The following is a 230,686-nucleotide window of genomic DNA, read 5'->3' on the forward strand; positions in this document are numbered from 1 at the left end:
GAGGACGTCAGCGGTTGGCGACAATGGGCGTCCGATAGGTTTACGGCTCGATCGAGACTACGTCGCTCATATGTGGTACTGGTTGTGTGCCCGAGCGGATTCGGAAAATTTGAACTGTCCGTACGGATAGGTGTCACGGTAGGTAGACCTTCGAGGTGGTAGTTGCATGCTGGTGCCTGTGGCTTTCCTGGCGTATCGGACGTTCACTCGGCGATCGCCGGACGGCCACAGCAGTTAGCGAAACCGGGGAGTCAACCCGGTGGGCGTCATGGTGAGCCTTTTCGCTCATGAGGTGGCGGAGTTTCGGTCCACGGTGTCCGGCGGCGTCGCACCGCGGTCTGGCCGGGGTCCACGGCTTCGGAATCCATTGATGGCGCGACCGAGAATTCCGCTCGGTTGTGGTGCCGGAGAACCGGCGGGTTCGCCTTTTTCTCGGAGGTGTTCTTTCCGCCGAGCCAAATTTCGATTGTTCCATCGGTTTTGCGGACAAAGTCGATCTGCGCGATGTCCAGCATCCGCCTTGCCGCGGTGACAATGGGTGCTCGACTCACTTGGCCGGGGACCCCGGGTATTGGGGCGGCCCGCGCCGCAATCCGGCCCAGCCCGATCCCGGCACCTATACCGATTGCAGCCGCGGATAGGATGCCTCCGGACGAACCGGCGAAGTTGACGGCCTGACTCGCCACGATACTTCCCATTGCTACGCCAACCCACATCAGGCTGAAATGAAAGCCAAGGGCCTCACCGAGTGCATCCTTGGACAAAACGGCATGCATCCGATCGTTACTGGCCGGGAAAACAGCACCGCCCAGCAGGCCGACGATGAAAACGGCTATGGCCAGCGAAACTGGTCCGGATGCGAAGGCGCAAGGCAACATGCTGATTCCGAGTCCGACCAGCAGGACATACGGCGAGATGGTTCTGGAGATTGCGCCATAACCGTACCCACCGGCCACTGCACCGGCTGCGCCAACGGCTAGTACCAGTCCAGTGGCGTGCTTGGCGTGGAAATTGTGCATAGCCGTGATGACAATCAGTTCCTCCGCACAAAGGACGGCAGCGGCTGCGGCGTATCCGACGCATGCCGCCACGAATCCGGTCTGTAACCAGGATCGCCGTGGGAGACGCCGTGATACTTTGCTCGTATCGGTTCGGAGCGGTGGGTTCTGCCTCAATAACGCGACCCCGCAACCTACGGCCACCAATCGGGCCACCAACAGCACCACGTCGGTGTCCAAAATAGTCATTGCTGCGACACCCAGTGGCGGCCCGACCAAAATCGACACATCTGCGGTCACCTCGAACGCGGCGAGCGCCGGTCGCCGCTCGCGTTCGGTCGTGGCGACCGTAATGGCCTGTTTTGTGACGTTGATGACGGGTATTTCGAACCATCCCGCCAGCGCCGCGAGCAACAGCAACAGCGGAAACGGGGCGAGTGGTGCGATCAGCCAACAGATCCCGTTTACCAGGATCGCTGGAGCCATGGCGGCCCGCAAGCCCAATCGGTCGAGCCGCGGGCCGCGCCGTAGTTCGGTGCCGGCCATACACAGGTAGACCACAGCACTCAATAGGCCCGCAGCAGCGTAGGAGAGGTGCAACGTATGCCGCACATGCATGACCAACAGCAGGGATTGGGAGTTGAGAACAGTCCGGAACAGTAGACTGAACAACACCATATTTCGTACTGTCCGATTTGCCAAAAGCACTCGGTAGGCGTTCACTCCCACTCACCTCGGGCGGAAATTTTACCCCTGGAAGTGATTGGCGCTGTACGCAATGCTAGGCGATGGATGTCATCTCGAGCAGGTCGCACAACTCTGGTATGGCGACAGAGATAGCGTGCGCGAATTGGTGCATGTGCTGTTCAATTCCCTTGGATGCGCTGAGGTAGATGTTGAAGCCGCCGGGCTGCACGATGTAGCCGATCCCGATGCATTGGGCGGTCGGCGGCCCGAAACCGAAGAATCGAACATTGACCGATGACACGGAACTGGTGCTGAGATAGTCATCACGCAGAATCCTCCAGCCAGGAGATTCGTAAATCGCGAGCGGCTCATCGCCGCGGTGCCGCTGGATTCGCTGTAGCTCCGCGAGGTGCCGTTCGGGAGCACGCCCCGCCTGGCAGTCTCTGGTGTGAGCGACGTGTGCCCCCGCCGCGGCACGTAGCGCCTCGGCCCGAGCGGTGGCTGTGGCGGTCGAGTCGTTCATCAACGCTACGAAGCGAACGACTTCAGGGGTGACCGCCCGGAGGGCCTCGGTGCGGCCGTGGCGGTAATGCCGCACGGCAACGGATTCGTAGGTGCTGCCGAGGAATCCCCTGGACCGCTGATGAGCCAGTTGGTAAGCCACTTGCACCAACGCATCCGGTGATATTCCGAGACGTTTGGCTGTGTCCGAGCCGAAGTCGTCGAACGTGACAACCTCCGTGGCGGTCTCGCCCGCTACTTTGTCGAAGTCGGCTGCGGCCTGCCGAATTTCCTGCCGCAGGTGCTCGTCGAGACGGAATTCGATCGGTGATATCGCGGGCGCTCGACCGGGCTTGTCCGCTGAGATGGCTGTCGCACTCGCCAGAATTGCGTCACAGAAGCTGGCCACGGTGGTTCCGTCCAGGCCGGACTCCTCGATGTTGACGCCTGCGCGACCATCGGCGAACACGATGAATGTCAACGCTTTGTCGTACCAGCGGTTCCCGCCGTCACCATGCAGGAGCTGGTTACAGGCCGCGAGTTCGTCTCGGGGCGCGAAGTCCTCGAGCGCGACGCAAAACAGTGCCGTTTCGATCGTGTCGAGTGCGGCGACGTTGTCCGGATCTTCGATGAGGGCCTGGCGGGTCGTCGCCCATGCCGCGCGCGGTTTCGTTGTCAGCGCTCCCGGCGATGGCTCCGCGGCCACATCGGCTCCCCTGATCGCGTCCAGCCCGGCGATCACGTCTTCGATGGGATGCGGGGTGCCGTCAGCTGCGAGAATGTCCATTCGGAACGCATGACGACGGAAAAAGACGACGATGTGCCTGGCCGTTGACGGGCCGGGTTCCGCGGCACTGTAGGCGGAGCGCACGGCGTCGCATTCGATGCCGGGGATCCTGGTGGTGGAGAATAGCGACCTGTTCTGATGCATGGACATCGGCCGGCCGCGCAGCATCACGGGCGATACCATCTCGGCGTCGAGTTCGAGTTTGTACGCGGCGGTGCGCACGATCAGTTCGGCGGCACGTTCGAGTTGCCCATGCTCGGAGTCCGTGAACAAGAAGAAGGAATTCGCATTGAACGCGACACTGTCCCGATAGCCGAGATGGCGAGACGTCCAGAATGCGTCGAGCCAACTGTGGACGCCGGGTGTCCGATCGAATCGCTCGATCTCGCCCTGCCATGTCCGTGCCGGACTGTCCAACGCGAGGAACTTCTCCACGGTCGCTGCCGTGGCAGTCAGTTCCTCGTCGGTCAGCAACGGCGAACACCGCTCGAGAAACCGCTCGCACGTTTCCTCTAACGTCGGGATGGGGAGCCGCGGCAATTGATCGTCGTAATCGAATGTGCCGGTGGACATCTCGGCGGCGAGCTTCTCGTTCACCGTCCGAGTGTCTCATCGCCACCGCAGCGCCTGACTCCAGCAGTGGGAATGCCGGGCGAGGCAATCACGGCTGAGTGGCGAACGATCGGCCATGCGCAGTATGTGGCATGAGCGGACATTCACGTTGTCCACCGAAAACGCACCGGCTCGGGATGCTGTCCGGCACCCCGAGCCAGGTGGTGGCGGTGTCATCAGTCGAGGAAGCGCCGTAGTTCCGCGGCGACGAACTGGGGATTCTCCTCGACGAGCCAGTGTCCCGCGCGCGGCACGTCCACAGCTTGCACGATGTTGGTCATGCGTGGGGACACGGTGGCTCGGACCGCATCGAGTTGCCCCTGGGCGGTCATGAGAAGGGTCGGCACATGTGTCGATGCTGCCGCCATGGTGTCGCGGACGTCTTTATCGAGGGCGCGGTAGAGTTCGAAGCCGCCCGCCAGGGCCTCGGGCCTGCTGTAAGTGCGTGCGAATTCGTCGATCTCGGCGTCGGTGAAGGGGGCTCGGTCCGACGTGCCGCCGAATGCCGTTCCCCCGAAGGAGACTTGTGGGTAGAACAGGGCCAGGTACTCGCGGACGTCGTCGCCGACCACCGTTTCGGGGACCCGCCGCTGGGTGTGGAAGGCGATGTGCCAGCTCAGTGAGCGGTATGTGGGCGCATCGATCGCGGGCCCGGGCAGCAGCAGGTCGAGGTAGCCGAGGCGTGCGGTGTCGGCGGGGAACTGAGCGGCGCACTGGAATGCGACGGCAGCGCCGACGGCGGCGCGGTGGAGCTTCTCATTCTATTCGGTCAGCAGGGGGTGCGATCGCACGTACGCGCCGACCCTCGCCGGTAACCCAGCGGGGAACGGACCACTGCCCGGGCTCGATGCTGCCAATGCGCGCCAGCTCGTGGCGGCAGCTCTCGACCGCACCGGCCCGGTGACACGGCCCGTTGAATGAACCTCGTCGAAGCCCTCCGCGCACGCGGGGTCGAGGTCGAATACCGGTGTCATGCCGGTCAGCAGACCCTGTCGTCATGGCCGGACAGCATGATCATGATCGTCTACTTCATCGGCGGCAGCCTGGGTGCCGCCTTCGGCGCCGTCGCCGTCGGCTGGTTCGGTTGGCCCGCCACCGCCGCCCTCGCCGCCGCGGCCATCGCTACCGCCATGGCGGTCACTCTGACCAACCGGATCGTTTCGTGTAGCGCTATCCGATGAACCTCTCAGCCAGTAGGAGGGCAGCGAGAACTCCCACGATGACGACGAGGCCGTAGTGGCCAGCGGATCCGGCGTAATCGTACGTCGACGCCGCGACGATCACCGCCATGATCAGAAATAGAAAGCGCTTCACCGATCTCACTCTTACCCGTAGCTGCATCCCAGGTTACGAGATACGTATTCGTCTGCGCCACAACGGAAATAGGCGAAGCAGGCCCTGCTCCATCGCGAAGGAGCGGTTCCAGCCACGACAAGCCCAGAGGGTGATCACGCCACCGAGGAACCCGTCCCCGCCCAAGACCTCGGGGCGACTCGAAGGGCCGGCACGGTGCCATCGCCGAGATGGCGGAGCGGCTCAGCAAGCGGTTCGGATCGACAAGACTAGCGAGCGATTACCGCCAGCATTTCCTTGGACAGGATAAACGGAGCATCGCCGCTGAGCGCGGCCTGCATCTCCGCCGCTGTCCTGCCCTCCTTCTCGGCACCCTCTTCGTAGAGCATTGTCGCGGTGTAATAGCGTAGGAATTCCTCGGCGCTCGGAAATTCGAGTTGTGCGTTGATCACTTCCTCGTACACCTCGGCAAAGACATCGCGCGCCAGCGGCACGATTTCCCGGCGCAAGCGGTCGGTACGTATGAGAGTCACCTCATCGATGGCCTTCCCGGTCAGGCGCTCGTTGAAAGCGTAGAGTTCCTTCGCGTTGTTGATGGTCGGACCGATCATGACAACCTCGCCGCCGGATCGCAAGACGCGCCGCAGTTCGCGCAGTGTGAATGCGGGATCGGTCGCGTTATAGATTGCGAAATTCGAGAAGCACGTGTCGAAGCTGGAATCCGGGAACGGCAAACTCGTATCCATCGAGCCGACCCGCAGGTCTAGATTGGTGGCATCCGGGTAGCGGCGTCTCGCCTCATCGATCAGGCCTGCTTCGCGGTCGAGCCCAGCGACTGTGCCGCGGGACTCGACACAGTCGAGATACAGATGCAAATGATTGCCGCTGCCACAGCCGATATCGAAAATGTCCTGGCGCGCGCGGCCTGCGAGGAATGTGCCGATCCATTCTTCGATGTCGTAGTTCGCAAATTTCTTGTGCGCGCGAATGCGCGTCGCCAAGCGGTCGCTCTTCTCTGTGTAACTCAGGTCTTGCATCAATGGCTCCGGTCCAAATAGAGATCTCGGGTCAGAACAAAGGCCTCGGCGTACGCAACTCCCACCGCGCCGCCGCGCACGCCGGCAAGCGATCTCACGTTTTGTTCGCTGCGCGCGTGGGGATGCGGCTTCAGCGCACCTTCGAACGCGCGAAGCGCCGCCAGCTTGGTTTCGATACTCCGTGTAACATCGAAGTATGCGTTCGGCTGAAATGCCTGGAAGGGTGCGGGCGCCCAATCCGTCGACGATGGCACTTCGAACAGGAAAACCTTCTTGATAAGTGTCAGCGGCAGTTCGGTCGACAGGCGCTGCGGCAGCATGATGGCAGCCATGGTCGCTTCCCAACATACTCTGTGATCGATGTTCAGATCGCCGGGATGATGAGTAAAGACCCACTCCGGCTCGAATTCGATGATCGCCGCCTCGATCGCTTTCACCAGGTCGAGGTGTGGCACGGTGTTGAGTTGAATATTCCCGAATGCGTGGTACCGAGCATCCGCAACACCGATCATGGCGGCACAATCAGTGGCCAGCTGACGCAAGCGCGCGCTGTCGGGGCGGGCGTGGCGCGCTTCCGCCTCGCCACTGAGCACGCATGTAACGACACGATGACCCTGGTCTGCGAGTAACCGAAGCGTGGCGCCGCAGCCCAGAATCTCGTCATCCGGATGGGCGATTACCGCGAGTACATTCATGGCAGCACCACTTCCTTCCATCTTGTTGTCGAAGCCGTGGTGGCGATCTTCAGCGAAGTTGCACAGTTGCTGTCGCCTGGCCGAAAATTTTGCGACCGTCGTATCCGGCGCTCATGGAAACCGTAGCGATCCGATTGATCGGATCAATCGCCTGCACGGCACCGCTGTACTCCAGGGCGACGCCCGCCGCGGTAACGACAACCGGACTGGTGAGGCGGACCGTGTATTCCCGGATCGCGACCGGATCGCCCGTCCAGGACGAAAGAAATCCGGCGCCGATGCCGATGGTGAGCATGCCGTGCGCGATGGGGTACTCGAGATTCATCATTCCGGTGAGGTCCGAGCTCCAATGGATCGGATTCGAATCACCGGAGACACCGGCATAGTTCACCAGATCGCCCAGCGTCAGGCGAACGGTCCGAGGCGGCAGCGGGTCGCCAACCGATAGGGAGTCGAGCGACCGGGTCGGCTCGCTTGTTCGCACTTTCTTTTCGGACGGGCGGACATAGCGTTTCGGAGTATTGAAATCGATCTCTGAAATAGGTAGTAATGCGAGCTTGCCATGGGGGCCGAAAGCGTGCATCATCAGGCGGTCTCTGAGATCACCGAGATCCCGGTCCGTCTCGGATCTCGCCACGACGCCGGACCGGGCGATGATCGCCAGATCGTCGTGCTCGTCGGTGATCGTATACCTGAAAACGAGGATATCGCCGCCAATTGCTCGGCGGAAAGACTCCAGCTCTACCTCGACCGCCAGATCATCGCCCGGGTGGACAGGCTTGTAGTACCGCACAGTCTGGCTGGTGTGCATCATGTGATCGAGCGGATAGCCCGGGATGATCGAATCGAACATCTGCGCCTGGACATGGAAACAGAGGATCGTATAGAAGGTGGGCGATGCAACCAGATCGTCGTATCCATAATCCGAAACGACATCTTCCGCCCAATGCATCGGATGGTAGTCCTGAACCGCCTGTGCGAATTCGCGGATCTTCTCCCGGCCGACCGTGTAATGTCCGGTTGTACGGTACCTGCGCCCGACCGCCGACTGCGCGCCCTCGGCGGGGTCCATGGCCGTGGTGAATATATAGTTGTCACCGATGTAGTCGGATACCATGAGTCCGCAACCTTCATTCCAACTGATGAGCAGAGCGTGGTCGCCCCGATGAAATTCTGTGCGACAGTCGACGATCGGCTGTCGCCACCGTCGTCGACCGCGACACTCCGCGTTGAATCAGACCGTGTCCTGTCCGCCGGACCGGCCGGCGTAGATGCGATGTGCATCCTCGATAGCCATGCGCCCGAACGTGATGATGTCGCGTCTACGTGCAAATCGATTCCGATAGTGCGATCGCCGGGTATCGCCGGTCCTGATTCGCAGCGCCTCATCGATTATCGGGTGCCACTGGTCGGAGAAAACCTCCCGGGCATGACGCCCGGCACCCGTCTTGGACGTGAGATCACCGGTGGCAATCGTGTAATGAATTCTGGCGATACCCGAAACCGTCCATACGGTACCGTAATCGGAGAGCAAGAGGGCGCCTTGTGTACTCAGCAGCCGGCTCGCGCGATCGAGTCCGGAGGACCAGTACCGGTCCAGATTGTTGTTCTGCCACTCGGCAAGAGCGTCGTCGTCGGCCCAGATTTCCAGCTCACTGACTTGCGGACCCCGAAACGGGAGCCCGTAGCGCGCGAGAGTGTGCCACAGGACCGGACTGTACTGATCGGGATGCGAACCCTCGTGCAAAACTCCCTCGTGACTGACAGGGCCGCCTTCGGCCCGATCGGGGCCGAGGGCGAGATCTTTTTTGGTGAGGTAGAAACCGTCGAAATACGGCTTCCGGCGCTGCTTGCGCAGCTTTTCGTGCACCCTACCCAGGGCGGCCGCCGCGGCGGTGTCGGGCTTCTCTTCGGTGACCGCGATGAAATCGATGTCGCTGGCATTCTCGCGAAAGTCTCCGAAGGCTACGGAACCTTCCAGGTAGAGCCCTTCTATGAAATCGGGCATTTCGGCGTCGATCGAGGACAGATACAGCCCGACGATGTCGTCGACAACGGATGGTATGGTCATATGCGATAGTCTGCCAGAATAGGTGGTGTAGCGTCCACCTCCGATTGCGGTCAATCAGCGCTGTCGAGGAGTTCGACGGCGGCCGATATTATCTGGAAAACATACCTGATCATCGTCACCGCCAGATTGATCAATTCCATTATCGCCGATTCCTCGTCTGGAGTAATTGGATTGCCGGTTCGCTCCGAAGCTGCCGAGCACGGAGGTGGCGAAGTACTCGATTTGATCCGTATCGGTCACGTCCAACACTTGGAGATATATTCGGTCGACGCCGGCTGCAACATATCCGGCGAGCGTATCGATGCACTGCTGCGCGGATCCGCGGACACCGATCTCCGCGAGCTCCTCCTCGGTACGGCGGGTCACGGCGGTTCGGCGTCGAACGTCGGACGCGGTGGATCCGCAGCACAGCGGCAGGCTGACCGAGCACCGCAGCGGTTTGTCCCGCATGATCGCGGCGCACCGTGATCGGACCTTGTCGAATTCCGTCTTCACATGCGCGACGGAGCAGTACGGCAGATTGAATTCATCGGCGTACCGCGCGGCGAGATCGACTTTGCCGCTCGCGCCGATTCCACCGCCGCCGACGATAATCGGCACCGCGGCTCCGGTGCCGGACAGCTCGACGGATTCTCGGTCGCCGGTGAAACGGTAGGCAGTGCCGACCGGAGTGGCCCCGACTCCGCGCAGCACCGCAAGTTGCTCCTCGTAACGTGCCAGCCGAGTGGGCACGTCCGGCAGGGCAATGCCGTAGGCGCGGTGTTCGCGCTCCGACCAGCCCATACTCAATCCGAGTTCGAGGCGGCCGTTGCCGGCGAGCTCGTCGACCTGCCCGACCATGATCGCGAGCTGGCCCGCGGTTCGGAACGTGATCGTGCTGCCCATGATGCCGAGCCGGATGCGACGGGTGTCGCGAGCCAGCGCGGCGAGCGAGATCCAGGCGTCACCCGAGTGATACGACGCCCCGACCGGATAATGGTCGGTACGGAAGACGGCGTCGTACCCGGCGTCTTCCGCGCACCGCGTGAATCGCAGCAGTTCGTCGTATCCACTGGTTCGCGCATCGCGGGCGGCCAGGTGCGGCTCGGTGAGGAGTCTGAACTCCATTTGATCCGTGCCGTTCAGTCGTCGACGTCGCCGTCCCACGGCCCCGGTTCGAGGATCGTGGACGGATCGGCGACGGGAACGAGGGTCCACTGCTGGGCGGATGCCGAGCTGGCCGGGGCGAGGGTGAGCCGGGCCTCGCGCCCGAACGGTGGGACGACCTCGAGGGCGTCGCCGGGATGCTGTCGGTTGATCAACCGCCCGTCGACGAAGTCCCACTGCTGGCTTGCTCGTGCGCCGGCGGCCTCGGTCAGTCGCAGCTCACCGTCGGCGTAGTCGAGCACGAGTGTGCTGCCCGGCCCGCCGCACCGCAGCAGGCCGTCGGTGTCGAGGTGCCACACCTGATTGCGATTCGGCGGGTTGTTCCGGTCGAATATCTGCACGCGAGCCCACAGCCGGATCGCATGCCGGGTATCCAGCGCGCGTCCGTCCACAGCGCTGATCACTTGAATTTCACCGGTCATGATGCACCCTCATTTCGGTTGTGATGGATCGAGGGCCCGGCCGACCTCGATCGGGCGCTGCTCGACGGATATCGTCGGATCGGGAGTGAGTTCCGCCAACGGAGTGCGGCGGATGAGTTCGGCCGCGCATTCGCGCACACTGCGAGAGGTGGTGTCGACCACGAGATCAGCACTGGCACAGAGCCATTCGCGGGCAGCTTCGTAGGGGCCGACGTGATCCAATCGCCACTTCCTGCGGGCGAGCCGGTGCGGTGTGGCGAGTTCGGGATCGGCGGCGTAGATACGGCGTCGCAGCTCGTCGGATGACACATCGAGCACCGCATGGCACAGCGGAACTCTTCGCCGGCGGAGTCCCGTGAAGATCGCGGTGGCGTAGTCCTCGCGGAGCAGTGTCATCGGGACCAGCACTCCCGATGCGCCGTGCCGGACGACCTCGGCGAGGAAGTGCGTCACCAGCGATCGCCACAGCGTCAGGTCCTGATAGTCCTCGACTCCCGGGAAGAGTTGAGACAGCTGATCGCCGATCACCTCCGGATCGAATTCGCTTGTGGCGGGCAGTAGTCGACGGACCGCGGCGACGGTGCTCGACTTGCCTGCGCCGAATGGACCACTGATCCAGACGATCACGGCCGTACCGCCTTTGGCGTGTCGTGCTGTTCGACGAATGCGAGCGGTCCGTGGAGCAGCGTCGGTGCGGGCTGTGCCACGGCGAATTGCGGTGGTATCGGTAGACCGTGAAACGACCGCGCGTTGGTGATGGTGTAGGAGCCGAGCGAGGTGCCGATCAGCCGGTCGCCGGGTTGTACCGCGCCGAAGGAGAATTCGTGCCGGGCGCCATCGGACGCGTGGGTGAACAGATCATGTTCGTACAACGAGGGTCCCGTGACGATCGTCGGGATCGCGGATGTGTCAGCGGGATCGGCGCAAATCCGATGGAATGCGATCTTGGACCACGGCGCGATATTCCACGCCGACGCATCCACCGTCACCACTCGCCCGCGCAGCGGATGGTTTTCCACATCGAGCACGTCGGTGACCAGGTAGGCGTGGTCGGCGACCAGTGCGCCACCCGGTTCGACGGTGACGCGGTAGCGGTTCCCGCTCGTGGCATCGCCCCGGAGAATCGGAGCCAGCTGATCCAGCGCACGACGCAGGTCCTCCCGGTGGCGAGCCAGCCGGAGGAATCCGCCGCCGAGATCGACTGTGTGGACGGTGCCGAGCCGGTCGGCGCAGAGCATGGCGTACGCAGCGCGGAAAGCGAGGTTCAGCGAGGTGGATTCCCCCGTATGGACCCGCACCCGTCGAATCGGCACGCGTCCGGTCGACAGCTCGTCGGCGAGTTCGTCGGTCAGCTCGACGCCGAACCTGCTGTCCCTGCCGCGTGAGGTGGGAGAAAGCAGATGGTCGGGAAACGGTACCCGCAGCCGCAATCCGAGCCCGGTTGCGTCCGCCGCTCGGAACAGCCGGACTTGGCGCAGGGATACCGCGTCGAGCATGGCATCGGCGGCTTCCATCTCGGGCAGGTCGGCGGGGGTGAATCCCGGCCCGCAGGTGCTGATTTCGCCGAATCCGGCGCGCACCGCCCAGCGCATTTCGTACAGGCTCGCGGCATCCGCCCCTAATCCGAGGTCGGCGAGGTTCCGGACCACCTCGACCGAGGAGCACGATTTCATCGCCAGATTGACACCGATTCCGTATTCGCCGAACAGGCGTTGTAATTCGGTCGCGTCCCTGCGTAAGCCGTCGATATCCCACAGCAGGGCAGGTGTCCGGCGAATCGCCGCCGCCGCCGCTTCCACTGCGGTCGGCACCGGCCGATCGAGGGGAAGCCACGTTGGTTCCCCTTCGATCAGCTCGTCACGTCCATCGATGGCCGTTTGTTTCAGGTTATGGACCAGTTGCGCGAAATCGGAGGTGGTCTTCATCGGGTGTCTGCTCCCAACATGGCTCGTGCGACGCTGCTTTCGATTTCGGCCCGTATGGAACAGTCCAGTCGAAGGGTGACAGCGGCGGCATTCTTGCGCACTTGTTCGGCACTGGTTGCGCCCGGGATGATCGATGTCACCGTCGGATTCGACAGTACCCACGCAAGAGCGACCTGCATGGGTGACAGACCGAACGACCGGCACGAATGCACGAACGACGCGACGATTCGCCGGTTGCGGTCGGTCAGTAGTGCACTGACCTTTTCCGCGCTCATCCGGCCGAGTCGGCTGTCGGGTGGAATCGCCCAATCCAGCGAATCATCGACATATTTTCCGGTGAGTAGCCCCTGCGCCAGCGGCGCGTAGGCGATGAACCCGAGGCCACGGCCGGAAAGGTACGGGAACAATTCCTGTTCCGGTTGACGGACCAGCACACTGTATTCGTCCTGTACCCAGGTGAAACCGATGTCGGTTGCCGCGGTGCCGGCCGCCGCGAGCTGGTCGACGCTCAGATTGCAGCAGCCGATCGCCCGCACCTTTCCGGCCCTGACCAGATCGGCCATCGCGCCGAGAGTGTCTGCCAGCGGCGTTGTTTCATCGGGCACATGCAGCAAGTACAGATCGACGTAGTCCGTGCCGAGCCGGCGCAGGCTGCCTTCGAGGGCGGACCGTACCCGGTCCGGCCGGGCCGATGCCGGCATTCCGGCGAACTCCGTTCCGAACTTCGTGGCGATCACGACGTCGGAGCGGGCTCGTCCCAGGGCGCGACCCACAATGCGCTCCGCTGTGCCATCACGGCCGGCGCCGTAGCTGTCCGCCGTATCGAAGAACGAGATTCCGCAGTCGAGTGCCGCATGGACTGTCGAGGCCGCCGCGCTCGCATCGCAATGCTTGCCGAACGACGCGGTACCGACGCCGAGAGCGGAAACCCGCACACCGGATACTTCCGTTGTCTTCACACGCCCTGCTCCCCTGTTTCGACCGGGTTCGGGCCGATCGGTACCGATACATATGGCCCGATGCCATAGATCCGTACCGGAATCAATCGCATGAGAATATGCTGCCGACCGCGCTTGTCCGTCACGGGCGCGTCATCGGCAGCGCTGACCCGTGCATAAATGGTCAGTATGGTGCCGTCGTCATGATGCTTCTGCAGGACGACTCTGGGATTGGCGGACAAGTCGGCGTCACGGGCACCTCCGCGATACACGAGCATGCTCAACTCGCCATTCACGTCGAATTCGCATTTGATGCCCGCCAGATGCGGCCACTCGGTCGAACCCTGGGTCGCGGCGGCACACATATAGATCCGATTCCAGGTGGACAGGAATGTCGCCGCATCGAGGCGACGTTCCGGTTTTCCGAAAAAGGATCGCTGCACCGCACCCGAGGTCTCGATCGACGATTCGAGCAGCTGTTGCACTCGCTGCAATGTCTCGGGTGTCCAGGACATCGTAGTGCCGGTCACGATTCGACCTCCTGTGTGCGCACGATTTGTGTTGGCTCTGTGCCGGAAAGCAACTCCCTGGCCCGCTCTACGATCCTGTCGGCGGTGAATCCGAAATGTTCGACCAGGACGGCACCGTCGGCCGAGGCGCCATAGCCGGTCATGCCCAGCACATCGCCCGGTTTGCCCACCCATCGGTGCCAGCCCAGCGGGCTGGCGGCTTCGATTGCCAGGCGTACCCGCGGATCCGCACCGAGGATCGCCTCCTGATACGCGACATCCTGCTGTTCGAACAGTTCCCAGCACGGCAGCGAGACGACGCGCGTCGCAATGCCCGAAGCCGCCAGCCGTTTTCCGGCCGCGAGTGCCGGATGTACCTCACTGCCGGTGGCGAGCAGTATGAGGCCGGGGTCGGACTCCGATTGCCACACCACGTATCCGCCGCGTGCCACCTCGCTCGATCGGTCGCGGGTTTCGTCGAGATTGGGCAGCACCTGACGGGCGAGCACCAGTGCCACCGGTCCGTTCGCCCGGGCGAGGGCGCATTCCCACAGCGCCGCGGTCTCATTGGCGTCGCACGGGCGGGCAACCCAGAGGCCGGGTATCGCGCGCAGGGACGCCAGGTGCTCGACGGGTTGATGGGTCGGACCGTCCGGGCCGATAGCGATCGAGTCGTGCGTCCACACCCAGAGCACTGGAAGTCGCATGAGTGCCGACAGCCGGACGGCGGGCCGCATGTAGTCGCTGAATGCGAGAAAGGTCGAGGCATAGGGCTTGACCATGCCGCCGTGCAGGGCCAGACCGTTGGTCACCGCCGCCATCACGTGCTCGCGAACGCCGAAGGCGATATTGCGGCCGGGAGCTGCGGCGGAGTACGTGGCCTCGCCGGTGAACGCTGTCTTGGTGGAATCGACGAGGTCGGCGGCACCGCCGACCATGGTCGGCGCATGATCGACGAGCAGGTCCATGATCATCCGCGACGCGTTGCGCGGTGACGCGGCGGTGGCGACCGCGGCTGTCTCGAGCCGTAGCCGAATACCGGATCGGGCCTCCTCATGGCAGCGGTCCCATTCTTTACGCAGGTCCGGGAATCGGATCGACCAGGCGTCGAAGCGTTCACGCCACGTACGTGCACGGTCGCGACCCGCACGCACCGCGTCATCCGCCGTACGCACGTCCTCCGGAATCGCGAAGTCCGCGTCCGGATCCAGACCGATCGCCTGCTTGGTCCGCCCGATCTGTTCCGTACCGAGCGTGCCACCATGTGCGGCCGGAGTGCCGCGCACCGAGGCCACCGGATGGCCGATCGTGGTGTGCAGGATGAGCAGACTCGGCCTACCGGTACGGTCGCGGGCCCGCTGCAGAGCGTCGACCAGCGTGACCGGATCCTCTGTGGCGCCGAGGGTTTCGACGGCCCAGCCACTCGCCTCGAAGCGCCGCCGCTGATCTTCGCGATCGAATGTCGATTCTGTGGTGCCGTCGATGGTGACACCGTTCGCGTCGTAGCAGACGATCAGTTTGTCGAGGCGAAGCTGTCCGGCGAGCGACACCGCCTCCTGCGAAATACCCTCCATCAGGTCGCCGTCGGAAACGAGCGCGTAGGTGTGGTGGTCGACCACGATGTGGCCCGGCCGGTTGAAACGGTCGGCGAGGAAGCGCTCGGCCATCGCCAGGCCGACCGCTGTCGCCAGCCCCTGGCCCAGTGGGCCGGTGGTCGTCTCGACGCCCGGCGTCACCCCGTACTCGGGATGACCGGGGGTTTTCGACCCGAGTTTGCGGAATTCGCGCAGGTCCGCGCGAGAGACGGGATAGCCGTGCAGGTGCAGCAGCGAATACAGCAGCGCCGACGCGTGGCCCGCGGAGAAGACCACCCGATCGCGGTCGGGCCAGTCCGGATCGGCTGGATTCGCGCTGAGCACGTGCCCGTACAGCGCGTGACCCCAGGGTGCCAGCGCCAGCGCCGCGCCCGGGTGACCCGAACCGGCGTGCTCGATCGTGTCCATGATCAGGCCGCGCAGAACTGCGATCGCCCGGGTGGCGGACGCTGCCTCGACCCGCGCGCTCACCGTACACCCGTAGACGGTTCGACCACCTGTATCGCGTCGAGGTTCCACTCGACGGGCACGCTCGGACGTTCGTCCGTGCATGACTGCAACCGAGCCGGTGCCCGCCGCCGGGAACCGACGCGGACTTCGTACCGGACCCCGTCGAGGTCGAAAGCGCAACTGTAGCAATCGTTCTCGAGTGCGCGCGCCCGCTCGGCGAGGGCTATCCCGCCGAGTCGGGTATGGCCGCACTCCATCCGCAGGAAGTATTCGGCCGCTTGCTCCGGGAGGGCGAACGCCGAGCGCCCCCGATAGCGATCGAGGTAGACGTTGCCACCGTCGTGGGTACGGACGATATCGAGCGCGGTTCGCGCGTCGAGCCTGCCGTAGAACACCGCGTGCGGAAAGGCCACCATATTGGCGGCGTACTTGTGCCCGCCGACATGCGCGGTGCGCCGGCACCGGCCGCCGATCGCCTCGGCGACCCCGGCCCAGACCGCCGGGCCGGTACTGCCGCAGCACGGGTCGCTGCGGTCGTTCGCACAGACCGCGTACAGCGGCTCGGACATCAGGGTGGCGCTGTCCGGGATCCGGCCCGCGGCCAGCGCGGCGAAGTCGATATCGAGGACCGACCACAGATCCGGCAGCGGTTGCCAGGCCAGCCACGGCGTCGTCCGCAACGGATCACCGGCGAGGTAGCAGCGTTGTGCGGGCTCCCCTTCCGGTGGCGAGATCAGCTGGATGCGCACGCCGGTGACCGCCGATTTCTCGGCCGCGGCCTGGACGAAAAGTTCGGGCAGCCCGCTTTCCTTCAACGCGTCTTTGCCCCACGGACCCGGATGTTCGACCAGCAGCCAGGCGGTCGCTTCGGTGGCGGTGGCGACCAGTGAGTCACCGAGTAATCCGGCGAGATAGGAGCAGCTGTGTACGCGGGCAGTGTCACTGGATGTCGTATCGCTCATACGGCAAGGTCCTGGTTCTGGACGATGTTGTGCAGGTGGACGAGATCGGCGGCCAACTGTCGCGGCGGAACCGAAACGTTGACCCGAACGCCGAATATGTTGGGGTAGAGCCGGTTCCAGACATCGGCATCTGCGCCGAACAGGTAATTGGGGTTGAGTTTCATCCCCCGATGCCCCGCCCGGCGGATCCACTCGGTGAGTTCGTCGGCCGACCGGAATTCCGTATCGAGTCGGCGGAACCCCGAATACCCCGCAGCCTGTTCACCGATCTGCGGCACCGCGTGGAACAAGCCGGACCGATCCAGCCGAAGGATGTTGTCGCGGAAGTCCTGACCCATTCCGGCGAGGTGAGTGTGGAACGCGTCGACGTCATCGTCGCTCAGGAAAAGTAATCCCGCATCCGCAAACCGCTGCCGTAGTTCGCGAACCAGTCGGGCTCGCCCGCGCGGGGGCTCGAACGACAGCAGGAGCAGGGCGAGATGGGCGCAGGACACGCGGACCGTCGCGCCGTGCACCGTGTACCCGCGTTCGAAGCGATCGGCGGCGACATGGGCGAGCAGATCCGCATCCTTGGTGACCAGCGTGCCGCAGCGCACCCCGGGAATGGAGAGATCTTTCGACGGCGTCAGCAAGACGACCGATCGCTCGAGCCGGTCGACTCGCGTGCGCAGGTTACGCAAGAACGCGCTCGGTGGTTCGTAGGTGGGCAACGCGAAGACATGATCGATGACGGTCAGCGCGGCGTCGCGGGTGTGCGGCGTCGCCGCCCACGACCCGGTGACGCCGTTCGGTGCGACATCGACCAGGAGCAAGCGGCCGGGGTGGAACGGTTCTGGCGCCGCGATCTCGCCGCCGAGGTTGTAATAGCCCGCGATACGCACGTTGTGTCTGCTCGAGGACTGCTCGAAACTGAAGTACAGCGGCAACGGCAGCAATGCCTCCAGCCCGTGCCGGCCGGCGTAGGCCATCACGATGCTGATGGCCTCACTGCTGCCGTTGCACAGCACGACGTTGTCGTGCGAGAGATCCTCGACGCCGAGATAGCGTCCGGCGAGCCAGGCGAGGAGTGCGCGTTCGATTTGCCCTGCGGCGGTGTCGTAGTCGGTGACACGCTCGCCCAGGAAATCCCGGTACAACCGGCCGAGCCACCGCTGCACCACCACCGCGGGCATGGTTCGGTTGACGCCGTAGCCGATCTGGCGTGCGTCGGCCGATACCCCGTCTCGGATCACCCGGTAGTAGCGGACACAGGGAACGTCGGCGAATCCGGCAGGGTTGCCCATGCTCTCTTCGAAGGGATCCATGGACATACGTCAGCGGACCGCGCCCACGACGAGGTGCAATCGAGTGTTGCGAGCGCCGTTCATCGCGGTGTGTACCTCGCGGGTGTCGACGAAGTACGCGTCGCCGTCGGGCGGTATCCGCACGACCTCGTTCTTCTCGACGAAGATGAACAGTGCATGCTCGGACGTGTCGATGGCGATGTGATATCGCGCCGTCTCGTCCCGGTGGACCGAATAGCAGAATCGTGACTCCAGGCCCATGAGCCGTGCGCGGCACACGTCGAAAGGAAACGCCTCGAGCACATACTCGAAATATGTTCCGGCGAGCTCCGGGTTCAGGACACGATACTCGCGCTCCGGCGCGATGTCTTTCTCCTGATAGCAGGATTCATACCAGGGATCCGTCGTTCCGGGCCGGATCTGGAGCGCCAGTTGGGTGGTTCCTTCGAAGATCATCGGTATTCGTCCGATGAGTTCGGTGGCTTCGGCGTGCAGCCGATCCCGATCGAGCCCGAGCGCGATGCGCTGAACGAGCTCAGGGGTGGCGCGACCGACCGCGGTAGTTACCGGTGCCATTACTGTCCCCCTCGTTCTGGTCGAAAAATTCTGTCCGCTGAAGCTCGGCGTGCGTGTAGTGATACGGATGCCCGAAAGCGTCCCGGAGATTTCTGCGCAATTCGACGGCGCGGTGCGAACGGCCGGCCGCCGATAGTTCGAAGATTTCGGCGAGAGCACTCATGGCCTGCTCGTCGGCGCCGTCGAAGGTGATTTCACCTACGCCGAGGCGGAACATCGGGCCGTTGTGCCCGGGCAGATCCGTCTGCACATTCACCCGCACTCCCGCGCTATACAGCGCCTCGGCGAGTCGATCCGTCGTCTCGGCGTCTCCGATGCGTACCCATACCTGATGGGTCCGGGTGTACCGATCGGGATCGCCTGCTACCTCGAAGCCGCGGTCCGCGAGTGCCCTGGCGAATGCCGACGCGTTGGCCAAGACCTGTCGCGCATAGGCGGCGCCGAACGTTTCGTACTCGAAAGCCGCCAGGCCCAGGGATATGGTTTCGGCGAAATGATGACTGCTGAGCAGGTCGAACTGGGCCCGGCGAAATCGCTCCGCGATGTCGGGACGGCGGGTGAACAGGATGCCCTTGTGTGGCCCGGGGAAGGTTTTGTGGGTCGAGCCGCCCGCCGAATCCGCACCCAGGTCGAGCGGATTCGGGATGGCACCGCCGAGGACCAGGCCCAGGGCGTGGCTCACATCCACATGGATCAAGGTGGCTGGGCTGCACTCGCGGACCGCGGCCACCGCCGACGCCAAGTCGAGAGGGTCGAGGCTGTTCTGGAGATCCAGATAGACGAGAGACGGCCGGGACTGAGCCAGGATGTCCCGGAATTGATTCAGGTCCAGCTGTCCGGCGACCACCCGTACCGGTTCCGACCGCATTCCCAAACGCTGTACGAGGGCCGTCGTCGCATAGTGACCCCCAGCGCCGTGGTCGATCGACACCACGGTCGATCCGGTATCGCCCGCCAGCGCGGACACCGCGATGAGCATGGCGTTCATCCCGGAAATGGGCCGCACATTCACGTGATCGGCGGTCGTCAACCTACGTAGCGCGGATATCGTGACTCCGACTTCGAATACACCGGCTGTCCGGCCGCCGCGGAACTGCCAGAAGGTCGGATCGAGCGTGTCGTTGAAGAAATATCTGTTGCACAGATCGGTATGCAACGGCAAGGCGGCGAGCGGGGAAATTCTGTTCTCGCTCGGCACCAGATTGATCGCGTCGGAAACACCATGCCACATCGAGCGCCAGGTTTCCGATAGCGCTGTCAATTCCCGAAGTCCGGGTACTTCGGTTTCTTCCCCCGGAACTCGAGCGTCGTTCGCCTCGACAAAGCTGTGAATATCCGATATCACACTGCCCCCACTGAGTCTGGCGTACGTGTACAGATTCGCAATAGACCGAAGGGCCAGACTGGTGTGAATGCTACGAGCCGGTTCCGGGGCCTGTCAACCCCTTTGCGGCAGGCCCCGGACCAGCTATTTTACTGCGAACTGTGATATACGTCATACCCTTCCGACTGGAAGCATTTCTGTGTAAGAATCGGCTACGTTCGACGCGTTCGAACCTTGGAAGTCGCACGATTGTTGCTCGTCATGCGGCATGGGGGGAAGTCTCGCTGTCAACGACATGGGCAGTGGTCGCACACCCCGAAGGCAAGGGCGTTGTGGCAATACTGTCGCGGTCGTCGACAGGGTAATGCGGGGGTGCATATGAAGCTAGAATTTCGTGTCCACCGATATGTTTTCGGAAGGCTGTTCGGGACTGATACGAACGGCCGCCGATTATGAATCGGAGCAGGTATACACCGCGGCTGACCGCGATAATTCCGTGCGGCGGCGCCGGCACACGTTTCGGTGCGCCGTACCCCAAAGAACTGCACTGCCTGGAGCCGGGCGTCACGGTTCTCGATCGCAGCATCGAGCCACTGCTCGATCTCGCGGCAGCGGGCGTCGGTGTTCGCCTGGTCATGGTGGTCGACCCAGGGCGCCACGCGACCATCGCCCATCTCGGCGGGTTCGCCGATCGCCTCGAGGTGGTCGTGGTGCTCGAAGCGGCGGATTCACCCCGGGGCGCAGGGTCGGCCGTCCAACGGGCGTTGCCGATGTGCACGGGGCCGGTGCTGGTCATGATGCCCGACCAGTTCTTCGACCGAAACGGTGCGGACAACCCGGTGGCGCGGGCACTTGCTCTGCTGGACAACGGGTCTGGGGTAAACGGCAACGTGGTCTTGGCCGCATCGATCGACGATCCGGCGGAACTGCGCTGCGAGGGGGCGCTGGCGGTGATCGAGGACCGCAACGGGCCCACCGTCGCGGCCGCCGCCGAGAAGCCCGATAACCCGTCGGGCTTCAACGCTGTCTGGGCGGCGGTGCTCTGCGCGCCGCAGGAAACCGATTCGCTGTGGCGGCTTTTCGATCGATCCGTACCCAGCCCGCTGGTGGGCGCTTCGGTCGTGATGGTCGGCGGCTATCAGCACGTCACTCGACCCGGAAGGTACTGAACCGAATATGAGCCTTTGCCTGTTGCTCGATGCCGGCGAGTATTCCCTCGTAGAGGGGCGGATCGGTGGAATCGGTTTGCGTATAGCCGAATTCGCGCAGACGCTGTCGGAACGTTTCGCTGTGCGAGTGGCGGTCGGCGATACTGCGGACGTCGTCTCGACGGGCGCCGGCGAGGTCGTGTCACGGTCGGACTGGGATGCGCTGATCCGAACGGCCGATGCGGTCTTCTTCTTCGACCTGCCCGATCGTGCGCATCTCGAGTCGGCGGTTGCCCATCGCAAAGTGATCATCTGCGAAAATGCCGCGCCGATCGAGCAGTTGGAATATCCATCCATCCGCGGCAGCAGGGATCCGATCGCGCGGCACTCCGCCATGGTCGCCGACTACCGGCGCCAGCTCGAAGTCTCACATCACTTCCTGGTTCGGTCCCGCGTGGAGCGCGCCACGCTGGCGACCAACCTGTGTCTCGCCGGGCGGCTGCACCCGGAGACGATCAGCCGATCCCGGACCGCGGATCACCTGATCACCCTGGTGCCCATCGGTTTCGGCGCGCAGGCGCTGTCCCGCGAGGCGGCCGCGGCCGCCGAACCGACCGCCGATGCGCTGTGGACCGGAGGGTTGTGGACGTATTTCGCGCCAGAGCTCCTGGTGGAGGCGGTCGCCCTGTGTCACCGCGAAGGTCTGCCGGTCACCGCGGAGTTCCTGCACGCCCGGCCGGGACCGGACACCGAGGAGATCGTTCGACGGCTGCGGCAACAAGTCCGAGAACTGAAGTTGACCAACGCCATCCGATTCGAGACGGCCGACCTGAGTCTGCTCGAGCGGGCCCGGCGGATCCGCGGGACGCGGATACTCGTCTCGGTCGCGCGTCCGGGCCTCGAGAACGAAACCTGTGTCCGGCTTCGCGCACGAGACAGCCGATTGCACGGCAAACCGGCCATCGTCGACCCGTTCGGCGCGACCGCGACGGAATTGAGTGCGGACGGCCTCGCGGTGGTGCCGCCGGACGCGAGCGCCGAGCAACTCGCCGCGGCACTGGCCGCAGCGGCTCAGCAACCGAGCGGCCCGGAGCCGGAGACCCTGCATCAGCGATACCGCTACGACAACACACTCGCACCGTTCATGGCCTGGCTGGAGGGGGCGGCATGAGCTACCTGGGATCATCTGTGGCACAAGGCCGGCACGTATGGCGTCCGTGGAAACCGTGGTCTTCGGGTGCCGGCGAAATCACTTTGGTGCGTGGCTCCGGGTATCGGGTATGGGACGACACCGGCCGTGAGTACCTCGACGCCACCTCGTCGTCGCTCAACGCCACCTGCGGATACGGTCGCGAGGAGATAACGGCGGCGGTCGCCGGGCAGCTCGCCGATCTGCATCACTTCGACCTCTCGGTCGGTGCTCATCGGCCGGCGGGCGCGCTGGCCGATCGGCTCAGCGAGCTCCTGGCGGAACCCCTCGCGCACACGTTGTTCGTGAACAGCGGCTCGGAAGCCGTCGAAGCGGCCGTGTTCATCGCGGCCTCGTATCACCACCTGGTCGGGGCTCCGCGCAACCGGATCGTCACGTTCGCCCGCGGCTACCATGGATCGACGGTGCTCGCGCGAAGCCTGTCCGGGCTCCCGTCGACCGATCCCCCGCTGCGCGAGCCACTCCCCATCACGAGAATCGAATTCCCCTGTGCCGCCGGCCGGATGCGGCACGCGGAAGCGCTGGAACCTCTGCTGACCGTGCTGGAGAAGGCTCTCGCACCCGATCATCCCGACGGTCCGGCCATGGCGCTGCTGATCGAGCCGTTGCTGAACGTGGGTGGCGGCGTCGTCCTGCCCGACGGATTTCTGGGGGCAGCGCGGACGCTCTGCGATCGTTACGGTGCCCTGCTGATCCTCGACGAGGTGTTCACCGGCTTCGGCCGGACCGGACGGATGATGGCATGCGACCACGAGCGGACGGTCCCCGACATCCTGCTGACCAGTAAGGGATTGACGAGCGGCTATGTCCCGCTCGGCGCGGTCACGGTCGACCGGCGCATCTACGACACCTTCGCGTCCGACCCGATGCTCGGCGGTCTGCGGCACGGACACACGACCTCCGGTCACGCGGCGGCATGCGCAGCCGCCCTGGCCACGCTCGACATCCTGGAAAAGGAGTCGTTGCCCGACCAGGCCGCGCGCCGCGGCCGCGACCTGTTGCGCGGGCTCGGTCAGCTGTCCGGGCACGGCCGGATCGTCGACGTGCGCGGGAAGGGTCTCGTGACCACCCTCGAGCTCGACACCACACAATCGGCCGCGACGTTGGTTGCCCGTGCCCGGTCGGCCGGCGTGCTGCTGCGGCAGCAGGGACCGGTGGTCATGGTCGTCCCGCCGCTGATAATCGACGACGCGGGTGTCGCGGAGATCGTCGCCCGAGTGCTGGAACAGAGCGCCGATGGGCTCGAGGGAGCGCAGGAGTGACCGCGCTGCCGGAGGCGCTCGATGCCGGCGAGCGGAAAGCCTCGACCAGAATCCTGTCCGCGATCGAGGACAAACGCAGCGGTCGGACACTGACCGCGGCCACGATCGAGGCGATCGTCACCGATATCGTGGCGCGGAAGGTGCCGGACTACCAGACGGCCGCCTGGCTGGCTACCGTCGCATGCCGCGGCCTCGACGTCGACGAAACGGTGGCCCTTACCCGCGCGTACATCTCGGGCGGTACCGAACTCGATCTGCGCTCCGATGATCGGCCGGTGGTCGACAAGCACAGCACCGGTGGCGTCGGCGACAAGGTGACGCTGATCGTCGCCGCGACCGTCGCGGCATGCGGTGTGCGCGTCGCCAAGATGAGCGGACACGGCCTTGGCCACGCCGGCGGAACCTTGGACAAGCTGGGATCGATCCCCGGCCTCCGGCTCGACCTGCGCGCCGACGAGATTCCGCCACTGCTGACCGCCGCCGGCATGGTGATCACCGGACAGAGCAACGATCTCGCGCCCGGCGACAAAGCGACGTACACACTGCGCGATGCCACCGCAACCGTCGACAGCGCACCGTTGATCGCCGCGAGCATCATGAGCAAGAAGCTGGCCCTGCGGACCGACGCACTGGTGCTGGACGTCAAGGCCGGGGCGGGCGGGCTCGTACCGGACATCGAAAGCGCGAACCGACTCGCCGAACTGATGCTGCGGATCGCCCACTCCATGGACCGCCCGTGCCGGGCGGTGATCAGCGATATGAGCATGCCGCTCGGCGATGCGGTGGGCAACGCGCTCGAGGTGCGCGAAGCGATCGCGGTACTGCGCGGGCGATACATGCCGCGGCTGTCGGAATTGTGCCACACACTCTCGGCGATGTTGCTGTGTGCTGCCGACCCTGCGGTGACCGCCGACGATGCGGACCGCCGGGTTCGTACGGTGGTGGCCGACGGCGGCGCCTACGAGCAGTTCGTGCGCTGGGTCGCGTTGCAAGGAGGCGATCCGGACGTGATCGAGCATCCGGAGCGTTTGCCCAGCGCTGTTGCCCGAGAGGAGATTCGGGCTCGCGAAGATGGTTGTGTCACCGGCATCGATCCGCGCGGCATAGGTTCGGCGGCACTGTGGCTGGGCGCCGGTCGCGTCACTCAGCACAGCACCGTCGATGCCGGCGCGGGTGTGCTGCTGCGTCGCCGGATCGGCGACGAGGTCAGGGCGGGCGATGTGCTCGCCGAACTCCATCACAACGACCGCGGTGATATCAGCGCCGCGATCAGGATCGCCGACAGATCGTTCACGGTCGGCGCACACCCGGCGAATCCCGCGCCTGTCGTGCACCAGGTCTGGTGATCGCCGAAATCGGTCCCACCACTCCAGCTATCGCATGTAAGCATGAGGTCCCAACCATGTCGAACGGTACTTGCGTTACCACACTCGATGAGCTGTACTCGGCGTCTTTCAACGGAATTCCGACATTCGACAGTTACCCGCGGACCCCGGTGGACCTCGCCGATCCCGGCTCCCTGTCCGACGCAGAACAATCGGAAATAGTGCGGCGCTATGTGATTCACGGGTTCGCGATCATCCAGCTGCGCGAGGGCCGGGTCGATCCCGAGAGCACCGAACAGCTAGCCGCGGGGCTCGGGATGGGTGCCCCCTTCGTCCCGCCGCTCTACACACTGAACGGCCGGGTAGCGTCGCGGGTGTCGCGGATATCCGCCGCCGCCAACAGCTCCACCACCGATGCCACACATCCGTCGTTCGGGCGAACGGTCGGCCAAGCGCTGCACACCGACGGCACCCTGCAGGAAATCGGCGAGATCAAGTCCACCATCCTGGCCTGCAAATCGCCTGCCGCGCAGGGCGGAACGACCATGTTGTTCAACGCGTCGGCTGCATATCGCGAACTGCTGAAGATGGATCCGGAGGCGGCCCTCGCATTGGCCACCACGGGCTGCCTGATCCGCACAGCGAACATCAACGGCTCGACCGAGTCGAACGACGGGCCCGCCTTCGCCGTGAACACCGATGGCGAGCTGATCACTCGATACTCCGTGACCGAAACCGATGCCTGGAATGTTCCGGAAGGGGTCGAGGCGGCGAGTTTGTGGCGCGGCGTCGAGTTTCTCGATCGACGGGCCCGACTCGGCAACCCCGAATACGTCGAACTCGATATGCAGGCCGATCAGATGATCCTGTTCGGAAACTGCCGAATCTCCCATGGGCGGCATGCCTATCGCGACTCCCCGGAACGGCAGCGCTGCCTCTACCGCAGCCTGCATGTCGAGCATCCGGTGCGGCGGCGATCGGACCGCGGACGGGCTGTATGACTGAGTTCGAGTCGTCGAAGCGCCTGCGCACGTATGTTTTCCGGGCGCGCCGTACAGCGGTGAGCGCATTCGCCGCCGTCGCGGTTGCCACCGGCGCGGCACTGCTCGGCCCGCTGGTGGCACGCCGAATCGTGGACGAAGCGGCGCGCGGGGCCGACCTGACCTGGCTGGTGCTCTTGTTCATCGGCACCGGACTGGCCGGGGCGGCCGCAGGCTATTTTCGCCGATACCACTCGAATTCGCTCGGCATCAGGGTGCAGCACGACATCCGCAACGACGTGTTCGCGGCGATCCAGCGGCTGGATGCCCGGCGTCGGCAGGAACTGGAGGCCGGGCAGGTTCTGAGCCGCTGTACCACCGATCTGGGAAGCATCCAGGGTCTGCTCTATTTCACACCGATGCTGGCAGGCATGCTGGTGCTGCTGATCGGTTCGCTGGTGATCATGGTGGTGCTGTCGCCGCTGCTCGCCACGCTGCTGATGATCACCATCCCGGTCACGGTGACGATCATGCTGCGCGCGCGCCGCGCGATCGTTCCGGCGACTCAGGCAGCGCAGCAGCAGGCGGCGGTCGTGCTGGCGATCGCCGAGGAAAACGTCCACGGCGTGGCAGCGGTTCGTGCTTTCGGCCAGGAAAGCCGCGAATTGTCGCGCATGGAGGGTGCGGCGCGGCGGTTGTTCGGATTGCGGATGCAGACGGCCGGCCTCACCGGCCGGGCGACGGCCGCGATCCTGCTCATGCCCGCAGTCGGTCAGATCGCGGTCCTCGGCGTCGGTGGGTCGCTCGCGATGCACGGCCGCTTGACACTCGGCACTTTCCTCGCGTTTTCGCTGTACACGGTCCAGTTGATGGCCCCGCTGGCCACCCTCGGCAGTGGGCTGACAATGATGTTGCAGGCGCGTGCGGCGCTGAACCGGCTGTTCGAGATCGCCGATGTCGAACCAGCGGTCACCGACCGCCGCGAGGCCGTCGATATCGGTCCGGTGCCGGGGGCGCTCGAACTGTCGCAGGTGAGCTTCGGCTACGACCCCGCCCGGCCGGTCTTGCACGGCATATCCTTTCGCATCCACCCGGGTGAGACGGTCGCCCTGGTCGGGCCGCCCGGATCGGGCAAATCAACCGTCGCGTTGCTGCTCGCCCGCTGGTTCGATCCCGACCACGGACGGGTGTCCGTCGGCGGCCGCGATCTGCGGACCGTGCGGCTGGCGTCACTGCGCGCGGCCATGGGCGTAGAAGTGGAGCAGCCCTTCCTTTTTCACGGAACCGTGGCGGAGAATATCGCCTTCGGCCGTCCAGCGGCCACGGTAGCGGACATCGCCGAAGCGGCCGAAGCGGCCGAGGCGGACGAATTCATTCGCGCACTGCCGCGCGGATACGACACCGTCATCGGCGAACGCGGTGTCACCTTGTCGGGGGGCCAGCGCCAGCGCATCGCTCTGGCGAGGTTATTGCTGTCGAACCCGCGGCTCCTGGTGCTCGACGATGCGACGAATGCCACCGACGCGATCACCGAGCGGCGCATTCTTCGGCGGGTCACCGGAACCGCCTCGCACCGGACCACGGTGCTCATCGGTTGTCGCCCAGCTGTTTTGGAGGCCGCCGATCGGATCATCGTGCTGGAAGCGGGCCGGGTGGTCGACAGCGGGCGCGCCGAGGAATTGGCCGAGCGCTGTCCGCTGTATCGATCGCTGGCCGGTATGCAACTCGATGAGAGCATCGCGCCCACTACGGTAACCGCCGGGCCGGCATCCGCACCCACTCGCCTCGAAGACGAAACAGGCTCAGCAACGGATCTGGAGACTCCGGCGCTCGATATGGCGCAGGTGGTCGGTTCGAATTCCCAATTGCGATTCGGGCCGTTACTGCGTCCGTTGCGCCGAGGCCTCGCGATCGCGGCGGCCCTGTTGCTGTGCTCGACCGTGGCCGGGCTGGCGTTCCCCGCGCTGGTCCGGGTCGGCATCGATCGAGGGGTCTCGCGCGGCGACGGCACGGTGCTCGCGATCTCGGCGGTCGCCGCGCTCGTCGTCGCGGGGATCAGTGCCGTACTGGCCTATGTCCAGACCAAGGCCGTCACGCGGGTCAGCCAGCGCCTCGCCTATGCGCTGCGGCTGCGGGTGACCGCACACCTGCAGCGGCTGGGCACCGACTACTTCGATCGTGAGCACAGCGGCCAGATCCTCACCCGCTTCACCGTCGATGTCGATCGGATCACCTCCTTCGCGCAAACCGGCGGACCCAACCTCGGCACGAGCATGCTGTTGTTCGTCGGCGTCACGATCGCGTTGTTGGTCCTCAATCCGCTGCTCGCGGTGGTCGCGATGGGCTCGCTGCCGATCCTGCTGCTCGCCGGTGCGGTCACCCGCCGCCGCTCGGTGCCGGCCTACAGCGCGATGCGTGAGTTCGACGGTTCGCTCAACGCCGACATCCAGGAGCACGTCAACGGAGCTGCCGTCGTGCAAGTATTCGGTCAGCAAGCCCGAGTGATCGAGGTATTTCGCCGGCGCAACCGGGACCATGCGCGCGTGCGGCTGCACGCCTTCTGGATCACCGCACTGTATTTCGGGGCGGTCGAGGCGCTGATCACGCTCGGGACCGCGGCGGCATTGGGCCTCGGTGCGCTCGAGGTCCGCTCCGGAGCGTTGTCCACCGGCTCGCTCATCGCGTTCTATCTGTATCTGCAGCTGTTCTTTTCGCCGATACAGCAACTGTCCCAGGCGATCGAGGACGGGCAGCAGGCGCAGGTGTCCTGGCAGCGAATAGCCGAACTGCTGCGGACGCCGCCGGCCGAATACAGCCCGGGGGCCGGTGCCGCCGCGTCGGATATCCGCGGTTCGGTCGAGATCAGGCAGCTGAGCTTCCGATATCCCGGTAGTCCCGACCTGGCGCTGAAAGGTCTGAATCTCGCGCTCGAGGTCGGCGAGACGGCCGCCCTCGTCGGTACGACCGGTGCGGGCAAATCGACGTTGCTCAAACTGCTCGCCCGCTTATACGAACCCGAGCGGGGGCACATCCTCGTCGACGGCGTCGATGTGCTCGATTACGAACCGCGCCAGTATCGGCGCCGGCTCGGCATCGTGCCGCAGGAGCCGTTTCTGTTCGGTGGGTCGATCCGCCACAACATCGCCTACGCCCGGCCCGAGGCCGATCGGCGTGCGATCGACCGTGCCGTCGAACTGGTGGGGGCATGGCGGTTGATCGACCATCCCGAGGGGCTGGACCGGTCCGTCGGGCCTCGCGGCACCGCACTGTCGGCGGGCGAGCGGCAGTTGATCGCACTCGCACGCGCCCAGCTCGTGGATCCGGCCCTCCTGCTGCTCGACGAGGCGACCTCGTCGCTCGACGCCAGGTCCGAGGCCGACTACCTGCGCGCGATACGACAGCTGACCGGTGTGCGCACCGCGCTGATGATCGCGCATCGACTGTCGGTGGCGCAGCACGCGGATCGAGTCCTGGTCCTCGAGCATGGCCGGATCGTCGAAACAGGTACGCACTCAGAGCTGGTGACCCGAGACGGTGCGTACGCCCGCATGTGGGCCGCCGCGCACGGGGAACTGGCCGAAGAGAAGGGGGACGGCCGTGCGGTTTCGAACCTATGAGATTCCTACCACCGTTCAGCAGGAGAGCTGGCTGCGGTCGCTGCGCGCGGGCGGAGCGGGAAAGAACGTTCCCGTCCTGTTCACCGTGGCGGGACCGGTCGATACGGATCGGCTGAGCGCGGCGGTTGACGATGTGGTGGCTCGTCATGTGATGCTGCGCACCAGTTTCGACCCCGACCGGCCGGACCGGGCCATCGTCCACCGGCGCCGGCCGCTCGACCTCCGGGTACTGGATGCTCCGACCGAAACATTCGAGACCGCAAGAGATTTCGCCGTTCGTCCGTTCGAACTCGGCGACGAGCAGCGGATGCGCTGTGGGGTATGCCCGTTGCCCGATGGATCGACACTCGTCCTGCTGGTCGTGGATCGTCTGTCGTGCGACGGACTGTCCGGGTCGATCCTCGCGTCGGATGCATTTGGTTACCTCGAGAATTCGACAGCGACCGAGAACACGAAGCCGGATATCTCGTACGCCCGTTTTGCCCGAGAACAACGAACCTGGCTCACGAGCGACGCCGCCGCGTCCGCCCGTCGATTCTGGGCCGCCGAGTTCGATCGATGGGGCTCCGACCGGCCACGCTGCGTGCTCGGCCGGGATTCGACCGCATCGTCCGGTGGCGACACGAAGCGGCTGACCCATCGGTTGCCCGAGCCGGCCGTCGTGGCAGTGGATGTGCTGGTCGGGCGCCATCATACGAGTCGTTTGGTCGTGCTCGCCGCTGCAATACTGCGGCAACTAATTTCGGACTTCGGCGAACCGTCGGCGGGCTTGACCATCGACTTCCACGGGCGCACCAAACCCTGGGTCCATGGCACCGTCGGCATGTTCACCCACAGCATGGATCTTCATCTGGCCCGGGACGAAGCAGCCGATATCGACCATGCGATCGTCGCCGTGCGTGACCGCATGGCGCGGCGCGTCGAGCAGGCGCTACCGCGCTCCGTCGTCGCGCGCGACCATCCGGAGGCCCAGGTCACCGGATCGGCGCGACCGACACTCTACCTGTCCACCTCACCGTTCGATCTGCGCATGCCGGGTTCCGGCGCTGCGCTGCTGACACTCCCGTTCGACCCCAGGCAATACACCGACGCCGTACCGCATCGGCTCGATATCGAGATCGGCACGGCCGGCGGCGGACTCGAGCTGAAAGCGAATATGCGCGTCGACCATTTCCACGTCGAGGAGGTCTCGCGTTTGCTCGAGCACATCACCGACCGACTCGTCCGGGAACACACCTTTCCTGGCCTCACCACGTTTTCCCGATAACTCTTGGAAGGTTCGGTTCTCGGCCATGACCGACGACATCAGACAGCTACGCGAGGAACTCGACCGCACGATTGCCGAACTACAGGACGCCCGTGCGGAAGTGGCGCGGCGCGACCGCCGAGTGCAGGAGCCGATCGCCATCGTCGGCATGGACTGCCGCTACCCCGGCGGTGCGTACTCCCCGGAGAAACTCTGGCGGTTGGTCGCCGACGAGGTCGACGCTATCGGGGACTTTCCCGATGATCGAGGCTGGGATCTGGACGCTTTGTACGATCCCGACCCCGACCGGGTCGGCACCACGTATGTGCGATCCGGGGGATTCATCTACGAGGCGGCCGAATTCGATCCACGGCCGTTCGGAATCAGCCAGAAGGAGGCGAGCGCCATCGATCCGCAGCAACGAATCGTGCTGGAACTGGCCTGGAATACCTTCGAGCGCGCCGGTATCGCGACCGACTCGTTACGCGGCAGCCGAACCGGAACCTATCTCGGCGTGATGTACGACGACTACGGCGCCGCCCGACTGAACCCGGCCCCCGCCGGTTTCGAGGGTTCTATCGGGATCGGCAGCGCCGCCAGTGTGGTGTCGGGCCGGGTGGCGTACACCTTCGGCCTGCAGGGCCCGGCCATCTCCGTCGATACCGCGTGCTCCTCGTCCCTGGTGAGCGTGCATCTGGCCGTCGGTGCGCTGCGCAGTGGCGAATGCGATCTGGCCTTGGCCGGCGGAGTCGCGTTGATGTCGTTGCCGTCGCTGTTCGTCGAGTTCAGCCGACAGCGTGGCCTCGCACCCGACGGACGCTGCAAAGCGTTCAGCTCGGCCGCGGACGGGACCGTCTGGAGCGAGGGCGCGGGACTTCTGCTGCTGGAACGTCTTTCGGACGCACAGCGGCACGGCCGCAAGATCCATGCCGTTATTCGCGGCACGGCGGTGAACCAGGACGGAGCGAGTACGCACCTGACAGCGCCCGCCGCGGAGGCGCAGGAACGGGTGATCCGTGCCGCGTTGGTCAATGCCGATCTGCAGGCTCACGCTATCGACGCGGTCGAGGCGCACGGCACCGGAACACCGCTCGGTGACCCGATCGAGGCGCGGGCGCTGCTGTCGGTCTACGGCCGTGACCCGGGTCGGCGGACTCCGCTGTCCATCGGTACGTTCAAGTCCAACATCGGACACGCGCAGGCGGCCGCGGGTGTCGGCGGAATCATCAAGATGGTTCAGGCGCTGCGGCACGAACTCCTGCCAAGGACATTGCACGCCGAGCCGCCGTCCCGCCGAATCGATTGGGGCGGTGGGAGGCTTGCCCTGCTCACCGAACCTAGGCCCTGGGCACGAACACCCGGCCGCCCACGGCGTGCTGGTGTGTCGTCCTTCGGTATCTCCGGCACCAATGCGCATGTGATCGTGGAGGAGGCTCCCGAGCCCGACGATGTGCTCCCAGCAGCCCCCACGGACGGTGCCGCGGCATCGATGGACTGGTTTCTTTCGGCCAGTTCCGAGGACGCGTTGCTCGCCGGCGCCGGGGCACTGGCTGAACTGGCCGCCGACCTCTCCGATGCCGATCTGGTGGCGACCGCCCACGTGTTGCGTGGCAATCGAGCCGAGCTCGCGCAGCGCTGTGTGGTGCTCGCCGACAACCGGGACGAGCTGATCGAGGGTTTGGGCGCGGTCCAGCGCAACGAATCATCGCCGTTGGTGGTCCGCGGCACGGCCCGGGGCACCAGCGGCCGCTCGGTGTTCGTCTTTCCTGGACAAGGGTCGCAATGGCAAGGCATGGCGAGCGAATTGCTGCGCACCGACGCCACCTTCCGTACCGCTGTCGAAGACTGCGCGGAAGCTCTCGCACCGCACACCGATTGGTCGCTGCTTTCGGTGCTGACCGCCGGCTCCGCGGACCGGTCGTTGGATCGCGTCGACGTCGTCCAGCCCGCACTGTTCGCGGTGATGGTCTCCCTCGCCGCGATGTGGCAGGCGCACGGGGTGCATCCGGATGCGGTGGTCGGCCACTCACAGGGGGAGATCGCGGCCGCTTACGTCGCGGGTGCGTTGTCGCTCCAGGATGCCGCACGGATCGTCGCGCTGCGCAGCCGGACGCTGACCGCACTGGCAGGCCGCGGCGCCATGCTCTACGTCGCGTTGCCGGGCAACGACCTTCACCCGCGCCTGGCACGATGGTCCGGGCAGATCGGTATCGCCGCCGTCAACAGCCCCCGGGATACGGTGGTCTCCGGGGTCCGGGAGCCGGTGCTGGAGTTGGCGGCCGCGTTGACCGCCGAGGGGATCTACAACCGGATTCTCCCGGTCGACTATGCTTCGCACTCGGCGCAGGTCGAGGAATTGCGCAACGAACTGTCGGCTCTGCTGCGCGATGTCGCACCCTCGCCGAGCAGGATCCCGATCTACTCCACCGTGATCACCGAGCCGATCGATAGCGGCGCCATGGATGCCGGCTACTGGTTCGAGAACCTCCGCGAGCCGGTCCGGTTCGGGCCGACCGTCGAACGGCTGCTCGAGGATGGGTACGAGAACTTCCTCGAGATCAGCCCGCACCCCGGCCTTGTCGTGTCGATCGAGACGACGGCCCGTTCGATCGATGCGTCGATGCCGTTCATCGCCGGCCACACGCTCACCCGCGACAATGGAGATTACCGGCAGTTCAAGCGCGCGATGGCGCATCTGTACACGCACGGTTACCCGATTACCTGGCCGGCCGCCGAGCGCGACCTCGAGCCCGCCGTCCGGCACCGCGTCCTGGAGTTGCTGCCCACATACGCGTTTCAGCGCAAGCGCTACTGGCTGGACCCGACGTCGTCGACGGACGGTGGTGGATCGTCCACGTTGTACCGCATTGCATGGGCGACGGTTTCCCGCACGGGCCCGATCGGTGCGGCTCCCGAGGGAGACATCGTCACGATCGGCGCGGAGCCGAATGCACATGCGCTGGGGGACCGCACTTTTGCGGATCTGGCAGCGCTGTGTGACAGCCTGGATCCGCTGACCGCACCACCGGACGTGGTCGTTCTGGGACCGGGGCCGGCGGACGCCGGCGAGTCCGATGTGGTTGCCGGCGACCGCATCCGATACACACTCGAGGCCGTCCAGGAGTGGTTGAGCGATGAGCGACTCGGTGATGCGCGGTTGGTGGTTGCGACTCACACCGCGACGGCGATACACGACCGCGACCGAGCCGATCCCGCACACGCCGCGGTATGGGGTCTGATCCGTAGCGCCCAACGCGAGCACCCCGGCCGATTCATCCTGATCGACACCGACCGGCCGCTCACCACCGAGACCCTCCGGTCAGCGCTCGCATGCGGTGCCGAACAACTGACCTTGCGCGACACCGTGCACTTCGAGCCCCGCTTGGAACCGGTGCGGATCAGACGCGCCCGCGACCACGTACCGTTCGATCCCGACGGAACCGTCTTGATCACCGGAGGCACGGGCACCATCGGCACCGCGGTCGCCCGTCACCTCGTGGCCGTGCATGGTGCCAAGAACCTGCTGTTGACCAGCCGCAGCGGCCCGGACGCGGCAGGCGCGATCGAATTGCGTGACGAGCTGATCGCGCTGGGTGCGGCGGTCACGGTGGCGGCCTGCGACGCCACCGATCGCGCGGCCCTCGGTGCTCTGCTCGACTCGATTCCGGCCGCGCATCCGCTCGTTGCCGTCTTCCACGCCGCCGGAGTCCTCGCCGATGTCACGATCACCGGGGTCACCGAGCAGCATCTGGCTCGGGTGCTCCCGGCGAAGATCGCGGCCGCATGGAATCTGCATACGCTGACCAGCGGCCACGACCTGGACCAGTTCGTCCTGTTCTCCTCCTTGGCCGGAACATTCGGATCCCCCGGGCAGTCGGCCTACTCCGCGGCCAACGCCTATCTCGATGCGCTCGCCTGCGATCGGCACGCACAGGGATTGCGCGCGGTGTCGGTCGCATGGGGACTGTGGGAGACGGCCAGCGGTATGACCGGGACGATGTCGGCCGCCGACCATGCCCGGCTGGCGGCGGAGGGCGTCCGGCCGCTGTCGACCCGAGCCGGGCTGCGCAGCCTCGACCTCGCCATGACAGGCGAATATCCGTATCTGGTGGCGGCGGCGTTCGAATTCAGCGCTGCCGCCGCGCATCCGATGCTGGCGCACCTGAGTCCCGAGACGGGCCCCGATTCCACGCCCGAGTCGCTCCGTGCCGTGCTCGCCGAGCTCTCTTCGGCCGAACGTCAGGCGCGTCTGCGGGAGGTGATCAGATCCGTCGTCGCGCACCAGCTCAACGAGGATCCGGCCTCCATCGACGACCGAAAAGCGTTGCCGGACATCGGTGTCGACTCACTGGCCGGGCTCGCCGTCCGCAACCAACTCGAGCGCATCACGGCCCTGCAACTCGACGGCGCGTTGATATTCGACCACCCCACCGTGCGCGAGCTGGCCGCCCGCCTCGACCAACTGGTCGAGGCGGCGGCCCGGTCGTAGCCCACGGTGCGACCAGCAGGATTCCGAAGCAAGGAGTGTGATGACCATGTCGTTACCTGTGCGCGCAGTGTCGCACAAGGCCACCCCCATACTGGAATGGCTGGACGATCCGCGTCCCGGCAGAGGAATTCGGACCCTGGCATCCGACGGCAGCTGGCAGTTCCATCCCTATAGCGCCCTCGCGGCACGGATTCGCCGAGTGGCGGCTCGGCTGCGCGGGCTCGGTCTTGCCGAAAGACGAGTCGTCGCACTGGTTGTCACCGACCCGCTGAGCTTCCTCACCGCGTTCACTGCACTCATGTCCGCGGGGATGGTGCCCGCTCCCCTGGCCCCGCCGTTGACGTTCCGGGGATCGGATCGGTACATCGACCACCTCGCCGCGACCTTCCGCGTTGCCATGCCCGCCTACGTGATCGCGGATACGACGCTGGCCGAGTATGTCGTGCGTGGTGTCGAGGCAGCGGATTCGGCCGCCCCCGTTCTGATCCTCAGCGGCGAGGAGGATCTCGACGTTCCGGGAAACCTCGACGATGCCGAACCCGGACCGATTCCCGAGACCGGCGGCGATCTTGCCCTCCTGCAGTTCACCTCCGGCTCCACCGGCACCCCGAAGGGCGTGTGCGTATCGCATGCGGCGCTGACCACGAATGTGGGGGCGATCGCGTCGTGGTTGCGGCTGACCGCAAACGACTCCTTCGCCGGCTGGCTGCCGCACTACCACGACATGGGGCTGATCGGGACGATGATCACGCCGCTGAGCTCGGGTTTGGATATCTGGCTGATGAAGCCGGAGCAGTTCGTTCGCACACCGCTGCGCTGGCTGGAATGCCTGGGCCGGCACGGCGCGACGGTGACGATGTCGCCCAACTTCGGCTACTCCTACATCGCCGAACGCGTCTCCCCCGAACAGATTTCCGGCCTCGACTTCGGGAACTGGCGGGTCGCGCTGACCGGCGCGGAACGGATCGACGCGCCCGCCCTGCACCGATTCCACCGCCTGGTCGGTCCGCGTGGATTCAGCAGCAGCGCGCTGGTTGGTGCGTACGGCCTTGCCGAGTCGACGCTGGCAGTCACCGGCTGCGAACCGGGGGCGGGTACTCGGGTCGTGCGCAACGACGACGGCGGACACGGGGACGGACAGGTGGTGCGCGTACACGCCCGGGCCGCCCTGGGCGTGGATGCCGCGGGCAGTACGGGATGGCTGACCAGCTGCGGCGCACCGATACCGGAGGCAGGTGTCACCGTCGTCGATGCGGACGGCGCCGCACTGCCGCCGGGGCGGGTGGGCGAGATCGTCGTCCACGGGCCGTCGCTGGCGAACGGATATCTGACGGCAGCCGGTTTCGAACCTTTTTCGGCGGAAGGTTTTTCGACCGGCGACGCCGGAGTCGTCCTCGACGACGAGCTCTACGTGATCGGCAGAATCGGCGACGCCATCAAGATTCGCGGTGCCAGCGCATACGCCGAAGATATCGAGGTCGGAATCCGCAACCTGCCCGGCCACGGCTATGTGCGGTGCACGGTCGTCCTCGGCGTAACCCTGGACGGCGAACACCTCGCCGTGCTGCTGATCGAGGACGAGCCCGACGCCGAGTGGCTCACCGCCGCCATCGCGTGCACGTCGACCCTCACCGCCGGTCTCGCCGATGTGCTGGTGTTACGCGGTCCCAGCGGCTCGGTCATGCGCACGTCCAGCGGTAAGCCGCGGCGGCGACTGATGTGGAAGCAGCTGGTATCGGATGCGCCGTCGGCGTGGGATGTGGTGTGCGGCAATGTTCCCGCGTCCATGAAAACCGCGCTCACCGTCCCCGGGCCGACGGCGGAACGGTCATGAGCTCGATCGATGAGATACCCGCGATCGTGCACGGCCTCGTCGCGGCGCTGGCACCGCGGTCGGGACGGGTGGATCGGCGCAGGGAACTGGTCGGCGACCTCGGCTACGAATCGGTGAGCCTGATCAATCTGATGTCGGCCATCGAGGATCGCCTCGGGTTGGTGCCGATCAGTGGAGATCGAATCATCGAGGTCGTCACCGTCGGAGATTTGGAGCGGCTCGTGAGAGAACTCATGGTCGAGAAGGGATGCGATGCAGATGAATGTGGATGAAGTTTTGCGAATGCTCGACGGTCATGGGAAAAACGCAGCCCACAGCGGTGTCACACCTGCCGATTTCGCTTCATTGGCGGGAAAGCGCGTCCTGGTGACCGGCGCGGGCGGATCGATCGGTTCGGCGTTCTGCCGAGCCGTCGCCACGATGCCCGCCGCCGAGCTCGTCATGCTCGACCGCGACGACTCGGCGCTGCACGCGCTCCAATTGAGCCTCGCCGATGGGCAGAGTGTTCCCGCTCTGACCTACTATCTGCGCGACATTTGCGACGAGGACGCCCTCACCGAGGTCTTCCGACGGGAGCGACCGCAGGTGGTCGTCCACGCCGCGGCCCTCAAGCACGTGCCTCTGCTCGAGGAACACCCTGCCGAGGCGTACCGCGTCAACGTCATCGGCACTCGGACAGCGCTTTCCACAGCTGCGAGGTGTGATACCGAGATTTTCGTGAATGTATCCACCGACAAAGCGTCCAACCCGACGTCGGTGCTCGGCCTCACGAAACGTCTCGGTGAACGCTTGACCTCCTATTTCGGCGCTACCTATGAGAGGCGCTTTGTCAACGTCAGGTTCGGCAACGTGCTGGGCAGTCGTGGTTCGTTCCTGCCGGCATTCGTGGAAAAGATCCAGGACAACAAGCCTCTGCATGTCACTCATCAGGATGCGACCCGCTTTCTCATGAGCGTCGGCGACGCAGTCGGATTGATCGTGCGCGCGGCGACACACGGCCGAAGTGGTGAAACGCTCCTCGCTGATATGGGAAAACCGGTCCGTATCCTCGAGATCGCACACTCCATGATCGATGACGCCGGCGCGAACTTGCCCATCGAGATCATCGGTCTGCGGCCGGGGGACAAGCTGCACGAGGACTATCTGGATGACTCGGAATCCCCTGTACAGGACCTACCTGCGAACGGATTGGTCAGGGTGCGAGTGGAACCGATCGACCCTGCGTCAGTGCAGTTCGAGGACGTGCTGGCAAATCTGCACAAATAAATTCGTGGGTCTGCGAAGCGGGCAACCGTCAAGGAGACGCACTGACCGATATGGCCGACAGGTGAAAGGCGAAGTTGTGCGGGTAATGCTTGCGTTTGCACCCGGGGCGGGGCACCTGCAACCGATGTTGCCACTCTTTCACACGCTCGTGCGAGATGGGCACGACGTTCTCCTCTGCGGGAGTAGAGAGATCGCGGCAAAGAGCAACGCGGAGGTTCCGGTGATGAGTACCGGCTTTGCGTCGTACCAAGCTGCCATGCGAGTAACCGCACCCGTGGACGACTACTGGATCAGCGATCCGAACCAACATCAAGTACTCGGCGCTGGGAGCTACCGCGATCTGCTTCCGCTGATTCGATCCTGGCAACCGGACCTCGTCGTTCGAGACACCTCCGAACGCGGTAGCCCGCTTGCCGCACAACGCGCTGGTGTTCCATGCGTGGATCTTCTCTCGTGTGCCAACGCGGCTCTGTCGGCAATCCGGCGGCGGGAAACACGCTACCTTGCCGAGATTGCCGATGCGCTCGGCGATGCCTGGGATGGTTCGTCGGTGCGATTGCCGGATACCGTCATGGCGTTCGGCCCACCGGAGTTCTTCGGCCTCGACACACTCAAAGTGCCGGCTCGGTATTTCCGCTATGACCCGTCGAAACATCGCATGTCACCGAAGGTGCCGGTGCCGGGACCACGCGATCACGATTCGTCCCGGGCGGTCGTGAGCTTCGGCACGACAATCGAGGGTTCCAGCGCGACGTTCGCCGCGATAGTCGGTGGACTACTCGACGCCGGGTTCGGCCAGGTAACGGTGCGCAGCCAGGACACCGACATCCTTCGGCGTGTCGGCTCTCGCGCGGGAGATGTCGAGCTGCACGCGCACTTGGATCTGCCGGCCGAGTTGGCCGATGCCGATCTTTTCGTATGCCATGGGAGCGCCACTTCTACTATGGAGGCGCTCTACTATGGCTGTCCGCCGCTGATCGTGCCGCAGCACAACGACAACTTCTTCGTCGCTGAAACGTGCGCTCGGAATGGCATAGCCGGCACACTGCCGAAGGACGCTGTCACCGCGCGTGCCGTGCGTGAGACGGCCAGTGGCATGATGGCCGACGCCGGCCTTCATCGTCGGATCGCCTCCTTCCGCGCGGCCAACGAGGCCCTCCCCGGCGAGACAGAGTTACTGGAGTTCCTCGAAACCGTGGGTATTCAGTCGACGGCTGGATGACCTCAGGGAAAGGACATGCGGCGTGCGAGTTCTGGTCACAGGAGCGAGCGGCTACCTCGGCAGAGCAATAATCACGGCCCTCGACGCGGCAGGCCACGAACCAATCGCCATGGTGCGCAACCCAACTGCCGGGCTACCCGACGCCCACGCCACCCGGGTCGCCGACCTACGCGACCTGGACTCCCTCCGTCGTGCGGTCGACGATACCGACGCAGTCTGCCATGTGGCAGGGCTGATCAATGTCCGCGAATCCCTGACCACTCCCCTTCGCTATTTCCACGTCAACACCACCGGCACGATTGCAGTTCTGGAAGCCATGGCCACCACCGGCACCCCCAACCTTGTCTTCGCCTCCACCTGCGCGATCTACGGAACCCCCGCCGACCAACCCATGACCGAAGACCTCCCGCCGCCCTGCCCCACCCCTACGCCAGCAGCAAGCTAGCCGCCGAGCTGGCCATCGAAGCCAAGCTCGCACCGGTCTCCCCCCGCCACCATTCTCCGCCTGTCCAACCTCGCCGGTGGTCCCGGCGCAGACCCCGCCGGCCTCATCCCCCGTGCACTGAACGCCGCCGCAACCCGAACCCCTCTGGAAATCAACGGTGACGGCTCGACGGTTCGCGATTACCTCCACGTCGCAGACGCCGCCAGCGCCTTCGTGGCGTGTATCGACCACGCCCCATCAAAGGGCGCCGCGATCCGTTACAACGTCGGATCTGGAACCGGCACAAGCATTCTCGAGGTCATAGCGGCTGTCGGACGGGTAACGACTCGTCGTGTCCCCGTCGTGCATCGAGCACCAGCGTCAGAACCTGCCGCGCTGGTCACCGACCCCACGAGGCTGATAACGGAAACCAATTGGCTTCCAGAGCACTCCAGTATCGACAGTATTGTCTGCGAAGGTTGGTGCAACGTAGGTCCGACAGCGCCGGCTTGATGGAGCCGCTCCGCCCCCAGCAGAGCGCGGTCGCTGTGCGATGGCGGCGGCTTGTCCGATATGACCAGGCCGAACACCGTGTCAGCGGACATGTCAGCTCGGTATCAGGCCGGTATCAGCCGGGCTGGCGACAGTGTTCCTGTGAATAATTCAGCAATTGCAGCTTCTGGGCTGCGGAAGGCGTACGGCGACAAGGTCGTCCTCGATGGCATTGATTTGAATATCGGTGCCGGTAAGATTTTTTCTCTGCTCGGTCCGAATGGGGCGGGTAAGACCACCACGGTGAACGTGCTGACCACCCTGTTGAAGGCCGATGGCGGCACGGCGCGCGTTGCCGGGCACGATATTGCGACCGAGACCAAGGCGGTGCGCGCGGCGATCGGTGTCACCGGTCAGTTCGCGGCGGTGGATGATCTGCTGACGGGAGAAGAGAACCTGCAGTTGATGGCGGATATACACCGTCTGCGGGGCGATAAGGGCAAGCGGGTGGTCACCGAGCTGCTGGAGCGGTTCGATCTGGTGGAGTCGGCGCGAAAGAGGGCGGCGACCTATTCCGGGGGTATGCGCCGGAAGCTGGATTTGGCGATGACGCTGGTCACCAAGCCGGACATCGTTTTCCTGGACGAACCGACAACGGGGCTGGATCCGCGTAGCCGTCGCACGATGTGGGAAATCGTGCGGGATCTGACGACCGATGGTGTGACGATCTTCCTCACCACCCAGTATCTCGAGGAAGCCGATCAGCTGGCCGACCGGATCGCGGTACTCGACCAGGGCCGCATCGTCGCCGAGGGCACGCCCGACGACCTCAAGCGCCGAGTGCCAGGCAGCCACATCCGGCTCCGGTTCTCCCACGTCATGGAACTGGATGCGGCGGCGCGGATCCTGCCCGGCTCCATCCGGGACGACGAGGCGCTGACCTTGCGGGTGCCGGGCGACGGCGGGACGAAATCCTTGCGCCACCTGCTGGATCGGCTCGCCGAATCCTCGCTCGAGGCCGAGCAGGTCACCGTCCATACCCCCGACCTCGATGATGTCTTCCTTTCCCTGACCGGTCGCGCGACCACGGAGGTCACCGCACAATGAGCACCATTTCCGCACCGCTGGCCGATTCGTCGATCATGCTGCGCCGCAACTTCAAGCACATCGCCCGGACTCCGGTCACGGTGTTCAACGCGGCCCTGATGCCGGTCGTGATGATGTTGATCTTCGTGTACGTATTCGGCAGCGCCTTCGATGTCGGCGGTGACTACATCGACTATGCGACACCGGGGATGATCCTGCTGGCCATCAGCTACGGGTTGTCGGGTACCGCGGTGGCAGTGAGCTCCGATATGTCGAAGGGCATCATCAACCGGTTCAAGGTCATGGATGTCTCCCGTGGCGCCGTACTGACCGGTCACGTCGTGGCCACCATACTGACCAATGCGGTAGCCATTGCGGCTGTTCTCGGTGTGGCCTTCGCACTGGGGTTCCGGCCGCCTGCAAGCGCACTCGACTGGCTCGGCGCGATCGGCATCGTGGCGGCGACATCCTTCGCGGCTTCCTGGCTCACGGTCGCGCTGGGAATGGCCGCGAAGACTCCGGAATCCGCGGGCATGGGCGTGGTACCGCTGATCATGCTGCCCTTCGTGAGCACCGCGATCGTGCCGGCCGACAAGATGGGACAGGGCGTCCGGCAGTTCGCGCAGTATCAGCCCTTCACGCCGATCATCGAAGCATTGCGCGGATTCCTCGCCGGCCACCCGTCCGGCGGCTACACGGCCGCCGCGCTCGCCTGGTGTGCCGGGTTCGCCCTCGTCGGGTACCTGTGGTCGCGTGCCACGTTCAACAAGCGAGCGTAGTCGCGACCAGTTCACGCCAACTCGCTCGAGCGCCCTCCCTCATCGCCTCGGTGAAGCGTGCTTCACCGAGGCGATGTCGTGCTGCCTGCTCGATCCTGGCCACATCCGGTCGGGAACGATCGGGCAGTCCGCGTACTCCCGCACTCGCCGCGAGCAGCCGCACGGCTTGCTCGTGTTGGTCTTCACGTAGCGCCAAATCCGCGATCCCTACGAGGACCTGGGCGATAAGGGGCGCGTATCCCGCGGCGCATGCCGCCCGGAAGGCCGCGGCGTGTTGTTCTCGGGCTTCGTCGAGACCGTCCGCGAGGTAGCCGAGCAGGTCGTGTGTCACCGCGCTGATGTACACGGGCTCCGCATCACTGCTCAGCATGGTTGTCGCGACGTCGATCTGCCGGTATGCCTGCTCGGTGTCGCCGCTCCAACGGGCCAGCTCCGCCTTGGCGACGGCGAGTTCGGCCAGTGCGTTCGGCCAGGCGGACCGATCCGCGTACCGCTGCGCCTCGGCCATGGCGGCCGCGCTCGCCTCCGCGTCACCCAGCAGCCAGTACAGCTGAGCCTGCCGCGCCCGCATCAGGAAAACGTCCTCGATCGCACCGACCTCGGTGACCACCGCGATCGCCTGGTCGAGGTGCTCGCACGCACCCGCGAAGTCGCCGCGCGTGGCGATTCGAATCGCCAGCTCGGTCAACGCGAACGAAATCCCCCAGCGCTCGCCGATGGCCCGGAACTCGGCGAGCGCCGTCTCGAGATACGCCTCCGCGTCCCGCCCCTCCAGCCCGAGCACGATCCGCATCTTGCCCAGCTGTAGCCGGGCCAGCGCACGCACCCAGGGATCGTCATCGGTGAGCAGCGGTTCGAACGCGGACAGCCTCGCGTCCGGCCCCTGCACCATGCGTTCCAGCGCGGCCACGAACCCCAGCAGCGGGTATCGGCCCTGACTGCGCCGGCTGAACTGGTATGCCTTGTGGATCCAATCCTCTACCTGGGCCTCGTCACTCGGCCCGGAGTTCATGAAATGCACGACCAGCCCGTACACCCTGGCCCGGGTCTCGTCGTCCACCTCGCCGGACATGTCGGCGGCCGCGGTGATCAGCTCCATGCCCTCGGCCTTGTGCCCGCTGAGCCACCAGTACCAGCCCGCGGCCGCCGCGAGACGCATCGCCCCGGCCGCGTCGCCGGCCGCGAGCGCGCCACGCATCGCGACAGCGATGTTGTCGTGCTCGACTTCGAGCGTGGCGAGCCACTCCAACTGCTCGGCGCGGCGCAGATGCGGCTCCGCGGTGTCGGCGAGTCCGGTGAAGTACGCGAGATGCGCCCGCCGCGCCGGATCCGATTCCCCCGCCTCCACGAGCCGGTCCAGGGCGTACTGCTTGATCGTGTCGAGCATCCGATAGCGCGGTCCGCTATCCCCCGCGGTGAGCAGCAGCGATTTCTCGGTCAGCGCGGTCAGCAGCTCGAGCACCTCCCACCGCTCGACCGCCACGTGCTTCCCGTCCCCGTGCACTGTGCTTTTCCCGCCCCCCTGCCCTTCGGGCCGCCCCCGTGGGCCCGTCCCTCGTGCCCGCGCAGACCTGCTCGGCCGCCTCCAGGCTCGCGCCGCCGGAGAACACCGCGAGCCTGCGCAGGACCATCCGTTCGGTGTCGGTGAGCAGCTCCCAGCTCCAGTCGACCACCGCTCGCAACGTCCGGTGCTGCGGGAGCGCGGTACGGCTGCCGCCGGTCAGCAGGCGGAACCGATCGTCGAGGCGGTTGGCGAGCTGATCGAGGGACATGGTGCGCAGTCTGGCCGCGGCCAGTTCGATCGCCAGAGGTATACCGTCGAGCGCCCGGCAGACGCGCGCCATGGTCGGCAGTGTGCGGGCATCGGCTGCGAGATCCTTGCGCACCGCACCGGCCCGGTCCCGCAACAGCTGAACGGCCGGGGAGGACTCGATCTCGCCGGGGTCCGCGTCCTCTGTGGGCAACGCCAGCGGCTCGACCTGCCATAACGCCTCACCCGTGATGCCGAGCGGTTCCCTGCTCGTCGCAAGGATCCGCAGCCGCTGGCACTCCCCGAGCACCCGGTGGGCGAACGCCGCCGCGGACTCGATCACGTGCTCACAGTTGTCCAGGATCAACAGCGTTTCGCGCTCGCGGATCGCCGCGATGAGCCGGTCCATCGGTTCGGCGTTCGGTGCACCGCCGAGCAGCGCATCCCGGAGCCCGAGGGCGGCGAGCGCCGATTGTGACACGTCACCACTCGCGCCGACGGACGCCAGTTCCACCAGCCAGGGCCCGTCCGGTAGGTCATCGAGCAGCGTCCGCGCGGTTTCCAGGGCCAGCCTGGTCTTCCCTGAGCCACCGGGCCCGGTCAAGGTGGTCAGCCGATGGTCAGAGATGAGTTCGCGCACGGCGGCGACGTCGGCGTGTTTGCCGACGAATCTGGTCAACTCGGCTCGCAGGTTCGTCTTGCGGTCGTTTCCCTCCGCTCCCACTTCGCCGCGCAGCAGCGCAACATGCAGTGCGGATAGCTCTGGTGATGGATCCACGCCCAGCGTGTCGGCCAGTGCCTCCCGGGCACGTTGGTACGCGATCAGTGCCTCGGCACCACGACCCGCGGCGCCGAGCGCACGCATCAGCGCGGCGACGAGCCGTTCCCGCACCGGATGCCGGGCCACCAGCTCGGTCAGCTCGGTGACCAGCCCCGTGCCCCGGCCGAGGCGGATCTCCGCTTCGTACCGATCCTCCATGGCGGCGAGGCGCAGCCCATCGAGCCGGGTGACTGCCGCGTCGAAAGCTGCGCTGTCCTGCATACCGACGTCCTGCATCGGCGCACCGCGCCACAAATCGAGGGCTTCGCGCAGCAGCTGGGCCTGTTGCGCGTCGTCACGGCCGCGGGCCTGGTCGAGAAGCTGTTCGAATCGCACGGCGTCGACTGCGCGGGGTTCCACCGTCAGCCGGTATCCGCCAGCCTGCCCGTCCAGCGACCCGTCCGGCAGCACCCTCCGCAGCCGGGAGACCAGTGCCTGCAAGGCGTTCGCCGCGTCGGAGGGTGGCTGCTCACCCCAAATCCAGTCGACCAGCGTCGTTTTCGGGACTACGCGACCGGGTTCGAGCGCAAGGGCGATCAACAGCGCCCGTAACCGGGTACCCGGTACCTCGATCAATCCGCCGTCATCTAGTCGGATCTCGAGCGGTCCAAGCATCCCGATCTGCACCCGGACTATTCTGCCGTGCACAATCGGCGGTCAGCGGGCCGCCCACCGCTCGGATGACAACCGCTCCGATCGCGGCGACCACCAGCGACCATCACAGCCCCGGAAGAGTAGACGCCGCGGGGCGGCCAACGATTACAGACCGGTGTCTGTTCGTCACCCTTGTCCGCTGTGACCAGGCCGAACATCGTGTCAGTTGGTGTGTCAGCTCGGCGTCAGGTCGGTATCAGCCGGGCTGGCGACAGTATTCCTGTGAACAGCACAGCAATTGCAGCTTCTGGGCACACCAACCAATTCACGCTGAAGGAGACAGCCATGCCCACATTCAAGACACCGGAACCGATTGCCGTCACCGTCGACGTGCTCTCCGGTAGCGTCACGGTGATCGCCTCCGACCGGACCGACACGGTCGTCGAGGTCCGGCCGGCCGATCAGTCCAAAAAGGGTGACGTGCGCGCCGCCGAGCAAACCCAGGTCGATTTCGTCGCCGGGACCTTGACGGTGAAAGCGCTGAAGGACTGGCGGACGTACGCCCCGTTCGGCGGCAACCCGTCGATCGACGTGATCATCGAGGTGCCCACCGGCTCCCGGCTGAAGGGCACCGCCGGTGTGGGCCGATTGCTGGGCGCCGGCGAACTCGGCGAGTGCGACCTGGAGATATCGGCTGGCGACATCGCCGTCGAGCGCCCGCGCGGTTCGGTGACCGCGAAAACCGCCAAAGGCAACATCCGCATCGACGAAGCATCGCGGGGCGTGCTGCGGCTGGAAACGTCCATGGGCGAGCTGGAGGTAGGTATCCGCCCGGGCAGCGCGGCGCGGCTGGAAGTCAACGCTCAGTACGGCACCGTGCAGAACGAGATCCAACCGGTCGACCGGCCGCAGGACAACGGCGACACCGTGCAGGTGTACGCGCGCAACTCCTACGGCAACATCATCATCCGGCACGCCACCGCCGCCTGACGCGCCCAGATCCGCCAACGCAACAGCACCAGCGGCGGCACCCCGGGCCTATCCACGCACACCCGGCCGCACGACGCCACGTCAGCGTCGTGCACCGGGGGTGTGGTCGGCACCCGGCCCAGTGACTGATCGGCCGCGGTGAGACAGCCACCGAGCGGCGGTCGCACCCGCAGCTGCGGACCGATGTCTGTTCGTCCTCCCTTGTCTGACCAGGCCGAACGCCGTGTCGGTGGACGTGTCAGCTCGGTATCAGGTCGGTGTCAGCCGGGCTGGCGACAGTGTTCCTGTGAATAGTTCAGCAATTGCAGCTTCTGGGCTGTGGAAGGTCTACGGGGACAAGACGATCCCCGATGGCATCGAGCTGCGCACCGACGGGCTCATCTACGGCGTGCGCCCCCTCCTGTTCACCTGGGCGGAGGGGTAACTGATGGAACTCAGGGTGGACCGGGAGCGCTGCGTCAGCGCCGGCATGTGCGTACTGACCGCCCCCGGAGTGTTCGACCAGGACACCGAGGACGGCCGGGTCGTGGCGCTGGACCCCACACCCGCGCCCGAGCGGGAGCCAGCCGTCCGCGAGGCCGCCCAGGTGTGCCCGTCCGGCGCGATCGCCATCGTCCAACAACCACTACGAAAGGAAATCCGATGAGTGAAACGGTTCCCATCCCGCACGGCCTCCCCATGGAGCGCGATGCGGGCCCCTTCGACCCGCCCCGCCAGATCACCCGGCTGCGCGAGGCCCGCCCGGTCAGTCCCATGATCTTCCCCGATGGTCACGAGGGCTGGCTCGTCACCGGCTACGACGCGGTCCGCCAGCTCATGGCCGACACACGGTTCAGCTCCCGCCAGGACATCGGCGTTGTCCACGTGCCGTACGAGACCCCCGGCATGCCCGTCGCCACCGAGCCGTCCCCGCAGATTCCGGGCTTGTTCATCGCCATGGACCCGCCGGACCACACCCGGCTGCGGCGCAAGCTCACCGGCGCCTTCACCGTCAGGCGCATGAAGCAACTCGAACAACACATCATCGACATCACCGAGCGGCAACTGGACGAGATGGCGCGGCTGACCCCGCCGGTCGACCTGGTCAAGGCGTTCGCGCTGCCGGTGCCCTCGCTGGTGATCTGCGAACTGCTCGGTGTCCCCTACGCCGACCGGGAGAACTTCCAGGTCAACTCCGCCAAGTTCCTGGTCAAGGACCAGCCGCTCGACGAGAAGATGGCCGCGTACGGCGCAATGACCACATATCTCGCCGAACTGGTCACGCGCAAACGCGCCGAACCCGGCGACGACATACTGTCCGACCTGGCCCGCCACGACGACCTCAGCATCGAGGAGCTGACCGGCATCGCCTTCCTTCTGCTGCTCGCAGGCCACGAGACCACCGCCAACATGCTGGCACTGGGCACCTTCGCGCTCCTGGAGCACCCCGAGCAGCTGGCGGAACTGCGCGCCGACCCGGATCTGGTCCCCGATGCCGTCGAGGAACTCATGCGCTACCTGTCCGTTGCCGACATCTTCTATCGCTACGCCACCGACGACATCGAACTCGGCGGCGAAACAATCCGCAAGGGATCGACCGTCGTTGTCTCGTTGCTCGCCGCCAACCACGACCCTCAGCGCTTCGACAACCCCGACACCCTGGACATCCACCGCAAAGCCCGCGGTCACCTGTCCTTCGGCCACGGCGTCCACCAATGCCTCGGCCAGCAACTGGCCCGCATCGAGATGCGCGCCGGTTTCGCCGGACTGGTGCGGCGCTTCCCGGCCCTCGAGCTCGCCATCCCCGCCGGCGAGGTGAAACTCAGGACCGACATGAATATCTACGGCGTCCACGAACTGCCGGTCACTTGGACGGAAACGGCCCGGTAAACCATCGGCCGAGCGCGTGTGGAAACGCGCCTCCAGGGCCCTTGCGGACAATTCCGGTGCGTGGCGAAGCCCAACGCAGTTCCGCAGGACATGCCCAGCGGATACCGGAAAAGCCTCAGGGCGGGGGTCTGGCGAATCCCCGCCCTGAGGGCCTGTGCAGGCAGGCTTCACCGCACAGTTCGGCTGCGCGAGTTACCGCGCGTCGGTCGCAGTCAGCACGCGATCGCCGGCGGCGGGGTCCAGCCGCGCGCCGACCTGCGGGTAGGTCGGATATTCGATGCCCGAGATGTACTGCACCGTCCGCACCACCTGGCACGAGTAGCCGAATTCGTTGTCGTACCAGACATACAGAATCGCGGTGTCATCCTCGACGATCGTGGCATTGGCATCGATGATCGACGCTGCGCGCGATCCGATGAAATCGCTGGAAACCACGTCCGTGGCGGCGGTGTAATCGAGGTTCCGGCTCAACGGCCCGGCGAGTGAAACCTGACGCAGGTACGTGAGCACTTCGCTCTTCGTCGTCTTCCGCTCGAGCTGCAGGTTCAGAATCGCGACCGATACGTCAGGGGTGGGAACACGAATCGAGTTGCCGGTGATCTTGGCCTTGAAATCCGGCATCGCCTTCGCGACCGCGGACGCGGCACCGGTCTCGGTGAGCACGAGATTGAACGGCGCGGACCGACCGCGACGGTCCGCTTTGTGATAGTTGTCCAGTAGGTTCTGGTCGTTGGTGAACGAGTGAACCGTCTCCACGTGCCCGCGGACGATGCCGTATTCGTCATCCATGGCCTTGAGCGGCGGGACAATCGCGTTGGTCGTGCATGAGGCGCACGAGAAGATCTGCTGCGACAGGTCAAGGGTGCGGTGGTTGACGCCGTGCACGATATTCGGAATGTCGCCCTTACCGGGCGCGGTGAGAACGACCTTCGCGATGCCGGGGCGCAGATGCTGCGACAGCCCGTCACGATCACGCCACCTACCGGTGTTGTCGATCAGGATCGCGTCCTTTATCCCGTACGCGGTGTAGTCGATCGTCGTCGGATCATCGCTGTAGATGAACTTGATCACGTTTCCGTTCGCGGTGATCGTGTCATTGCCGGTATCGACCTTGATCGTGCCGTTGAAGTGGCCGTGCACCGAATCCCTGCGAAGCAACGACGCGCGCTTCGCCAGATCGTCGTCGCCTCCTTTGCGCACCACCACGGCACGCAGGTTCAACCCGTTGCCGGATCCGGCCTTCTCGATGAGCAGGCGAGTGACCAGACGACCGATGCGGCCGAAGCCATAGAGGACGACATCCCTGGGGCCGGGTGACTGAGCCTTGTTGCCGTTGGTCACCTCGGCCAGCACCGCTGCGGTGAACTCGCGGATCGAGAGTCCGCGATCGTCGGCGCGATAGGTCATGACCAGCTGACCGAGATCGATCTTGCAGGGCCCCAGATCCAGCTCGCTGAGTACTTGCAGGAAGGGAAGGGTCTCGTCCACCGACAACTCTTCGCCCTCGATCTGCCTCGCGAAGCGATGCGTCCGCAGGATGCTGATCACCGACTTGTTCACCAGCGACCGGCTGTGCAGCAGGATGGTCACGCCTTTCCCCCGATACAACGTGCCGATGATGGGGATCATCGCCTCAGCGGCGGCTTCCTGGGCGTTCCAGCGGTCAAGTTGTTCGGTAGTCAACGCAGGTCCTCGGATTTCCTCGATTTTTTCGCCGTATCGATGCTAGTGAGGGCCGCGATATCACCGAGGCCGGATACCCACTCGTGAGATCGCCAGGTGGCGACGCCGATCGAGCACCATCAGCAACCAAGCGGTTACGCGAAGAGCCAGCGATATCAAGGGATCTCGTTCGAGGTCCACTCGTCAGCGAGTCACTTGTTGCCGATAAGGTCCGGTTGTGACAAACAAGCGAATCAATGGACCCATCCTGCTGGCCGCGTCCGCCGCGCTTATGGCGTTCGGCACAGTCACGGCGCCGGCGAGCGCGCAAACACCGCTGCGGGCTCCCGAGGTCACCTTCGCAGGCACCGCGCCGGGAACCGTGACCGCGACCGTGCACAACCCTAACGGCACCGGCCGGTGCTGGGCGGAAGCCGGTGTCGGCCCCGAGAACAATCACCGCTTCTTCGGCAACGGCGCCCCGGAGTCGCTGGCCGGCCCCGGCCAGACCGTGACCACAACGCTGGAAGGGCTCGAACCGGACACAACCATCAGCGCCCGGGGCGGCTGTTTCGACGACACCCCCACCGGCGGGATGCCGTTCACCGAGCCGGTGACGGTTACCGTCCCCTGATATGCACCCGCGGCGGCCGACACCGTCGCGGCCTGGTTCGGCCGAGCCCCGCGTGGATCGGCCGAACCCCAGCGAGGGTAAGGGTGATCACACGGCCGAGTCACTCTGGCTCTTCCCAGGATCTATTCGGTTCGTCCGAGGAAGCCAGTGCGAAACTGTTCTTGGAAGAACCCACAAATGAACTGTGCCCATTCCTGCGGGGATGCGAGGGGGAAGGGCAGCCGTGGGGTGGATCGGCGGAAGTAGTCGCTGTCTTCGGTGAGATCCCGCATCCTGGGCAGTTGGATCGTGTGCTGTAGCGACTCGCCGGTGTCGAGCCGCTCAAATCCGACGACCGCCGCCGATCCATCCAGTTGCATCGACAGCAGGCGAAATCGGTTGTCCACAGCGGCTTTCACACGGAGTTGGTCCAACAACGCCTGCGCGGCTGGACGAACCTCGTCAGGTCCTTCACCGCTCAATTCGACTGGCCAGTGCGGAGGTTCATCCCCGGCGCGCACCGCGACATACTCCGTGGCGATCTCGCCGTTGGCGGACAGCGCCAGTGGCCGCACGGCGATGTCGCCGGACCCGTTGGTTGCGCCGCTGAAGAAGAAATCGGGCGGCACCGGGATCGGCTGCTGTTCACGATCGACCAGGACGAGGAAACCTTGCCGCCATTGGTGGTCGCCGGCACTCGCGCGGAGGGCATACGTGTACTCCGACCACTCCGCCCCGAGAACAGCTCGCGCCCACCCCTCTGATTCCGTGTCGGGCAACTCGACTGCCGAGCCGTCAGTCTCCAGGCCCCAGACATACACCATCACACCCAGAATTGGGGTCTCGGTGCTGAAGGTGCCCAAACCGTGCACCTCGACGTAGACGATCGATGTCGTGACCTCGACACCCGGCAGGGTCACCGCAGGACCTGACAACGGGCGCTCGGGTGCTAGCGCCGCCTCCTGCGGTCCCCAGCCACCGGCTCGCGTGACGGCATGGTCGAGTGCCCGTTGAGCGGCCAGCACTTGCGGGTAGCGCCGCTCGATCTCGACAAGCACGTCTTCGACCATCACGTCATCCTCCTCACCAAGCACACCACTCGGACCAATGGTCACCGACCTGTCAGCGCGTGGCTGGGCGCAAGGCTTTGTTCACCCAGTCCTCACACCGCAGTCTCGTCGTGTCGCCGTAGTCGCAGTAGACGGTGAGCAACCCGACTGGGTTGCCGGCGGGCATATCGAAATACGTCTCTGCGTCCTTGCTCGAGGATGCGCCCACGACCTTCTGCTGCTTGCGCGGTGTGCAGTCGCGGCCATCGTTCTGGCAGACAGGCGCGGGACTGTCCGACGTCGACGCGCTCGGCGAAGTGGTCGGCCCGGACGGAGCCTGGGGCGGCTGCGCCTGCGCGAGAACACCGACTCCCACAACAACACTGACAACCGCTACCGCCGCCACACACGTCAGCCCGCCGCCTCGACGGAGTCCGTTCACCAGTAGCTGCTTCGAGTGAACCAACAAAAGCCCTCCCCTATCGCCATGAACATCGACATGCAAGCCCCCCTCGGTCACCGCAGATGACGAGATTTCGGACTCCGACCAAGCGTTAGCCCCGAAAACAGCTCTCTAACAGCAACATGTGCAAATCGTGGTCCAGATCACATATCCTGCACGGCCGTAGACAGGTCGGCCTCCAGGCCTAACCGGGTCTGTCATCGCACTGTTTCAGGGTCCTACGGTGCCCCAACCCGGTGGCAAGCCACGGCGGAACCCGCCTGAGCAGAGACCTTCACCCCTGGACTGGCTGTCAGGCGTGAGCGGCGCGAGCTGCCTAACGCTGACGCAATCAAGGAGGCGTCAGGGACAGCTTTCACTCTGTGCTGCAACGTCTTGCGCTGTCAGCGGCTGGACACGATTCTCTATGGACGGCTACTTCCGCATCCTCGAGCGCGGTCAGTTGGCACACCGTGCGCAATGCCAGTAGTCAAGGATAGGCTGAGTCCGGGTGCGTTCGAACAAGACTGCTGGCGCGTGTTGTTGCAGGCGGTCGCCGCACACCACCCGATGATCAGTGCGGCCGGTAGAAACCGGGCGATGCGACGGACAGGCGCAACATGTCATCGCGTTGGCTCAGGGTGAGCTCGTACCAGTCGGAGGTGCGGGCCTGCGCGACGATGCCCTCATCGTCGGTGGAGAGCGTCACTGTCCAGCCATGCTTCTCCCAGATCTGGACGATCACGGGCGGATAGATGTCCGCGCGGTCCGGGGCCGGGGGGTCGAGGAAGTAGCGGGCCTCGAGCCGGTCGACCTGGTATATGTTGCCCGCGTCGTCGTCGAACGGCAGTATGGTCTCGCCGCCCAAGCCCTCCTGCGTGCGGATGCGCATCTGACCGCCCAACGCGTCGAGTAACTCGGCGACGAGGTCGCGGATACGGTCGCGCGCGATTTCCTCGGTGAGTTCGCGGTTCCATACGACCGCCCGTGCTGCCCGCGGCACAGACATGCTCGCCTGCCGCAGTTCTTGCGGGGTCGGCGATGTCGCGGGTACGGCGGCCTCGGGCGGGAGATCACGCTCGAGTTGGAAGCCATAGCTCATCAGTTCGTCGAAGGTCTGGGCGAAATCCAGTGGCCGATCCAGATGGCCGTCCGCCTCCCAGCCAATGGCACCGCCGGGCAGATCAGGAGAGACGAAGTAGCGCGTATCGCCCAGGCCCTTGGCGATGAGCATTGCCCGGTCTCCCGGAATTTCCTCGGCCGCTTCCCAATTACGCACCGACTCCGTCAAGTTCAGCGCGTGATATGTCTGCATGTCCCTGGGCCGGGTGGGGCCGAAAGAGATCCCATCGAGATCGGTGAATCCCGCGTGCACCGTGCCGAGAAACACCCGCAGCGCCGCGGGCAGCGCATCCCAGTACGGCGGCTGGTCGGCGCCGAACGTTTCGGGTTCCCATCCGATACGGAACTCGTGCGGCTGGAACGGCTTTCGCAGCGCATACAGCAGCACCCAGTCGCCACGCAGCAGACAGATCCGCACATCGTCGAGGCATTCCTCCAGCACAGCGCCGAATCGCGGCAGCAGGTCGACGAACAAGTCGATGTTCCACAGAGCCACGGCGGCGGCGCACCGGGCACGGGAATCGCGGCAGTCGGCGATCCCCGCCCACCGCGGGGGTACATGGGCTGCGGCCGACGAGCCCGGTTCGACGAGCAGCGCGGAGCCGGGACCGAATTCCGCCACCACGCGCGCGAAGTCGACAGTATCCACGGCGTCTATCGAACAGCATCCCCACTGCTGATCAACCGAGTCGAGTAGATAGGCCGACACGGCACCGCGGTCCAACCCGTACGCCATCGGCGTCGAAACCACTACTCCGGGGACATCCCGTCAGGAGGCATCCTCTTGAGCCGCAGAGGAAGTCGGGGCGTGTTCAGCGCACAGACACACGACACCGTTTTCGATCCATTCCCGGCCCGTCCACTCCGGGTACCGCTGGATCATCACCGCGGTGACTTCCTCCGCGATGGTGTGCTCGCTCATCGCCGAGTCGCGGCGGATCCAGGTTTCGTCGCGTAACAGCCGCAGGTAGTCACGGACGTCGGTGAGCAGTTGCGGGCCACCGACATCGCCGTGTCCTGGCACCACGGTGCGCGGCGGCGCGGCGGAAAGCTGCTCCATGACCGCTAGCCACCGCAGGCCTGACACATCCGTGTCGTGGGGCGGGAACCACGGGAAGATCGCGAAGTGTTCGGCTTCGACCAGGTCTCCGGTGAACAGCACATCCGCGTCGGCTACCTCGATGACCTGATCGCCGTTGCTGTGCGCGCGGCCGGTGGCTCGCATCCGGACGATCCGACCGCCCAAATCCAGGTCGTGAACGCGGTCGTACACGAGATCGGGCCGAGGTAGACGTAGGTCCGCCAACCTGCGAGCGACCGATCTGCCGAGTCCGCGGAACATCTCGAGGTATCCCTGACCTTTGTGGCGCAGGTCGTCGGCTTGGGCCCGGTTGACGAGGTAAGTCGCCGCGCCGGCGAAAGTGTCGGCGCCGAAAGCGTGCTCGGGATGAAAGTGTGTCGTCGTCAGAAACAGTTCGCGGCCCGCAGCGTAGTCGGTGACGAACTTCAGAACGGTCTCCGCGTTGGCGGGTCCCATCCCGGTATCGACGACCAAGACCGCATCGCGACCACCGATTACGCCGACATTCGGGACCAGGGGCACTCGCCGGTCCCCGATCACCACGAGATCATCGGCGACTTCGCGGATATCGGACAACTCCACGACGGGATCGGGCAACGCAATTGGTTCAGTCATAAGTCCAGTTCATCGCGCCGGGCAGCGCATCGTCCAAGCCCGATCCGGTGCACCCGATACCGCGCGGGTATCGTTGCCGCTGATGGACTTGCGGACACTGCGCTATTTCGTGGCTGTGGCCGAGGAACTGCATTTCGGCCGGGCTGCTGCCCGTCTGCACATGACGCAACCGCCGCTGAGCCGCGCGATCAGGCAACTCGAAACCGACTTGGGTTGTGAGCTGTTGCGGCGCTCGTCAACCGGGGTCTCCCTCACGCCCGCCGGGCGATCACTACACCGAGACGCCCGTGCCCTGCTGAACCAGGCCGATCAGGCGCGCGCACGGGCACTGGCCGTGGCAGGCGCTTCTACTCTCACCGTCGGCACACTCGCCGACAGCGCCGAACGGGTCGGAACCCGCCTGGCCACCGACTTCCACCAGCGCCATCCCCGGGTGGACATCCGCATCCACGAAGCCGACTTCACCGACCCGACCGCCGGCCTCCGCAGCGGCCTGGTCGACATTGCGCTTACCCGGGCGCCGTTCGATCGCAGTGGCATCACGGTCCACGTGCTGCGCTCCGACCCGATGGGAGTCGTCCTGCGTGCGGATGATCTTCTGGCACAACGCTCGAGCCTCACCGTCGACGACCTCGCCGACCGCCGATGGTTCCGGTTACCCGACGACACCGATCCCGCCTGGCGGGCATTCTGGTCACCACCCAACGGACAACACAATGGCGGCCCGGTCGTACGGACGGTTCACGAATGTCTGCAAGCCGTGCTGTGGAACGGCACTGTCGGGCTGGCACCGCTGACCAACACACTGCCGGACGGCCTCACCGCGATCCCGCTGCTCGATATGCCGTCCAGCGACCTGATCGTGGCCTTGGAACAGCGCCGATCACAACCCGTTGATCCGCTCATTCGTGCGGATAGCGGCAACGGTCTACCGATCCCGCGGCCGCGTCACTCAGACGTGACACGCCTTGCTCCAGACGATACGGAATCGCCAGTTCAGGCATGGAGAGGCGCATCATGCTTGCTGTGCGGGTTCGTGCGGGGCGCGGCCGGTCAGTGCGGCCGCGGTCAGGGTGAGGTGCTGGGCCAGTGCCTCGGCTGCGGTGTCGGCGTCGCGGGCCAGCGCCGCCTCCTCCAGTCGGCGGTGTTCACCGGCGTCGTCCCGGTCGGGGTTGCGGTGCGCCGACCAGCGGCGGGCCAGCTCGCTCGCGGTCCACATCCGGTCGAAGGTCTCCAGCAGGACGTGGTTGCCGCATCCCTCCAGCAAGGTGCGGTGGAACATCCGGTGGGCTTCGGACCATGCGTCGCTGTAGTATTCGCCCTGCTCCCGCACGTGCGCCGGGGTGCGGGCCAGACGGTGGTGGGCGGCTCGCACGCGGGCCTCCCAGTCGATGTCCCCGCGCTCGATGGACATGCGCAACAAGAGCGGTTCGATGGTCCTGCGGGCCTCCGTGATCTCCTGCCAGCGGCGGTCGGAGAAGGCCGGGACGGCGAAGCCACGGTTGGGTAGCCGGTCGGCGAGACCCTCCCCTACCGCTCGCACCAGCGCCTCGCGCACGACCGCCAGGCTCACGCCCTGTTCCTTGGCGAGGTCTTGCGGTTTGAGGGCTTCACCGGGGGCGTAGTTCCCGCGCATGATCGCGTCCCGCAGGTGTTCGTAGATCTGCTCGGTGAGCATCTGCTTTCCCGAGGAGGTCGAGGTGTGGGCCGCACGCATATCTCCAGCATAGATGATCAGACCGATAATCGATTATTAGTGCTAGGATCGATCTTGTGGCGGTAGTGCCTTCACGTGGCGCTGCGGGTCCTCCGTCGGCCCCACCCGCCACTCCCACTGCATGGTCTGAAAGGAACGACGCGATGAGCGCCAACGATCCCTTCGCCCGCCTCCCCGAGGCGGCCTCGTTCACCGTCACCAGCGCCACCGTCGCCGACGGCGCCGCCTGGTCGTCCGAGCAGTTCTCCTCCGGCGTCCCTGGAGGTAAGGATGTCTCCCCGCAGCTGTCCTGGAGCGGAGCCCCGGAAGGCACCAAGAGCTACGCCGTCACCGTTTACGACCCCGATGCCCCCACCGGGTCCGGGTTCTGGCACTGGGCGGTCGCCGACATTCCCGCCACCGTGACGGAGCTGCCCGAAGGTGCCGGGGACGACACCGGCTCGGGCCTGCCCGAGGGCGCCTTCCAACTGCCCAACGACGCCCGAGCAGCCCGCTTCATCGGCGCGGCCCCGCCCGCCGGGCACGGCCCTCATCGCTACTTCGTCGTGGTGCATGCCCTCGACGTCGAGTCCATCGGCGTCCCGGCTGACGCCACCCCGGCCTTCCTCGGCTTCACTATGGCCTCGCACATCCTCGGCCGTGCGGTTCTGACCGCCACGGCGGAAACGCCGCGCGGGAGCGAAGGCCGCTCGGCCGACAACACCGAACGGATCGAAATTTCCCGACTGATCCCCGCCCCCGCCGGCGCCATCTTCGCGGTCTTGACCGACCCGAAGGGCCACGTGGACATCGACGCGTCGGGAATGCTCATGGACGCCGAAGGGGAACCGGTCGAGCAGCCCGGCGACCGGTTCGTCGTCCACATGGACCGGGAAGCCCTCGGGGACGTTCCCTTGGGCAAGTACGACGTCGATGTTGTCATCACCACGTTCATCCCGGACGAGGAGATCGCCTGGACAGTCGAAGGCCCACGCGGGCCTCATGTCCGCCACATCTACGGCTACCGGCTGGAGTCGGCCGAGGGCGGCACCCGGGTCACGTCTTACTACGACTGGTCAGAGATCGACGAGGAGTGGAAGAGGCGCCTCGTCTTCCCGGTGGTTCCCGAGTCCGCCCTCGAGGCCACCCTCGGAATCCTCGAGCGCACCGTCCGCCGGAGAGCCGCAGCCTGACCAAGCGGCGCCGAGACCTGGCCACGCGCACCGCCAGAAGCAATCGCTCGCCGTCAGCCTGTGCTCTCGGCCGATTGCGGAGATTGCGCACGGCTGCCGGGATGCGCGCACACCGCTGTCGGTGAAGCTTCGGTTGCGAAGTGTGGCACCCGAGGCGCAGGCCGCGAAGGTATCGGCGGTGGGGCGCGATCAGCAGGTTACGTCCACAACGGCAGCCTCGTCGAACGACACATGCACATGGTCGTAGTGATTGGCGGTCGGACTCCCGCGGTTTTCCATGTACCTCCAACCGCTGCCGTCGTTGTACCGCTGCCGCCAGATCACGTAGGTCACACCGAAACGCCGCTGATTGGCCAGCACGAATTCGGCGATCGCGTCGCCGCGCGCGGAATCGGATGTCATGAAATCGAGCGCCAGGCCGGCACCGTGGTCGCCGTCGCCACGGCCGACGGCGCCGCCGATCTCGGTGACGCCGAACGTCTTCTTGAGCAGGTTGCCCACCTGTGCCACGTGCGGCTGTGTGCCGGCGAGTTCCGTCGAACACGGGACGGAGGGAGGCGGTGGGGGCGGGTGCTGTTTTGCTGTCTTTTCCGACGGTGATGGTGGCTCGGCTGCGGCCGCTGCCAGCGCCGGTGCCGGCTGAGTCGGTGACGGCACGGTGGTCGGGGCCGCGCCGGACGCGACGGCGGACGACGGCGGCGAATCGACTACCGCGGCGTGCTGAGCAGCCGGGCTCGGTCGTATCGCCACCCACAGCACAACGGCGACAGCCGCCGCGATGCCACACACAGCCAGGGGTCTGAGCTTCCGGGCTGCGGTCCGTTTGCGATGTTGACCAGGCATGGTGTCGAGTACCGGTTCCGTCGAGAAAAGGTCTCCGATACATTACGAAACGGTCGCGAAAATGTCACGCCGAGCGGTTGCCGGTGGTCGCCCGTTGGGTCCAGCACCTCGCGTCTCATGTTCTAGCGGGTTGTGTCGGCGCCTGCGCGCAGGCTCGCGCGCGTCGGCGTGGGGTGACGACGCGCCCGGAAAGTGCGGATTGGTTATGCGCTGATTCCGGCGGTGAGGATGGCGGCCAACTCCCGATAGGCATCGGAGTCGTCGAGACCGGTTTCGGTCCGGACGGTACCGCGCTGGATTCGGGCCATCATCGTGGCGGCGAGGTCGGCGGCGAAGGCGGCGTGGACGTCGCGGAAGTCGCCGGCCTGCACGCCTTCGTCGATCAGTTCTTGAACGCGGCGGGCGGCGATCTGCGTGTTCGTTTCGTAGATCTCGCGCGCCGGTATGAAGGCGTGCAGGTCGAACATGAATTGGCTCGACGCGGGCGCGAGTGCGGTGCCGACGGCGGAGAGATAGGTGGCGACGCGGTCGCGTGCGGTGGTTATGGGCGCGATAGCCGCCTCCACATCGTCGGTGGCGCGCCGGAAGAAGTGCACGGTTGCGGCCCGGACCAGCTGTTCCTTGCTGCCCGCGAGGGTGTACAGCGTCGATTTCGAGCAGTGCAGGCGAGCGGCGATCTCGTCCAGGGTGAGGTGCGCGAACCCTTCGGTGAGGAACAACTCGACCAGGGTGTCGAACAGTTCGCTGCGTCTGCGGGTGGGGAAGCCGCCACGAGTGAGCTGATCCATAGCGTCGAATAGTACTGAAGCGCCCCTTGTAGTACTGTCCGAAACCAGTACTCTGAAGAGTAATGCAGTACTGCTTGTCGTAGCCGAGGTGATGTGTGTCCGTTGAACGGTTGCTCCCCAGCGAGGAATCTCGTGATCTGATCCGGCTCACGCGGGAGATCGCCGACAAAGTTCTCGCTCCGATCGTCGATCAGCACGAGCGTGACGAGACCTATCCCGAGGGAGTCTTCGCCACGCTCGGTGAGGCTGGGTTGCTGAGCCTGCCGTATCCGCAGGAGTGGGGCGGCGGCGGTCAGCCGTACGAGGTGTATCTGCAGGTGCTCGAGGAAATCGCCGCACGGTGGGCTGCGGTGGCGGTGGCGGTGAGCGTGCACAGCCTGGCCTGTCACCCACTGCTCGCGTTCGGCACCGAAGAGCAGAAGCAGCGATGGCTACCGGACATGTTGGGCGGCAACCTGATCGGCGCGTACAGCCTGTCCGAGCCGCACGCCGGGTCCGATGCCGCCGCGGTCGCCTGTAAGGCCGCCGCGGTCGAGGGCGGCTACCGGATCACCGGGACAAAGGCGTGGATCACCCACGGCGGCAAGGCCGACTTCTACAACCTGTTCGCGCGCACGGGTGAGGGTTCGCGCGGCATCACCTGTTTTCTCGTGCCGGGCGACACTGCTGGGTTGAGCTTCGGCAGGCCGGAACAGAAGATGGGCCTGCACGCGGTGCCGACTACGACAGCCCACTTCGACGACGCGTTCGTCCCCGCCGAGCGCCGGATCGGCGACGAGGGGCAGGGTCTGCAAATCGCTTTGAGCGCACTGGATTCCGGCCGCCTCGGCATCGCTGCGGTCGCTACCGGGCTGGCGCAGGCAGCGCTGGACGAGGCCGTCTCCTACGCCCGCGAGCGCACAGCGTTCGGAAAGCCGATCATCGACCACCAGGGACTGGGATTCCTGCTCGCCGACATGGCGGCGGCCGTCGACTCCGCGCGGGCGACCTATCTGGACGCCGCGCGCCGCCGCGATGCGGGGTTGGCGTATTCGCGGCAGGCCAGTGTGGCCAAGCTGGTCGCCACGGATGCCGCGATGAAGGTGACCACCGACGCGGTGCAGGTGTTCGGCGGTTATGGTTACACGCGTGATTTCCGCGTCGAGCGGTACATGCGCGAAGCCAAGATCACGCAAATCTTCGAAGGCACCAATCAGATCCAGCGCCTGGTCATCAGCCGCTCCCTCGCGCGGTGACCCGTATCCCGCGCTCACTCTTGCCGGCTATGGCCGGTAGCGGGCGGCAGGCCGAACCGCGCGCGGCGGCGTGTCCGACGGTAGAGCTGCAGTCCTATCGGTAGCCCCGTTCGAGCAGGTACTTGGCTCCTGCCTCGAAGCCGGCGGGGCTGAGCTGTTCGAAGTCGAAGGCGTCGGCGAGCCGGTTGGTGGTGTTGAATGCGGCGCACACCGCCAGCGCGTCCTCGACCTGCTGGCGCGTGACACCTGCGGACAGCACTTCCCGCATGTCCTCGGCGGCCACGGTTGCTTCCCGGGTCAGCTTGCCGAGCATCCGCAGCGTTGCCCGCAGGCCCTCTTCGATGGGGGCCGATTCCAGGTCGGTCAGCACCGCTCGAACCTTCGCCTCGTTCTGGTATGCCTGCCCCGCGGTCGCGGTGTGCGCGCCGATGCAGAATGTGCATTCGTTGACCTTGGACACGAAGGCCGCCATCAGCTCTCGATCGGCTACCGACCAGGCGGAGGGTCCCCGCATCGCCTCGTGGGTGAACGTCTTCGCCCGGGCGCCGTAGAAGTCGGGCCGGTAGAAGACCAGCTTGGCGGCGTCCGGTACCGGATGCCCGGAGAACACCCGGATGAGTGTGAACAGCACCTTGGTGCCGGGGCGATAACCGTGGTTGAGGATGTCGAGTCGCATTATCTGGCCTCGTCGCTACCGGTCGCCTCGGCCAAGGCTGCCCGTCCCGCCTCGTACAGCCTGGCGGACTGGCCGACCGCAGCGGATACCACCAGCTCGAACAGCTGATCCTCGCTGAAGCCCGCGGCCTTGGCTGCGGCGAAGTCCGCGTCGATGACCCGTGTTGGTCTCGTGGCGACCTTGTCGATCAGTGCGTGCAAGGGCGGGGGCACATCTGCGTTGCGGAATGCGCGGGCGCGCTGGTCCGCAGATGCCCTGCCTTTTCCGTTCAGGACGCGGTCCACCAGAGCACGATGCGCTGCTTGCTTCTTGTCCTCATATGGCACGGCGGCTCGACTCTCCTCCGGTTCAGCTATTCGCCCTCATGTGCATAACGATAGGCGCACGCTATCGCCCGGTGACGACATGATCGCCCACGAACTGTTCACCGGCGCAGAACTCGCCGTCGAGATAGAACGCTCGGCACGCCGAAAAGTCCTGCGTCACAATCAATCTCACACAGACGCAACCTGCCTGCGGTATACGGTCAGGAGAAGATAGCGTGCACCTGGTCGACTGCTTCAGGCCCGTAGCCAACCGTGCCCACGGGCACCGCACCGTCGATTGCCTCGATGACGCGCCCGGCCCAAACGGGCCCGAACCCTCCGCACAGCTCGATCAGTTGCACACCCTCGCCCACCAGGCGGCGCGCGACCTCGATGCCTTCCTCGGGCTTCTCCACCCCCACGAGGACAGTGCGGCACTTACCGGTGTCCACGACGCTGACATCGCCGCCCGCGGCGCTGCCGGCCGCTGTGTAGATGAATCCCCAGTGCATGAGCGCCATGCGTGTGAACCTCCCTGAGACCGTGGAAGCCACCAGCCAAACAGATCTGGGGCGAGAACGTCCAGGATTGGAGGGTGCACCGGTGTGTGATCCGCGCCTCCCTCACGCCACATCCACCAGCTCGGAAGCCCCCCGGTGGACGACAAACTCATCGTCGAGGTCGCCGACCCGAACGCATCCCGTGACTCGATCGGGGAGCCGGAACCGGCAGGCCGGAACATCGTGCACGTGTGCATTTCGTCAGGCCAGTGGTAGTTGGCAGACCCGCCCGATCGCTCACGTCGTCGCGCCTTGCCGGTCGGCTCAGCGATCGGTGATCCCGATCGGACCGCGAATCTGGCGAGCCACCGCACGGAACCAGCCGGAGTGGTACCGGCCGCCCTCGGCGTCGAAGGCGGGCCGAAGTTCGTACCAGCGCAGTCCCGGGCGCCGATGGTGCATGCCGTGCAGGTTGAAGCTCAGTGCCAGGATCTCCAGTGACGCGGGCAGTTTCAGGTTCAGCGCCTCGAGCGGCTCGTCGAGATCGGTGCCGTAGTGGTACGCGTTGTCCGACAGCGAGACGATTACGCCGCGCCCGGCCAGCGCCGCCAGCAACATCCACCAGTGACTGCCGTAGGCGACAAACGCCGCGCCGTGGAGCACCGTGATCGCGGCCGCGTCGATGCGGAACTGCCGGAACACCTCGACCTGTGCGACGCGTTCGAGCAGCGGCCCCGCCACCGTGTCCGGCCCGTCCGCCGCACGGCCGAACCGGCGCACCGCCCCGGCGGGCAGCGCCGCCAGCACGACCGCCGCGACCTCGAGCAGATACAGTCCGCCGAAGAGCCTCAGATAATACCCGGGCGCGGCCTTCGCCCAGCTGGACGTCGCCAGGTCGTAGACCTCGGCCCGCTCCCGGGTCCGGCTGTAGCGGTGGTGCAGCAGGTGCCCGGTTTTGAGCAACGCGAACGGCGAGCCGTACAGCACGGCGAGCACGCGTCCGTGCCGGTCGTTGAGCGAGCGCCGATGGTGCAGATTTCCGTGGACGGCCTCGTGAATCACCGACCAGAACGTCGTCGTCAGCAGCGCCGACGGCAGCAGTGCCCAACCCCACGCGGGGTCGCGGGGCAACAGCAGAAGCGGTAGCGCGAAGAGCTGGAGGAGATTGAGCACGACCGCCACGGCGGTCAACCACGATCCGATCCGCCGCATGTCGTCGCGGCGCTGCGCGCGGACAGCGTTGCCACTGCGCCGTTCGGTCATCTCGCCCTCGGTCACTGCTCCGGTCTTCCTCCCGAAGCCGAGCGTGCACGAGTTGCCCCACGAACACCCCTACGCGGGCTGTCGCAACCCTTACGTCCGTGCAACGAAACAGTGTAGACGCGCCGATAGCCTGCCTCGCGCCGGCGATCCCGCACCGGGCGTACGGGTCCTGCGCTCGGGATGGGATCGCGGCTACCGGGTTCCGCGCCGATCCAGGGACACGGTCCGCATCGCTATGTCTTCCGACTCTTCGCGCTGACCGAGCCGATAATCGCAGCGGCGGAAAATCCTTGGCATCGCTGAAACCTCACGCCATCCCCGAGGCCGGACGGTCCTGCGCTCGAGCCTGCATCGACGCCTTCTACGAATGTTCCTGCTGGCTACCTATTCTTCTTTGCTCCGGATTCCGGGGCGGAATGTAGCAGCCGCGCTTGGAGCGCCAGATACAGCAGTGCGGCGTCGGCCGGTACGGCGAACGCCTTGCCGGTGAGTCGCTCGATCCGCTTGAGACGATGCAACACCGTATTGCGATGCAGGTGAAGGTGTTTGCCGACGGCCGACGTGGAGCCACCGAGTTCGTACCAAGCCAGCGCGGTCTGCACGAGCGCGCCGGCGTCGTCGGGGTCGAGTGGGTCGAATGCTGCGAATGCATCGGAGAGGACGTCGGCGGTCAGGCCCGGGTCGGCCGCGAGCAGCACACGCACCGGCGACGAGCCGTAGGTGTGGACCCTGGCCTCCGTCGGCGTCAGACATTGAAGGGCGAGGCGCGCCTGTTCGAGTGCGGCAGGCGCAGATCGGAGGTCGGTGAACGGCCGGCTGGCACCGGCTCGTGTGGTTGCAGCGCGTAGGGCGCGGTCGAGCGCGGCCGGGGAGACCGCGGCGGCCAGGGTTACGCGGTCGTCGGCAAGCAGAGTCTCGACGGTTGTCACCCCCGCCGCGGCGACGCGGGCATGGCCGACCAGGACGACGAAAGTGGCCCCCGCAGGCAGGCCCATCCGGCTGCGCAGGCCCTCGCGCTGCGTGGCGGGGAAGTCAGGATCGAGCAGGGCCCGCAGCAGTTGTCGATTCGATCCTTGGTCTGCGGTGGCGGCGGTGCGCCGGTAGGCGTCGGCGGCGGCGATGGAGAATTCGTCGACGGTGGCCCACACGAGCGTGGACAGCTGGAGGAGCCCCGGGCGATCGTCGCGCTGAGCGCGTTCGACGGTGACTTCCCAGATCGCCAGTCCGGCCACCCGGAAGGCGTGCAGCAGGCTGTCCAGCGGTATGCCCCGCTCGGCCTTGAGGCGCCCGGTTCGGCGGGCCGGTTCGAGTGAGTAGGGAATGTTGGCGATCGCGTCCAGCAATGTGGAGATGTTGTCGGCCACCAGGGTCGACAACTCGTCGTGGCCGAGCGCCGCGTCACCGTAGGCCTGCTCATCGTGCTCGATCCTGGCGGTCACGAGCTCGGAGATCGCATCCAAATCTCCGCGCAGCTCGCTGAGGAGGCGGAGCGATGGATTCTGCGTGTCCTGGGTCACAGCAGCCAACGGTAATCCTCGTTGTGCACAGGCACAACGGGGCTGGCTGAAGTGGGTGCCTACGCCCGTTGTCACGACCGATGGCACCCGGCGAGACTGAGTTCTCCTGATCGTGCATGGACGGAGTACGCCGTGACCACAGCCCCGCACCAGTCCCACCTCGACGACGTCTTGGGCGATGGAGAGATCGCTGCGCTGGATTACGCCGTCGCCGAATTGCAGGCCGGTGCCGCGCGGTGGGCGCGACTCGAAATCGCCGACCGCGCCGATCTGTTCGCGCGCACCCATAGCTCGATCCGCGCACACTCCGAACGGTGGGTGCGCACGGCCGTGGCGGCCAAGCACATGCCGGCCGGGGTATGGGAAGGCGAGGAATGGATGTCCGGCCCATACGTCGCCTTGGCGAATGTCGCCGCGATCGCCCGAACGCTCGACGCAGTCGCCGCCGGTACGTCGCCGGTTGCTGGGCGAGCGACAGGCACGGCACCGGGAGGCCGGACCACGCTGAAGGTCCTACCAGCCGATCTCCGGGAATTCATGTTGCTGCACGGCTTTTCGGCCGAGATCTGGATGCCGCCGGGCGTTACCGCCGAGCAGGTGCGCGCAACGGCCGGGCTGGGCGCGAAGCACGTTGGCGAGAAAGCGGGAGTGGGCTTGGTCCTTGGTGCCGGGAACATCAGCTCCATCGCACCGCTGGATGTGCTGTACGAACTGATAGCCCACAACCGGGTCAGCATTCTCAAGCTCAACCCGACTTTCGCGACGCTGCTGCCCGTGTTGCAGGATGCCTTCGCGCCGCTCGTCGAGTTCGGGGCCCTGCGCATCGTCAACGGCGGCGCCGCGGTCGGCGGTTACCTCGCTCACCACCCCGACATCATGCACGTGCACATCACCGGCAGCGGTGTCACGCACGACGCGATCGTCTGGGGCGTCGGGGCAGACGGGCAGGCCCGGCGGGCCGCGGGCACGCCGCTCCTGGACAAGGAGATCACCAGCGAACTCGGCGGCGTGTCACCGATTATCGTGGTACCGGGTCGGTGGTCGAAGGCCGATCTTCGCTTCCAAGCCGAGCACGTCGCGACCCAGCGGCTGCACAACGCCGGCCATAACTGCATCGCCGGCCAGGCCCTGATTCTCAGCAGCGACTGGGATCAGCGTGCGGAATTCCTCGACATGCTCCGCACGGTTCTCGATGAACTTCCGGCCCGCGCTCCGTGGTATCCCGGCAGTGACCGCAAGATCGGGCTGGCCGAGCGTGCCTACCCGGCCGCCGAAAACCATTCCGGGCGCCTACTCGTCGAGGTCGACGAGTCCACGTCCCAGGAGTTGTTCACCACCGAGTACTTCGCCCCGATTCTGGGGCATGCGGCCCTGCCCGGCCTCGGCATCGAGTTCCTGCGTGCTGCAGTGGCTTTCGCGAACGATCGGCTCGACGGCACCCTGGGCGCGAGCCTCATCGTCGCGCCCGCCGACCGCGCGGCGATGGGTTCCGATTTCGACGAGGCGATCGCGGACCTCCGGTACGGGACCATCGGCATCAATGTCTGGAGCGCCTTGGGATTCCTGGTTCCCGGCCTGCCGTGGGGCGCGTACCCGGGGCACACCCTCGACGCGGTCGGCAGCGGTATCGGTGTAGTCCACAACGCTTACTTGGTCGATGGCACCGAGCGTGCCGTGCTCAGCGGACCGTTCAGACCGTTCCCGCGCTCGATCGCCCACGGGGAGTTCGCGTTGTCGCCGAAGCCATCATGGTTCGTCACCGCCAAGAGCGGGGCCAGGACTTCCCGGAAGCTGACCGACTATGCCGGCCGGCCGAGCTGGCTGCGACTACCAGGCATCGTCGCGTCCGCGTTCCGCGCTTGACGGAACCACTCGACGCCCGTCGAAGGCCCAGATTTCCTACCGACCGACTGCTGGATGAATAGATCGGAGTTACACACCATGACCACTGACACCCGCGAACTGTTCGAGCGCTACCATGCGTGCTGGGCGGACCGTGACCCCGACCGAATCGCCGAACTCCACACCGCAGACTCCCTGCTCCACCTCCACTCGGGTCAGGAACCCGCGCACGGTAGGGCGGCTATCCGGGAGACGGCGGCGGCGCTGTTGGCTCTCGTTCCCGACCTGACGTTCCACCTGGTCTCGCTGCGTGTCGGAGAGGACTTCTGGGTCGTGCAGTGGGAGCTGACCGGGACCTCCCGCGACCGGCAATCCGTTCCGTGTCGATCTTGCGGACTATGTTCTGGTCGAGGATGGTGCGGTCAAAGCGAAGCACTCTTATGTCGATGGAGTCGCGATGCAAGCAGCGCTGGCGGCCGCCCCGTAATCCCCTCGTACAGCGAGAGATATGCCGAGGGGTGGGCTGCGCGGCGGCCCACCCCTCGGATTTTGTCAGCCAGCCCTGGCAGGCGGCCGATTATGCTGGGGCCGTGACACCGAGAGCCGAGCGGGAGCCAGTGGTGCGGGCGGACGCCGCACGAAATCGCGCCCGGGTGTTGCAGGTTGCCCGCGAGCAGCTGGCCGGCGGTGACGACTCGCTCCAGCTGAACACCATCGCCCGGCTCGCCGGAGTGGGCGTGGGAACCGTGTACCGGCATTTCCCCAACCGTCACGCGTTGTGGGAGGCGCTGTTGGTGGAGCGCTTTCAAGAGCTGGTCGACCAAGCGCAGGCTGCCGCGGCCGACGAGGATGCGCTCGCAGGTCTGCACCGTTTGCTCCGGTTCGCGCTCGGACGCGCGTTGGAGGACGCCGGATTCGCGGCCGTGCTCGAGTCCGCCAGCGATGCCGACGCGCGGACCTCGGCGATGAAGGCCGAGCTCGACCGGGCCGTCGCGGAGCTGCTGAGCCGCGCCCGTCGGTCCGATGCCATCCGGGGTGACATCGAAGCGGACGATGTGCGCCGCCTGCTGTGTGGCCTCTCTGGACGACCAGACCGGCCTGCTGATCGGACCCGACGTCCACCCGGTCCCCGCCTTCCGCGGCAGCACCGACCCCAGGACGGTCGACAGCGTCCTCAGACTCAGCCGACAGCTGGCACCCCTCGATCACGGTCTGTGAGTCGGACCGGATTGTGGTGGCTGCGAATGGGATTCGCATCGACGAGTGGCGTCCGTCCGCTCGTCACCGGCGATGCCCAGGAGCTCGGCGCGGCGGTCCATTGTGGAGCTCGGATGTCCGCGATCCAGTCGATGTAGCCGGTGACATCGGTCGCCATACGCCGAGAACGGAACCTCTGGCTACATCCGCTATCTGCGACGGCGGCAGTATGGGATGACTCCAGCCCGGGCCGTCTCCGCCGAATCATTTACGTGCCAAGTCGGTGACGTCAGTCGACCACTAATATCGCGAGGGACCCACGCGGCGGGCCACGGGGATGACGGCGTCATCGGTCCCGGCTGTGTGAGTCGGTTCGGTGCGGATCAGGGCCTCGTACGGCGGCGTGCTGGCGCAGGTGCGGGCCCGGCGGGTTCATGTTCGACGAGCGGAAGAAGGTGGCGGCGTTGATGTCCACGTTGATCATGCAGACATGCGGCGGTCACCTACGACTCCTACGCTCGCGCCTCATGATCGGCCGCCGGATGGTCCTGGTAACGGCGGGGATCGTGGTAATCGTGACGGCTGTGCCGTCGTGCTCGACAGGGTCGCGTGTCTCGTCGACCGCGGCGGGACAGCTCAGCACAGGCGTCGACCAAGCGCTCACCCTCATGCCGGGACAACTCCTGGCGGCCACCGGCGGAGCCACGCCCGTGGCGTTCGCCCAGCCCTCACACGGAAAGATCAGCTACGGTCCGGGCGGTAGCATCGTCTACACCCCGCACAAGGGCTTCTCCGGTACCGAACAGCTGCGGGTGACCACCACGGATGCGGTGAAAATCTACGCCGTCGACACCCCGCCGATCGCCACTGTTGGCGGTGTGGAGATTCAGAGCAGCGCCAACGGCTCGGCCATCGCCCTCGTCCCCGGCAAGGCCGACGAAGTCTACGGCCTCACCGACCGCGGACCGAATGTCGCCGGCCGCACCGACAACGAAAAGGTCTTGCCGGTTCCCGACTTCCACCCGCAGATCAGGGTGTTCCGGCTCAGCGACGGCACTGCGATACCGGGCAAGACGATCACCTTGTCGGGCCCCGATGGACAACCATTGGTCGGCTTGGTGAACCCCGAGGCACAAACCGGCGAAAACCTTGTCACCATCGACGGCAAGCCGCTGCCCCCCTCCGACCGCGGCCTGGATACCGAGGGACTGGTCGCGCTGTCCGACGGCACCTTCTGGGTGTCCGACGAGTACGGGCCCTTCATCGTGCACTTCGACGCCAACGGCAAAGAGCTGGAACGGCTGTCGCCGTTCAACGGCTCACTGCCGCGCGAACTGTCGCTGCGCAGCGCGAATCAAGGTATGGAGGGTCTCACCATCACGCCCGACGGTTCCACACTCGTCGGCATCATGCAGTCGGCTCTGAAGACACCAGGGCTCGAGGGCTCCGCGAAATCGGTACCGCTCACCCGGATTGTCACTATCAACTTGGCGTCCAAGGCCGTCGAAGAATACCTCTACCCGCTCGCCGATCCGCAGAAGACCAAGGTCGCGATATCCGAGATCACCGCGCTCAGCAACACCGCGTTCCTGATCGACGAGCGCGACGGCGAACTGCAACCCGGTGGCGATAAGAGGATTTACGTCGCCGACATCTCCGGCGCCACAGATGTGGGGCCCGGCGCCACCGTGCCGGGCAGCACGTACCGGGCGGACGCCGGTGGGCTGCAGGTGGACGGCAAGCCGATCGAGACGGCGATCGGGGTTACCACCGACACCGAGGCCATCGACAAACTGAAGACCCTTGGTATCACCGTCGCGGCCAAGACACCGAAACTGGACCTGGGCGGTCTGTTGATCGGGTTCAACGACAAGGGCGAATTCTTCGGACACGACAAGATCGAGGGCCTGGCCACCCCGGACGGTGGAACCACGCTCGTAATCGCCAATGACAGCGATTTCGGCCTGGCCGGCATCGCCTCGGAGACACCGCCCTTCACACTCGAGCCGAAGACGCTGGCGAATGGGCGGCCGGATACCGGCGAGTTCCTAGTGGTCGACACCACCAAACTGCCGGCCCGAACCCAGACCGCCACCGTCTCGATCAAGGTCGGCTGACCAGCAACTAGGCGCCGAGTCGTGCCGCGGCACTGCCTGCTCCAGAGTCGATGTCCTGCTGGAGAATCCGACGGGCACACGATGCCGGCGCCGGTGATTCGCCATCAGCACTGGGAATTCCATGGGCATGGACATCACGCCGGATCGAATGTTCTGGGTCGCCTCTTGTCGCACAGGCATTTCCGCGCCCTGCTCCAGCGGTGGCCGACGATCAACCCGCCAGTTACCGCGTCGACGTTCAAAGACACGACGCCAGCTGTGGGACTGTCCGAATGGCCACGGCAGTGTCGTAGGTACCCGCTCGACGGTATTTGCATCTCGGGTTGGGGACGTGTGCCGCGATGGTTAGGCTGCGGCCTTGTGCGCGGACTGTCGTCGGTGTCGAGGTTGTGGTTGGTGTGGGGCGTTACTCGGACGCTGATGGTGGTGTTCACCGGTGTGACGGTGCTGCCGCACAGCATTTGGGATGCCTCGGCCGCGGATTTGACTCTGTACCGGGGATGGGCCGAGGTGATCGTGTACCAGAGTGTCTTCCCGCTGTATGACGAGCGGTGGCAGTACCCGCCCGGAGCGGGAGCATTGCTGGTGGTGCCCTGGCTGTTCGGCGGCGGGCACGGGTACAACTGGTGGTTCTTCGCGTTGGTTGCCGCGGCGGACGCGGCCGTGCTGTGTTTGTTGATCCGGGCCGCGCGGCGTGACGGCAGGGAGGCAGCCCGGACGGGGCCGTGGGTGTGGGTGGTCGGGGTGGCATTGCTCGGCCGCGTCTGTTACGGCCGATTCGATCTGATCGTGGCGGCGACCGCGGTCGTAGCGTTGCTGTGGGCGACGCGACGTCCGGCGGCCGCCGGCGCGGCCGTTGCTGCCGGGGCGTTGCTGAAAGTGTGGCCGGTGGTGGTTGTGCTGGGGCTGCGCTGGCCGGCACTGTGGCGGATGAGCGCCGCAGCGGCCGGCGTCGGCGCGCTGGCGGCCGCGGGACTGACGGGGTTGGGCCCAGGCGCGTGGTCGTTCCTGCAGTTTCAGTCCGAGCGTGGGTTGCAGATCGAATCTGCCGCTGCCACACCGCTGTTGATGCTCCGGCTGTTGGACGGCGGCTGGAGCATCGTGCATCGCTACGGGGCCGAGGAACTGTCTGGGCCGTGGGTGTCCGCGATGGCCCGAGGGTGCGTGGCGGCCACGGTCATCGGTGGTGCGGTGCTGCTGATCATCTGGTGGCGGGCGCGGCCCCCGGCAGCGGATCTCGCGTTGGCCGCGGTGCTACTGGCTTTGCTGACCAGCCGGGTACTCAGCCCGCAATACCTGGTGTGGGCGGTGGCGGTGGCCTCGGTCTGCGCGCTGGACCGGCACACCACACAGCGACCTGTGCTGATGCTGGTGCTGGCGACGGCGCTTGTGAGCCAGGTGGAATTCCCGTTCGTCTACGACCGGGTGGCCACCGGAAGTTGGCCAGGAGTAATGGTTTTGACAGTGCGCAACGGCCTGCTGGTGTGCGCGACCGTGTGGTCTGTTGTGCGGCTGTGCCGAACTCGACCCGCGGCTACGCTTGTCAGCGCGGGGCGGTGTCGTGCGGTCGAGCGTGCCGGTATTGATGATCCGCAAAGGCTGCCTTGCGTGGCTGACGTATCTGCTTGATTCCGGACAGATCGCGGTACACCACATGGTTTCGGTCGGCGAGTGATCCCAGGCTGTAGCGTGATTGCAGCCCGAACAGCTGGGTGCGGGTGCGGGCGCTCCAGCGGCGGGCGGCGGCTGTGCGGGTGGTCTGGAAGGTGACCATGTATCCGCCCTCGTACAGCCGCAGGAGCGAGTAACCGGCAGGGTATTCCTTGATCGATGCCACCTCCAAGAACTCCACCGGGATGGAGATGTCCGGGCGCGTACGTCGATTGCGGTGAGTGTGCCCGCTGTGGTGCAGGAACACTCCAGGGGAGCGCCCGTAGAGCCGGTGCACGGTGGCCGCGTCGTGCCGGTTGAGCACGAAGCCCGGGCCGCCGAGGTTGCTCAACGCCGACTCTCGGGTCACCGGATGGTGGCCGAAAACCAATGTCGGCTGGTCGGGCTCGTCGCGTAGCACGCTGCGCAGGCGAGACATCTGCTCCGGGTCGATCCGGCCGCCGGAGCCGTCGAGATCGGTGGTGTCGAGTCCGATCACCCGCAGCCCGTCCAGGTTGTAGCTGAACAATCGCTGTCGAGGCAGAAAATGCGAGCCCCAGCAGTCGTGGTGCGCGGTCCCCGGCAGTCGCAGACCCGACTGCCAGTCCGCGCCGACGCGCGGCCGGTCGTGATTTCCGCGGCACACCAACAGGTCTCTGCCCAGCTCGCCCCACTTGTCGAGCCGACGTCGCAGATGGCGAGATTCGCTCGGCCTGCCGCCGCTGGTGAGATCGCCTGCCAGCACCAAGTGGTCGACGTTGCGATCCGGCTCGCGTACGTCGCTCAACAGCGCTTCCAGCATCATCGCTGGATACGGGGCCATCCCGGGCTCCTGCCGCACTCCGGTAGGCAACGCGGCCACGATCTGGCCGCTCACCTCCTCACCGAAGTGCAAATCGTTGGCCAGCGCGATAGTGCGCAACAGCCGCCCCGGCGGCGGTGTGAGGGTATGGAATTCGTGTTTCTGCTCGTCGTTCCACCAGCGCATCGCCGAACCGGAGACTGCCCGCATGCCTCGCGAGCGGGCCTCCAACCGGTAGCGCCTGCCGGGTTCGAGCCCGGTGACTTCGACGTAGTGGAAGGCGGTGGGCGTGGTGTCGGAGTGCACGACCGGCAGTGGCTTACGCGAATCCGCCGGTCCGAGTGCGAGTTCGGTGTCCGCTGCGACCGGCCGCCAACGCCCGATCGGGTCAGCCGCGGCGGTCGTCCAGCTGACCGCCACCGACTGATCGCTCACCGTGATGAGTTCCAGATCCCGGGCTGTGATCGAAAGAGACTGGGGCGCAAGCAAGGCGAGTCCGCCTACGGGAAGCGTGGCGACTGCGGTGAGCGCGGTGAGTATGGTCCTGCGGGAAGGCTCGTGGTGGCCCATCGCAACCCCTGACGTTGGTCTCGCCGATGCATCGACGGACTCGACATTATGGAGTCAACTGTGCGAGCTCGTGAACAACGGTTGAGCTGTGCCGGTCGGTTTGCCGCCGGTTTCCTGAATAGGCTTCTGCCTGTGTCGGCCTCAGTGCACGAAGCAGGCGATCAGACGGCTGACCTCGCCGGACGTCCGCTCGGACTTCACTTCGGTCGAGTCGCCATCCGAAGGTGCGACGAGCAGGTCCTGCGGGGAACCGGGGTCTTCCTGCCGGTGCGGCTGTGCGCTCGTCGATCGGCTGCGCAGTGCCTCGGCGTCGGGCTGTTTCCTCTGCTAAGAATTCCCGCCAGATGAGCGATGTACTTCTCCTGCGGTAGATGCGTCAACCGGCCGCCATTGTTACATGCGATGTGATGTGTATCACATAGATCTAGCAAACTCCCTGGATAGGCGGCGAAACGGTGATGCACCTGCGGTTTTCTTTGGCCATTTCCGTGCCGGCTCTATGCATAGTTAACTGATCGTGCATAAACTGTGACCAAGCTGAAATCAAATAAAATATTGCCGGAAGGTCGACAGCCTGTGGACGCTCGGTCGCAACGATCGCACGTTCCGCAAGCTGCCCTCGGGGTCGGCCAGCAGAATTCCGCAACGATCTCGCGATCTGCAGGTCTACCCCTCTCTTATCGCATCGAGGATATCGAGACCCCGCGACACCGCGGTCGGTCACGTGATGACGAGACGGAAGCAGCGCGTGACCGAGTCGCGAAGAGTCACTGCCCACAGCCAACCTCCGTGACCGGCAGATCCAACCTCCGGCGAGCCGAGCACGCCATCCAGAAGGACAGATTCAGAGAACAACCAACTACGGTCAGGAAGGAGTTGCAATGCACAAGCAGGCCGGCAACGCGCTACCCCAGGACTTCAGTCGCTGGACCGAACTGGTCGACCGTGCCGCACACGCGGAGAACGAAGTCGAGAGGGAGAAACCCGCCTTGGCTGCGGCAGAGCTGGAAGAGAAGTGGATCCGCGCGGCCGCCGAGGACTGGAGAACGCTGCACGACCAATGGTGCGAAAGAATTGACCGGACGCGAGCATGTGTGAAGTCTGAGTACGCTCTGCTCTGAGTCGATAGCCGAATCGAGCCTTTCACCCGCACCCGCGACCGTGTTGGCCACCGGATATCACTGCCTGCCATGAGCCCCGATGAGATCGAACTGGGTCGCCATTCCCCCACCGGTATTCATCGCAGGTGAGTGGGGTTTCGGATTCGACGCGGGTCAGCTTCTCGGGGTTGCGGACGTAGTAGAGGCCGGTGATGCGGGCGTCCTCGACACGGATCGCCATGATGGCGTCGATTTCGCCGTTCAGGCGCATGAGGAGCGCGGGCTGCCGTTGACGACGGTGGGGTCGCCGGTGAGTGCGGCTGCGGTTTGCCGATGCCGCCGAGGATGTATCGGCTCACTTTTTCGGCGCCGATGACCGGTCGCAGCGCGGCGCGCTTGATACCGCCGCCGTCGCTCATGAGGACGACCTGCGGGGCGGGCCGACCACCGATGTGTGGCCCCGGCGCCGGGTCAGAGAGTGGCGATCGCCTCGTCGCGCTCGGCTTGCAACACCTGCCGGCGCTTCGCATCCTCGACCCGACCGGCTCCGGCCACCGTCACCGCGGCCGTGGCGGGCGCGGCATCGAGGACAGGCCGCAGCCGCTGCGCCTCCTCGAGGGTGGCGATCGGGTAGGCGAACACGGCCGCTCCGGGAACGTTCGGGTCGGCGCTGCCGCTGCCGACCGCGTAGATCAAATAGTCGTAGCCGACCGTGCCGCCGGTCGCCAACGTCACGCTGCGTTCGGAGGCGTCGATCCGTGTCACGGTATCGACCACCAGTCGGACACGCTCGCCCAGAACTTTGCCGTACTCGACGATCGTCTCGTGGGTCCCGGCCGCCAGTTGGTGCAGGTAGATCCGCTCGACGAAGGACGGGCGCGGGTTGATCAGGGTCACGGTGACGTCGTCGCGCTGCATCAGGCGATTGGCCGCCATGACACCGGCGTATCCGCCGCCGATCACGACCACATCGATGTTGCCGCTCATGGTGTCTCCTTCATCTCGAGGGGTTCGGCCACAAGACACCGCGTGCCGACGTCGCGGTTTGTTGTCAGCCCTGCCGGGTAAACACCTGCTCGGCAGTACGGCAGCGTTCACCTGCCCCAATTGCAGAGGGAGAATCAGATGACCGGATCCGGGCCTGCTGATCTCAAGCGGCGGCATCGCGCAATGTGGGCACTGGGCGACTACTCCGCTGTCGCCACCGAGGTGATCCCTGGGCTGGGCCGGCGTCTCGTCGAGGCCTGCGGTATCGGTCCGGGTCAGCGGGTGCTGGATATTGCGGCCGGGTCCGGGAACGCCGCGATCCCGGCCGCGGAGGCCGGTGCGGAGGTCGTGGCGAGCGACCTCACGCCGGAGCTGTTCGAGGCGGGTCGGCGGATCGCCGCCGCACGGGGCGTCGACCCGCAGTGGCAGGAAGCCGACGCCGAGGCATTGCCGTACGCCGATGCCGAGTTCGACGTCGTAATCTCCTGCGTCGGCGTCATGTTCGCGCCGTTCCACCAAGCGGCCGCGGACGAAATAGTGCGCGTCACCAAGCCGGGCGGCACGATCGGGCTGATCAACTGGACACCCACCGGATTCATCGGGCAGATGTTCGCCACGATGAAACCGTACGCTCCACCGCCCCCACCCGGTGCGCAGCCGCCACCGCTGTGGGGCGACGAGACGCATGTCCGGTCGCTACTGGGCGATCGTGTCGCCGACCTGGAGCTGCGGCGCGAAAACGCGGTCATTGATCGTTTCGCCGACGGCGCCGAGTTCCGCGACTTCTTCAAGGCCTACTACGGACCGACGGTCGCGGTGTACAAGGCCATTGCCGCCGAACCCGACCGGATCGCGCAATTGGACCGGGAACTCGCGGATCTCGCTTCCCAACACGACCTGGGCAACGGGCGGATGGAGTGGGAGTACCTGTTGGTCACCGCACGCCGATCGGCCTGACCTGGTCATTGGGGTCGACCGGGCCGTCTCGTATCCGCGGCGCCCACGAGTGAGTGTGCGGCCGTTCCGAATCCACGCGTGGAACTTCTGGCAGAACCAGGTATTTCGTTGGCTGCCCAAGTTTGCGGATTCGATCGAATGAACCTGCCATCCTCAGCGATACACCGAACCGGGTGCCGCGGGGCGTCCGTGAACCACGGGTGGGTGGCCGGTGAGGCGTCGGTGTGCGCCTATAGACCGATGGGATGCGACGATCGCACGGTGTCACCTGCGCCGGAGAGCGCGACACTCCGAGATACGGGCGAGTAACACCCGCGCGCTGTGCACATACGTGGAATATAGGTGCACACTACGCGGGAGAGTCGCAACCCTCGCCCGTCGACCGGGGCCAGAGTTTTGGAGAGGAAGGAGCTGGCGAGTGTTCAGCCGCATCGCCATCGTCAACCGCGGAGAGGCCGCCATGCGCCTCATCCACGCCGTCCGAGACTTGGCCGCGGAGACCGCGCGCCCGATCGAAACGGTCGCTCTGCACACCGATGTCGACCGGAACGCGACGTTCGTGCGTGAGGCCGATATCGCCTACGACCTCGGTCCGGCGTCTGCGCGGCCGTACCTGGATCTGAAGGCGCTCGAGCGTGCGCTGGTGGCGACCGGTGCGGACGCCGCCTGGGTCGGCTGGGGTTTCGTCGCGGAAGACCCGGCGTTCGCGGAGCTGTGCGAGGAAATCGGAGTCACCTTCATCGGCCCCAGCCCGGAGGCCATGCGCAAGCTCGGTGACAAGATCGGCGCGAAGCTGATCGCCGAGGAGGTCGGCGTACCGGTCGCGCCGTGGAGCCGTGGCGAAGTCGAGTCCGTGGACGCCGCGCTGACAGCCGCGGCCGAGATCGGCTATCCGCTGATGCTGAAGGCAACCGCGGGCGGCGGCGGCCGCGGTATCCGGGTGATCACGAACGAGGCCGAGCTCGTCGATGCCTACGAGCGCACCCGCCAGGAGGCCGCACGAGCTTTCGGCAGCGGCGTGGTGTTCCTGGAGCGCCTGGTCACCGGCGCCCGGCACGTCGAGGTCCAGGTGATCGCGGACGGCCAGGGCACCGCATGGGCGCTCGGTGTCCGCGACTGCTCGGTGCAGCGGCGTAACCAGAAGGTCATCGAGGAATCGGCGTCACCGGTGCTGCGGCCCGAGCAGGCAGCCGAGCTCAAGGCGTCGGCCGAACGGCTGGCGATCGCGGTCGGTTACCGCGGCGCGGCGACGGTCGAGTTCCTCTACCACCCCGGTGACAAGCTGTTCGCATTTCTCGAGGTCAACACCCGCCTGCAGGTGGAACACCCGATCACCGAATCCACCACCGGGTTCGATCTGGTCAAGGCGCAGCTGTCGGTGGCATCCGGCGGCCGCCTCGAGGGCGAGCCGCCGACCGAGCGCGGGCACGCCATCGAGGCCCGGCTCAACGCCGAAGATCCCGATCGCGACTTCGCGCCCGCCCCGGGCCGCATCGCGCTGCTGGACCTGCCGGCCGGGCCGGGCATCCGCGTCGACACCGGTGTCAGCGAAGGCGACACCATTCCCGCCGACTTCGACTCGATGATCGCCAAGATCATCGCCTACGGCCGTGACCGAGAGGAAGCGCTGGGCCGGCTGCGCCGGGCAGTGGCGCAGACCAGGGTGATCATCGAAGGCGGCGCAACGAACAAGAGCTTCCTGCTCGACCTGCTGAACCAGCCCGAGGTGATCGACGCCAGCGCGGACACCGGCTGGATCGACCGCGTCCGCGGTGAGGGCAGGCTCGTCTCGCACCGGCACTCCGCCATCGCGGTGGCCGCCGCCGCCATCGATGCCTACGAGGAGGAGGAACGGGTCGAGCGGCACCGTCTGCTGTCCACCGCATCCGGTGGACGTCCGCAGGTGCAGCACGAGAGTGGTCGACCGCTCGACCTCAAGCTGCGCGGCGTCGGCTACCGCGTGCGCGTCGCACGCATCGGGGCTCATCGGTTCCGCATCGGAATCGAGGCGGGTGGCGACATCCGCACCGCCGACGTGGATCTCGAGCGCTTCGATCGGCACACCGGGCAAATCGTGGTCAACGGCACCCGATACCGCCTGATCACCGGCACGCACGGGCCGATCCACCTGATCGATGTCGACGGTGTGACGCACCGGGTCAGCCGCGACGAGGGCGGCGTAGTCCGCTCGCCCGCCCCCGCGCTGGTCGTTGCGACGCCACTGGAGATCGGCGCCGAGGTCGAAGCGGGCGCGCCGGTGCTGGTGCTGGAGAGCATGAAGATGGAAACGGTGCTGCGCGCGCCGTTCAAGGCGCGACTGAAGGAATGCGGCGTCTCCGTCGGCACCCAGGTGGAGGCCGGTGCACCGCTGCTGCGGCTGGAGCCGCTCGCCGAAGGTGACGAGGCCGAGGACACCGCGGCGGCGGGGTCCGTCGAGCTGGACCTGCCCGCCGGGACCGCGCAGGTGCAACCGCATGAGCGCACTACCCGGTGCCAGGAGGATCTGCGCAGCCTGCTGCTGGGCTTCGACGTCGACCCACACGACGACCGCCGCGTGCTCGACGACTACCTCACCGCGCGCCGGGCAGCCATTGCGGACGGCCGCAGGCCGCTCGCCGAGGAGCTCGAACTCGTCGGTGTGTTCGCCGACCTCGCCGAGCTGAGCCACAACCGGTCGTCCGACGAGGACATCCACGGCCACGTCCACAGCGCCCGCGAGTACTTCCATACCTACTTGCAGAGCCTCGACGTCGAGCGGGCCGGGCTGCCGGAGTCGTTCCAGGCCAAGCTCGCCAAGGCACTCGTGCACTACGGTGTCACCGATCTGGAGCGTTCCCCCGAACTCGAAGCCGCGGTCTTCCGGATCTTCCTCGCCCAGCAACGCCCGTCCGACACCGTCACGGTCATCACCACGCTGCTGCGCGAGTGGCTGCAGGAGCCGGTGCCGGACCGCGTGCTGCGCGAGCCCGCCGGCCTGGCACTGGAGCGGCTGGTGGCCGCGACGCAGGTGCGCTTCCCCGTGATCGCCGACCTCGCGCGCGGCGTGGTGTACGCCTGGTACGGCCAGCCGTTGCTGCGGCGTAATCGCGCCCGCGTGTACACCAACGTCCGCAAGCACCTGACCTACCTGGACGCGCACCCGGACACTCCCGATCGCGCCGAGCGCATCTCCGAGATGGTACGCAGCACCGAGCCACTGGTGCGGCTGCTCGGCCAGCGTCTGGTGCGCGGCAAGCTGGACAACACGGTCATGCTCGAGGTGCTGACCCGGCGGTACTACGGCAACAAGGGGCTCACCGGCGTTCGCACCCACGAGGTGGGCGGCTGCACATTCGTGATCGCGGAGCGTGGCGGCTCGAGCCTGCTGTCCGCCGCGGTGAGCTTCGACGCGCTCGACACCGCCTTGCGCGGACTCACCGAGCTGGCCGGCGGCGCCGCGTCCATCGACGCCGACATCTACCTCAGCTGGGAGAAGCAGCCAGGGGACTTCGACGCGATGGCAGCGGCGCTGCACGAGGTCATCAGCGCGCATCCGTTGCCGAGCCAGGTGCACCGGATCACCGCCACCGTCGCGGGTAGCGGCGGCGCGGTGATGCACCACCACTTCACCTTCCGCCCGTCTGCCACCGGCATGGACGAGGAGCGACTGATCCGCGGCCTGCACCCGTACATCGCGCAGCGGATGCAGATCGAGCGGCTGCACAAGTTCGACCTCACCCGGCTGCCGTCCTCGGACGACGAGGAGGTCTACCTGTTCCGGTGCGTCGCGAAAGAGAACCCGTCGGACGATCGCCTCATCGCGTTCGCGCAGGTGCGTGATCTGGCCGCACTGCGCGAGCACGACGGCCGTCTGCTCGCGCTGCCGACGGCGGAGAGCGCCATCGCCACCTGCCTCGACTCGATCCGCCGGGCGCAGTCGCGGCGGCCGTCGGCCAAACGCTTCAACACCAACCGCATCGTGATGTACATCTGGCCGCCGATCGACGTCACCCGCGACGAGCTGAAGACGATCGGCGGGCACGTGCAGCCGACCACCGCGGGCGCGGGGCTCGAGGAGATTCTGCTCATCGCGCGGCAGCGTGATCCGCAGACCGGCGAGTTGACCAAAGTCGCCGTGCGCATCTCCTTCGACTCCACCGGCGGCACCGAGGTGAGCGTCGGCGAGCCGTCCGACGAGCCGGTCGAGCCGATCGACGAATACCGGCAGAAGGTGCTGCGGGCCAGCAGCCGCAACACCGTGTACCCCTACGAGCTGACCGGTCTGCTCGGTGAGTTCGCCGAATACGACCTCGATGCCGACCACACGCTGGTGGCGGTCGACCGGCCCAAGGGGCGCAACACCGCGGCGATCGTCGCGGGCGTGGTCACCACACCAACCGAGCAGCATCCGCAGGGCGTCACCAGGGTGGTGCTGCTGGGTGATCCGACGAAGTCGCTGGGCGCACTGTCGGAACCGGAGTGCCGCCGCGTGATCGCCGCACTGGACCTGGCCGAACGGATGCAGGTGCCGCTGGAGTGGTACGCGCTGTCGGCCGGTGCCCGGATCTCCATGGAGTCGGGCACGGAGAACATGGACTGGGTGGCGGCGGCGCTCAAGCGGATCGTCGAGTTCACCCAGGACGGCGGTGAGATCAACATCGTGGTCGCGGGCATCAACGTCGGTGCGCAGCCGTACTGGAACGCCGAGGCGACGATGCTCATGCACACCAAGGGCATTCTGGTGATGACGCCGGAGTCCGCGATGGTGCTCACCGGCAAGCAGTCGCTGGACTTCTCCGGTGGCGTGTCAGCGGAGGACAATTTCGGCATCGGCGGCTACGACCGGGTGATGGGTCCGAACGGGCAGGCGCAATACTGGGCGCCGAACCTCACCGCCGCGCGGGACGTGCTGATGTCGCACTACGACCACACGTACGTCGCACCCGGTGAACAGGCGCCGCGGCGGTCGCGGACCAACGACCCCGTCGATCGCGACGTCTCCGACTTCCCACATGTCATGGCGGGCAGCGACTTCACCACCGTCGGCGAGATCTTCTCCGCCACCGCCAACCCGGACCGCAAGAAGCCCTTCGACATCCGGACCGTGATGCGGGCGGTCTCCGACCAGGACCACCCCGTGCTGGAACGCTGGGCGGGAATGGCCGACGCCGAGACGGCAGTGGTGCAGGACGCGCATCTCGGCGGCATCCCGGTGTGCCTGCTCGGCATCGAGTCACGGAGTGTGCCGCGGCGCGGCTTTCCGTCCACCGACGGCCCGGACACCTACACCGCGGGCACTCTGTTCCCGCGGTCGTCGAAGAAGGCCGCGCGGGCAATCAACGCGGCCAGTGGCAACCGGCCGCTGGTCGTGCTGGCAAACCTGTCGGGGTTCGACGGCTCGCCCGAGTCGATGCGGAAGCTGCAGCTGGAGTACGGCGCCGAGATCGGCCGCGCGATCGTGAACTTCCAAGGGCCCATCGTGTTCTGCGTGATCTCGCGGTATCACGGCGGCGCGTTCGTGGTCTTCTCGAAGGCGCTGAACCCGAATATGACGGTACTCGCGCTGGAAGGCTCGTTCGCCTCGGTGCTCGGCGGCGCTCCGGCCGCCGCAGTGGTGTTCTCCGGTGAGGTCAACACGCGCACCGCGGCCGATCCGCGGGTGCGGGACCTGGAGGCACGCGCCGCGAACGCATTCGGCACCGATCGTGCGGCCTTGACCGCGGAACTCGACGAGATCCGGTCGTCGGTCCGCGCGGAAAAGCTCGGCGAGGTCGCCGCGGAATTCGACCGCGTGCACAATATTCAGCGCGCTGTGGAGGTCGGTTCGGTCGACGCCATTATCCGCGCCGCCGAACTCCGCCCGCGCATCATCGAGGCCATCGAAGCCCGTCTGCCCGGCTGATTCTTCAGCCGCGCTTGGCGATCGAATGATGTTGCGGCCAACGGGTCGGGCATGAGGCAGGCGTCGGCGAGGTGTCCGACACAGGGAAGGCGGCCCGAACGGGCCGCCTTCCCTCACTTCGGCACAGAACCTAGCCGCGGTAGGTCTCGACGTAGGCGTTGGTGGACACGGCGACGACGCCGGGACCCATTCCCGTGCAGCCTGCGGTGATGCGCTGGCCTGCCGGTGTGAAGGGGTAGCTGAGAACAGCATAGGAACCGAGACCGTACAGCGGGAACGGCCCGCTGGCGTAGAGGCCGAAGCAGTCGACGTGCAGGACGTAGTTGCTTCCCCCGTCTGGCTGGCAGGTCGCCGACGCACCGAAGAGATCTCGTTCGACGGTGCAATCCTGCGGCGCCGCCTGGGCGGCGCCCGAACCGACGATTGCTACAGCGGCCAGACCACAAAGGCCGGCCGTCGCGACTCGTGCGGCGGCGATAAGCGTTTTGTTCATGGAACTCCCTCGGTGTCAGTTGATTTGGCGCGAGTTGATCTTCGGATGAGAGCTTGTCGACGTTACGGCGTCGACGGCGTTCGGTGCGTTGGGCAGGAATTCGCACCGCACATCCGATCACCCGAAGCCTACGTAGGTTGGCAGCCGCAATCTGACACCAACAGGGGGAAGCCCTGGCCGGGCGATCGGCCTTCTCATGACCGTCTCCAGCTTGGTCTCCGACGCGATGTGCCGAAACTCCCTCACTTCCGCTGCTGTGCTCGGCGGCGGAACAATCGTCGGATCGGCGCACTGATAGCGGAGAGTTTCCGCGGCTCCGGAGCGGCGGTTTCGACGGCTTCCCGGGCCGACGTCGCCTGGGCCAATCGCACGTGCAGTTGTTCGCGGACCTGGTCCGGCGTGTAGGCACGGCGGCGGCGCTCGGCGCGCACCACCACGGCACCGGTGGCAACTACACCGGCCGCACCTGCCAATCCCAACACCTTCCACCACCTCATAACGCATAGGCTACGACCATGACGGGGATGGGCATCAGTCTCGACCGAGCGGTCGAGATCACCAGAACGGGTGACATCTGGCTTTTCCGTGGCCATTCGACAGCCGACCGGGTGATCCGTATGACGACGAACAGTCCGGTGAACCATGTCGGGATGTCCGTGGTGATCGACGACCTGCCGGCCCTGATCTGGCACGCGGAGCTAGGACGATCCCTGCCCGACATGTGGTCGGGAAACACGCACCGTGGCGTCCAGTTGCACAACCTGCGCGATGCCGTGCTGGTGTGGGCACACCGCTACGGTCAGCAGGCCTGGTTGCGCCAGTTGGACCCTCCTGCCTCCCGAGAGATGGAGGATAGCGTGCTGCGCACCATCGCCCGGCTCGACGGCACACCGTTCCCCTCCACCGCCGGTCTGGCGGGGCGCTGGCTACGCGGCCGCGCACGCCTCCCCCGCCGCAAAACGAGCCGGTCGGCTGCCCGAGAACTGGAGAACGCGTACTGCGCCGAAATCGTCGCTGCGACATACCAGGTGATGGGACTGCTCCCCCAACACCGCAGCCCCGACTGGTACGACCCGGGCCGATTCTGGAGCGGAGACGGACTGCGGCTGTCCGGTAGCTACGACCTGGGTGGCGAAATAGCCGTCCGGACACCGGCCGACAAGACTCCTGGCTGACGTTCGCCCGACAAACCGACACCCAGCGACCGGCCTGTCGCGACCGACCGGTTTCCACTGGCGGGAAGGCGTTCCACACGGGCGCTGGGACTCCCGGGAAAAATGACGTGCCGTTAGCACTCCGATCGGGCCTGACGGCTCACCCTGAGAAGGAACCAAATTCGATGAGGATCAACCGCGCACTCCGCCTCGGTATCGGGGCGATCGCCGTCACCCTCGCTGCTACCGCCTGCGGTAGTGGTAGCGGCAGCGACGCCGCGACCACCAGTGATCACGTGAGGGAGGGCAAGCTGACCATCGGCATCAAGTTCGACCAGCCCGGACTGGGCTTCCGCGAGGCGGACGGCTCGTACCACGGGTACGACGTCGAGATCGCCAAGTACGTGGCCGGCAAGCTCGGCGTGCAGCCCGACGGCATCACGTTCAAAGAGGCGCCGTCGGCTCAACGCGAGACGATGATCATGAACGGCGAGGTGGACTTCATCGTTGCCACGTACTCGATCACCGACGCCCGCAAGGAGAAGGTCGACTTCGCCGGGCCGTACTTCGTGGCCGGGCAGGCCCTGCTGGTGAAAAAGGAGACCACCGATATCACCGGTGTCGAGTCGCTGACCGGCAACAAGAAGCTCTGCTCGGTCAAAGGCTCCACCCCGGCGCAGTACGTCAAGGACAACTACGCCAAGGACGTCAAGCTGGTGGAGCTGGACAACTACTCGCAGTGCATCGAAGCTGTGCGCAGCGGTTCGGTCGACGCGGTGACCACCGACGACATCATCCTCGCCGGTTACGCGGGGGAGGCATCGGGCGAACTGAAGCTGGTCGGCAACACGTTCACCATCGAGAAGTACGGCATCGGCCTGAAGAAGGGCGATCAGGAGACCCGCGCGAAGATCAACGATGCGATCGAGGCAATGGTCGCCGACGGTTCTTGGAAGAAGGCGTTCGAGGAAACGATCGGTCCGCTCCGGGACTCGACGCTGACGCCGCCCCCCGTCGACCGGTACTGATCGGACTCCACCGATCCCAGCGCCGGCACAAATCACCGCCCCGCAGATCTTCGATCTCCGGGGCGGTGTCGGAGTAGGCGGCGATATCCCGCTGTCCGGTGCCGTGTCCATGGCGAAACCAGCCCTCGATCCCGGCTCCGGCGATGTGCCGCACGCCGAATCGCTACGCCTACCGTTGATTCGCGGTCTGGGCGGGTGTCGCGGTTTCGGCGAGTCTGGTCAGGGCCTGCGGCAACGGGCCCTGATGCAGGACGCCGAGGCGTTGGGTGGCGCGGGTGAGGGCGACGTAGAGTTCGGCCGCGCCGCGTGGGCCGTCGGCGAGGATTCGTTCCGGTTCCACGACCAGGACGGCGTCGTACTCCAGGCCCTTCGTTTCCGACGCCGCCACCGCGCCCGGCACATCCGGTGGCCCGATCACGACGCTGGTGCCTTCGCGACCGGCTTCGGCACGGACGAATTCCTCGATGGCAGCGGGCAGTTCGTGCTCGGCGACCCGCCTCGACCAGGGCTGGACGCCGCACGCACGGACCGATTCCGGTGGCTGGACCATGGGCGCGAAGTCGGCGAGCAGCGCGGCGGCGACGGTCATGATCTCCGCCGGGGTGCGGTAGTTCACCGACAGGGACCGGTAGAGCCAGCGGCCGGGCACATACGGCTCCAGCATCATGTCCCACGATGTCGCTCCGGCCACCGACCGGCGTTGGGCGAGATCGCCGACCACCGTGAAGGATCGGCCCGGGCAGCGCCGCATCAGCACCCGCCAGTCCATTTCGGACAGTTCCTGAGCCTCGTCGACCACGACGTGCCGGTAGGTCCAATCCCGGTCCGCGGCGGCGCGTTCGACGAGTTCACGGGTGTCGCGCTCGAGGAAGCGATCCGCCAAGTCCTCGGCGTACACCATGTCCTGGGCGAGCAGGTGGTCCTCGTCGTCCATCAGGTCCTCCCGGCGGATAAGGATGTCCAGTACACCGGCCGCGTATTCGGCCTCGGCCTTCTGTTCCCGCTCGGCCGCGCGGTCGGCCGACTTGTCGCGTCCGAGCAGGTCGACCAGTTCGTCGAGCAGCGGCACGTCCGACACCGTCCACGCATCGCCAGCGGCGCGCAACAGCGCTTGGCCGGCGCCTGCCGCTCGCAGCCGTTCGGGCGACATATACAGCTCTGCCAACAGTGTTTCCGGCGTCAGTATCGGCCAGAGTTCGTGGAGCGCGGCGGTGAACTGGTCGTGGTCCGCGAGCTCCGCGAGCAGGTCCGCCCGCAACTGCTCCCATGCTTCGCGGTCCTCCCGGGTCAGCCAACCCCGGCCGATCCGGGCTATCGCCCGTTCGGTGAGCACCCACCTGACGATCTCACTGAACACCGCGCGGGCTTCGTTGTGCGGCAAACCGCTCGCGCGCGCCTCCTGCCGGGCCCACTCCGCGGTCTCGGCGTCGATTCGCACCGTGACGTCGGTCAATTCGATCGGTAGCGGATGCTCCGGCAGCCGCTGCCGATCGGCGACCGCCGCCGCGAGCACGTCCAGGATCTTCAGCGAGCCCTTGAGCCGCGCGGCCTCCGGGCTGTCCTGGTCGGTGACGCGCAGGCCGGGCACGAAGTCGCCGGTGGTCATGAACACCACGTTGGTTTCGCCCAGTGACGGCAGAACGCGGCCGATGTGGTTCAGGAACGCCGGGTTGGGCCCGACCACGAGCACGCCGTGGCGTTCCATCCGCTCCCGCTGGGTGTAGAGCAGGTACGCGACGCGGTGCAGCGCCACCACGGTCTTCCCGGTGCCCGGGCCGCCCTCGATCACCAGCACCCCTGGATGATCGAGCCGGATGATCTCGTCCTGTTCGGCCTGGATCGTCGCCACGATGTCGCGCATCCCCGCACCGCGCGGCGCGTCGACCGCCGCGAGCAGCGCTGCGTCCCCTCGCTCGCCACCACCCGGGCGGCCGAGCACCTCGTCGGTGAAATCGACCACTCGACGCCCACCGGTGTGGAACTGGCGGCGCCGGCGCATGTTCTCCGGGCTGGCGGCGGTGGCGACGTAGAACGCGCGCGCAGCGGGCGCCCGCCAATCGAGCAACAACGGTTCGTACTCGTTCTCCTCATCGAACAATCCGATCCGGCCGATATACAAACGTTCGCCCGAAAGGGTGTCCAACCGGCCGAAACACAGCCCGTTGTCCGCCACGTCCAGCCGCTTCACCTCTTTGGCCATCGCGCGCACCTCGACATCCCGTTCCATGAGGGTCCCGCCGTTTCCTCGCAACGCCGCGCTGTACTGCCCCTTCGCTCGCGCGCGCTCGGCGTCGAGTCGCGTGTAGAGCCCGGTCACGTAGCTCTGCTCGGACCGCAATTCGTCTGCATACCCCTGAGTTGACACACACCCTCACTTTCTCCCTGGCTCGATGATCCGTGTGGTTCACGCGGACACTGGCGGCCTTTCAGCTGACCTCATCGAGCAGCAGTTCCGCGAAATCCTCGTCCCGCGGCGCGCACACCCGTCCCTGTTCTGGCTTCGGCCAGCGATTTTGCGGCACGACCCGGGTCTTGCCGCAAGCCCCCCGGTGCGCTATATGTTGAGAGTGGAAAGGAGTAGGTGCTCTCCTCTCCCCTTCATCATCCGCTGTGGACGGACAATCTCCTCGCGAAGCCGCACGAGCGCTGGACCGAGTTCGCCGAACGTGTGCACGACACCGACACCAGCAAAGTCCTCGTTCGGTATCGCCTCACGCAGAGCAACATCCGTTCAAGCCGCTGGGCGCGCGGCTGGTGAACGTACGCTTCTGCCGATGTGCGCGTGTCCGTATGCCTGTGCCTCGTTGGACGACGGGTCAGCAGACCGATTGGGCTGCCCGCAGGCGGTATGTCGCGGTGTTCTTGCTGGCGGATGCGCCCACGACCTTGTGCTGTTTTCTCGGGGCGCAGTCCCGGCAATCGTTCTGGCAGAACAGCTTCCACGTATCCACCACGAAGTGGTATCCGTCGGTTGTCCTGACCGCGGCTACACGCTTTGTCTCCGATCGAATCTGCTTACCCGAGCTTCCGTCGAGAAGTGAAATTGCGCCGTCCAGGTGTCCGTCTCACGTGCGATCACCTCGTTGACTCGGTGGGAGAAATCTCTGAGCAGTCCCATTCGCCGGTCTATCTCCCCATTGGAATTGGCGGATGCCCTCGAGACAGAAGCCCACTCGAGTTGGAAGTCACACAACATGGCGTTGATCGACTGCGCGCTTCGGATATCGCGCAACCAAGCCGCCGAAATGCCGAAGAATCGGTCGAATGCCGCGCATCCGGCGGCGCAGGCGAGCAGTGCGTAACCCCAACTCGGGTTGACGGCGTCGACTCCGGCGGTCGTCAGCAGCGGTACCAGAATTCCGAGTAAGCCCAAACTGATCATTGCCGCGGTGAGGGCTAGGCTGGTTCGCCGCTTCGCTAGTTTGTCCCTCGCATACCGATCGCGTGCCTCTATGGCATACGTCTCGACACGTTGGAACAGCCGGGCAAGGGTCTCATCGGAATTCGACCAGTCGGCGGCGCGGAGTTCCAGCGAAGGCGGCACTCCGAGGTCTTGCGAGCGATCCCCGCCGATGGGCGATCGGTGCTCTGTCACGGCCGTACTGTAGCGCCCCGAACACCACGATGATCATCTGATCGACTCTTCCGCAGGTAGGGCAGGCGCCGCGGCGACCCGTCGGCCTGCGACACGTGCGATGCAGTGTCGCAATGGGATTCAGACAAGATCACCCACGCCTTCCACCTGCCCGATCTGGGCGGGAATCACCGGCCGCTGCGCGACCCCGACAGCGCCGACGACGACTGGCCAACCGTCCCGACAGCCCCAGGATCGTCACGGCCTTGCCGCCGCCGGTCGTGCTGGTCTACCGGTCGAGGTCATCGAAGTGCTCTGTGCGACCAGCTTGCTGTTCGTCATCGGCCCCCGTCCTCGACGGACGCGCGGTAGTACGCCCTACTTCGGTGCCGTGAAGCCGCCGATCTTCTGCTCGAGCAGTTCGGCCAGCCGCAGTGGGGTGCGGTCCTCGAACATCGGACCGATGAGCTGCACTCCCACCGGCAGCCCCTCGGGCGATCGGCCCGCTGGGATGGCGGTGGCAGGCAGGCCGGGCATGGTGGCCACACCGGCCCAGACGAGCTGGTCGAAGTACGGGTACTCGACGCCGTCGATGTCGATGTGCCGGTTCTCCAGACCTCCGTTGTGGTCGTGCGGGAAGGCGGGAGTGGGCGTGATGGGGCACACCACGGCATCGAACTCGGCGAAGAGCTGCCGCCAGCCGTGGCGGTGGAGTTCGCGACGGTTGTTCGCCTCGACCCAGTCGCGGTGGCTGAGCACCATGCCGCGCAGCCGCGCCGCATCGAGACTCCGGTCGTCCGCGCTCAGGGCGGCGGCGTGGGTTTGCAGCTGTTCGTACACGTCGACGGAAATACCTGCGGCGGCGTTCGACAGCATCAGCAGCATGTAGAGCGTCGCCGCTTCGGTCGGATCGGGCAGCAGCGGACTGCGCCGTTCGACGCGGGCGCCCTCGTCGACGAGCGCCTCGGCGACCCGGTTCACGCCCGCCCGCACCGCCGATCCGGTCGGAATGAGCGGATGGTCCTCGATGATCAGGACACGGAAGTCCGACAGCCGCTCGTGGCGCGCGGGCGGCAGTGCGACATCGTAGGCGACGCCGTGGGTCAGCGGGTCCGGTCCGGCCATCACGTCGAGCAGCAGCGCGAGGTCGCGGGCGGTGCGCGCCATCGGGCCGACAACAGCGAGGTCGAGGTCGATCGGCAAGGCAGGCGCGGGCGGCGCGACCATGCCGCGGGTCGGCGCCAGCCCGAGTGTCGGCTTGTGCGCGTAGATGCCGCAGAAATGCGCGGGGGTGCGCAGCGAACCGGCGAGGTCGGAGCCGATGGACAGCGCGCCGAATCCGCACGCCAGGGCCGCCGCCGAACCGCCGGACGACCCACCCGACGTGCGGCCGTGATCCCACGGATTGTTGGTGGTGCCGTAGATCTCGTTGAAGCTCTGGATATCTCGCAGCATCAACGGCACATTGGTCTTACCGAGCAGCACCGCGCCGACGGCCTTCAGCCGCGACACCTGAACCGCGTCCTCGGACGGCACATAGTCCCGTTGCGCCGGCATGCCCCAGGTGGTGGGCAGCCCGGCGATGTCGTAGGACTCCTTGACCGTCACCGGGATACCGAGCAGCGGCCGGTCCTCGCCGCGGGCGCGCGCCTGGTCGGCATCGCGCGCGGCGGCCCGCGCATTATCGAAGTCCGGCACACAGATCGCGTTGATCATCTTGTCGTCGCGCTCGATACGCGCGATCACCTCCTCGGTCAGTTCCACCGAGGTCACCGCACCCACACGCAAGGCAGCCGCGAGCTCTTCGGCCGACCGAAAATTCCACTCCATGAATCCGACGCTATTGGCCTGCGGCAGAGGACATAAAATGCCGCTTCGCACAACGGGAAAGTCGAACGGACCCCTACATTGGTGAAGTCACGCACTCGTTCGGGGTGACGACTAGAATCGCGAGCGATCATCACATGAGCGAAAATCCAGGCCGCACGCCGCTGCGCTTCGACCAGGTGGGCCTTCGGGGAAGGCTCGCCCGGATACTCGTCGAGGAGCCCACCGATGAGATCGGTTGGCCCTCGGACTTACCGGCCGGGATCGATACCGTTGTGATCCTTGACGACGAACCGAACCCACATCACACACTGCGTGTGCACCCACCAGAGGACCCCACGAACATAGCCCTGGTCGTGTTCGACCAGTTGGCGCTGTGTGAGGACTAGCGACGGATGGACCAGCGACGGATCGAACTCAACCGTCGGCACAGCCGGGAGATGGGTGTGCTGTTCCAGCGGTTCGTCGACGCACATCCGGATGTCGAATCCGAAGTCCACGGAGCGCAGATGACCGCAGCCCAAGAGGCCGCGTGGACCGCCTACAGCGCGGAGCTACTCGCTCGACATCAGGCCGAACGATCCGCTCTTGCGGCCGAGATCGAAGCAGACAGATATTTGCCGCCAGCGCCCGGATCATGAGCCGATCCGGGCGCTGGGTGCATCCCGTGGCGGGACACGCGGTTACGACGAGCTGGGGAGTTTCTCGGCGACACCAGCCAACTCGTCCAGGACTCGATCGATACTGTCCGACCTGGCCCCTGGTGAGCCGAGGCGTTCGCGCACTACGCGCTCGGCACGATCGAGCACCGTGGTGGTGAGGTCGTGCCCGAGTTCCTCCCGCAACTGCCGACGCACCTGCTGGAGGTGGTCCATACCGTGTCGGCGCACCCGTTCGACCTCAGCGGCAGCGGTCTTGCGCAGTTCCGCGAGGATCCGCTCGGCGTCGGTGCGCGCTTCCCGGTGGATGTGCGCCACCTCGATGCGGGCCCTTGCGTCCGCTTCGGCGAATACCCGTTCAGCGGCGGCCAATTGGGCCGCGGCCTGCGAGCTCTCCTCCAGCTGTTCGCGAATGGTGTGTTGCGACCGGTGCATCATCGCCTTCACTTGCGGCACAACCAATTTGACGAGCGCACCAACAATGACGGCGAAGCCGAGCAGCTGGCTGAGGAATACCGGCCAGTTCCAGGTGATGTCGTAGATACCGTCACGTTCGTTCAATGTCTCCCTCCGATCACTCGATCTGCCAGATCGCGGGCCAGCGGGTCGATGTGTCCGCGCAGGCGCGCCGCCGCCGCGTCCGCGTGGGCCCGTAGCTCGATCGTGGCCTCGGCCAACATCTGGTCCGACTGTTCCTGCGCCCGCTCGCGCATCGAGATCAGAATCGCCCGGCCCTCCATCTTGGCCTGTTCGCGCAGCCGCGCCGCCGCGCCGCGGGCCTGTGCCACCGAGGACCGATACCGTGCCTCGGCCGCATCGAGGATCTCCCGCGCCCGTTGCCCATCAGCGGCGGTCTTGGCGACGCGAGCCTCGCGTTCCGCGAGCACATCGCGGACCGGCGGCACCACGAAGAGCCAGATGACCGCGAGCACGAGCAGGAATATCGACAGTTCGGCGAAGAAGGTGCCGTTCGGGATCAGAAAGTTCTGCTCCGCCAGGGTTTTCGTGGTCATGGCATTACTTGCCCGGCGCCGCGAACGCGAACAGCGCCATGAATGTCAGGTTGATGAAGTACACGGCGTCGACCAGACTGACCGCCATCAGATAGTTGCCGCGCAGCTTGCCCTCGGCCTCCGGTTGCCGGGCAACGCCATTGATCAGCGCCGAACCCGCCATCCCGTTGCCATAGCCGGCGCCGATCGCACCGCCGACCATCATCAGCCCGCCCGCGAGCAGGGCCGCCGCCTGGACGATCGTCGCATGGGTCACGTCTGCCATTTCTGTTCTTTCCTTTCCCCGTTGAATAGGAATGTGGTGGCTCGGATGAGTATGTGGCGATACAGCTCAGTGCTTTTCGTGCTCCAGCGCGGTGGCCTGACCGAAGTAGAGGATGGTCAGCAGGGCGAAGATGAAGGCCTGGATGAGCCCGACGAAGAGGTCGAACAGCTTCCATGCGGCGTTCGGGCCCCAACTGAGCCAGGCCGGGAGCAGTGCGATCACCGAGATCATCACCCCGCCCGCGAACATATTGCCGAACAACCGCAGGGCCAGCGAAAGCGGTTTGGCCAGTTCCTCGATGACATTGACGACAATCATCGGACCCCAGCCCGTATGCCCCTTCAACACCTGCTTCACATGCCCGATCGGACCGCGCCGCGCCATACCCGCGGCCTGATAACAGAGGAAGACGAACAGCGCGAGCGCATAGGTGAAGTTGACATCCGCGGCGGGTGGTTTGATCAGCTCACCGTCGCCGTATTGCACCGGCAGCACGGACAACCAGTTCGACAGCAGAACGAAGACGAACAGCGTCACCGCCAGTGGCAGGACGAAAGGCGCAATCCGGAGTCCGACAGCACTTTCCACCTGACCGCGCAGCTGCACTGTCACGGTCTCGAAGAACAACTGCACCCCGTTCGGAATCCCAGAGGTCAGCTTGACGCGCAGGTAGAGCGCGAGCCCGACGACGACAACGGCCGCGACCACGGTGGCAAGGATGGTGTCGACATGGAAGTCCATGCCGAGAAGGTGCGCCGTTTCATGATGTCCCACTTCGACTTTCGTCATCGCGAACCTCGCAACACCGGCGCTGCCACCTGGAGCAACAGGACGATCTGAAAGGCCACCAGCCCGAAGAGAATGCCGAGCCCATCAGGTCGCGTCAGGACGCCGACGAACAGCGCAACCGCCGTGATACCGAACAACCGCAACGCGCTCGTCGCCGCCAAACGCGGCTTGCCGGATCCGGTGTCCTGTGAAATCCACGCGACAGCAACTCGGGTGAGCCACGCGTTGACGTAACCCAGCGCCATTCCGACACAAACGAATACACCCAACAGCAGCCGATCCAGCATCCCGGCCACCGCGAGAACCGTGATTCCCACTCCGGCGGAGACGATGATCGGACGGCGGTCCACGCTGACCGTCATATGCCCTCCCATAGTGATGGTGTGACGGTATGTAGCAGAGCTGCTACCTACGGCCACGACATCATTCTTACTTACTACGGGCGGTAGTACAAGAGATTGGGACAAATCGGACATATCGCTCGGCCGCAGGGCCGAGCGCGGACGGCGCCGCAGTCCAACCGTCCGGATCTCAACAAGGTGTCACCCTGATCCGTGCCCCCTCGCTCACGGCGAATCACCATGTGCGGTGGGATAGCGCGTCCACGCCGCCGACATGGGTCCGGCCGGACCGCACGGCGGCTGGATGCACGAGGGCTTCCACCCGGCGGGCGGCTTCAGCGTGCGGAGAGCGATTCGGCATAGACCGACAGAATCCGGGTGGTATGCCTCGATTGGCGCGGTTCATCGGCGTGTGATGCCAGTGCCCGGCGCATGGCGTGCAGCCGGGTTCGGTCCCGCGCAAGGGTCTTCAGCACGGTCGCCAGCGATTCCACCGACCGGTCGGCGGCGCGGACGCCACCGTCACCGGGCACTGTTTCGGAGAGTTCGGGGTCGCAGTACACGACAGGCAGACCCATCGCCATCGCTTCCAGCAGCACCATGCCCTGGGTGTCGCAGTCGGAGGTGAGCAGCAGGAGGTCGTGGGTGCGCATGGCGCTCAGGCAGTCGGCTTGGCCGACCTCTCCGTGCAGGTGGACGCGGTGCCCCAGATCCGCGCCTGCGACCACCGAGCGGGCCCGATCGGCCAGTGGCCCGCTGCCGTAGACGTCCAGCGTGCATTCCTCGACGAGGCGCGCCACGTCGATCGCTTCGAGTGGACGCTTCTCCGCGGACAGGCGACCGCACCACAGAGCACGCAGCGGTGCGTCCGTATTCGTCGACGCGCTGCCGGTGCCGCGGGCCCGCTCGAGCAGCTCGTCGTCGATTCCATTGGACACCACGTGAATCGGCCGGTCCACGCCGCGTGCGGCCAAGCGGCGGGCGAAGTACTGGGTCGGCACGATCACCCGGTCGGCCGCCTGGGCCTGCGCCACCAGCGGACGCCACGCCAGCCGAGCGATCCGGCCGTCGCCGTCATATGCCGGTTGTCCGCGCATCGGTACGAACCAGCCGTGCACCAGGCGCATGGTCAAGGCGGACAGATACGGTGCCGGTGAATACTTTTCGATGACCGTTTCATCACGGCTCTGCATGGTCTGGACGATCGGAATGCCGTGCCTGCGGGCGGCGCGTGCGCCGGCGATCCCGCAGCCGTAGGTCGTCAGCGCGTGCACGATATCGATCGAGCCACGCTCGGTGAACGCGGTATCGATCTTGCGTTGGTTGGCCCGGGTCGGAAGGACCACCGGCAGCCCGTTCGACATCGAGATCGGCAACGCCCCGAGCACCACCGTATCGGCGTCCGGCGCTACGGAGCCGGGTGCGGGAGCAGTGAATACGGTGACTCGATGGCCGAGTCGCCGCAGGCCGGCGCACAGCGACCGCATCGCTGTTTGGACCCCACCCAGTGTCGCCGGATGGAAGTCGGTGAAGATCGCGACGTGCACGGAGTCGGACACCGTTCAGGCCGATGCCGAGACGGCGAGTCGTTCCACCGCGTCCGCCGTGGCGCGGACACCGTTCTCAGCGGATACCCTGCGGCCGAGTTCCTCGGCCCGTCCGCGTGCCTCGGGTGTCAACGTCCGGACCAGCGCATCATGCAGCCGGTCCTCGGTCAACGACGGATACGGGAAGTCGGCCCCGATCCCGAGCGACGATATCCGCCAGCCGTAGAAGAACTGGTCGCTGTGCACCCCGATCACCACCGCGGGCAGGCCGGCGCGCAGCACGTCGTGGGTATTGCCGCTGCCACCGTGATGGACGACCGCGCGACACCGCGGCAGGATGCGGTCGTAGTCGAACGAATCCAGGACGAACAGTCTCCGGTCGTACCCGATACCACGGGGATAGCCCTCACCTCGCACGGTCACCAGGGCACGGGCCCCCAGCCTGCGGCATACGGCGGCGATGAGGTCGCAGCACCCGGCGGGATCGAGGATCGGCATACCGGTCATGCAGAAGTAGATCGGCGGCTCGCCCTCGTCGAGCCATTCGGTCAGCGCCGGATCGACCACCGATTCACCCCATGCGTCGCGCAGGCGCGCGGGCAGAATGGGCGCACCGACGACGGTCGACCGGTCCGGCCAGTCACCCGGTTTCGGCAACAGCACCGGACTCACCATGTGCACCAGCGGAATACCGTCTTCGCGCATGCGCCGGAACGGATTCCGCGGCTTCCCTGGCAACTCCATCATTTCGCGCACCCGCCGATCCACCCGGCGATATGCCACGCCGTACGCCACTTCGAATGCCGAGTAGCTGGCCAACCGCAGTCGCCGCGACGAGATCATGTGCTTGACCATGAACGACGACGGGAACTCCCCGGTGCGCTCCAGCGGATACGGCAAGCAGCCCACCACGATCTGTCCGGTCTTCTCCCCCCGCTCCATCGCCCAGGGCAGTGTCGAGGCACACGACACGATCACCTCGGCGGATTCGCAAGCGCCGCTGAGCACCTGGTGCATCCGCTCGCCACGCTCGCCCGCCATGATCTTGACCGTATCCAGCATGATCCGCACGAACGGCAGCGTCTTACCGGAGGACAGTGCACGCTTGGCCTCGGGCGATTCCAGCAATTCCGCGGAGTTGAACGGGATGACATGCGGCTCGAACCCCGATCGCCGCACCACATCGGCGTAGTTCTCGGTGGCGGTCATCTCGACATGGTGTCCGCGCGATTGGAGCTCGTCGGCCAGGGCGAGATACGGCTGATGATCGCCCCGGGTTCCCGCCGTCAACAACGCGATACGCATACTCTCGACTTCCGTTCGTAATCTGCTGTGGTTGGTCATTCAGGATTCGTCCGGCTGCCGAGCAGACCAACCACGGCGCGGTGCCGATGTTAATGTCTGCTGGTGACCGAAGACACGCGCTCCGGGGTCCGTATCGGGGTTCTCGGTGCGGCCCGCATCGCGCCGGCATCCCTGATCAAACCGGCCGAGCGGAACCCGGAGGTCGTCGTCGCGGCGGTGGCGGCCCGGGATCGGTCGCGGGCGGAGCGGTTCGCCCGCAAGCACGGCATCGCGCGGGTCTTCGACAGCTATCGGGCGCTGATCGATGCACCCGATATCGACGCGGTTTACATCCCGCTGCCGAATGGCCTGCACGGCCGCTGGACCCGCGCCGCACTCGAGGCCGGAAAACATGTGTTGTGCGAGAAGCCGTTCACCGCCAATGCCGCGGAGGCGTCCGAAATCTCCGCCCTTGCGAGCGGTTCCGATCGCGTAGTGATGGAGGCTTTCCACTACCGCTACCACCCGCTGATGTCGGCCGCCGAACAGATCATCGCCTCCGGCGAATTGGGGACGCTGCTGCGGGTGGAAGCCGCGCTGTGCTTTCCGCTGCCGAAGTTCTCCGATATCCGCTACGACTACGCCCTCGCCGGCGGCGCGCTGATGGACGCCGGCTGCTACGCCGTACACATGGCCCGCGTGCTGGGTGGCGAGAACCCGGAAGTGGTTGCGGCGCAGGCGAAGCTGCGCGGACCGCGGATCGACCGGGCCATGACCGCCGAACTGCGTTTCCCGTCCGGGCACACCGGCTACATCCGGTGCTCGATGTGGTCGGCGGACGTGCTGCGCGTCGGCGCCACCGTCATCGGCGAACGCGGGCGGATGCGGCTGGTCAATCCGGTGCTGCCGCACCTGGGACATCTGCTGACGGTTCGCTCGGAGAGCGGCAGGCGGGTACGGCGGTTCGCGCATCGCGCGTCCTATGACTACCAACTCGACGCCTTCGCCGCCGCGGTATTGCGCGGCGAGCCGGTCGCTACCGCGCCGAGCGACGCCGTCGACACCATGAGCGTCATCGATGCCATCTATCTCACCGCCGGCCTGCCGCTACGCCAGCCGAGCTGACGTCTCGTCGAAGAAATCGACGATATGCCCGAACACGTCCAGCGCCGCGCCGCGGCCGAGGAACGTGTCGAGGTGGCCGTAGGAGGGAATCTCGATATAGCGGACATCGACACCGGGATTGCGCACCGAAAGCACTTCGTAGCAAAGCTTATTGGAATCCAGCCAGGCCTCGTTGCGACTGCCGGACAGCAGCAGCACCGGACAATCGACTCGATCGGCTTGGTCGAGCGCGTTCTCCGGGAGCGCACGGTAGCGCTCGTCGTCGACGTTCCACCGGACCACGGCGTGCGCCAATTCCATCTGCCGCAGATGCGGTAGCACCGACAGCGGTATCGCGCCGAACAATTCGGCCAGCCGGTCGTGAGTGCGCGCGTCGAGGTGGTCGTGCTCGAACAGCCTGGCGCCCATCCCCCACCCGTGCTGGACCATGCGGCAGGTCGGGTCCGGGCAGTCGCCCTTGCGCGACAGCGCGGCGTACAGCAAGGTGCGCCGGGACCAGAGCCCGACCTTGCGGAAGTCGGATTCGATGTGCCTGATCCGCGAGCCGAGCAGTTCGCTGCCGAGCAGCACCCGCACGCGCGCCGCCGTGCTGACCTTGGGTGTCAGGAAGACGCCCTGGGCGACCACGCCTGCCAGTCCGGGTAGCAGTCCGGCCGTCATGCTCAGCGAGAGGGCCAGCGCGCCGATGCAGTGCGCCACGACGAACAGCGGACGGTCCCCTATGTGCTCCCTGATTCGCGCGACCGCCGCGGGTAGGTCGTAGAGCGCGACATCGTCGAAGGTGTAGGGCGGGCCGGATTCGTTGTAGGGCAGGCGGCAACTGCCACGCCAGTCGAGCAGCCACGACTGGTAGCCCGCATCGGTCAATACGTCGGTGATATTGCGAATCTCGGGAAGTGCGAACATCTCCGATGACACCCCGTGCCCATGCACCAGCAGCACCGCAGGCGCGTCGGCGGGACCCGTTCGACGCAACGCGAGGTCGAGGCCGTCGGCGGTCCGGAAGGAGATCACCTCCTCGCTACCGAGTTCCGGCACGGTCGATCGCATATCGGTCATCGGCGGTGCTCCTTACGCGCCGCTCGGCGCAGATCCAGCAGATCGACACCGACCCGGAGGACCGGTTCCAGCAGACCTTTGCCGAGCTGGCCGCCGAACCAGCTGAGCCACAGCAGTTTCGCCAGCCGCTGCTGCCGTTCGGGCAGTCGTGGATCGATCTGGATGCCGTCGATCTGGTCGGACAAGTAGGTGTGCATCGGCACGGCGACCTCGCCGGTGTACGACGCGGACTCCCCGGTGCGCCCGATCTCGATCTCCTGTGTTCCGAGTTGCCGCACCATGCGTCGTCGCGCCGCGGCGAACTTGTATCCCTCCAGCCACCAGGAGCCGCCGGATGAATCACGCAGCGTCAGCCGGTAATGCATGATCGGATGCCGCACTTCGTGACGCAGCGGTATCCCGTCGTGCGGCCGGACTGTCGCCGTGCCCTCGACGGCGAGTGGCTCGTCGCCCAACCCAGCGCAGGTGAGCTCACCGGTGACCTCGATCGTTCGAGCGGTGAACATCTGCGCGCTGCTCGCGACCGACAGGGTCAGCCGTAGGTCGCAGGGGATGTCGGCGGTCTCGCCGATCGGACCGACCGTCCCGGTGAGTGTTTCGTCGAACCGCAGATAGGGCTGGTCACCCGGCTGCGGTCCGGCACCGGCCAGGGCCGTGAGCATCCGGCTGCGCGCCGCTGGACCGGGTGTCGCGGGCGCGGGCAGGCCGTTGGCGGACACGAACGCTTCGGTGCGCGCGGCCGATGCGGGCGGCGCGGTGACCATCGCCGCCAGCTGACGCCGGGCGACGGGACTCCGCAGCACCTGGGCCAGCGATTCCAGTTCCGGTACCGGTTCTTCTCTGATCGCGCGGACCACGTCATCGCACCACTGCTCCCAGTGCTGCACGCGAATACCCATACCGGCCAGCGTGGTTTCGGCGACCACCTGATCGAGTGAGGTGGGCGCGCCGGTGAGGTGATAGGTGTGGCCCCAGGCGCTCGGGGTCCCGACGATCTGCGCGGCTACCCGGCTGACCCAATCCACCGGGGCGGCGTTGAGGTACCGGAATCCCGGTGCGGTGCGAAATCGCGTCAGCGCCGCGGTGATTCCGGCGTTGAGGTCACGCGGATTGTGGGCACCGGTCTCCGGATGGCTGCCGATACCGCCGGGACGAAGGATGGTCACCACGAGTCCGTGTTCGCCGGCACGGCGCAGTACCGCCTCGGCAGCCCATTTCGATCGGTCGTAGCCGATGGGCAGCGCGGCGACGTTGGCGGTCGGATCGTCCTCGCCCAGCGTGGCGGCATCCGATCCGTTGAACACCGCCAGCGAGGAGATGTGGTGCACCGGTTTCGGCCGGTCGGTGCAGGCCAGTTCGGCGAGGGTCAGCGGGCCGAGCACGTTGGTCCGGCGCAGCGACGGATAGCCGCGCAGGAAATCGACTGCGGCCCCGGCGTTGACGATCGCATCCACCTCCGCGGCCAGGGCGGCCCACCGTTCCTCGGATAGGCCGAGCCGGGGCAGGCGCAGATCTCCCGCAAGCGGCGTCACACGCCGCAGTACCTCCCGGCTCCAGGGCAGCGCGAAGCGCCGCAGGGCGTGCTCCAGCCGTTGAGCGGCGGCGTCATCGTCGTCGGCACGGATCAGGCACACCACGTGCGCTTCGCTGTGCCGCAATAGATCGAGCAGCAGGTGACTGCCGAGGAAGCCGGTCGCCCCGGTCAGCAGGATGCGGCGCGGCGCGACCCGCTCCGGCGCGGCCACCACCGGTAATCGGTCGGCGCCCGCGAGATCGGCGAAGAGCTGGGCGAGGTCATCGGTATCGGCTTCGGGCTCGGCGTCCGGCCGCGGCGGTGCGGAATCGGGGTGGTCGGCCAGCCAGCGGTGCGCCAGCCTGCGGGGTCGCGCGTCGAAGAACACCGTGTCGAGATCCAGGTGGACATCCAGCTCACGCGCCAGGGCCGCGACGAATTCCACCGCGGCGATGGAGGTGCCGCCCGCATCGAAGAAGTCGGTGTCGGCGTCGAGGGTCGTATCGGTGTACCGATTCGCCACCGCGGTGACCGCCGCCGCCAACGCCTCGGCGTCCATGCGAGGGGCGCCCTGTGCGGTGTCGGCCGGAGGCGCGCTACCACCGTTTTCGACCAGCGGCACGCTTCCATCGGCTTCGGCCGGCGGGGCCGCGCCCTTGCCGCCGATGCGTGCGAGCAGGGCGGCGACATCCAGTCCGACAGCGCCTCGTTCGAGGGTTTCGCCGCGCACGCGACGGTCGACGGCCGGGTTGCGGACCATCGTCGGCTCGTCAGGAGCGGTCACCGTGGCACGTCCTCTCCACTCGCCTGCATCTGCCAGGACCGGAACTCGCGCAGGTGATCCGGTGTCGCGGACACGTCAAGCCGTCGATCGTCGGAGGTACCGCCGAGCAGGCGCGCGGCCAATCGGCGCGCGGGCGCATTGCGGACGGTGTGCTCGACCGACATCCGTACCGTGGAGCAACCGAGGGCATCGGCCCGATCCGCCACCCAGCTCAGCAGCCGCTCCTCGACGCCGCGTCCGAGGGCACGGCAGCTGAGTTGCCAGCCGCTGATCCATAGACTGCCCGCATCCGCCCGTAGCGCGAGTACCGAGATCAGGCCGTAGTCGCCGAACCGGTCGCGCGCCGTCGCGCTCCATACCTCGCCCTCGTCGCGCCACCTGTCGAGATCGTCCGCGGTGACCTCGGCGAGGGTGAACTGCGTGGTCCGCCGCACGAGTTGTCGTGCACGCTCCATGGTGGCGTCGGTCAGCGGCTCGAGGTCGACCACGAGGTTCAGCTGCTCGAGGAACTCCGCGAATTCCGCGGTGGCGCGAGCACGGTCGCGCTCCTGCTCCTGGTGGTAGAAGTCGGCTCGCGCACGGTCCTCGGCTGTGGCGGCGACCGGAACCATCGGCCACAATCGCGCCAGGAACGACTCCAGTTCACCGGCGGGAGGACACGTCACCGACAGCACCTCCGGCAACAGCGCGCGCATACGCGCCACTTCCACCGGGTTGTCGTCGAGATAGCAGAAGCTGTCCAGGCCCAGCCGCAGTGTGCGAGCGACCTCCTCCAGCCGCTCGGGCTTGCCGCCCCAGCCCGCCGAGACGGCGGCGAAATGGTCGCGGTGCAGCGGGCTGTCGGGCCGGTCCAGGATTTCGCGGACGATATCGTCGTCGTTATTGGTCACCAGCACCAGCAGCGTTCCCGCCGCGCGCCACTGCAACAGCCGCCGGGCCAGTGTTCGGCGTGGCTCATCGAAAGCCACTGCGGCGGAACCGATCTCGCCCGCCGTTCCGCTCCACAATGTGTCGTCACCGTCGACGGCGATAACCTTCGGCGCCGGCTCCGTCACGGTGCCGGCGATCGCCACCAGGGTGAGCGCAACCGCCGCCTGGAATTCGGGAGTGAAGGGCAGGTGCGCCAAGATCTCGGTCCGGTCGTCGAAGAGGTTGTCCACCGGGTGGTGACGCGTCCACTCCCGCGGTTCCAGCACCGCGACGCCGGGCACGTCGCGTAGGCGTTCGGCGACGAGCCGCTCCCACGCGAGCAACCGTTCCTCCGGGCGGGCCGAAGGCAGGATGCCGACGATGACCGGCCGGTGCGTGCGTTCGGCCACCCCGCGCACCGCCGCCGGATAATCGGTGGCGAGCTCGGCGAGCAGATCATCGGAGATCGCGCCGAAACGTTCCAGATCCGTCGCACGCAGCAGCACGATCCCCAGTGCCGTCGACGGTGGCGCGAAGACACCCGACGGGTCACGCAGGCAGGACAACACATGGTGATACGGCGCCTCCGCGACGGTGAGCACCGTGGAATCCGAGGACGCCGCCGCCATCAGCTCGGGCAGCCTGCCCAGCGCGAAGGTCGCGCCCAGCGCCGCACGAAGACCGGAAACCGGCTGCTCAGCGGTTCCGGGCCGGGCGGGCGCACCGGGGTCGGCGACCGCGGCCGCGACCGTCTTCAGGTATTCCGTGCCGAAATCGGCGCAGGCCCCGGCGTCGATGATGTCGCTGTTGTAGGTCAACCACACTTGGCCGGTATCCGGCAGCACCGCCACCATGAGGTCCAGATCGGAATAGCCGGTGCTCACCGGAACGACCGCAGCCTGTGCGACCGCGGAGTTGGCGCGCAGGTAGTTGAAGTACACCTCGATCAACGGCGCGTTGTCGCGGTACAGGCCCTCGGTGGCGAGCGCGGCGAGCACATCCGCGAAGCCGGCGCCGGGGGCGAGCAGATTCCGCAGCCGCTCGCCGGTGCGGCGCAACACGTCGGCGACGAGGTCACCGGCCTCCACGGCGGCTGGGAACGGCACCGGCACACCGAAATACCCGACGGCATCGGTCGCATCGGCGTGCATTCGGGTATCCACCGGGACCGCGAGGGCGAACCGGTCGACCTGCTGCCGACACGCCAGCAGGACGGTCAGCGCGCCGAGGAACACCGCGGCGGGGGTGATGCCGAGGTCGCGGGCCCGGTCCGCGACCCGGTCGTGCAATCCGGCCGGCATGTCCAGTGCGACCGATCCCGCACCGTAGCTGCGCTGGGCCGGGCGCGGCCGCGCCAAGGTCAACTCGAGTCGGCGAGATCCGGAGAAGGCGTCACGCCATCGGGTGATCGCGGTATCTCCGTCGCGCTTGCTCGATTGGGCGGCGAGCAGTTGATGCATATCACGGTTGGTCACCGCGTCACCGAGCTGCACGCCGGACAGCTCCGCGGCGAGTTCGCCCGCGACCAGCAGCATCGACTGCACATCGCTCATGCTGTGATGCGCGCCGAAAAGCAGTACCGCATCGCCGGTTTCGGCATGGAGAAGTTCGAAGCGCCACAGCGGGCCTGTCTCCAGGTCGAACGGCAGGGCCATGAGCTCCCGGAAGCGCTGCTGTACCACGGCGTCATCGAGTCGGTCGAGGTCGCGCCAACCGGCCGGAATGCCGGGTTCGCGGCGGATCTCCAGCTGTCGTCCGTGCTCCTGGCTGGGCTGAATCGTGGTGCGCAGCGCCGCATGCCGACGGGCCAGCCGCGCCAGCGCCTCCTCCAGCCGCGGCCGGGTGACCGGCGCGGGTAGCCGCACGGCGACGCCGCCGGTCTGCGCGGCGGCGGGAATACCGAGTTGCTCGGTCCGCAGCAGACGCATCATGTCCCGGGTCACCGGCAGCACTTCGACTTCGGGCACTTCGGTGGCCGCATCCGGCGCGTCGGTGTCGGCCTGCCGCAGCACCTCATCGACGAGATGGCCGGCGAGGTCGGTGAGACTCTGCCCGGCGAGGATCGTGCCGAGTGGCACCGAGATTCCGGTGTGCTCGCGCACCTTGTTGCGCAGTTCGACCGCCATCAACGAGTCCAGCCCGAGACTCTGGAAGGACTGCTCGGCCGTGAACGCCTCGGTGCCCGCATGGCCGAGCACATCCCCGGTCCACTCGGCCACCGCGGCCACCGCCAGGGCGGTGGCCTCTGCGCGGGGTACGGCCCGCAGTTGTTCGGCGAAGCGCGATCCCGCCGCCACGTCGACGGTCGCGCGGTCGGCCACGGCTCGGCGCGGCGCACGGCGCACGAGTCCGCGCAGCAGCGGCGGGACGGCCGGTGCGCGGCGTAGCACGTCGGTGTCGAGCAGCAACGGCACCAGCACCGGATCACCGACCCGCAGCGCGGCATCGAAACAGGCCATCCCCTCCGGCACCGAAAATGCGCGGATGCCTGCGCGCGCGATGCGCCGGATATCGGCCTGCGCCATGTGGTCGTGCATATCGACCTCCCATGCGCCCCAAGCCAGCGACTGTGCGGGAAGACCGAGCGAGCGGCGACGCAGCGTCAGCGCGTCGAGATAGGCGTTGGCAGCCGCGTAGTTGGCCTGCCCGGGTGTGCCGAACAGGCTCCCCGCCGCGGAGAACAGCACGAAGATCGAGAGCTCCCGATCCGCCGTCAACTCGTGCAAGTGGTGTGCCGCATCGACTTTCGGACGCAGCACGGCGTCGAGCTGAGCGGGTGTCAGCGAGCCGAGTGTGCTGTCGTCGAGTACGCACGCCGCGTGGACCACACCGGCCAGCGGCATACCGTCGAGCAGCTGCGCCAGAGCCGACCGGTCGGTGACATCGCAGCGGGCGAATCGCACACGCACCCCGAGGCTCTCCAACTCGTCCCGCAACTGGGCGCCGCCTGGGCCATCGACACCGCGGCGACTGACCAGCACCAAGTCTCGGGCCTCGTACGCGTCGGCCAGATGACGGGCCAGTGCCGACCCGAGCCGACCCGGCGCCCCGGTGACCAGCACGGCGCCTTCGCCCAGTGCCACCCGGCCCTCGGACCCTCGCCCCGCGGTCTCCGGCAGTCGAGCCAGCCGCGGCACGAACGCCACACCGTCGCGCACGGCCAACTGCTGTTCCCTCGCGGCGAGGAGCGCGGCGATATCCACCTCGGGGTCGGCTGTGTCGACCAGCACGATCCGCCCGGGATTCTCCGACTGCGCGGAGCGCACCAGCCCCCACACCACCGCGCCTGCCGGGTCCGGACCGTCCTCACCGGGGAGCGCCACCGCGCGGCGGGTACGCACGACCAGCGTCGTCTGCTCGAATCGACGGTCGGCGATGATCGTTTGCAGCGCCGCCAGGATCCGCTGGGCCGTGTCGTGCACCTGGCTCGGCGACTCGCCTTCGGGCACCGGCAGGATGATGACGTCTGCGTCCATCGGGACGGCGGAATTCCATTCGGCCAGCGTGAGCGTCCGGTCCGGCGCGGGCAGCGGAAGCTCCGACCAGTCCATCCGGAACAAGCGACGGTACGCGGGCGCGACCGAGGCGGCATTCCACTGCGCGGCGGTGACCGCACGCGACAGCACCGAACCCACCGACACCACCGGGCGTCCGGTCCGGTCGGTCGCGGACATGGCGACGGTATCGGGCCCCGACCGGGTGAGCCGGACGCGGAGCGCGGTGGCCCCGGAGGCCCACAGCGCGACATCGGTCCACACGAACGGCAGCAGGGCATTCTCGCCGTCGGCGGCGAACAGCGCGGTGGCGTGCAGCGCGGCATCGAGCAATGCCGGATGGATACCGAATTTCGCGGCATCGCGGTGAGCGGATTCGGCGAGTTCTACCTCGACGAAGATTTCGTCCTCACGTCGCCATGCCGCCCGCATCGCCTTGAACAGCGGACCGTAGTGGTGTCCGCGCGTGGACAGCGCGGCGTACAGATCGTCGACGTCGACGCGCACCGCGTCCGCGGGCGGCCAAATCGACGAATCAATGTGCGACGAAAGAGGTTCGGACTGTTCTGCCAGTCTGCCGTCGGCATGGAGCGTCCACTGGGCATCCGGATCGTGTTCGTCGCGGGCGTAGATGCGCACCGTGCGGCGGGTGTCGGCGTCGGCGCCACCGACCACCACCTGGATCTGCAAAGCTCCGCGCTCGGGGACGAGCATCGGGGTCCGCAACACCAGCTCTCGTAGCACCGGGCTGTCCACCTCGTCACCGGCACGTACGGCCAGTTCGACCAACGCCGCGCCGGGCAGCAGCACCGCGTTCGGGCCCGCGTGATCGGCCACCCACGGCTGCTGGTGACGCGAGAGCCGCCCGGTCAGTGTGACGCCACCCGAATCCGGCTGCGGCACACCCGCGCCCAGAATGGGATGGGCGACGTCCTGAACCCCGAGCGAAGCGGTGTTGCGGTTGGCCGAGTCGGTCCAGAACCGCCGCTCGTCGAAGGCATAGGTGGGCAGGTCCACCCACCCGGATTCGGGAACCAGCCGGGTCCAGTCGAGTTCGTGGCCCGCGACATACAGTTCGGCCTGCGACCTGGCCAGGCAGGCAGGTCCGTCCTGGTCCCGTACCAGCGAACCCACGGCCACCACCTCGCGCGTGAGTTCCTCCGCCACCGTCCGGACGGCCGCGGTCAGCGACGGGTGGACGCCGAGTTCGACGAAATACCGGAACCCGTCGGTGATCATGCGCTCGATCGTGGGCGCGAACCGCACGGTCTCGCGCGCGTTCCGATACCAATAATCGGGCTCGATCGGTTCGTTCGTCATCAGCTCGCCCGACACCGTCGAATACCACGGCGTCGCAGGCGAACCCGCGATCATCCCGGCCAGCTCGGCCGTCAACGGATCGCGGATGGATTCGATCAACCGGCAGTGTCCGGCGAAGCCGGGACCGGCGGCGCCGAGCCGCGTGTAGATTCCCGCGCGGTCCATCTCCGCCAGCAGTTCTTCCACCGCGGCCTGCTCGCCCGCCACGATCGTCGAGCGACGCACATTGACCGCCGCGATCGAGACCCGGCCGTCGAACTCCGTCAGCCGCGGGCTCACCTCTGCCTCGGGCAGGCCGATCATCGCCATCGCGCCCGGAGCGGTGATGCCCTGCATCAGGCGGCTGCGCGTCATGACGATTCGTGCGGCATCGCTCAATTCGATGACACCGGCGCAGTAGGCGGCGGCGATCTCGCCCTGACTGTGGCCGATCACCGCGTCCGGGACGACGCCCGCCGCCCGCCAGGCGGCCGCGAGTGCGGCCATGGTCGCGAACAGCAGCGGCTGCACGACGGGGAAATCACCGAGGTCCGCGGCGGTCATGGTGGTCAACCTGTCGCTCAGCGACCAGTCGAGGTGTGCGCTGAAAGCCTTGTCGCACTTCTCGAATTCGGCGCGGAACGCCTCGGAGCGGGCGAGCATATCGCGCGCCATGCCGACCCACTGCGTTCCCTGGCCGGGGAAGACGAATGCGGTTTTGGCGTTGGTGAGCACCGGACCGGCGCCGACGACGGCATTCGGCGACGATCGGCCGTCCACCAGATCGCGTAGCGTCCGGACCATCTCGTCCCGATCGCCCGCCACCACGACCGCTCGCCGCTCGAACTGGGTGCGCTGCAAAGCCAGTGCGCGCGAGACCGGACCCGGTTCCAGTCGCGGATCGGCGACCACCAGGCCGAGCAGCCGTTCGGCCTGACCGTGCAGCGACGCCTCGCTGCGGGCCGAGATCGGTAACAGCGCCACGCTCCGGTCGTCGACCTTCGCGCCCGGCGCGGCAGCGGGCTCGGGCGGAGCCTCCTCGAGGATCAGGTGTGCGTTCGTGCCGCTGAGCCCGAAAGCACTCACACCGGCGCGACGCGGCCGATCGCCCCTTCGCCACGGCATGGGGTCGGCCTGCACTGTCACACCGCTTCGCTCCCAGTCGACCTGCGGTGACGGCACACCCGCATTCAGGGTGGCGGGGATTCGTTCGTGTTGCAGTGCGAGCACCAGTTTGATGACGCCGGCCACGCCCGCCGCGGCCTGGGTATGCCCCACATTGGATTTCAACGACCCGATACCGAGCCGCCGGTCCTGGTCACGACCCGGCCCGAACACCCGCGCCAGTGCGCGCGCCTCGATCGGATCCCCGAGCGCCGTACCCGTGCCGTGCGCCTCGACATAGTCGATATCGTGCGGAGCCAGGCCCGCGGCACCCAATGCCGAGCGCAGTACCTGCTCCTGGGCCGCGCCGTTAGGGGCGCTCAACCCCTGGCTGGGGCCGTCCTGGTTGACGGCGGAACCACGAATGACGGCAAGTACCCGGTCCCCGCTTCGGCGTGCATCGCCCAGACGCTTCAACAGCAGTAGACCGGCGCCCTCGGCCCACACCGTCCCGTCGGCGTCGGCGGAGAACGGCGCACACCGGCCTGTCGGCGACAGCACACCCAACCGGCACAATTCGATATGGGCGGTCGGTGACATCAGCAATGTGGCGCCGCCCGCCAAGGCGAGGTCGCACTCCCCCGCGCGCAGCGCCTGCATCGCCAGATGCATCGCGACGATCGACGAGGAGCAGGCCGTGTCCAGGGTGACCGCCGGACCGTGCAGCCCCAGCGTGTACGCGATCCGACCGGAGGCGACACTCGGCGATAGTCCCGTTCCGACCTGACCGTTCAGCTGTTCCGGCGCTGGGTCGGCCAGATAGCCGGTGCTGTACACGCCGAGATAGACGCCGGTCGCACTGCCATGCAGGGTGCGTGGATCGCGCCCCGACCGCTCGATCGCCTCCCAGCTGAGTTGCAACATCATGCGCTGCTGCGGATCCATCACCGCGGCCTCGCGCGGGCCGATGCCGAAGAAGGCGGCATCGAAGCGATCGATACCATCGACGTACCCGCCGCGGAAGGTGTACGCCTTGCCTGGCGCGGAGGTATCGGGGTCGTACAACCCGTCGATGTCCCAACGGCCCGCGGGCACCTCGGTTAGCGCGTCACCGTTGCTGTCCAGCAGCCGCCACAGCGCCTCGGGTGAATCCGCGCCGCCGGGGAATCGGCAGGACATCGACAGGATCGCGATCGCGTCGTCGTCCGCGTCGTCGCCAGCGGTCGCCTGAACCGCCTCGAACCCGGCCGCACGCGACTCGCTCGGCGCGGCGTCCGCCGGACGCCCCCCCGGGGGCCAGTGCCGTGGCCACCCCGTCGATCGTGGGATTGTCGAAGAACAGATTGGTGTCGAGGAAGCGGCCGACGAAATCCGACAACTCGACCACCAGCTCCACCAGATCGGCCGAGCCCAAACCGAATTCGACCAAAGGCCGATGCACATCGATGCGTTCCGGATCGAGCGCCGCCTGCCGCGCGATCTCCGTCACCAGCCAGGATCGGACCGCCTCCGCGGACGGCACCGCGGCGGACCGATCCGCGGACTTCGCGTCCTCGGTCTCCGCTTCGTAGTCGTCCAGCTCGTCCTCCGGCGACCGCACCGGACCCGCCGACAGCGCGAGTAGCTCGCCGGACAGATACGCCGTCCGGCACGCCGAACGCTGGATCTTCCCACTGCTGGTCTTGTAGATGGCGCCCGGCCGGATCAGCAGCGCAGCCGCGAGCGTGAGCCCGTGGTCGGTCGCCACCACCCCACGCACGGCGCCCTCGATCTCGGCCAACTCGCCGGGATCCTCGCTGCGCACCTCGGCCACCACGACGGGCTGCTCGCCGCCCACTCCGATATCCACGGAAAACGCCGCGACGCAGCCGGCTCGGACACTATCGTGCGCCGCCTCGACGGTCAGCTCGATGTCCTGCGGATAATGATTGCGGCCGTCGACGATCATCAGATCCTTGCGTCTTCCGGTGACGAACAGCTCGCCACCGGCAAGGAATCCGAGATCCCCGGTACGGAGGTAGCGCCGATCGTCGCCGGGCAGCGTCGCCCCGAACACCTCGGCGGTGGCCTGCGCATCACGAAAATACCCTGCGGCCACGCTGTTCCCGGCGACCCAGATCTCGCCTTCGTCCCCGTCGGCACGCTCGGTACCGTGCTCGGGGTCGACGACGGCTATCGAGATTCCCTCGGGCGGCTGCCCGGCACCGACGAGTTCCGCACTGTGCGCTCGGTTTCCGGCACCGGATCGTCCGGCGACCTCGAACAGTGTCGGCATCTGGGCGGTGGACGACGCGGTCACGATCAAGGTGGCTTCGGCCAGACCATAGACCGGCTGGAGCGATTCGGCGCGGAAGCCGGCCCGAGCGAAGGTCTCGGTGAACCGCCGCATCGTCGCGGCGCGCACGGGCTCGGAGCCATTGAACGCCACCCGCCACCGGCTCAGGTCGAGCTGATCGATCCGCTCCGGCGAAATACGGCGCAGGCACAGTTCGTAGGCGAAGTTGGGGCCGCCGCTGGTGTGGGCGCGGTATGTCGAGATCGCCTGCAGCCACCGCTCGGGGCGCTGCAGGAAATGCAGCGGCGACATCAGCACCGAATTCCCACCGAGATGCACCGTCTGCAGTATCGGCGCGATGAGTCCCATGTCGTGGTACATCGGCAGCCAGCTGGCGAACAGCGCACCGTCCCATGACTCGATCAGCGCGCGGTCGTGGCCGAGCCCCGCGGCGATCGCATGCTGGTTGTGCAGCAGATTCCCATGGGTGAGCAGCACACCCCGCGGCGCGCTGGTCGAGCCGGAGGTGTACTGGATGAACGCGACCGAGTCGGCCCCGATATCCGGCTCCCGCCACTGCGCTGCTCGGTCGTCGGCTATCTCGTCGGTGGCCAGCCACGGCAAGCCGGCCAGCTCGGGAATCTGCGCATGCAGCGCAGCCGAATCCGCGACGATACGGCGCGGGGCCAACACCACATCGACATCCGCATGCGCCACCATCCGCCGCAGCCGGTGCAGCGACCGGTTGTCCCATTCCGGCAGCGGCGCGGGAACGGCGACCACTCCGGCCGCCAGGCACCCGAAGAACGCTTCGATGAACTCCGGACCGGCCGGATACAGCAACAGCGCCCGCTGCGGCATCGAATCCTGGAGTACGGCGCCGATCGCCCGCGCACGGACACCCAGGTCGGCATACCGCATTTCGCGGACGACACCGTCGACGTCACCACTGTCCAGGAACCGGTACACCAACTCGGTTGGCCGATTCTGGACCTGGGTGAAGAGTGTCTCGACGAAAGTGTGGTGCACGAACTACTTCCTCTACCGGTGAAACTGGAGATTCAGCCGGTCCTGGTTCCCTGGCAAACGGAGGAACGGCAGGCGGCGCGTTGTGACTGACAGCGCCAACAATATAACCGCCGTTACGCCGCTCCCCGGGACCGGCGATATCAACCCCCCCGGCGCCGTGTGCCCCAAAAAATTGGGGCAGCCGCCGCTCGAAGACTATTGCCACCGTGGGGATTCCACATTTGCGAGTCGTCGAGCAAGCGGTGAGGATGGCTGCGTGTCACACACCCCGGTATCGCTGCGCGAACTTCCCCGACTACGCACCCGTCACATCGCGCAGATCGGTGGACTGATGCGCCCCGGCACCCACCGTTCCCCCTTGCTGGAGTTCGGGGATCGGTTCGTCGTCTCGCCGCCGGGATTTCCGACCATGCTGGTCACCCACGACATGGACGATGTGCGAGAACTGTTCGCCAACCACGACGACTTCTCGATCGGGCAGGTGCTGAGCCGGCTCTCCAGCCACGACGTGATGTTCGGCAAGCAGACGTTGATCTTCCTCGACGGTGACGAGCACCGCCGCGAACGCCGGCTGTTCGCTCCGCCGTTCCAGCACAAGGCACTCCGGTCCTACGAAGACCTCATGGTGGAGGTGGTCCAGCGCGAACTTCCCACCTGGCCGGTCGGTGAACCGTTCGAGTTCCTGAAGGTCGGCTACGACCTGGCCATCGGTGTGCTGCTCGGCGTCGTCTTCGGTGACGTGGCTCCGTCCCGCTCCGACCGGCTGAAGCAGGCGGTGAGCCGGTGGTTCGGGGAGATCGAAAGTCGCGGGTTTCTCGCCGTCACCTTGCTCACCCCGCTCGTCGGCGGCTACACGCCGCCCTATCCGCCGCTGAGTCGCCGCCAGTCCGAGGTCGACGCCATCATCATCGAGGAGATCGCCGCACGCCGGGCCACGCCCGGGAACGGGAACGACCGGAAAGACGTGCTGTCCCGGTATGTCGGCACCGAACTGGATCAGCACGACGACGCCGCGCTGGCCCGCAACATGCGCGGCATCCTGCTGGGCGCCTACGAGACCACCGCGATCACGCTCGGCTGGATCGCCGCCATGCTGGCCGGTCATCCGCAGGCCATGGCCGAAGTGGACGCGGCGGCCGACGCGGGCGATCGCGCCCGGCTCGACGCTTACCTCGACGCCGTGGTCGCCGAAACGATGCGGCTGCGCCCGGTGTCCCCGTTCACCGGACGGCGAGCGCTGCGCAACACCGTGATCAACGGTGTCCACATTCCCAAGGGCACCATCGTCATAGTTCCGATCCTGCTCATTCACGAATCGCCGCGGCACTACTCGGATCCGATGGTCTTCCGCCCCGAACGCTTCCTCGGGGACGAGCGACCCAAGAGCCACACCTGGTTGACCTTCGGCGCCGGCCCGCATCGCTGCCTGGGCGCCAACTTCGCACTCCTCGAAGCCCGCGTCCTGTTCCGAACTGTCCTGCAGCACCGCCGCATCGACTCCACCCCCGGATCCGTCGAACCACCACGCCGGTACCACACCGGCCTCAGCCCTGCTCACAACGCGCGGATCACACTCCGTCCGCGCTGAGATATCCACGAGAGGTCGGTAAAGGCGCGACTGGAGAAGAAACAGTCTTTTCTTTCGCGGCAGTCTGCTCCGTCCACCGAAAATCCCTGGCCGCCACGGGATATCGATGTCCTGGTTGTCGGCCCGCTCGGCTACATTCCCGATCAGCGCACGAAAGCGCGCGATTCAGCTCGCGCGGCGGGAGCGGGCCGAAGCCAGCCAGCCGAGGACCGTGGCGATCAGCCCGATCACCAGGGCCGCGAAGCCACCGACGATTCCGTTGCCGGTACCGGGACCGCCGTCGGCGGCTACCACGACCAGCCCGCCGACGACCATGCCGGTCAGCCCCGAAACCACGGCCACAATAGCCCCCCAGTTCCTGTTGCCGCTGCCGATACGACCGGCGAAGCGGGTCAGAGCCAGACCACCGATGACCACACCGGCCAGTGCCACCAGTGCGGCCACCGCGCCCAGGACTCGCCCGGTGGTCGCGGTGTAGGCGTCGACGGCGGCCGACTGGTCCGAGACGTGCGCGGCTGCCGGTGCGGCAAGGGCGAAACTTCCGAGCAGGGCGGCTCCCGCGGCGGCAAGCAGGTGACGGACGGACATTGGGGTACTCCTTCGTCGTGCGACTGGAACTCGCTTGATCATGTCCGCTGGACCTACCGGCGGTCGTCCTGCCGCCGCAGGCAATTCGCGCTGCTGCTGATGTGGTAGTCGGCTGCCGTGGACGCCGCAGGAGCCGGGAAGGTACCGCGCGTGCGGTAGTCGGATGATCATCCGTGCGCAGGAGTTGCCCGCGCGAACATCGGGCTAGGGTGCACGCATGAGCAGGGGACGAGTCGCGGACTGGGCGATCGCCGTTGGTGTGGCGGCGATCGTGCTGGTCGCCGGGCTGTCCATGCAGCACTCCCCCACGAATCTCGACCCGCTGGGCTACGCGTTTTTGATAGCCGGCGGTCTGGCGCTGGCCGCGCGCCGCTGGGCTCCGGTCACCGTGCTGGCCGTGACCGGGGCGTGCGCGCTGGGTTACCAAGCGGTCGGTTTCGATGTGCCTGCCGTCGCGTTTCTGGTCGCGGTATACGCCGCGGTGCGGGCGGGACACCGCATGATCACGGTGGTGGCGTCGGCGACCCTGCTGGCCGCGCTCCCGTTCGCGGCCCTGGTCACCCTGCACGACATGGGTGCGGCGTACGCGCAGGCCCGAGGCGCGCTCGAGCTGGCGTGGTTGATCGCGGCCGGTGCGGCGGGGGAAGCGCTGCGGCAAGCCGAGCGGCGGGCGGACGAGGCCGAGCGCACCCGGGAAGAGACCGCGCGGCGCCGCGCCGACGAGGAGCGGCTGCACATCGCGCGGGAACTGCACGATTCGCTCACCCACCAGATCTCGGTCATCAAGGTGCAGTCCGAGGCTGCCGTCCACGTGGCCCGCAAGCGGGGTGAAGAGGTACCGGATGCCCTGCTGGCGATCCTGGCGGCCGGTCGTGAGGCGGCCCGGGAACTGCGCGCGACCCTGGAGGCGCTCCGCGACGACGGCAACAGCCCGGCGCATGGCCTCGCCGACCTCCCGGACCTGGTGGAGCGAGCCCGTTCGACCGGTCTCGACGCGACGCTGACAATCGAGGGGCAACGCCAGGACGTGCCTGCCGCGGTGAACCGGACCGTCTACCGAATCGTTCAGGAGTCGCTGAACAATGTCGCCCGGCACGCCGCCGCGGCTACGGCGTCGGTCCGGATCGAATACCGTCCCGACGCCCTGCTCATTCAGGTCGATGACGACGGCAAGGCCACCGCGGACACCGCGCCGGTGCCCGGCGTAGGGCTGCTCGGGATGCGCGAACGCGTCAGCGCCCTCGGCGGTCGCCTGCGGGCGGCACCGCGCAGCGAGGGCGGCTTCTCCGTACAAGCCGAGCTACCCGTGGAGCGAACGTCATGATCCGTGTTCTGCTGGTCGACGATCAGCCGCTCATTCGCAGCGGATTCCGCGCGCTTCTCGACCTCGAGGACGACATCGAAGTGGTGGCCGAGGCCGCCGACGGCAGCGAGGGCTTGGCGCTGGCCAGGGAACATCTACCCGACATCGCGCTCATCGACGTTCAGATGCCGGTCATCGACGGCATCGAGGCGACCCGGCGCATCGCCGCGGACCCGATCCTGGCCGGGGTGCACGTCGTCATCCTGACCAACTACGGCTTGGACGAATACGTCTTCAACGCGCTGCGCGCCGGGGCGGCCGGATTCCTCGTCAAGGACATCCAACCCGAAGACTTCCTCCACTCCGTACGCGTCGCCGCCCGCGGCGACGCCCTGCTCGCACCGTCGATCACCCGCAGACTGATCAACCGGTACGTCACCCAGCCGCTCGGCACCGGCACGGGAACGGGGTTGACAGAACTGACCAATCGCGAACGCGAGGCTGTAGTCCTGGTCGCGCAGGGCCTGTCCAACGACCAGATCGCCGACCGCATGGTGATCACCCCGCTGACGGCGAAAACCCACATCAACCGCGCCATGACCAAGCTCCACGCCCGCGACCGCGCCCAACTCGTGGTTTTCGCCTACGAATCCGGCCTGGTAGTCCCGCGCAATTCCTGATATCCGGACTGGCACCGGCCGGGTCGCCGGCGAAGGCTACACCCAGGGAGCCACGGGATACCACGGGATGATGTCGCGCATGGCCAGCAGGCGCACGTCCCAGTAGAGGAACGTGAAAACGCCCACGACCAGCAGTGCGCCGGCGCTGAGGACGCTGACGCGACGCGGGTCGGCTTGGAACCAGCGTTGCAGGCGACCACCGACGAGAACGGTGAGGATCAGTAGGACGGCGAGGATCAGGATATTGCCGATGGACTGCAGGACGAAGGCGCCCGCGGCGTAGAGGGGGTTGCCTTCTTCGGCGACGTCGCGGAACAGCTTGCGGAACAACGGGAACGGGCGTCCGATGAGGAAGGCGCCGATCAGGCCGCCGAAGAAGATCAGGGGTGCGTTCGGGAAGCGGGCGGCGATGCGGGCGAACGGGTCGCGCACCAGGCCGAGTACGGCGAGTCCGAGGTAGATCATGATCACCCCGATCACGCCGAACACCACCATGGACTGGACGAGGCGCGGCGGCATCTGGCCGGGTTGGCTGGGCGCGGTGTCGAATTGCGGCATGTCGGTACCGAAGATGCCGACGACGACACCGTAGGCGGCGGACACGACGACCATCCCTACCGCCATCCACAGCAGCGGCCGTAGCACCGCCCGCACCCGGTTCCACCAGCCGCCCGCGCTGCCGGCCAAAGGAGCCACCGCACCGAACACGGCGATATTGCACGCGGTGAACGTACCGGCCAGACCGGAGACGAACGCGAACACGACGCCTGCGCCGATGCCGGTGAGTGCGGTCTCCTCGGCATCGTGACCGAGCAGCCCGTCGGCCACCGTACCGCCGATCGCGCGGTCCACGAACGGCGCCGACCACACCACGGTCAGCAGGAACCCGCCGAGCACGCCGAGCAGCAGGACCAGCCCGCGCCGCCGCGGAAAGTGTCCGTTGACGAACACACTGGTCGCCTCGGAATGCTCGGGTACTGGGGAATCGGTTGCGGGAGAAGGGGACTCGAGCTGGGTCATCGGGCTCTCCTATCGGCAACTGACCGGCGGCGAAACACCGGGCATCCTCATTGTCGGATATCTGTGACCGGCAGTCCTGCCGAATGACGGACAACGACACCCACCTCACCGCGGCCCACGGTGGCCTGGCCGGATGGGGTAGCGGACTTCGCGTTTCGTTTGCGATCGCCGGAGCGAGAAACGGTCAGGTTCCCGGAACGGTGTGCAGTACTACCTCGCTCAGTTGCCCGGAGCGTATTCGGGCGGTCAGGTAGGTGTGATCCGGCTGTCGGCGTCGATCCGTCGGCGAGCCGGGATTGAGGAGCCGCAACCCGGTGTCGGTGACACTGTCCCATGGGATGTGACTATGGCCGAAGACCAGCACGTCGGTGTCCGGAAAGTTCCGCGCGCAGCGCTGCTCACGGCCCTTCGCGGGTCCGGTCTCGTGCACCACCGCCAGTCGCAGGCCATCCAGTTCGGCGTGGGCGATTTCCGGTAGCCGGGCACGTAGTTCGGGTCCGTCGTTGTTGCCGTATACCCCGATCAGGCGCTTGGCGCGCGCCTCGAGCCGGTCCAGTAGCGCGACGTCCACCCAGTCGCCCGCGTGCACGATCACATCGGCCGCGTCGACCTCGTTCCAGACGGCCTGCGGCAGATCCCGCGCGCGCTTGGGCACGTGGGTATCGGAGATGAGGAGCAGCCGCACGGACTCCGGTGTATCACGCCGCGGCGACCGGCCCGCGTCGAAACGCGGCGTCGCGCGCGGAGTGTCTTCGCCAGCGGCCCACTCACGTTACGTGACACAGAACTCGTTGCCCTCGGGGTCGGCCATGGTCACCCAGGTGTACGGCCCCTGCCGCCCCTCGTGCAGGACCTTCGCTCCCATGCCGACCAGACGCTCGACCTCGGCCGCCCGGTGCTCGGTGCCCACCCGGATGTCCAGATGCATGCGGTTCTTGACCGTCTTGGCCTCGGGGACGAGCTGGAAGAGGACACGCGGCCGGTCGGGATGACGGATCGCCGTCCCTACCTTCCACACCAGTTTGCCCCGATGCGTAGTGGTGTCGTCCTCCGACGCCTGGCCCTGAGAAACCATGCTGCGGATGAACCCCTCGTCTTGAGGCTCGACATCCCAGCCGAGCGCCTGGGCCCACCAGTCGGCAAGCGTATGGGGGTCGGCACAGTCGAGGACAACCTGAAACTCGTATCCCATACCCGGCACCCTAGACACCGCATACGACAACTACGGCGAATCCGGATGGCATGGCGGGTCCGGCGTGGAAGCGGTCGTCCGGGTGAGCCGGACCGGCTGGGTGGTCTGGACTGGCAGGCCGGGTGGCATCCGGAGGGTCACGCGTTCTGCGGGAACCCCAGGTTCAGTCCGCCGTGGCTGGGGTCGAGCCAGCGGCTGGTGATCGCCTTGGCGCGGGTGAAGAAGCGCACCCCTTCGGCGCCGTGGGCGTGGGTGTCGCCGAACAGGGAGTTCTTCCAGCCGCCGAAGCTGTAGTAGGCCATGGGAACCGGAATCGGGACATTGATGCCGACCATGCCGACTTCGACCTCGTTCTGGAAGCGGCGGGCGGCGCCGCCGTCGTTGGTGAAGATGGCGGTGCCGTTGCCGTACGGGTTGGCGTTGACCAGTTCCAGTGCCTGGTCGTAGGTCTCGACCCGCACGACCGACAACACCGGGCCGAAGATCTCGTCGCGGTAGACACTCATGTCCGGGGTGACGTGGTCGACCAGGGTGGGGCCGAGCCAGAAACCTCCGGAGACATCGATATCGGTGCCGCCGTCATCAGCGGCGACGGCGCGGCCGTCGACGACGAGGGTGGCACCGTCGGCCTCGGCCGACTCCACGTAGCCGCGGACCTTGTCGCGGTGGGCGGCGGTGACCAGGGGACCCATATCGGCATCGGTGAGTCCGTCGCCGACCCGCAGGCCGCGGGTGCGTGCGGCGATCTTGGCGACCAGTTCGTCGGCGATGTCGCCGACGGCCACGGCCACCGAGATCGCCATGCAGCGTTCACCCGCGGAGCCGAACCCGGCGTTGACCATGGCGTCCGCGGCCAGGTCGAGATCGGCGTCGGGCAGGATCACCGCGTGATTCTTCGCACCACCGAGGGCCTGGACTCGCTTGCCCGCGGCGGTCGCGGTCGAGTAGACGTACTGTGCGACCGGGGTGGAACCGACGAACGACACCGCCTTGATGGCAGGGTTGGCCAGCAATTCGTCGACGGCGCTCTTGTCGCCTTGCACGACGTTGAACACCCCAGGGGGCAGCCCCGCTTCGGCCCACAGCTGCGCGATCCACAGCGACGCGGAGGGATCCTTCTCACTGGGCTTGAGCACTACGGTGTTCCCGGCGGCGATGGCGATCGGAAAGAACCACATCGGCACCATGGCCGGGAAATTGAACGGGGAGATGATCGCGACCGGTCCGAGCGGCGCGCGCAGCGAGTACACGTCGACTTTGGTGGAGGCGTTCTCGGTGAATCCGCCCTCGAGCAGATGCGGGATGCCGCAGGCGAATTCGACGACTTCCTGGCCGCGGGTGACCTCGCCGAGCGCGTCGGAGAGCACCTTTCCGTGTTCGGCGGTGATGATGGCGGCCAATTCCGGCTTGCGGGCGTTGAGCAGCTCGCGGAAGCGGAACAGCAGGGCGGTGCGCTTGGCCAGCGAGGTGTCGCGCCAGCTCGGGAATGCCGCCCTGGCCGCGTCGATGGCGGTGCGGATGTCGGCGACACCGGCCATCCTGACCTGGCCGGTGATCTGTCCGGTAGCCGGGTTCGTGACCGGCGCGGTCACCGATGCCGTTCCGGCGAAAGGCTTTCCATCGACCCAGTGGCCGATCTCGACAGGGGTAGTCATGTGGTTCCTTTGCTCAGGTCGGTCGGGCGCGGTAGCGCGCGTGGAAGGGAAGCCGCGGGTCGACGACCATGTCCGCCCAGGTATCGCGCAACCACGCGTGGGCCGGGTCGTCACTGATCCGCCAGTCCCGTTCCGGGCCGGGACCGGCCATGATGTTCAGGTAGTACATGTGGTGGCCGGGGGCGGCGATGGACGGCCCGTGGTAGCCGTGCGGCACCAGCACCACGTCGCCGTCGCGGACCTCTTCGAGCACATCGATGGGCCGCTCGGGCGTGCCGTAGACGCGGTGGTAGCCGAAGCCCGCCGAGTCGTCCGCGCCGCGGGCGAATTCGAAGTAGTAGATCTCTTCCAACGGGGTCTCGGTCTCGGTGAGCTCGTCGTGCTTGTGCGGCGGATACGACGACCAGTTCCCGCCAGGGGTGATCACCTCGCAGGCGATGATCGAGTCGGCTTCGAAGGTGTCCGCGGTGGCGAAGTTGTGCACCTGGCGGCTGCAGTTCCCGGCGCCGCGCAGCTCCACCGCCACATCCGCCGCCGCGACATACCGGAACGGCAATTGCCGGTGTGCGCGGGCGCCGCCGAGGGCGAAACGCCCCCCAGCCGTGCTGGAGACCGTGTAGGAGCTGCCGCACCCGATATAGGCGAAGTCGGTCGGCCCATCGAAAACGCTGGCGCGCCCGGATAATTCGTATAACTCGCCACCACAGGCCACGGTGCACGAGCCGGATAGCGGCACCACGACGACCTCGTCGTGGCCGGTGTCCGCCCGAAACGAGCTCTCCGCGCCGAGCTCGATGACGTGCAGGCTGCAGTGATCCCAACCGGCGGATTCGGGCGTCACCGCGACGAGATACGGGGCGCTCGCGGCGCCGCGTGCCGGCAGGTAATGCTTGCTGCGCATTGCGGTCACCGCACCAAGGACACGGCTGTGTCGACGGCCGCGGCGACGTCGCCGTCGGGTGGATACAGCAGCGCGCGACCGACGATCAGACCCCGAACGCCAGGCAGCGCAAGGGCTTTCGCCCAGCTGGCGTAGGTCGCCTCGGGCGCGGTCTGCGGGTCGCCGCCGAGCAGCAGCGTCGGCAAGGTGGTCGCGTCCATGACGCGTTCCATCTGCTCGACCACGGGCAGCTTCAACCAGGTGTAGGCCGAGGTGGAGCCGAGTCCCTGCGCCAGATGGATGCTCTTGATCACCGCGTCCGGCGACAGGTCGTTGACAACCGTGCTGCCCGGACCTCCGGGGCGGTGCGACATGAACGGCTCCAGCATCGCGACCAACCCGTGCGCGGCGAGTTCATCGATGGCCGCCGCGCACGCGGTCATCATCGACAGGGTGCCGGGGTCGGTGAGATCGAAGCGGTTGAGCATCTTGGCGCCGTTGAGGCCCGCCGCCGCGGTGGCGCCGGCCGTGTAGGCGGTCATCCGGTCATCGATTTCGAAGTCCGCGCCCGCCAGGCCACCCCGGTTCATCGAGCTGAACACGACCTTGTCTTCCAGCGCTCCGAGCAGCAGCAGATCCTCGATGATGTCGGCGGTGCCGAGCACTCCATCCACTCCGGGCCGGTTCAAGGCCATGACCAACCGGCCCAGCAGCTCTTTGCGGTCGTTCATGGCATGCGGGTCGCCGGAGGCCGACAGAGCTCCACGCGCGGGATGGTCGGCGGCGATGATCATCAACCGGCCGTCGCCGCGCACCAACTCCCGGCTCTTGCGCGCCTCGAATGCCCGCGCGATCGCCCCGGGATCCGCGGCACGCAGCTCGGTCAGTTCGGCATACGACCTGGTCGGCGGCGCGATCGTGGGATAGATGTCGACACCGGCGCTGCCGTTCGACACCACCTCGAACTGCTCTGTCACGGACTCACTCCAGCTTCGGGTGCACGAGGATGGCGTTTCCGCCTGGTTCGACTGTGCGCCGCGACGTCTGTAGTTGTCAACACTTTGTCCTGACATAATGACTTCAGGACAACTTGGCACGTGTGGGTCCCGATAGGACTACGATGAAGGCGCCGGAGCCGACCGTTCACGAGGAGCCACCCGATGTCCGCGCCTTTGGATATCCTCATCGACCGGAACAGCCCGGTACCGCTGTACTTCCAGCTCGCGCAAGCCATCCAGCAAGCGATCATCGAGGGGCGACTGACGCCGGGCGACCGGATCGAGAACGAGGTCGCGCTGGCCAAACGCCTCAATGTGTCGCGGCCGACAGCCCGCCAGGCGATCCAGGTCCTGGTCGACAAGGGGCTGCTGGCGCGCAGGCGAGGGGTGGGCACCCAGGTGGTGCAGAATCGAGTTCACCGCCCTGTCGAGCTGACCAGCCTCTACGACGACCTGCTCACCGCGGGCCAGGAACCGACCACCGAATTGCTCGATTACCAGCTCGGTGCACCGGACCCCGATATCGCCAAGGAGCTGGGTGTGCCGGCGGACGCACGCTTGGTGACCTTTCGCCGCCTGCGTCGTGCTGGCAGTGAACCACTGGCGATCATGACCAATCACGTGCCCGCGGAATACGCGCCTGCACCCGACCAGCTCGAAGCGCACGGCTTCTATGAATGCCTGCGCGCCAAGGGAATCCACATCGCGATCGCGCGGCAGCGGATCGGTGCACGCAGCGCCACCCGCGCGGAGGCGCAGCTGCTGGACGAGCGCACCAACGCCCCCTTGCTGACGATGCAGCGCGTCGCCTTCGACGACTCGGGGCGGCCGGTCGAGCTGGGTCGCCACGTGTATCGCGCCTCCCGGCACTTCTTCGACACGACGGTTCGGCACTGAGCGCTCCGAGAAATTTGTCCGGACATACGGACATATCGTGCGCTACGGACTCGGCTGGGGCACATTGCAATCCGTGATCTTGGGGTTCAGTCCCAGGTAATTCAGTGGACCGGCGACTACCGTCAATGTGATCGTGCCGAAGCCCGCGCAGTTGATCGGGCCGCTGTCGAAGTAGTCGCGCTGGCCCGCCGCGATCACCCCGATGATCAACCAGGCCAGGATCAGCAGACTTCCGAGGCTAATGTTCTTCACGTGCATCGTTCCGGTCCTTCTTGCGTGGATGAGCCGAGTATCCGTCCCAACCGGCGACACGCCCGCAACTTCGATACCGGTTGCGTGCCGCCAACATTTCCGTCGCGCCGATACCTTCTGCCGGTCGCGCCGGTGGCGACCGCGGAATACGCCTCCGGCCGAAGCTCCACTCGTCTCGCTCGACAGATCGGCCTGACCGAACCCGACCCGACATCCGGCCATGGCGGCAGCGAGGCTGCCCCGCGGGCGGTCGCTGAACCCCGTACCGATGTGGTGCTGGTTCCTGGATTGAATGTTCGCATCCGAAGCAATCGCCCAACAGGTACGTTCATGTGAAAGAGCGCTGCACAGGAGCTGCGGCGACGAAATTGTGCATCGCGGCGTGCGGGCCGCCCGATCCTCGAAGGGAAGTTTTCCGAAGAACAAGGAGGTGCGTGCAGCAGTGAAGGACACAGATTTCACTCCCCGACTGCGGGCGTGGCCGGCATTGCGAGTCGATGACTGGACTCCGACACGCGAAACCTTGCATATGTGGACGCAGATTGTCGGCAAAATCAGGCTCTCCCACGCTCCCTTGGTCAACCACTGGTGGCAAGTCACGCTCTACGTCAGCCCGCGTGGACTGACCACCTCTGCTATTCCGCATGCGGCGGGTTCGTTCGACATCGAGTTCGACTTCGTCGACCATCAGCTTCACGTCCGGTCCAGCGATGGCCGCACCCGGCAGGTTGCGCTCGCACCCAAACCGGTCGCCGTCTTCTACGGCGAAACCATCACCGCACTCGATGAACTCGGAATTACCGTGCGGATCCAAGCCAGACCCAACGAGGTCGATCCGGCGATCCCCTTTGCCGACGACTACGAGCATCGATCCTATGATGCGGCGGCCGCCACCACGTTCTGGCGGCAATTGGTCGCCGCCGACCGCGTCCTGCACGAGTTCCGATCACGTTTCATCGGCAAGGTGAGCCCGGTGCACTTCTTTTGGGGAGCGATGGATCTCGCATGTACCCGGTTCTCCGGGCGGACAGCGCCGCAACACCCGGGTGGTGCTCCCAACTGCGGCGACTGGGTGATGGTCGAGGGCTACTCGCACGAATTGAGCAGCTGCGGATTCTGGCCGGGTGGTGGTGCGGAGGGCGCCTTCTACGCCTACGCATATCCGGAACCCGACGGATTCGCCGAATATCGCGTCGAACCGCGCGAAGCGTTCTACAGCAAAGACAACCGCCAGTTTCTGCTGCCATACGAGGCGGTGCGCACTGCCGCCGAGCCGGAGCGGGCGCTACTCGAGTTCCTCGACACAACATACGCGGCCGCAGCCGAACTCGGCCACTGGGACCGCGCGGCCCTCGAGGCAGACCCCGGACGCTGGAACCACAGGCGCCGAATCAACACATCGCAGCTGCGACCTGACCGACCGGCTACTAGCCAAAAGTATTAGAGCACAGCGTGTCCGAGATCTCGGAATCGGACTCGCCCACCCCGCCCTCACACGCGTACTCGCGCCGGAGGTGTCCCGAACATCCAGTCATGCAGTGCTTTCGGAGTCGGCGCGGTCGATCTCGGCCATGTGTTCCTCGGCCCACGCACGCAGCGCCGCGAGCGGAACTTCGAGGGAAAGACCGAGATCGGTGATCCGATAGTGCACACGCGGCGGCACGGTGGGTTCGACGCGACGGGCGACCAGCCCGTCTCGAGTCAAATTACGTAGCGTCACCGAAAGCATCTTCTGCGAAACACCGGGCATACGCCGCTGGAGTTCGGCGAAGCGCACCTCGCCTGGCGCGGCCTCGGCGAGCAGTTTCACCACCATCGAGACCCACTTCGTGCCGACGCGGTCGAGCAGCCGCCGGGTCGGGCAGGCCGGATCGAACAGATCGCCGCGTGTCTCGGCCGGCTTACGCATGGGTCCGGTAGTCACCCCGAGCTCACCACCTGATTCGAACGTGCGGTCTTGGCAACGCCGGACAGCCTACCTACGGTCACCTGGTAACGAATAGTGACTAGGAGCAAGGTGATGACATACACGTCTTCCGACATCTCGTTGCGCCGCATCGCGACCAATGGCATCCACGTCAATGTCGCGATCGCTGGACGTGGGCCCGCGGTGCTGTTGTTGCACGGGTTCCCGCACACCTGGCAGCTATGGCGCGAGGTGATCGGTCCGCTGGCGCAACGGCATCGGGTGATCGCACCGGACCTCCGTGGCCTCGGCGCGAGCACGCGAGCGAGCGACGGCTATGACGCTGTGAATCTGGCCGTCGATGCCGAAGGGCTGCTGGACGCGCTCGGCGAACCGACGGCGGCGGTGGTCGGGATCGACGCGGGCGCGCCGCCCGCCTTCCTGCTGGCCATGCGGCAGCCCCAGCGGGTGCGGCGTCTGGTGTTGATGGAATCGCTGTTGGGTGCACTGCCCGGCGCCGAGGACTTCCTGGCGGGCGGGCCGCCATGGTGGTTCGGATTCCATGCGGTGCCCGGCCTGGCCGAGAAGGTTCTCGCCGGAAACGAATCCGCCTATATCGACTGGTTTCTGACGGTTGGCACGCTCGGTCGCGGTGTGCCAGGGCTGATTCGCGACGCCTTCGTCGACGCCTACGCCGACCCTGTGGCGCTGCGGTGTGCGTTCTCCTACTACCGCGCCATGCCGACCAGCGCTCAGCAGATCCGCGACGCCGTGGCGACCGCTCGGCTCACTGTGCCGACAATGGCCGTCGGCGCCCATCCCGTGGGTGACGCGCTGGCCCGGCAATTGGCCCCTATCACCGACGATCTGGTCCATCGTGTGATTCCCGGCTGTGGGCACATCATTCCGCTCGACGCACCGACAACGCTCGTGCCGCTGCTCACCGACTTCCTTGCGGTCGAGGGTCTTTCGTGATGGACGCGGGCGCCGATACATTCTCCGGCTCGTACGGCACCTGCGGTCTGTCTCCCCGGTTGAACCGATTGGCTATGCCGCGTCGGTCGCTGCGTATTCTCCGGTGGAAGTATTCCTGCGCTCTTCTGCTCTTCTTTGCGGCACCGTGAATATTGCGATTGCACAGAGACTTGCGGCAATGAAGCACGCCAGGGTGTACCAGAGGTTCCCAACGGGGTCTCCCGCGCTTGTGTGACCGTTGACGGCGCCGAAGAAGTCGGGCAACGCGGTGACCCACAGCACCGCCATAACGCACAGATACACCACGCTGTAGCACCGGACGAAGCCGTTCGTGTATCGGGGAACATCCGATGTGTCCCGGCGCAGCCGTAACCATTGACGACCCAGAATCGGAATCGCGACCAGCGTGACGACGACCAGTTCCGTCGCATAGACGACTCCCCGGACCGTCGTGCTCCCCATTCCGAGCACCGTCGCCGGTAACGGGAGGATGAACGTGCCCAGCGATGCCAGGACACCGATCACTATTGTGCGCCATACCAACTGGAGGCCGGAGAATTGCTGCCCCTGGTCGGCGTAGCGACCGACGAACAACTGGACGCAGAGCGCCAGCGACATCGGCCACAAAGCGGCGAACACGACCACGCTCGGCAGCGGGACCGAATCGAACATGGGTTGGTTGATCGGGTTCGTGATCGACCATTCCCACCATCTCAGCTGCGGTCCGAGGTGGTCGAAGATCTCGTAGAACGCATGATGAACGAAGCCCACGCAGACCGAACCTACGAGCACACCGTGCCGTCGGAAGATGCCGAGCATTCTGACGATCTCGAAGGCCAGTGTGGCCATCAGCGGGTAGATCGCGATGATGTACAGCGGGAGCCGGCCCCATAGGAAGTCCACGGTGAACACGTTGTGCGCGAACATCGTGTCCACGTGCTCTTCGATGCCGAAAGCCGCGGGAAAGTACAGCGGTGGTTCGATGATGAACAGGTATGCGGTGGCGCCGAACCACAGCGCCAGGTTGGTGGGATCGCCGTTCCGGCGCAGGCGCACGATAGCGAACACGAGCGCGAGCACGGAGCCCAGAACGATGGTGAGCTCGAGGACCGGCAGGGTCCAGTTCTCCAACGCCAGCGGGTTACGGACCTCGACGACTCCCCCGGCCTCCTGACAGGAGAAGCCGAGTGCCGTCGCGAGCTGCTCGAAGGTGGGTGAGCAATGATCGGTCATCAGTCCTCCTACGATGCGGCCGCGTCGGCGGTGTACCAGTGCGTGACGTCGTAGCCGGCGTCGTAGCGCTCGAACCACACGTCGGCGAGTGCGGGCAGCTTTTCGTGGGCAGGATTGTGTTTCGGCAACTGGCTGCGGACAATTCCGGCCAAGGCGGTCAGTTGCTCGCCGAGCGGTAGATGGTCGAACGCTCGCTCCATCGGGCCGTTGTCCTCCGCGCTGAGCAGCGGTAACCGCTTGCGCAGGTTCTGCTTACGCCGGTACGACGCGAACATCGACAGCGCGTCGATCTTCCGATCCTCCAGCGGGACATGCTTGTTGAACCCTTCGCAGGCCATCCTGATGACCTTCATGACGTGCCGGAAGATGGATGGGGCCATGCGCATCCGGTAGACGTCGCTACCCACAACGGAATCGAAGATGATGAGCGCGGAACTTCGATGCTCGACTTCCTCGACGAAGTGCCAGATGAACAGCGACGCGACCCGGTCGTCTCCGGGACGGAACAGCGTCGAATCGTGGTCCAGCATCAACTTGAACACCGGAGTGAAGGTCGCTTCCAGGTCGGCGGTGTAGGCGAGCCGGTAGTTCAGCGAGGTCTCCCTGGTGAGCCGGTCGAACTCTCCGATTACTTCGTCGAGTGTTTCTTGCAGCCCTGGGTACCGCTTGATCAGGCCCTTGACGTGTTGGCGGTGTGCTGCCGAGTGCTGTCCTTCCTGACGCATGAACGCGTCCGCCTCCTCGGCGACCGCGGCGTCGGTGATCAGCGGCTTGGTTTGCAGAATCATCTTCACGATCATCTTTTCGAAGCCGATCGCCAGGAACGAGACCGCGTTGGCCATGCTCGAGAAGGCCGGATTCTCCGGGTTCCAGAGGAAGGGCACGTCGTAGTCCGCGAACGCGAAACTCATCTTTCGGACATGAAGATCGGTCACTTTGCGATACCTCGTCGTACGGAAGTGGGCTGGCCGGCGGTCTTGTTCGGGATGCGCCGAAGCCATGGTGGCGCTGATCATACACATATCCGAGTCTGTGTATGATCACATTCGTCGTTACTGCTCGAATCGCACGACAGGCGACGGGACGGCCCTGTGGTACCGTCAGGCCCCTGATCCGGATAGTCGGCGGCCTTTCCCACGCGGAGGGCTGCGTGCGACCGAGATGGTTCGAGCCGAGGAAGCGGGCAGTGGCAGGAAGGCGCGGGTGGGGCGGGAGTCCGCCCGATAACGACGAGGAAGCGTCCCGTCGGATTGTCGCCGCCGCGGTCGATCTGATCGGACGAACGGGTTCGGAAATCAGCATCGCCGACGTCGCGGAGTCCCTTGGCGTCATCCGTCAGACGGTCTACCGCTACTTTCCCAGCGCGGACGCTCTGATGAAGGCCGCGGCGATCGCATCGGTCGACGGATTTCTCGATCGACTGACACGGCATGTGCGCGGCATCGAAGAACCGGTCGAAGCGATGACCGAGGCAGTGGTCTACACGCTGACCGAGGTGCGCCGAACGCCGCATCTGGGCATTCTGCTGACAGGCACGTACTCGAACGCCCATCCCGACGGCCTCACCTCCCAAGAGGCGCGAACCTTCGGAATGACGATGATCAGACGCTTCGACGTCAATTGGGAGCACTACGGCTACGACGACGCATCTCTGCACGAGCTCGTCGAGTATGTCCTGCGAACGATGCAGTCGTTCTTCATCTCCCCGGGCAATCCACCACGAAGCGACGACGATTTACGGCGATACCTACGCCGCTGGATGGGAACCGCAATCATCGCGCAAATGAAGCCATCCGCAAGGGTTTAGGGGCCGCGGCGAGCACGTCGAAGTGGTGGTAGCCGGTGCGACCACCACCTCGCCGTGTACACGCCGTGCGCCCCGCGCGAGCTGTCGCGGCACATCATGCGACCGGCGGGTCAGCCGCCGGAGGTGGTTCGCCAGCCGTTTCGTCCGATGAGGTCCAAGACGAGCGCGGCGATATTCCAGGCGTCGTCCTCACCGCGATGGTGACGGCCCTCCAAGGGCAGCCCGGCAATGCGGAGCGCGCCGGCCATGCCCTGGCGGCGGTTCAGTCCGTAGGACTCTGAAAATACCTGCTTGGCATTCGTATGGCGTTGTCCGAAGGGGTATTCGACATCTGTGGCAGCGCACTGCCGTTCGAACTGTTTGCGGTCGTAGTCACCCCAACTGGCCCACGGCCGGAGTCCGGCCTGGTGCTCGCTCGCCAGCAGGCGGCACGCGTCGGCGAACTCGATACCGGTGTCGACTTCGGCCTGGGTGAGCCCGGTGAGTTCGGTGCAGAACTCGCTCACCGCGGAGCGGGCAGGCCGAACCAGAATGCGGTGCTTGGCAATCCGAGTGCCCGCGTCGAGATCGACAACCGTCAAGCCGATCTCGATGATCTCGCTGACCGCGCCCGCAGGCGCCGTGCCCTCCCAGCACGTCGCCTCGACATCGACCACATTCAGCAGCCTCGCATTGCCGTTCATGCGCCGAGCCTATGGATTGAAGCATCCAGCCCTCAATCGGTTTTCTGGTGCCCGAGTTCACTCCCCTCGAATACCGCATCGCCGCACGCCGCACGTCCAGCAGAGATGTCCCGATGCGGTAGGCAGCAGAGCACCCGGGCCGTGTTGATCAGTGAGCGATCGAGATGGCGAAGGGCGCGAAGCCGCGTGATCGGATCACGTGCGGGACGAACAGGATCGCGGCTTCGGTGGCGCGCGCGGTCTCGATCCCGCCGAGGTCGGTGATCCACTCTTGGTGCCAGCCCAGGTCGGTGAGAAGCCCGGCCACGACCTGCTTGGCCTGCGCGTCGTCGCCGGAGAGAAATACCGTCGGGGTTCGAGTGAGGATGGTGGGCGCGGTCATCACCGTGTAGAGCATCGTGTTGAGTGTCTTGACCACGTGCGTGTCGGGCAGGGCCGCCTGCAGTTGCTCGGCCAGGCTCGAGCCGGGGTAGAGCAGGCCGGCGGGCAGCCCGTCGGGGCCGTCGACGGTGGCGTTGGCGATATCGATCAGGATCTTGGCGCGCAATCGCTCGCCGAGTGCGGTCAGCCGCTCGAGCGAGCCGGCGCCCGGGGTGGCATTGACGACGATCTGCGCTGTTGCGGTGGCCGCGGCAGCGGCGCCGGGCGAGCTGTCTGCCACGCTCACCTCGTGTCCGGCGTGGGTAAGTGCGGTGGCCAGGGCGGTGCCGACACGGCCGCCGCCGAGAACAGCGATGGTGCTCATCGTGAACAGTCCTCCTGTGTGTTGTTGTGGTCGGTGGGTCAGCGCGAGAGGGTGGTGACCGCAGCGGCGTGGACGCCGGGGGCGGTGGCCAGGAAACTGTCGCTGTCGGGGGTCCAGGGGCGGCCGTCGGTGGTGCAGATCTGTCCGCCGGCCTCGGCGACCAGCAGCGCTCCGGGCAGCAGGTCCGCGCGGGCCCCGGCGAACTGCCAGAACGCCTCGATCCGCCCGGCGGCCACGTTCGCCAGATGCAGGGTCGCGGGCACGGCTGTGCGCACCACGAGCGCGTCGAGAAGCATCTCGGTGATCGAGGAACCCACCCGCCGCACCAGGCTCTCCTGCTCGTCCGGGCGGGCCTGGCTCGTGGCCACGATGCTCAACCCGAGGTCGGTGGCCCCCGATACATGCAGGCGGCGACCATCGAGGTAGGCACCGCCACTGGCGAGCGCGGTGTAGGTCTGCCCGGTCAACGGCAGATGGACCACGGTGAGCACCGGCGCGTTCTCGCGCACCAGGGTGGCGGTCACCGCCCACTCCGGCAGGGCGTGCAGGTGATTGACGTTGCCTTCGGCCGGATCCACCACCCACCATTCACCGCCCGGCAGCGCGCCACCGTGGAGTTCCTGTTCCCGCTCCACCCAGCCGGCGTGCGGGCGCAGCGCGTGCAAGCGGGGGCGCAGGATGTCCAGGACCGCGTCGTCGTTGGCGGCCAGCGCACTCATCAATTCTTCACGGGTGCGGGACAGGGTGACCTCGCCGAAACGTTCACGCAACGGCGCGCTGGCCGCGCGGACGGCGGCCTCGGTCTGCGCGAGCAGTGCGGCGTCGGCGGCAGAGTCGGCGGCGGTGGCGACGGGGGTGTCGGTCATCGACTCGGGCATGGTGGTGCTCCTTGTCTGAGCAGCGGTGATGTTCTCGGCCGGGTGAGTGGTCGTCGTCGTTCGGTTCCGGTCTTCTCGACCGTAGAAGCCGCCATCGTTAACATCAAGTGCATGTAAAACACGCTTAAGATGACTGTCATGCAATTGGATTTGAATCTGCTCGCAGCGCTCGACGCGCTGCTGGAAGAAGGCAGCGTGGCAGGTGCGGCGGAGCGCTTACATGTCACCGCCCCGGCGATGAGCCGAAGTTTGGGCAGGATCCGGCGCACGACCGGGGATCAGATCCTGGTCCGCACCGGACGGACGATGACCCCTACGCCCTACGCGCTGGCTGTGCGCGAACAGGTCCACGATCTGGTGAGGCAGGCCCGCAGCGTGCTGGCACCCAATCGTGAACTCGACCTCGCCACGCTCGAACGCACATTCACCCTGCGCTGGCACGACGCCTTGGTCGCCCTCAGCGGCCCCCGCCTCCTCGCGGTCGTGCGCGAGCAGGCACCCGGGGTGCGGCTGCGTTTCATCGCCGAATCCAGCATCGACACCCCCGGGTTACGGCGCGGGGAAATCGACCTCGCCGCCGACGCCGACCCCCCGAACGCCCCCGAGATCCGCGCGGATCGCATCGCCCAGACCCAGCATGTGATCGCCGTGCGCCACGGGCACCCGCTCACCGAGGTCGAGACCCTCACCCCCGAGCGGTACGCCGCAGCCGAACACATCACCGTCTCGCGGCGCGGACGCCTGAGCAACCTTCTCGACGACGCGCTCGCCCGCCTCGATCTCACCCGCCACGTGGTAGCGAGCGCGCCCACCGAACGAGCCGCCCTCGAATTCGTGCGAGACTCCGAGCTCGTCGTGACCACCCCGCAATCCACCGCGCGCGCGGGCGCGGCGGACCTCGGCCTGGCCCTGTTGGCGCTGCCGTTGCAGTTGGCGCCCGCAGCGGTGTACCTGTCATGGCACCAGCGCTACGACACCGACCCCGCACACATCTGGCTGCGCGAGCACGCACGAACCGCGTTGACCAGCGCGATGAGGTGACCAGCCACGCAGGAAACCCGAGATCGGTTGCGGGACAGCGAGTACGGCGGTATCGCCGCATCACCGCACTGCGACTGCTTCGGTCAGCCTCTTTCGCGCCGTCGGCGAGGACAATTGATCAGAACAGAGTGTCGTGCACCCCGCAGCGGCCGGTATCCGGTCGGACCCAACTGGGCGATCTCGCCTTCGACGTCGACCTCGATCGCGCCGAAGAAGTTGATATCGGCGCTGTGCGCCGGGGAGATGTGGGCCAGAACCTCGTCGTCGATGCGCTGCCCGGAGCGGCGCATCTGCTCGACAGCGAGCCCGTAATACTCTGTGGTCCAGTCGATCACAGCGTTCGTCGCCAGCGTCAGGCACCAGGCTTGCTCGCTCTGGTCTTCGAGCTGGCGGTCCCGGATCGTGCCCTCATGGGCATAGCCCAAAGGGGCAGCGTGAATAGACTGGTGGGGTGCGGTCGGTGGAGGAAGTGCGGCAGCGGTGGCTGAGCGAGGTGCCGGGCTTGTTCGCTCGTCCCGAGATGTTTGCCCGTGGTGGTCGGGAGATGGAGTCGGTGGCGGGTCGCCGACTGCGCGATTTGTGCTTTCTCGACGAGAGGGATGCCGAGTACGAGCAGGTCGCGGAAACGCTTCGAGGATTCGGCAAGTTCGGCGTGCATGGTCCGTTCGCGTCGGTCTTCGGCCAGGAGCATAAGTACACGGCCGAGGTGGCGTCCGTCTATGCCGAGCACTATCACCGCCTGGGTTATCTGACAGTGAGCCGGTTGCTGGACTCGGCGGAGTGGTCGCCGATGGCCTCGTTGGCTGACTGGGTGGCCGATCGTGATGTCCATCGCAGCGAGGTGGAGGCGGCTTTCGGTCCGCCGAGCTGCAGGATCGGCAAGCGGGTGTGGTGCTATGCCCCGGCGGATGGCAGCGGCTGGGTGTTCATCGACTGTTGGGACGAGGCGCCTGCGCGGTATGTCCCGAACAAGGGAACCTTCGACCGTGAGGTGCAGGCTGATCCACTGGTGCGTGATATCCGTGTTCCCGCAGGAGATTTCGACGACGGTCTGGTCCTGACGTTGTATGGCAGAGTCTTGCGGTGGGGACCTGGCTGGTGGATTCATCGGCCCAGCGACGCGATGTCGGAGCAGACGAAGGAAATCGCCGCCCAACTCCGGCAGATCGAATCCAGCGACCCATCGCGGGACCGTCGATAGCAGCTCCGATGGGCATGCTGATCGCCGAGCCGTCGCAGGAGTTGTCGGCTGAAGAACAGGTGCTGTTGCGGTTGGCGGTCACGCAAGGTCAATGGCCCCGAACTGGTCGCACTCGTCCGCAACGGTGCCGTCTTCCATAAAGGTAAACCACAGTGCCACGTTCACCGCGCTGCCAGCATCCGGTCCTCAATCGGTTTTCTGGTGTCCACTCCGCGCACTCCCTCCCCGACCGACAGTTCTCGTGACGAACCGCCACTGATCGCCGAATGGCTCAGGCAGTGGCGGATTCGACCTATTTCATGCCGTCGTCTCCACGGACCAGCTAATTCCATGGGGGGCAAGTGATTCCAGGATGCGGGATGGGTCGAATGCCTGGCTCGGCGCGAGCACACCGGACTCGGCACCGTCGGTGGCGAGCCGGACCGCCGCTTCGGCCGCGGCGATTGCCGTGAACCGGTAGGTGTTGGTGCCCTCGACGTATCCGCGGGCGGCACCGCCCGATCCGGTGATGTCGGCCAGCACAAGGAAGCGGTCCGGGTTGTCCGGGTCGTTTCGGGGGAACTCGGGCAGGGCCTCGGCGAGTTCGGCTGTGATGTTGACAAACAGCGTCGCGATCTCGGTGTCGGCGACCCCTTCGACATGGTCGGCCGGTACATGCCGGGGCACGGTGACCACCTCGGTGAGAGCGAATTTCACCACATCGGAAGGCTGCGCGTCGCCGGGGAAGGTGACCTTGGTCGTTCGTGCCGGTGTTTCGGTCCGCCAGCCGCCTCTGGTGTAGACCTCGCCGCCGGAGGTGAATGCGTCGGCGTTGGCGACCGCGGTCCGGCCGCTGCCACGGGATATCCCGGTGCCGCCGGTGATCCGGTGCGCGAGCGTCACATGTTCGGGGCGTTCGACACGGGCGGCGGCCAGCGAGCTGATCAGGTCGCCGAGGAAGCCGCCGTCGTTGATCATCGGCACCACCGTCACGCCCGCCTGCCGGGCAGGCTCGGAGTAGGCGTCGAAGACCCGCTTGACGTGCGCCTGTTCCCCACTGATGTCGACGTAGTGCGCACCGGCCGCGATGGCCGCACGCACCACCGGTTCGCCGAACTCGATGAACGGTGCCACAGCGTTGATCACGACGTCGACGTCGCGGAACCCGTCCGCGAGTTCCTGGTCATCGAGCCGGGCGATGCGGATGGCGGCGTCCGGCAGGCCGGACTCGACCGCCGCCGCACGCAGCCGGTCGGCGTCCCTGCCGACCAGCACCGGACTGACGCCGCGTCGGCGAAGGTCGGCGAGGATGAGCTTTCCGGTGTGCCCGCTGGCGCCGTAGACGGCGATTTTCATGTCGGTTCCTTCGTCTCCAGGTGGTTGACATGAATGACCATATGAACACTGAGGAATACGAACAATGTCGAGAAATCCTCCGTTTATGTCCGATCGTCTACGGCGTGCCGTCTGCGATAGCGTTGCCTGATGGACGTGCTCAGCGATGTGATCGTGGCGATGCGAACGGGCCGGCCGCACTCCAACCTGACGCGCAAGCGAGCGCCGTGGGCTTCGAGGTTCGAGTCCGCTCCCGGCGCCGGTTTTCACGTGGTGCTCCAGGGCTCGTGCTGGCTGCTGCGGTCCGGCGCAGAGCCGATTCCGCTCGGCGTCGGGGACGTGGTGCTCTTGCGCCCGAGCGCGGCCGAGCACGTCTTGGCCGACTCGCCGAGGACCGCTGCCCGGCTGACGACGCGGGAAACGCTCACCGCCCCGGCGGCGGGCGAGGATGCGGAGGACGCGGAGGTCATCATGCTGTGCGGTGCCTACCTGATGGACCAGTCGATGCCGCACCCGCTGCTCACCGAGTTACCCGAGTTCATCCACCTGCCGGCTCGGGTGGGGCGGCATCCGGATCTGCGGGCCGCGACCGAGCTGCTCGGCGCGGAGTTGGAGCGGCCGGGCTACGGCACCGACGTCATCGTGCCCAGCTTGCTGGACACGTTGCTGCTGTACCTCCTGCGCGCCTGGTACGACGAGCAGGCCCACCACGCGTCGACCGGCTGGGCGGCGGCACTCGCCGATTCGTCGATTTCCGTCGCGCTGCGAGACATTCACGACGATCCGGCGCATCCTTGGACGGTCGAGCAACTGGCCGGGCGGGCGAGGCTGTCTCGCGCCGCGTTCGCCAAACGGTTCGCCCAGCTCGTCGGTCGGTCGCCGCTGGCGTACGTGACCTGGTGGCGGATGACCATGGCGGCCCGCGCATTGCGCGACACCGACGAGCCGCTCGCCACGATCGCCACCCGCGCCGGTTACACCTCCGAGTTCGCTTTTGCCAAAGCGTTCAAGCGCGAGTTCGGCACCGCTCCGGGCGGCTACCGCCGAACCGCCCGAAACCCGGCGCCCCGCCTGGCTTCGGACTCGACGGCCGACCAGATGTGATCCGGCGCATGGTGACTCGGCTGGTGCGACGCCGAGGGTGCTGAGTCAGGCCGGGTCCGGAGCGTCCGTGTCCGTCATGGCCGGTCATCCAGGTCGTCGAGCCGGCGTCCGTGATCGGCGGCAAGAGCACCTCCGCGGGCGGTCGCAGAGGCGCTGATCCGGTGGCAAGCCGAGACCGACCCCGCCGCGCGACGGAGGCGATGATCGGTGAAAGGTCGTGGTGTGACGGTGAACTGGTCTCGCGCTCGGCGGTCAGGATGGCTGGACTTCGTCGAAGAGGGCGAGGGCTTGGGTTGGGTCCGGGCTCACGAGGCGTTCCAGACCGGTCGTCGTGATCTTCGCCCACTTGCCGGCCCGTGCCCACATCCGTTCCTCGAAGGCGCGGACGGCTTCGTCGAGATCGCCGGAGCCAGCGGCGGCGGCGATGGACTCGGCGAGTTCGGCGCCTTCCAGCATCGCGAGGTTCGCGCCCGCTCCCAATGGCGGCATCAGGTGGGCGGCGTCGCCCAATAGCGTCACCCCGGGGACGTGAGTCCAGGTGTGGGACACGGGCAGGACGTAGAGGGGGCGGTGGACGAAGGCGGTGCCGTGGCGGAGGAGGTCGAGGACGGGAGCGGCCCAGCCGTCGAACAGGGCCGGCAGGCTTGATCGCACGGCCTCGACGTCGGCCAGGTCCAGGCCCGCGTCCGGTCCTGGGCGCTGTTTCAGGCCCATATGCCGGTCCAGGTCGGTGTGCCAGTCCAGCGGCGCGCGGAACTGGGCGTACACCTTGACGTGGCCGCCGCTGTTGCGCTGGGCGACCAGCGCGCGGTTCACGCCGTACACGGCCATGGAACCATCGCCGATCAGTCGGGCGAGGTCGGGGTGGCGGGTGTCGACGTCGTCCAGAGAGGTCTCGACCAAGGTGACGCCGGTGTAGTGCGGCGTCGCGGACGAGACCGCCGGGCGGACCCGTGACCAGGCGCCGTCCGCGCCGACCACGAGGTCGAACCTCTCCTGGCGCCCGTCGGCGAAATGGACCAGCACGCCGTCCCCGGTCCCCAGCACCACTTCCGTCACGCCCCGCCCCCACTGCACATCGAGGGGACCGAGCAGCAGGTCACGGAGTTGCCCGCGGTCGATCTCGGGATTGGCCCGGTCGTCCGGACGGGGCCGCCAGTCGCGCAGAACAGTCCCGTCGGTGTCCAGGATGCGCATGGCCTGCCCCTCGGGACGGGACAGCGCCTGGAACTCCGCCAGCAGACCCGCCTTGCCCAGCGCGAGCTGGCCCAGCCCTTCGTGCAGGTCCAGCGTGCCGCCCGGGGGACGGGCGTCGGGGGCGGGATCGCGTTCGAGGACGGTGACGGGGTGATCGTGGCGGTGCAGGACGCGGGCGAGAGTGAGGCCGGCGGGGCCGCCCCCGATCACGGCGATACGGTGTCTCATGTAGATCCACCGTATCGACGTGCGCGGCCTCATACCCCGCACCCTGCACAGCACCGTCGAAACCACCACACTCACCGGCGAACTCGTCACCTCCGACTACCACCACGGCCACGCCCGGCCGCTACTCGATGAGATCGACCATCTCGACGGAGCACTGTACGTTTAGCGGATGCGGCCCGATGTCGAGCCGATGCCCCTGCCGAATACCGGTTCACCGGCCGGTGCTGGACCTACCAAGGCTTGGTGATCGTGGGGCGCGCCGAACTGCTGGAACTGATCGACACAGTTCCACCAGCGGACGCTTGCGGTTGCTGTTCACCGCGCGCGCATGGTCACGCTGGCGTGCTGGCAAACAATTCCGGTGCAGCCTTCCGCACCTTTCGCAGAACCTTTGAGGTGCGCTCAGAAGACACCGACGAAAGGACAGGCAGCGCGGGCCGCCATAGGGCCACTGCGTCCTCATGCCGTTTGAGCCGCCACCGGATCAGTCCCGTTTCAGCGGCGGACAAAGCGTGAATCCTAGTGTGCGTCTCGGGATTCCACATCGAATGCGACAGATACAGGTACCGTTCGGCTTCCGTGTAGTCACCCAAGGCTGCGAACGTCTTCGACGTCTGCCTTGCTACGCTCGCTTTGTTCGGACAAAACAGTGCCGCCCACCGCGGTAACTCGGTGGTTACGTCCGGGACTATCCATGGTTCAGCCGCCCGCAGGGTGTTCCGCGCTGCGCGGTGCTGGCCTGTTTCGGCGTAGCAGCGCGCCTGAGCGACCAGGAACAACGACATGGTGTCTGGGCTCACCTTGCCGCGTGCCGCCATTACTGCGCGTTCAGCAAGTTCGGCGGCGTGCTGCGGTTGGCGGACGTCGGTGGAGTGTAAGCCGAGAATGCGGAAACAGAATCCGTCTTGCCCCGGCACTCCGGATTCCTCCGCGAGCCGTAGGGCGGACAGGAAATACCGTTGCCCGATGCCATCTTCCCCGGCGTCGTGCGCTTTGAAACCAGCCAAGTACGCCAGCTCAGCGGCGGCGCTGAACGCGGCGGCGCGGACGGTGGAATCGGCGAACCGCGACCGCAGCAGCGACGCGACATCGGTACTCAGGAATTCGGCGACAGCGGTTCGACCGATACCGCCACCCTTCACCTCGTCCAACCGCAGGAAGGCATCTGTGATGCCCTGTACAGCTCGAACTTCCGCCATGCCGACTCGCGCGGAGTCGTCGACTCGGACCAATCGGGCCATGTCCGACTGCGATGCCAGCGCGGTCGCGGACAGCGCCGCACTGTAGACGGACGTGCGTAGGAACGACCGCCGGTCGACATCTGCTCTGCCCAGCACGCTTACCAGTGTGACAGGATCGCATGTCACTTCGCCGCAGGCATGCGTGTAAGCGGCGACCACCTCGGCCGAGGCGGGGCGCGTACCGGTCTCGATATGGCCGAGGTAGCTACGCGAAAACGGTATCCGCGCCGCCAACTCGGCCAGCGAGAGCCCTGCCGCCTGCCTGGTGGCTCGCAAACGTTCCCCGATGTCCGGCGGCAAGCCGCCGTCAGTCCCCATACGCGGATCGTAGGCGGATCTGTAGACCCGCAGTAGCCGATTCCCCGGACTCGGACGGAGATTTGCGAGCGACTCTTGGAGCCAGCACCCACCCGGCGGGCGCGTCCGCCATTGCCGCTCGAATCGGACGCACTGCCAGCCGTGAGCGGCCAGCGGTGACCATCACCCCGCCGGGTGGCGTGCACCCAACGACAAGCGACGCAGCAGGGGTGAAATGCGATGGGATTCAACTGGTGGCGAGAAGCCGAGCCCGACGACACATCAGCGCAAGCGATCATCGACCGCGTGGCGGCCGAGTGGCGTGCCGGACGCCGACACGAACGGATTCGAGCTGAACAGCCCGATGCCAGACGGTGGCCAGCTGGGTCGCCACACGAAGCGCCCGACCATCCACTGAGTGTTTCCGAAGCACATCAGATTATGCAGCGCCACAGGGGATGCCGCGCCGATCAGTGCCCACGCAAGGAGGCGGCCCGCCAAACGTTGATCAATGCCGGTCGGATGCGACCGGATACCTCGCGGGAGCCGTACTGACGTGGCTCCGGACGGCTACCGCCGAACGGCCCGGAATCCGGTGCTCCAGTGGTTTCCGGCTCGACGGCCGACGAAATGCGATCCGGCACATGGCGACATCGGCTGGCGCGACGCCGAGGGTGATCAGGCGGGCCGGATCGGCGGCCACAGAGAGCGAGCTGCGGCCTCCGATCCTGCATTGCCGGACGGCTCAGCGCAGTTCCTGGATACGGACCAGGTTGCCCGCGGGATCGCGGAAGGCGCAATCGCGAACCCCGTACGGCTGCTCGGTCGGCTCTTGGACCACCTCTGCGTCGCTGGCCTGCACCCGCTCGAAGGTGCCGTCGAGGTCTTTGGTGGCCAGGAGGATGGCGGCGTAGGTGCCCTTGGCCATCATCTCGGTGATGGTGCGGCGCTCGTCGTCGGTGATGCCGGGGTCGACGCCCGGCGGATGCAGGACGATATTCGTTCCGGGCTGGTCGACCGGGCCGACGGTGATCCAGCGCATCCCGCCGTAACCGACGTCTTTGCGGACCTCGAAGCCGAGGGTGTCGCGATAGAAGGCCAGGGCCGCCTCCGGGTCGTCCTGCGGGAGGAAACTCGAATGAATGGTGATGTCCATGGCAGTCACGCTAGACGGGGCTCGGAGCTGCGCGCTTCTCGATTCCTGATCGGTCTGGTCACCTGTTTCGCCACGCACGACGGCATCCCCGCCGTCGCGTTCGCCGACTCGCGCTGATAGACGCTGGGCGCCACACCGACCAACTCGGTGAAGCGTGTACTGAAGGTGCCCAGCGACTGGCAGCCGACCGCGAAACAGACCTCGGTGACGCTGAGGTCGCCGCGACGCAGCAGCGCCATCGCGCGCTCGATGCGCCGAGTCATCAGATAGGAGTACGGCGACTCGCCGTAGGCGAGCCGAAACTGGCGGCTGAGGTGCCCGGCCGACATGTGGACGCCGCGAGCGAGCGCCTCGACGTCCAGCGGCTGCGCGTACTCGCGGTCGATCCGATCGCGAACGCGGCGCAACAGCGCCAGGTCGCGCAGCTGCTGCGCCGAGTCGGCTTTCCGGGTCACGTAGCGGATCCTACGTCGCTCCGCCGTCGCCGTGGCGCCGAGTCTCGGTGTCCGCGAGGGCCTGGTCAGGCGCCGACGTAGACCGCGAGATGCTCGCCGGTGAGGGTGGAGCGGGCGGCGACGAGGTCGGCGGGTGTGCCTTCGAAGACGATCCGGCCGCCGTCGTGGCCTGCGCCGGGGCCGAGGTCGATGATCCAGTCGGCGTGCGCCATCACCGCTTGGTGGTGCTCGATGACGATGACCGACTTGCCGGAGTCGACGAGCCGGTCGAGCAGGCCGAGCAGCTGCTCGACGTCGGCGAGGTGCAGACCGGCGGTCGGCTCGTCGAGGACGTAGACGCCGCCCTTCTCGGCCATGTGGGTGGCCAGCTTGAGTCGCTGCCGCTCGCCGCCGGACAGCGTCGTGAGCGGCTGGCCGAGGCTGAGGTAGCCGAGCCCCACGTCGGCGAGCCTGCCGAGGATGGTGTGCGCGGCCGGCGTGCGCGCCTCGCCGGAACCGAAGAATTCCTCCGCCTCGGTCACCGACATCGCGAGCACCTCGCTGATATCGCGGCCACCGAGGTGGTAGTCCAGCACCGATGCCTGGAACCGCTTCCCCTCGCAGTCCTCGCAGGTGGTGGCGACGCCGGCCATCATCGCCAGGTCGGTGTAGATGACACCGGCGCCGTTGCAGGTGGGACAGGCACCCTCGGAGTTGGCACTGAACAGTGCCGGTTTCACGCCGTTGGCCTTCGCGAACGCTTTGCGGATCGGGTCGAGCAGTCCGGTGTACGTCGCCGGATTGCTGCGTCGCGAGCCGCGAATGGGCGCCTGGTCGACCGACACCACGCCCGCCGAGGTGGGGACGGATCCGTGGATCAGTGAGCTCTTGCCAGAGCCGGCGACGCCGGTGACGACGCAGAGCACCCCGAGCGGGATGTCGACGTCGACGTCCTGGAGGTTGTTGGTCTTCGCGCCGCGGATCTCCAGCGTGCCGGTGGACTCGCGCACCGCCTTCTTCACGGCGGCCCGGTCGTCGAAATGGTGGCCGGTGATGGTGCCGCTGGTCCGCAGCCCCTCGAGGGTGCCCTCGAAGCAGACGGTGCCGCCCGCCGCACCGGCGCCCGGGCCGAGGTCGACGACGTGGTCGGCGATCGCGATCGTCTCCGGCTTGTGCTCCACGACGAGCACCGTGTTGCCCTTGTCCCGCAGCCGCAGCAGCAGGTCGTTCATCCGCTGGATGTCATGGGGGTGCAGGCCCGTGGTCGGCTCGTCGAAAACGTAGGTGACGTCGGTGAGCGACGAGCCGAGGTGGCGGATCATCTTGACGCGCTGCGCCTCGCCGCCCGACAGCGTGCCCGACGACCGGTCGAGCGAGAGATAGCCGAGCCCGATCTCCACGAACGAGTCGAGGGTATGCCGCAGCGCGGTGAGTAGCGGCGCCACCGACCGGTCCTCCAGGCCGCCGACCCATTCGGCCAGGTCGCTGATCTGCATCGCGCAGGCGTCGGCGATGTTGATCCCCTTGATCTTCGACGACCTGGCCGCCTCGCTGAGCCGGGTGCCGCCGCACTCGGGGCAGGTCTGGAAGGTGACCGCCCGGTCGACGAACGCCCGGATGTGCGGCTGCATGGCCTCCCGGTCCTTGGCGAGGAACGACTTCTGGATCTTGGGGATCAGCCCCTCGTAGGTGAGGTTGATGCCCTCGACCTTCACCTTGGTCGGCTCGCGGTAGAGAAAGTCGTGCATCTCCTTCTTGGTGTACTTGCGGATCGGCTTGTTCGGGTCGAGGAAGCCCGACTCGGCGTAGAGCCGCACCGTCCACCAGCTGTCGGACTTCCAGCCCGGGATGGTGAACGCGCCCTCCGCGATCGACTTGGTGTCGTCGTAGAGCTGGGTGAGGTCGATATCGGAGACCGTTCCCCGTCCTTCACAGCGGGTGCACATGCCGCCGGTGCGGGTGAAGGTCGCTTTCTCGGCCTTGGTCTTGCCGTCACCGCGTTCGACCGTGATCGCACCGGTGGCTCGGACCGACGGGACGTTGAAGGCGTAGGCGCTGGGCGGGCCGATGTGCGGCTTGCCCAGTCGGCTGAAGAGGATGCGCAGCATCGCGTTGGCGTCGGTGGCGGTGCCGACGGTGGAGCGCGGGTCGGCACCCATCCGTTGCTGGTCGACGATGATCGCGGTCGTCAGCCCGTCGAGTACGTCGACCTCCGGCCGCGCCAGCGTCGGCATGAAGCCCTGCACGAAGGCGCTGTAGGTCTCGTTGATCAGCCGCTGCGACTCCGCGGCGATCGTGTCGAACACCAGCGAGCTCTTGCCCGAGCCGGAGACACCGGTGAACACCGTCAGCCTGCGCTTCGGGATCTCGATGCTGACGTCCTGGAGGTTGTTCACGCGTGCGCCGTGCACGCGGATCAAATCGTGGCTGTCGGCAAGGTGCAGTACGGGGGACTGCGTGTCCGTCGTCGTGGCCGAACTCATCGTGTCTCCATCTGTCGGGCGGGGTCGCCTTCGCGGTCTCCGTGGGCGGCGCCTGGCTCGATCTAACCAGCTTCGAGCAGGGCGTTCGGCCCTCCTTCGTCGGCGCGGCCGCGGCGAGTCCCGCTTGTGATGTCCATGGCAGTCACGCTAGATGCGGCTCGGAGGGGGGCGCTTCTCGATTCCTGATCCGTCCGACATCACAAAACCTCTTCCGCAAGTGGTGGACCGTCATCTATCGTATCGCTATCTAACGGCACGTTATACGACGGGAAAAATGCCATGGAGAACGCAAAGAAGCGTCGCCCGGTACGTCGAGTGGTAGCCGCCACTCTGATCGGAGGCGCACTGGTGACGCCCGCCCTCGTCTCGCCCGAACCATTCGTGGCCGTCACCGCGGACCGGTATTCGCATGACCCTGCCGATCGGCGTGGCTCGGGCGTGGGAGAGCGCGCGCGAAGCAGCAATCACGGGGGGTACAAAGGCCGCAACGAGCGGCCCTGCCAGTACACCCCTGAGGGGTACTGCACCGGACGGCGCTGACTGCGGCGATGCCGTCGGAGCTCGACCATGCTTTCATCGCACCTCGCGAGGGACGCGGTGTCGGTCGCGGCTGACGTTCGCCTCGATAGGAAGATTCGATCGCGCGCTCGATCCTGATCTGACCTTCGGCGCGGGAGCCAGGTGGGTGCCAGGCTGGCGATCGATGAGCCAGCGCACGAAAAATCCGGCCGCCGCCGCCCGCGACTTCGTGTCCGCCTGTCGAACGCTGACAAGCCTCATCGATCTCGCTGGCCGCCCCATGACATCCCCGCGGTTGCGGGTGGCGCTGGCGGAGCATTGCCGTGCTCATGGCACGGCCGACCCCGGGTTGGCCGCAAGCCTCTCTTTATGGAAGCAGCGCCGAGCTTCGTTGACCCCCGACGATCACGATGCGGTTCGCGCCATCCTCGACCGCGAGGGCGCGATCCTCGATGCGGTCCGCGACTGACCTGTGCCTCTGAGAGGGTCACACTCCCCCGCGAGTTGATCGAAATCTCGGTCTTCGACTGTGGCGCGGAGTCGCCGGGCGGCATTTACGATGTGGGGCAACCATAGTCGATGGGGAGGTCGGTATGCGGGGCGAGTGGGATCTGCTGGTTCTGGTTGTGCCGGACGACGGCGACGAGCTGGATGCGGCGTTCTCGTTGCGGGGCGAACTCCTGGACCTCGACATCGACGCCGCCGAGCTGGTGGACGGTGGCGAGATCCCCGATGGCGCGAAGTCCGCCTCGGGAGTCGTCGCGACGTTGGGGGTGAAGCTGGGTCCGGCGGCGCTGAAGGCGGTGTTCGCCAAGATCCGGGACTGGCTCAGCCGCACCGAGCGCAGTGTCGAGCTGACCATCGATGGCGACACCATCAAGCTGACCGGCGCGACCGCCGCGCAGCAGGAGCAACTGCTCGCCGTGTGGCTGGCGCGTCATGGCTCCAGGACCTGATCGGGTCGGCGCCCGCGTCGCGCTGCTGGTGGCCACGAGCAGTTACAAAGATCCCGATCTGAGGGCGCTGCGGGCTCCCGCGCAGGATGCAGTCGGCTTGCGCAAGGTTTTGGCCGACCCGCGCATCGGCGGGTTCACCGTGACCGACGTTCTCGACCAGCCCGAGTACAGGATCCGCCGCGCGATCGACGAGTTCCTGAGCGGGCGCCGCGTCGAGGACATCGTGGTGGTGTACCTGTCCTGTCACGGGGTGCTCGATCGCCGGGGGAACCTGTATTTCGCGGCCACCGACACGGAAAAGAAAAAGCTCAGTTCCACCGCACTCGAATCGCGTTGGCTACTGAACCGATTGGACGAGTGCCGCGCCCGGAGCCAGGTCGTCATCCTGGACTGCTGCTTTTCCGGCGCGTTCGACCGCACGAAGGCCGCCGGTGACATCGACCTCGAACAAAAGCTGGTCGGCAACTCCCGTGGACGGGCCGTGCTGACCGCCTCCCGTGCGGAGGAGTACTCCTACGAAGGCGTCCCGCTGTCGGACGACACTCCGGACGCGGTCACAGGATCGGCCTTTACCACCGGGCTGGTCAAAGGCATGGCCGACGGCAGCGCCGACCGTGACGGCGACGGCTACATCAGCGTCGAAGAAGCACACACCTACGCCGCGGACTACGTGCGCGCCCACGGCGGCCATCAGAGTCCACAGTTGTGGATTTACGGCCTCGAAGGCTCGATCATCCTCGCGCGCAATCCTCGCGCCCCGGCACAACTCGGATGGCAGTTTCCCGCACATGTGCGCGACGGACTCGCCAGCCCTCATCCGACCATCCGCGCGGCAGCGGTCAGAACACTCAGCGAGTTCCTCGCCGACTCGAACACCGGGCCAGGAGCCCGGTCGGTGTTGAAAACCATTGCAGCGCAGGATGTACCAGAAGTCGCTACAGTCGCACGCGCGGTCTTGGCAGGCGTAACGACGGCACCGGAGACCACGCCCACAGCAAAGGAAACGGCGCGTGCGTCCACCCAAGCGCCGGGTCGCCTGGACCCGCCCGAAAGAGACCGCCGCACAGGACTACCGCCGAGCACAATTGGACCTTCGGTCGGCAGGGCAGTTCCACCGCCGAGGCCGCTATCTCGCCCTGGCAAGGTGCGAGGGCGAATGCGACTCGGCGCGGCAGTTATGGTCGCTCTCATCACGCTCGGCGGGGGGACGATACTCGTACCCCTCCTGGACATCTCCATTCCCCGCCTGAATCTTCCGCTGCCATTCCTGCAGTCAAGGACACCCGTTATCGTGGAGGCAGTCGGTGCGGCACCCTGGACGGTCGAGGGATACGGTTGGAAATACACCGTCGTGTCGGTGGAACGCACGGTCAGCGAGTGGCAATTCCAGCAGAAACCGTCACTGACCATCACAGCGTATGTGGAACGCACGGACGCGAGTGACTTCTCCAATATGACATTCCGAATCAGCGACCAAGCCAGCGGCGCCGCACTCGAGGACGTGCCATTCCAAGGTGGGGGTGACGCCAAGCCGCCCTTACATCAGCGCAGCAAGCTGGTCCACGTCGTGTGGGATACCGATCCATTGGCATCACTACTCAGCATCACATTGCACGATTTCTATTGGCCGGACGGCCGAGACCTCATCCTCCGCAATGTGCCCGCGCCATCGGCGCAGTAGGCGTCGAACCGGGCAAGTCGCCTCGTCCAGAGGTATTTCCCATGGCTCGAGCTGATCTCAACCGTTGACACCCATCCGTTGCGGCCGGAATCGCTTCGGTGGTCACCGACGCGGATATCGCGTGATCAGGCGATTTTCGTCATCGATCGGCCAGGCCGGGCTGCCCGGCCGCCGCTGGGTGAATCACGGGCAGCGCAAGCGTCGAGTGGGCCGGCAGCGATTCGTGCGTTGAGGGACACGACATGCACGCATGCACAGAAACGGGAGACGATGGCACCGAACCGATTGCATCTCGGCGTCGCGCTCGACGGAGCGGGCTGGCATCCGGCCGCGTGGCGGGAGCCGAACTCCCGGCCCGCCGAATTGTTCAGCCCCGGATACTGGACGGAGCTGGTCACCACCGCACAACGCGGACTGCTCGATTTCGTGAGCATCGAGGACAGTCTGACGATTCCCGGTGAACGTCACGGGCCGTCGGGCGACGCCGTCGACCTGGTTCGGGCCAGGATCGACGCCCATCTCATCGCCGCGCGCGTCGCCCCGGTCACCCGGCACATCGGGCTCATTCCGACAGTGACCGTCACCCACACCGAACCGTTCCACGTCTCCAAGTCGATCGCCACGCTCGACTACACGTCGCGAGGCCGGGCCGGCTGGCAGGTGCGGGTGTCCGGGACGGCCGAGGAGGCCGCTCACTTCGGACGCCGCGAAGTGCGCGACCTCACCGCCGCCGAGATCGCGGAGGCGGTGGCATCGGGCACCTATCCCGGTCACGTGCACGATCTGTTCGACGAAGCCGCCGACGCCGTCGAGGTGGTGCGGCGACTGTGGGACAGCTGGGAGGACGACGCCGAGATCCGCGACGTGGCCACCCGTCGCTTCATCGATCGCGACAAACTGCACTACATCGACTTCGAGGGCCGCTTCTTCAGCGTTCGCGGACCGTCCATCACGCCGCGGCCGCCACAGGGGCAGCCGGTTGTGGCAGCGCTGGCCCACTCCCCGTTGGTGTACGAATTCGCCGCTGGAGGCGCGGATCTGGTCTTCGTCACTCCGACCCGCGAGGCCGGTCCCGGCACCGTCCTGGAGCAGGTGGCGTCCGCCGCGGCACGAGCGGACCGCGGCGGTGAACCGCTGCGGGTGTATGCCGATATCGTCGTCTTCCTCGACACCGACGAGGCGACCGGCCCGCAGCGCCTAGCACGGTTGAACGAGGCCGCCGGTGCCGAATTCGCCTCCGACGCCGCAATTTTCGCGGGCAGCGTCGATGATCTCGCCGAACTGCTCGCCGAATGGAGCGGGCACGGGGTCGATGGATTCCGGTTGCGGCCCGGTGTCGCGGTTGACGATCTGGCCGCCGTCGCCGACCGGCTCGTCCCCGCTTTGCAACACCGCGGCGTGTTCCGCACCCACTACCCGGAGGGCTCGCTGCGCGCGTTGCTCGGTCTGCCCACCACTGTCCCCAACCGTTACGCGACTGTCTGAGCGAGGCGACCATGAGCATCCCCCGTAAGCAGGTCATCCTGGGCGCCTACCTCGGCGGCGTCAACCATCACACCGCCTGGTGGCATCCCGAGGCGGGCAGCCAGATCGATTTCGGCAGTTTCGAACACACCGCGCGCACCGCCGAACGCGGCAAGTTCGACTTCTTCTTCCTCGCCGAAGGTCTCATCCTGCGCGAACGCGCGGGCAAGATCTTCGATCAGGACATCATCGGCCGCCCTGACACCTTCACCGTGCTGGCCTCGATCGCCGCGGTCACCGAACATCTGGGGCTCGCCGGCACGATCAACGCGACCTTCAACGAGCCCTACGAGCTGGCCCGGCAGTTCGCGAGCCTGGATCACCTTTCCGGCGGACGCGCCGCCTGGAATGTGGTGACCTCCTTCGACGCCTTCACCGGCCAGAACTTCCGGCGCGGCGGATTCCTCGACCCGGCCGACCGCTATGCGCGGGCGGAGGAGACACTGAAAGCCGTTCGCGCCCTGTGGGATTCATGGAATTTCGAGGATCTCGTCGCGGACAAAGACTCCGGTCGGTTCCTGGCCCGCCCGGATGCCGGGGCATTCGCCTTCCACGGCAGCCAATTCGACATCTCCGGTCGCTTCACCGTGCCACGCAGCCCGCAGGGCAGGCCGGTGATCTTGCAGGCCGGTGTATCGCCGCAGGGCCGCGATTTCGCCGCCGCCAATGCCGATGCGATCTTCTCCCCCTATGGCAAACTGCCGGAGGCCGCGGACTTCTACCGCGACATCAAGTCACGCGCGGTTGCGGCGGGACGTGCCGTCGACGACATCAAGATCCTGCCGTCGGCGAGTTTCGTCCTCGGTGACACCGAGGCCGAGGCGATCGAGAAATTCCACGCCATCCGCAACGAGCAAGTCACCGGCCAGACCGCGCTGATCCTGCTGGAACAGATCTGGAACCGCGACTTGTCCGGCTACGACCCGGAGGGTCCGGTACCCGATATCGACCCCGATCCGGAAGCCCCGCCGATCATCCAGGGGCGCGCCTTCGTCCATCAGGACCGCTTCGCCACGGTCGAGCGCCTGCGCCAGGTCGCCGAGACGAAGAAACTCACGCTCCGCGAGGTGGTGATCGACCAGTTCGAACGCGGCCCGCTGGTCGGAACTCCCGGCCAGATCGCAGAGCAGATCGACGCCTTCGTGCAGAACGACGGCTCCGACGGCTTCATCCTCGGCTCTCACCTGGTGCCTTGGGGCCTCGATGAGTTCGTCGACAAGGTGGTTCCGCTACTGCAGGACCGCGGCGTGCTGCGCACCGAGTACACCGGGGCCACCCTGCGCGACAACCTCGGTCTCCCGAACCTGCGGTCTGTGACGGTATCGGTCGACGCGTGAGTTCCGGTGCCGCTCCGGGCATACCGGTTCCCACTCCCGGCCCGTGGCAGCCGCGCCCGACCGTTCGCCTCGACCGCACCGGCGACACCACGAACGTCCCTTACCGCGTGTGGTGATGGCCGCTGCGCCGCCGTGCCGACCAGGGGCACAGCGAGATGAGAGTGGTCGGCACGGCCAGTGGCATCGAGCCCAACACCGCGGACCGGTCGACGCCGCGGCGGGCTCAGCGGTTGACGAAGGTGAGGCTGGTCGCGGCGTAGCGAGTGCCCGCGATCTGCTCGGGGGGCGGCGGCCTCGATGGCGGCGAGGTCCTCGGTGGACAGCTCGACGGCCAGGGCCGCGAGATTTTCCTCCAGGAACCGCTGCCGCCGGGTGCCTGGGATCGGCACCACGTCGTCGCCCTGGTGCTGATGTCGCAGGTCGACGCGACCGCGATCGGCTCGGCAGCGCCTTGCCAAAGAGGAACTCGTGTGGCGCCCTGGCCCATTTCACCGAGCATTGACAGCCTTGCCGGTTGTGTTCCCGCCTTCTTCTCCGTTTTATCTCTAGTCGACGAAGATCAAGGGCGGTGATATGCCTGCGGCAGGTGGCGGCCGCGGTCGGCCAGCAGGGTGCGGAGCAGGTCCGGGCGGTTGGTGATGAGGCCGTCCACGCCGAGGTCGAGTAGTGCTGTCATCGTGGCGCGGTCGTCTACCGTCCAGGGCACCACGCGCATCCCATAGCGGTGTGCCGCGCGTATGAGTTCGGCTGTGGTGAACGGCCGATAGGCAGGGTCGGTGACGGTGCCGTTCTGGGGGCTGCCGTGCACCGGCGATACCGCTGCGGCGCCGATGGATGCCGCGGCCGCGACGTACTTCTCCTGCGGCGATCCCGGGAAATCGTCGATATCGATTCCGCCCAGCCATGGCGAGGCGCCCGGCTCACCGACCCGCAAATTCTGCTGGCCGCTGGTCAACGCGACGATCGGCAGGTCGGGCGCCACCTCCCGCATGCGCATCAGCGCGCCCCAGTCGAAACTCTGGATGGTGACCTGCTGCCCCATTCCCGCCCGGTGCACCTCCCCCGCCACAACACGCACGAACTGCTCCCGCGACGCGGTCTGCTCCGGCGCGGCCGCCTCGACCTTGGTCTCGATATTCAGCATCACCTGATCGGCCCGATACGCGCGCACCAGATCGAACACCTCCGACAGCAACGGCATTCGCGCTCCCGGAGCGGTCCGCTGCTCCGGGTAATCGGCCAACTGTAAAGAGCCGCAATCGATCGTGCGCACCTGTGCCAGCGTGAGATCCCGAATGTAGGTTGTCTCCGGCACATACGGAAACTTCGGGTCCCCCGGAAAGGCTGGAGCCGTATCCACACACTTCGCCGGACTCGGATCCCGATCATGGGTGACCACCGCGTACCCGTCCGCGGTGATCTGCACGTCCAACTCCAGCGTGCTCACCCCGAGCTCCAACGCATTCGCGAACGCGGGCAGCGTATTCTCCACCACCAGCCCCAACCCGCCCCGATGCGCCTGCAGATCGAACCGTCCCGGACCATCCGCCGACACCCGGCCCGCGCCGGACGACAGAAGACCAGCCGACAGAAGAGTCACTACGGCACCCGCTGCCCACATCCGCTGCACTGTTCCATCCTGCCGCCCACCCGCCCGATCGGGGTGAAACATCGGTGAACTGCTCACGACATGACGCCTGCCCTGCGCCGTTCAGCAATGACGGCGCCGTCGATGACTGGCGCCTGGTCCGGCCCCTGCGAAGACGGAGCGCCACCGGGGTCCATCGGCGTCGACGTCACGTTGCGCAGCACGAAACCCACATCAGCGACGCGTTCACGGCGCACAACCAGGTCGGCAGCAAGACTTCGACGGGGCGTGCTCACGCTATAAGATCAGGTAGGTGGACCCGCTATCGGCGCAGCGGGAGTTTTCCGCATACGGGCCGTCACACTGGGTGGTGCTGGCCGTGTTCGCGGCCGGGGCCGCGTTGGTTGTCCGCGTCGGGCGCACACACCCTACCCCCGAGAGCGCACGCCGATTCGGGCGCGTCTCGGGCGCGGCAATTATCGCGCTGTACCTGGCGATCTATCTCTCCACGATGGTCCCGCCGACGGTCGGCCGCTCGGTTCCGCTGCGACTGACCGATCTCGCGACCATGGCCGCCGCGTACGCGCTCTGGTCGCACAGCCGCTGGGCGTATGCCCTGACCTATTACTGGTGCCTCACCTTGAGCACGCAGGCGCTCGCATCACCCGCGCTGCACAGCCCGGACTTCCCGCACTACGAATTCCTGGCCTTCTGGGCGATTCACCTGGTCGTGGTCTGGGCCGCGATCTACCTGACCTGGGGCATCGGCATGCATCCGGACTGGCGCAGCTACCGGATCGCCGTAACGGTCACCATGGTGTGGACGGCGGTGACCTTTGTCTTCAACGCCATCGCCGACACCAACTATGGCTTCGTCAACGGGAAACCCTCGACTCCCTCGCTGCTCGACGTGCTCGGCCCCTGGCCGTGGTATCTGGTTACGGTGGCCGTGCTGCTACTCGCCGTATGGGCCCTGATGACCTGGCCTTGGACTCGTCATCGCCGCACGGTGCCGAGGTTGACCGGCACCGACAGCGGGCCGATCGTGAAGAAGGACGGCGAGTAGGGGATGTCCTTCGGGTCGATCGCGAGGGTGAGTTCCGGCAGCCGCCGGTACAGCGAGGCGAGCGCGAGCCTTCCCTCCAGGCGGGCCAGCCCGGCGCCGATGCAGTATCGCGGTCCGTGGCCGAACCCGAGATGTCCGGCCCGCTGCTTCCGGGTGATGTCGAACTGGTTCGCGGTCTCGCCGTACTCGGCCGGGTCGATGCCACACGCCTGGTAGGCCACGCCGACCGCGTTGCCCTTGGGAATGGTCACGCCCGCGATGGTGACGTCGGTCAGTGTGAACCGCCAACTGGTCATCATCACCGAATGCCGGTATCGCACGGTCTCTTCGACCACGTCGGCCCAGAGGTCATCGGCCTTGGCCAGCTCGAGCTGATCGGGGTGTTGCGCCAAGGCCAGAATGGCCTGGCCGAGCATGTGGACCGTGGTCTCATGGCCGGCGACCAGCATGATCCACAGGACGGCGACCAGCTCTTCGGATGTGAGCTTGTCGTCCTCGTCGCGGGCCTGCACCAGACCTGTGGTGAGGTCGTCGCCGGGCTCCCGCTGCTTGCGCTCCGCCAGTTCGTACAAATACGCCATGAGCGCTTTCTGCGTCGCGAACGCCTCCTCGGGAGGAGTCGTGTGCGCCAGGAGAACAGCGGTCCAACGCCGCAGCCGATCCCGTTCCTGCTCAGGCACGCCGAAGAGTTCGCAGATCACGGCCATCGGCAGCGCTTCGGTGAAGGTCGGTACCAGGTCGACACCGTCGCCGGCGGCCACCACGTCGTCCAGCAGTCGGTCGATGATCTGCTGCACCCGCGGCTCCAGCGCCTGCACCCGGCCCGGCGTGAACGCCTTGCTGATCAGGCCACGGAGCCGCCGATGGTCGTCGCCGTCCTTGGTGGACAGGTGGTCGCCCTGGACGACGGCACGCAGGGGCCAGTCCTCCGGAATCGAGCCGTCGTACAGGGCAGGCCAGTGCTTCGGTTCGCGGGCGAACGTCTTGTTGTCCCCGGCGAGGATCTCGCGTACGGCGTCGTACGTCAGGGCGAGATATGCGGGCACGCCGCCGGGAAACTCCACCTCGACCACGGGCGCGATCTCCCGGAGCCGGATGCAGGTGTCGAGCAGGTCCTCGTTCGGGGCGGGGAATGCGGGCAGGCTCGTTGTCATGAGATTTCCCTTCTGCGCGTAACCCGCGAGGCGGTCTTGTGGCGGGTCGTGCACGAGTATCACGGCGAGCCCGCCCCCGGGACGGTTGCATCGACGAATCCTGCCGCCAACCAGAAGCCGAGCGTCACAAAACAAAAAGGCGAGGTACTCGGTGCGGACGGCGCAACATGCCGAGGCGTCGGCGCCAGGTCCTCCTGCGCTGTCTCCCCTACGCGACAGGGCTGAACGGTGCCCAACGTTCGATCGCGAACGCGCTGCCTTCGCGGCGCACCAGCGCGCCACCCGGGCCGGGCAGGTGAGCGGGTAGCACCAATGCGTTGGTGTCGGCGGCTCGTTCCAGAAAGCGGCGTCGCTGCCGCGCGGCCGCCGGTTCGTCTTCGCTCAGGCATGCCTCGCACTCCGGTTCCACGAACTGCAGCGGGGTGTGCATGAGGTCCCCGATGAACATAGCCCGGTCACTTCGCGACTCCAGCAGAAGCACGGCCGAGCCGGGCGTGTGGCCGGGTGCGGGTTCCAGCACCAAGTTTTCGTCGATGCGGTAGGAGTTCTCCCACAGCACCGCCTTACCGTGCTCGTGTATCGGCAGCACGCTGTCTTCGAACATGTTCTGGTTGCCGAGCGCGCCGCTGATGCCGCCCAGCGAACCGCGCTTGGGGTGCCCGTTGACCGGGTTCCAGAACTCGAAGTCCGCCCGGGCGATCAGGTATTTCGCGTTCGGGAACGTCGGTACCCATTCGCGATCCACCAAGCGGGTGTTCCAGCCGACGTGGTCGGCGTGCACGTGGGTGTTGACGACGACGTCCACGTCCTCCGGCTCGACACCGGCAGCCGCGAGACGGCTCAGGAAGTCGGTGTCCAGATGCGACCACACGCGCATATACGGGCGTTCCTTGTCGTTGCCCACGCCGGTGTCGACGAGGATGGTGCGGCCCCCGCTGCGCAGCACCCAGGTTTGGGTGTACGCCTTGAAAAACGTGGTCTCCGGATCCCAGAAGTCCGGTGCGAGCCACTCCTGGTTGGACCGCCACATCTGCTCGGTGCTGCCGGGGAACACCGCCGCTGCCGGCGCGATCGGAGAATGCCATTCCACGACGCGGGTGATCCGGACGTCCCCGAGCTCGATGGTGTCCACCGAGATGTTCTCGCTGGTGTTCGCGGTACTCATGCGCTTGCTCGCTTTCCTCGCGCTGCACCCGAAGTCGTGCAGCGCCACCCACGCTATGAGCTCCGAACAGTCGTATCCATGCTTCGTCACGCCGGGAAAATACGTGAAAAGACCACGGCATGACCGCTTCTCGTAAGCTCGAGACCGTGGATGTCTTCAGCGAGGTGATCGCGACCGTGCGCACCGGCCAGGCGAAATTCACTCGCACGCGACGCACCGGAGCGTGGGGTAACCGATTCGGCCTCTACCCCGGTGCCGGATTCCATGTGCTCCTGCACGGTTCGTGCTGGCTCACCCCACCCGCGGGCGAACCCATCCCTTTGCACGCGGGCGATGTCGTGTTCCTGCCGCACGGCTCGGTGCACGGTATGAGTGACCGCCCCGATCGAGGTATCGATGAGCTGCCGCCGGAGCCGCCCGGCGGATCGGACGAAGGCCCCGGCAAGCCGACCGCCATCCGCGCGCACCTACTCTGCGGCGCCTACCGACTCCATCGCGGACAAGCGCATCCATTTCTGCGCACCCTGCCGGACGTCGTGCACCTGCGTGCGTCGTCGGGCCACCACGATCTGCGGGCCGCGGTCGACCTCCTCGGCGCGGAACTGGCCAATCCCCGACCCGGCACCCACTCCGCATTACCTGCTCTGATGGACCTGCTGCTGGTGTTCCTACTGCGCGCATGGCTGGACGAGGAGGCGGCCCGCCGGCCCGATCGGGGCTGGCCCGCGGCACTGACCGACCCGCTGCTCGCCGCGGCGCTCAATCACATCCACACCGATCCGGTTCGCCGGTGGACAGTGCGCGACCTCGGTGCCGAGATCGGAATGTCGAAAACCGCTTTCGCGCGCAAGTTCACCGCCATGGTCGGACAACCACCCATGGCCTATCTGACATGGTGGCGGCTCAGCAGCGGGGCCCGGCTGCTGCGCGACACCGACGCGCCGCTCGCCGCGATTGCCACCCAGGTCGGGTACGCCTCGGAATTCGGCTTCGCCAACGCCTTCCGTCGTGAATTCGGCGTAGCACCCGGCCGGTTCCGCCGCGACTCGCGCTCCGCCGGAAGCGACGAACACCAGCTACCGGCGGTCGGTGCGGTGTAGATCGTGACCAGAGCAGTCGAACGTGATCCGGTGCCGCGGTGGGAGTGGATATCGCGACACGCGGATTTCGACGATCTGGAAGCGAGTATCCAGTTACCCTGAGTCGATGCGATCCAGGTTCCATCGGTACGTCCTGGCCGCGCTCGCCGCCGCGGCGTCGACCCTACTGCTCTGTACGCACTCCCCGGCACTTCCACCGATACGGCCGGCCGCCGCCTTGGCGCCGCTGGACGCGGGATTCCTCTGGGGCGTCGCGGCCTCCGGATTCCAGTCCGAAGGCCATGCGCCCGACAGCAATTGGACGCGATACATCGCCGCGAACCCCGAATACGACGAACTGCACGATTCGGTCGACTTCTACGACCGTTACGAGTCGGACATCCGCCTGGCGGCCGACCTGGGCGTGCGGGTGTTCCGAATCGGCATCGAATGGGCCCGGCTGCAGCCCGCGCCGGGGGTCTGGGACGCCGGCGCGTTCCGTTTCTACGACGCGGTCATCGCCAGTATCGTGCGGGCCGGGATGCGGCCGATGATCACGCTGGACCACTGGGTGTACCCCGGCTGGGCCGTCGATCGCGGTGGCTGGCGTAGTCCGGGCATGGTCGACGACTGGCTGATCAACATGCGTATGGTCGTCGACCGCTACGCATCCCGCGATCCAATGTGGGTCACCGTGAACGAGCCGGTCGCCTATATCGTGCACGAGATCCGCAGGGGCGCTGCCGACGCGGCGCAGATGGAGGAGCGGATCGCGCAGGCGCACAACGCCATCTACGACTACATCCACCAGGTTCAGCCCGGCGCCCAGGTGACCAGCAACGTCGGCTATGTCGCCGGCTCGGAGGCCCAGGTCAATGGCGCGCTCATCGACCGCATCGCGGACCGTCTCGACTATGTGGGCGTCGACTACTACTTCGCCTACGATCCGGCGCAAGCGCTGCTCGATTCCATCGTGCGGGCCAGCGGGTCGGCGATGCCGAACCTGCCGGGGCCGCGCATATGGGAGCTGCCGTTGCGGACGGAAGGTATCTACTACGCGCTGCAGCACTATTCGCGCCGCTTCCCGAACAAACCGATCTACATCGTCGAGAACGGAATGCCCACCGAAAACGGCCTTCCCCGTGCCGACGGCTACACCCGCAGCGATCATCTCCGCGACACCGTCTACTGGATCCAGCGCGCCAAGGCCGACGGCATCAACGTTATCGGCTACAACTACTGGAGCATCACCGACAACTACGAATGGGGCAGCTACACACCGCGATTCGGCCTCTACACGGTCAACGTGCGCACCGACCCGACGCTGACTCGCCATCCCACCGATGCGGTAGGCACTTACACGCAGATCGTGGCCGCGGGTGGAGTCCCCGTTGACTACCGCCCCACCCGCGGCCCGGCCATCTGCTTTCTCGTCGATCCACCGGCCAGCTGCCTGGGCCCGGTCGCGGGCCCGTAGCGCGTAACCGCCGCTGAGCGTGCTCCACCCGATCGGGCTGACGAGCGCACGGCTATGGGATCAGCGTTCGCGCTTCATCCACACGCCACCATCGTCGGGTGTGACGGCGATGCCACCCGAGGGTGGTAGGCGAGACAGGCCGCCGATGCGCCTTCCGCGGCCAGGAAGATCACGGTGCGCGCAGTGTCGAGCAGGCCCGTATTCAGTGCGTTCAGGTAGGCGTGCACCGGGGCGGCGGTGTAGGGAGCTCCGGTGGAGGAGTCGAAACCGACGACCGACTGCGACGGGATGACGAGTGCATCCGCCAAGCGGGCGCGGAATCCGAGTGCCTGTGCCGGGGCCAGCAGCACCGCATGCCCCTCGGCGAAAGCTCTGCCGTCGATTCCTTCCTCGTCCAGGCAGGCTCGTACCACCGCCGCGCCCAGCTCGACCGGGTCGTCCTCGCTGGCACGAACAGACATGACAGAACGGCCGTTGGTCCCGGCTTCGCCCAGCGCCACCCAGGCGATCGGCTCGTCCGAGCCGGTGGTGTGGCAGGTGTGCAGCCGTCCGAAACCGCCTGCGGTAGGCGAGCTTCCGAGCAGTAGTGCGGCGCCACCGGCGCTGTACGGGAAATCGGCGACGTCGCGCATGGTCGAGGGGTGGGCGTCGCCCGCGACGAGCAACGCGTACTCCACCGCGCCGGTGGCGAGGAAGGATTCGGCGGTCACGATGGCGTGCAGCAGGCCGGTGGCGCCCTGCATCAGGTCGAAAGAGAACGTCGGCGCACGCCCGGCCTCGTAGGCGAGGCCCAGGCCGATCCGCTTCTGAATGAGTGCCGCTACGGCGGGCTCGGAGATGTTGCTGTCCCGGAAAACTCCCGCGTTGATCAGCATTCCGATCTCGTCGAGGCCGACATTGGAGCGCTCCACGCAGGTGCGCGCCGCTCGGGCAGCCAGTTCGAAGTAGCTGCCGGTGTCGAGGTCGGAGTTCGTCGCGGCCGAGATGATCGTCGTTGCCATGCTCATGCCTCCAAACGGGAGATGGTCGCGGCGAGATATCCGGAGACGGTTCCCGACGCCGCCGGAATCATGACTATCTTCGACCCTTTGGGGATCTTTTGTTGCTTCAGATGCTCGTGCAGTACCAGGAAATGCGAGGTCGAAGCCGTATTTCCGTACTCGTGCAGCACGTTGAGGGCCTGCGGCATCGGCGTGCCGAAATGCCGTTCGGTCAGACCCGATATGTATTCGATGGCCGGCGCGCTGAATTGGTGATGGATCCAGTAGTCGTACTTCTCGCTCTCCCAGGTGCGCCCGGTCTCGGCGAGAAAGTCGGCCATGCGATCGATGGCCTGCTGGTATCGGGCTTCGCTCTGCATGGCGCGGTTGTCGGTGTACATCGCGATCCCGCTGCTGCGGTCACTGGGCATACCGATGCAGTGCTCGGCGCCCTCGGCCGCGGTCATGAGTTCGACGTAGTGGATCTCGTCGCTGTCGTCGCCGCGGTTGTCGAGCACGACCGCGACCGCCGCGTCCCCCACCGTCAACGACGCGAATTGCGGGTCGTAGGGTTCGCTGATCTCGCGGAGAGCCGTCTCGGCGATCGGCGTGATCTGCTCGCCGCTGACCACCAGGCCGTTGCGCACCACACCGGCCTTGATCATGCGGTCCAGGACCATCACCCCGGTGATCATGCCGGCACAGGCGTTCGACACATCGAAATGCCGTGCCGCGTCCGCGCCGATCGCATTGCCCAGCATCAGCGCGAAAGACGGTGCGTAACAGAAGATCTCCTTGCCGCGGGTGCGCGTGATCGAAGCGGAGATGACGACGTCCAGCTCGTCGGCCGCGTAGTCGGAGTGCTGTAGACAATCCTCGATCGCCCGCAACGCCAGTTCGAAGGATGACTCATACCGGTCCGGGTCAGAGTCGTAGACGCGCCGATTCCTGATCCCGGTGATGCCCTCCAGGTCCAATGACCTCGGCACCGCGAGCGCGGCGATCAGATCCTCGGTAGAACGGACGGTCGTCGGCGTGTACGAGCCGATCGACTCGAAACGAGTACGAAGCATGGTCCCCTGCTTTCTGCTTCAGTCGGCGACGAAGGTTGTGATGCTCGTCGGCAACGGTGTCATGGACTGCGAGCTTGCTGCCCTACCCGGACAGCCCGACCAAGGCCGCGCTGACGTCGCACAGCTGCTGTCCGACCGCGTCGTCCTGCGCCAGGCGCGACGGAGTCTTGATGCGGTTCTTCTGGAAGTAGCAGCCGCTGACCGTGGCGAGGTCAGGATCGGTGGCCAGGTAGGTGAGTGCCCGGCCGCCCTCGGCGGCCGAGATCATGAACAAACGCTTGGCGACCGCGACCAAGGGCTGCCCGAACCAAGGCATCGATTCCCAGATTCCGGTCGCCACCGCACCGGGGTGAAAGGCATTGACCGTCACCCCGGTCCCCTCGAGGCGCCGCGCCAGCGCGCGGGCGTAGAGCACATTCGCCAGCTTGGAGCGGCTGTAGGCCTTCTCCCCCGAATATCCCTGCTGGAAGCCGAGATCCGCGAAATCCATGGTGGCACCGAAATGCATGACCGACGAGGTGAACACAATGCGCGACGGGGCGCTGCGCACCATCAGATCGGTGAGCAGTTCGGTGAGGAGGAAACCCCCGAGATGATTGACCGCGAACGTGGCCTCGATGCCATCCTCGGTTTCGGTGCGAGTCTTGTGGTAACCGCCGGCGTTGTTGGCCAGCACATCCAATCGGTCATACGCGGCCAGAACCGCTTTCGCCAGCTGCCGGACCGACGACTGCGAGGCGAAATCGCACTCCAGCGTGTCGACGCCCGCGGCCCCCGCGGACCGAACCAGCTCGGCCGTATCGGCGAGCTTCTCCGGATTCCGTCCGACCAAGACAAGCCGGTTCCCGTCCGCGGCCAACTGCTGAGCGGATTCGAGACCGATACCCGATGTTGCCCCCGTGATCAGGATTGTCTTCATAGCCGACCACCCTGCCACAGAAGTTTCCTCGCGGATTGCTGACACGAGTCGCCGGGACCAAAATCTCCCGATCGCACCCGAACGCGGGATCCCGGAACATAATCGGACGACCGCTCAGGTTGGCGGAACGCGGGCGCGCATCGCACAGGCCGGTTACCGACCCGCGAAGCGGCTGAATGCACGCGCTGCCCAGCGGGCGCCTTGGTGGACGGCCGACCGCTCGGCCGAGCCGCCGTCGGCAAGTTCCCTGCCGGAAATTGCTCCGCGAGCATCGTGGGGAGCTCGCCAACAGCGGCGCGAAATGCGGCGGCCGCCAGCCGTGCTTCCGGGCAGCCGCCGTCGCGCAGGTCGAGCAGCGCGCCGCGATTGCGTCGGCGCCGAGGTAGAGAACGCCGCCGCGGCAAGGCGGTGTGGTGATCATGGCCCGCCGACCCTGCCGCGGGCGCGATGATGGAATCGAACCGACAGACGAGCATCGGGAGGATCGACTATGGACGGTCCGAGGCGTTGTCTGGTCGCGGTCCTCGTCCTATTGGGTGCCGTCGCCGGATGCGGGAGCCCCGCGCATATGCCGCCGCACGACCGGGGCGAGATCGTGTCGACCACTCCCCTGCTCGGTCTGCCAGCCGAACGAACTGCGGCGCTGTTGAACGACGGCGGGATCAACACTCCGGTCCGTAACGGTGTCGACGCGTTTCGCGTCGAGTACCGAACGATCACCCCGCAAGGCGAACCGACCACGGCCAGCGGGTTGGTCGTGCTGCCCCGGAGCGATTCTCGTCGATTGCGGGTGGTCAGCTACGAGCACGGAACCATGGTGCTGAAGAGCGACGCACCCTCCGTCGATACCCGCAACCTGCCCGACCGGCTGCGCACGGTGATGTTCGCGGCCGCGGGCTACGCGGCGGTCGCACCGGATTACTTGGGACTCGGCAACGGCCCAGGATGGCATCCCTACACCCACGCGCCGTCCGAAGTCAGTGCCTCCGCCGACCTGTTACGCGCCGCTGCGGCACTGGCCGCGCGGCACCGTCGCGAGTTGGACCCGAACGTGCTGGTGACCGGCTTCTCCCAGGGCGGTCACGCCGCGATGGCGCTGGGCAAGGCGCTCCAGGCCGGCGCGGTCCCGAGCTTCGGGATCGCCGCACTGGCGCCGGTCAGCGGTCCATACGACCTGCGGCACGTTCAAACCCCCGCCGCACTCGACGGGCGCGTCACCCCGGGCGCCGCGGTCCTGTTCCTCGCCTACTGGATCACATCGATGAATCGGATCCACCACCTTTACGACAATCCGGCCGAGGCCTTCCACCAGCCTTACGCCGACCGGGTCGAGCAGCTCTTCGACGGCACCAAGAACGAGATCACGATCGTGACCTCGTTGGCGATCACCCCGCTGCGACTGCTGACCCCTCGCTTTCTCGAGTGGGCCGCCGATCCGACCGGCGCTGCCGCGAGGGCGCTCGCCGACAGCGATGGCACCTGTGACTGGACTCCCCACGTGCCCGTCCACCTCTACGCCGCCACCGGTGACCACGCCGTTCCCTACACCAACGCCGAGCACTGCCTCCTGGCCCTGCGCAGCGACAACGTCACACTGCACAACCTCGGCGACGTGGACCACTCGGGCACGGCCAGGGTCGCCCTGCCAGAGATCCTCAGCTGGTTCCAGCACCAATTCGCGCCCAACTGACCCCCACCGCCAACCGCGGGCGCATCTTCAGGTGGTGCAGCCGCAACCGGCGCCGACGGTGCCGCAGCCGGTGGTGGTGCCGCGGCGGCAGTGCCGCGACCACGCCAACCCCGCGACGCTCGCAACGATCAAGGCGAAGCCCAGCGGTTGCAGCCACGACCAGGTCAGCAATGCGGCCCTGCCGCCGGCCAGCCCGGTCGCTACCAGAATGGGGCCAGGCAGCAGCCCACGCAGATCAGCGCACCGATCCCGATCGGCGCCCACCAGCGCCGCACCGGGCGGTCTTCAGCAGTCACGACGACGTCCCTCCTGCCCGATCGGAGTCGGTATCGGAATCGAATGGAACTGGGCAGCATGGGTTTTCGCTGCACACCGCCAAATCGTCGCACCCGGCATCCAGTGCGGCACGCAGGGTGTCACGCACCGCGGTGAGTTCGGCGACCTTGGCGTCGATCTCGGCCAGCTTGGCGCTGGCGCGGGCCTGCAACCCCTTGTCCGCGCCGCGCCGACCCAACGGGCTGGCCCCGAGCAGTTCGGCGACCTCCTCGAGAGTGAATCCCAACCGTTGAGCGGCCTTGATCACGCGCAGCACCGTCACCGCCCGTTCCGGGTACAGTCGATGCCCACCCAACGACCGGCCCGGCTCGGCCAGCAACCCACGCCGCTCGTAATAGCGCAACGTTTGCGGGTTTACCCCCGCCGCCGCGGCGAGCTCTCCGGTGCGCAACATCGTGTTCACCGACCCCGGGCATCCAGTGCGGCGTCCACCCGCGCCTCGAGTGCATCCAGCACATCGACATGCTCGGTGGGAACAGTGATGCGCATCAGTGTCCCGGACTCGCCGGCATCGAAGCCGAACGCGAAGAACGAGCAGCAGCTCGACTCCCGGTCCGCCAGATCTCGGCCCGCCGCCTCGGTGCCATCGGCCAGCAGCAACTCCAGACGGGTCGGCTCCGGCCGCACGCTGCGCCGGACGGACGAGGCGAAGAACCGATCGAACTCCGCGACCCGCAACGGGCGCTCGGCGATCGGCAGAGTGCACGCCTCCGGGGCCCAGTCATCAGAAGCAAGATTGATCGTCATGACGCCACGGTAAGCCTGTACCCGGATACAGGATGCAACCCCGAATTCCATCAGAACCGGATCACATACGACTTGCCGCGCTAGGCGCTGCCGCCGCACGTTCGCGTGGTTCGACGCGTGAGCGGAAATCCGGGATCGCAGTCGACCCGCTCGACCCACACGTCCGCGGCGTGCGTTGTTGTGCCGAACCCGAGGCCCCACGTACCGAGCCGCGTCCGGCGGCGAGGCTCTATCGACGGACCTTGCGGACAACTTCTGTCAAAGGCATTGGGCCGCATGAGATCCGGAGACCTCGCCAGCCGTGGATCGCGAGCGGCGCCTCGCGGCGGCGCTCGCGATCCAATGGCGGCCGTGGCGGTTAATTCGATGCCCTCGGGCCGGCACTCGTGGTGGTCGGCGCCGCGGGTTCCGTTGTCGTGGTAGTCGGCTCCGTGGTCGTCGTGGGCGCCGCGACCGAAGAGGAAGCCGGTGAGGTTGCCACCGGCGCTGTGACCGTCGTGCTCGGCGTCTGGGACGACGGCGCCGACGTCGTCGGGACGGGGCTGGTCGGCGCGCTGCCGACGTCGGCCTTCGTGGGGGCAGCGCTCGTGGTCGGCGCCGCGGTCGCGCTCTTGGCCGGTTGACTTGTCGGCGCCGCCGATGAGGTCGCCACCGCCTTGTACGCGGCGGCAAGGTCGGCCGCTTCCGGCTTGGCAGTCGTGTCGACGGGCTCACCCGCCTGCGCCCGCTGCGCCAGGTGGGTCAGCCAGGCAGCCGCATACTCGGCGGATGTCAGCGGCTTGCCATCGGCGGGATCGGCGTCACGCCAGTAGTCGAAGTGGTGACCGGTGTGGTTCGGGCCCAGTGTTTGCTGGTAGGGGTCGCTCATGATCACGGGGATCGTGTTCTGGTTCGTCAGGATCAGACCGATGATCTCGTTCAGCACCTTCTGCGGCAGGTAGGCCAGCGGCGACATCTCGTTGGTCGCGATCGACTCCGCCTTGGCCGGAGCTTTCGTCGGCTCCCCTGGCTTGTACGCCGGATCCGACACCCTCAGCAGTACCTGGAGAAACGTCTCGTCGCTTTGCATCCAGTTCGGCTGCGACTGGATGTCCGCGAACGCCGCGAGGGCGATACGGCTGAGGACAACCGCGACGTCCTGCCCGGTCGCCGGGGTGAGCCCGTCTTTCTCCAGTGCGTCGACGTTCAGCTGCCGTCCCACGTTGACCACCAACTGCAGCAGGGAAATGTTCTCCGGCGCCGCGCAGGTGAGATCGCCGTCGGAGCAGAACGACGCGATCTTGCCGTTCAGCGCGCCGAAGTCACCGCTGGTCCCCGGGAGCGCACCTTGACCCGGTACGGGCTTCGCGCCGTTCTGGTATTGCCGGTCGAAGCCGTCGGGACTGCCGAACGGGTCCTCCGCGCCGGGGAACGGCCCGTCTCCGGCCGATCGACCCGAGTCGGCGAGGATGACGACACCGACGACATCGGCCGGATCCACGATCCCGTATTCGCCGTCCTGGCCGGCTTCCTGATGTCCGATCTTCATCGCGACGCGGCGGACGACGTCGGCGCCCTCGCTGTATCCGACGATCGAGAACTTGGTGTCGGGGCAGGCCTGCGCGATCTCCCGCATCACCTGTTCGGTATTCGCGACACCGGCGGTGACGGCGTCTTCATAGCTGGCCATGTTCGCCGGGTACGCGATGTAGACAGCGGCATACGAGCCCGGATCGACCGCGTCGGCCGGCGCGTTGACGACCGGATCGACCCACTCGCTGCTGTGGTCACCGGACAGCGCGGCGGGCAATGCGTTGCCGTTGGCATCGACAAGCATCTTCGTGGTCCCCTCGACCGGCGTGTCGCCCCGACCGGCGACCGAGATGGTCACCATGTCGTGGCACTCCGTGACGGAGGCCTTGAGTTGCGTGTCTTCGGTGTGCGGTGCCGATGTCAGTGCCCATGAGGCGGCGACGACCGCCGTCACCCCCAACACTGCTGGCGCGACAACAGCCGAAGCGATTCGATGTCGCGCGAAGAATTCGCGGAAAGCCACGTCCTGATCCCCATTCCATCACTGATTAGCAGACGGACAGGCCCCCCGACGAAGCCATGTGCCACCCAGGACGTCGTGGTTGAGCAGGCGAGCGTTACCGGGGCAAATTGTCGACCTTGATGGCATCCCCCTATCTCGGCGCGTGGTTGGGTCCCACTATTGCCGCCGAACAGTTGAATTCGAAGTCAAGTTCAAGTAACGTGCCGCCCACGATCGTGACCAGAGTCACATCGGCTTCGCTCTCGACTTGGAGATAGGTATGACTCCGAACACAGATTCCGGCACACCGGATCAGAAGAAATTACGGCGCCTCATGGCCGCTGCCCTGGTGGGAAGTTCGATCGAATGGTACGACTTCTTCATCTACGGAACGGCTGCTGCCCTGGTGTTCGGCAAGCTGTTTTTCCCCGATTCCTCGCCATTGATGGGTACGTTGCTGTCCTTCAGCACGTTCTGGGCGGGTTTCATCGCCCGGCCGCTGGGCGGACTGGTGTTCGGGCACGTCGGCGACACGTTCGGCCGCAAGCCCGCGTTGGTCTCCTGCTTGATCCTCGTCGCGGCGTCCACCTGCGCGATCGGCATGCTGCCAACGGCCGCGTCGCTCGGGATGGCCGCGCCGATTCTGCTCGTTGTGCTGCGGTTCCTGCAGGGCCTCGCGGTGGGCGGTCAGTGGGGCGGCGTCACCCTTCTGCTCACCGAGACCACCAAGCCGGACCGCAAAGGACAAGCGGGGACCTTCGGCCAGATGGGCGTTCCCCTCGGTCTGCTGCTGGGCACCGGCGCGTTTCTCCTGGTCGGAGCACTTGTCGACAAGTCCGACTTCCTGACCTGGGGTTGGCGCATCCCGTTCCTGGCCAGCGCCGTGCTGTTCCTCGTGGTGCTCTTCATCCAACTCCGCATCGAGGACTCGCCTGAGTTCCGCCGGCTCCAAGCCCGTGCCAGCGAAGCGTCCACCACAATCGCCCAAGCCCCGATTCTGGAAGTGGTTCGGAAGCACTCGAAGCAGGTTCTGCTCGGTGCCGGTCTGCTGTTCGGGACCAACGCGATTTTCTACATCAGTATCGCCGGTGTGCTCGACTACGGCGTCCGGGAACTCGGACTGGCGCGCAATAGCGTATTGGCGGTCTCCCTGGCGGCCTCCGCTATCGGCGTGCCCGTCATCTACCTCGCCGGCTCGCTGTCCGACCGCTTGGGTCGCCGTCCCGTGATGCTCACCGGCGCGACGCTCATGGCGCTGTGGGCATTCCCCTTCTTCTGGCTGGTGGACACCGGCTCACTGGTCGCGATCCTGATCGCGACGACGGTTGGCAGCGGCATCGCCTCCGGGCTGGTGTACGGCCCGCTCGCGGCATATCTCACCGAACTGTTCGAGCCCCGAATCCGCTACTCGGGTATCACGTTGGCCTACCAGTTGGCCGCGATCCTGGTCAGTGGTGGCACCCCGTTCCTCATGACCGCGCTGCTGGCGACGACCGGATCAACGGCAGCGGTCTCCGCTTTCCTTTTGATCATGGCGCTGTGCACGCTCGGCAGTGCTTGGGTACTGCCGGAAACCGTGTCACGCGAGCAGTCCGCGACGACCGACGGGCATGTCTCCGTATCCGTCCAATCCTGACCGATGTCGGATGAGCCGGCGATGTCTCGAGACATCGCCGGCTCCCTACTTTGTCGGTGTTCCGGCCAGGTGCACAGGCGCCGCGGCCACCGAACGCCGCGTGCGCAGGTGAGAGACTATGCGGGTGACCGATGCCGAGGACCGCCCACGCGCGGACGAAACCCGTGCGCGACTACTCGAGGCTGCCGCGACTGCCTTCGCACAGCGAGGCTTTCACGGGTCGACAACGCGCGATATCACTTCGCTCGCAGGTTTGAGCACCGCGGCCATTTACGTGCACCACCGTTCCAAGGAAGAACTGCTTTATCAGATCTCGAAGACCGGTCACCAGGCCACGCTGGATCTCATGCGTGCCGCCGTCGGCTCGGCCGAGGACCCGATCGGTCAATTGATCGCGGTCATGCACGACTTCGCTGAACACCACGCCAAGGCCCATGTCGTCGCCCGCGTGGTGAACTACGAGATCGCCGCCCTCGACGCGCCGCATCAGCAGGAGATCAAGGATCTCCGCCGCGACATCCACGGCGAGCTCCGTACCCTGATCGCGCGTGGCACCGAGACCGGCGTCTTCGATACAGCGGATGCGCATATGGCCGCTACGGCGCTTTTGTCGCTCGGTATCGACATAGCTCGCTGGTATCACGAGGACGGCTCCTGGTCTCCCGAGGACATTGCGAACTTCTACGCGGACCTCGCGCTGCGCATCGTCGGCGCACGTCGTGCGAGCGAGGCGACTTCCCCTTAGAAATGGCTCCCGGCCACCGCGCTGCCGTTCACATGGGCCAGGCGGGAACCGAACCGCATGCTCGTCCGCGTCACCGACCCCGCCGCATTCCTCGTCAACTCAGGCGGGTTCTCACCACCAGCGTCTTGGGCGTTCACGGCATCGATCGGATCGGATTCCCGGCTACGTCTACTTGTTCTCGCCGAGGATTCTCATTTGCATGCCAAAACAACATCGCGGCACAGAAGACGGTCCTCGCCGTCATTCTGCACCGCGATGTCATCAGCACGAGTGATGTGGAGCCTGCTCGCCCGACGGTAGGTCCGTGGGCAGCCTCGTCACAGAGCGAGTACGAGTTTTCCTGTATTCGCTCCGGTGAACAGCATGTCGAGCGTCTCGGCGAACCGCGTGATCCCGCCCTCGACGATGTGCTCCCTGCTCTTGATGCGGCCGTCGGCCAGCCACTCGGAAATCTCGCTGATCGCCTCACCGTAGCGATCGGCGTAGTCGAACACCACGAACCCCGTCATCGATGCCCGGAAGACCAGCAGGGACATGTACCGGGAAGGCCCTGGCGGCAGCTGCTCCGCGTTGTACGCCGATATCGCACCGCAGATCACCACCCGGGCGCCGCGGCGGAGGTTGGCGAGCGCGGCGTCGAGGATGTCCCCGCCGACGTTGTCGAAGTACACATCGATCCCGTCGGGAGCGACTTCGCGCAGCCGTCGCAGGACATCCTCGTTGCGGTAGTCGATCGCCGCGTCGAACCCGAGCTCGTCGGTCAGCACACGGCATTTGTCCTCGCCGCCCGCGATACCGATGACCGTCGCACCCTTGGCCTTCGCGATCTGGCCGGCGACGCTGCCGACCGCCCCGGCCGCCGCGGACACCACGACAGTCTCACCGGCGCGTAACTTGCCCACCTCGAGCAGACCGAAATACGCTGTCATTCCCGGCATTCCGAGTGTGCCGAGCCAGGTCGGCCCCGCTGCGACGCCGAGGTCGACCCGCTGCACATTCCGTCCGTCACTGATCGCGTACTCGGTCACCCCGAATAAGCCGCTCACGGTGTCCCCGACCGCGAAGTCCGGATGCGCGGACTCGACGACGGTCGCGATGTCCAGTGACCGCATGACCTCTCCGATGCCCACCGGCGGCACATACGAACGCACATCGTTCAACCAGCCACGCATGGCCGGGTCCAGCGAGATGTAGTCGACCTTCACCAGAATCTGACCGGCGGTGATGGCGGGCAGCTCCTCGGTTGTCAGACTCCAGGTATCCGCCTCGATTTTCCCGGAGGGCCTTTGTGCAAGCCGCACCTGTTGGGTCTTGGTCACGTGTTTCCTCTCGTTGCCGGTGGTCACGCGCTCCGGCCCCAAGCGGGGTCCCGGCGTCGCAATTCCATCTGCGCGATCGTGCGCTTGTGGACCTCGTCGGGACCGTCGGCCAGACGCAAAGTCCGTTGGAGGGCATACATGTTGGCCAACGGGAAGTCGTCGGAAACGCCACCGCCGCCGTGCACCTGTATCGCCCGGTCGATCACCTTCAACGCGACCTGTGGCGCCGCCACCTTGATCGCGGCAATCTCCGTGCGCGCGTGGCGATTGCCCACGGTGTCCATCAGATATGCCGCCTTCAGGGTCAGCAGGCGGGCCATTTCGATCTCGATCCGCGACTCGGCGATCCAGTCCTGGATATTGGCGCGGTTGGCCACCGGCTCACCGAAAGTCGTGCGCGCCTGCGCGCGATCGATCATCAGATCCAGCGCGCGTTCGGCCATTCCGATCGACCGCATGCAGTGGTGGATCCGGCCGGGCCCCAGTCGTGCCTGGCTGATCATGAACCCGTCACCCTCGCCGGCCAGCAGTGCCGTTCGCGGCACCCGGACATTCTCGAACACGACCTCGGCGTGCCCTTCCCTGTCCTGGTAACCGAAGACCGGAAGGTTGCGCAGGACAGTAACCCCGGGCGTATCGATCGGGACGACCATCATGCTCTGCTGGCGATGCGGTGGCCCCGCGGGATCGGTTTTGCCCATCACGATGAGCACCTTGCAGTTCTTGTGCAGGGCGTTGGAAGTCCACCATTTCCGGCCGTTGAGGACGTATTCGTCCCCGTCCCGCTCCATCCGCAACTGGATATTGCTGGCGTCCGAACTGGCGACTTCCGGCTCGGTCATCGCGAATCCCGACGCGATCGTGCCGTCCAGCAGCGGCTGAAGCCAGCTCTCCTTGTGTTCGGCAGTGCCGAACAGGGTGAGCACTTCCATGTTGCCGGTGTCCGGGGCATTGCAGTTGGTAGCTTCGGGAGCCAGGTGCACACTGCGGCCCATGATTTCCGCCAGCGGCGCGTACTCCAGGTTGGTCAGGCCGGGGCCCCATTCCGGATGCGGGTGAAACAGATTCCACAGACCGCGCTTCCTCGCCTCGGTCTTGAGCTCTTCCAGGATCGGCGGGTGGAAATGTGGATCACCCGACTCCTTCATCTGCGCTTCGTAGACCGGTTCGGCGGGGTAGACGTGCTCGTCCATGAAGGCGAGCAGATCCTCTTGGTATCTGCGGGCTCTATCGGAAAGCTCGAACATCGGGCTCCTTCGATCGATGATGGTTTCGCACTGCTGCGGCGATGACGTCGCGGATGACCTCTGCGCTGTCCGGTTCCGATACCGCTGCGGCGACCCGGGGCATCACTGCGGCGACCTCCGCTCGGGAAGGTTCGCCGCTGATCACCGCTGCCTCGATGAGGTCGGAGTGCCGGTACAGCACTTCGTCGGACAGGCGACGTCGACCATCCGAGTCCTCCTCTTGTTCCAGCCGGCATGGGATCCACTTCGCACCGTAATTGAATCTGGCGTCAACTTCAATTCTCGGTGCCGACGCGTATCGGATTCTGGCGCACATCGTCGAGGACCGGCGTCGTCGGTTGTCAGCGATAGCCCTCCGTCAGATACGCGATTCCGGCCTGTAGCAGCGGTTCGACCGCGTCTCCCAGGTTCTCGAAACCGGGGCCCACGGTCTTGCCGTGGAGATGGCGGTAGTGGATACCCTCACAGATCACGGCGAGCTTGAAGGCGGCCAGCCCGAGATAGAACCCGATTCGGGTCAGGTCGCGGCGGCTTCGCTGCGCGTACCGCTCCAGCAACTCGGCTTCACCGAGGAATCCCGGTGCCGACGCAACATCGGTGACCACTGGAATGCCCAGCTCGCCGGAACGTAGGTAGACGATGAGCAACGCGACATCGGTGAGTGGATCGCCGACAGTAGCCATCTCCCAGTCGATGACAGCGGTCACTCGGTCGTGCGAGTCGACGAGAATATTGTCGAGCCGGTAATCGCCGTGCACGATCCCGGCGGGCGATTGCTCCGGCTGGTGCCGCGCAAGCAGATCATGCAATCGCGCCGCCGCGGGAAGGTCTCGACTTCGCGACGCGTCCAACTGATTCTTCCAACGCCGGACCTGTCTTTCGAGGAACCCCTCCGGGCGGCCGAAATCGTCGAGTCCGACGGCGGCGGGGTCAACCGTGTGGAGAGCGGCGAGGGTGTCGATCAGTCCGGTCGCGATCGCGCGGGTCCGGTCCACGCCCAGTGCCGCCAGCTCGGTCGACGAGCGGTACGGCGTTCCGGCGACGCGTTCCATGACGTAGAACGGCGCACCGAGAACGGCGGCGTCCGTGCACAGGGCGTAGGTGATCGGCACCGGAACCTCGGTGTCGGCCAGAGCGTTCATGACGCGGTATTCCCGCCCCATGTCGTGCGCGGTCGCGAGCACGTGGCCGAGCGGCGGACGCCGCACGATCCAGTTCGATGTCCCGTCGGTGACTTCGTAGGTCAGATTCGATTTACCTCCGGCGACCAGACGTCCGTGCAGCGGGCCCGCGACCAGGCCCGGGGAGGCGTCGGCGAGCCATGCCGCCAGACGGTCCAGGTCGAGACCGGGTAAATCCAAGGAATCCTGCTCAGTGGGCATCAGGGGACCAGCACCGCGACGGAGTCGGCTACGCAGGCGGGCTTGTCCGAGCCTTCGATCTCGATCGTGACTCGCGAAATCGCCCGCGAGCCCGCAGTACCCGCGGTCACCGAGAGCAACTCGACTCCTGCCCGGATCCGGGATCCGACCGGGACCGGTGCGGGGAACCGCACTTTGTCGGTGCCGTAGTTGACGCCCATGGACAGGCCCTGCACGGTGTAGACCTGCTGGGTCAGCATCGGCACCAGCGACAGGGTGAGGAACCCGTGCGCGACGGTCTTGCCGAACGGTCCCGCGGCCGCCTTCTCCGGGTCCACATGGATCCACTGGTGATCGCCGGTCGCTTCCGCGAACCGATCGATCTGCTCTTGCGTGACCGTGTGCCAGCCGCTGAATCCGAGGTGGGTGCCGACCGCGGACTCCAGTTCGGTCAGGCCATGGAATATCTGCACTGCTTCTGCTCCTTCGGTATCAGTTCCGGGGTCCGCCCGCGACGTAGATCACCTGGCCGGAAACGAATCCCGCACCTTCGCTGACCAAGAACGAGACGGCGTGTGCGATGTCGTCAGGCGTGCCGGTTCGGGCGACCGGAGTCTGAGCCGCGATCGCTTTCGTGAATTCGTCGAACGGGATTCCCATACGCTCGGCCGTCGCAGCGGTCATCTCCGTTTCGATGAAACCCGGGGCGATCGCGTTCGCGGTGACCCCGTACTTGCCGAGTTCGATCGCGAGGGTCTTGGTGAATCCCTGCAATCCCGCCTTGGCCGCCGCGTAGTTCGCTTGACCGCGGTTGCCGAGCGCCGACGTGCTGGAGAGGTTGACGATGCGCCCCCACTTCTGCTCGATCATGTGCGCTTGCGCGGCGCGGGAGAGGAGGAACGAACCGCGCAGGTGGACGTTCATGACGGCGTCCCAGTCGTCGGTGGTCATCTTGAACAGCATGTTGTCGCGGGTGATGCCGGCGTTGTTGACCAGCACGGTCGGCGGACCGAGTTCGGTGACGACACGGTCGACGGCCTGTGTCACCGCGGCTTCGTCGGCAACGTCGACACCGACCGCGAGCGCGCGGCCACCCGCCGATTCGATCTGGTCGACGATTGCCTTACAGGCGCTTTCGTCGAGATCGAGCACCGCCACTGCCATGCCGTCGCTCGCGAGACGCCGGGCCACGGCGGCTCCGATGCCTCGCGCCGCGCCGGTGACGATGGCGATGCGCTGGGTCTCATTGTTCATCTTGTGCTCCTCGACAAGGGTGTTTCGGGTAGAGGCAGGCTTACGACGCGTAGACGACGCGGCCGACGGTTTTGCCGTCGGCGAGTCGCTGCACTCCGTCGGCGATCTGGTCCAGTGGCAGTTTTTCGCTCACCAATGGCCGAATCAGTCCGTCGGCGGCGAGCGTGGTCAGTGCGCGATGGCATTCGGACACCGAAGCCGGGTCGTAGGTGTTGTACAGACCCCAATGCAGGCCGACGATCGAATAGTTCTTGACCAGGGCGTGGTTCAGCGCCGCCCGCTGAATTTCGCCGCCCGCGAATCCGACGACCAAGATCCGGCCTTCGAAGGCGATGCATTTCGTGGAGCGCTGGTAGACGTCACCACCGACCGGGTCGTAGATCACGTCGGCGCCGCGGCCGTTCGTCAGATCCTTCACTACTTCGACGAAATCGTCCTGGTGGCGGTCGATGACCACGTCGGCGCCCAATTCCTCGGCATAGGCAGCTTTGTCGGCACCACCGACGACACCGATCACGCGGGCACCCGCGGCCTTCCCGAGTTGAACGGCCGCGCTGCCGACTCCGCCGGCGGCGGCGTGTACGAGCAGTGTCTCTCCCGCCTTCAGTCCGGCTCGCCTATGCAATCCGAACCATCCGGTCTGATAGCCGATATACAACGCTGCCGCTTCGGCATCGTTCAACGACCGAGGCGCGGGAAATGCTTGGGCCGCGTCCATAATCGCGAATTCGGCGAATCCGCCGTGCGGCAGAACGGTGCCGCCGAGCACACGTTCGCCGATCGAAAACTCGGTCACCTCGGATCCCACCGCCACGACTACGCCGCACAGCTCGACACCCGGCGTGAACGGCAAGGGCGGCTTCACCTGGTAGAGACCGCGGCACATCAGCACATCGGGGAAGTTGGCGGCCGTGGACGCGACCTGTACCAGGATTTGCCGCGGGCCGGGTTCCGGGCGCTGCACGTCTTCCAGCCGCAGGACGGCACTCGGCTCGCCCAGCTCATGTACCCGCCACGCCTTCATCGATGTCATGTCAGACCCCGCCGGTCAGGGTGAGGCCGCCGTCGACGACCAGCAGCTGGCCGGTCATCCAGCTCGCGTCGTCGGAGAGCAGGAACGCGACCACACTGCCGATGTCCTCGGGCACGCCGAGCCGCTTCAGTGGGTAGGTCGCGGCGATCTCGTCCTCCCTGCCTTCGTACAGAGCGGTGGCGAACTTGGTCTTCACCACAGCCGGAGCAACTGCGTTGACTCGCAAATTCGGGCCGAGTTCGACCGCGAGTTCCTGGGTGATGTGCGTGAGCATCGCCTTGCTGGAACCGTAGAAGCCGATGCCCGGTGCGGGCTTGAGACCGGCGACCGACGACACGTTCACAATCGCGCCACCGTAGTCCTTCATCCAGGCCCGGTACGCCTGCTGCGCCCAGGACAGCGCGGCCAGGCAGTTGACCTCCACGATCTTGCGAGCAGCGTCGAGCTCCAGCTCGATCATCGGGCCGAAAACCGGGTTGATACCCGTGTTGTTGACCAGGAGGTCGGCGCCGCCGAAGGTATCGATCGCACGCGCGACGGTCTCGGCCTGATGGGCGACGTCGTCCGCGCGGCCTGCGACCGCCAGCGCCCGGTCCGGTCCGCCGAGCGCCTCGACCGCTTCGTCGAGGGCGTCTTGCTTGCGGGCGGTGATCACGACGTTCGCGCCCTCGTCGACCAGCCGCCGCGCGATGCCGAGCCCTATGCCCCGGCTGGCGCCGGTGACGATCGCGGTTTTGCCTTCGAATCTCTTCATGGGTGAGTCCTTTCTGCGCTGAATCGACTCAGGAGAGACGCCGAGCGCCGTGGCCATACTGTGGCCGCTATCTCCGCCAACTTACTAAGCGCTTATTTAGCCCTGGACACCATGCGGGATGGCTTGCGCAGTGGTCAAGGCCACCGCCGATTCGATGCTTATGACGTGAGTCACATCGCCGTGGATCGCCTACTCCAAGGGTGCGGCCGCCACCGCGACAGCGCGCCGTCTATTCGCGAGCGAGGCAGGTGATAGCGGACAGTGCGGCCCCTCGCACGCTCAGCCGGCGGCCTCGTCGATTTTCAGCGCATTGGCCCATAGGCGCGTAGCTGTTCCAACGAGCTCGTCGAGCGAGGTCTCCTCTTCCAGGGCGAAGGCGTAGTACGCCATCCGGCCGACCATGCCCGACAGCGCACGTGCCGCGGTATGCGGATCGAGTTCACGGTCGGCGAGGCCTCGTTCCTGCAGATCCCTGATGGAGCGAGCGTTGCGATCGGCGAAAGCCCGCGCGCGGCGCCGACGCAAGTCGCGGAACTTCGGATCGATGGCGGCTACCTGATCGAGGATCAGCATCAACTTCGCGTTGCGCTTGTACGCCTCGAAGTAGGCGCGGTTGCTCGCCTCGATGACCGCCACCGGAGATGCTTCGTCGCCACTGAGGCGTGGCATGCCCGGATGCAGCATGTCGTGCTGGGAGGCTTCGAGGACCGCCTGGAGAATCTCTTCCTTACTGGAGAAATACGTATAGAAACTGCCCGTGGAGCATTTCGCCTCGGCAGTGATATCCGATAGCCGCGCGTCGAGGTAGCCGTCGCGTTCGAACACCACTCGGGCCGCGGCCACCAGCGCCGCCCGCGTTCGCAAACCGCGGGCGGTAAGGGGAGGTTCCCGGAGGATGGAAGTATCGACCAGCGAGGGGATCTCCCCCAATGCCGCTTCGTCGTCGACCGTCCTGGCCATCCACACCCTCCCTATCCGCCCTGGATGCTCGGAGTGATCGTCGCACACCCGTCATCGGTCTGCACCCGGCTCCGACCCGCCCGGCGACCACCGGATCGAGGCCGACCTCCCAACATGCCCGGACATGGTCCGCAACCCTTCCGACGTTAGTCGAATATGAACCCATCTTCAAGTTGGCTGGCTGTACACGCCCAAAGCCCTGCCCAGCCAGGGTTCGACTGGGCAGGGCAATCGCCTCACGGAATCGATGACGTGCGACTCGGCATCACTTCGCCGGAGCCGGAGCCGGAGCCGGAGCCGGCATCGGCTGGTTGATTGTCGTGAAGTACTGGACAGCCGCCATGATCGCGACCGGAGCGGTGATGAGGAGCTGGCCCGCCACTGCCCCGAGGGGGCCGACGGCCATGATTCCGCCCAAGCATCCGATGGCGGCTGCCGGAATGAAGGCACCGAACAAGCCGATAATCGCCGCGGAAGCGATGGTTGCCCCGGCGATGCCACCCAGCACGCAGCCGACCGCCGCGCCGCCGATGCCACCAACGGCGGTACCGATCGTCGCGCCCATGAGGATCGTGGAGGACAAGCGCGCCCAGGCGGCTTGTTCCCGGTCGTACTGGGTCCGCCAGGGAGCCTGGTCTTCGTAGGGCAGGGCCACCGGCTTGTAGGCCGCGTGCTCGAGGTCGAACTGCGGCGTCAACGTAGCAGTGCGGTCTCGGATATCGGCTGCGATCGGGAAGACGAAATCATCGACCCGGAAGGACAATTCCGAACCGGCTAGGACAACGCCATTGGGCGCCTTGATCTTCAGCGCCCCTTCTTCGACGACAAGCGAGCCCGCGTCGACGCCGATCACCGTCGATCGCTCCCCGACCGAGACCGTGTACCCCACCGCGCCGGATTGGTCCGGTGCGGCCGACACCGTCCCGGCCGTCACGCCGAGCGTCGAGACGAGCAGCGTCGCTGCTGCAATCGTTTTCCTCATCTATTTCCTTCTTCTCTGTGCCTCGAACCTCACGTTCGAGAGACGTCGTATAGACGCCGCTGCAGTCGGTTCGGTCAGTACTCCCGTCGGACCGAATGCAGCGCTTCACCGTGGCGCGCTCGCCCTGGTTGGTGATCGACCGCCACTCTTATGAGCCTGGGTGATTGAACATGAACTCAATCTCAAATTGTGATCTACGTCAAGTCTTGAATCTGGACTCAACTTCACTTACCGTCCTACTGCGCCAGCCGAACGTGACTCACCTCCGTTCGCGGGCGTGGCGGGATTCCCGCACAGCGCAAGTACGAAGGGATGGTGACGGTTTGGTCGCCTTCAGCCGGGGTAGGCGATCGAGCGGACATGCAAGGCGACGAGGTGAGGAGTGGATATGGCCGAGCAGAAAGAAACCGGGACCATCACAGGCACCCGCGACAAGGACTACAACCTGATCTGGTTCGTCGAGGCGTCCCTGGAGAACGCGTTGCGTTTGGACACGTTCATTCAGGATGCGGAACGGGACGGAGACAGCGAGCTTGTGGAGTTCTTCCGCAAAGCGCAGGCCGACAGCCGTAAAGGCGGGCGCCTAGGAAAGGAACTGCTGGCCCAGCGCCTCGCGAAGTCGGACATCTGACATGTCGCGCAGGCCCACGGCGAATGGTGCGGTCTAGCGACGCATCCGCTCGTGGCAGTGGGATCGAAAGGTTGCGGTGGGTGCGTGGTTCCGCGCTGAACAATTCGCCCACCGCAACGCCCGATATCGGCATGTGGCGACTCCCCCTGGGTATCGCTGGCATATGTCTCACTTGCGACGCTGGGGAGCCGTCTACCTGCTGGTGCTGCTCTTCGCGGGTTCATGGTTCGGGCAGTTCGTCAGCCAACTGAATGAATATCACCGCGTCCAGCAGGTGCACAGGCAACCGTTCGAGTGGCCGGGATTCTGGGCGAACTTTTTCGCCAGCACGTTCGAGAATTGGCAGAGCGAGTGGCTGCAACTCGTCTTTCAAGCGATCCTGCTGCTCGGCGCGAAACACCTGCTCTTCCGGGCGGACGCGGCGGACATCGAACGGATCGAGCGGAAGATCGACCAGTTGTGCGCCGCCACGCCCGGCAACCCCGGCTCGGACATCGACTCGGCCGAGTCCTGAGACCCGCTCGATGCTCAGCGGGTCATTCCGGCTCGGTGGTCTCCGGTGGGCGTTCGGTTCGTTGCACTTGTTCGTTGATGAGCGCGTCGTCATCGGCCGGCGGCTCGGGATCGCGCCATTCCTCCGCCCGGCTGGACCGGTTGCCGCGCAAAGTGCCCTCCAACTCATGGGCCAGTTCGTCATCGCGTACCGGACCGTGTTTGCTGCTTCCGCGTTCCATAGCGTCCTCCTGGCTCGGTAACTCACTACTCGGGGCGTACCCCGATTGCCATCGGTGACGCAGCCGCGCCGGTGGCTGACAGCCTCCGACCGCATGGTCCGGGTGTCGTTGCCGGGACCGGGGGTAAGTCGCTTACGAATCCCCCGCCGAGCGAAGGAGCGGACAATGCGAGTTGTCGTTGTCGGTGCCACCGGGAACGTCGGAACGAGCGTGCTGGAGGCGCTATCGGGCGAAGCGGGGGTCGACTCGATCGTGGGGATCGCGCGGCGAGTGCCGGGGAAGCCTCGCGACGGCGTCGAATGGGTGCGCGCGGATGTGCGAACCGACGACCTGGAAGCCCTCTTCCACGGCGCCGACGTGGTGGTTCACCTGGCATGGCTGTTCCAGCCCACGCATCAGCCTTTGGTCACCTGGCGTGCGAATGTCGGCGGCACGGAACGCGTGCTACGCGCGGTAGCGGCGGCGCAGGTACCCGCCTTGGTATACGCCTCGTCGGTTGGTGCCTACTCCCCGTGTCGCGACGACGAGCCGGTGCCGGAGAGCTGGCCGACCGACGGTTGGCCTCCTGCGGCGTATACGCGCGAGAAGGCCTATGTCGAGCGGCTATTGGATCGATTCGAAGCCGAGGACCCGGATCGCAGGGTAGTTCGGATGCGACCGGCGTTCATCTTCCGACGGGGTACCGCCAGCGAGCAGCGCCGACTGTTTGCCGGTCCATTACTGCCGAATCCACTGGTCCGGCCGGAGCTCACGCCGATCTTGCCGATTCCACGCGGCCTGAGGTTCCAGGCGGTGCACAGCCACGATATCGGCCGCGCCTATGCGTGCGCAGTCACGACCGACGCCCATGGGCCGTTCAACCTGGCCGCGGAACCGGTGCTCGGCCGATCTCGTTTGGCCGACTTGTTCGACGCTCGTGTGGTGCCGGTGCCGCCCGCGCTGGTGCGCGGAATGCTCGCTGTGGCATGGCACGCGCGGTTGCTGCCCGCGGCACCCGAGTTGTTCGACGCGGTAATGCGTCTACCGATCCTGGATACCGGGCGGGCCAGGGCCGAGCTCGGGTGGACGCCGCGCTACACCGCGGTCGAAGCTCTGCAAGAGTTGCTGGCAGGTTTGCGCGCAGGAGCAGGGGAAGACACCCCACCGCTGGCCGCCGATGCGGGCGGACCATGGCGATGGCGCGAGTTCGCTTCCGGCGTCGGTGGGCGAGACCCGGTCGACCAGCGCCATTGAGAATGACGTGGACGCTACGGCGGGCCGATCCTGACGCAGGCGGAGAATTCGCCGTCGCTGTCGCGGAATTGCGGCCATTGCATGACACCGGAGGTTTGCGGTCCGAAGACGCCGTCCTGATCGATTCGGTGCAGATCCTGGACGTAGAGGACGGCCAGGCCGGTCGCGGAGGTATAAATACCGTCTACCGAGGGGAGTTCGCGATGGTAGCAGCGACGCAATGCGTCCTGCAGCGCACGCACTCCTTCGATGGGCGCCGCGGTCCTTTCCCCCGCTCCCGCCGGGTGGGAATCGGCGAAGGACAGTAGACACCGCCGCCCCCCATCCGCGGTGCTCGGCACCAGCGCGTGGTAGCCGTCGCCGGTCGGCACCGCGGTGGTGAAGTGACAGCGCTGGGCAAAGGCTGCCGCACTCGGCTGTGCCGACGTATCGGATGATGCGCGCGAATCGGATGGCGACCGAACCGCCCACAGCAGGGCGCCGAACGCCAGCCCGGCCGCCACCGTGCCCGCGATGGCGACCCGCGCTGGCGTAACCAGCCGGAGTGTGGAGCGGCCACCCAGTGCCGCGGCCACGGCTTGCACGAACGCGCCGCAACTCGGGTAGCGGTCGTCGGGCTCGCCCGCGGTCGCCTTCGCCAGAACGGGACGCAGGGCGGAAGGTATCCGGTCGCGGCCCCGTCCGACCACCACGGTGGGCAGATGACCGGTGAGCAGCTCGTAGCAGGTGACTCCGAGCGCGTACACGTCGGCGCGGCGGTCGACGCGGCGACCCGCACGCTGCTCCGGGGGTGCGTACGCATCGGTGCGGCTGGCCGTGCCGGTGTAGGTCGCGACGGTGGCGTCCGCGTCCCGCGCGATGCCGAAGTCTCCGACCAGCACGCGGTCGACGCCACCGTCGCCCGGGGCGAGGAAGATATTGGCGGGCTTGACATCTCGGTGCACGACACCGCGCGCATGGGCGAAGTCGAGTGCCTTCGCGACCTCGGTGAGGATGTGCAGCGCCCGGTCGGGGGCGATCCCCCTGCGATGCTCGTCCACCAGCTCGGCGAGATCGCCGCCGGATACATACTGCATCGACATCCAGAGTGTGCCGTCCACCTCCCCGTAGTCCTTGATGTCCACGATGTTCGGATGTTCGAGCTGCGCGGCCATCCGTGCCTCGTTGATGAATCCCGCGGCATCGTGTGACTCGGCGAGTACCTTGAGGGCGACGTGTTTGGGCAGGTTCGGATGCGTCGCGAGATAGACCGTGCCCATGCCGCCGGACCCGAGCTTCTGCTCGATCACGTATCCCGCGAGCTCGGTACCGGGCGTCAGCTCCGCAGTGGACACTCCCATATCCTCCTCAGCGACTCCCCCGGCGAGAATAACGCCGAGAATCCGGTCGGGCAGGGTCGATTCGCGCACGAGGGCCGCCGGGGTGGCTGCGCGTATCCTGTACGCACTCGCCACGACTGCGGCGCGAGTCCGCCTCGCGGGCAATCTCTTTGGGAGGATACGCAGTGGAATCCGGACACCGCCAACAGCTTCCGCTCGATGTGCGCGTGCTGGGGCCGGTGCGTCTGCTCGTCGACGAACACCCGATCGATCTGTCCGGGACGAAGGTGCGGGCCCTGCTCGCCGTCCTGGTGATCAACCGGGGCAATCCGGTCACGAAGCCGCGGCTGGTCGAAGCGCTCTGGGAGGACGAGCCGAGCGGATCGGTGAACAATCTCTACGTCTGCGTCTCGAATCTGCGCAGCGCCCTGCGCGGCGCCGGAGCCGACGGTCTGCTCCGATCGGCGCCCGGAGGCTGCTACCAGCTCGACATCACCGATGACGAGTGCGATCTGGGCCGCTTCGAGCGAGCTCTCGCCCGTGGTGCGGAGGCCAGGGACGCCGACGATCTCGAGGGCGCCGCCCGGTACTTCGCGGCCGCGCTGGCGGAGTGGAGCGGTGACGCGGTCGCCGACTTGCACGATTTCCGGTTCGCCGCCAACTTCGCGGTGAAGATGAGCGAGCAGAAGCGCTGTACCGTCGCGGACCGGATCGAGGCGGACATCGCCTGCGGGCGCGTCGCCGGGGTGATCGGCGAGTTGACCGCCCGCACTGCCGAATACCCGCTCGACGAGCAACTCTGGCGGCTGCTGATCGCCGCCCTGTACCGGACCGGTCGCCAAGCCGACGCGCTGGCCGCGTGCCTGCGCATCCGCCGGAACCTGCGCGAGGAGCAAGGTGTCGATCCCGATCCGCGGACCGTGGCGCTGGAAGACGCGGTGCGCAATCAGCAGGTGCTCCCCGACGGCGCGTTCACGCAGCGCGCCACGCTGCGAGATGCTCCCGATGTGCGGCGGCAGGCCTGGCTGCGCGGCGCGGGCGGCGTGCCGATCCCCATACCGCCGGCCGGACTGCGCATCGGCCGCGATCCGGGCAACGACGTCGTCATCGATGACGACAACCGGGTCAGCCGCAAGCACGCACGCATCCTGCACCGCGATGAGGGTGTGTTCATCCGGGACCGCGATTCGGCGAACGGCGTCTACGTCAACGACGTCCTGATCGGGGCCGATACGGCTCTGCGCGACGGCGACGTCATCCGTCTCGGCTCCACCACGTTGCGGTTCGAGACACACAGCGATTGACCCACCGCCACAAGGCTTTCCATCGCGATCGAGCACTGAAGAAAACCTCCAGAATCCCCGAAGGCGCGAACCATACATTGCTGATCAGGGAGCACAAGCTCACCGTTCGTATTCGATATCTGGAGGAACCGATGGCTCTTCGTCATCTCATCGCCGCCGCCACCCTGACCACCGCCGTGCTCGCGGCCGCAGGCGGCCCCGCCGTCGCCGCACCCGCCTCCCACGACGCCCAACACGCTGCCCGCAGCGCGGGATGCGCGTACACCAGCGCGCAGCCCACGATCCAGCGCGGCAGCAGTGGCGATGCGGTCCGCCAGGCCCAGTGCCTGCTCGGCGTCACGGTCGACGGCTCGTTCGGTCCCGAGACGGAGTCCGCCGTGGTGAGCGTCCAAATTGCGTTCGGACTCGAGCCGGACGGCATCGTCGGACCGCAGACCTGGGCCGCGTTGTACGCGCTCTGACTACCGCTGCCCGGCTCGTCCCGGCATCGCCGCCGGGACGAGCCGAAGGTAGCCGCCGGTGTGGTGGGGTTGCGGGTGCGCGATCAGCGAATTCGGTTCTTGCGCAACTGTCCTGGGTTGACGCCGTACCGGGTTCGGAAAGATTCTCTGAATGCGCTGAGAGAGCTGAAGCCGGAATTGAAGGCGACGTGGTCGACACTGTTGGGATTGAACGGATCCTGCAGCCGACGTCGTGCGCGCTCCAGCCTGGTGTTGCGCAGCAGCTGGGCGGGGTTGGTCTGCACGGTTGTCAGCGCCTTGTGGAGTTGGCGGAGGGAGCAGCCCACCCCTCGGGGCTGATGTGCGAGAGCGCCCACGGTCATGACGGCCGCAGTCCGCGGCAGCTCCGATTCAGCGGCGATGGAGGGGATCGCTGAGCCGGAAGCGAACCAGGTTGTCGGCGCCGAGGTCGCGAGCGCTGACGTACCAGCCTTCCCGCCCAACGGCGTGCGGGGAGGCTTGTGCTCACACGTCGGTCGGTCGAATTTTCTTCGCGCTGATTCTGTTGGTGGCATGCGCTCATCTGTCTACGCCGTCACTGCCCCGACCCGCGTGCCGCCGTCGCAAAGTGCAACACATAGTGAAATAGCACTCCGTACCGCGGATGAATGTAGTGCTCGGAACTGCTCCGATTTTCTGCGCCGCGATACTCGGTTGATCAGAAGTCGGTACAAACATTCGATCCGCAGCCCGTCGACTTTCGACTCTTCTTGTTCACATCACGTTCATGAAAAGGACAATTGCGGCGTACAGACTCCTGGCTTTCCAGTTTCCGAACAAGATGGAGTAGTTGTGGAAATCCTCACCGTTCTCGCCGACCTCTTGACTGCCGTTCTCCAAGCCGGAAGCGGCAGCGCAAGCTGACCTTGTGGGGGCCCGGTCCGATTCGTTCGCCCCCATATTCAGCTTCCTCCACACCCGAGCGCCCGCAAACAAATACGGCGGAAACACGTTGACAGCGCGCGGTACAACCGCGTCGACTTGCCAGGTGACGTCACTGTCCACGGTGGACGTTGCTCGGGACCATTGGTTGATCGGGGTTACGCGTGCACTGGTCAATTGCCTGAATCTCACTCCCCGTGGTTGCCGACCGGCGGTTTCGTCCTGCTGACCGCCATGGCTCCGTGCGGATTACCCGATGCAGCCGATCGTCGCTGCCTACGCAATCGCGCCGAAGTGCATGTCCCACAGTATCTTTCCGTTGGACGGCCGTTCAGATCCTGAAACGGTTGCGGGTCAATGCTCGCCGTGTTCGCGTGGCTTCCCCTATATGACCGCGCCATTGCGTACTATGGCCGTGGCCGGTGGACGTGGCGGCGTTCGCTCGGCAACGGGGAAGTGGCCCGCCCAGTGCCGCTGCGGCATTGGGCGGGCCACAAATTTCTCCGAAGGGCGTTCCGTGGCTTGTCCTGGTGTGCCCGAAGCGGCTTCCCCGTCAAGGATGGAGAGCGGGCCTCGGGGCATAGGCGGGCCAGTTCTGGCGTGCCGCCCAGTCACGCAGGGTGGTGGCGCCGGTCGTTACCGCCGACGGATCGGGTTGCGGAGGTGGGGGCGTTCCCGGGGCGCGGTGGCGTATATGCCGCGGCGACCCCCTCGGCGGCCTCGGCTCCCAGGTGCGGGGCCAGCATCTCCTGGTAGGCGGCGGGAGTTATGGCGTTCCACCGCACGGGGTGTTCCAGGGCCGCGCTGAGTTCGGCGGCGACCTGGTCTCCGGTCAGGGCCTGCGGACCGGCCACGATCTGGAATGACGGAGGAGCGGTCGAGGTGATCAGGGCGGCGACGGCGGTCCCGAGGTCGTCCAGCGCGACCCACGGGACGGGCAGGTCGCCCGGAAGCGGGTAGGCGACTTCCCCGGCACGTACCAGTGGGGCGGACCAGGGCGCGGCGAGGTTCTCCATGTAGGTGCGGGCGGGCCCGATCACGGTGGCGACCTCGACGCTACGGGGCAGTTCGGCCGAAACCAGCACGCGAGCATCCACGAAGGGCACGCCGACGGGCGCGGTCGGCAGCATCGCGCCTGGATTGAGGACCGCCCGCCGCACCCCAGCCGCCCGGAGCCCGGCCAGCACCGCCTCCGCTTGCCGGACAGCCAGGTCGGCGGCGAAGACCAGCGGCAACTGGACGATCACGGCGTCGGCGCCGGAGTACGCCGCGGTGAGCGATCCGGGTTCGAGCAGCTCCGCCCGGACCGGCTCGGCGTCCGGGTGTAGCCGGGAGCCGGAGACACGGCGGACGATGCCCCGCACGCGGTGTCCCGCGCTCAGGAGGCCACGGACGATAGCGGCGCCTTGCTCGCCGGTCGCGCCATGGACGATCACGGTTTGTTTCTCCATGGCAGCGACATTAGTTTTCGGAATGAACTAATACCCAGAAAGTAATATAGTGTCCATATGGAAACTAGCGGGAGCGAGCAGCTCGAGCGGCTGCTCACCGCCGCGCCGCGAGGGTGCGGCGTCGAGCGCACGCTGAAGGTCCTCGACGGGAAGTGGACGACGCTGATCGTCCGGGAGCTGCTCTCCGGCCCGAAACGCTTCGGCGACCTGCGTACCGCCCTGGACTCCCCCAGTGCCAAGACCCTCACCGACCGCCTCCGTGCCCTGGAACACCAGCGGATCCTTACGCGCACCGTGTACGCCGAAGTGCCGCCCCGCGTCGTCTACCAGCTCACCGAGGATGGCGAGAGTCTCAGCGACGTCCTGTACGCGATGCTCAGGTGGGGCGAAGAACACCCTCTCGTCGGCGATTGACACGGCTGTCCGTCAGGCCTGGAGCGCAACATGAGCGGCCGTGCGATCGTCGTATGTCCCAACAGCGGCGAACACGCGGTGTAGTTCTGCGGTCATACCTGGATCCAGGGCGGAAAGCCTTGCGGATGAGACCTACGCCCAGAGCCGCGGTAGGACCGTTCGCGAGAAGGTCTCCTGCGGTGTCACGGTGATCAGATCGCACACCTCCACCAATTCTTCGGGTACGGCCCCGTCGAAGTGGTGCAGGCCTGGCGCGATGACCGCATCGACCGCGCAGGCGCGGACGACGTCGATCAATCGGGCCACTGGCTCGTCGGTGGCGGCGCCGAAGGTCACGGTTTTGGACAACTCGTAGCCCAGCCGTTTCGCCAAGCTCTGTAGCTGCGCCTCATCCCAGGTCTGGGACACGCCCGACACATCCTTGCGGAGATATCCCAGCGCGGGTGGTTTCGCCCTCACCGCTGCTCCCTTGCCACGGTCGTTGCTGAATCGGTCCAAGCGCCTGCGTGCCCACAGCTCTCGCGGTGACGTCTGCATCGAGTTGATCAGGCTGTGCGAGGTTCTGACATCATATGTTGTCAACAGCAGGCGATGTCAACATTTGCAATATTGCATCCGTCAGATACTTGATTGATTCCAGAAAACACGGCACACTTCGACTGTGCCCACGAATTCAGACTTCGAGCGCATGCTGCGCGGGGCGGCCCTGCGGGTGACGGCACCACGGTTGGCGGTGCTGACCGCGGTGCACGACCATCCCCACTCCGACACGGACTCGATCCTCGCTCGCGTGCGCGAGACCCTCGGTGCCGTGTCCCACCAGGCGGTGTACGACGTGCTGCGAGCGCTGACCGCCGCCGGACTGGTCCGGCGCATCCAGCCGATGGGCTCCGTCGCGCGCTACGAGACGCGGGTCGGGGACAACCATCACCACGTCGTGTGCCGGTCGTGCGGCGTCATCGCCGACGTCGACTGCGCCGTGGGCGATACGCCCTGCCTGAACGCGTCGGATCACAACGGTTTCGTCCTCGAAGAGGCCGAAGTCATCTACTGGGGTCTCTGCCCCGACTGCTCGACATCGGAGACCTCCCGATCACACCAGTGACCACAGCCCTACTCACTCCCTTCTCGAAAGGAAACGCCCGTGCCCCAGGAACATCCGCCCATCGCAGAGGCTCAAACGGAATCCGGAGCAACCGGATGCCCCGTTGCGTCCGGTCGCTTGAAGTACCCGACCGAGGGCGGAGGCAACCGTGACTGGTGGCCGAACCAGCTCAACTTGAAGATCCTGCAGAAGAACCCCGCTGTCGCGAATCCCATGGACGAGGATTTCGACTACGCCGCGGAATTCCAGACTCTCGATCTGGCTGCGGTGAAGCGGGACATCGAGGAGGTGATGACGACCTCGCAGGAGTGGTGGCCCGCCGACTACGGCCACTACGGGCCGTTCTTCATCCGGATGGCCTGGCATGCCGCGGGCACTTACCGCATCAACGACGGCCGCGGCGGCGCCGGGGCCGGTATGCAGCGGTTCGCGCCGCTCAACAGCTGGCCCGACAATGCGAGCCTGGACAAGGCTCGCCGCCTGCTGTGGCCGGTCAAGAAGAAGTACGGCAAGAAGCTCTCGTGGGCCGACCTGATCGTCTACGCCGGCAATGTCGCGCTGGAGTCCATGGGCTTCGAGACATTCGGCTTCGGCGGCGGCCGCGTCGATCAGTGGGAGCCGGAGGAGGACGTCTACTGGGGTCCGGAGCAGACCTGGCTCGGTGACGAGCGGTACACCGGCGAGCGGGACCTCGAGAAGCCGCTGGGCGCGGTCCAGATGGGCCTGATCTACGTGAATCCGGAAGGGCCCAACGGCAATCCGGATCCGCTCGCCGCCGCGGCCGACATCCGGGAAACGTTCCACCGCATGGCCATGAACGACGTCGAGACAGCGGCGCTCATCGTCGGCGGCCACACCTTCGGCAAGACGCACGGCGCCGGACCGGCCGACCACGTCGGTCCCGAGCCCGAGGCGGCCCCGCTGGAGGAGCAGGGGCTCGGCTGGAAGAGCTCCTTCGGCACCGGCGCTGGCAAGGACGCGATCACCAGCGGCCTGGAGGGCGCCTGGACGCCCACCCCGACGACGTGGGACAACAGCTTCCTCGAGACTCTGTACGGCTACGAGTGGGAGAAGACCAAGAGCCCTGCTGGTGCGTGGCAGTGGGTTCCCAAGGACGGCGCCGGGGCGGGCGCGGTGCCCGACGCCCACGACTCGTCGAAGACCCACACCCCGGTGATGCTGACGACGGACCTCTCGCTGCGGTTCGACCCGGTCTATGAGCAGATCACCCGTCGCTGGCTCGACCACCCCGACGAACTCGCGGACGAGTTCGCCAAGGCCTGGTACAAGCTGACCCACCGCGACATGGGGCCCATCGTCCGTTACCTCGGGCCACTGGTCCCGGAGGAGACGCTGCTGTGGCAGGACCCGGTGCCCCCGGTGACGCACGAACTCATCGGCTCGGTCGACATCGCCACCCTCAAGGGCCGGATCCTGGGGTCGGGTCTGACCGTGGCACAGCTGGTTTCCACCGCGTGGGCGGCGGCGGCGTCGTTCCGCGGCAGCGACAAGCGCGGCGGTGCCAACGGTGGGCGCATTCGCCTCGAGCCGCAGAGCGGGTGGGAGGTCAACAACCCCGACGAGCTGGTCAAGGTGGTGCGCACCCTGGAAGAGATCCAGGAGGCCTTCAACTCCGCCCAGACCGGCAACGCGAGGGTGTCGTTCGCCGATCTCGTCGTGCTCGGCGGGTGCGCGGCCGTCGAACAGGCCGCCAAGAACGCCGGATTCGACGTCGGGGTGCCGTTCACGCCGGGACGCACGGACGCCACGCAGGAGCAGACCGATGTGGAGTCCTTCTCCGCGCTCGAGCCGAATGCCGACGGCTTCCGCAACTATCTCGGAAAGGGCAACCGGCTCCCGGCCGAGTACCTGCTGATCGACAAGGCGAATCTGCTGTCCCTGAGCGCCCCCGAGATGACGGTGCTCGTCGGTGGCCTGCGCGTGCTGGGTGCGAACTACAAGCAGTCGCCGCTGGGTGTGTTCACTGCCGCCCCCGAGTCGTTGACCAACGACTTCTTCGTGAACCTGCTCGACATGGGCACGAAGTGGGAGCCGTCGCCGGCCGACGACGGGACCTACGTGGGCAAGGATCGCGTCACCGGTGAACTCCGGTGGACCGGCAGCCGCGTGGACTTGGTCTTCGGGTCGAACTCGCAGCTGCGCGCTCTCGCGGAGGTCTACGCGGCCGACGACTCGAAGCGGAAGTTCGTCCAGGACTTCGTCGCCGCGTGGGACAAGGTGATGAACCTGGACCGGTTCGAGCTGGCCTGATCGCGGTGTGATGTCCGGCTCGTGGGCCGGGCATCCGCACCTCATGCGGCACCCCGCGAGCTGTGTCGGCTCGCGGGGTGCAGCTATGCGGGCAGTTGTTCAGCAATGCGACCGCAGGTTGATCCGGCCGACTTCGTCGAACAACGCTGGATCGTACGTACCCCTGACATCCCACCAATACCGCTGGTCCGAGTCAGGCAGGTTGATCACGAACCGATGGATGTTGTCGACGCCCGGCTGCTGCGCAACGATGTTGCCCCGGTACCGGCCGGCCCTGTCGAAGAGTTCGGCGTACATCAGCCAGGCATCGTTGTCGTCCCCGCTTGTCACCGACCCGGTGAAATGTGCCCAGCCGTCTCGTTGCAGCCGCCACGTGGCGCCCGCGAACATGGTGCAGTCCCCCGCGTGGAGGTCCTGGTTCCAGACAAACGGTCGCTCCCACGAGTCGGCCTGTGCCTGGCTCGGCACAATGCCGAGTAGGGCTCCGGCGAGTAGTGCCGCGGAGGCGATGCGAGCAACGACTGTCCGTCGAGTTGATCTGATCATGGCTTTCTCCCGCCAGTTGTCGCCGTCGTATCCGGAACGGCTGGTGCAGGATTCAGTGTGGCGGCCGACTCGTCGACGCTCACGAGTATCGGCGTACTCGGGAGTGGCTGGACTCGCCGCGTAGCGGCAGCGGAGGGACTACTCGAATCGAGGTGTGTGGTTAGGCCGTGGTGCGGGCGGTCAGGTCGTCGAGCAGGATCATGACTTCGCCTTCCCGCCTGACGACCTCGGTGAGCCGGATCTTCAGGGCGATGAGTTCTGCGTCGGCGATGGGGTCGGCCGGTTCATGTTCGAGGCGCTGCCATTCGCCGCTGGCGGAGATGCTTCCCAGCACCAGTTCTCGTTCGCCCTGTTCGGTGCTGAGGCGCGCCGACACCCGGATCGATGCATGCGGCGAGCGCACCCATAGGTGCACGGCCGCGAACCGCCCGGCGATCGAGGACAACTGGCCCGGCTTCGCCACGAGGTCGACCTCGAGATCGTCGGTCGCCGAGCGGATCAACAGCACGAGCGCGCGGTAGTCGGCGCCCGCTACGCCGTCGGCGTAGATGCCCGGCGTCTTGCTCGGCGCGCCCTCGGCGAACGTGGTGAGATGCGCCCGGTTCGCTCCCTCCCCCGCGAGCTCCCATTTGTCCTTGTTCTCGAAGTCGTCCAAGAGCACCTCGACCGATGCGTCCGACATCCCCGCCGTTCCTTTCTCCGCGCATCCGACCGGCATCTTCCGGCCCGCCATGAACCCTACAAGTCACCGAATGCCCTGCCGCGCTTGCCGGGGCGCCCGCCCGGCCATCGAATCATCGTGCGGTCGGCCTCCCCGAGCGACCAGCCCGGGGGCCTGCGATGCCGCTGAAGGCTTGCGGCGGGGACATGCGACGCCGACACTGATCGGATTCGATAGTTTCGCAGGTACGGGAGCCGAACATGTTGTCCATCAAAGGGTTTGCCGCAGTATCACGTTCTTTCCGGTCTGGATCAGTGCTTTTCGCGGCCGTTGTCGCAGCAGGGGCCGTTTCGCTGAGTGCGCAAGGCGCGGCCGTCGCCGCGCCGGGTGATGTCACCACCACGGTGGCGCTGTCCGGCAGAGCGGCGGTGGGGTGTGCGGTGCAGGCGACGGCCACGGTGGCAGGCAGTTCAGCACTCGGATTGGGCAGCAATATTCCGCCGGTGGAGTTCTGGGACGACTGGAATTTCCTCGGTAGTGTCACGCCCACGGTGAACCGCGCGACGCCGACCACCGGTGTCTCCCTCACCGCGACAATCGAGTGGAAGCCGACCACTACCGGAAATCATGTGCTACGTGCCAAATACGTGGGCGGCAATTACACACCGGAATCGGAGGGCTCGATCACGGTGAACGTCGGCAACGGCATAAATCTGGGCTCGGCGTGCCTGTAGGCGACCTCGAGAGCTACCGGCAGGCCGGCCCGGACTACCGCGACTATCGAAAACCGTAATAACGCCGTACCAGTCGCTCGTAGACGAAGGCCGGGACCAGCCTGCGGGTCCAGAAGGACAACCGGACGTCCCGGCCGCACAGGTAGGCCTGCCGTGGCCGGTCGGCGGCGAGGATCGCCGCGACCTTCCTGGCGACCGTCACAGCGGGCTGTCCTGCCGCCAGGTAGCCGCGCACCAGGTTCAGCACGGCCGCGCGGTCGCGGTCGTATGCGGCGATCGGGGCGGCCACGTGCACTGCCGTGTCGATGATCGGGGTGACGGTCCATCCGGGTATGAGCACCGACACGTGTACACCGAACCCGGCCGCCTCCATCCGCGCCGCCTCGCCGATCCGCTCGACCCCCGCCTTCGTGGCCGAGTACCAACCGCCGTACGGCTCGGCGATGGCGCCCGCTCCCGAACTCACCACGATCACCCGGCCCGCGCCTTGGTCCCGCAGTAGCGGCAGCACGGCTCGTAGCACCCGATGCGTGCCGAACACGTTGGCGTCGAACAGCGCCGCGGCTTCCTCGGGCGTGGTCTCCTCGACCGCCCCGACCACGCCGTAGGCCGCGAAGGTGACGACCGCGTCGATCCGGCCGTGCCGTGCGTGCGCGTCATGGACCCAGCGGTCCACCGCTTCCGCGTCGCGCACGTCCACTCGGGCGACACCCGGCGCGGCCACCCGGTCGCATCCTTCGACGGTGTATCCCAGTGCCGCGAGATGTTCCATGGTGGCCGCGCCCATGCCGTTCGCGGCTCCGGTAACGAGCACGACGGTCATGCGGCACACACCTTCAGTACCCGCGGCAGAACTTCCAGTCGCGCCGATTCCACCATCGTGATCTCACCGTCCAGTTCCAGCGGCACCGGACGGTCGGGTCGCAGTTCCACTGCCGCGTCCCGGTGGCACACCGCCAGCCGGGACCGCCGGAAGCGCCCGGCGTACAGTCCGGCGATCAGCCCGAAGGTTCGCAGCCTGCCCGCCGCGGCCCAGATGTTCACGTCGAACTGGCCGTCGCCGCGGGTGACCTCGGTGTCGTAGTGCATACCGCCTGCGAAGTGCACGCTTTTGAGCACGCCGATGTTCGTGATCGGGGCGGTGTGGGTCCAGGTTCCCCCGCGCACGGCGACCGGCAGCGGCCGGTGGGTGGCGATGGTGGCCAGCGCCGTGGCGAGGATGGCGGCTTCGACGCTGCGCGACTTGAGCCAGCCGACCACGCCGGTGGCGTGGTTGAACGAATGATTGCCCGCCGCGACCAATCCCATGCTGGCGTTGAGCAAGAAGTAGCGGACGGCACGCGTGCCGTCGGCCAGCAGCACGCTGGCTTTGCCGACGTCGACGAGGTCGGCGCGCGCGGCGTCCAGCCGCACCGGGATGGCGCCGACGCGTGCGCTCGAGGGCACCGGCTTGTGGAAGTCGTTGGAGCTACCCAGCCCTACCGCGCCGAGTGCCGGCTCGGCGGCTCGGGGACGATCGGTCGCGGGGTCCATGAGGGCGTTCAGCACCAGGTTCACCATGCCGTCGCCACCGGCGGCGACCAGCACCGACGGCGGATCCGGCCGGGTGACGGCCGCGCGCACGATCTCGGTGGCGTGCTGCGGGCCGGACGGCAGTTCGACGGACAGGTCCGGATGCCGTGCGCGCAGCACGGATTCCACCTGTTGCCAGCGCCGCAGCGCGGTACCCGCGTTCGACCGCGGGTTCAGGACGACGAGCACGAATCCTCCTCGATGCCGAGCCACCGGCGCAGCGCGCGGTGGTCTCCCGTGGTGACCAATCCGGTGCGGGCGACGGCGGGTGGTATGCCGGTGCTCCGCGCGCCGAGCAGGAACACCGGAATCCCCAGGTGCGCCGCGGGTCCGTCGCTCCCGGGATCGTTGCCGACCATCACGCAATCCCCCGCCGCCGCGCCGAGGTGGTCGAGCACTTCGCGATAGAAATCGAGCCGCGGCTTGGCGCGGCGCATGGTCTCACCGCTGGTGGTGAACGCGAACGACGCGAGATCGTGCCCGCCCCAACGGATCCTGGTCTCGACCGTGCTGCGTGGCCACAACGGGTTGGTCGCGACCACCTGACGAGCACCTGCCGCCGCCAATCGGCGCACTGTCGCGACCGCGGCCGGGCTCGGCGGGAAACACGCTCGTAGCCGGACGAATTCGACCTCCGACAGCCGCGCAAGGCGGGCCGCGGCCACGTCGCGGCTGGTGCCCACGCGTTCGGCGAGGAGTCGGAGCATCAGCTCCGTATTGGTGTGGTCGGTGTCGTTGGCGCGCACGTCCCGCAGCGTGCGGCGCAACATCGGCAGGAAACGCTGCGGGGGCATGAGATCGCGGAACACCCAGGCCGCCCCGGTGGGCATCAGCGTCGCGAAGGTGCGCCGCCGCAGTCCGATCAGGGTGCCGTCCAGGTCCCACAGCACGGTGCGTCGCGCGCTCATTCCTGGCTGTCCAGTACAGCTTGCAGATCCGCCCTGGTCAGGCCGAGCCGGGCGGCGTATTCGTCGATGCCGGGCGGTGTGGGTCGCGCACCGCCGAGCCCGGTGCGCGACCGGAGCTCTCCGGCGTATGCCGCGCCGAGGTCGTAGACCGTCTTGGCGAGCGCGGCGGGGAACAGCCATCGGCCGAGGTCGCGCTGGAATACGCGGGTCAGGCGGTACGGCGCGATCGCGCGCGCGCCGATGGCGGCCAGCGGGCCAGGGTCGCGAAGCGAGCTCATCCGGGCCGCCTCCGCGCCCGGGACCAGCAGGAGCCCGGACCACAGCCGGCCGAAGCCGTCCAGCTTCTCGCGTGCGTCGGCGGTCATGTTGAACTCGGTGTAGGCCTTCTCGATGCGGGACGTATGCGTGGAGCGGCTGCGGAGCAGCGTGTGCACGTCGGCGATCTTGCGCGCGGTGTCGCCACGAGTGAACCGGTCCACGCGCGGCGCGATCCGGTCCAGCAACACGGCGAAGCTGGAGTTGGGCACCAGCCGGTGGGCGAGCGAAAGGGCGTGGTAAATCAGCCCTTCGCTGCCTGCCGCCGCGATCTCGGCGGCGAGCAGGTCGTAGTCGAGGTCGAGGCCCGCGTACCGGGCCAGGTTCCAGATGTCCCCGAGTTCGCGGACGCCGGTCTTGTAGTAGGGCAAGTGGATGCCCAGGTGATGCAGATTGTCCTCGTGTGCCATCGCCCACGCGGGTACACCGTGGAAGTCGATCCGCCGCACACGTTTCCAGATCGCGGCATAGTCGACCGTGTAGGGCGCCAGCGGCGTGATCAGCCCCCAGTGGGTGCCCACCACGAGCGAGCCGTCGCGGGAGACGAACGACGGCAGGTGGTGCGAGCGCTCGGTCCGCACCTTGGGCGCCTTGCCCAGCAGTTCGGAGGTCGCGAACAGCCCCAGCTCACGATAGATCTCGACGACGGCGTCGACCTGCTCCGGTTCCACCAGGATGTCCAGGTCGTTCATCCGCTTGTAGCGCGGGTCGTGGTAGATCTCCGTGGCGAAGAGCATGCCCTTGAGCACCACGCAGCGCACACCGCGCTCATCGAACCGGCGGACCAGGTCCACCGCACCGGCCAGGCGACGGTCGTTCGCGGCCGCGATCCGCTCCGCGACGGCGTCGAATCGTACTCGAGTCAACGGCGGGACGAGCGAATACACCCCGGCGGCGAGCAGGGAGCGCCGCACCAGCGGAACCGTCGCGTTCAGTTGCGCCAGTTCGAAGAAGGCCGCCCAGTCCGTGACCCGGTGCGCCAGCTCGGCCAGCTCGGCGCGCTCCGATTCGGTCGGCGCGGCCAGCGCGGCGTGCACCAGCAGACGCTCGGCGTCCGTCCCGCCCGCGGCGATCATGGTGTCGGTCATATCAGGCGATCCCTTCCTGTTCGGGATGGAAGCCGAAGCGGCGGGCGACGGTGTCGATCCGGTCCAGCGCGCGATCGAGGTGGTCCTGGGTGAGGGTGGCCATCATGCTGATCCGCAGGCGCTGCTGGTCGCGGGGCACCGCCGGGAATTCGACGCCGTTGACGAACACGCCCTCGCGGTGCAGAGCGGTGACCACGTCCGCGACGGCGAGGCGCTGCGGCACCAGGATCGGAATGATCGCGGTCTGCGGATCCACCGCGAAACCCATGGCGCGCAACCCGCGCACGAAATACGCCACGTTGTCGTGCAGTTGCCGGACCCGCTCGGGATGCTCGGCCAGGAAGTCGATCCCGGCGAGCACCGCCGCGACCACCGGCGGCGCGAGCGCGGCGGAGAACATGTAGGAACGAGCGAAGAAGCGCAGCGTGTCCACCAGGTCCCTGGAGCCGGTCACGAAACCCCCGGTGCCCGCGAAGACCTTCGAGAACGTGCCCATGGACAGCTCGACGGCACCCGGCCCGAGCCCGAAGTGCTCGGCGGTGCCGTGCCCGCGTGCGCCGAGCACACCGGTGCCGTGCGCGTCGTCCACCGCCAGCCATGCGCCGAACGCGTCGCACAGTGCGCGGATCTCCGGTAGCGGGGCGATATCGCCGTCCATCGAGTACACGCCCTCGACGGCCACCACGACATTCGCGCCCGGATTACGCCACCTGATCTGCATCAGCCGGTGGCGCAGGTGGCGTAGATCGTTGTGTGCGAAGGCCATCGAACGCACCCGGCCGAGCTGGATGCCGTCGTAGAGGCTCGCGTGGCTCTGCTCGTCGTAGAGCAGCACGTCGCCCTTGCGCAGCAGACCGGTCACCCAGCCGACGTTGGCGGCGTAGCCGGAGGAGAACACCATGGCCGCCTCGCTGCCCTTCAGCTCGGCCAGCCTTTCCTCGAGCCGCCGGTGCAACGTGGTGGTGCCGTTGAGCAGCGGCGGGCCGCCGTGTCCCACACCGTATTCCCGGATCGCCGCGATGGCTGCCTCGGCGATCCGCGGTTCATTGCCCAGACCGAGGTAGTTGTTGGACCCGAGCATGATCAACTCGTCGGTCACGCCGGTCGCCGGATCGCGCACCGGCACGACCGCGCCGGAAGGACCGGCCACTTCGCGCAGCACGAATCCGCTGCCGCGGGCGTGGTCGGCGTAGGGGCGGAACTCCGCGAAACGCTGTTCGAAGGTGTGTGCCGCGGGGTCGAGATAGTGTTCGAGGCTGAAGTTCTCGCCATGGGCGAGATCGGGCGCGGTCATGGCTGCTCCTGTCCGAGCGTGACGGTTCCGGCCCGGCCGTCCAGCACCAGTACGTCGCCGTTGGCGACCAGTTGGGTGACGCCCGGGACGCCGACGACCGTGGGGATGCCGAGTTCACGTCCGATGATGGCCGTGTGCGACAACAGGCTGCCTCGCTCGCTCACCAGCCCGCCCGCGGCGACCATGAGGAACACCCATCCCGGGTCGGTGGTGGACGCCACCAGGACCTGTCCATCGATCGCCACGTCCGGGTCAGGGGTGCGCAGCACCAGCGCCGGGGCTTCGACACGGCCGGGGGCACAACCGATTCCGCGCAGAACGCGGCCGCCGGCAACGGCACCTTCGTCCGGTTCCTCCAGCGTGGGGTCGACGATGCCTTGTGCGGCGATCCCGGTGGTGACGATGCGGGAGGGCAGTCGTTGCGCACGCCAGCGATCGTGGTCGGCCTTGCGCAGGGCCACGGTGCGGGCGGCGTCGGTGTCCACCGCGGTGCCGCGGGTGAGTGCGGCGATCTCCTCGTAGGTGAGCCAGAAGACATCACGTGGATCGTCCAGCAGGCCTGCCGTATGCAGTTGTCTGCCGTACTCGCGGAACACCCGCTTCACCAAGCCGAAAGAGCGGCTGCGGCCCAGCCGCATGTTCTCCCGCTGCTTCACGTGTTCGCGCGCCAAGCGGAGCGTGAGCCGGAAGGCTGCGCGCTGTATGGCTTTACCCGCGAACAGTTCGGCGGCCGTTTGCTCCGCCGCGCGGCGGATGGCCTGTTCCCGCGCGATCATGTCGTCGGCGTTCTGCCCACCGCGCAGGTAGTTGCGCAGCATCGGCACCAGACGCTCGGGGTGTTCGCCCAGCGGATCGGTCTCCAGCTTGAGCTCGTCCACGGTGCGGTCGCCGAACTCCGCGATGTGGCGTAGGCAGGCGGCGCGGAAGTCCGCGAACCGGTCCTCCGACAACGCCGTCCACACCTCGCGCGCGGTGGCGGGGCCCTCGAACAGTGCGCGCAGCGCCGGATCGGTGCGCACCCGGGTGGTGAGCGCGAGCGCCGACCGCACCGGGTCGACGCTGTCGACACCGTCCTCACCGCAGAACAACTCGTTGCGCAAGATGAGCGCCGCGTCCTCGGCCAAGCCCGCCCGGCGCAGCTGCAGACCGACCACATGGAACATCTGCTGGGCGAGGAAGTCGTTGAAGATCTGCACCGAATACGCCGGCACGAGCTCGGCGAAGAAGCGTTCCGTCCAGGCCAGCAACGCCTGTGCGTCACGTTCGCGCTCCGGCGTGTCCGGGCTCAGGCGGCGATCGAGGTCGGCGGTGGCCGCCGCCAGTTCGGTGAAGAACGCGCGCAGCCGCTTGGGCAGCCGCACCCAGCCGAGCAGGATGATCGCGAAGACCCGTATCCGCAAGGCGGTCGCGCGCACCCGGGCGATGCCACGGACGGGCGCGTCCGGTCGCCGGTAGCGGTTCTCGATGTTGAGTGCGGCCTCCCAGCCCTCGATGGCGAATTCCATACCGGGGATCTCGAGGAAGAGCCGGTACCAGTTGCTGATGTTGTAGTAAATCCGGCCGCGCGCCGTGCCGACCAGATAGGGGTACAGATCGGCGCCGTTGCGCTCCACGATCCGCGCGGTGGCGCCGAAATCCCGGTGGCAGGCACGGAAGACCTGCTCGTAGGCCGCCCGCAGGACGGAGAAGGTGAGTGGACTCGACAGTCCCGGATACGATTCGGCGACGTTGACGTTGTCGAAGATCGTTTCCCCCGCACCGGTCACGGTGACCGGCCTGGCCTGCAACAGATGCAGCCGCCCGTCGGGTGTGTAAGCGAATTCGATGTCCTGTGGCGCGCCGAAACGGTCGGCGAGTTCCCCTGCTGTCTCGGCCAATTCGAGGATCTGCGCGTCGGACAGCGCGGCGGTGCGCACCGGGTCGCCGAGGTCTTCGACGGCGGTGCCCGCACCGTCCTGCGACGGCATCACGCGGCTGTGCTTGTCGACGACGACTCGCGAGGTGATGGCACGGGTGTCGCGATCGACGAAGTAGGTGTCGCAGTCCACCGTTCCCGCCACCACGCCCTCGCCCAACCCGAGCGCCGCCGCGACGACCGCCTCGGACGGATCCCCGGTCTGCGGATTGCAGCTGAACACCACCCCGGAAACGGCGCTGTCGAGCAGCACCTGCACCACGACGGCGCAGGCGATCGGTGTGGCATCGAGACCACGGCGCGCCCGGTAGAACAGCGCACGCTCCGACCAGGCGGAGGCCAGGACAGTGCCGATCGCGGCAGCCAGGCCCGCCGCGGCGACGTTGAGCACCGTGTCGAGCTGCCCGGCGAAGGAATCGGTGGCCGAATCCTCGCCGCGCACCGACGAGCGCACCGCGAAGCGCACGTCGGCCGTGGATGCGGTGGACATTTCGGCGACCACGGCATCGAGCTCGGCCGCGATGTCCGCGGGCAGTGTCAGCCCCTCGACGAGCGCACGGATCCGCGTCGAGACGGCCCGAAGCGTCGCGGGGTCGTCCGGGTCGAGACCCGCGAGCAGGTCGGCGATGGAATCGGCCGCCGGGGCAAGCACCCGCGCGCACGCGTCCGTGCTCAACACCGCGAACGGCGGTACTCGACGCCCGGCGGCGTGCAGCCTGGCGAGGTTGGCGGCCTTGGCGCCCGCGTGCGCGTCGGCCGCCGGGTCCGTGGCGAGGGTTTCGGCGCGCAGTATCGCGCCGGTGGTGGTACTGGTCATCGGGCGGCCTCCTGTCTGGCCGGAGTTGCCGCGGCGGCGCGCTCGCGCCGGGTCAGCCGGACCAGGACCGGGTCGGGGGTGTTCGAGATCTCGGGGTGCTCGCGCACCCGCATCCCGTTCACCAGTTCGATGTCGTAGCGGGACAGCAGCATTGCGAGACCCACGCGGATCTCGATCAGCGCCATCTGCTGCCCCACGCAGAGATGTGCACCCCAGCCGAAGGGGAAGTACCGGAACGGCGGACGCGCCCGGTTCCGCTCTTTGGTGAACCGGTCGGGGTCGAAGGTCAGCGGCGAGTCCCAGAACCGGGGCAGCCGATGATTGACGAACGGACTGATCACCACGATCGCGCCGGGACGCAGGTCGAACCGGTCGAAGCTGTCCGGCTCGAGCGCGGTGCGGCTGAATGCCCACGCCGGAGGGTGCAGGCGCATCGCCTCGTCGATCGCGCGCCCGGTGTACTCCAACTCGGGCAGCGCGGCCTGCATGGCGTCCGGATCGTCCAGTGCGCCCGGTAGCGCGTCGATCTCGGCGCGCACCCGGTCGAGCGCGGCGGGATTGCGGCACAGCTCGTAGACCGTCCAGGCCAGCGCCCCTCCGGTGGTCTCGTGACCTGCCAGCAGGAAGGTCAGCACCTCGTGCCGCAGTTGCGCGTCGTCCATCGCGTGCCCGGCGTCGTCGCGCGCGGCGAGCAGCCGGGCCAGCAGCGAGTGGGCGTCACCGTCGGTGTGCCGATGCCGCCGGATCACCTCGTCCACCACGTGGTGCAGCCGCCGCCGCACGCCGTGCAGCCGCCGATTGCCCGGCGTCGGCACCTGCGGCGGCACCTGGATCGGTGCGGCCATGTGCCGCATCACCCAGGAAACACCCTGGCGCACATCGTCTTCGATCTGCGGGAGCACACCGTCGATGTCCGCGCCGAGCACCGCGCGGCACACCACGTCGGCGGCGAACCCCATCACCTCGGGCACCAGGTCGAACGCCGCGCCCGCCGCGGCGCGCGCGTCCAGGCGGGCACGCATCCGTTGCCCGCACTCGACCGTCAGCGGGATCTCGGTCTCCACGTGGCGCCGCGCGAAGGCCGGTTTGATCAAGGCGCGCTGGCGTTTCCACAATTCGCCGCCGCTGGTCAGCAGGCCGGGGCCGAGCAGATGGTTCAGGCTCCGGTAGCTGATCCCCTTCTCGTATCGTGTCGCGTGGGTCACCAGCACCTGTTCGATGTGCTCAGGCTCGACCAGCAGGTGCACGTGCTGGTTCGCCAGCCGCAGCCGCACGCTGCCGTAGGCGAGCGCGGAATCGTAGAACAAGGTGAGCGGGTCGGCCCGATAGTCGGGATACGCGCCGAGTGGATGTCTCAGGACAGGACCGTCCAAGCGGCGGTCGCCGTTTCGGGTCAGCAGTGTCATCGCGCCGTGTCTCCCCCGTGCCCGGCACCGACGAGCGCGTCCGGATCGTCCTCGAGCAGGTGCCGTGCCGCGGCGCGCTGCACTTTGCCGCTAGTGGTTTTGGGGATGCTGCGCGGCGCGACAATTCGTACGCCCGCGGCCAGCACCCCGGTGCGTTTGCTCACCGCGGCGCGTACCGCACGGGCCAGCGCATCGAATTCATCCGGCGCCAGCGAAGATTCGACGATCAGATGCAATTCCTCCGACATGCCTTCGGCGTCGGTCACTCCCACCGCGACCACACCGCCGGGCCGGACGCCCGGCACCTGTTCGGCGGCGATCTCGAAGTCGGTGGGCAGATAGTTCGCACCGCGGATGATGATCAGGTCCTTGCGACGCCCCGTGATCCGCAGTCGCCCATTCCGCAGGTAGCCCATATCGCCGGTGTCCCACCAGCCGTCCACACGTGTGGCCGCGGTGGCCTCGGGCAACCGGAAGTAGCCCGGCGTGGTCGACGGTCCGCGGAATTGCACGCGGCCGACCAGATCCGGGCCGTGCGGCGCACCGTTCTCGTCCAGGATCCTGACCTCGGTGCCCGCCACGGGCGCGCCGCAGTCGACGATGTCGAGTGCATCGCCATCGCCAGCCGGAACATCCACGGCCACATTGTCTTCGGCGAGCGCTCGGCGCGAGACCGAGTCGTAGGCGATCGGCGCCCGCGGCCGTGACACCGTCACCGCGAGCGACGCCTCGGCCAGCCCGTAGCAGGGCACGAGTGCATCGGACGGAAGTCCCCAGGCGCGGAACCGGTCGACGAACCGCCGCACCGTCGCCGGATGGATCGGTTCCGCGCCGCAGAACAGGAACCGCCACGTGGACAGGTCCACCCCGTCGAGTTCGCTGTCGGCGATCCGCGCCGCGGCATAGCCGTAGGCGAAATTCGGTGCCGCGGTGAGCGTTCCCCGATGCCGGTGAACCGCGCGCAGCCAGTCGGCCGGATGACGCAGGAAGCGGCTCGGTGGGATCAGCACCGCGTCGACACCGCGGAACAGCGGCGTCAGGAAGCCGCCGATCAGGCCCATGTCGTGGTGCAGCGGCAGCCAGCTCACCCAGGTGTCGCCGGAACCTATCGCGGCGGCGCGGGCGATCTGCTCGCAATTGGCGGCCAGATTCGCGTGGGTGACCTGGACTCCCTTCGGTGTGCCGGTCGAGCCGGAAGTGGCCTGGATGAACGCGAGATCGTCCGGTGCGGGCAGGCGGGGCGCGAGCGCGGGCGTATCCGGTGCGCTGGCGAGGGCGTGCAACGCCGTGGCATCGATCGCCGCCACCGACCCGGGTAGCGGCATACCGGCCAGCACCGGTCCGGCGGCCACCACGGCCGCGGGTTCCAGGTAGGACAGCAGCCGGGTGAATCGGTCCAGGAAGATCTCCGCTGCCCCGAATCCGCCGGGGGTGGCGATCGCGGTGGGCACCGCGCCGAGCAGCAGTGCGCCGAAGAACGCCGTGACGAACTCCGCCGAAGTGGGCAGGCACAGCAGCACCCGGTCGCCCTGGCGCACTCCGGCGTCGGCCAGCCCGGCCGCCGCCCGGCTGGCCACGTCCACGAGATCGTCGTGCCGCCACGAGATCTCGTCGGCGTCGGGTGCTGCGGCACGCTCGGCCATGATGATCGTCGACGCCGCTGCCGCGCCCCGCTCGCCGCCCGTCAGCAGGGCGTGCACGATGCTCTCGTGTGCGGGGCGCAGTGCATCGGATGGTGTGGTCATGCCTGCTCCTCGACGTATCGCACGATCGTGTCGACCGTGGTGAGCCGGACGGCGACATCCTCAGGAATGGTCACGGCGAAGGCCTGTTCCAGCTGAATGGTCAGTTCGATGGCGGTCGGCGAGTCGAGTCCGTAGTCGATCAACGGCGCCGCCGGGTCCAGCTCGGCGGCGGGCACCCAGAGCACCTCCCCGACGATCGCGCGTACCCGCGCCTCCAGATCGGCCGCGCCGATATCACCGCGCGTGCTCATCCCAGCAACTTCCCTTCCATCACGCAGGCGCGCACCGATTCCTCGAGGTCGACGCCATCGCCGGTGTCGATGCGGTGGAATCCCACCTCGGGGAACGCGGTCGCGAGGGTTTCGCGCACTCGCTCGTAGCCGGTGCGCAGAGCGGTCAGCCGCTCGGCCGTCTCATGGGCCTCGACGGGCCCGTGCGCCGACCGCTGCACGCAGCGCGCCGCGGCCTGCTCGGGTGGCGCGTCCAGCCACAGCACCGCATCGGGCAATGTGGTCCGGAACCGCTCGGCGAAACCGGACACCGCGCCGGAGATGTCGCGTTCCACCAGCTCCGCGATCTCCGACAGCAGCAGCCACGGGTCCGGCGAACTGCCCAGCCGCGCCGCCTGAGCATGCTGCCAAGCCAGGATGTCGGCGAAGGTGCCGGGCCGATACCGTTCCAGCACCGCGGCGATCTCGTCCTCCCGCTCGCGGCAGCGTCCGTCGGTGCCCGCCAGCGCCACGTACAGCGGGCCGTAGACCAGCAGTTCGATCAGCGGATGTCGTTCGCAGACCAGCACATCCGGTGACCAGGTGCGCAGGAAGTGCTGCTCGACCGGGCCGAACAAGGTCATCTGCAGGTACATCGCGGTGGCCTTCATCGCCACGTCACCGATCTCGTCGCAGCCGACGCTGAACGCCCTGAGTTGCCGGGACAGATCCGCGAGCGGGACGTCCCTGGTGTCGTGGAAGTCGGGGCAGGTCATCGAGGCGAACCGGCCGACACCGGCCGGCTCGGCCAGCGCTCGCAGCCCGGCCAGCACCGAGGACTTGCCCGCGCCGTCGATGCCGACCAGGGCCACTCTGCGGCCGTTCACCGGTCGTCCTCGCGTAGCTGGGTGAGCACGGCGCGGGTTACCTCGGCGGGCGCCGCGGCGCCGTCGAGGCGGATCCAGCCGAGCTCCTCCGACAGCGCGTCGAGCGCCTCGTGGCTGCGCTGCTGAAAAGCCAGGAACGACTCCTCGTCGCCGTAGCCGCTCTCGTAGTCACTGCGCAATCGCTTGCGGGCCAGCGCGTCCTGCGGCCGCACCGCGAGGTAGAAGGTGCGGTCGGGTTCCGGGAAACCCGCCGCCAGACTGCGCAGCACGGCCGGATCGCCGCCGTGCGCGACTTCGGTGGCGTAGTACTTGTACCAGTAGGCGTTGGCGAGCACGATGTCCGCGTCGCGTTCGGCGGCCAGGTCCAGTGACAGCTGCATGGCGTGGAACAGGAAGTGCGCGCGGCTGAGCGGGGTGAGCAACTGGAGGTAGCCGTAGATCTCGGCCGGGCTGGCCCAGGGAAGTTTCGAGGAGATCTTCGGGTCGAGGAACGCGTCCCAGATCGTCACCGCGGCAACACTGTGTCCCTGCGCCTCGAACTCGGCGGCGATCCTGGCCACCTGGGTTGTCTTGCCCGAACCGTCGCCACCCGCGAGGCAGATGAGGCGTTTGCGTGCGGTCAGTGTCGTGTCCTTTCCCGAGCCGCGCGGGATGCGCGGCGGTGAGGTGAAATCCGTTGTCGTGGCCGGTATCAGCCGGACTGGCGGCGGGCCCGCTTCCAGCGCTTCAGAAGTCGCGGCGTCCGGTCGCGGCGCGTGGGAGACCGGCTCGGTCACGGTGGGTTCGTCCGCCGGGTCGCCGGCGTCCAAGAGCTGCACCAGACCCGCGCCGCCGTCGACCCGGATGCGCTGACCCGATCGCACCGCCGTGGTCGCCCCCGCCACGTTCAACACGGCCGGAATGCCGTACTCGCGTCCGATCACGGCCGCGTGCGACAGCATGCCGCCCACCTCGGTGACCACACCCGCCACCAACCCCAGCGCGGGCGTCCAGCCCGGATCGGTGAACCGCGTGACGAGGATGTCACCCTCGCGCAGCTGGTCGATGTGGTCGAGCGAGGTGATCACGCGGGCCGTGCCCTCGGCCACGCCCGGACTGCACCCGAGGCCGGACAGGTCGCCGTCGCCCACCGTGCGCACCGCCGCGACGGTCACCCCGCCGCCGAGTTCGTGCGGCGGCGTCAGATCGCGGTAGCCCGCGTACATCGCACGTCGGTAGGCGATCTCGGGCGCGAGGTCGGCGGCGGCCACTCGGCCCGCGACCAGATCGGTCAACTCGTGGATGGTCAACTGGAAGGCGTCGTCGGCGTCGTCCAGCACGCCTGCGGCGGCCAGCCGCGTACCGGCTTCCACCACGTAGGCGCGGACCACGGCGTAGCACTGCGCGGAGAATTCGCGCATCCGCTCGCGGGCGACCAGATAACGCCGCATCCGCTCGATCTGCTTGTCCAGCGCCTTGGCGTACCGCACCCGCGTCGTCGGCCGGGCGCGGACCCGGGCACGCACCGCGGCGAGTTCGGACTCGTAGCGTTTGCGCTGCTCCACCAGGGTGGTCGCGGGATCGGCCGGCACGGTGCCGTGGTCGAGCATCACCGCGATCATCGTTCGCACGCGCTGCGGGTCCTCCGACCAGCGCGGGCAGGTCAGGTCGAGTTCGGCGTCGGCGTGGAAGCCTTGCTCGTCGAGGAAAGCCGCGAGCGCCTCGTCCCATGCCGGGCTGTCGAGCCCGGATTCCCTTGCCACTCGGTGCAATTCGACGATGCCGCGTTGCAGCGCCATGTGGCTGATCTCGGCGAGCCCGCCCATGAGGGCGATGGCCCGGGTGGTGGCTCCGGTCGCCGCGTCCACTTTGTCCAGCAGCTGTTTGAAATCGGTTTGCAGGCTGGAGTTGTGGTAGATGGTGGTGAAGTAGGTGCGCTCGGTGGCGGCGTGCACGGTGAGCAGGCAGTCGGCCAGGTCGGCGGCGAAGGTCGCCTCGTCGGTGTGCGGAAGCGCGCGTACCCGTTCCCGCCAGGCCTCGTACTTGGCGGGCCAGCTCGCGGCGAACGCGTCTACCGCGTCGAGCTGCGCGCGGTAGCTGCGCTGTACGGCCAGGGCGACGGGCAGCGCGCGGGCAATCGTCAACGGCGTGTTCGGGGTGCGAATCGGTCCCTGCGGGCCGTATTCGTTGAGAACGCCGAGATCGTCGTCGAAATGCTGCTCGTCGAAGCCGGGAATGCGCCGGAAGCACTGCTTCACCGCGCTCACGTTCCAGTAGGCCCGGCCGTAGTACATCGCCATCCAGTCCGGCTCCTCCCCCGGCTCGGCCAGCCCGAGCCCCTCGAAGAACCGCTGCATCGAGTACTGGAAGGCGTTGTCGTACAACGAGAACATCATCGGTGTGCACACCCGTGCCGAGACGCCGCCGTCCCGCAGATCCGCATCGGAGAACTGGTCGATGTCGGTGCGCCAGCTGATCGCGGTGACCGCGCGTGACTGCAGCAGCCACAGTGCGCCGTCGCCGTCGATCGCCCACTCGATGTCCTGCGGTCGATGCCGGCGCGCCTGCACGGTGAGCAGCAGCTCGGCCAGCGCCGCGGTGTCGGCGGCGTCCAGGTGGACGTCCTCCTGCCCCGCGTCGCGCGCCACCACGCCTCCGTCGGACAGCCGCAGGGTGTAGCGCGTGGGTGCGACCTGTCCGGAGACCAGGCGCTCGCCCACGCCGTGGCAGGTCTCCACCACCGCGTGCTCCTCGATGCCCGAAAGCGCATCGATGCTGAAACCCACGCCGGCACAACGCGCTTCGACCATGCGCTGCACCAGGACGGCGACCGTCGCGTCCGCCTCGGCCATACCGTGCCGAGACAGATAGGCCCGCACCCGTTCATTGCGCACCGACGCCCGGCACTGTTCGATGTGTGTGCGAAGCGCGGCCGCGTCGGTGATGTCCAGGTAGGACTCGTACTGTCCCGCGAAACTGGCGTCGTCGAGATCCTCGAGCACGCCGCTGGAGCGCGCGGCCACCGGGAATCCGCCGATCGCGCGCACCCAGCCGGTCAGCTCGTCGTCGGAGACGGCGTCCAAGTCCAGGTCGGCGGGCACGACGAAGCCGGGTGGGACGGCGAATCCGTCGGACAGCAACTCGTGCAGGGTCGCGGCCTTGGCGCCCGCCCGGGACGGGGTGAAGTCGGCCGCACCGAGGAACATCGGTGCGGGACCGGACGCGGTGGTGGGGGTGATCACGGTGGTGGCTCCTGTCGGCAGCAGAACCGGGCGAACGTCGTGGCGGGCGGCCAGTTCCCGCGCTTCGCGGACGCCCGCGGCGGTGAGCGCGCCGTAGGACGGGCTCGCGGTGCGCGGCTCGAAGCCGAGCAGCAGCGTCTCGGCCATGCACGCGTACACGATCCCGGCGGGTAGCCCGGTTTCCGGAAAGGGTGGGGTCTGGCCGAGCGGCAGCGCCATGCGGCCGCCGCCGACCAGGGTGACGTGCGGGTGCTCGGCCACCGCCGGGTCCACATCGCCGGGCACGGCCAGATCGCAGATCAGCACGGGGTGATCGGTGGCGAGATGCTCGGAGGTGACCAGTGGCGCGGCCGCGTTGGTCGCGGTCACCACGACCCGGCAGTCGCGCAGCGCGGCGAGATCCTCGCTCACGACGACCTCGCCGGGCAGTCCGGCGGCCACCCGGCGCAGCCGTGCTCCGGCGCCGGGCCTGCCCACCAGAACCAGTGAATCCGCGAGCGGCGCAAGAAGTTCGGCCATGACCGCGCCGATGTTGCCGAGCGCTCCGAGGATGCCGACCCGCCGCTGTCCCGGCGCGAGAGCGGCCAGTTCGGCATGCAGCACCGCATAGGCACAGGCCGCCGTGAGCGAATTGCCGGAGGTCACGGTGACGGTGTCCTCCGCGACCTCGCGCGCGGCGTCGGTGACGATCGACGTATAGCCGCCCAGACCGATCACTCGGGCTCCGGCTGCGATCGCCTGTTCGACCGCGAGCCACACCAGATCCCGCACGTAGGTGCGCTCACCGGCGCGCTGGTGCGCGACGATCTGCTCGGCCGTCAGCGGCACCGCGATCAGCAGCAGCTCGACCTCGGCGCCGGTCGGCGAGGTGACCGTCTGCCTGGTCAGTTCGAACGGATCGGCCACCGCCCGCAGACGCTCGAAGAGCGCGGCGAACTGCGCGTCGGTCCATTCCGCCAATTCGGGAGCGAACCGGCGCAGATCCGCGGTTTCGGGCAGGTTTGCCAGGAAAGCCACCCTGATCGGTTCGTGCCGGTCCCGTGCCGGTGCGGCGTCGTCGCGCCGCGGTAGTGGCGCGCGGTCCAGGGCCGTGGTTTCGGTGCTGACCGGTGCGGCCAAGTGCGCCAGCAGCCGGGCGTACTGGCCGCGGTGCAGCAGCGCAGCGAGGTCGTCCAGCGCCGCGGCCAGCCGGGCGAGGTCGCTGTCGCTGACGAAGGCCGAGGGCTGAACGCGCAGTGTGGTCGGCGCCGACAGCGTCGGCAGCATGCGGATCGCGTGGCGGTGCAACAGGTATCCGGCCACCACGTAGCCGAAGAGGTCGGGCGCGCAGATCTCGCGCAGCAGCGCGGATTCCGGCTCGGGTACCCGCAACTCCACTCCTTGGAGAAGACCGCGCCCGCGCACGGCCACGATCTCCTTCGGCCAGCGGCGGGCCACCGCGTCCAGTCGCGAGCGGAGCCGGGACCCCGCGTCGCTGATCCGGATCTGGTTGTCGCGCAACAGGTCCAGTGCGGCGTCCGCGACCGTCGCGGACAGCTCGTCGTCGGCGAAGGTGGAGGTGTGATAGCGCCCGAAGTCGGCGACCGAGTGCCGACGGTCGACCAGCAGCGCGGCGATCTTGACCAGTCCACCGCCGAGCGATTTCGACATCAGGTAGTAGTCCGCGCGCACCCCGGACGGCGACGACGCCAGGAACGTGCCGGTGCGTCCCATGCCGCACTGGATCTCGTCGAAGACCAATGCCGCCGCGTGCCGGTCCGCCAGTTCGCGTAGAGCCCGCAGGGTGTCGGCGGGGACCTCGCGCACGCCGCCTTCGCCCTGCACGGGCTCGGCGAACACCGCGGCGACCGGCGACAGACGCCGCCAGGTGCGAACGGGCGCTCCGGCGGCGTCGAAGCCGATGACGCCCACCGTGCGCAGCTCGTCCGCGAACGCGCCGGCGACCTCGTCCGGCGTCCAGGTGTCGAGTCTGCGTCGCTCCGGGCCGGGCACCACCAGGTCGGCCGGGGTGTCGGCCTGTTCGGTGAGCGCGAAGGCCCCGGCGCTCTTGCCGTGGAACGCGCCCGCCAGCGAGACGAACACCGGCCCGCGTTCGCGCAGCCGCGCGATGTGCTCCAGCGTCTCGGTGAGCACCGCCGCGGCCGTCCGCGGCTCGGCGTCGCCGGCGGGCACGGATGGGCGCACGTCGTGCAGGCCGTCGCGGTGCAGCCGGCGCAGCGTGCGGCGTATCTCGGCGTCCAATTCGGACAGGGCGCGCGCGTGTGCGACCGCGGCGTGCCTGATCGCCGCTTCGACCGCATCCGCCCCGGTGGATCCGAAGGTGACGACGTACTCCCGGCCGGTGCTCGCGCCGACCGACTCGGACAGCCGCCGCGCCAGCCGCGCCGCGCCCGGCCGGACACTGCCCTGCGCCACGAAGGGAGCCTGTTGATTCAGCAGCGCCGTCGCCGCTCGTACCAGCGCTGGATGGTTGTGCCCGAACAGCGCGGCGCCGAACCCGCCGACCAGGTCCAGGACGCGGCTGCCGTCGGCGCGGACCAAGTGGTCGCCTTCAGCGGCGGTATACACCATGTCCAGGTGACAGGCCCGCAGCAACTGGGCCAGGCCGGGCCGGTTGTACTCGGCGAAATCGGTGAAGAGCTCGGATGTGGCGGGCGACGCTTGTTCGTGCCCCCCGGGGTGCACGGTCACGCTCGCGCTCCGGCCTCTGCGCTTCGGATACGCGTCGTCTTCGCCGTCACACAGGCGATCACGTCGCGCGTGGTGTGCAGCGTCGCGGCCTCCTCGTCGGAGATCGCGATACCGAACTCGCGCTCCAGCTCGATCACCAACTCCACCGACCGAACGGAATCCAAGCCATAATCCAGCAATGGCGTGTCCATATCTATTTCGGCCACGTGCAAACCGCGTGAGAACAACGCGTGCACCCGTTCGCCAACGGCCCCGGATACATTCATCGAGCGTTCCCCTCCACCGCGCCGCATGCTTTTCCCGCCATGCGTGATATATGGGTCCCTCGACGCTCCTTCGACTGTTCCGAACCGGATCTCCACAGTTCAGCGCAGGGTTCGACACCCGCAGAGTCCGCGATCACATGCCCTCCGATATCCGCGAACGGGACTGCCGTATCCCGCTGTCCCGTCATACCGCGCGAGGGTGCAGACGCACCGCCACGCGTTCTCACATCTGTACACCCGCATTATGCGAGCTGCAATGTGAAAACCGGTGCGGTGCAGTCTGTTTCCGTCGATCGCAACTGTTTGGCTAATTTCTTCCGATTTGGTTTCCGCGACAAACGAGAAGTCAGCGAATGCCCGAATCGGGTGAGCACTGTCTCAGACGATTTGACAGCGGGTCGGATGGGCCCGCAAAGGAATCAACTGTTACCGTGCGGTACAGAAATGTGGCCATTTGTGGAAAATTTGCTGTTCATACCCCATTCATCGGGCGGACAAGTGGTAATCAATACCGACCAATAGGTATTTTCGTCTTTAATTCATCCCTACTGCACTCCATCGAGAATATGAAGTCACTTAACCGCCTCCTCGCGCCCGCACCAGGCCTGCCCATCCACTCGAAGGACCAGCTAACTTCTCGGGTCGCGGGCGTGTGTGACGGCTTTCATTACCGGGCCGCAGTATGCGGAATTGCTGTGACTGGCCACAACCACGCACCGGCCCGACTCACGTCGACGCACAAGCGAGCACGATTCAGTTTCCGTACTGCTTGGTTTCGGGTCGTTCGATGAGCAGGACGTGGGCGCGAGTCTCCGCGACGGGGCGGTGCCGAACTCCTTTGGGGACGACGAAGATGTCCCCGGCCGCGAGGGTGACGGGTGCGCGGCCTTCGAGTTCGATGCGGAAGGAGCCGTCCCAGCACAGGAACAGTTCGTCTTCGTCGTGGTGGTGCCAGGGGAACTCGCCCTCGATCCGGGCCGTGCGGACCACGGTGTCGTTGACCTGTGCCAACTCGCGTTGCTGGAACGGCCCCGGCAAGGTGGCGATGGTGTCGGAGATGGAGACGGCTCGGTCGGATGAGATGGTCACTTCTTCGCTCATGTGAGTCATGGTGGTCGGCTCGGGGTGGTGCGCCCAGGTCCAATCCGGCAAAATTGGTTTGCTGATGGAGCCAATTGAGGTAATGCATCGTCTCGGTCGTTGGTCGACGGGGCGCGGTCCGTTGTATCTGCTGCTGGCGGCACGGCTGCGGCAGTTGATCGATACGGGAGAGCTCCCGCCGGGAACCAGGTTGCCGCCGGATCGGGTCTTCGCGCGGATTCTCTCCGTCGGACGCAGTACGGTGGTCGCTGCCTACGGGCTGCTGGAGGGGGAAGGGCGGATCGTGCGGCGCCGAGGCAGCGGAACTCGCGTCGCGGGCGGTGCGCCGACGGCGGCGCCGAAGACCACCAGTGCGCCCATGTTCCTGCATCTGCTGGAGCCGGATCCCCAGGTGATCTCGGTGGCTTGTGCCGCGCCGAGCGCACCACCCCCGGAAGTGACCGCGGCGTTCGCCGCGATGCTGCCCGAATTGGCATCGATAACCGCTGACATCGGCTACCACCCTGCCGGTTGTTCGATACTCCGCGAGGCCATTGCCCAGCGCTATACCCGGCTGGGGGCGCCGACGCATGCCGATCGAATTCTCGTCACCAATGGCGGTCAGCAAGCGCTGTCGCTGTTGGCTCGCGCGTTCGTCACCCCCGGTGATCGGGTTCTGCTCGAGACTCCCACCTATCCGGGTGCGCTCGAGGCATTCCGCGAACACGCGGCAGTCTTGCATGCCCTGCCGGTCGGGTTCACCGGGTTCGAGGCGGCTGTCCGAGCGCACCGCCCAGCCTTCGGCTACCTGACTCCCACTTTCCAGAACCCCACCGGCGCAACCCTTTCCCGGCTGGTCCGGCGCAGAATCGCCGAAGTGGCCGCTGCCGCCGATGTCCCGCTGATCGCTGACGAGGTGCTCGCCGAGCTCGGGTTCCCGGACGAGGTGATGCCGCCGTTCGCGGCCGACTCGGACGATGTCATCTCCATCGGCTCGTTGAGCAAGAGCATCTGGGGCGGTTTGCGCATCGGCTGGATCCGCGCACCGATCCCGGTCATCGAACGCCTCACCCGCCTGCGGGCGGTGCACGACCTCGGCGGAAACCTACCGGCCCAGCTCGCCGCGGCCCGGCTGGTCCCACAGTTGGACCTACTGTGCGCGAACGATGCGGCACAACGGCAGTCATGCCACCACGCGCTCCTGGGTGCGCTGGGCGCACACCTTCCCGACTGGACGGTGTCGGCTGTCCGTGGTGGCCAGACCCTGTGGGTTCGACTGCCTTACGGCGACGGCAACTCCTTCGCCCAGACCGCACTCCGCCACGGTGTCGCCGTGCTCGCGGGCAACGGTCTCGACGTGAGCGGCGGCAGCGACGAATACATCCGCCTGCACTTCCGCCACCCGGAAAGCACTCTCACAGCAGCCGTCGCGCGGCTCGCCACCGCCTGGCACAACTACCGCCCACCTGCGCAACCAGCGACCGCACCGCCGCCGCTGGCTATCTGAACCGACGGCTTGCCCAGCGTGTTTCAGCGCTCGGCAGGGTTCATTCCTGGTTCGTCGGTCCGCCGTCCATGCCGGACAGAGTCAACGGGATCGGCGCACCGGTTCGATCGGGGCGGTAGACGCAGCGGGTGCGGGTATAGATCGTAGGCATGCATTCGTTGCAGTGGACGCAGGCCGACTGCGTGGTGGCGTCGGATCGGATGCGCTGCAGGAGGTTCGGTTCCCGCAGCAGCGCCCGGCCCATCGCGACGAAGTCGAATCCTTCGGTCATCGCCTGTTGCATGGCGTGGAGGTTCGTGATGCCGCCCAACAGGATCAGTGGCATCGACAGCTCCCGGCGGAAGTGGCGTGCCCGCTCCAGCAGATACCCGTCCTGATAGGGGTACTCCTTCAGGAAGGCCCGGCCGACCAGGCGGAATCCCCAGCGCGCCGGTACGGGAAGGACATTCGCGAATTCCCTTCGGGGCGCTCGGCCGTGAAACAACAACATCGGGTTGAGCAGTGAACTTCCAGCGGTCAGTTCCAGCGCGTCGAGGGTGCCGTCCGCCTCCAGCCACGCCGCCACTTGCAGCGACTCGGGCACCGTCAGTCCGCCCGGCACGCCGTCTTCCATGTTGAGCTTCGCGGTCACCGCGAGCCGGTCATCCACGGCTTCCCGTACCGCACAGGCGATTTCGCGCGCCAGCCGGGCGCGGTTGACGGTGGAGCCACCGTACCCGTCGGTGCGCCGGTTCAACCTCGGGCTCAGAAACGAGCTCACCAGGTAGTTGTGGCCGAAATGGATTTCCACCGCGTCGAAGCCCGCTTGCTCGGCCAGTTTCGCCGCGTTCGCGTGCGCGGCGATGATTTCGCGAATGTCATCCTCGTCGGGCACCTTCATGAAGCGCATCGTGAGGGGGCTGATCATCCTGCTGGGAGCGAGCGCGGGAAAGCCGTTGGATCTCGCGTTGGCGACCGGGCCGGCATGTCCGATCTGCGCGCTCGCCGCGGCGCCCTCGGCATGGACGGCGTCGGTCAACTCGCGCAATCCCGGCACCGCCTCCGGGCGCATCCAGATCTGATGCCGGTCGGTTCGTCCACCCGGCGCGACGGCGCAGTAGGCGACCGTCGTCATTCCGACTCCGCCCGCTGCGGTCTCGCGGTGGAACTCGATCAGATCCTCGGTGACCAGTGCGTCGGGGGTGCGGCCCTCGAATGTCGCCGCTTTGATCACCCTGTTGCGCAACGTAATCGGCCCGAATTCGGCAGGTGCGAATATGTCGTTCATTTCCGCTCTCCCTTGGCGGCGGTCAGCCCGGCGACGACGAAGTCACGCAGGGAGGTCACCGCCTCGTCCGACATGTCTCTCTCGTTGGTTCCAGCGCCACCGAATCGCGTGATGATCAAGTCGAAGGCCAACCGCCAGCGCCGTCGGCTCTCCCGCTCGTCTACTTCTGGTAAGAGGGCAATCCACGAGTCCATCCGGAACCACGGCTGACGCCACTCCGTCACCTGCCGCCCCAGGACGAACTGGGCCAGCAAACGCAGATGCAATCGGCCCACGGGATCGGCGGCCAACTCGACGAAGGGCGCGATGACGGCATCGACGACATCGGCCACCGACCCGTGCTCGGCGGTCACGGCCGACAACCGATTCGCCCACCGCGGCCCCAATCGGTCTTCGAGCAACGCCGCGACCAGTGCGTCCTTCGACCCGAAGTGGTAGTGCACCGCGGCCGGATTGGCGCCGGCCTCGGCGCAGATACTCCGCACCGACACGTCGTCGTATCGGCTGGTCAGCAACAGTTGTTCGGCCGCGGCAAGAAGTCGTTCGCGGGTGCTCGTCGCGGTGGTGGCCTGGTCGGTCATGCCACCCAGTGAAGCACTGTTCAAACAATGTTTCAATCATTGATTGAACAGCGGCAAATGGATCAGCAGGAACGCGAGCATGCTGACGGTGGGATCCAGGTCCGGGCCGAGCGGGAAGCCGCCGGGCTCAGCGCCCTCGAACGCCGAGTATCGCGAGTTGAACTCGGTTGGATGCGCCGGTTTTGGTCATCAGGTTGGTGATGTGGGTCTTCACCGTGGTGACACCCAGATGCAGGCGCTCGGCGATCTGCGCGTTGCCGAGGCCATCGGCGACGAGCGCGAGTACCTGCGTCTCCCGAGGAGTCAGTCCCTGCGGCGCGCGCTGGTCCGGATGCTCCGGTGCGGCGGGCGTGTGATGTGCCAGGGCCGAATCGACGACGCGGCGCAGGACCTCGGGCGAGAACGGGTGGTCACCGGCCGCGGCGCGGTGGATGCCGTGCAGCAGTTCCGCCGGTGCGGCGTCTTTGACCAGGAAACCGCAGACGCCCGCGGCAAGGGCCGGATAGAGGTGATCGTCATCGTCGAAGGTGGTGAGTGCGAGGACCCTGGTGGCGGGGCGGGCCGCGAGAATCGCCGCGGTGGCCCGGATTCCGTCCATCCCCGGCATGCGCAGGTCCATGAGGACGACATCGGGGCACAGTTGTTCGGCGAGGCGGACGGCGTCCGCGCCCGCGGCGGCCTCTCCCACTACCTCGAGTTCGTCGTCGGTCTGACAGAGCATGCGCAAACCGGCGCGAACGAGCTGCTGATCGTCGACGAGCAGGATCCGGACCGTCACGAGACCACCCGGCCACGCAGGGGCAGACCCGCGGCGAGCAGCCAGCCAGGGCCGGAAGGCCCCGCGGTCAGCTCGCCGCCCAGCAGCTCCACGCGCTCGCGCAGCCCGATCAGGCCGAGGCCGTGATCGCCAGGTACTCGACGGTTCTCATCGTGTCCGGCGGGCGCCACCTTGGATCGTCCGGGCGTCGAAACGGCACTAAATCCGCTGTCGCACAACGAGAAATGAACCTCCTCGGCGCCGTGCACGGTGACGGTGAGCGTTGCCGACGTACCCGGCCCGGCGTGCTCGACGATGTTCGCGATCCCCTCCTGCGCCAGCCGCAGCAGCGTGAGCGCCAGCACCGCGTCGACCACGGTGACCTCGTCGTCCACCGTGGCGGTCACTGTGACATCCAGCTGGCGCGCGCGAGTCACGACCGCGTCGAGCGCGGCGGGAAGGTCCGCGGGTGCGATGAAGGATTCGCCCGCCATCGCTGGATCGCGCAGTATGGCGACCAGCCTGCGCAGATCGGCTAGCGTTTCCTTGCCGCTGGCGTGGATGTCGTCGAGCACTTCCAGTGCGACGGGCGGCGCGTCCGTCAACGCGTGCCTGGCCACGCCGACCCGCAGCACCGTCGAGGACACATGATGGGCGATCAGGTCGTGCAGTTCCCTGGCGATAGCCGTGCGTTCGAGTGCCCGCGCCGCCGCCACCTCGCTATCCCGCCGTCGCGCGAGTTCGCGGGCCTCGTGTTCGGCACGCTCCGTACCCTCCCGTGCCGCGCGCAGCAGGCCGCCGATCAGCAGTGGAGCGCCCGCCATGACCACCGCGCGGTAGCCGTTCGCGGCGAGATCACCGGTCGGGTGCAGTACATAGGCGGCGGCTACCGCGCCCGCCGCGACCAGCGCAGGCCACCCGCCTCGACGCGCCGACAGCTCGACCAGCGTGATGGCGGCCGCGACTTTGGGCACCACCGGGCCGGTGTCGCCGAACTCGAATCCGAGCAACAACAGACCCGCCACGATGAACGCGGTGACGAACGGCCGGCGCACTCCCACGGCAGCGACCGCGACCGCAGCCATCGCGATCGTCCAGTCCACCGCGCTCGCGCCGTCGACCAAGAAGAGCAGGCACCCGATGGCGGCCACCGCAAGAAGGACGAGCCGCACCGGAACGAACCGCACGTCGAGCCAAGACTCGACGCCACGGGACACACCGGTAGCTTTCCACATGCCGACCATCATGCCGGGCGGCCGGGGCGGCCCGATTCCTCCGTGGGGAGGAGACGCCTCATCCGTCAGGTCCAGGCGCGATCACCATCGGGATACGGCGGCGCGACGACCGACGCCGAAATTCGGTCGGACAACCACACCCGGCATTCCCGTCGGCATGCTCGCCGCCGAACTCCTCCCCCGGCACGAGCGCGGGTCCTCCTCGCGGCCGGAACCTCGGGCTCGATGGCGGATTCGCGGCGATGGCAACCTCGCGACAGTGGTGCCATGACGAACGACGATCAGCACATCCCTTCCGATCCGGCCCGCGAGACGGCGGACCGAGAGCCGGACGCGCTGCCGCGCCCCAGCCGCAGGAAACTGCTCGGCACGGTCGCGGCCGCGTCGGGTCTCGCGGTCGGCGCGGCCGCGGGCTTGGCCGGAGGGATCGCGCTGGGGGCGGATTCGAACCCTCCGGACGCCGCGGTCCGGACGCCGCTCGCGGCTTCAGTGCTGCGGCGCTTCGAGAACAAGACGGTGCTGATCACCGGGGCGACCTCGGGAATCGGCGCCGCGGCCGCACGATTGTTCGCCGCCGAAGGCGGGCGCGTCGCGTTCTGCGGAAGGCGAACCGAGCGCGGGCGTGCGGTGGAACGCGAGATCAGGGAGGCCGGTGGGGAGGCGACCTACTTCCGGGCGGACGTCCTGGTCGAAGAGGAAGTCCGCGCCTTCGTCGACGCGGCGGTCGACACCTACGGCGGACTGCATGTCGCGTTCAACAACGCGGGCATCACGATTCAGAAGAAGCTGCACGAGTACAGCGCCGAGGAATTCGATCGGGTAGTGCACACCAACCTGCGCGGCACGTTCTTGGCCATCAAATACGAAGTGCCGCATCTGATTCGCAGCGGAGGCGGCACCATCGTGGTCACCTCGTCGAGTAATGCCCTCGCGACCGACTCCGGCCGCGGCGCTTACACGGCGAGCAAGCGCGGTCTGGTCGGGCTGGTTCAGTCCGCCGCACTCGACTACGCCGCTGACGGCATCCGGGTCAACGCGCTGGTACCCGGCACCACCGACACCGAACTGGTGCGCCGTGCGGCGGGCATGGAGAGCCTGCCCGACGACGCCTGGCAGGTGCTCATGAAGCAGTGGGCGGGCAGTAATGTACCCGGCCTCGGCCGACTGGCTACCGCACAGGAGATCGCGTCGTTCGCCCTCACCCTCGCCTCACCGGAACACCCGTACCTCACCGGAGCGCAGCTCGTCATCGACGGCGGAAAGACCGCGCACGCGTAGGTGCGTGCGCGGTGTCCGCGCTCGGATGAGGAACCGCGGCGTAGTGGGCGTGCGGTCAGCGGAACAGATCGGCGTGTTCGACAGCCCATTCGTCGAATGTGCGTGGCGGCCGCCCGATGATCTCTTGGACGCTGGGCTGCTGATCGCGAGTCCATTGCGTGAGGGCCGCGAGGTGGATCGCATACTCCCGCAATGCGTAGAGCGTGACATCGATTGCACCGGGTGGCCAGCCGTTACGGCGCCAGATCGTGCGGCTCTGGTCCGGAGTGAGTTCGACGATGTCGACGTCGCGCCGGATAGCCCTGGCGATGCTGTGGATTCGGGAGCGGGTGCTCAGTGGTGGGCCTACGGCTTCGAGAATGGTGCCGGTGTACTTGTCGGTGCGTAGTGCCGCTGCCGCGACGGCGGCGAGGTCGTGCTCGTGAATGAAGGGGTAGTGGCCGGTCTCGGCGAACGCCTCGCGGACGACGCCCTCGCCTCGGATCGTTTCCGGCCAGTCCGAACCTGTGGCGGGGTAGGTGCCCTCGATGGCGGACCCCATCACCGCGGAGGGGCGGATGTGAGTCCACGCAATTCCGGAGCGCTCCACGGCTTTTTCGATCGCGAGCCAGAACCAGGTTTCCGGCGGGTATTCCTGCTCGTATTCGGGTCCGTGCGAGGAGAGCAAGGCGATGCGGCGCAGCCCGGCCGCCTTCGCCAGGCCCAGGACATCCTTCACGGTGGACGGGATCGCGCCGGCAAGGAACATCGCTTCCACACCGTGCAATGCCGCGGCGCAGTCCGCAGGTGAGGTAACTGACCCGCGCACGAGTTCGACGTCCGCCGGCCAGCCTTCGTCCTGGCCCGGCTCGGCCAGCACGCGCACCCTGCCTTCGGCGGCCAGCAGTTGGCGTGCCAGGCTTCGGCCGACGATTCCGGTCGGGCCGGCGCCTTCGCCCTTGCGCGGGCAAACGGCCGTCACCAGGTAGAGATTGTCCATTTCAGCTGCCGCACAGTCGAATTGGCGCATGACAAGATCCTCCGTCGTAGTCGGCTGGAGATCTTGCGCCTGATCGACTTCGGTGCGGCGGAACTGTCGGCCGCCGCGCTGATCGCGGAATCACGGTTGCGGATCTGATCCGACAGTAGCAACTCGCGACATCGAGGGCGCATCCGCGCTACTGCCGCTGAAGCCCGGGACGGCGCGGTAGCCGACCGTGCTGCGCTGTGAACTTCCGTCAAGACTTCGTGGTCCCGCCGCAAGCACCGCCTCGATCGAATGGGACGCGGTATCGGACCGGCCCGACGGCGCGCCCCGTCATTCTCCGCCGAGGTGGCGGTTGTCAGCGAGCGTCAGCGGTGGGACGTATCGACTGACCAGCGTGCGATGCCACCAGGCTCGGGTGTGAAGCAGTTCCCGGGGCGTGGTGAAGCGGTACTCATACAGTTGCGCGCGCACGTAGCGCGGTGGGGACTCGGGGAAGGGGTTGCACCGGAGTAGACGCACGGTAGCCCGATCGTTTTCCAGCAGTCGCACCAGGAACGGGCCGAGCCATTCCCGCGCATAATGCGGTGAGAAGGCGGCGAACCACATGAGCCAGTCCAGGCGCAGATGGTATGGGGCCCATTGCCGCGGGAGGCGGCGCAGGTTGCCGGGTTTTCCTTTGAATTCGTATTCCTTCCACTCGGTCTGTTCGGTGATCGTCGGGTCCTCGGTTCCTTCGATCACCACCTCGAAGCGGATCCGGCCCACAGTGCCGAAGGCGCCGTAGGTGTTGACCAGGTGATAGGGGTTGAAGGACCGGTTCATGAGCTGGTGGCTGGAGATCATGTTGCGCACGGGCCAGTAACTCAGGAACACCACCAGCCCCGTGAACGCGATAACCAGACCCGCGAACCATGGCGGTGCTCCCGGCAGCGAGGGCGGGGTGGGTACCGGCAGCACCGCGGCCGCCGAGGACTGACTGATCGCACTACCAGCGAGGATGATCGTCAGCCAATTCAGCCACGCAAAGTTTCCGGACAGCACCAGCCACAGCTGGGTGACGAGGATGATGGCCGCGGCGATGCTCGCTACCGGCTGTGGAGCGAACAAGCCGAAAGGCACGACGAGTTGAGCGACATGGTTGGCCGCGACCTCGACTCGATGCAACGGCTTGGGCAGGTGATGAAAGAACCAGCTCAGCGGCCCGGGCATCGGCTGCGTCTCGTGGTGGTAGTACAGGCAGGTGAGATCACGCCAGCAGCGGTCGCCGCGCAGCTTGATCAGGCCGGCGCCGAACTCGACGCGGAACAGCAGCCAGCGCGTCGCCCACAGCACCAGCACCGGCGGCGCGGTGCGGTCGTTGCCGAGGAAGATCGCCAGGAAGCCGACCTCCAGCAGCAGGGACTCCCAGCCGAACGAATACCACGCCTGCCCCACGTTGACGATCGACAGGTAGAGGACCCACAGCATCAGCCACAGCAGCATCGCGGCCCACAACGGCACCAGATCGGCCAGGCCCGCGACCATCGCCGCGGACAGCGCGGCGCCGATCCAGCAGACCGCGGCGAAGAATCGGTCCGAATAGTGGACATGAAAGATGCTCGGCAGCTCCCGAGGGGACCGCCGCGCCAGCAATCGCGGCACCGGCAGCATCCCATGTTCGCCGATCAGCGCCCGGAACTGCCGTGCGGCCGCGATGAAGGCGATCAGATAGATGGCTGCGGCACCGCGCGTCAGTACCTGCCTGCCCAACCAGTATTCGGGTGCGGTGAACCATTCCATGCCCGCAACTCCTCGGACCGCGGACGTTCGTAACCCACCTCCGCCTACCTTAACCCGATAGCGCGCGAAGCCGGGGCGGATGCCGGATTTCGAGACGGGTGCGTGCGGGTTCGATGACGCCGTTGCGCTCCTCCTCGACGCCGGGAAGCACGCCCGGGGTGTCCACGACGAAGACGAGCGGCAGGCCGAAGGCATTTCGCGTCGACCGCGCCACCGAGGACCAGTGGCTGGTTGGCGACGACGCCGACACTGCGTCCGTCGCCCCTGGTGAAGCCGGTGATGAGGTTCGCCGCCGTGGCGGAACGGATTTCGTGGAAGTCGCGGTCACAGCGGCGAGGCGCGCACGTTGGCACAGAGCCCTATGCGGACCTGTCCGATCGCCACTCGCGCCATGCCAGAATTCAGCGTTGATTCCTCCTGAGCACGTTCGGGAGCGTCGGTGATGCCTGGAAGGATTCAGCGTATGAGTGCCACTGGGGACGATGCCCGCGCCTTTGCCCTGTCACTGCCGGAAACATCCGAACAGTTCACTTGGGGGATGCCGACTTTCCGGGTCGCGGGCAAGTTGTTCCTCACGCTTCCAGAGGCAGAGTCCTCGATGGCGGTCCGCTGTCCCATCGCCGACCGCGACGAACTCGTCGTCGCCGAACCGGACAAGTTCTGGATCGCCGCGCACGAAGCCAACAACGCCTGGGTCCGTGTGCGTCTCGCCGCGCTGGACGACCGGGACGAGCTGGAAGCCATCGTCCTCGATTCCTGGCGGCAAGCCGCCCCTCGGGCTCTGGTCGACGACGCGGGGTGAGTGCCGCGCGCGGCGTCAGCGCGCGCGGCGGCGGCGAGGGCGGGCGGCGAGCCTCAGGCCGAACAGCAGATCGGTGTTGCGAACCGGGGTTGGTTGTTCGGACATGCGGAGCAGTCCGGCTTGTCGTATCCAGCTGTGGTGCCAGTGGTACAGGTCCGGGAGGGTCACCTCGCATGCCGCGGCGATTTTGCGCAGGCGGAAGCCCGCTCCACCGACAGCGCCGGCGAACAGTTTGCTGTTCAGTGTGTCGTGCGCTTCCCGATGGATGCGGGCATCGTAGAGCAGCGGGCGCGCCAACGGTGGTATCACCCATACGTACAGGTCGGGAGCGTGTGCGTAGCCGATCGGGCCGTTGAAGATCAGCGCGTCCGCGGTGAGGGCGACGCAAGGAATCGCGTTGAGTTCCATTGCGGTAGCGCCGGTGAACAGCGCGGTGGCGAGCGCGGCGGCGTCCACGGGGTTGTCGGTCCTGGTACGAATCCGGGTGATGATCTCGTGATCGACGGGGATCGTGGTGAGCCCCGGCCCGACCGAGTACGCGAGATCCGGCGGCAGATCCAGGCGCAGGCCGTGTAGCAGGAATGCGGCTTGCGCGCCGCGCAGACGAGTGATGGTGTGTCCGCGGCTGGGGCTGTCGGCGACGAGACCGCCGAGGAACCGGTACAAGCTCAGGATGTCGTTCCACTCGTCGACCAAGCCGCCGCCGGAACCCTGATGGAGGCGGTCCGGCAGGGACAGGCGCGGTTGCAGGACTGTCAGCATGTGCGCGGCGAGACCGGCGCCGAGTGGGTCGACCCAATTGCGTTCGTGCTGATCGAGGTCGTGGTGACACGGCTGCCCGCTGTGCTCGGCCAGCCATTGGCAGGTCGCTCGGATTCCTTGGGTGTAAACGGCGTCGACGCGCGCGAACTCGTCGGACGGCAGGCTCCGGTAGGCGTCCGCTCGAAACGTGGTGACGTCTCCGTCGGAGATCTGCGGCAACTGCTCGTCGGCCGCCTCGGCAAAAGTGACCATACGTGACGGCCGGGCTCTGAGCTGTCGATAGCCGACCTGCCGGGTGGGGCCATCGGGAACCTGTCGATGTCCCAGCCGCCGGGTAGGCCCATCGGGAGCTTGTCGATATCCGAGCTGCCGGGTAGGGCCGTCGGGAACGGCGCCACGCTTGGCCAATTCTTCCAGCTCGGACGGACGTAGCGTGGGCACGCTCGCGTCGACCACAGCTACAACCTCCTGGATCCATGGACCCGTGCCGGCACAGCGGGTTCGACGTCAGTTGCAGAGCATTCGATCACGTACCCAGCGGTAGATGCGAAAAGTTCACCGAGATTTGATGTTGTTTATCTCACTGACAGTCCAAGTTTCAATGGAGGCCAGGTGAGTCGCGCGCATTCGACGAAATCGCGGCGCCGCTGGCAGCGGCACCAAAACCCGCTGCGTGACATTGACTTTCACGGAAGCTCCGATGCCGAGTACTCCCGAATTGGGCCCTTGTTCACCCCCCTGGAACGCGATGGCCTCGCGCGCTTCCCCGGGCCGGTCCCGGACTGCGTATCGACGGGACCGCGTGCCGACCCGGCGCAGGCCACGATCACCATGCCGATCCCCAGCCACTGCACCACCTGCAATTCCTCGCCGAGCAGCAGCAGTCCCACTCCCGCGGCCACCGCGGGTTCCAAGCTCATCATCACGCCGAACGACGCCGGCGTGATCCGGCGCAGAGCCTCCAGCTCGATCGCGTGCGGCACGAGTGACGACAGCACGGCCAGCGTCGCCGCCCCGGCCAGGAACACCGGATCGAGCAGGAGCGCAGCATCGTTCGCGATCACTGACGGCAACGCGAGCAGCCCGCCGAATCCCATGGCCAAGGCCAATCCATCGTGCCCGGCGGTGTGCCTGCCGACCACGGCGCTGCACGCGATGTAGGCACCCCAGCCCGCACCGGCGGCCACCGCGAACAGCACGCCGCTCCACGACAGCGGTCCTTCGGTGTCGACCAGCAGCAGCACGCCCGCGCCCGCGAACGCCACCCATAACGCGTCGCGCCAGCGCCGCGAGCCGAGCAGCGCGATGGTGAGTGGGCCGAGGAAATCGATGGTCACCGCCATACCCAGTGGAATGCGGTCCAGCGCCGCGTAGAAGCACAGGTTCATGCCCGCGATGGCCACGCCGAGCCCGGCGATCGGGAGCAGCGCTGTGCGCTCGACCCGCAGCGCGGGCCGCCACAACAGCATGGCGAACACACCGCCCAGCACGATCCGGGCGCACGCGACAGTCGTGGGCGAGGCGATCGAGAACAGATGTTTGGCGACGACCGCGCCGAGCTGGATGCTGACCATCGCGACGACCACCAGTAGCGAGGTGGGCACGCCGCCGCGTTGCGGGGAGAAGCGCGGCGCGCTGCGTGCGGGGGTGTCCTGGACAGGACTGACGACCACGTGTTGCTCCGTTTCGGGGACGCGCTTACGCCCGGGTGCGTAAGCGGATGTGTTTGTGCGCGAGCAGCATTCGGACCACTCGCGCCTCGCCGATCCGCATGGATCGGCGAGGCGCGTGAATCGCTTCGCGTAGCAGTGATTTCCGACGGCGTCTCAGCTCGCCGCCCAGGCGCACGTGCTAGGCCCGCGGCTGTGCTGGGTCGTAGCGAGGCGTCGGCTCCGGATTCGCGGCAGTGCCGACCTGGGCGGGCAAGGGACCCCGATTCAGGCGGGTCCACTCCAGGGTGGACGGTCTCGGGGCGTTGTGCGCTGCGCGCAGCCGTGTGTCACAGCCGAAGACGGTAGGTTTGCTAAGCAACGATTTGTCGGCCGATTGGTTGCCAGAACCCGGTAGAAATGTTGCGAGATGTGTCCGGCGCTGTGCTGTGCGGCACAAAGACGATCGCACCGTTTGGGTTTCGCGTTGGAAGCTGACGGGATCGGTCAGTCGTTGCTCGATGTGCCGAACTCTTCGATCAGCACGGGATACTGCTCGCCACCGTGTCCGGCGGCGATCGAGCGGTCGGCCATCGCCTTGATCAACTGCGGCAGTTCGGCGTTGACACCGGCCGCCTCGCACTCCTTGATCAGGTGTGCCATCGCCCGCGCGTCGGTCTCCAGCGTCGCCACCTCGGCTGGGAAGGAGCCGCTGTCGATCTGCTCGGCATACCCGGGCAGCCATTCGGCCACGCCGGTAGCGATCTGCTGCGCAAACGGCGCGTACGTTGCGGCGTCGACACCGGCCGTCCTGAGCAGGGCAGTGCCCTGGAGCCAGGCGTTCAGGACGCTCCACATCATGGCGAGGCCCGCCACGTCGTACAGGGACGCCAGCCCATGGTCCGCACCAAGGTAGGTGGCGGTGCCGAGCGCGTCGAGTGTCGGCTTGTGTGCCTCGAAGTGCGACTGCGGCCCGCTGTGCAGGAGCACCGCCTCGGCGGTCCCGATCGCCGACGGGATGGCCATGATGGCCCCGTCCAGGTAATGGGCGCCGCGCTGCTCGGCCCATTGGGCGGCTTCCCGGGCTTGGGCGGAGTTGCCCGAGGTCAGGTTGATCAACATCGTGCCGTTCAGGTCGATATCGCTCGCGCCGAGCAACTCGTGCATGGCCTGGTAGTCGGTGACGCAGATGATCGTCAGGGAACTTGCCTCGAGCGCGTCGCCAACCGTTGCCGCCAGCCGTGCACCCTCGGCCACCAGTTTGTCCGCCTTGGCGGTCGTGCGGTTCCACACGGTTGTGGGATGTCCCGCATTGAGAAACGCGCCGGCGAGTGCCCGGCCCATCAGTCCGAGTCCGATGACTGTCACGGGTGTATCTGTTTTGTTCATGGCAGCATCGTCAACGTTGATACCGGTGTGAAGGTCAAGTGAGGTTTTGGTGCGAATCGGAGAACTGAGTCGTCGGACGGGCGTCAACGCTCACCAGTTGCGCTACTACGAGGCCCAAGGCCTGCTGGAGGCAGAGCGCGGCGCGAACGGTTATCGGGAGTACGACGAGAACGCCGTGCTGCGGGTGAAGCAGATCCGGCACCTGCTCGGTGCCGGTTTGTCGTCCGAGGACATCGCGTACCTGCTGCCCTGTGCGGTCGGAGAGGCCCCGGAACTGCTCGGGTGTCCGGAGTTGCTGGCCGCGATGCGGTCACGGCTGCAGCGACTGAACGATCAGATGGACAAGCTTGCTCGATCCCGCGACGCTCTTGCCATCTACATTGATGCGGCCGAGCGAATGAGCAGCGACAGCTATCCGCCCTTCGATGATGCTGACCTGGAGCCTGTCCCCGCCTGACCATCCGGGGTGCTGGCGGTCAACCGGCGGTCTCGGGACGGTCCGGCAGTCCGAGGCGCAGGTGCTCGCTGTGGTAGATCGCCTCGTCCAGCAGTTGGGCGACGTGGTTGTCGTAGAGGCTGTAGACGATGCTGCGGCCGGTGCGGGCTCCGGTGACCAATCCCAGGTGGCGCAGCAGCCGAAGCTGGTGGGAGACGGCGGACTGCTCCATCCCGATCGCGTCGGCCAGTGCGCTCACCGATCGCGGGCCTTGGCGAAGTTCGGTCAGGATCATCAACCTGCTCGGGGTGGCCAGCGCCTGCAAGGTGGTCGCCACGTGATGGGCGGACTCCGGATCCAGGCGCGCGACAAGCCGGTCTCTGCCTTTGACGCCGTGTCCCATAGTGGAAAAGCATACTCCAGGAACAAATGAAGACCTGTTCATATCTTCTGATATGGTCGGGCGGTCTGTTCATGGCTGTCCTGGAGGTGAATCGTGGCCGCGCCGACGCTCGCGCCTACTCGACCGAACCCCGCACCCGGTCTGGTGCCGGTGCGCCGGACCCGGTTGTTCGCACTGCCCGAGGTTCGATGGGCCGCCCTGGCCGTGGTGTTGTTTCTGGTTGGTCTGGCGGTGCAGTTGGCCGGTGGGCCGCAGTGGCTTTGGTGGGCGTTGTATCTGGCCTGCTATGCCGCCGGCGGGTGGGAACCGGGACTGGCGGGATTGCGGGCGTTACGGGAGAAGACGCTCGACGTCGATCTGCTCATGGTCGTCGCGGCGATCGGTGCGGCGGCGATCGGTCAGATCACCGATGGCGCTTTGCTGATCGTCATCTTCGCCACCTCCGGTGCCTTGGAAGCACTGGCCACCGCCCGGACCGAGGACTCGGTGCGCGGACTCCTCGACCTCACGCCGGACACGGCGAACCGGGTGACCGGCGACGGTGCGGAAGAGACGGTGAACGCCGCTGAGCTCCGAGTCGGGGATGTCGTCGTGGTGCGGCCCGGTGAGCGGATCGCCGCGGATGCGACCGTGATCTCCGGTGGCAGCGAAGTCGACCAGGCCACCATCACCGGTGAGCCGCTGCCGGTCGACAAAACCGTCGGCGACGAGGTGTTCGCCGGGACTCTCAATGGCACCGGGGCCCTGCGTATTCGCGTGGAGCGCCGCGCGCAGGACTCGGTGGTCGCTCGGATCGCGGCATTGGTCGAGCAGGCCGCGCAGACCAAGGCCCGCACCCAGCTGTTCATCGAGAAGGTCGAACAGCGCTACTCGATCGGCATGGTCGTGGTCACCGTGGCAGTGTTCACCATCCCACTGCTGCTCGGGGACACCGTGCAGCGTGCGCTGTTGCGGGCGATGACGTTCATGATCGTCGCTTCCCCCTGCGCGCTCGTGCTGGCCACGATGCCGCCATTGCTGGCGGCAATCGCCAACGCGGGCCGCCACGGTGTGTTGGTGAAATCCGCGGTGGTGATGGAAAAGCTCGGCGCCACCGAGCGGATCGCGTTCGACAAGACCGGCACCCTGACTCGCGGCGCGGCCGAGCTCATCGAAATCCATTGCCTGGATATGCGATTCAGCGATGCGGAGGTGCTGCGGCTCTCGGCGGCCGCCGAGCAGCCCAGCGAGCATCCGCTGGCGGCGGCTATCGTACGCGCGGCCCGCGTCCGCGGCCTCAGCCTGCCCGAGATCTCCCAGTTCACCGCCCATCCCGGTCGCGGCGTGACGGCCCGCGTCGGCGATCGGCTCATCGGTGTCGGCTCCCCCGCCACCGTGAGACCAGAAACCGACAGCTCTCCCGGAATCGCGGCATTGCGCGCCACCGTCGACGCGGTGCAGACCAGCGGTTACACCGCCGTCGTCGTGATCTGCGAGCAGCTCCCGATCGGAGTGTTGGCCATCACCGACCAGCTTCGGCCGGAAGCGACGGCGGCAGTGCGCGCCGCCACGGAACTGACCGGCACCGCGCCGGTACTGCTGACCGGCGACAACCGAGCGACCGCCGACCGGCTCGCCGCCCAGGTCGGCATCACCGATGTCCGGGCCGAACTACTGCCCGACGACAAAGTGACCGCGGTGCGGCAACTACAGGCCGACGGACAAAAAGTGACCGTGGTCGGTGACGGCATCAACGACGCTCCAGCCCTTGCCGCCGCCGAGGTAGGCATTGCGATGGGCGGCGCGGGAGCCGACCTGACTTTGCAGACCGCCGACGCCGTCGTGGTTCGGGACGACCTCACCACGATTCCCGCGGTGATCGCCCTGGCGCGGCAGGCGCGACGAGTTGTCGTGGCCAACTTGGCCATAGCCGCCACCTTCATCGGCGTGCTCGTCGTCTGGGACCTCGTCGGGACCCTGCCCCTGCCGCTGGGCGTCGCCGGACACGAGGGATCGACGGTCATCGTTGGCCTCAACGGGCTGCGCATGCTGCGCGGGGCAGCCTGGGAACGCGCCGCCGGAACGCGGGACCGCACCGGACCCGGCGATGACCGGACCGATCGCGGCTGATCCTGCCGCGCAACGTCGGCTGGGATGCGGCACCACGCACGCCTTGGAGTGAACGGCCGCGGTGTTGAGATGGGCGGCGGGACATGCCCGTCAGGTTGCCGCACCTTGGTCCCGTCAGAAGGACCGCTCCGTTCACCGCCGATTCGCCGCGCGCTAGGTCACGGCTTCTCGCGCTCGGCGTTAGAGTGCCGGTCGGGCGCAGACTGTGGTCAGCGAGTGGCCGTGACGAGTTGGAAGCATTCACCGATCCGGGTGACCTGCGACTCGGTGAAACCCGCGGCGTCGAGGAGGGCCACCAGTTCGTCGTCGGGGTACAGCCGCATGCGCCGTGCCACCGGCGGCGGCGCCACGGATGCCGGAGGATTCGGCGCGAGAGTGTGGATGACGATCCTCCCGCCCGGCGCCAGCACCCGGCGCAGTTCGGCGAGTGCGCGAGCGGCGTCGAGGAAGAAGAACGCGTTCGTCATCGCGGCGCAGCTGAATTGCTCGTCCGGCAGGGGCAGCGCTTCGGCCGGGGCGTTGATCACCTCGAGCCGACCGGAACGCACCGCGTCGGCGTTGTTCTTCGCGGCCAGTTGGACCATATCGGCGCTGTGGTCGACCGCGGTCGCGCGGCAGCCGGACTCGAGTGCCCATCGCACGAAGGTGCCGCCGCCGCAGCCGATTTCGAGGAGCCGGTCGGCCGGGGTGAGCTTCAACGCCCGCAGCGTGTCGCGGAACATCTCATGGTGGGCCTTCATATCCCGCCACATCCGCCGGGCGATCCGGCCGCGCGGTCTGCGCAGGAGGTGGTCGGTCAAGAGGTCGGCGAGGTGCGGCATCGGCGTGCACCGGTCCTTTCTGCGGTGACTGGTCCTCGGCGCGCAGCCGGGTTGCGTCAGTTGTGGCTTCCGGCCTGGATTCGCATGTCGCCGAAAACGGTCCGGCGAGCCAGTGGACGAGCCAGGAAGTCGTGCGGAAAGCCGAGTCGCACCGCGGTGGCACGGTCCAGCCGTTCCGTGTGGTGCTCATCGAGCACCAGGTCGAGCGCGCCGAGATTGTCCTGAAGTTGCCGGACCGTGCGCGCACCGAGCACGGGCGCGGTCACGGCGGGGCGGTGCATGCTCCACGCCAGCGCGACCTCGGCGGGCGTTCGCCCGAGTTGGTCGGCTATCTCGGTGACGAGGTCGGCGATGGCCAAGCCGCGCTCGGTGAGCGACTCGTTGGCCAGCGCGATGTCCTTGCGCGATCCGCCTGTCGAGCCGGATGCGCCGCCGAGATCGGTGCGGCGATATTTGCCGGTCAGCACACCGCCCGCCAGCGGTGACCACGAAACCACCCCCAGACCGAGTTCGCCCGCCATCGGGATGAGCTCGCGTTCGACGGTGCGCTCGATGAGGTTGTATTCGATCTGCAACGCGATCAGTGGCGACCAGCCGCGCAGTTCGGCGATGGTCTGCATGCGCGCGACCTGCCAGGCCGGGGTGTCGGAGACGCCGACGTAGAGCACCTTGCCCGCACGAACCAGGTCGTCCATGGCGCGCACGATTTCGTCCGCCGGTGTCAGCCCGTCCCACAGGTGCAAATAGAGCAGGTCGACGTAGTCGGTCCGGAGCCTGCGCAGGCTGGCCTCGACCGAGGCCACCATGCTCTTGCGGTGGTTGCCGCCGGAGTTCGGATCGGTGAGCCGCCGAACCGCGCTGTACTTCGTTGCCAGCACCAGGCTTTCCCGCTCGGCGCCCGCGAACTCGCCGAGCCACTCCTCGGCGGTGCCGTTGGTGTACTGGCTGGCGGTGTCGATGAAGTTGCCGCCGCGGCCCACGTAGTGGTCGAAGATCCGGCGCGCTTCGTCCTTGTCGGCTCCCCAGCCCCATTCGGTGCCGAACGTCATCGTACCGAGCGCCAACGGGGAGACGCGCAGGCCGGACCGGCCGAGCAGCCGGTAGCTGTCCAGCTCGAGCGGTGCCGCCGCCGTTCCCAACCCGTTCCGAGATTCCTTGTACACCAATACCTTCCGTTCATTACGCCATTGAAGGCGCCGCGTGATCGCGGGCATGTCAGTTCTGTCGCGTTCGCCACAGCAACCGTCCGGCCAATAGATTGATAATGACAATCGTTCTTATTAACCTAGCTCCGTTGAGTTCGGCGAGCAAGGGTTGGAGATCGTGACGGCAGCAGACGAGGTTCGACGATGTGTGGGAACGGTGCTCGGAATTCAACCGGCAGAACTGGATTCGACGCGCAGGTTGCAGGAACTGGGCATGGACTCCTTCCTCGCGGTCCGGCTGCACCTGCGGCTGGCCGAGCGGACGGGGGTACGCGTACCGCTGGAGTTGTTCGTCGGCGCGACGCTGGATTCGCTGACCGAGCAAGTGCGGCAGCGCGCCGCCACGGTCCCGCCGGGTGGGAAAAGGGCTGAGGCAGACGAATCCCCGCAGATGGTCGCCGGTGACGAACGGATCGTGCGCGAGGAGGAGCTGACGCCGATCCAGGCGTCGTACTGGGTGGGCCGGGAAGCGGGCATGCCGCTGGGTGGGGTGGCCACTTTCTACTACTTCGAGTTCGACCGCAGCCCAACGCGATTCGTCGCATCGGATCCGGTCGCAGAGATCGCCGCGCTGGAGGACGCATGGAATCGCCTGATCGCGCACCATGAGATGCTCCGCGCCACGATCACCGACGACGGCAGACAGCGGGTCGGCCCGCCGGGCAAGCGGTACCGCATCGGCAGCACCGACGTGCGTCGTCGACCCGAGGACGCCGACCGAGTGCTGGCCGACCTGCGCCAGGAGAAGTCCCATCAGCTCCGCGACACGACGAACTGGCCGTTGTTCGACATCCACGCCGTTCTGCTGCCCGGCGACAGCCTGCGCTTGCTGGTCGGATTCGACATCATCGTCCTGGATATGGCGAGCTGGATCCTGCTGATGCGGCAGTGGGGCGAACTCGTCGCGGATCCCTACGCCCAGCTGCCACCCGCCCCCTCGTTCCTGCGAATCATCGATGAGCGCAAGCTGGTCGATGCGCAACGACGCGACCGCGATCGCGAATATTGGGCTGCGCGTGCGGCGGCACTTCCGCCTGGCCCGCGACTGCCCTACACGGTGGCGCCGGAACGACTGCACTCCCCCAGGTTCCAGCGGCATGGCGCCGAACTGGACGCGGCACGCTGGTCGGCCCTGACCGCCCGGGCGGCGGCTCGCGGGCTGAGCCCGACCGCCGTCCTGCTGGCGGCATTCGGCTTGACGCTGTGTCGTTGGGGTGCCACCGATACGTTCTGTCTCAACACGACATTGTTCGACCGGCCCGACGCGGTGTCGGCCGATGTGGTCGGCGACTTCACCACCACCGCGCTGGTCGAGATGCCCGCCGTAGAGCCGCGGACGTGGCGCGGATTCGCCGAGTTCGCCGAGCGGGTGAACACTCGGTTCTGGGCCGATCTGGAGCATCGCTCCTACAGTGGCGTCGAGGTGCAGCGCGACCAGGCGGGCGACCTCAGGCCGCGGTATCCGGTGGTGTTCACCAGCGGCGTCGGCCTCGACCAGGGAGGCAGCCCGCCCGCGGCATGGCTGGGCGCCGAAGTCTTCGGCGTCTCGCAGACCCCGCAGGTGGTGCTCGACCACATCGTGTGGGACGAGGCCGGACGGTTGCGCATCGCGTGGGACGCCGTGGAGGAGGTATTCCCCGCCGAGTTCGTCGCACGAATGCAAGCGGCATACCTGCGGCTGCTGCGCAGCCTGGCCGACGACGACAGCGCATGGGAGACTGTCGATCTCGGCTGGAATCCCGCCTTCGAGACGACCGAGCCCCTACCGGGAACCGTGCGGCCGGACTCGGGCCCGTTGCTGCTGGATCCGGCGCGGAGTATCGCGCTCACGACGCCTGACGCACCCGCGATCCTGGGGCCGACCGGCTCGGCGACCTACGCCCAACTTGCGGCGCGGTCTCAGACGGTCGCGGCCCGGCTGACTCAAGCCGGGATCCAGGCCGGCGATCGGGTTGCCGTCGTTCTTCCGAAATCAGCCGAGCAGATCGTCGCGGTCTGCGCGACACAGTGGGCAGGCGCGACTTTCGTGCCGATCGAGCCGGACTGGCCCGAGGCACGCATCGCCTCCGTGTGCGCGCGTGCGGAGATCACGCACGCCTTGGTGACACCGGAGACGAAAGATCGGCTGCCGCATCATGTCACCGGACACGTTGTCGACGACGCGCCCGGGCCCGCGACCGCCGAGGCGGCCCACGTCGCGGCCGACGATCTGTCGTACATCGTCTTCACGTCGGGTTCCACCGGCGAACCGAAGGGTGTGGCCATCGAGCACCGTGCCGCGCGCACGACGATCGACGACATCAACGACCGGTTCGGCGTCGGTCCCGCGGACCGGGTCCTGGCCTTGTCGGCGTTGAGTTTCGACCTCTCGATCTACGACATCTTCGGCGTGCTCGGCGTGGGTGGAGCCCTGGTCGTGCCCGACCCGAGCAGGCAGCGTGACCCCGGCCATTGGTGCGACTTGATCGCCGAACACCGCGTCACGGTATGGAACACCGCGCCCGCGGTGGCCGAGATGCTGGTGGAATACGCCGAGGCGGATCCGGCCGCGGCCGCACGGCTCCGCTCCCTGCGGCTGATGCTGCTGTCCGGCGATTGGATCCCCATCTCGCTGCCGGACCGGCTGCGCGCGCTGGTCGGCGACCTCCGGGTGGTCAGCCTGGGCGGTGCGACCGAAGCAGCGATCTGGTCGATTTGCTATCCGATCGACCGCGTCGCCCCCGACTGGACGAGTATTCCGTACGGGCGTGCGCTGCGCGATCAGTTCTTCCTGATCCTCGACGATGACGGTCATCCCTGCCCGGTCGGCGCGCCCGGCGAACTGCACATCGGCGGCACGGGACTGGCCCGCGGGTATGTCGGCGACGAAGAACAGACCGCGCGCCGGTTCGTCTGGAATCCGCACCTGAGCCAACGCCTTTACCGCACCGGCGATCTGGGCCGGTGGCGGCCCGATGGCGCGATCGAATTCCTCGGCCGCGCCGACCGCCAGGTCAAGATCCGCGGTCACCGGATCGAGCTGGGCGAGATCGAAGCGGTACTGACCCGGCACCCCGCGGTGCGCCGCTGCGTCGCCGGGGTGGTGCCCGCCGCCGACGATCGCCCGAGACTGGTCGCGTATCTCGTTGCCGCGGACGCGCTCCCGCGCGCGGACGAACTCACCGCTTACGCCGCCCAGCATCTGCCGCAGTACATGGTGCCGTCCCGCTGGGTGCCGATCGATGCGATTCCACTGACACCGAACGGCAAAGTGGATTCGGCTCGATTGCCGAACCCGTTCCGTCACAGCACCGCTACCCAGCCCGAGCCGCAGGACCCGGTGGACCATGACACAGCCCGGGCCGACGACGGGGACACCGGCTGGCTGATCCATGCCGCCCGCCAGGCACACCGGCACGGACTGGCGCTCACGATCCGGTTGGATGCGGGTGCTCTCGACGGGCCCGAGGCCCGCGCAGCGGCAGGCGAGTGGACCCGCGCCTTGCGTGACGAGGCCGCGGCACAGGGCGTTCTGGTCGCGGAAGCACCCGGCGGGAACGGCCTAGCCGAACTGCGCATCGAACTGGACGATCCGCCCCAGGCGGTTGCGCCCGCCGAGATCGAACAGGCGGTCGCCGCGGTGTTCACCGAACTCCTCGGCGCGGAGGTCTCGGCGACCACGCCGTTCTACGACGCGGGCGCGACCTCGTTGACGCTGGTCCGCGCCCATCGCAGGCTGCGACGCCTCGCTCCGGCGCTCACCGTGCCGGACCTTTTCCGGCACGGTTCGATCCGCCGGCTCGCGGTCTGGATCGCCCAGCAGGGCCAGGACGCCGATCCGAGCCGCCCGGACGAGTCCGTCAGGGCCGCGGCGGCCCTCGCCGACGCCGCAGAGCGCGGCAGGCTGCGGCGCACCCATCGATCGAAAGCGAGGCAGACGTCGCATGTCGCTCACTGACGCCGTGCAACGGATTCGCACGGGCCTGCGCCATCGCGCGGACCGCAGACAACTGTTCACCGTGCACGCCGAGCACCGGACCGGCACGGCAACCGAAGTCGACGTCCGGATCAACGGACACACCCTGCTGGTCGACGAGCCGGTCGCAGCGGGCGGCGGCGACGCGGGCCCGGATCCGATCGGGCTGGCTCTCGCCGCGCTCGGCACCTGCCAGATCGCCACCTACCGATTCCACGCGGCCCGGCTCGGCGTCGAAATCACCTCGCTCACCGTGGACGTCAGCGCCCGGCTGGACATGGGCCCGGTATTCGGCCTCGACGTGACGCCGCACCCGAGCGAGATCCGGATGCGGGCCCGGGTGAGTGGCCCGGACGACCCGTCGCGCTACCGGGAATTGCAGCAACTCGTCGATCAATCGTGCCCGGTCCTCGCGATCGCCAGCGGAAAGACCTCGGTGCATTCGGAATTGGAGATCTCCTCGTGACCGACAATGACAACGACGGTATCGCGATCATCGGTATGGCCTGCCGGTTCCCCGGCGCCCCCGAT

General features: G+C 66.8%; 197 protein-coding genes and 6 pseudogenes (2 of these 203 running past the window's edge). 78 read left to right on the forward strand and 125 right to left on the reverse strand.

What is annotated here, in order from left to right; all coding sequences use genetic code 11:
• The 4 genes from ACWPXK_RS17045 to ACWPXK_RS17060 all read right to left on the reverse strand — a co-directional run.
• Positions 1–137 carry the 5' portion of a pyridoxal phosphate-dependent aminotransferase gene (locus ACWPXK_RS17045; protein ID WP_454197114.1) on the reverse strand. 1,045 nt of this gene lie to the left of the window's left edge, so 137 of the gene's 1,182 nt are visible here — the first part of the coding sequence; it begins with the start codon at positions 135–137; its stop codon lies beyond the left edge, outside the window.
• A gap of 129 nt (positions 138–266) precedes the next feature.
• Positions 267–1,676 (reverse strand): MFS transporter, encoded by a 1,410-nt coding sequence (locus ACWPXK_RS17050; RefSeq protein ID WP_454197115.1) that lies wholly within the window; start codon positions 1,674–1,676, stop codon positions 267–269.
• A gap of 103 nt (positions 1,677–1,779) precedes the next feature.
• Positions 1,780–3,546 carry a choline/carnitine O-acyltransferase gene (locus ACWPXK_RS17055; protein ID WP_454197563.1) on the reverse strand — a complete coding sequence of 589 codons (1,767 nt, stop codon included), beginning with the start codon at positions 3,544–3,546 and terminating at the stop codon, positions 1,780–1,782.
• Between the two features lie 215 nt (positions 3,547–3,761).
• On the reverse strand, positions 3,762–4,157 hold the full coding sequence (locus tag ACWPXK_RS17060) for an alpha/beta fold hydrolase (RefSeq protein WP_454197116.1): 396 nt from the start codon (positions 4,155–4,157) through the stop codon (positions 3,762–3,764).
• A gap of 345 nt (positions 4,158–4,502) precedes the next feature.
• Between ACWPXK_RS17060 and ACWPXK_RS17065 the strand changes: the two genes are divergently transcribed.
• Entirely contained in the window at positions 4,503–4,766 is a 264-nt protein-coding gene (locus tag ACWPXK_RS17065) for a hypothetical protein (protein ID WP_454197117.1), read from the forward strand.
• Positions 4,767–5,147: 381 nt separating this feature from the next.
• Here ACWPXK_RS17065 and ACWPXK_RS17070 read toward each other — a convergent pair whose 3' ends face one another.
• The 15 genes from ACWPXK_RS17070 to ACWPXK_RS17140 all read right to left on the reverse strand — a co-directional run bounded on the left by ACWPXK_RS17070 (position 5,148) and on the right by ACWPXK_RS17140 (position 19,718).
• Complete coding sequence (locus tag ACWPXK_RS17070) at positions 5,148–5,915, reverse strand: class I SAM-dependent methyltransferase (protein WP_454197118.1); 768 nt, start codon at positions 5,913–5,915, stop codon at positions 5,148–5,150.
• The gene (locus ACWPXK_RS17075) at positions 5,915–6,610 is read right to left on the reverse strand and encodes a PIG-L deacetylase family protein (RefSeq protein WP_454197119.1); all 696 of its coding nucleotides are present in this window, start codon (positions 6,608–6,610) and stop codon (positions 5,915–5,917) included. Before ACWPXK_RS17075 ends, ACWPXK_RS17070 begins: the two co-directional genes overlap by 1 nt.
• Positions 6,611–6,659: 49 nt before the next feature.
• On the reverse strand, positions 6,660–7,727 hold the full coding sequence (locus ACWPXK_RS17080; RefSeq protein ID WP_454197120.1) for a fused (3R)-hydroxyacyl-ACP dehydratase subunits HadA/HadB: 1,068 nt from the start codon (positions 7,725–7,727) through the stop codon (positions 6,660–6,662).
• A 117-nt stretch (positions 7,728–7,844) separates the two neighbouring features.
• The gene (locus ACWPXK_RS17085; protein ID WP_454197121.1) at positions 7,845–8,681 is read right to left on the reverse strand and encodes an aminoglycoside adenylyltransferase domain-containing protein; all 837 of its coding nucleotides are present in this window, start codon (positions 8,679–8,681) and stop codon (positions 7,845–7,847) included.
• A gap of 54 nt (positions 8,682–8,735) precedes the next feature.
• Positions 8,736–9,788, reverse strand: a complete 1,053-nt coding sequence (locus tag ACWPXK_RS17090) for an LLM class flavin-dependent oxidoreductase (protein ID WP_454197122.1) — start codon at positions 9,786–9,788, stop codon at positions 8,736–8,738.
• Between the two features lie 14 nt (positions 9,789–9,802).
• Complete coding sequence (locus ACWPXK_RS17095; RefSeq protein ID WP_454197123.1) at positions 9,803–10,249, reverse strand: ricin-type beta-trefoil lectin domain protein; 447 nt, start codon at positions 10,247–10,249, stop codon at positions 9,803–9,805.
• A 9-nt stretch (positions 10,250–10,258) separates the two neighbouring features.
• Positions 10,259–10,876: an AAA family ATPase gene (locus ACWPXK_RS17100; RefSeq protein ID WP_454197124.1), complete on the reverse strand. Its 618-nt coding sequence runs from the start codon at positions 10,874–10,876 to the stop codon at positions 10,259–10,261.
• Positions 10,873–12,174 carry a hypothetical protein gene (locus ACWPXK_RS17105; protein ID WP_454197125.1) on the reverse strand — a complete coding sequence of 434 codons (1,302 nt, stop codon included), beginning with the start codon at positions 12,172–12,174 and terminating at the stop codon, positions 10,873–10,875. The genes ACWPXK_RS17100 and ACWPXK_RS17105 overlap by 4 nt, the downstream gene beginning before the upstream one ends.
• The gene (locus ACWPXK_RS17110) at positions 12,171–13,133 is read right to left on the reverse strand and encodes an aldo/keto reductase (protein WP_454197126.1); all 963 of its coding nucleotides are present in this window, start codon (positions 13,131–13,133) and stop codon (positions 12,171–12,173) included. The genes ACWPXK_RS17105 and ACWPXK_RS17110 overlap by 4 nt, the downstream gene beginning before the upstream one ends.
• Positions 13,130–13,642 (reverse strand): hypothetical protein, encoded by a 513-nt coding sequence (locus tag ACWPXK_RS17115; protein ID WP_454197127.1) that lies wholly within the window; start codon positions 13,640–13,642, stop codon positions 13,130–13,132. Before ACWPXK_RS17115 ends, ACWPXK_RS17110 begins: the two co-directional genes overlap by 4 nt.
• Complete coding sequence (tkt, locus tag ACWPXK_RS17120) at positions 13,639–15,687, reverse strand: transketolase (RefSeq protein ID WP_454197128.1); 2,049 nt, start codon at positions 15,685–15,687, stop codon at positions 13,639–13,641. The genes ACWPXK_RS17115 and tkt overlap by 4 nt, the downstream gene beginning before the upstream one ends.
• A complete protein-coding gene (locus tag ACWPXK_RS17125) occupies positions 15,684–16,628 on the reverse strand; it encodes a sucrase ferredoxin (protein ID WP_454197129.1) in 945 nt (314 codons plus the stop codon). The genes tkt and ACWPXK_RS17125 overlap by 4 nt, the downstream gene beginning before the upstream one ends.
• Positions 16,625–17,932: an aminotransferase class I/II-fold pyridoxal phosphate-dependent enzyme gene (locus ACWPXK_RS17130; protein WP_454197130.1), complete on the reverse strand. Its 1,308-nt coding sequence runs from the start codon at positions 17,930–17,932 to the stop codon at positions 16,625–16,627. Before ACWPXK_RS17130 ends, ACWPXK_RS17125 begins: the two co-directional genes overlap by 4 nt.
• Before the next feature lie 9 nt (positions 17,933–17,941).
• A complete protein-coding gene (locus ACWPXK_RS17135) occupies positions 17,942–18,487 on the reverse strand; it encodes a hypothetical protein (protein WP_454197131.1) in 546 nt (181 codons plus the stop codon).
• Complete coding sequence (locus tag ACWPXK_RS17140; RefSeq protein WP_454197132.1) at positions 18,447–19,718, reverse strand: hypothetical protein; 1,272 nt, start codon at positions 19,716–19,718, stop codon at positions 18,447–18,449. The genes ACWPXK_RS17135 and ACWPXK_RS17140 overlap by 41 nt, the downstream gene beginning before the upstream one ends.
• Before the next feature lie 545 nt (positions 19,719–20,263).
• On the opposite strand from ACWPXK_RS17140, the gene ACWPXK_RS17145 reads away from it, so the two are divergent.
• The 15 genes and pseudogenes from ACWPXK_RS17145 to ACWPXK_RS17215 all read left to right on the forward strand — a co-directional run bounded on the left by ACWPXK_RS17145 (position 20,264) and on the right by ACWPXK_RS17215 (position 42,191).
• A complete protein-coding gene (locus ACWPXK_RS17145; RefSeq protein ID WP_454197133.1) occupies positions 20,264–20,980 on the forward strand; it encodes a hypothetical protein in 717 nt (238 codons plus the stop codon).
• A 7-nt stretch (positions 20,981–20,987) separates the two neighbouring features.
• The gene (locus ACWPXK_RS17150; RefSeq protein ID WP_454197134.1) at positions 20,988–22,130 is read left to right on the forward strand and encodes a hypothetical protein; all 1,143 of its coding nucleotides are present in this window, start codon (positions 20,988–20,990) and stop codon (positions 22,128–22,130) included.
• An 86-nt stretch (positions 22,131–22,216) separates the two neighbouring features.
• The gene (locus ACWPXK_RS17155) at positions 22,217–23,431 is read left to right on the forward strand and encodes an aminotransferase family protein (protein ID WP_454197135.1); all 1,215 of its coding nucleotides are present in this window, start codon (positions 22,217–22,219) and stop codon (positions 23,429–23,431) included.
• A complete protein-coding gene (locus ACWPXK_RS17160; protein ID WP_454197136.1) occupies positions 23,428–24,777 on the forward strand; it encodes a thymidine phosphorylase in 1,350 nt (449 codons plus the stop codon). The genes ACWPXK_RS17155 and ACWPXK_RS17160 overlap by 4 nt, the downstream gene beginning before the upstream one ends.
• Before the next feature lie 56 nt (positions 24,778–24,833).
• The gene (locus ACWPXK_RS17165) at positions 24,834–25,757 is read left to right on the forward strand and encodes a TauD/TfdA family dioxygenase (RefSeq protein WP_454197137.1); all 924 of its coding nucleotides are present in this window, start codon (positions 24,834–24,836) and stop codon (positions 25,755–25,757) included.
• Entirely contained in the window at positions 25,754–29,353 is a 3,600-nt protein-coding gene (locus tag ACWPXK_RS17170; protein ID WP_454197138.1) for an ABC transporter ATP-binding protein, read from the forward strand. Before ACWPXK_RS17165 ends, ACWPXK_RS17170 begins: the two co-directional genes overlap by 4 nt.
• Positions 29,334–30,620, forward strand: a complete 1,287-nt coding sequence (locus ACWPXK_RS17175) for a condensation domain-containing protein (protein WP_454197139.1) — start codon at positions 29,334–29,336, stop codon at positions 30,618–30,620. Before ACWPXK_RS17170 ends, ACWPXK_RS17175 begins: the two co-directional genes overlap by 20 nt.
• A 25-nt stretch (positions 30,621–30,645) precedes the next feature.
• On the forward strand, positions 30,646–35,088 hold the full coding sequence (locus ACWPXK_RS17180; protein ID WP_454197140.1) for a type I polyketide synthase: 4,443 nt from the start codon (positions 30,646–30,648) through the stop codon (positions 35,086–35,088).
• A 46-nt stretch (positions 35,089–35,134) separates the two neighbouring features.
• Positions 35,135–36,922, forward strand: coding sequence for an AMP-binding protein (locus tag ACWPXK_RS17185; RefSeq protein WP_454197141.1), 1,788 nt, complete (start codon positions 35,135–35,137; stop codon positions 36,920–36,922).
• Positions 36,919–37,194 carry an acyl carrier protein gene (locus tag ACWPXK_RS17190; protein WP_454197142.1) on the forward strand — a complete coding sequence of 92 codons (276 nt, stop codon included), beginning with the start codon at positions 36,919–36,921 and terminating at the stop codon, positions 37,192–37,194. Before ACWPXK_RS17185 ends, ACWPXK_RS17190 begins: the two co-directional genes overlap by 4 nt.
• The gene (locus ACWPXK_RS17195) at positions 37,175–38,188 is read left to right on the forward strand and encodes a polysaccharide biosynthesis protein (protein ID WP_454197143.1); all 1,014 of its coding nucleotides are present in this window, start codon (positions 37,175–37,177) and stop codon (positions 38,186–38,188) included. The genes ACWPXK_RS17190 and ACWPXK_RS17195 overlap by 20 nt, the downstream gene beginning before the upstream one ends.
• Positions 38,189–38,411: 223 nt before the next feature.
• Positions 38,412–39,410 carry a glycosyltransferase gene (locus tag ACWPXK_RS17200; protein ID WP_454197144.1) on the forward strand — a complete coding sequence of 333 codons (999 nt, stop codon included), beginning with the start codon at positions 38,412–38,414 and terminating at the stop codon, positions 39,408–39,410.
• Between the two features lie 22 nt (positions 39,411–39,432).
• Positions 39,433–40,347 (forward strand): annotated as a pseudogene (locus ACWPXK_RS17205) (NAD-dependent epimerase/dehydratase family protein).
• Positions 40,348–40,488: 141 nt separating this feature from the next.
• Positions 40,489–41,433 carry an ATP-binding cassette domain-containing protein gene (locus tag ACWPXK_RS17210; RefSeq protein WP_454197564.1) on the forward strand — a complete coding sequence of 315 codons (945 nt, stop codon included), beginning with the start codon at positions 40,489–40,491 and terminating at the stop codon, positions 41,431–41,433.
• Positions 41,430–42,191 (forward strand): ABC transporter permease, encoded by a 762-nt coding sequence (locus ACWPXK_RS17215; protein ID WP_454197145.1) that lies wholly within the window; start codon positions 41,430–41,432, stop codon positions 42,189–42,191. The genes ACWPXK_RS17210 and ACWPXK_RS17215 overlap by 4 nt, the downstream gene beginning before the upstream one ends.
• Here ACWPXK_RS17215 and ACWPXK_RS17220 read toward each other — a convergent pair.
• A complete protein-coding gene (locus ACWPXK_RS17220; protein ID WP_454197146.1) occupies positions 42,175–43,674 on the reverse strand; it encodes a hypothetical protein in 1,500 nt (499 codons plus the stop codon). The genes ACWPXK_RS17215 and ACWPXK_RS17220 overlap by 17 nt on opposite strands.
• Positions 43,595–45,388 (reverse strand): BTAD domain-containing putative transcriptional regulator, encoded by a 1,794-nt coding sequence (locus ACWPXK_RS17225; protein WP_454197147.1) that lies wholly within the window; start codon positions 45,386–45,388, stop codon positions 43,595–43,597. Before ACWPXK_RS17225 ends, ACWPXK_RS17220 begins: the two co-directional genes overlap by 80 nt.
• Before the next feature lie 312 nt (positions 45,389–45,700).
• Between ACWPXK_RS17225 and ACWPXK_RS17230 the strand changes: the two genes are divergently transcribed.
• From ACWPXK_RS17230 to ACWPXK_RS17245, 4 genes are all read left to right on the forward strand, one after another.
• Positions 45,701–46,345: a hypothetical protein gene (locus ACWPXK_RS17230; RefSeq protein WP_454197148.1), complete on the forward strand. Its 645-nt coding sequence runs from the start codon at positions 45,701–45,703 to the stop codon at positions 46,343–46,345.
• A gap of 286 nt (positions 46,346–46,631) precedes the next feature.
• Positions 46,632–46,769 carry a hypothetical protein gene (locus ACWPXK_RS17235; RefSeq protein ID WP_454197149.1) on the forward strand — a complete coding sequence of 46 codons (138 nt, stop codon included), beginning with the start codon at positions 46,632–46,634 and terminating at the stop codon, positions 46,767–46,769.
• Positions 46,770–46,772: 3 nt separating this feature from the next.
• Positions 46,773–46,991 (forward strand): ferredoxin, encoded by a 219-nt coding sequence (locus ACWPXK_RS17240; protein ID WP_454197150.1) that lies wholly within the window; start codon positions 46,773–46,775, stop codon positions 46,989–46,991.
• Positions 46,988–48,214, forward strand: coding sequence for a cytochrome P450 (locus tag ACWPXK_RS17245; RefSeq protein WP_454197151.1), 1,227 nt, complete (start codon positions 46,988–46,990; stop codon positions 48,212–48,214). The genes ACWPXK_RS17240 and ACWPXK_RS17245 overlap by 4 nt, the downstream gene beginning before the upstream one ends.
• Before the next feature lie 192 nt (positions 48,215–48,406).
• On the opposite strand, the gene ACWPXK_RS17250 is transcribed toward ACWPXK_RS17245, so the two are convergent.
• A complete protein-coding gene (locus tag ACWPXK_RS17250; RefSeq protein WP_454197152.1) occupies positions 48,407–49,897 on the reverse strand; it encodes a glyceraldehyde-3-phosphate dehydrogenase in 1,491 nt (496 codons plus the stop codon).
• A gap of 217 nt (positions 49,898–50,114) precedes the next feature.
• Here ACWPXK_RS17250 and ACWPXK_RS17255 point away from each other — a divergent pair, with 217 nt between their 5' ends.
• Positions 50,115–50,510: a hypothetical protein gene (locus ACWPXK_RS17255; RefSeq protein WP_454197153.1), complete on the forward strand. Its 396-nt coding sequence runs from the start codon at positions 50,115–50,117 to the stop codon at positions 50,508–50,510.
• 122 nt (positions 50,511–50,632) lie between these two features.
• Here ACWPXK_RS17255 and ACWPXK_RS17260 read toward each other — a convergent pair whose 3' ends face one another.
• From ACWPXK_RS17260 to ACWPXK_RS17270, 3 genes are all read right to left on the reverse strand, one after another.
• A complete protein-coding gene (locus ACWPXK_RS17260) occupies positions 50,633–51,562 on the reverse strand; it encodes a hypothetical protein (RefSeq protein WP_454197154.1) in 930 nt (309 codons plus the stop codon).
• A 992-nt stretch (positions 51,563–52,554) separates the two neighbouring features.
• Complete coding sequence (locus ACWPXK_RS17265; RefSeq protein ID WP_454197155.1) at positions 52,555–53,751, reverse strand: hypothetical protein; 1,197 nt, start codon at positions 53,749–53,751, stop codon at positions 52,555–52,557.
• Positions 53,752–53,871: 120 nt separating this feature from the next.
• Positions 53,872–54,798: an MBL fold metallo-hydrolase gene (locus ACWPXK_RS17270; RefSeq protein ID WP_454197156.1), complete on the reverse strand. Its 927-nt coding sequence runs from the start codon at positions 54,796–54,798 to the stop codon at positions 53,872–53,874.
• Between the two features lie 82 nt (positions 54,799–54,880).
• On the opposite strand from ACWPXK_RS17270, the pseudogene ACWPXK_RS17275 reads away from it, so the two are divergent.
• Positions 54,881–55,648 (forward strand): annotated as a pseudogene (locus ACWPXK_RS17275) (LysR family transcriptional regulator); the annotation flags it as partial.
• 165 nt (positions 55,649–55,813) lie between these two features.
• On the opposite strand, the gene ACWPXK_RS17280 reads toward ACWPXK_RS17275, so the two are convergent.
• Positions 55,814–56,515, reverse strand: coding sequence for a GntR family transcriptional regulator (locus tag ACWPXK_RS17280; protein ID WP_454197157.1), 702 nt, complete (start codon positions 56,513–56,515; stop codon positions 55,814–55,816).
• A 143-nt stretch (positions 56,516–56,658) separates the two neighbouring features.
• On the opposite strand from ACWPXK_RS17280, the pseudogene ACWPXK_RS17285 reads away from it, so the two are divergent.
• A pseudogene (locus ACWPXK_RS17285) lies at positions 56,659–57,186 on the forward strand (YbhB/YbcL family Raf kinase inhibitor-like protein); the annotation flags it as partial.
• 690 nt (positions 57,187–57,876) lie between these two features.
• Here ACWPXK_RS17285 and ACWPXK_RS17290 read toward each other — a convergent pair.
• Together ACWPXK_RS17290 and ACWPXK_RS17295 are read right to left on the reverse strand one after the other, a co-directional pair.
• On the reverse strand, positions 57,877–58,530 hold the full coding sequence (locus ACWPXK_RS17290; RefSeq protein WP_454197158.1) for a hypothetical protein: 654 nt from the start codon (positions 58,528–58,530) through the stop codon (positions 57,877–57,879).
• Between the two features lie 203 nt (positions 58,531–58,733).
• Complete coding sequence (locus ACWPXK_RS17295) at positions 58,734–59,318, reverse strand: TetR/AcrR family transcriptional regulator (protein ID WP_454197159.1); 585 nt, start codon at positions 59,316–59,318, stop codon at positions 58,734–58,736.
• 95 nt (positions 59,319–59,413) lie between these two features.
• Here ACWPXK_RS17295 and ACWPXK_RS17300 point away from each other — a divergent pair, with 95 nt between their 5' ends.
• Positions 59,414–60,553, forward strand: coding sequence for an acyl-CoA dehydrogenase family protein (locus ACWPXK_RS17300; RefSeq protein WP_454197160.1), 1,140 nt, complete (start codon positions 59,414–59,416; stop codon positions 60,551–60,553).
• 94 nt (positions 60,554–60,647) lie between these two features.
• Here ACWPXK_RS17300 and ACWPXK_RS17305 read toward each other — a convergent pair whose 3' ends face one another.
• The 5 genes from ACWPXK_RS17305 to ACWPXK_RS17325 all read right to left on the reverse strand — a co-directional run bounded on the left by ACWPXK_RS17305 (position 60,648) and on the right by ACWPXK_RS17325 (position 64,814).
• Entirely contained in the window at positions 60,648–61,229 is a 582-nt protein-coding gene (locus tag ACWPXK_RS17305) for a carboxymuconolactone decarboxylase family protein (RefSeq protein WP_454197161.1), read from the reverse strand.
• Positions 61,229–61,555, reverse strand: coding sequence for a hypothetical protein (locus ACWPXK_RS17310; RefSeq protein ID WP_454197162.1), 327 nt, complete (start codon positions 61,553–61,555; stop codon positions 61,229–61,231). The genes ACWPXK_RS17305 and ACWPXK_RS17310 overlap by 1 nt, the downstream gene beginning before the upstream one ends.
• A gap of 200 nt (positions 61,556–61,755) precedes the next feature.
• Complete coding sequence (locus tag ACWPXK_RS17315; protein ID WP_454197163.1) at positions 61,756–62,055, reverse strand: DUF6506 family protein; 300 nt, start codon at positions 62,053–62,055, stop codon at positions 61,756–61,758.
• Between the two features lie 303 nt (positions 62,056–62,358).
• Entirely contained in the window at positions 62,359–63,312 is a 954-nt protein-coding gene (locus tag ACWPXK_RS17320; protein WP_454197164.1) for a fatty acid desaturase, read from the reverse strand.
• Between the two features lie 365 nt (positions 63,313–63,677).
• Positions 63,678–64,814: a PucR family transcriptional regulator gene (locus tag ACWPXK_RS17325; RefSeq protein ID WP_454197165.1), complete on the reverse strand. Its 1,137-nt coding sequence runs from the start codon at positions 64,812–64,814 to the stop codon at positions 63,678–63,680.
• A gap of 132 nt (positions 64,815–64,946) precedes the next feature.
• Between ACWPXK_RS17325 and ACWPXK_RS17330 the strand changes: the two genes are divergently transcribed.
• The 5 genes from ACWPXK_RS17330 (at position 64,947) to ACWPXK_RS17350 (ending at position 71,599) form a co-directional block, all read left to right on the forward strand.
• Positions 64,947–66,677, forward strand: a complete 1,731-nt coding sequence (locus ACWPXK_RS17330; protein WP_454197166.1) for an aldehyde dehydrogenase family protein — start codon at positions 64,947–64,949, stop codon at positions 66,675–66,677.
• 78 nt (positions 66,678–66,755) lie between these two features.
• Entirely contained in the window at positions 66,756–67,250 is a 495-nt protein-coding gene (locus ACWPXK_RS17335) for a nuclear transport factor 2 family protein (RefSeq protein WP_454197167.1), read from the forward strand.
• Positions 67,247–68,011, forward strand: coding sequence for a TetR/AcrR family transcriptional regulator (locus tag ACWPXK_RS17340; RefSeq protein ID WP_454197168.1), 765 nt, complete (start codon positions 67,247–67,249; stop codon positions 68,009–68,011). The genes ACWPXK_RS17335 and ACWPXK_RS17340 overlap by 4 nt, the downstream gene beginning before the upstream one ends.
• 276 nt (positions 68,012–68,287) lie before the next feature.
• Positions 68,288–69,970 carry an esterase-like activity of phytase family protein gene (locus ACWPXK_RS17345; protein WP_454197169.1) on the forward strand — a complete coding sequence of 561 codons (1,683 nt, stop codon included), beginning with the start codon at positions 68,288–68,290 and terminating at the stop codon, positions 69,968–69,970.
• Positions 69,971–70,330: 360 nt separating this feature from the next.
• Positions 70,331–71,599, forward strand: coding sequence for a glycosyltransferase 87 family protein (locus ACWPXK_RS17350; protein WP_454197170.1), 1,269 nt, complete (start codon positions 70,331–70,333; stop codon positions 71,597–71,599).
• Here ACWPXK_RS17350 and ACWPXK_RS17355 read toward each other — a convergent pair.
• Positions 71,514–72,992: a metallophosphoesterase gene (locus ACWPXK_RS17355; RefSeq protein WP_454197171.1), complete on the reverse strand. Its 1,479-nt coding sequence runs from the start codon at positions 72,990–72,992 to the stop codon at positions 71,514–71,516. The two genes, ACWPXK_RS17350 and ACWPXK_RS17355, sit on opposite strands and share 86 nt — an antisense overlap.
• Before the next feature lie 881 nt (positions 72,993–73,873).
• Here ACWPXK_RS17355 and ACWPXK_RS17360 point away from each other — a divergent pair.
• Positions 73,874–74,113, forward strand: a complete 240-nt coding sequence (locus tag ACWPXK_RS17360) for a hypothetical protein (RefSeq protein WP_454197172.1) — start codon at positions 73,874–73,876, stop codon at positions 74,111–74,113.
• Between the two features lie 519 nt (positions 74,114–74,632).
• Here the strand turns inward: ACWPXK_RS17360 and ACWPXK_RS17365 are convergent.
• Positions 74,633–75,079, reverse strand: a pseudogene (locus ACWPXK_RS17365) (FAD-dependent oxidoreductase); the annotation flags it as partial.
• A gap of 138 nt (positions 75,080–75,217) precedes the next feature.
• Between ACWPXK_RS17365 and ACWPXK_RS17370 the strand changes: the two are divergent.
• Both ACWPXK_RS17370 and ACWPXK_RS17375 read left to right on the forward strand, forming a co-directional pair.
• Positions 75,218–76,036, forward strand: coding sequence for a class I SAM-dependent methyltransferase (locus tag ACWPXK_RS17370; protein ID WP_454197173.1), 819 nt, complete (start codon positions 75,218–75,220; stop codon positions 76,034–76,036).
• A 418-nt stretch (positions 76,037–76,454) separates the two neighbouring features.
• Positions 76,455–81,917, forward strand: a complete 5,463-nt coding sequence (locus ACWPXK_RS17375) for an ATP-binding protein (protein WP_454197565.1) — start codon at positions 76,455–76,457, stop codon at positions 81,915–81,917.
• 130 nt (positions 81,918–82,047) lie between these two features.
• On the opposite strand, the gene ACWPXK_RS17380 is transcribed toward ACWPXK_RS17375, so the two are convergent.
• The gene (locus ACWPXK_RS17380) at positions 82,048–82,410 is read right to left on the reverse strand and encodes a hypothetical protein (RefSeq protein WP_454197174.1); all 363 of its coding nucleotides are present in this window, start codon (positions 82,408–82,410) and stop codon (positions 82,048–82,050) included.
• 242 nt (positions 82,411–82,652) lie between these two features.
• Positions 82,653–82,907, reverse strand: coding sequence for a hypothetical protein (locus tag ACWPXK_RS17385; protein WP_454197175.1), 255 nt, complete (start codon positions 82,905–82,907; stop codon positions 82,653–82,655).
• Positions 82,908–82,925: 18 nt separating this feature from the next.
• Between ACWPXK_RS17385 and ACWPXK_RS17390 the strand changes: the two genes are divergently transcribed.
• Both ACWPXK_RS17390 and ACWPXK_RS17395 read left to right on the forward strand, forming a co-directional pair.
• A complete protein-coding gene (locus ACWPXK_RS17390; RefSeq protein ID WP_454197176.1) occupies positions 82,926–83,585 on the forward strand; it encodes a hypothetical protein in 660 nt (219 codons plus the stop codon).
• 164 nt (positions 83,586–83,749) lie between these two features.
• Complete coding sequence (locus ACWPXK_RS17395) at positions 83,750–84,592, forward strand: glutamate ABC transporter substrate-binding protein (RefSeq protein ID WP_454197177.1); 843 nt, start codon at positions 83,750–83,752, stop codon at positions 84,590–84,592.
• Between the two features lie 169 nt (positions 84,593–84,761).
• On the opposite strand, the gene helR is transcribed toward ACWPXK_RS17395, so the two are convergent.
• A complete protein-coding gene (helR, locus tag ACWPXK_RS17400; RefSeq protein WP_454197178.1) occupies positions 84,762–86,957 on the reverse strand; it encodes an RNA polymerase recycling motor ATPase HelR in 2,196 nt (731 codons plus the stop codon).
• Positions 86,958–87,173: 216 nt separating this feature from the next.
• Between helR and ACWPXK_RS17405 the strand changes: the two genes are divergently transcribed.
• On the forward strand, positions 87,174–87,350 hold the full coding sequence (locus ACWPXK_RS17405; protein ID WP_454197179.1) for a hypothetical protein: 177 nt from the start codon (positions 87,174–87,176) through the stop codon (positions 87,348–87,350).
• 228 nt (positions 87,351–87,578) lie between these two features.
• On the opposite strand, the gene ACWPXK_RS17410 is transcribed toward ACWPXK_RS17405, so the two are convergent.
• Both ACWPXK_RS17410 and ACWPXK_RS17415 read right to left on the reverse strand, forming a co-directional pair.
• Complete coding sequence (locus tag ACWPXK_RS17410; protein ID WP_454197180.1) at positions 87,579–88,187, reverse strand: SLATT domain-containing protein; 609 nt, start codon at positions 88,185–88,187, stop codon at positions 87,579–87,581.
• A 357-nt stretch (positions 88,188–88,544) separates the two neighbouring features.
• Positions 88,545–90,047 carry an amidase gene (locus ACWPXK_RS17415; RefSeq protein WP_454197181.1) on the reverse strand — a complete coding sequence of 501 codons (1,503 nt, stop codon included), beginning with the start codon at positions 90,045–90,047 and terminating at the stop codon, positions 88,545–88,547.
• An 83-nt stretch (positions 90,048–90,130) separates the two neighbouring features.
• Between ACWPXK_RS17415 and ACWPXK_RS17420 the strand changes: the two genes are divergently transcribed.
• Both ACWPXK_RS17420 and ACWPXK_RS17425 read left to right on the forward strand, forming a co-directional pair.
• On the forward strand, positions 90,131–90,382 hold the full coding sequence (locus ACWPXK_RS17420; RefSeq protein ID WP_454197182.1) for a DUF7161 family protein: 252 nt from the start codon (positions 90,131–90,133) through the stop codon (positions 90,380–90,382).
• Between the two features lie 6 nt (positions 90,383–90,388).
• Positions 90,389–90,634, forward strand: coding sequence for a hypothetical protein (locus tag ACWPXK_RS17425; RefSeq protein WP_454197183.1), 246 nt, complete (start codon positions 90,389–90,391; stop codon positions 90,632–90,634).
• Positions 90,635–90,676: 42 nt separating this feature from the next.
• Here the strand turns inward: ACWPXK_RS17425 and ACWPXK_RS17430 are convergent, their stop codons facing one another.
• From ACWPXK_RS17430 to ACWPXK_RS17460, 7 genes are all read right to left on the reverse strand, one after another.
• Positions 90,677–91,213 carry a F0F1 ATP synthase subunit B family protein gene (locus ACWPXK_RS17430; RefSeq protein ID WP_454197184.1) on the reverse strand — a complete coding sequence of 179 codons (537 nt, stop codon included), beginning with the start codon at positions 91,211–91,213 and terminating at the stop codon, positions 90,677–90,679.
• Positions 91,210–91,665: a F0F1 ATP synthase subunit B family protein gene (locus ACWPXK_RS17435; protein WP_454197185.1), complete on the reverse strand. Its 456-nt coding sequence runs from the start codon at positions 91,663–91,665 to the stop codon at positions 91,210–91,212. The genes ACWPXK_RS17430 and ACWPXK_RS17435 overlap by 4 nt, the downstream gene beginning before the upstream one ends.
• A 4-nt stretch (positions 91,666–91,669) precedes the next feature.
• The gene (gene atpE, locus ACWPXK_RS17440; RefSeq protein ID WP_364336772.1) at positions 91,670–91,930 is read right to left on the reverse strand and encodes an ATP synthase F0 subunit C; all 261 of its coding nucleotides are present in this window, start codon (positions 91,928–91,930) and stop codon (positions 91,670–91,672) included.
• A gap of 66 nt (positions 91,931–91,996) precedes the next feature.
• Entirely contained in the window at positions 91,997–92,719 is a 723-nt protein-coding gene (gene atpB / locus ACWPXK_RS17445) for a F0F1 ATP synthase subunit A (RefSeq protein ID WP_454197186.1), read from the reverse strand.
• A complete protein-coding gene (locus tag ACWPXK_RS17450; protein ID WP_454197187.1) occupies positions 92,716–93,081 on the reverse strand; it encodes a hypothetical protein in 366 nt (121 codons plus the stop codon). Before ACWPXK_RS17450 ends, atpB begins: the two co-directional genes overlap by 4 nt.
• A 314-nt stretch (positions 93,082–93,395) precedes the next feature.
• Complete coding sequence (locus ACWPXK_RS17455; RefSeq protein WP_454197188.1) at positions 93,396–94,619, reverse strand: glycosyltransferase; 1,224 nt, start codon at positions 94,617–94,619, stop codon at positions 93,396–93,398.
• A gap of 3 nt (positions 94,620–94,622) precedes the next feature.
• Positions 94,623–95,912 carry a glycosyltransferase gene (locus ACWPXK_RS17460; RefSeq protein ID WP_454197189.1) on the reverse strand — a complete coding sequence of 430 codons (1,290 nt, stop codon included), beginning with the start codon at positions 95,910–95,912 and terminating at the stop codon, positions 94,623–94,625.
• Positions 95,913–96,014: 102 nt separating this feature from the next.
• Between ACWPXK_RS17460 and ACWPXK_RS17465 the strand changes: the two genes are divergently transcribed.
• A complete protein-coding gene (locus ACWPXK_RS17465) occupies positions 96,015–97,016 on the forward strand; it encodes a Gfo/Idh/MocA family protein (protein ID WP_454197190.1) in 1,002 nt (333 codons plus the stop codon).
• Here ACWPXK_RS17465 and ACWPXK_RS17470 read toward each other — a convergent pair.
• The 4 genes from ACWPXK_RS17470 to ACWPXK_RS17485 are packed head-to-tail and all read right to left on the reverse strand — an operon-like array spanning position 96,999 to position 110,482.
• Entirely contained in the window at positions 96,999–98,075 is a 1,077-nt protein-coding gene (locus tag ACWPXK_RS17470) for an alpha/beta hydrolase (RefSeq protein WP_454197191.1), read from the reverse strand. The genes ACWPXK_RS17465 and ACWPXK_RS17470 overlap by 18 nt on opposite strands.
• Entirely contained in the window at positions 98,072–100,372 is a 2,301-nt protein-coding gene (locus ACWPXK_RS17475) for a thioester reductase domain-containing protein (protein ID WP_454197192.1), read from the reverse strand. The genes ACWPXK_RS17470 and ACWPXK_RS17475 overlap by 4 nt, the downstream gene beginning before the upstream one ends.
• Positions 100,369–108,357, reverse strand: coding sequence for an HAD-IIIC family phosphatase (locus tag ACWPXK_RS17480; protein ID WP_454197193.1), 7,989 nt, complete (start codon positions 108,355–108,357; stop codon positions 100,369–100,371). Before ACWPXK_RS17480 ends, ACWPXK_RS17475 begins: the two co-directional genes overlap by 4 nt.
• Positions 108,287–110,482 carry an AMP-binding protein gene (locus ACWPXK_RS17485; RefSeq protein ID WP_454197194.1) on the reverse strand — a complete coding sequence of 732 codons (2,196 nt, stop codon included), beginning with the start codon at positions 110,480–110,482 and terminating at the stop codon, positions 108,287–108,289. The genes ACWPXK_RS17480 and ACWPXK_RS17485 overlap by 71 nt, the downstream gene beginning before the upstream one ends.
• A 256-nt stretch (positions 110,483–110,738) precedes the next feature.
• Between ACWPXK_RS17485 and ACWPXK_RS17490 the strand changes: the two genes are divergently transcribed.
• Complete coding sequence (locus ACWPXK_RS17490) at positions 110,739–112,070, forward strand: cytochrome P450 (RefSeq protein WP_454197195.1); 1,332 nt, start codon at positions 110,739–110,741, stop codon at positions 112,068–112,070.
• A gap of 165 nt (positions 112,071–112,235) precedes the next feature.
• On the opposite strand, the gene ACWPXK_RS17495 is transcribed toward ACWPXK_RS17490, so the two are convergent.
• Complete coding sequence (locus ACWPXK_RS17495; protein ID WP_454197196.1) at positions 112,236–112,658, reverse strand: DUF6223 family protein; 423 nt, start codon at positions 112,656–112,658, stop codon at positions 112,236–112,238.
• 217 nt (positions 112,659–112,875) lie between these two features.
• On the opposite strand from ACWPXK_RS17495, the gene ACWPXK_RS17500 reads away from it, so the two are divergent.
• Positions 112,876–113,982 carry a sensor histidine kinase gene (locus ACWPXK_RS17500; protein WP_454197197.1) on the forward strand — a complete coding sequence of 369 codons (1,107 nt, stop codon included), beginning with the start codon at positions 112,876–112,878 and terminating at the stop codon, positions 113,980–113,982.
• A complete protein-coding gene (locus ACWPXK_RS17505; RefSeq protein WP_454197198.1) occupies positions 113,979–114,641 on the forward strand; it encodes a response regulator in 663 nt (220 codons plus the stop codon). Before ACWPXK_RS17500 ends, ACWPXK_RS17505 begins: the two co-directional genes overlap by 4 nt.
• Positions 114,642–114,677: 36 nt before the next feature.
• Here ACWPXK_RS17505 and ACWPXK_RS17510 read toward each other — a convergent pair whose 3' ends face one another.
• The 6 genes from ACWPXK_RS17510 to ACWPXK_RS17535 form a co-directional block, all read right to left on the reverse strand.
• A complete protein-coding gene (locus tag ACWPXK_RS17510; protein ID WP_454197199.1) occupies positions 114,678–115,661 on the reverse strand; it encodes a hypothetical protein in 984 nt (327 codons plus the stop codon).
• Positions 115,662–115,845: 184 nt separating this feature from the next.
• Positions 115,846–116,346 carry a metallophosphoesterase family protein gene (locus ACWPXK_RS17515; protein ID WP_454197200.1) on the reverse strand — a complete coding sequence of 167 codons (501 nt, stop codon included), beginning with the start codon at positions 116,344–116,346 and terminating at the stop codon, positions 115,846–115,848.
• A gap of 87 nt (positions 116,347–116,433) precedes the next feature.
• Complete coding sequence (locus ACWPXK_RS17520) at positions 116,434–116,853, reverse strand: VOC family protein (RefSeq protein WP_454197201.1); 420 nt, start codon at positions 116,851–116,853, stop codon at positions 116,434–116,436.
• Between the two features lie 137 nt (positions 116,854–116,990).
• Entirely contained in the window at positions 116,991–118,508 is a 1,518-nt protein-coding gene (locus tag ACWPXK_RS17525) for a CoA-acylating methylmalonate-semialdehyde dehydrogenase (RefSeq protein WP_454197202.1), read from the reverse strand.
• 13 nt (positions 118,509–118,521) lie between these two features.
• A complete protein-coding gene (iolB, locus tag ACWPXK_RS17530; RefSeq protein ID WP_454197203.1) occupies positions 118,522–119,409 on the reverse strand; it encodes a 5-deoxy-glucuronate isomerase in 888 nt (295 codons plus the stop codon).
• Between the two features lie 5 nt (positions 119,410–119,414).
• Complete coding sequence (locus tag ACWPXK_RS17535) at positions 119,415–120,317, reverse strand: Cgl0159 family (beta/alpha)8-fold protein (RefSeq protein WP_454197566.1); 903 nt, start codon at positions 120,315–120,317, stop codon at positions 119,415–119,417.
• Positions 120,318–120,548: 231 nt separating this feature from the next.
• Here ACWPXK_RS17535 and ACWPXK_RS17540 point away from each other — a divergent pair, with 231 nt between their 5' ends.
• Positions 120,549–121,283 (forward strand): GntR family transcriptional regulator, encoded by a 735-nt coding sequence (locus ACWPXK_RS17540; protein WP_454197204.1) that lies wholly within the window; start codon positions 120,549–120,551, stop codon positions 121,281–121,283.
• 42 nt (positions 121,284–121,325) lie between these two features.
• Here the strand turns inward: ACWPXK_RS17540 and ACWPXK_RS17545 are convergent, their stop codons facing one another.
• On the reverse strand, positions 121,326–121,526 hold the full coding sequence (locus tag ACWPXK_RS17545) for a hypothetical protein (protein ID WP_454197567.1): 201 nt from the start codon (positions 121,524–121,526) through the stop codon (positions 121,326–121,328).
• Positions 121,527–122,022: 496 nt separating this feature from the next.
• Here ACWPXK_RS17545 and ACWPXK_RS17550 point away from each other — a divergent pair, with 496 nt between their 5' ends.
• Positions 122,023–122,979: a DUF5996 family protein gene (locus tag ACWPXK_RS17550; protein ID WP_454197568.1), complete on the forward strand. Its 957-nt coding sequence runs from the start codon at positions 122,023–122,025 to the stop codon at positions 122,977–122,979.
• Positions 122,980–123,066: 87 nt separating this feature from the next.
• Here ACWPXK_RS17550 and ACWPXK_RS17555 read toward each other — a convergent pair whose 3' ends face one another.
• Positions 123,067–123,444 carry a winged helix-turn-helix transcriptional regulator gene (locus tag ACWPXK_RS17555; RefSeq protein ID WP_454197569.1) on the reverse strand — a complete coding sequence of 126 codons (378 nt, stop codon included), beginning with the start codon at positions 123,442–123,444 and terminating at the stop codon, positions 123,067–123,069.
• Positions 123,445–123,555: 111 nt separating this feature from the next.
• Here ACWPXK_RS17555 and ACWPXK_RS17560 point away from each other — a divergent pair, with 111 nt between their 5' ends.
• Entirely contained in the window at positions 123,556–124,416 is an 861-nt protein-coding gene (locus ACWPXK_RS17560) for an alpha/beta fold hydrolase (protein ID WP_454197205.1), read from the forward strand.
• A 72-nt stretch (positions 124,417–124,488) separates the two neighbouring features.
• On the opposite strand, the gene ACWPXK_RS17565 is transcribed toward ACWPXK_RS17560, so the two are convergent.
• The gene (locus ACWPXK_RS17565) at positions 124,489–125,649 is read right to left on the reverse strand and encodes a hypothetical protein (RefSeq protein ID WP_454197206.1); all 1,161 of its coding nucleotides are present in this window, start codon (positions 125,647–125,649) and stop codon (positions 124,489–124,491) included.
• A gap of 8 nt (positions 125,650–125,657) precedes the next feature.
• Positions 125,658–126,584 (reverse strand): metal-dependent hydrolase, encoded by a 927-nt coding sequence (locus ACWPXK_RS17570; protein ID WP_454197207.1) that lies wholly within the window; start codon positions 126,582–126,584, stop codon positions 125,658–125,660.
• Positions 126,585–126,835: 251 nt separating this feature from the next.
• Here ACWPXK_RS17570 and ACWPXK_RS17575 point away from each other — a divergent pair, with 251 nt between their 5' ends.
• Positions 126,836–127,456 (forward strand): TetR/AcrR family transcriptional regulator, encoded by a 621-nt coding sequence (locus tag ACWPXK_RS17575; protein WP_454197570.1) that lies wholly within the window; start codon positions 126,836–126,838, stop codon positions 127,454–127,456.
• 110 nt (positions 127,457–127,566) lie between these two features.
• Here ACWPXK_RS17575 and ACWPXK_RS17580 read toward each other — a convergent pair whose 3' ends face one another.
• From ACWPXK_RS17580 to ACWPXK_RS17590, 3 genes are all read right to left on the reverse strand, one after another.
• Positions 127,567–128,139, reverse strand: coding sequence for an exonuclease domain-containing protein (locus ACWPXK_RS17580; protein WP_454197208.1), 573 nt, complete (start codon positions 128,137–128,139; stop codon positions 127,567–127,569).
• Positions 128,140–128,287: 148 nt separating this feature from the next.
• Complete coding sequence (locus ACWPXK_RS17585; protein WP_454197209.1) at positions 128,288–128,884, reverse strand: NADPH-dependent F420 reductase; 597 nt, start codon at positions 128,882–128,884, stop codon at positions 128,288–128,290.
• A 38-nt stretch (positions 128,885–128,922) separates the two neighbouring features.
• Positions 128,923–129,762, reverse strand: a complete 840-nt coding sequence (locus ACWPXK_RS17590) for an inositol monophosphatase family protein (protein WP_454197210.1) — start codon at positions 129,760–129,762, stop codon at positions 128,923–128,925.
• 138 nt (positions 129,763–129,900) lie between these two features.
• Between ACWPXK_RS17590 and ACWPXK_RS17595 the strand changes: the two genes are divergently transcribed.
• Entirely contained in the window at positions 129,901–130,803 is a 903-nt protein-coding gene (locus ACWPXK_RS17595) for a LysR family transcriptional regulator (RefSeq protein WP_454197211.1), read from the forward strand.
• A 118-nt stretch (positions 130,804–130,921) separates the two neighbouring features.
• Here the strand turns inward: ACWPXK_RS17595 and ACWPXK_RS17600 are convergent.
• A pseudogene (locus ACWPXK_RS17600) lies at positions 130,922–131,228 on the reverse strand (Tn3 family transposase); the annotation flags it as partial.
• A 26-nt stretch (positions 131,229–131,254) separates the two neighbouring features.
• Here ACWPXK_RS17600 and ACWPXK_RS17605 point away from each other — a divergent pair.
• Entirely contained in the window at positions 131,255–132,004 is a 750-nt protein-coding gene (locus ACWPXK_RS17605) for a hypothetical protein (protein ID WP_454197212.1), read from the forward strand.
• A 297-nt stretch (positions 132,005–132,301) separates the two neighbouring features.
• Here ACWPXK_RS17605 and ACWPXK_RS17610 read toward each other — a convergent pair whose 3' ends face one another.
• Positions 132,302–133,339, reverse strand: a complete 1,038-nt coding sequence (locus ACWPXK_RS17610; RefSeq protein ID WP_454197213.1) for a saccharopine dehydrogenase NADP-binding domain-containing protein — start codon at positions 133,337–133,339, stop codon at positions 132,302–132,304.
• Positions 133,340–133,468: 129 nt separating this feature from the next.
• Here ACWPXK_RS17610 and ACWPXK_RS17615 point away from each other — a divergent pair, with 129 nt between their 5' ends.
• Positions 133,469–134,422 (forward strand): AraC family transcriptional regulator, encoded by a 954-nt coding sequence (locus ACWPXK_RS17615; RefSeq protein WP_454197214.1) that lies wholly within the window; start codon positions 133,469–133,471, stop codon positions 134,420–134,422.
• A gap of 252 nt (positions 134,423–134,674) precedes the next feature.
• On the opposite strand, the gene ACWPXK_RS17620 is transcribed toward ACWPXK_RS17615, so the two are convergent.
• Positions 134,675–135,847 (reverse strand): FAD-dependent oxidoreductase, encoded by a 1,173-nt coding sequence (locus tag ACWPXK_RS17620; protein WP_454197215.1) that lies wholly within the window; start codon positions 135,845–135,847, stop codon positions 134,675–134,677.
• A 19-nt stretch (positions 135,848–135,866) separates the two neighbouring features.
• Here ACWPXK_RS17620 and ACWPXK_RS17625 point away from each other — a divergent pair, with 19 nt between their 5' ends.
• Positions 135,867–136,013: a hypothetical protein gene (locus ACWPXK_RS17625; RefSeq protein WP_454197216.1), complete on the forward strand. Its 147-nt coding sequence runs from the start codon at positions 135,867–135,869 to the stop codon at positions 136,011–136,013.
• A 166-nt stretch (positions 136,014–136,179) separates the two neighbouring features.
• On the opposite strand, the gene ACWPXK_RS17630 is transcribed toward ACWPXK_RS17625, so the two are convergent.
• The 4 genes from ACWPXK_RS17630 to ACWPXK_RS17645 all read right to left on the reverse strand — a co-directional run bounded on the left by ACWPXK_RS17630 (position 136,180) and on the right by ACWPXK_RS17645 (position 141,458).
• Complete coding sequence (locus ACWPXK_RS17630) at positions 136,180–137,406, reverse strand: helix-turn-helix domain-containing protein (protein ID WP_454197217.1); 1,227 nt, start codon at positions 137,404–137,406, stop codon at positions 136,180–136,182.
• Positions 137,407–138,130: 724 nt separating this feature from the next.
• The gene (locus tag ACWPXK_RS17635; RefSeq protein ID WP_454197218.1) at positions 138,131–138,541 is read right to left on the reverse strand and encodes a VOC family protein; all 411 of its coding nucleotides are present in this window, start codon (positions 138,539–138,541) and stop codon (positions 138,131–138,133) included.
• 5 nt (positions 138,542–138,546) lie between these two features.
• On the reverse strand, positions 138,547–138,996 hold the full coding sequence (locus ACWPXK_RS17640; protein WP_454197219.1) for a helix-turn-helix transcriptional regulator: 450 nt from the start codon (positions 138,994–138,996) through the stop codon (positions 138,547–138,549).
• Positions 138,997–139,061: 65 nt separating this feature from the next.
• Positions 139,062–141,458 (reverse strand): ATP-binding cassette domain-containing protein, encoded by a 2,397-nt coding sequence (locus ACWPXK_RS17645; protein WP_454197220.1) that lies wholly within the window; start codon positions 141,456–141,458, stop codon positions 139,062–139,064.
• Between the two features lie 703 nt (positions 141,459–142,161).
• On the opposite strand from ACWPXK_RS17645, the gene ACWPXK_RS17650 reads away from it, so the two are divergent.
• From ACWPXK_RS17650 to ACWPXK_RS17675, 6 genes are all read left to right on the forward strand, one after another.
• Entirely contained in the window at positions 142,162–142,446 is a 285-nt protein-coding gene (locus ACWPXK_RS17650) for a hypothetical protein (RefSeq protein ID WP_454197221.1), read from the forward strand.
• A gap of 124 nt (positions 142,447–142,570) precedes the next feature.
• Entirely contained in the window at positions 142,571–142,933 is a 363-nt protein-coding gene (locus tag ACWPXK_RS17655) for a hypothetical protein (protein ID WP_454197222.1), read from the forward strand.
• The gene (locus tag ACWPXK_RS17660; RefSeq protein WP_454197223.1) at positions 142,917–144,614 is read left to right on the forward strand and encodes a caspase family protein; all 1,698 of its coding nucleotides are present in this window, start codon (positions 142,917–142,919) and stop codon (positions 144,612–144,614) included. The genes ACWPXK_RS17655 and ACWPXK_RS17660 overlap by 17 nt, the downstream gene beginning before the upstream one ends.
• 270 nt (positions 144,615–144,884) lie before the next feature.
• The gene (locus ACWPXK_RS17665; RefSeq protein WP_454197224.1) at positions 144,885–146,099 is read left to right on the forward strand and encodes an LLM class flavin-dependent oxidoreductase; all 1,215 of its coding nucleotides are present in this window, start codon (positions 144,885–144,887) and stop codon (positions 146,097–146,099) included.
• Between the two features lie 11 nt (positions 146,100–146,110).
• Positions 146,111–147,475, forward strand: coding sequence for an NtaA/DmoA family FMN-dependent monooxygenase (locus tag ACWPXK_RS17670; RefSeq protein ID WP_454197225.1), 1,365 nt, complete (start codon positions 146,111–146,113; stop codon positions 147,473–147,475).
• A gap of 263 nt (positions 147,476–147,738) precedes the next feature.
• Positions 147,739–148,047, forward strand: a complete 309-nt coding sequence (locus ACWPXK_RS17675) for a hypothetical protein (RefSeq protein ID WP_454197226.1) — start codon at positions 147,739–147,741, stop codon at positions 148,045–148,047.
• Here ACWPXK_RS17675 and ACWPXK_RS17680 read toward each other — a convergent pair.
• Both ACWPXK_RS17680 and ACWPXK_RS17685 read right to left on the reverse strand, forming a co-directional pair.
• On the reverse strand, positions 148,035–149,096 hold the full coding sequence (locus tag ACWPXK_RS17680) for a glycerophosphodiester phosphodiesterase family protein (RefSeq protein ID WP_454197227.1): 1,062 nt from the start codon (positions 149,094–149,096) through the stop codon (positions 148,035–148,037). The genes ACWPXK_RS17675 and ACWPXK_RS17680 overlap by 13 nt on opposite strands.
• Positions 149,097–149,158: 62 nt before the next feature.
• Positions 149,159–149,359 carry a hypothetical protein gene (locus ACWPXK_RS17685; protein ID WP_454197228.1) on the reverse strand — a complete coding sequence of 67 codons (201 nt, stop codon included), beginning with the start codon at positions 149,357–149,359 and terminating at the stop codon, positions 149,159–149,161.
• A 17-nt stretch (positions 149,360–149,376) separates the two neighbouring features.
• Between ACWPXK_RS17685 and ACWPXK_RS17690 the strand changes: the two genes are divergently transcribed.
• On the forward strand, positions 149,377–150,129 hold the full coding sequence (locus ACWPXK_RS17690) for a YwaF family protein (RefSeq protein WP_454197229.1): 753 nt from the start codon (positions 149,377–149,379) through the stop codon (positions 150,127–150,129).
• Here the strand turns inward: ACWPXK_RS17690 and ACWPXK_RS17695 are convergent.
• Together ACWPXK_RS17695 and ACWPXK_RS17700 are read right to left on the reverse strand one after the other, a co-directional pair.
• Entirely contained in the window at positions 150,060–151,283 is a 1,224-nt protein-coding gene (locus tag ACWPXK_RS17695; RefSeq protein ID WP_454197230.1) for a cytochrome P450 family protein, read from the reverse strand. The two genes, ACWPXK_RS17690 and ACWPXK_RS17695, sit on opposite strands and share 70 nt — an antisense overlap.
• Positions 151,284–151,491: 208 nt before the next feature.
• Positions 151,492–152,448 (reverse strand): MBL fold metallo-hydrolase, encoded by a 957-nt coding sequence (locus ACWPXK_RS17700; RefSeq protein ID WP_454197231.1) that lies wholly within the window; start codon positions 152,446–152,448, stop codon positions 151,492–151,494.
• A 119-nt stretch (positions 152,449–152,567) separates the two neighbouring features.
• On the opposite strand from ACWPXK_RS17700, the gene ACWPXK_RS17705 reads away from it, so the two are divergent.
• Entirely contained in the window at positions 152,568–153,548 is a 981-nt protein-coding gene (locus tag ACWPXK_RS17705; protein ID WP_454197232.1) for an AraC family transcriptional regulator, read from the forward strand.
• Positions 153,549–153,654: 106 nt separating this feature from the next.
• Complete coding sequence (locus tag ACWPXK_RS17710) at positions 153,655–155,004, forward strand: family 1 glycosylhydrolase (RefSeq protein ID WP_454197233.1); 1,350 nt, start codon at positions 153,655–153,657, stop codon at positions 155,002–155,004.
• Between the two features lie 74 nt (positions 155,005–155,078).
• Here the strand turns inward: ACWPXK_RS17710 and ACWPXK_RS17715 are convergent, their stop codons facing one another.
• From ACWPXK_RS17715 to ACWPXK_RS17725, 3 genes are all read right to left on the reverse strand, one after another.
• A complete protein-coding gene (locus ACWPXK_RS17715; RefSeq protein ID WP_454197234.1) occupies positions 155,079–156,005 on the reverse strand; it encodes a hypothetical protein in 927 nt (308 codons plus the stop codon).
• A 2-nt stretch (positions 156,006–156,007) separates the two neighbouring features.
• Entirely contained in the window at positions 156,008–157,057 is a 1,050-nt protein-coding gene (locus tag ACWPXK_RS17720) for a 3-oxoacyl-ACP synthase III family protein (RefSeq protein WP_454197235.1), read from the reverse strand.
• An 82-nt stretch (positions 157,058–157,139) separates the two neighbouring features.
• The gene (locus tag ACWPXK_RS17725; RefSeq protein ID WP_454197236.1) at positions 157,140–157,976 is read right to left on the reverse strand and encodes an SDR family oxidoreductase; all 837 of its coding nucleotides are present in this window, start codon (positions 157,974–157,976) and stop codon (positions 157,140–157,142) included.
• Positions 157,977–158,466: 490 nt separating this feature from the next.
• On the opposite strand from ACWPXK_RS17725, the gene ACWPXK_RS17730 reads away from it, so the two are divergent.
• Positions 158,467–159,666: a lipase family protein gene (locus ACWPXK_RS17730; RefSeq protein ID WP_454197237.1), complete on the forward strand. Its 1,200-nt coding sequence runs from the start codon at positions 158,467–158,469 to the stop codon at positions 159,664–159,666.
• 27 nt (positions 159,667–159,693) lie between these two features.
• Here ACWPXK_RS17730 and ACWPXK_RS17735 read toward each other — a convergent pair whose 3' ends face one another.
• The 4 genes from ACWPXK_RS17735 to ACWPXK_RS17750 form a co-directional block, all read right to left on the reverse strand.
• On the reverse strand, positions 159,694–159,930 hold the full coding sequence (locus ACWPXK_RS17735) for a hypothetical protein (protein ID WP_454197238.1): 237 nt from the start codon (positions 159,928–159,930) through the stop codon (positions 159,694–159,696).
• A gap of 28 nt (positions 159,931–159,958) precedes the next feature.
• A complete protein-coding gene (locus tag ACWPXK_RS17740) occupies positions 159,959–160,396 on the reverse strand; it encodes a MerR family transcriptional regulator (RefSeq protein WP_454197571.1) in 438 nt (145 codons plus the stop codon).
• A gap of 5 nt (positions 160,397–160,401) precedes the next feature.
• A complete protein-coding gene (locus ACWPXK_RS17745) occupies positions 160,402–160,749 on the reverse strand; it encodes a hypothetical protein (RefSeq protein ID WP_454197239.1) in 348 nt (115 codons plus the stop codon).
• A gap of 358 nt (positions 160,750–161,107) precedes the next feature.
• Positions 161,108–162,784, reverse strand: coding sequence for a cutinase family protein (locus tag ACWPXK_RS17750; protein ID WP_454197240.1), 1,677 nt, complete (start codon positions 162,782–162,784; stop codon positions 161,108–161,110).
• 259 nt (positions 162,785–163,043) lie between these two features.
• Between ACWPXK_RS17750 and ACWPXK_RS17755 the strand changes: the two genes are divergently transcribed.
• Together ACWPXK_RS17755 and ACWPXK_RS17760 are read left to right on the forward strand one after the other, a co-directional pair.
• Positions 163,044–164,399 (forward strand): MFS transporter, encoded by a 1,356-nt coding sequence (locus tag ACWPXK_RS17755; protein ID WP_454197241.1) that lies wholly within the window; start codon positions 163,044–163,046, stop codon positions 164,397–164,399.
• A 124-nt stretch (positions 164,400–164,523) separates the two neighbouring features.
• Entirely contained in the window at positions 164,524–165,144 is a 621-nt protein-coding gene (locus tag ACWPXK_RS17760) for a TetR family transcriptional regulator (protein ID WP_454197242.1), read from the forward strand.
• Between the two features lie 317 nt (positions 165,145–165,461).
• On the opposite strand, the gene ACWPXK_RS17765 is transcribed toward ACWPXK_RS17760, so the two are convergent.
• The 9 genes from ACWPXK_RS17765 to ACWPXK_RS17805 all read right to left on the reverse strand — a co-directional run bounded on the left by ACWPXK_RS17765 (position 165,462) and on the right by ACWPXK_RS17805 (position 174,054).
• A complete protein-coding gene (locus ACWPXK_RS17765) occupies positions 165,462–166,463 on the reverse strand; it encodes an NADP-dependent oxidoreductase (protein WP_454197243.1) in 1,002 nt (333 codons plus the stop codon).
• 23 nt (positions 166,464–166,486) lie between these two features.
• Complete coding sequence (locus ACWPXK_RS17770; RefSeq protein ID WP_454197244.1) at positions 166,487–167,710, reverse strand: acyl-CoA dehydrogenase family protein; 1,224 nt, start codon at positions 167,708–167,710, stop codon at positions 166,487–166,489.
• 341 nt (positions 167,711–168,051) lie between these two features.
• Positions 168,052–169,092 (reverse strand): phosphotransferase family protein, encoded by a 1,041-nt coding sequence (locus ACWPXK_RS17775; RefSeq protein ID WP_454197245.1) that lies wholly within the window; start codon positions 169,090–169,092, stop codon positions 168,052–168,054.
• Positions 169,092–169,544, reverse strand: a complete 453-nt coding sequence (locus ACWPXK_RS17780; protein WP_454197246.1) for a MaoC family dehydratase — start codon at positions 169,542–169,544, stop codon at positions 169,092–169,094. The genes ACWPXK_RS17775 and ACWPXK_RS17780 overlap by 1 nt, the downstream gene beginning before the upstream one ends.
• Positions 169,545–169,563: 19 nt before the next feature.
• The gene (gene fabG, locus ACWPXK_RS17785) at positions 169,564–170,325 is read right to left on the reverse strand and encodes a 3-oxoacyl-ACP reductase FabG (RefSeq protein ID WP_454197247.1); all 762 of its coding nucleotides are present in this window, start codon (positions 170,323–170,325) and stop codon (positions 169,564–169,566) included.
• Positions 170,326–170,365: 40 nt separating this feature from the next.
• On the reverse strand, positions 170,366–171,349 hold the full coding sequence (locus ACWPXK_RS17790) for an NADPH:quinone oxidoreductase family protein (protein WP_454197572.1): 984 nt from the start codon (positions 171,347–171,349) through the stop codon (positions 170,366–170,368).
• Between the two features lie 10 nt (positions 171,350–171,359).
• Complete coding sequence (locus ACWPXK_RS17795; protein WP_454197248.1) at positions 171,360–172,112, reverse strand: SDR family oxidoreductase; 753 nt, start codon at positions 172,110–172,112, stop codon at positions 171,360–171,362.
• 279 nt (positions 172,113–172,391) lie between these two features.
• Positions 172,392–173,072, reverse strand: a complete 681-nt coding sequence (locus ACWPXK_RS17800) for a TetR/AcrR family transcriptional regulator (RefSeq protein ID WP_454197249.1) — start codon at positions 173,070–173,072, stop codon at positions 172,392–172,394.
• 265 nt (positions 173,073–173,337) lie between these two features.
• Entirely contained in the window at positions 173,338–174,054 is a 717-nt protein-coding gene (locus ACWPXK_RS17805) for a hypothetical protein (RefSeq protein WP_454197250.1), read from the reverse strand.
• A gap of 388 nt (positions 174,055–174,442) precedes the next feature.
• On the opposite strand from ACWPXK_RS17805, the gene ACWPXK_RS17810 reads away from it, so the two are divergent.
• Together ACWPXK_RS17810 and ACWPXK_RS17815 are read left to right on the forward strand one after the other, a co-directional pair.
• Entirely contained in the window at positions 174,443–174,685 is a 243-nt protein-coding gene (locus tag ACWPXK_RS17810; protein ID WP_364336113.1) for a hypothetical protein, read from the forward strand.
• Between the two features lie 163 nt (positions 174,686–174,848).
• The gene (locus ACWPXK_RS17815) at positions 174,849–175,199 is read left to right on the forward strand and encodes a DUF6766 family protein (protein ID WP_454197251.1); all 351 of its coding nucleotides are present in this window, start codon (positions 174,849–174,851) and stop codon (positions 175,197–175,199) included.
• Between the two features lie 22 nt (positions 175,200–175,221).
• On the opposite strand, the gene ACWPXK_RS17820 is transcribed toward ACWPXK_RS17815, so the two are convergent.
• Positions 175,222–175,419 carry a hypothetical protein gene (locus tag ACWPXK_RS17820; RefSeq protein ID WP_454197252.1) on the reverse strand — a complete coding sequence of 66 codons (198 nt, stop codon included), beginning with the start codon at positions 175,417–175,419 and terminating at the stop codon, positions 175,222–175,224.
• A 165-nt stretch (positions 175,420–175,584) separates the two neighbouring features.
• Here ACWPXK_RS17820 and ACWPXK_RS17825 point away from each other — a divergent pair, with 165 nt between their 5' ends.
• Positions 175,585–176,652 (forward strand): NAD-dependent epimerase/dehydratase family protein, encoded by a 1,068-nt coding sequence (locus ACWPXK_RS17825; RefSeq protein WP_454197253.1) that lies wholly within the window; start codon positions 175,585–175,587, stop codon positions 176,650–176,652.
• A 14-nt stretch (positions 176,653–176,666) separates the two neighbouring features.
• On the opposite strand, the gene ACWPXK_RS17830 is transcribed toward ACWPXK_RS17825, so the two are convergent.
• A complete protein-coding gene (locus ACWPXK_RS17830; RefSeq protein WP_454197254.1) occupies positions 176,667–177,986 on the reverse strand; it encodes a serine/threonine-protein kinase in 1,320 nt (439 codons plus the stop codon).
• Positions 177,987–178,156: 170 nt separating this feature from the next.
• Between ACWPXK_RS17830 and ACWPXK_RS17835 the strand changes: the two genes are divergently transcribed.
• Positions 178,157–179,275: a BTAD domain-containing putative transcriptional regulator gene (locus ACWPXK_RS17835; protein WP_454197255.1), complete on the forward strand. Its 1,119-nt coding sequence runs from the start codon at positions 178,157–178,159 to the stop codon at positions 179,273–179,275.
• 131 nt (positions 179,276–179,406) lie between these two features.
• Positions 179,407–179,736 (forward strand): peptidoglycan-binding domain-containing protein, encoded by a 330-nt coding sequence (locus ACWPXK_RS17840; RefSeq protein ID WP_454197256.1) that lies wholly within the window; start codon positions 179,407–179,409, stop codon positions 179,734–179,736.
• Between the two features lie 83 nt (positions 179,737–179,819).
• On the opposite strand, the gene ACWPXK_RS17845 is transcribed toward ACWPXK_RS17840, so the two are convergent.
• Both ACWPXK_RS17845 and ACWPXK_RS17850 read right to left on the reverse strand, forming a co-directional pair.
• Positions 179,820–180,290 carry a helix-turn-helix transcriptional regulator gene (locus tag ACWPXK_RS17845; RefSeq protein WP_454197257.1) on the reverse strand — a complete coding sequence of 157 codons (471 nt, stop codon included), beginning with the start codon at positions 180,288–180,290 and terminating at the stop codon, positions 179,820–179,822.
• 978 nt (positions 180,291–181,268) lie between these two features.
• Entirely contained in the window at positions 181,269–182,108 is an 840-nt protein-coding gene (locus ACWPXK_RS17850) for an NmrA family NAD(P)-binding protein (protein WP_454197258.1), read from the reverse strand.
• Positions 182,109–182,165: 57 nt separating this feature from the next.
• On the opposite strand from ACWPXK_RS17850, the gene ACWPXK_RS17855 reads away from it, so the two are divergent.
• Positions 182,166–182,522 carry a winged helix-turn-helix transcriptional regulator gene (locus ACWPXK_RS17855; protein WP_454197259.1) on the forward strand — a complete coding sequence of 119 codons (357 nt, stop codon included), beginning with the start codon at positions 182,166–182,168 and terminating at the stop codon, positions 182,520–182,522.
• Positions 182,523–182,654: 132 nt separating this feature from the next.
• On the opposite strand, the gene ACWPXK_RS17860 is transcribed toward ACWPXK_RS17855, so the two are convergent.
• Positions 182,655–182,981 carry a hypothetical protein gene (locus ACWPXK_RS17860; RefSeq protein WP_454197260.1) on the reverse strand — a complete coding sequence of 109 codons (327 nt, stop codon included), beginning with the start codon at positions 182,979–182,981 and terminating at the stop codon, positions 182,655–182,657.
• Between the two features lie 229 nt (positions 182,982–183,210).
• On the opposite strand from ACWPXK_RS17860, the gene ACWPXK_RS17865 reads away from it, so the two are divergent.
• Together ACWPXK_RS17865 and katG are read left to right on the forward strand one after the other, a co-directional pair.
• Positions 183,211–183,627, forward strand: coding sequence for a Fur family transcriptional regulator (locus ACWPXK_RS17865; protein ID WP_454197573.1), 417 nt, complete (start codon positions 183,211–183,213; stop codon positions 183,625–183,627).
• Positions 183,628–183,666: 39 nt separating this feature from the next.
• Entirely contained in the window at positions 183,667–185,898 is a 2,232-nt protein-coding gene (gene katG, locus ACWPXK_RS17870; protein WP_454197261.1) for a catalase/peroxidase HPI, read from the forward strand.
• A gap of 99 nt (positions 185,899–185,997) precedes the next feature.
• Here the strand turns inward: katG and ACWPXK_RS17875 are convergent, their stop codons facing one another.
• Positions 185,998–186,444, reverse strand: a complete 447-nt coding sequence (locus tag ACWPXK_RS17875) for a DUF6294 family protein (RefSeq protein WP_454197262.1) — start codon at positions 186,442–186,444, stop codon at positions 185,998–186,000.
• A gap of 160 nt (positions 186,445–186,604) precedes the next feature.
• A complete protein-coding gene (locus tag ACWPXK_RS17880) occupies positions 186,605–187,126 on the reverse strand; it encodes a hypothetical protein (protein ID WP_454197263.1) in 522 nt (173 codons plus the stop codon).
• A gap of 293 nt (positions 187,127–187,419) precedes the next feature.
• On the opposite strand from ACWPXK_RS17880, the gene ACWPXK_RS17885 reads away from it, so the two are divergent.
• Positions 187,420–187,839, forward strand: a complete 420-nt coding sequence (locus tag ACWPXK_RS17885; RefSeq protein ID WP_454197264.1) for a hypothetical protein — start codon at positions 187,420–187,422, stop codon at positions 187,837–187,839.
• A 43-nt stretch (positions 187,840–187,882) separates the two neighbouring features.
• Here the strand turns inward: ACWPXK_RS17885 and ACWPXK_RS17890 are convergent, their stop codons facing one another.
• The 13 genes from ACWPXK_RS17890 to ACWPXK_RS17950 all read right to left on the reverse strand — a co-directional run bounded on the left by ACWPXK_RS17890 (position 187,883) and on the right by ACWPXK_RS17950 (position 207,274).
• On the reverse strand, positions 187,883–188,662 hold the full coding sequence (locus ACWPXK_RS17890) for an SDR family NAD(P)-dependent oxidoreductase (protein ID WP_454197265.1): 780 nt from the start codon (positions 188,660–188,662) through the stop codon (positions 187,883–187,885).
• Positions 188,659–189,600, reverse strand: a complete 942-nt coding sequence (locus ACWPXK_RS17895; RefSeq protein ID WP_454197266.1) for a diacylglycerol/lipid kinase family protein — start codon at positions 189,598–189,600, stop codon at positions 188,659–188,661. Before ACWPXK_RS17895 ends, ACWPXK_RS17890 begins: the two co-directional genes overlap by 4 nt.
• Positions 189,585–190,319 (reverse strand): HAD family hydrolase, encoded by a 735-nt coding sequence (locus ACWPXK_RS17900; protein WP_454197267.1) that lies wholly within the window; start codon positions 190,317–190,319, stop codon positions 189,585–189,587. Before ACWPXK_RS17900 ends, ACWPXK_RS17895 begins: the two co-directional genes overlap by 16 nt.
• Positions 190,316–191,722: a nucleotidyltransferase family protein gene (locus ACWPXK_RS17905; RefSeq protein WP_454197268.1), complete on the reverse strand. Its 1,407-nt coding sequence runs from the start codon at positions 191,720–191,722 to the stop codon at positions 190,316–190,318. Before ACWPXK_RS17905 ends, ACWPXK_RS17900 begins: the two co-directional genes overlap by 4 nt.
• Before the next feature lies 1 nt (position 191,723).
• Positions 191,724–193,016, reverse strand: a complete 1,293-nt coding sequence (locus tag ACWPXK_RS17910) for an aminotransferase class I/II-fold pyridoxal phosphate-dependent enzyme (RefSeq protein WP_454197269.1) — start codon at positions 193,014–193,016, stop codon at positions 191,724–191,726.
• A complete protein-coding gene (locus ACWPXK_RS17915) occupies positions 193,013–195,748 on the reverse strand; it encodes a PEP/pyruvate-binding domain-containing protein (protein ID WP_454197270.1) in 2,736 nt (911 codons plus the stop codon). The genes ACWPXK_RS17910 and ACWPXK_RS17915 overlap by 4 nt, the downstream gene beginning before the upstream one ends.
• The gene (locus ACWPXK_RS17920) at positions 195,745–197,154 is read right to left on the reverse strand and encodes a cytochrome P450 (RefSeq protein WP_454197271.1); all 1,410 of its coding nucleotides are present in this window, start codon (positions 197,152–197,154) and stop codon (positions 195,745–195,747) included. Before ACWPXK_RS17920 ends, ACWPXK_RS17915 begins: the two co-directional genes overlap by 4 nt.
• Complete coding sequence (locus tag ACWPXK_RS17925; protein ID WP_454197272.1) at positions 197,151–198,899, reverse strand: AMP-binding protein; 1,749 nt, start codon at positions 198,897–198,899, stop codon at positions 197,151–197,153. The genes ACWPXK_RS17920 and ACWPXK_RS17925 overlap by 4 nt, the downstream gene beginning before the upstream one ends.
• Positions 198,896–199,150 (reverse strand): acyl carrier protein, encoded by a 255-nt coding sequence (locus tag ACWPXK_RS17930; protein WP_454197273.1) that lies wholly within the window; start codon positions 199,148–199,150, stop codon positions 198,896–198,898. Before ACWPXK_RS17930 ends, ACWPXK_RS17925 begins: the two co-directional genes overlap by 4 nt.
• Positions 199,147–199,995 (reverse strand): hypothetical protein, encoded by an 849-nt coding sequence (locus ACWPXK_RS17935; protein WP_454197274.1) that lies wholly within the window; start codon positions 199,993–199,995, stop codon positions 199,147–199,149. The genes ACWPXK_RS17930 and ACWPXK_RS17935 overlap by 4 nt, the downstream gene beginning before the upstream one ends.
• Positions 199,992–205,907, reverse strand: a complete 5,916-nt coding sequence (locus tag ACWPXK_RS17940; RefSeq protein ID WP_454197275.1) for an aminotransferase class III-fold pyridoxal phosphate-dependent enzyme — start codon at positions 205,905–205,907, stop codon at positions 199,992–199,994. The genes ACWPXK_RS17935 and ACWPXK_RS17940 overlap by 4 nt, the downstream gene beginning before the upstream one ends.
• The gene (locus ACWPXK_RS17945; RefSeq protein ID WP_454197276.1) at positions 205,904–206,173 is read right to left on the reverse strand and encodes an acyl carrier protein; all 270 of its coding nucleotides are present in this window, start codon (positions 206,171–206,173) and stop codon (positions 205,904–205,906) included. The genes ACWPXK_RS17940 and ACWPXK_RS17945 overlap by 4 nt, the downstream gene beginning before the upstream one ends.
• A gap of 753 nt (positions 206,174–206,926) precedes the next feature.
• Entirely contained in the window at positions 206,927–207,274 is a 348-nt protein-coding gene (locus tag ACWPXK_RS17950) for a cupin domain-containing protein (RefSeq protein WP_454197277.1), read from the reverse strand.
• Between the two features lie 82 nt (positions 207,275–207,356).
• On the opposite strand from ACWPXK_RS17950, the gene ACWPXK_RS17955 reads away from it, so the two are divergent.
• Positions 207,357–208,760: an aminotransferase-like domain-containing protein gene (locus tag ACWPXK_RS17955; protein WP_454197278.1), complete on the forward strand. Its 1,404-nt coding sequence runs from the start codon at positions 207,357–207,359 to the stop codon at positions 208,758–208,760.
• A gap of 40 nt (positions 208,761–208,800) precedes the next feature.
• On the opposite strand, the gene ACWPXK_RS17960 is transcribed toward ACWPXK_RS17955, so the two are convergent.
• From ACWPXK_RS17960 to ACWPXK_RS17975, 4 genes are all read right to left on the reverse strand, one after another.
• A complete protein-coding gene (locus ACWPXK_RS17960; RefSeq protein WP_454197279.1) occupies positions 208,801–210,027 on the reverse strand; it encodes an NADH:flavin oxidoreductase in 1,227 nt (408 codons plus the stop codon).
• The gene (locus tag ACWPXK_RS17965) at positions 210,024–210,608 is read right to left on the reverse strand and encodes a TetR/AcrR family transcriptional regulator (RefSeq protein ID WP_454197280.1); all 585 of its coding nucleotides are present in this window, start codon (positions 210,606–210,608) and stop codon (positions 210,024–210,026) included. The genes ACWPXK_RS17960 and ACWPXK_RS17965 overlap by 4 nt, the downstream gene beginning before the upstream one ends.
• A gap of 127 nt (positions 210,609–210,735) precedes the next feature.
• Positions 210,736–211,386, reverse strand: coding sequence for a response regulator (locus tag ACWPXK_RS17970; RefSeq protein WP_454197281.1), 651 nt, complete (start codon positions 211,384–211,386; stop codon positions 210,736–210,738).
• Positions 211,383–212,600 carry a sensor histidine kinase gene (locus tag ACWPXK_RS17975; protein WP_454197282.1) on the reverse strand — a complete coding sequence of 406 codons (1,218 nt, stop codon included), beginning with the start codon at positions 212,598–212,600 and terminating at the stop codon, positions 211,383–211,385. The genes ACWPXK_RS17970 and ACWPXK_RS17975 overlap by 4 nt, the downstream gene beginning before the upstream one ends.
• A gap of 267 nt (positions 212,601–212,867) precedes the next feature.
• Between ACWPXK_RS17975 and ACWPXK_RS17980 the strand changes: the two genes are divergently transcribed.
• Complete coding sequence (locus ACWPXK_RS17980; protein WP_454197283.1) at positions 212,868–213,878, forward strand: SDR family NAD(P)-dependent oxidoreductase; 1,011 nt, start codon at positions 212,868–212,870, stop codon at positions 213,876–213,878.
• Positions 213,879–213,933: 55 nt separating this feature from the next.
• Here the strand turns inward: ACWPXK_RS17980 and ACWPXK_RS17985 are convergent, their stop codons facing one another.
• From ACWPXK_RS17985 to ACWPXK_RS17995, 3 genes and pseudogenes are all read right to left on the reverse strand, one after another.
• A complete protein-coding gene (locus ACWPXK_RS17985; protein WP_454197284.1) occupies positions 213,934–214,887 on the reverse strand; it encodes an NAD(P)H-binding protein in 954 nt (317 codons plus the stop codon).
• Positions 214,888–215,175: 288 nt separating this feature from the next.
• Positions 215,176–216,624, reverse strand: coding sequence for a lipase maturation factor family protein (locus ACWPXK_RS17990; protein WP_454197285.1), 1,449 nt, complete (start codon positions 216,622–216,624; stop codon positions 215,176–215,178).
• Positions 216,625–216,733: 109 nt separating this feature from the next.
• Positions 216,734–216,950: pseudogene (locus tag ACWPXK_RS17995) on the reverse strand (carboxyl transferase domain-containing protein); the annotation flags it as partial.
• Between the two features lie 137 nt (positions 216,951–217,087).
• On the opposite strand from ACWPXK_RS17995, the gene ACWPXK_RS18000 reads away from it, so the two are divergent.
• Positions 217,088–217,426, forward strand: coding sequence for an MmcQ/YjbR family DNA-binding protein (locus tag ACWPXK_RS18000; protein WP_454197286.1), 339 nt, complete (start codon positions 217,088–217,090; stop codon positions 217,424–217,426).
• Between the two features lie 15 nt (positions 217,427–217,441).
• On the opposite strand, the gene ACWPXK_RS18005 is transcribed toward ACWPXK_RS18000, so the two are convergent.
• From ACWPXK_RS18005 to ACWPXK_RS18015, 3 genes are all read right to left on the reverse strand, one after another.
• Positions 217,442–218,644 carry a hypothetical protein gene (locus ACWPXK_RS18005; protein ID WP_454197287.1) on the reverse strand — a complete coding sequence of 401 codons (1,203 nt, stop codon included), beginning with the start codon at positions 218,642–218,644 and terminating at the stop codon, positions 217,442–217,444.
• Between the two features lie 230 nt (positions 218,645–218,874).
• Complete coding sequence (locus ACWPXK_RS18010) at positions 218,875–219,861, reverse strand: EamA family transporter (protein ID WP_454197288.1); 987 nt, start codon at positions 219,859–219,861, stop codon at positions 218,875–218,877.
• Between the two features lie 483 nt (positions 219,862–220,344).
• Positions 220,345–221,226 (reverse strand): NAD(P)-dependent oxidoreductase, encoded by an 882-nt coding sequence (locus ACWPXK_RS18015; RefSeq protein ID WP_454197289.1) that lies wholly within the window; start codon positions 221,224–221,226, stop codon positions 220,345–220,347.
• Positions 221,227–221,275: 49 nt separating this feature from the next.
• On the opposite strand from ACWPXK_RS18015, the gene ACWPXK_RS18020 reads away from it, so the two are divergent.
• Positions 221,276–221,683, forward strand: a complete 408-nt coding sequence (locus ACWPXK_RS18020; RefSeq protein ID WP_454197290.1) for a MerR family transcriptional regulator — start codon at positions 221,276–221,278, stop codon at positions 221,681–221,683.
• A 19-nt stretch (positions 221,684–221,702) separates the two neighbouring features.
• On the opposite strand, the gene ACWPXK_RS18025 is transcribed toward ACWPXK_RS18020, so the two are convergent.
• Positions 221,703–222,065 (reverse strand): ArsR/SmtB family transcription factor, encoded by a 363-nt coding sequence (locus tag ACWPXK_RS18025; RefSeq protein ID WP_364333400.1) that lies wholly within the window; start codon positions 222,063–222,065, stop codon positions 221,703–221,705.
• A gap of 93 nt (positions 222,066–222,158) precedes the next feature.
• Between ACWPXK_RS18025 and ACWPXK_RS18030 the strand changes: the two genes are divergently transcribed.
• On the forward strand, positions 222,159–224,174 hold the full coding sequence (locus tag ACWPXK_RS18030; RefSeq protein WP_454197291.1) for a heavy metal translocating P-type ATPase: 2,016 nt from the start codon (positions 222,159–222,161) through the stop codon (positions 224,172–224,174).
• Between the two features lie 209 nt (positions 224,175–224,383).
• Here ACWPXK_RS18030 and ACWPXK_RS18035 read toward each other — a convergent pair whose 3' ends face one another.
• Both ACWPXK_RS18035 and ACWPXK_RS18040 read right to left on the reverse strand, forming a co-directional pair.
• The gene (locus ACWPXK_RS18035; RefSeq protein ID WP_454197292.1) at positions 224,384–224,995 is read right to left on the reverse strand and encodes a class I SAM-dependent methyltransferase; all 612 of its coding nucleotides are present in this window, start codon (positions 224,993–224,995) and stop codon (positions 224,384–224,386) included.
• Between the two features lie 56 nt (positions 224,996–225,051).
• Complete coding sequence (locus ACWPXK_RS18040; protein WP_454197293.1) at positions 225,052–226,158, reverse strand: aldo/keto reductase; 1,107 nt, start codon at positions 226,156–226,158, stop codon at positions 225,052–225,054.
• 160 nt (positions 226,159–226,318) lie between these two features.
• On the opposite strand from ACWPXK_RS18040, the gene ACWPXK_RS18045 reads away from it, so the two are divergent.
• The 3 genes in view from ACWPXK_RS18045 to ACWPXK_RS18055 are tightly spaced (each overlapping or abutting the next) and all read left to right on the forward strand, a layout consistent with a single transcriptional unit that may run on beyond the window.
• The gene (locus ACWPXK_RS18045) at positions 226,319–230,137 is read left to right on the forward strand and encodes a non-ribosomal peptide synthetase (RefSeq protein WP_454197294.1); all 3,819 of its coding nucleotides are present in this window, start codon (positions 226,319–226,321) and stop codon (positions 230,135–230,137) included.
• Positions 230,124–230,621, forward strand: coding sequence for an OsmC family protein (locus ACWPXK_RS18050; protein WP_454197295.1), 498 nt, complete (start codon positions 230,124–230,126; stop codon positions 230,619–230,621). The genes ACWPXK_RS18045 and ACWPXK_RS18050 overlap by 14 nt, the downstream gene beginning before the upstream one ends.
• Positions 230,618–230,686, forward strand: the 5' end (the start) of a protein-coding gene (locus ACWPXK_RS18055; protein WP_454197296.1) for a condensation domain-containing protein. Its footprint extends 7,155 nt past the window's final position; 69 of the gene's 7,224 nt are visible here — the first part of the coding sequence; it begins with the start codon at positions 230,618–230,620; the stop codon falls past the right edge of the window. Before ACWPXK_RS18050 ends, ACWPXK_RS18055 begins: the two co-directional genes overlap by 4 nt.

This window comes from Nocardia sp. Marseille-Q1738 (assembly GCF_965283145.1).

Bases quoted from the DNA above. Each gene is read 5' to 3' on its own strand.
- ACWPXK_RS17050 (WP_454197115.1), bottom strand. From the start codon at position 1,676: ATGGTGTTGTTCAGTCTACTGTTCCGGACTGTTCTCAACTCCCAATCC.
- ACWPXK_RS17055 (WP_454197563.1), bottom strand. From the start codon at position 3,546: ATGTCCACCGGCACATTCGATTACGACGATCAATTGCCGCGGCTCCCC.
- ACWPXK_RS17065 (WP_454197117.1), top strand. From the start codon at position 4,503: ATGAACCTCGTCGAAGCCCTCCGCGCACGCGGGGTCGAGGTCGAATAC.
- ACWPXK_RS17070 (WP_454197118.1), bottom strand. From the start codon at position 5,915: ATGCAAGACCTGAGTTACACAGAGAAGAGCGACCGCTTGGCGACGCGC.
- ACWPXK_RS17075 (WP_454197119.1), bottom strand. From the start codon at position 6,610: ATGAATGTACTCGCGGTAATCGCCCATCCGGATGACGAGATTCTGGGC.
- ACWPXK_RS17080 (WP_454197120.1), bottom strand. From the start codon at position 7,727: ATGGTATCCGACTACATCGGTGACAACTATATATTCACCACGGCCATG.
- ACWPXK_RS17085 (WP_454197121.1), bottom strand. From the start codon at position 8,681: ATGACCATACCATCCGTTGTCGACGACATCGTCGGGCTGTATCTGTCC.
- ACWPXK_RS17090 (WP_454197122.1), bottom strand. From the start codon at position 9,788: ATGGAGTTCAGACTCCTCACCGAGCCGCACCTGGCCGCCCGCGATGCG.
- ACWPXK_RS17095 (WP_454197123.1), bottom strand. From the start codon at position 10,249: ATGACCGGTGAAATTCAAGTGATCAGCGCTGTGGACGGACGCGCGCTG.
- ACWPXK_RS17105 (WP_454197125.1), bottom strand. From the start codon at position 12,174: ATGAAGACCACCTCCGATTTCGCGCAACTGGTCCATAACCTGAAACAA.
- ACWPXK_RS17125 (WP_454197129.1), bottom strand. From the start codon at position 16,628: ATGAGCGATACGACATCCAGTGACACTGCCCGCGTACACAGCTGCTCC.
- ACWPXK_RS17130 (WP_454197130.1), bottom strand. From the start codon at position 17,932: ATGGATCCCTTCGAAGAGAGCATGGGCAACCCTGCCGGATTCGCCGAC.
- ACWPXK_RS17135 (WP_454197131.1), bottom strand. From the start codon at position 18,487: ATGGCACCGGTAACTACCGCGGTCGGTCGCGCCACCCCTGAGCTCGTT.
- ACWPXK_RS17140 (WP_454197132.1), bottom strand. From the start codon at position 19,718: ATGTGGCATGGTGTTTCCGACGCGATCAATCTGGTGCCGAGCGAGAAC.
- ACWPXK_RS17145 (WP_454197133.1), top strand. From the start codon at position 20,264: ATGAATCGGAGCAGGTATACACCGCGGCTGACCGCGATAATTCCGTGC.
- ACWPXK_RS17150 (WP_454197134.1), top strand. From the start codon at position 20,988: ATGAGCCTTTGCCTGTTGCTCGATGCCGGCGAGTATTCCCTCGTAGAG.
- ACWPXK_RS17165 (WP_454197137.1), top strand. From the start codon at position 24,834: ATGTCGAACGGTACTTGCGTTACCACACTCGATGAGCTGTACTCGGCG.
- ACWPXK_RS17170 (WP_454197138.1), top strand. From the start codon at position 25,754: ATGACTGAGTTCGAGTCGTCGAAGCGCCTGCGCACGTATGTTTTCCGG.
- ACWPXK_RS17180 (WP_454197140.1), top strand. From the start codon at position 30,646: ATGACCGACGACATCAGACAGCTACGCGAGGAACTCGACCGCACGATT.
- ACWPXK_RS17185 (WP_454197141.1), top strand. From the start codon at position 35,135: ATGTCGTTACCTGTGCGCGCAGTGTCGCACAAGGCCACCCCCATACTG.
- ACWPXK_RS17190 (WP_454197142.1), top strand. From the start codon at position 36,919: ATGAGCTCGATCGATGAGATACCCGCGATCGTGCACGGCCTCGTCGCG.
- ACWPXK_RS17195 (WP_454197143.1), top strand. From the start codon at position 37,175: ATGCAGATGAATGTGGATGAAGTTTTGCGAATGCTCGACGGTCATGGG.
- ACWPXK_RS17200 (WP_454197144.1), top strand. From the start codon at position 38,412: ATGAGTACCGGCTTTGCGTCGTACCAAGCTGCCATGCGAGTAACCGCA.
- ACWPXK_RS17215 (WP_454197145.1), top strand. From the start codon at position 41,430: ATGAGCACCATTTCCGCACCGCTGGCCGATTCGTCGATCATGCTGCGC.
- ACWPXK_RS17230 (WP_454197148.1), top strand. From the start codon at position 45,701: ATGCCCACATTCAAGACACCGGAACCGATTGCCGTCACCGTCGACGTG.
- ACWPXK_RS17240 (WP_454197150.1), top strand. From the start codon at position 46,773: ATGGAACTCAGGGTGGACCGGGAGCGCTGCGTCAGCGCCGGCATGTGC.
- ACWPXK_RS17245 (WP_454197151.1), top strand. From the start codon at position 46,988: ATGAGTGAAACGGTTCCCATCCCGCACGGCCTCCCCATGGAGCGCGAT.
- ACWPXK_RS17270 (WP_454197156.1), bottom strand. From the start codon at position 54,798: ATGACTGAACCAATTGCGTTGCCCGATCCCGTCGTGGAGTTGTCCGAT.
- ACWPXK_RS17280 (WP_454197157.1), bottom strand. From the start codon at position 56,515: ATGCGTGCGGCCCACACCTCGACCTCCTCGGGAAAGCAGATGCTCACC.
- ACWPXK_RS17290 (WP_454197158.1), bottom strand. From the start codon at position 58,530: ATGCCTGGTCAACATCGCAAACGGACCGCAGCCCGGAAGCTCAGACCC.
- ACWPXK_RS17295 (WP_454197159.1), bottom strand. From the start codon at position 59,318: ATGGATCAGCTCACTCGTGGCGGCTTCCCCACCCGCAGACGCAGCGAA.
- ACWPXK_RS17305 (WP_454197161.1), bottom strand. From the start codon at position 61,229: ATGCGACTCGACATCCTCAACCACGGTTATCGCCCCGGCACCAAGGTG.
- ACWPXK_RS17315 (WP_454197163.1), bottom strand. From the start codon at position 62,055: ATGGCGCTCATGCACTGGGGATTCATCTACACAGCGGCCGGCAGCGCC.
- ACWPXK_RS17335 (WP_454197167.1), top strand. From the start codon at position 66,756: ATGACCACTGACACCCGCGAACTGTTCGAGCGCTACCATGCGTGCTGG.
- ACWPXK_RS17345 (WP_454197169.1), top strand. From the start codon at position 68,288: ATGTTCGACGAGCGGAAGAAGGTGGCGGCGTTGATGTCCACGTTGATC.
- ACWPXK_RS17355 (WP_454197171.1), bottom strand. From the start codon at position 72,992: ATGGGCCACCACGAGCCTTCCCGCAGGACCATACTCACCGCGCTCACC.
- ACWPXK_RS17360 (WP_454197172.1), top strand. From the start codon at position 73,874: ATGCACAAGCAGGCCGGCAACGCGCTACCCCAGGACTTCAGTCGCTGG.
- ACWPXK_RS17370 (WP_454197173.1), top strand. From the start codon at position 75,218: ATGACCGGATCCGGGCCTGCTGATCTCAAGCGGCGGCATCGCGCAATG.
- ACWPXK_RS17380 (WP_454197174.1), bottom strand. From the start codon at position 82,410: ATGAACAAAACGCTTATCGCCGCCGCACGAGTCGCGACGGCCGGCCTT.
- ACWPXK_RS17385 (WP_454197175.1), bottom strand. From the start codon at position 82,907: ATGAGGTGGTGGAAGGTGTTGGGATTGGCAGGTGCGGCCGGTGTAGTT.
- ACWPXK_RS17390 (WP_454197176.1), top strand. From the start codon at position 82,926: ATGACGGGGATGGGCATCAGTCTCGACCGAGCGGTCGAGATCACCAGA.
- ACWPXK_RS17395 (WP_454197177.1), top strand. From the start codon at position 83,750: ATGAGGATCAACCGCGCACTCCGCCTCGGTATCGGGGCGATCGCCGTC.
- ACWPXK_RS17420 (WP_454197182.1), top strand. From the start codon at position 90,131: ATGAGCGAAAATCCAGGCCGCACGCCGCTGCGCTTCGACCAGGTGGGC.
- ACWPXK_RS17425 (WP_454197183.1), top strand. From the start codon at position 90,389: ATGGACCAGCGACGGATCGAACTCAACCGTCGGCACAGCCGGGAGATG.
- ACWPXK_RS17435 (WP_454197185.1), bottom strand. From the start codon at position 91,665: ATGACCACGAAAACCCTGGCGGAGCAGAACTTTCTGATCCCGAACGGC.
- atpE (WP_364336772.1), bottom strand. From the start codon at position 91,930: ATGGCAGACGTGACCCATGCGACGATCGTCCAGGCGGCGGCCCTGCTC.
- atpB (WP_454197186.1), bottom strand. From the start codon at position 92,719: ATGACGAAAGTCGAAGTGGGACATCATGAAACGGCGCACCTTCTCGGC.
- ACWPXK_RS17450 (WP_454197187.1), bottom strand. From the start codon at position 93,081: ATGACGGTCAGCGTGGACCGCCGTCCGATCATCGTCTCCGCCGGAGTG.
- ACWPXK_RS17460 (WP_454197189.1), bottom strand. From the start codon at position 95,912: ATGCGTATCGCGTTGTTGACGGCGGGAACCCGGGGCGATCATCAGCCG.
- ACWPXK_RS17470 (WP_454197191.1), bottom strand. From the start codon at position 98,075: ATGACCGATATGCGATCGACCGTGCCGGAACTCGGTAGCGAGGAGGTG.
- ACWPXK_RS17480 (WP_454197193.1), bottom strand. From the start codon at position 108,357: ATGTCCTGCCGATTCCCCGGCGGCGCGGATTCACCCGAGGCGCTGTGG.
- ACWPXK_RS17495 (WP_454197196.1), bottom strand. From the start codon at position 112,658: ATGTCCGTCCGTCACCTGCTTGCCGCCGCGGGAGCCGCCCTGCTCGGA.
- ACWPXK_RS17500 (WP_454197197.1), top strand. From the start codon at position 112,876: ATGAGCAGGGGACGAGTCGCGGACTGGGCGATCGCCGTTGGTGTGGCG.
- ACWPXK_RS17505 (WP_454197198.1), top strand. From the start codon at position 113,979: ATGATCCGTGTTCTGCTGGTCGACGATCAGCCGCTCATTCGCAGCGGA.
- ACWPXK_RS17510 (WP_454197199.1), bottom strand. From the start codon at position 115,661: ATGACCCAGCTCGAGTCCCCTTCTCCCGCAACCGATTCCCCAGTACCC.
- ACWPXK_RS17520 (WP_454197201.1), bottom strand. From the start codon at position 116,853: ATGGGATACGAGTTTCAGGTTGTCCTCGACTGTGCCGACCCCCATACG.
- ACWPXK_RS17525 (WP_454197202.1), bottom strand. From the start codon at position 118,508: ATGACTACCCCTGTCGAGATCGGCCACTGGGTCGATGGAAAGCCTTTC.
- iolB (WP_454197203.1), bottom strand. From the start codon at position 119,409: ATGCGCAGCAAGCATTACCTGCCGGCACGCGGCGCCGCGAGCGCCCCG.
- ACWPXK_RS17540 (WP_454197204.1), top strand. From the start codon at position 120,549: ATGTCCGCGCCTTTGGATATCCTCATCGACCGGAACAGCCCGGTACCG.
- ACWPXK_RS17555 (WP_454197569.1), bottom strand. From the start codon at position 123,444: ATGCGTAAGCCGGCCGAGACACGCGGCGATCTGTTCGATCCGGCCTGC.
- ACWPXK_RS17560 (WP_454197205.1), top strand. From the start codon at position 123,556: ATGACATACACGTCTTCCGACATCTCGTTGCGCCGCATCGCGACCAAT.
- ACWPXK_RS17565 (WP_454197206.1), bottom strand. From the start codon at position 125,649: ATGACCGATCATTGCTCACCCACCTTCGAGCAGCTCGCGACGGCACTC.
- ACWPXK_RS17580 (WP_454197208.1), bottom strand. From the start codon at position 128,139: ATGAACGGCAATGCGAGGCTGCTGAATGTGGTCGATGTCGAGGCGACG.
- ACWPXK_RS17585 (WP_454197209.1), bottom strand. From the start codon at position 128,884: ATGAGCACCATCGCTGTTCTCGGCGGCGGCCGTGTCGGCACCGCCCTG.
- ACWPXK_RS17590 (WP_454197210.1), bottom strand. From the start codon at position 129,762: ATGCCCGAGTCGATGACCGACACCCCCGTCGCCACCGCCGCCGACTCT.
- ACWPXK_RS17595 (WP_454197211.1), top strand. From the start codon at position 129,901: ATGCAATTGGATTTGAATCTGCTCGCAGCGCTCGACGCGCTGCTGGAA.
- ACWPXK_RS17610 (WP_454197213.1), bottom strand. From the start codon at position 133,339: ATGAAAATCGCCGTCTACGGCGCCAGCGGGCACACCGGAAAGCTCATC.
- ACWPXK_RS17615 (WP_454197214.1), top strand. From the start codon at position 133,469: ATGGACGTGCTCAGCGATGTGATCGTGGCGATGCGAACGGGCCGGCCG.
- ACWPXK_RS17620 (WP_454197215.1), bottom strand. From the start codon at position 135,847: ATGAGACACCGTATCGCCGTGATCGGGGGCGGCCCCGCCGGCCTCACT.
- ACWPXK_RS17630 (WP_454197217.1), bottom strand. From the start codon at position 137,406: ATGGGGACTGACGGCGGCTTGCCGCCGGACATCGGGGAACGTTTGCGA.
- ACWPXK_RS17635 (WP_454197218.1), bottom strand. From the start codon at position 138,541: ATGGACATCACCATTCATTCGAGTTTCCTCCCGCAGGACGACCCGGAG.
- ACWPXK_RS17645 (WP_454197220.1), bottom strand. From the start codon at position 141,458: ATGAGTTCGGCCACGACGACGGACACGCAGTCCCCCGTACTGCACCTT.
- ACWPXK_RS17650 (WP_454197221.1), top strand. From the start codon at position 142,162: ATGAGCCAGCGCACGAAAAATCCGGCCGCCGCCGCCCGCGACTTCGTG.
- ACWPXK_RS17655 (WP_454197222.1), top strand. From the start codon at position 142,571: ATGCGGGGCGAGTGGGATCTGCTGGTTCTGGTTGTGCCGGACGACGGC.
- ACWPXK_RS17660 (WP_454197223.1), top strand. From the start codon at position 142,917: ATGGCTCCAGGACCTGATCGGGTCGGCGCCCGCGTCGCGCTGCTGGTG.
- ACWPXK_RS17665 (WP_454197224.1), top strand. From the start codon at position 144,885: ATGGCACCGAACCGATTGCATCTCGGCGTCGCGCTCGACGGAGCGGGC.
- ACWPXK_RS17670 (WP_454197225.1), top strand. From the start codon at position 146,111: ATGAGCATCCCCCGTAAGCAGGTCATCCTGGGCGCCTACCTCGGCGGC.
- ACWPXK_RS17680 (WP_454197227.1), bottom strand. From the start codon at position 149,096: ATGTGGGCAGCGGGTGCCGTAGTGACTCTTCTGTCGGCTGGTCTTCTG.
- ACWPXK_RS17695 (WP_454197230.1), bottom strand. From the start codon at position 151,283: ATGACAACGAGCCTGCCCGCATTCCCCGCCCCGAACGAGGACCTGCTC.
- ACWPXK_RS17700 (WP_454197231.1), bottom strand. From the start codon at position 152,448: ATGAGTACCGCGAACACCAGCGAGAACATCTCGGTGGACACCATCGAG.
- ACWPXK_RS17705 (WP_454197232.1), top strand. From the start codon at position 152,568: ATGACCGCTTCTCGTAAGCTCGAGACCGTGGATGTCTTCAGCGAGGTG.
- ACWPXK_RS17710 (WP_454197233.1), top strand. From the start codon at position 153,655: ATGCGATCCAGGTTCCATCGGTACGTCCTGGCCGCGCTCGCCGCCGCG.
- ACWPXK_RS17715 (WP_454197234.1), bottom strand. From the start codon at position 156,005: ATGGCAACGACGATCATCTCGGCCGCGACGAACTCCGACCTCGACACC.
- ACWPXK_RS17720 (WP_454197235.1), bottom strand. From the start codon at position 157,057: ATGCTTCGTACTCGTTTCGAGTCGATCGGCTCGTACACGCCGACGACC.
- ACWPXK_RS17725 (WP_454197236.1), bottom strand. From the start codon at position 157,976: ATGAAGACAATCCTGATCACGGGGGCAACATCGGGTATCGGTCTCGAA.
- ACWPXK_RS17730 (WP_454197237.1), top strand. From the start codon at position 158,467: ATGGACGGTCCGAGGCGTTGTCTGGTCGCGGTCCTCGTCCTATTGGGT.
- ACWPXK_RS17740 (WP_454197571.1), bottom strand. From the start codon at position 160,396: ATGTTGCGCACCGGAGAGCTCGCCGCGGCGGCGGGGGTAAACCCGCAA.
- ACWPXK_RS17745 (WP_454197239.1), bottom strand. From the start codon at position 160,749: ATGACGATCAATCTTGCTTCTGATGACTGGGCCCCGGAGGCGTGCACT.
- ACWPXK_RS17755 (WP_454197241.1), top strand. From the start codon at position 163,044: ATGACTCCGAACACAGATTCCGGCACACCGGATCAGAAGAAATTACGG.
- ACWPXK_RS17770 (WP_454197244.1), bottom strand. From the start codon at position 167,710: ATGTTCGAGCTTTCCGATAGAGCCCGCAGATACCAAGAGGATCTGCTC.
- ACWPXK_RS17775 (WP_454197245.1), bottom strand. From the start codon at position 169,092: ATGCCCACTGAGCAGGATTCCTTGGATTTACCCGGTCTCGACCTGGAC.
- fabG (WP_454197247.1), bottom strand. From the start codon at position 170,325: ATGAACAATGAGACCCAGCGCATCGCCATCGTCACCGGCGCGGCGCGA.
- ACWPXK_RS17790 (WP_454197572.1), bottom strand. From the start codon at position 171,349: ATGAAGGCGTGGCGGGTACATGAGCTGGGCGAGCCGAGTGCCGTCCTG.
- ACWPXK_RS17795 (WP_454197248.1), bottom strand. From the start codon at position 172,112: ATGAAGAGATTCGAAGGCAAAACCGCGATCGTCACCGGCGCCAGCCGG.
- ACWPXK_RS17800 (WP_454197249.1), bottom strand. From the start codon at position 173,072: ATGGCCAGGACGGTCGACGACGAAGCGGCATTGGGGGAGATCCCCTCG.
- ACWPXK_RS17805 (WP_454197250.1), bottom strand. From the start codon at position 174,054: ATGAGGAAAACGATTGCAGCAGCGACGCTGCTCGTCTCGACGCTCGGC.
- ACWPXK_RS17810 (WP_364336113.1), top strand. From the start codon at position 174,443: ATGGCCGAGCAGAAAGAAACCGGGACCATCACAGGCACCCGCGACAAG.
- ACWPXK_RS17815 (WP_454197251.1), top strand. From the start codon at position 174,849: ATGTCTCACTTGCGACGCTGGGGAGCCGTCTACCTGCTGGTGCTGCTC.
- ACWPXK_RS17820 (WP_454197252.1), bottom strand. From the start codon at position 175,419: ATGGAACGCGGAAGCAGCAAACACGGTCCGGTACGCGATGACGAACTG.
- ACWPXK_RS17825 (WP_454197253.1), top strand. From the start codon at position 175,585: ATGCGAGTTGTCGTTGTCGGTGCCACCGGGAACGTCGGAACGAGCGTG.
- ACWPXK_RS17840 (WP_454197256.1), top strand. From the start codon at position 179,407: ATGGCTCTTCGTCATCTCATCGCCGCCGCCACCCTGACCACCGCCGTG.
- ACWPXK_RS17845 (WP_454197257.1), bottom strand. From the start codon at position 180,290: ATGCCACCAACAGAATCAGCGCGAAGAAAATTCGACCGACCGACGTGT.
- ACWPXK_RS17850 (WP_454197258.1), bottom strand. From the start codon at position 182,108: ATGGAGAAACAAACCGTGATCGTCCATGGCGCGACCGGCGAGCAAGGC.
- ACWPXK_RS17855 (WP_454197259.1), top strand. From the start codon at position 182,166: ATGGAAACTAGCGGGAGCGAGCAGCTCGAGCGGCTGCTCACCGCCGCG.
- ACWPXK_RS17865 (WP_454197573.1), top strand. From the start codon at position 183,211: ATGCTGCGCGGGGCGGCCCTGCGGGTGACGGCACCACGGTTGGCGGTG.
- ACWPXK_RS17875 (WP_454197262.1), bottom strand. From the start codon at position 186,444: ATGATCAGATCAACTCGACGGACAGTCGTTGCTCGCATCGCCTCCGCG.
- ACWPXK_RS17880 (WP_454197263.1), bottom strand. From the start codon at position 187,126: ATGTCGGACGCATCGGTCGAGGTGCTCTTGGACGACTTCGAGAACAAG.
- ACWPXK_RS17890 (WP_454197265.1), bottom strand. From the start codon at position 188,662: ATGACCGTCGTGCTCGTTACCGGAGCCGCGAACGGCATGGGCGCGGCC.
- ACWPXK_RS17900 (WP_454197267.1), bottom strand. From the start codon at position 190,319: ATGAGCGCGCGACGCACCGTGCTGTGGGACCTGGACGGCACCCTGATC.
- ACWPXK_RS17905 (WP_454197268.1), bottom strand. From the start codon at position 191,722: ATGACCGACACCATGATCGCCGCGGGCGGGACGGACGCCGAGCGTCTG.
- ACWPXK_RS17910 (WP_454197269.1), bottom strand. From the start codon at position 193,016: ATGACCGCGCCCGATCTCGCCCATGGCGAGAACTTCAGCCTCGAACAC.
- ACWPXK_RS17915 (WP_454197270.1), bottom strand. From the start codon at position 195,748: ATGACCAGTACCACCACCGGCGCGATACTGCGCGCCGAAACCCTCGCC.
- ACWPXK_RS17920 (WP_454197271.1), bottom strand. From the start codon at position 197,154: ATGACACTGCTGACCCGAAACGGCGACCGCCGCTTGGACGGTCCTGTC.
- ACWPXK_RS17925 (WP_454197272.1), bottom strand. From the start codon at position 198,899: ATGACCACACCATCCGATGCACTGCGCCCCGCACACGAGAGCATCGTG.
- ACWPXK_RS17930 (WP_454197273.1), bottom strand. From the start codon at position 199,150: ATGAGCACGCGCGGTGATATCGGCGCGGCCGATCTGGAGGCGCGGGTA.
- ACWPXK_RS17945 (WP_454197276.1), bottom strand. From the start codon at position 206,173: ATGAATGTATCCGGGGCCGTTGGCGAACGGGTGCACGCGTTGTTCTCA.
- ACWPXK_RS17950 (WP_454197277.1), bottom strand. From the start codon at position 207,274: ATGAGCGAAGAAGTGACCATCTCATCCGACCGAGCCGTCTCCATCTCC.
- ACWPXK_RS17955 (WP_454197278.1), top strand. From the start codon at position 207,357: ATGCATCGTCTCGGTCGTTGGTCGACGGGGCGCGGTCCGTTGTATCTG.
- ACWPXK_RS17960 (WP_454197279.1), bottom strand. From the start codon at position 210,027: ATGAACGACATATTCGCACCTGCCGAATTCGGGCCGATTACGTTGCGC.
- ACWPXK_RS17965 (WP_454197280.1), bottom strand. From the start codon at position 210,608: ATGACCGACCAGGCCACCACCGCGACGAGCACCCGCGAACGACTTCTT.
- ACWPXK_RS17975 (WP_454197282.1), bottom strand. From the start codon at position 212,600: ATGTGGAAAGCTACCGGTGTGTCCCGTGGCGTCGAGTCTTGGCTCGAC.
- ACWPXK_RS17980 (WP_454197283.1), top strand. From the start codon at position 212,868: ATGACGAACGACGATCAGCACATCCCTTCCGATCCGGCCCGCGAGACG.
- ACWPXK_RS17985 (WP_454197284.1), bottom strand. From the start codon at position 214,887: ATGCGCCAATTCGACTGTGCGGCAGCTGAAATGGACAATCTCTACCTG.
- ACWPXK_RS17990 (WP_454197285.1), bottom strand. From the start codon at position 216,624: ATGGAATGGTTCACCGCACCCGAATACTGGTTGGGCAGGCAGGTACTG.
- ACWPXK_RS18000 (WP_454197286.1), top strand. From the start codon at position 217,088: ATGAGTGCCACTGGGGACGATGCCCGCGCCTTTGCCCTGTCACTGCCG.
- ACWPXK_RS18015 (WP_454197289.1), bottom strand. From the start codon at position 221,226: ATGAACAAAACAGATACACCCGTGACAGTCATCGGACTCGGACTGATG.
- ACWPXK_RS18025 (WP_364333400.1), bottom strand. From the start codon at position 222,065: ATGGGACACGGCGTCAAAGGCAGAGACCGGCTTGTCGCGCGCCTGGAT.
- ACWPXK_RS18035 (WP_454197292.1), bottom strand. From the start codon at position 224,995: ATGCCGCACCTCGCCGACCTCTTGACCGACCACCTCCTGCGCAGACCG.
- ACWPXK_RS18050 (WP_454197295.1), top strand. From the start codon at position 230,124: ATGTCGCTCACTGACGCCGTGCAACGGATTCGCACGGGCCTGCGCCAT.